Source organism: Bacteroides luhongzhouii, assembly GCF_009193295.2.
Taxonomy (GTDB): domain Bacteria; phylum Bacteroidota; class Bacteroidia; order Bacteroidales; family Bacteroidaceae; genus Bacteroides; species Bacteroides luhongzhouii.
On sequence record NZ_CP059973.1, the window covers coordinates 4,844,401 to 5,075,086 of the forward strand.

194 protein-coding genes, 3 tRNA genes, 6 pseudogenes and 1 riboswitch (2 of these 204 running past the window's edge) are annotated in these 230,686 nt (G+C 41.2%); of the genes and pseudogenes, 48 read left to right on the plus strand and 155 right to left on the minus strand.

The window, feature by feature from the left end:
* From GD631_RS18365 to mobV, 3 genes and pseudogenes are all read left to right on the plus strand, one after another.
* Positions 1-12, plus strand: partial view of a site-specific integrase gene (locus GD631_RS18365; RefSeq protein ID WP_004293706.1) — the final stretch only. 1,221 nt of this gene lie to the left of the window's left edge; 12 of the gene's 1,233 nt are visible here — the last part of the coding sequence; the start codon falls outside the window, past its left edge; its stop codon occupies positions 10-12.
* Positions 13-29: 17 nt separating this feature from the next.
* A pseudogene (locus tag GD631_RS18370) lies at positions 30-424 on the plus strand (hypothetical protein).
* Positions 425-1,016: 592 nt separating this feature from the next.
* Positions 1,017-2,384, plus strand: a complete 1,368-nt coding sequence (gene mobV / locus GD631_RS18375) for a MobV family relaxase (RefSeq protein ID WP_185911506.1) — start codon at positions 1,017-1,019, stop codon at positions 2,382-2,384.
* Positions 2,385-2,581: 197 nt separating this feature from the next.
* Here the strand turns inward: mobV and erm(F) are convergent, their stop codons facing one another.
* Positions 2,582-3,382, minus strand: a complete 801-nt coding sequence (erm(F), locus tag GD631_RS18380; protein ID WP_004295323.1) for a 23S rRNA (adenine(2058)-N(6))-methyltransferase Erm(F) — start codon at positions 3,380-3,382, stop codon at positions 2,582-2,584.
* 245 nt (positions 3,383-3,627) lie between these two features.
* On the opposite strand from erm(F), the gene GD631_RS18385 reads away from it, so the two are divergent.
* Positions 3,628-4,353 carry a toxin-antitoxin system YwqK family antitoxin gene (locus tag GD631_RS18385; protein ID WP_004293712.1) on the plus strand — a complete coding sequence of 242 codons (726 nt, stop codon included), beginning with the start codon at positions 3,628-3,630 and terminating at the stop codon, positions 4,351-4,353.
* A gap of 210 nt (positions 4,354-4,563) precedes the next feature.
* Here GD631_RS18385 and GD631_RS18390 read toward each other — a convergent pair whose 3' ends face one another.
* The 18 genes from GD631_RS18390 to dnaN form a co-directional block, all read right to left on the minus strand.
* A complete protein-coding gene (locus GD631_RS18390) occupies positions 4,564-5,391 on the minus strand; it encodes a glycosyltransferase family 2 protein (RefSeq protein WP_223225962.1) in 828 nt (275 codons plus the stop codon).
* Positions 5,392-5,533: 142 nt separating this feature from the next.
* Complete coding sequence (locus tag GD631_RS18395; protein WP_143258775.1) at positions 5,534-6,433, minus strand: transketolase family protein; 900 nt, start codon at positions 6,431-6,433, stop codon at positions 5,534-5,536.
* Positions 6,430-7,236, minus strand: coding sequence for a transketolase (locus GD631_RS18400; protein WP_143258776.1), 807 nt, complete (start codon positions 7,234-7,236; stop codon positions 6,430-6,432). The genes GD631_RS18395 and GD631_RS18400 overlap by 4 nt, the downstream gene beginning before the upstream one ends.
* Positions 7,223-8,149 carry an NAD-dependent epimerase/dehydratase family protein gene (locus GD631_RS18405; RefSeq protein ID WP_143258777.1) on the minus strand — a complete coding sequence of 309 codons (927 nt, stop codon included), beginning with the start codon at positions 8,147-8,149 and terminating at the stop codon, positions 7,223-7,225. Before GD631_RS18405 ends, GD631_RS18400 begins: the two co-directional genes overlap by 14 nt.
* The gene (rfbG, locus tag GD631_RS18410; protein ID WP_143258778.1) at positions 8,146-9,225 is read right to left on the minus strand and encodes a CDP-glucose 4,6-dehydratase; all 1,080 of its coding nucleotides are present in this window, start codon (positions 9,223-9,225) and stop codon (positions 8,146-8,148) included. Before rfbG ends, GD631_RS18405 begins: the two co-directional genes overlap by 4 nt.
* Before the next feature lie 3 nt (positions 9,226-9,228).
* A complete protein-coding gene (gene rfbF, locus GD631_RS18415; RefSeq protein ID WP_143258779.1) occupies positions 9,229-10,008 on the minus strand; it encodes a glucose-1-phosphate cytidylyltransferase in 780 nt (259 codons plus the stop codon).
* A gap of 6 nt (positions 10,009-10,014) precedes the next feature.
* Positions 10,015-11,361, minus strand: a complete 1,347-nt coding sequence (gene rfbH, locus GD631_RS18420; RefSeq protein ID WP_143258780.1) for a lipopolysaccharide biosynthesis protein RfbH — start codon at positions 11,359-11,361, stop codon at positions 10,015-10,017.
* Positions 11,362-11,414: 53 nt separating this feature from the next.
* Positions 11,415-12,827, minus strand: coding sequence for an undecaprenyl-phosphate glucose phosphotransferase (locus tag GD631_RS18425; protein WP_143258781.1), 1,413 nt, complete (start codon positions 12,825-12,827; stop codon positions 11,415-11,417).
* Positions 12,828-12,846: 19 nt separating this feature from the next.
* Positions 12,847-13,983 (minus strand): chain-length determining protein, encoded by a 1,137-nt coding sequence (locus tag GD631_RS18430; protein WP_152288009.1) that lies wholly within the window; start codon positions 13,981-13,983, stop codon positions 12,847-12,849.
* Between the two features lie 15 nt (positions 13,984-13,998).
* Positions 13,999-16,413: an SLBB domain-containing protein gene (locus GD631_RS18435; RefSeq protein WP_185911507.1), complete on the minus strand. Its 2,415-nt coding sequence runs from the start codon at positions 16,411-16,413 to the stop codon at positions 13,999-14,001.
* Positions 16,391-16,987 carry a UpxY family transcription antiterminator gene (locus tag GD631_RS18440; RefSeq protein WP_008025447.1) on the minus strand — a complete coding sequence of 199 codons (597 nt, stop codon included), beginning with the start codon at positions 16,985-16,987 and terminating at the stop codon, positions 16,391-16,393. Before GD631_RS18440 ends, GD631_RS18435 begins: the two co-directional genes overlap by 23 nt.
* Positions 16,988-17,344: 357 nt before the next feature.
* Entirely contained in the window at positions 17,345-18,289 is a 945-nt protein-coding gene (locus GD631_RS18445; RefSeq protein ID WP_143260632.1) for a tyrosine-type recombinase/integrase, read from the minus strand.
* A gap of 496 nt (positions 18,290-18,785) precedes the next feature.
* Positions 18,786-20,492, minus strand: a complete 1,707-nt coding sequence (locus tag GD631_RS18450; protein ID WP_143260634.1) for a serine protease — start codon at positions 20,490-20,492, stop codon at positions 18,786-18,788.
* A 1-nt stretch (position 20,493) separates the two neighbouring features.
* A complete protein-coding gene (rlmB, locus tag GD631_RS18455; RefSeq protein ID WP_143260637.1) occupies positions 20,494-21,288 on the minus strand; it encodes a 23S rRNA (guanosine(2251)-2'-O)-methyltransferase RlmB in 795 nt (264 codons plus the stop codon).
* 28 nt (positions 21,289-21,316) lie between these two features.
* A complete protein-coding gene (recN, locus tag GD631_RS18460) occupies positions 21,317-22,987 on the minus strand; it encodes a DNA repair protein RecN (RefSeq protein WP_143260639.1) in 1,671 nt (556 codons plus the stop codon).
* A 19-nt stretch (positions 22,988-23,006) separates the two neighbouring features.
* Positions 23,007-24,215: a bifunctional phosphopantothenoylcysteine decarboxylase/phosphopantothenate--cysteine ligase CoaBC gene (coaBC, locus tag GD631_RS18465; protein ID WP_143260641.1), complete on the minus strand. Its 1,209-nt coding sequence runs from the start codon at positions 24,213-24,215 to the stop codon at positions 23,007-23,009.
* Positions 24,215-24,994 (minus strand): 3'-5' exonuclease, encoded by a 780-nt coding sequence (locus tag GD631_RS18470; RefSeq protein WP_143260643.1) that lies wholly within the window; start codon positions 24,992-24,994, stop codon positions 24,215-24,217. The genes coaBC and GD631_RS18470 overlap by 1 nt, the downstream gene beginning before the upstream one ends.
* Before the next feature lie 112 nt (positions 24,995-25,106).
* The gene (dnaN, locus tag GD631_RS18475) at positions 25,107-26,231 is read right to left on the minus strand and encodes a DNA polymerase III subunit beta (RefSeq protein ID WP_004297029.1); all 1,125 of its coding nucleotides are present in this window, start codon (positions 26,229-26,231) and stop codon (positions 25,107-25,109) included.
* 153 nt (positions 26,232-26,384) lie between these two features.
* On the opposite strand from dnaN, the gene GD631_RS18480 reads away from it, so the two are divergent.
* Entirely contained in the window at positions 26,385-26,759 is a 375-nt protein-coding gene (locus GD631_RS18480) for a DUF3127 domain-containing protein (RefSeq protein ID WP_143260645.1), read from the plus strand.
* A gap of 252 nt (positions 26,760-27,011) precedes the next feature.
* Here GD631_RS18480 and GD631_RS18485 read toward each other — a convergent pair whose 3' ends face one another.
* The 5 genes from GD631_RS18485 to GD631_RS18505 all read right to left on the minus strand — a co-directional run bounded on the left by GD631_RS18485 (position 27,012) and on the right by GD631_RS18505 (position 32,331).
* Positions 27,012-28,586, minus strand: a complete 1,575-nt coding sequence (locus GD631_RS18485) for a DUF3352 domain-containing protein (protein ID WP_143260647.1) — start codon at positions 28,584-28,586, stop codon at positions 27,012-27,014.
* Positions 28,587-28,669: 83 nt separating this feature from the next.
* Positions 28,670-29,428, minus strand: a complete 759-nt coding sequence (locus tag GD631_RS18490; protein ID WP_143260649.1) for an MBL fold metallo-hydrolase — start codon at positions 29,426-29,428, stop codon at positions 28,670-28,672.
* Between the two features lie 10 nt (positions 29,429-29,438).
* The gene (murB, locus tag GD631_RS18495; protein WP_143260651.1) at positions 29,439-30,431 is read right to left on the minus strand and encodes a UDP-N-acetylmuramate dehydrogenase; all 993 of its coding nucleotides are present in this window, start codon (positions 30,429-30,431) and stop codon (positions 29,439-29,441) included.
* Positions 30,432-30,529: 98 nt separating this feature from the next.
* On the minus strand, positions 30,530-31,378 hold the full coding sequence (locus GD631_RS18500) for a DUF4348 domain-containing protein (RefSeq protein ID WP_143260653.1): 849 nt from the start codon (positions 31,376-31,378) through the stop codon (positions 30,530-30,532).
* Positions 31,378-32,331: an NAD-dependent epimerase/dehydratase family protein gene (locus GD631_RS18505; protein ID WP_143260655.1), complete on the minus strand. Its 954-nt coding sequence runs from the start codon at positions 32,329-32,331 to the stop codon at positions 31,378-31,380. Before GD631_RS18505 ends, GD631_RS18500 begins: the two co-directional genes overlap by 1 nt.
* A gap of 136 nt (positions 32,332-32,467) precedes the next feature.
* Between GD631_RS18505 and kbl the strand changes: the two genes are divergently transcribed.
* Positions 32,468-33,661 carry a glycine C-acetyltransferase gene (gene kbl / locus GD631_RS18510; RefSeq protein ID WP_143260657.1) on the plus strand — a complete coding sequence of 398 codons (1,194 nt, stop codon included), beginning with the start codon at positions 32,468-32,470 and terminating at the stop codon, positions 33,659-33,661.
* Positions 33,662-33,836: 175 nt separating this feature from the next.
* Complete coding sequence (locus tag GD631_RS18515) at positions 33,837-34,244, plus strand: DUF2721 domain-containing protein (RefSeq protein ID WP_143260659.1); 408 nt, start codon at positions 33,837-33,839, stop codon at positions 34,242-34,244.
* A gap of 32 nt (positions 34,245-34,276) precedes the next feature.
* Here GD631_RS18515 and GD631_RS18520 read toward each other — a convergent pair whose 3' ends face one another.
* The 10 genes from GD631_RS18520 to purU all read right to left on the minus strand — a co-directional run bounded on the left by GD631_RS18520 (position 34,277) and on the right by purU (position 44,606).
* The gene (locus GD631_RS18520; protein WP_143260661.1) at positions 34,277-36,541 is read right to left on the minus strand and encodes a sensor histidine kinase; all 2,265 of its coding nucleotides are present in this window, start codon (positions 36,539-36,541) and stop codon (positions 34,277-34,279) included.
* A 154-nt stretch (positions 36,542-36,695) separates the two neighbouring features.
* Positions 36,696-37,175: a ferritin gene (locus GD631_RS18525; RefSeq protein WP_143260663.1), complete on the minus strand. Its 480-nt coding sequence runs from the start codon at positions 37,173-37,175 to the stop codon at positions 36,696-36,698.
* A 142-nt stretch (positions 37,176-37,317) separates the two neighbouring features.
* Positions 37,318-38,478, minus strand: coding sequence for a diaminopimelate decarboxylase (gene lysA, locus GD631_RS18530; protein ID WP_143260665.1), 1,161 nt, complete (start codon positions 38,476-38,478; stop codon positions 37,318-37,320).
* A gap of 78 nt (positions 38,479-38,556) precedes the next feature.
* A complete protein-coding gene (locus GD631_RS18535; RefSeq protein WP_143260667.1) occupies positions 38,557-39,876 on the minus strand; it encodes an aspartate kinase in 1,320 nt (439 codons plus the stop codon).
* A 13-nt stretch (positions 39,877-39,889) separates the two neighbouring features.
* Entirely contained in the window at positions 39,890-40,618 is a 729-nt protein-coding gene (locus GD631_RS18540) for a cell division ATP-binding protein FtsE (RefSeq protein WP_143260669.1), read from the minus strand.
* Positions 40,619-40,660: 42 nt separating this feature from the next.
* Positions 40,661-41,272 carry a bifunctional phosphoribosyl-AMP cyclohydrolase/phosphoribosyl-ATP diphosphatase HisIE gene (hisIE, locus tag GD631_RS18545; protein ID WP_143260670.1) on the minus strand — a complete coding sequence of 204 codons (612 nt, stop codon included), beginning with the start codon at positions 41,270-41,272 and terminating at the stop codon, positions 40,661-40,663.
* Between the two features lie 189 nt (positions 41,273-41,461).
* A complete protein-coding gene (hisF, locus tag GD631_RS18550) occupies positions 41,462-42,214 on the minus strand; it encodes an imidazole glycerol phosphate synthase subunit HisF (protein WP_143260673.1) in 753 nt (250 codons plus the stop codon).
* Between the two features lie 133 nt (positions 42,215-42,347).
* Positions 42,348-43,067, minus strand: a complete 720-nt coding sequence (gene hisA, locus GD631_RS18555) for a 1-(5-phosphoribosyl)-5-[(5-phosphoribosylamino)methylideneamino]imidazole-4-carboxamide isomerase (protein ID WP_143260675.1) — start codon at positions 43,065-43,067, stop codon at positions 42,348-42,350.
* A gap of 91 nt (positions 43,068-43,158) precedes the next feature.
* Positions 43,159-43,749: an imidazole glycerol phosphate synthase subunit HisH gene (gene hisH / locus GD631_RS18560; protein ID WP_008025486.1), complete on the minus strand. Its 591-nt coding sequence runs from the start codon at positions 43,747-43,749 to the stop codon at positions 43,159-43,161.
* Positions 43,749-44,606, minus strand: a complete 858-nt coding sequence (gene purU / locus GD631_RS18565; RefSeq protein ID WP_032812087.1) for a formyltetrahydrofolate deformylase — start codon at positions 44,604-44,606, stop codon at positions 43,749-43,751. The genes hisH and purU overlap by 1 nt, the downstream gene beginning before the upstream one ends.
* 441 nt (positions 44,607-45,047) lie before the next feature.
* Here purU and GD631_RS18570 point away from each other — a divergent pair.
* The 3 genes from GD631_RS18570 (at position 45,048) to GD631_RS18580 (ending at position 46,717) form a co-directional block, all read left to right on the plus strand.
* A tRNA-Asp gene (locus GD631_RS18570) sits at positions 45,048-45,121 on the plus strand.
* A 54-nt stretch (positions 45,122-45,175) separates the two neighbouring features.
* Positions 45,176-45,249 (plus strand) — tRNA-Asp (locus GD631_RS18575).
* 244 nt (positions 45,250-45,493) lie between these two features.
* Positions 45,494-46,717, plus strand: a complete 1,224-nt coding sequence (locus GD631_RS18580) for a site-specific integrase (protein ID WP_185911508.1) — start codon at positions 45,494-45,496, stop codon at positions 46,715-46,717.
* An 8-nt stretch (positions 46,718-46,725) separates the two neighbouring features.
* On the opposite strand, the gene GD631_RS18585 is transcribed toward GD631_RS18580, so the two are convergent.
* The 5 genes from GD631_RS18585 to GD631_RS18605 form a co-directional block, all read right to left on the minus strand.
* Positions 46,726-47,574 carry a reverse transcriptase family protein gene (locus GD631_RS18585; RefSeq protein WP_185911509.1) on the minus strand — a complete coding sequence of 283 codons (849 nt, stop codon included), beginning with the start codon at positions 47,572-47,574 and terminating at the stop codon, positions 46,726-46,728.
* Positions 47,575-48,418: 844 nt separating this feature from the next.
* Entirely contained in the window at positions 48,419-48,712 is a 294-nt protein-coding gene (locus GD631_RS18590) for a helix-turn-helix domain-containing protein (RefSeq protein ID WP_143259702.1), read from the minus strand.
* A 59-nt stretch (positions 48,713-48,771) separates the two neighbouring features.
* Positions 48,772-49,074, minus strand: a complete 303-nt coding sequence (locus GD631_RS18595) for a DUF3876 domain-containing protein (protein ID WP_143259700.1) — start codon at positions 49,072-49,074, stop codon at positions 48,772-48,774.
* 10 nt (positions 49,075-49,084) lie between these two features.
* Positions 49,085-49,390, minus strand: coding sequence for a helix-turn-helix domain-containing protein (locus tag GD631_RS18600; protein ID WP_143259698.1), 306 nt, complete (start codon positions 49,388-49,390; stop codon positions 49,085-49,087).
* Positions 49,387-49,674 (minus strand): DUF3408 domain-containing protein, encoded by a 288-nt coding sequence (locus tag GD631_RS18605; protein WP_143259696.1) that lies wholly within the window; start codon positions 49,672-49,674, stop codon positions 49,387-49,389. The genes GD631_RS18600 and GD631_RS18605 overlap by 4 nt, the downstream gene beginning before the upstream one ends.
* A 489-nt stretch (positions 49,675-50,163) precedes the next feature.
* Here GD631_RS18605 and mobA point away from each other — a divergent pair, with 489 nt between their 5' ends.
* Positions 50,164-50,613, plus strand: coding sequence for a conjugal transfer protein MobA (mobA, locus tag GD631_RS18610; protein ID WP_143259695.1), 450 nt, complete (start codon positions 50,164-50,166; stop codon positions 50,611-50,613).
* Between the two features lie 66 nt (positions 50,614-50,679).
* Here the strand turns inward: mobA and GD631_RS18615 are convergent, their stop codons facing one another.
* From GD631_RS18615 to GD631_RS18640, 6 genes are all read right to left on the minus strand, one after another.
* Complete coding sequence (locus GD631_RS18615; protein WP_010992860.1) at positions 50,680-51,003, minus strand: helix-turn-helix domain-containing protein; 324 nt, start codon at positions 51,001-51,003, stop codon at positions 50,680-50,682.
* Positions 51,004-51,132: 129 nt separating this feature from the next.
* Positions 51,133-51,552: an RteC domain-containing protein gene (locus GD631_RS18620; protein ID WP_164088330.1), complete on the minus strand. Its 420-nt coding sequence runs from the start codon at positions 51,550-51,552 to the stop codon at positions 51,133-51,135.
* Positions 51,506-51,745, minus strand: a complete 240-nt coding sequence (locus tag GD631_RS18625) for a hypothetical protein (RefSeq protein WP_010992862.1) — start codon at positions 51,743-51,745, stop codon at positions 51,506-51,508. The genes GD631_RS18620 and GD631_RS18625 overlap by 47 nt, the downstream gene beginning before the upstream one ends.
* 57 nt (positions 51,746-51,802) lie before the next feature.
* Entirely contained in the window at positions 51,803-52,804 is a 1,002-nt protein-coding gene (locus tag GD631_RS18630) for an aldo/keto reductase (protein ID WP_143259693.1), read from the minus strand.
* A 68-nt stretch (positions 52,805-52,872) separates the two neighbouring features.
* Positions 52,873-53,790: a helix-turn-helix domain-containing protein gene (locus GD631_RS18635; RefSeq protein WP_143259691.1), complete on the minus strand. Its 918-nt coding sequence runs from the start codon at positions 53,788-53,790 to the stop codon at positions 52,873-52,875.
* Between the two features lie 19 nt (positions 53,791-53,809).
* Positions 53,810-54,895 (minus strand): hypothetical protein, encoded by a 1,086-nt coding sequence (locus GD631_RS18640; RefSeq protein ID WP_102408105.1) that lies wholly within the window; start codon positions 54,893-54,895, stop codon positions 53,810-53,812.
* Positions 54,896-55,679: 784 nt separating this feature from the next.
* On the opposite strand from GD631_RS18640, the gene GD631_RS18645 reads away from it, so the two are divergent.
* The gene (locus GD631_RS18645) at positions 55,680-56,276 is read left to right on the plus strand and encodes a type 1 glutamine amidotransferase family protein (protein WP_004317740.1); all 597 of its coding nucleotides are present in this window, start codon (positions 55,680-55,682) and stop codon (positions 56,274-56,276) included.
* Positions 56,277-56,853: 577 nt separating this feature from the next.
* Here the strand turns inward: GD631_RS18645 and GD631_RS18650 are convergent.
* From GD631_RS18650 to GD631_RS18700, 11 genes and pseudogenes are all read right to left on the minus strand, one after another.
* A complete protein-coding gene (locus GD631_RS18650; protein ID WP_185911510.1) occupies positions 56,854-57,276 on the minus strand; it encodes a pyridoxamine 5'-phosphate oxidase family protein in 423 nt (140 codons plus the stop codon).
* A gap of 91 nt (positions 57,277-57,367) precedes the next feature.
* Positions 57,368-58,246, minus strand: coding sequence for an AraC family transcriptional regulator (locus GD631_RS18655; RefSeq protein ID WP_143259687.1), 879 nt, complete (start codon positions 58,244-58,246; stop codon positions 57,368-57,370).
* A 126-nt stretch (positions 58,247-58,372) separates the two neighbouring features.
* Positions 58,373-59,737 carry an MATE family efflux transporter gene (locus GD631_RS18660; protein ID WP_143259685.1) on the minus strand — a complete coding sequence of 455 codons (1,365 nt, stop codon included), beginning with the start codon at positions 59,735-59,737 and terminating at the stop codon, positions 58,373-58,375.
* A gap of 229 nt (positions 59,738-59,966) precedes the next feature.
* Entirely contained in the window at positions 59,967-61,529 is a 1,563-nt protein-coding gene (locus GD631_RS18665) for an STM4011 family radical SAM protein (RefSeq protein ID WP_143259683.1), read from the minus strand.
* Between the two features lie 11 nt (positions 61,530-61,540).
* Positions 61,541-62,815, minus strand: coding sequence for an STM4012 family radical SAM protein (locus GD631_RS18670; protein WP_143259681.1), 1,275 nt, complete (start codon positions 62,813-62,815; stop codon positions 61,541-61,543).
* Entirely contained in the window at positions 62,812-63,666 is an 855-nt protein-coding gene (locus GD631_RS18675) for an STM4013/SEN3800 family hydrolase (protein ID WP_143259679.1), read from the minus strand. The genes GD631_RS18670 and GD631_RS18675 overlap by 4 nt, the downstream gene beginning before the upstream one ends.
* Positions 63,653-64,663, minus strand: coding sequence for an STM4014 family protein (locus GD631_RS18680; protein WP_143259677.1), 1,011 nt, complete (start codon positions 64,661-64,663; stop codon positions 63,653-63,655). Before GD631_RS18680 ends, GD631_RS18675 begins: the two co-directional genes overlap by 14 nt.
* A 3-nt stretch (positions 64,664-64,666) precedes the next feature.
* On the minus strand, positions 64,667-65,740 hold the full coding sequence (locus GD631_RS18685; RefSeq protein WP_143259675.1) for an STM4015 family protein: 1,074 nt from the start codon (positions 65,738-65,740) through the stop codon (positions 64,667-64,669).
* A gap of 214 nt (positions 65,741-65,954) precedes the next feature.
* The gene (locus tag GD631_RS18690; RefSeq protein WP_185911511.1) at positions 65,955-67,088 is read right to left on the minus strand and encodes an OmpA family protein; all 1,134 of its coding nucleotides are present in this window, start codon (positions 67,086-67,088) and stop codon (positions 65,955-65,957) included.
* Positions 67,089-67,256: 168 nt separating this feature from the next.
* A pseudogene (locus GD631_RS18695) lies at positions 67,257-67,769 on the minus strand (cupin domain-containing protein); the annotation flags it as partial.
* Positions 67,770-67,884: 115 nt separating this feature from the next.
* Positions 67,885-68,280, minus strand: coding sequence for a putative quinol monooxygenase (locus GD631_RS18700; RefSeq protein ID WP_143259671.1), 396 nt, complete (start codon positions 68,278-68,280; stop codon positions 67,885-67,887).
* 187 nt (positions 68,281-68,467) lie between these two features.
* On the opposite strand from GD631_RS18700, the gene GD631_RS18705 reads away from it, so the two are divergent.
* Complete coding sequence (locus GD631_RS18705; RefSeq protein WP_143259669.1) at positions 68,468-69,379, plus strand: helix-turn-helix domain-containing protein; 912 nt, start codon at positions 68,468-68,470, stop codon at positions 69,377-69,379.
* A gap of 157 nt (positions 69,380-69,536) precedes the next feature.
* On the opposite strand, the gene GD631_RS18710 is transcribed toward GD631_RS18705, so the two are convergent.
* The 8 genes and pseudogenes from GD631_RS18710 to GD631_RS22225 all read right to left on the minus strand — a co-directional run bounded on the left by GD631_RS18710 (position 69,537) and on the right by GD631_RS22225 (position 75,541).
* A complete protein-coding gene (locus GD631_RS18710; RefSeq protein ID WP_055235299.1) occupies positions 69,537-70,112 on the minus strand; it encodes a sugar O-acetyltransferase in 576 nt (191 codons plus the stop codon).
* A gap of 110 nt (positions 70,113-70,222) precedes the next feature.
* Positions 70,223-70,327: pseudogene (locus tag GD631_RS22355) on the minus strand (EamA family transporter); the annotation flags it as partial.
* A 39-nt stretch (positions 70,328-70,366) separates the two neighbouring features.
* Positions 70,367-71,524 carry a MalY/PatB family protein gene (locus tag GD631_RS18715; protein ID WP_143259667.1) on the minus strand — a complete coding sequence of 386 codons (1,158 nt, stop codon included), beginning with the start codon at positions 71,522-71,524 and terminating at the stop codon, positions 70,367-70,369.
* 3 nt (positions 71,525-71,527) lie between these two features.
* Positions 71,528-72,391 (minus strand): DUF3737 family protein, encoded by an 864-nt coding sequence (locus GD631_RS18720; RefSeq protein WP_143259665.1) that lies wholly within the window; start codon positions 72,389-72,391, stop codon positions 71,528-71,530.
* An 11-nt stretch (positions 72,392-72,402) separates the two neighbouring features.
* Complete coding sequence (locus GD631_RS18725; RefSeq protein ID WP_244983344.1) at positions 72,403-72,945, minus strand: cyclophilin-like fold protein; 543 nt, start codon at positions 72,943-72,945, stop codon at positions 72,403-72,405.
* Positions 72,946-72,963: 18 nt separating this feature from the next.
* Positions 72,964-73,995 carry an alpha/beta hydrolase gene (locus GD631_RS18730; protein ID WP_143259663.1) on the minus strand — a complete coding sequence of 344 codons (1,032 nt, stop codon included), beginning with the start codon at positions 73,993-73,995 and terminating at the stop codon, positions 72,964-72,966.
* Positions 73,996-74,125: 130 nt separating this feature from the next.
* Positions 74,126-75,331, minus strand: coding sequence for an MFS transporter (locus tag GD631_RS18735; RefSeq protein ID WP_143259661.1), 1,206 nt, complete (start codon positions 75,329-75,331; stop codon positions 74,126-74,128).
* Between the two features lie 12 nt (positions 75,332-75,343).
* Entirely contained in the window at positions 75,344-75,541 is a 198-nt protein-coding gene (locus GD631_RS22225; RefSeq protein WP_223225956.1) for a hypothetical protein, read from the minus strand.
* Between the two features lie 285 nt (positions 75,542-75,826).
* Here GD631_RS22225 and GD631_RS18745 point away from each other — a divergent pair.
* Positions 75,827-75,946 (plus strand): annotated as a pseudogene (locus GD631_RS18745) (helix-turn-helix domain-containing protein); the annotation flags it as partial.
* Positions 75,947-76,088: 142 nt separating this feature from the next.
* Positions 76,089-77,846 carry a 1-deoxy-D-xylulose-5-phosphate synthase gene (locus GD631_RS18750; RefSeq protein ID WP_143259659.1) on the plus strand — a complete coding sequence of 586 codons (1,758 nt, stop codon included), beginning with the start codon at positions 76,089-76,091 and terminating at the stop codon, positions 77,844-77,846.
* Between the two features lie 169 nt (positions 77,847-78,015).
* On the opposite strand, the gene GD631_RS18755 is transcribed toward GD631_RS18750, so the two are convergent.
* Positions 78,016-78,906 (minus strand): helix-turn-helix domain-containing protein, encoded by an 891-nt coding sequence (locus GD631_RS18755; protein WP_004304051.1) that lies wholly within the window; start codon positions 78,904-78,906, stop codon positions 78,016-78,018.
* A 155-nt stretch (positions 78,907-79,061) separates the two neighbouring features.
* Between GD631_RS18755 and GD631_RS18760 the strand changes: the two genes are divergently transcribed.
* Positions 79,062-79,733: a YczE/YyaS/YitT family protein gene (locus GD631_RS18760; protein WP_143259657.1), complete on the plus strand. Its 672-nt coding sequence runs from the start codon at positions 79,062-79,064 to the stop codon at positions 79,731-79,733.
* Positions 79,734-79,842: 109 nt separating this feature from the next.
* Here the strand turns inward: GD631_RS18760 and GD631_RS18765 are convergent, their stop codons facing one another.
* From GD631_RS18765 to GD631_RS18840, 16 genes and pseudogenes are all read right to left on the minus strand, one after another.
* Positions 79,843-83,094, minus strand: coding sequence for a S41 family peptidase (locus GD631_RS18765; RefSeq protein ID WP_143259656.1), 3,252 nt, complete (start codon positions 83,092-83,094; stop codon positions 79,843-79,845).
* A 17-nt stretch (positions 83,095-83,111) separates the two neighbouring features.
* Entirely contained in the window at positions 83,112-83,933 is an 822-nt protein-coding gene (locus tag GD631_RS18770; RefSeq protein WP_143259654.1) for an MBL fold metallo-hydrolase, read from the minus strand.
* A 148-nt stretch (positions 83,934-84,081) separates the two neighbouring features.
* On the minus strand, positions 84,082-84,621 hold the full coding sequence (locus GD631_RS18775) for a flavodoxin family protein (protein ID WP_143259652.1): 540 nt from the start codon (positions 84,619-84,621) through the stop codon (positions 84,082-84,084).
* Between the two features lie 144 nt (positions 84,622-84,765).
* Complete coding sequence (locus GD631_RS18780) at positions 84,766-84,975, minus strand: hypothetical protein (RefSeq protein ID WP_143259650.1); 210 nt, start codon at positions 84,973-84,975, stop codon at positions 84,766-84,768.
* 9 nt (positions 84,976-84,984) lie between these two features.
* Positions 84,985-85,818: a hypothetical protein gene (locus tag GD631_RS18785; protein ID WP_244983345.1), complete on the minus strand. Its 834-nt coding sequence runs from the start codon at positions 85,816-85,818 to the stop codon at positions 84,985-84,987.
* A 439-nt stretch (positions 85,819-86,257) separates the two neighbouring features.
* Positions 86,258-87,214: a Bf21 family immunity protein gene (gene bfi2 / locus GD631_RS18790; protein WP_143259646.1), complete on the minus strand. Its 957-nt coding sequence runs from the start codon at positions 87,212-87,214 to the stop codon at positions 86,258-86,260.
* Between the two features lie 77 nt (positions 87,215-87,291).
* Positions 87,292-87,714 carry a hypothetical protein gene (locus tag GD631_RS18795; protein ID WP_143259645.1) on the minus strand — a complete coding sequence of 141 codons (423 nt, stop codon included), beginning with the start codon at positions 87,712-87,714 and terminating at the stop codon, positions 87,292-87,294.
* A 29-nt stretch (positions 87,715-87,743) separates the two neighbouring features.
* On the minus strand, positions 87,744-88,787 hold the full coding sequence (locus GD631_RS18800) for a hypothetical protein (RefSeq protein WP_143259643.1): 1,044 nt from the start codon (positions 88,785-88,787) through the stop codon (positions 87,744-87,746).
* A 287-nt stretch (positions 88,788-89,074) separates the two neighbouring features.
* Positions 89,075-89,887, minus strand: coding sequence for a hypothetical protein (locus tag GD631_RS18805; RefSeq protein WP_143259641.1), 813 nt, complete (start codon positions 89,885-89,887; stop codon positions 89,075-89,077).
* 44 nt (positions 89,888-89,931) lie between these two features.
* Positions 89,932-90,420: a hypothetical protein gene (locus GD631_RS18810; RefSeq protein WP_223225899.1), complete on the minus strand. Its 489-nt coding sequence runs from the start codon at positions 90,418-90,420 to the stop codon at positions 89,932-89,934.
* A 37-nt stretch (positions 90,421-90,457) separates the two neighbouring features.
* The gene (locus GD631_RS18815) at positions 90,458-92,026 is read right to left on the minus strand and encodes a hypothetical protein (RefSeq protein ID WP_223225900.1); all 1,569 of its coding nucleotides are present in this window, start codon (positions 92,024-92,026) and stop codon (positions 90,458-90,460) included.
* A gap of 153 nt (positions 92,027-92,179) precedes the next feature.
* Positions 92,180-93,343 carry a hypothetical protein gene (locus GD631_RS18820; RefSeq protein WP_143259637.1) on the minus strand — a complete coding sequence of 388 codons (1,164 nt, stop codon included), beginning with the start codon at positions 93,341-93,343 and terminating at the stop codon, positions 92,180-92,182.
* Positions 93,344-93,461: 118 nt separating this feature from the next.
* Positions 93,462-94,421 carry a Bf21 family immunity protein gene (gene bfi2, locus GD631_RS18825; RefSeq protein ID WP_143259635.1) on the minus strand — a complete coding sequence of 320 codons (960 nt, stop codon included), beginning with the start codon at positions 94,419-94,421 and terminating at the stop codon, positions 93,462-93,464.
* Positions 94,422-94,541: 120 nt separating this feature from the next.
* Complete coding sequence (locus GD631_RS18830; protein ID WP_143259633.1) at positions 94,542-95,606, minus strand: toxin-antitoxin system YwqK family antitoxin; 1,065 nt, start codon at positions 95,604-95,606, stop codon at positions 94,542-94,544.
* A gap of 371 nt (positions 95,607-95,977) precedes the next feature.
* Positions 95,978-96,718 (minus strand): TetR/AcrR family transcriptional regulator, encoded by a 741-nt coding sequence (locus GD631_RS18835; protein ID WP_143259632.1) that lies wholly within the window; start codon positions 96,716-96,718, stop codon positions 95,978-95,980.
* A 137-nt stretch (positions 96,719-96,855) separates the two neighbouring features.
* Positions 96,856-97,299, minus strand: a pseudogene (locus GD631_RS18840) (site-specific integrase); the annotation flags it as partial.
* A gap of 232 nt (positions 97,300-97,531) precedes the next feature.
* Between GD631_RS18840 and GD631_RS18845 the strand changes: the two are divergent.
* On the plus strand, positions 97,532-98,221 hold the full coding sequence (locus GD631_RS18845; protein WP_143259630.1) for a Crp/Fnr family transcriptional regulator: 690 nt from the start codon (positions 97,532-97,534) through the stop codon (positions 98,219-98,221).
* 151 nt (positions 98,222-98,372) lie between these two features.
* On the opposite strand, the gene GD631_RS18850 is transcribed toward GD631_RS18845, so the two are convergent.
* From GD631_RS18850 to GD631_RS18940, 20 genes are all read right to left on the minus strand, one after another.
* On the minus strand, positions 98,373-99,653 hold the full coding sequence (locus tag GD631_RS18850; protein ID WP_143259628.1) for an alginate export family protein: 1,281 nt from the start codon (positions 99,651-99,653) through the stop codon (positions 98,373-98,375).
* A 29-nt stretch (positions 99,654-99,682) separates the two neighbouring features.
* Positions 99,683-100,474, minus strand: a complete 792-nt coding sequence (locus tag GD631_RS18855) for a cytochrome c biogenesis protein (protein ID WP_143259626.1) — start codon at positions 100,472-100,474, stop codon at positions 99,683-99,685.
* Positions 100,471-101,706: a cytochrome c biogenesis ResB family protein gene (locus tag GD631_RS18860; RefSeq protein WP_143259624.1), complete on the minus strand. Its 1,236-nt coding sequence runs from the start codon at positions 101,704-101,706 to the stop codon at positions 100,471-100,473. The genes GD631_RS18855 and GD631_RS18860 overlap by 4 nt, the downstream gene beginning before the upstream one ends.
* Positions 101,707-101,718: 12 nt before the next feature.
* Positions 101,719-103,200, minus strand: a complete 1,482-nt coding sequence (gene nrfA, locus GD631_RS18865) for an ammonia-forming cytochrome c nitrite reductase (protein ID WP_143259622.1) — start codon at positions 103,198-103,200, stop codon at positions 101,719-101,721.
* A gap of 39 nt (positions 103,201-103,239) precedes the next feature.
* Entirely contained in the window at positions 103,240-103,839 is a 600-nt protein-coding gene (nrfH, locus tag GD631_RS18870) for a cytochrome c nitrite reductase small subunit (protein WP_143259620.1), read from the minus strand.
* Positions 103,840-103,932: 93 nt separating this feature from the next.
* On the minus strand, positions 103,933-104,424 hold the full coding sequence (locus GD631_RS18875) for a DUF4625 domain-containing protein (protein ID WP_143259618.1): 492 nt from the start codon (positions 104,422-104,424) through the stop codon (positions 103,933-103,935).
* On the minus strand, positions 104,421-106,580 hold the full coding sequence (locus tag GD631_RS18880) for a TonB-dependent receptor (protein ID WP_143259616.1): 2,160 nt from the start codon (positions 106,578-106,580) through the stop codon (positions 104,421-104,423). Before GD631_RS18880 ends, GD631_RS18875 begins: the two co-directional genes overlap by 4 nt.
* Before the next feature lie 85 nt (positions 106,581-106,665).
* Entirely contained in the window at positions 106,666-106,980 is a 315-nt protein-coding gene (locus GD631_RS22360) for a hypothetical protein (RefSeq protein WP_143259614.1), read from the minus strand.
* A gap of 75 nt (positions 106,981-107,055) precedes the next feature.
* Positions 107,056-108,012 carry a hypothetical protein gene (locus GD631_RS18885; protein ID WP_143259612.1) on the minus strand — a complete coding sequence of 319 codons (957 nt, stop codon included), beginning with the start codon at positions 108,010-108,012 and terminating at the stop codon, positions 107,056-107,058.
* A 72-nt stretch (positions 108,013-108,084) separates the two neighbouring features.
* Complete coding sequence (locus GD631_RS18890; RefSeq protein ID WP_223225902.1) at positions 108,085-110,178, minus strand: hypothetical protein; 2,094 nt, start codon at positions 110,176-110,178, stop codon at positions 108,085-108,087.
* A 45-nt stretch (positions 110,179-110,223) separates the two neighbouring features.
* The gene (locus GD631_RS18895) at positions 110,224-112,794 is read right to left on the minus strand and encodes a beta-mannosidase (RefSeq protein ID WP_143259610.1); all 2,571 of its coding nucleotides are present in this window, start codon (positions 112,792-112,794) and stop codon (positions 110,224-110,226) included.
* Positions 112,795-112,825: 31 nt separating this feature from the next.
* Complete coding sequence (locus GD631_RS18900; RefSeq protein ID WP_143259608.1) at positions 112,826-114,244, minus strand: DUF5121 domain-containing protein; 1,419 nt, start codon at positions 114,242-114,244, stop codon at positions 112,826-112,828.
* Between the two features lie 35 nt (positions 114,245-114,279).
* Entirely contained in the window at positions 114,280-115,833 is a 1,554-nt protein-coding gene (locus GD631_RS18905) for a RagB/SusD family nutrient uptake outer membrane protein (protein WP_143259606.1), read from the minus strand.
* 31 nt (positions 115,834-115,864) lie between these two features.
* Positions 115,865-119,119, minus strand: coding sequence for a TonB-dependent receptor (locus GD631_RS18910; RefSeq protein ID WP_143259604.1), 3,255 nt, complete (start codon positions 119,117-119,119; stop codon positions 115,865-115,867).
* A 146-nt stretch (positions 119,120-119,265) separates the two neighbouring features.
* Positions 119,266-120,264 (minus strand): FecR family protein, encoded by a 999-nt coding sequence (locus GD631_RS18915; protein ID WP_143259602.1) that lies wholly within the window; start codon positions 120,262-120,264, stop codon positions 119,266-119,268.
* Between the two features lie 149 nt (positions 120,265-120,413).
* Entirely contained in the window at positions 120,414-120,989 is a 576-nt protein-coding gene (locus tag GD631_RS18920) for an RNA polymerase sigma-70 factor (protein WP_143259600.1), read from the minus strand.
* Positions 120,990-121,023: 34 nt separating this feature from the next.
* A complete protein-coding gene (locus tag GD631_RS18925; RefSeq protein WP_004313315.1) occupies positions 121,024-122,736 on the minus strand; it encodes an ATP-binding protein in 1,713 nt (570 codons plus the stop codon).
* Positions 122,737-122,813: 77 nt separating this feature from the next.
* Entirely contained in the window at positions 122,814-123,431 is a 618-nt protein-coding gene (locus tag GD631_RS18930) for an HU family DNA-binding protein (RefSeq protein WP_143259598.1), read from the minus strand.
* A 270-nt stretch (positions 123,432-123,701) separates the two neighbouring features.
* A complete protein-coding gene (locus tag GD631_RS18935; RefSeq protein WP_143259596.1) occupies positions 123,702-125,948 on the minus strand; it encodes a hypothetical protein in 2,247 nt (748 codons plus the stop codon).
* A 214-nt stretch (positions 125,949-126,162) separates the two neighbouring features.
* Positions 126,163-126,281: transfer RNA gene (locus GD631_RS18940), tRNA-OTHER, on the minus strand.
* A gap of 181 nt (positions 126,282-126,462) precedes the next feature.
* Between GD631_RS18940 and GD631_RS22060 the strand changes: the two genes are divergently transcribed.
* Positions 126,463-126,669 (plus strand): GrpB family protein, encoded by a 207-nt coding sequence (locus GD631_RS22060; RefSeq protein ID WP_211200531.1) that lies wholly within the window; start codon positions 126,463-126,465, stop codon positions 126,667-126,669.
* Between the two features lie 44 nt (positions 126,670-126,713).
* Here GD631_RS22060 and GD631_RS18950 read toward each other — a convergent pair whose 3' ends face one another.
* A complete protein-coding gene (locus tag GD631_RS18950) occupies positions 126,714-127,415 on the minus strand; it encodes an SIMPL domain-containing protein (protein ID WP_143259594.1) in 702 nt (233 codons plus the stop codon).
* 267 nt (positions 127,416-127,682) lie between these two features.
* On the opposite strand from GD631_RS18950, the gene GD631_RS18955 reads away from it, so the two are divergent.
* A complete protein-coding gene (locus GD631_RS18955; RefSeq protein WP_004313343.1) occupies positions 127,683-127,958 on the plus strand; it encodes a putative quinol monooxygenase in 276 nt (91 codons plus the stop codon).
* Between the two features lie 132 nt (positions 127,959-128,090).
* On the opposite strand, the gene GD631_RS18960 is transcribed toward GD631_RS18955, so the two are convergent.
* Genes GD631_RS18960 through GD631_RS18970 form a run of 3 tightly spaced genes read right to left on the minus strand, consistent with a single transcriptional unit; the run spans position 128,091 to position 132,503 of the window.
* Positions 128,091-128,507: a pyridoxamine 5'-phosphate oxidase family protein gene (locus GD631_RS18960; RefSeq protein WP_143259592.1), complete on the minus strand. Its 417-nt coding sequence runs from the start codon at positions 128,505-128,507 to the stop codon at positions 128,091-128,093.
* Between the two features lie 46 nt (positions 128,508-128,553).
* Positions 128,554-130,032 (minus strand): ammonia-forming cytochrome c nitrite reductase, encoded by a 1,479-nt coding sequence (gene nrfA / locus GD631_RS18965; protein WP_143259590.1) that lies wholly within the window; start codon positions 130,030-130,032, stop codon positions 128,554-128,556.
* A gap of 41 nt (positions 130,033-130,073) precedes the next feature.
* Positions 130,074-132,503: a sensor histidine kinase gene (locus tag GD631_RS18970; RefSeq protein WP_143259589.1), complete on the minus strand. Its 2,430-nt coding sequence runs from the start codon at positions 132,501-132,503 to the stop codon at positions 130,074-130,076.
* A 116-nt stretch (positions 132,504-132,619) separates the two neighbouring features.
* Between GD631_RS18970 and GD631_RS18975 the strand changes: the two genes are divergently transcribed.
* Positions 132,620-133,216 (plus strand): 3'-5' exonuclease, encoded by a 597-nt coding sequence (locus GD631_RS18975; protein ID WP_143259587.1) that lies wholly within the window; start codon positions 132,620-132,622, stop codon positions 133,214-133,216.
* A 73-nt stretch (positions 133,217-133,289) separates the two neighbouring features.
* Here the strand turns inward: GD631_RS18975 and uxuA are convergent, their stop codons facing one another.
* The 5 genes from uxuA to GD631_RS19000 form a co-directional block, all read right to left on the minus strand.
* Complete coding sequence (gene uxuA / locus GD631_RS18980; RefSeq protein WP_143259585.1) at positions 133,290-134,459, minus strand: mannonate dehydratase; 1,170 nt, start codon at positions 134,457-134,459, stop codon at positions 133,290-133,292.
* A 62-nt stretch (positions 134,460-134,521) separates the two neighbouring features.
* A complete protein-coding gene (locus tag GD631_RS18985; RefSeq protein WP_004304110.1) occupies positions 134,522-135,334 on the minus strand; it encodes an SDR family oxidoreductase in 813 nt (270 codons plus the stop codon).
* A 21-nt stretch (positions 135,335-135,355) separates the two neighbouring features.
* A complete protein-coding gene (locus GD631_RS18990) occupies positions 135,356-136,429 on the minus strand; it encodes a LacI family DNA-binding transcriptional regulator (RefSeq protein ID WP_143259584.1) in 1,074 nt (357 codons plus the stop codon).
* A gap of 389 nt (positions 136,430-136,818) precedes the next feature.
* Positions 136,819-137,106: a YtxH domain-containing protein gene (locus GD631_RS18995; RefSeq protein ID WP_143259583.1), complete on the minus strand. Its 288-nt coding sequence runs from the start codon at positions 137,104-137,106 to the stop codon at positions 136,819-136,821.
* A gap of 44 nt (positions 137,107-137,150) precedes the next feature.
* The gene (locus GD631_RS19000; protein ID WP_143259582.1) at positions 137,151-137,396 is read right to left on the minus strand and encodes a GlsB/YeaQ/YmgE family stress response membrane protein; all 246 of its coding nucleotides are present in this window, start codon (positions 137,394-137,396) and stop codon (positions 137,151-137,153) included.
* A 251-nt stretch (positions 137,397-137,647) separates the two neighbouring features.
* Here GD631_RS19000 and GD631_RS19005 point away from each other — a divergent pair, with 251 nt between their 5' ends.
* Positions 137,648-138,853 carry an MFS transporter gene (locus GD631_RS19005; RefSeq protein ID WP_143259581.1) on the plus strand — a complete coding sequence of 402 codons (1,206 nt, stop codon included), beginning with the start codon at positions 137,648-137,650 and terminating at the stop codon, positions 138,851-138,853.
* Between the two features lie 89 nt (positions 138,854-138,942).
* Here GD631_RS19005 and GD631_RS19010 read toward each other — a convergent pair whose 3' ends face one another.
* Together GD631_RS19010 and GD631_RS19015 are read right to left on the minus strand one after the other, a co-directional pair.
* Positions 138,943-140,424, minus strand: coding sequence for a RagB/SusD family nutrient uptake outer membrane protein (locus GD631_RS19010; protein ID WP_143259580.1), 1,482 nt, complete (start codon positions 140,422-140,424; stop codon positions 138,943-138,945).
* A gap of 14 nt (positions 140,425-140,438) precedes the next feature.
* On the minus strand, positions 140,439-143,567 hold the full coding sequence (locus GD631_RS19015) for a SusC/RagA family TonB-linked outer membrane protein (protein ID WP_152288007.1): 3,129 nt from the start codon (positions 143,565-143,567) through the stop codon (positions 140,439-140,441).
* Between the two features lie 157 nt (positions 143,568-143,724).
* Here GD631_RS19015 and GD631_RS19020 point away from each other — a divergent pair, with 157 nt between their 5' ends.
* The 6 genes from GD631_RS19020 to bioD all read left to right on the plus strand — a co-directional run bounded on the left by GD631_RS19020 (position 143,725) and on the right by bioD (position 150,793).
* Positions 143,725-144,834: a DUF4421 domain-containing protein gene (locus GD631_RS19020; RefSeq protein ID WP_143259722.1), complete on the plus strand. Its 1,110-nt coding sequence runs from the start codon at positions 143,725-143,727 to the stop codon at positions 144,832-144,834.
* Positions 144,835-144,925: 91 nt separating this feature from the next.
* Entirely contained in the window at positions 144,926-147,340 is a 2,415-nt protein-coding gene (gene bioA, locus GD631_RS19025; RefSeq protein WP_143259577.1) for an adenosylmethionine--8-amino-7-oxononanoate transaminase, read from the plus strand.
* A 220-nt stretch (positions 147,341-147,560) separates the two neighbouring features.
* The gene (locus GD631_RS19030) at positions 147,561-148,715 is read left to right on the plus strand and encodes an 8-amino-7-oxononanoate synthase (RefSeq protein ID WP_143259575.1); all 1,155 of its coding nucleotides are present in this window, start codon (positions 147,561-147,563) and stop codon (positions 148,713-148,715) included.
* Positions 148,712-149,371: a DUF452 family protein gene (locus tag GD631_RS19035; protein ID WP_143259573.1), complete on the plus strand. Its 660-nt coding sequence runs from the start codon at positions 148,712-148,714 to the stop codon at positions 149,369-149,371. The genes GD631_RS19030 and GD631_RS19035 overlap by 4 nt, the downstream gene beginning before the upstream one ends.
* A gap of 10 nt (positions 149,372-149,381) precedes the next feature.
* Positions 149,382-150,149, plus strand: a complete 768-nt coding sequence (gene bioC / locus GD631_RS19040) for a malonyl-ACP O-methyltransferase BioC (RefSeq protein ID WP_143259571.1) — start codon at positions 149,382-149,384, stop codon at positions 150,147-150,149.
* Positions 150,146-150,793 (plus strand): dethiobiotin synthase, encoded by a 648-nt coding sequence (gene bioD / locus GD631_RS19045; RefSeq protein WP_143259569.1) that lies wholly within the window; start codon positions 150,146-150,148, stop codon positions 150,791-150,793. Before bioC ends, bioD begins: the two co-directional genes overlap by 4 nt.
* Before the next feature lie 252 nt (positions 150,794-151,045).
* Here the strand turns inward: bioD and GD631_RS19050 are convergent, their stop codons facing one another.
* The 5 genes from GD631_RS19050 to GD631_RS19070 all read right to left on the minus strand — a co-directional run bounded on the left by GD631_RS19050 (position 151,046) and on the right by GD631_RS19070 (position 158,196).
* Positions 151,046-151,588, minus strand: a complete 543-nt coding sequence (locus GD631_RS19050; RefSeq protein ID WP_015532943.1) for an REP-associated tyrosine transposase — start codon at positions 151,586-151,588, stop codon at positions 151,046-151,048.
* 409 nt (positions 151,589-151,997) lie between these two features.
* Complete coding sequence (locus GD631_RS19055; protein WP_143259565.1) at positions 151,998-154,355, minus strand: hybrid sensor histidine kinase/response regulator; 2,358 nt, start codon at positions 154,353-154,355, stop codon at positions 151,998-152,000.
* Between the two features lie 87 nt (positions 154,356-154,442).
* On the minus strand, positions 154,443-154,967 hold the full coding sequence (locus GD631_RS19060) for a biotin/lipoyl-containing protein (protein WP_004314803.1): 525 nt from the start codon (positions 154,965-154,967) through the stop codon (positions 154,443-154,445).
* A 30-nt stretch (positions 154,968-154,997) separates the two neighbouring features.
* Positions 154,998-156,509, minus strand: coding sequence for an acetyl-CoA carboxylase biotin carboxylase subunit (gene accC, locus GD631_RS19065; protein WP_143259564.1), 1,512 nt, complete (start codon positions 156,507-156,509; stop codon positions 154,998-155,000).
* Positions 156,510-156,651: 142 nt separating this feature from the next.
* Positions 156,652-158,196: an acyl-CoA carboxylase subunit beta gene (locus GD631_RS19070; protein WP_143259563.1), complete on the minus strand. Its 1,545-nt coding sequence runs from the start codon at positions 158,194-158,196 to the stop codon at positions 156,652-156,654.
* A 248-nt stretch (positions 158,197-158,444) separates the two neighbouring features.
* Between GD631_RS19070 and GD631_RS19075 the strand changes: the two genes are divergently transcribed.
* The 4 genes from GD631_RS19075 (at position 158,445) to GD631_RS19090 (ending at position 162,699) form a co-directional block, all read left to right on the plus strand.
* Positions 158,445-159,032: a DUF3575 domain-containing protein gene (locus GD631_RS19075; protein ID WP_143259562.1), complete on the plus strand. Its 588-nt coding sequence runs from the start codon at positions 158,445-158,447 to the stop codon at positions 159,030-159,032.
* Between the two features lie 24 nt (positions 159,033-159,056).
* Positions 159,057-160,508 carry a DUF3868 domain-containing protein gene (locus GD631_RS19080; protein ID WP_143259719.1) on the plus strand — a complete coding sequence of 484 codons (1,452 nt, stop codon included), beginning with the start codon at positions 159,057-159,059 and terminating at the stop codon, positions 160,506-160,508.
* 92 nt (positions 160,509-160,600) lie between these two features.
* Positions 160,601-162,100 (plus strand): L-lactate permease, encoded by a 1,500-nt coding sequence (locus GD631_RS19085; protein ID WP_143259561.1) that lies wholly within the window; start codon positions 160,601-160,603, stop codon positions 162,098-162,100.
* A gap of 287 nt (positions 162,101-162,387) precedes the next feature.
* Positions 162,388-162,699 carry a hypothetical protein gene (locus tag GD631_RS19090; protein WP_143259560.1) on the plus strand — a complete coding sequence of 104 codons (312 nt, stop codon included), beginning with the start codon at positions 162,388-162,390 and terminating at the stop codon, positions 162,697-162,699.
* 37 nt (positions 162,700-162,736) lie between these two features.
* Here GD631_RS19090 and GD631_RS19095 read toward each other — a convergent pair whose 3' ends face one another.
* The 4 genes from GD631_RS19095 to GD631_RS19110 are packed head-to-tail and all read right to left on the minus strand — an operon-like array spanning position 162,737 to position 166,621.
* A complete protein-coding gene (locus GD631_RS19095) occupies positions 162,737-163,846 on the minus strand; it encodes an AAA family ATPase (RefSeq protein ID WP_143259718.1) in 1,110 nt (369 codons plus the stop codon).
* The gene (locus GD631_RS19100) at positions 163,821-164,555 is read right to left on the minus strand and encodes an RNA ligase family protein (protein ID WP_143259559.1); all 735 of its coding nucleotides are present in this window, start codon (positions 164,553-164,555) and stop codon (positions 163,821-163,823) included. Before GD631_RS19100 ends, GD631_RS19095 begins: the two co-directional genes overlap by 26 nt.
* Positions 164,556-164,598: 43 nt before the next feature.
* Complete coding sequence (prfH, locus tag GD631_RS19105; RefSeq protein WP_118219459.1) at positions 164,599-165,219, minus strand: peptide chain release factor H; 621 nt, start codon at positions 165,217-165,219, stop codon at positions 164,599-164,601.
* A gap of 4 nt (positions 165,220-165,223) precedes the next feature.
* A complete protein-coding gene (locus tag GD631_RS19110) occupies positions 165,224-166,621 on the minus strand; it encodes an RtcB family protein (protein ID WP_143259558.1) in 1,398 nt (465 codons plus the stop codon).
* A 514-nt stretch (positions 166,622-167,135) separates the two neighbouring features.
* Here GD631_RS19110 and trxA point away from each other — a divergent pair.
* A complete protein-coding gene (gene trxA / locus GD631_RS19115; protein WP_143259557.1) occupies positions 167,136-167,633 on the plus strand; it encodes a thioredoxin in 498 nt (165 codons plus the stop codon).
* Positions 167,634-167,831: 198 nt separating this feature from the next.
* Here the strand turns inward: trxA and GD631_RS19120 are convergent, their stop codons facing one another.
* The 8 genes from GD631_RS19120 to GD631_RS22290 form a co-directional block, all read right to left on the minus strand.
* Complete coding sequence (locus GD631_RS19120; protein ID WP_004314812.1) at positions 167,832-168,548, minus strand: LytR/AlgR family response regulator transcription factor; 717 nt, start codon at positions 168,546-168,548, stop codon at positions 167,832-167,834.
* Positions 168,545-169,657, minus strand: a complete 1,113-nt coding sequence (locus tag GD631_RS19125; RefSeq protein ID WP_185911512.1) for a sensor histidine kinase — start codon at positions 169,655-169,657, stop codon at positions 168,545-168,547. The genes GD631_RS19120 and GD631_RS19125 overlap by 4 nt, the downstream gene beginning before the upstream one ends.
* The gene (locus tag GD631_RS19130) at positions 169,654-170,736 is read right to left on the minus strand and encodes a sensor histidine kinase (RefSeq protein ID WP_185911513.1); all 1,083 of its coding nucleotides are present in this window, start codon (positions 170,734-170,736) and stop codon (positions 169,654-169,656) included. The genes GD631_RS19125 and GD631_RS19130 overlap by 4 nt, the downstream gene beginning before the upstream one ends.
* 57 nt (positions 170,737-170,793) lie before the next feature.
* Entirely contained in the window at positions 170,794-173,271 is a 2,478-nt protein-coding gene (locus GD631_RS19135; RefSeq protein WP_143259556.1) for a TonB-dependent receptor, read from the minus strand.
* A gap of 192 nt (positions 173,272-173,463) precedes the next feature.
* Positions 173,464-174,006 (minus strand): DUF2500 family protein, encoded by a 543-nt coding sequence (locus tag GD631_RS19140; RefSeq protein ID WP_143259555.1) that lies wholly within the window; start codon positions 174,004-174,006, stop codon positions 173,464-173,466.
* Between the two features lie 33 nt (positions 174,007-174,039).
* Entirely contained in the window at positions 174,040-176,232 is a 2,193-nt protein-coding gene (locus GD631_RS19145; protein ID WP_143259554.1) for a glycosyltransferase, read from the minus strand.
* A complete protein-coding gene (locus tag GD631_RS19150; protein WP_143259553.1) occupies positions 176,229-177,260 on the minus strand; it encodes a glycoside hydrolase family 130 protein in 1,032 nt (343 codons plus the stop codon). The genes GD631_RS19145 and GD631_RS19150 overlap by 4 nt, the downstream gene beginning before the upstream one ends.
* A complete protein-coding gene (locus GD631_RS22290) occupies positions 177,260-177,391 on the minus strand; it encodes a hypothetical protein (protein WP_255436210.1) in 132 nt (43 codons plus the stop codon). The genes GD631_RS19150 and GD631_RS22290 overlap by 1 nt, the downstream gene beginning before the upstream one ends.
* Positions 177,392-177,909: 518 nt before the next feature.
* On the opposite strand from GD631_RS22290, the gene GD631_RS19155 reads away from it, so the two are divergent.
* Positions 177,910-178,935 carry an AI-2E family transporter gene (locus tag GD631_RS19155; protein WP_143259552.1) on the plus strand — a complete coding sequence of 342 codons (1,026 nt, stop codon included), beginning with the start codon at positions 177,910-177,912 and terminating at the stop codon, positions 178,933-178,935.
* A gap of 57 nt (positions 178,936-178,992) precedes the next feature.
* Complete coding sequence (locus GD631_RS19160) at positions 178,993-180,165, plus strand: glycosyltransferase (RefSeq protein ID WP_143259551.1); 1,173 nt, start codon at positions 178,993-178,995, stop codon at positions 180,163-180,165.
* 2 nt (positions 180,166-180,167) lie between these two features.
* Here the strand turns inward: GD631_RS19160 and rimI are convergent, their stop codons facing one another.
* The 4 genes from rimI to GD631_RS19180 form a co-directional block, all read right to left on the minus strand.
* Positions 180,168-180,626: a ribosomal protein S18-alanine N-acetyltransferase gene (gene rimI, locus GD631_RS19165; RefSeq protein WP_143259550.1), complete on the minus strand. Its 459-nt coding sequence runs from the start codon at positions 180,624-180,626 to the stop codon at positions 180,168-180,170.
* Complete coding sequence (locus tag GD631_RS19170) at positions 180,626-182,092, minus strand: RimK family ATP-grasp domain-containing protein (protein ID WP_143259549.1); 1,467 nt, start codon at positions 182,090-182,092, stop codon at positions 180,626-180,628. Before GD631_RS19170 ends, rimI begins: the two co-directional genes overlap by 1 nt.
* 130 nt (positions 182,093-182,222) lie before the next feature.
* Positions 182,223-183,467, minus strand: coding sequence for an ABC transporter permease (locus GD631_RS19175; RefSeq protein WP_185911514.1), 1,245 nt, complete (start codon positions 183,465-183,467; stop codon positions 182,223-182,225).
* Positions 183,468-183,471: 4 nt separating this feature from the next.
* Positions 183,472-184,671 (minus strand): pyridoxal phosphate-dependent aminotransferase, encoded by a 1,200-nt coding sequence (locus GD631_RS19180; protein WP_143259548.1) that lies wholly within the window; start codon positions 184,669-184,671, stop codon positions 183,472-183,474.
* A 180-nt stretch (positions 184,672-184,851) separates the two neighbouring features.
* Here GD631_RS19180 and GD631_RS19185 point away from each other — a divergent pair, with 180 nt between their 5' ends.
* Positions 184,852-186,087: a fucose isomerase gene (locus GD631_RS19185; protein WP_143259547.1), complete on the plus strand. Its 1,236-nt coding sequence runs from the start codon at positions 184,852-184,854 to the stop codon at positions 186,085-186,087.
* A gap of 39 nt (positions 186,088-186,126) precedes the next feature.
* Here GD631_RS19185 and GD631_RS22295 read toward each other — a convergent pair whose 3' ends face one another.
* Together GD631_RS22295 and GD631_RS19190 are read right to left on the minus strand one after the other, a co-directional pair.
* Positions 186,127-186,252 (minus strand): hypothetical protein, encoded by a 126-nt coding sequence (locus GD631_RS22295; RefSeq protein ID WP_255436209.1) that lies wholly within the window; start codon positions 186,250-186,252, stop codon positions 186,127-186,129.
* A 20-nt stretch (positions 186,253-186,272) separates the two neighbouring features.
* A complete protein-coding gene (locus GD631_RS19190; protein WP_143259546.1) occupies positions 186,273-188,057 on the minus strand; it encodes a hypothetical protein in 1,785 nt (594 codons plus the stop codon).
* Between the two features lie 215 nt (positions 188,058-188,272).
* Between GD631_RS19190 and GD631_RS19195 the strand changes: the two genes are divergently transcribed.
* Positions 188,273-188,488: a hypothetical protein gene (locus GD631_RS19195; protein WP_143259545.1), complete on the plus strand. Its 216-nt coding sequence runs from the start codon at positions 188,273-188,275 to the stop codon at positions 188,486-188,488.
* A gap of 30 nt (positions 188,489-188,518) precedes the next feature.
* On the opposite strand, the gene GD631_RS19200 is transcribed toward GD631_RS19195, so the two are convergent.
* The 4 genes from GD631_RS19200 to GD631_RS19215 form a co-directional block, all read right to left on the minus strand.
* Positions 188,519-189,391, minus strand: coding sequence for a histidinol-phosphatase (locus GD631_RS19200; RefSeq protein ID WP_143259544.1), 873 nt, complete (start codon positions 189,389-189,391; stop codon positions 188,519-188,521).
* Between the two features lie 101 nt (positions 189,392-189,492).
* Positions 189,493-191,361: an ABC-F family ATP-binding cassette domain-containing protein gene (locus tag GD631_RS19205; RefSeq protein ID WP_143259543.1), complete on the minus strand. Its 1,869-nt coding sequence runs from the start codon at positions 191,359-191,361 to the stop codon at positions 189,493-189,495.
* Between the two features lie 26 nt (positions 191,362-191,387).
* The gene (locus tag GD631_RS19210; protein ID WP_143259542.1) at positions 191,388-192,194 is read right to left on the minus strand and encodes a DUF3805 domain-containing protein; all 807 of its coding nucleotides are present in this window, start codon (positions 192,192-192,194) and stop codon (positions 191,388-191,390) included.
* Positions 192,195-192,334: 140 nt separating this feature from the next.
* Positions 192,335-193,528: a hypothetical protein gene (locus GD631_RS19215; protein WP_143259541.1), complete on the minus strand. Its 1,194-nt coding sequence runs from the start codon at positions 193,526-193,528 to the stop codon at positions 192,335-192,337.
* Positions 193,529-193,769: 241 nt separating this feature from the next.
* Here GD631_RS19215 and GD631_RS19220 point away from each other — a divergent pair, with 241 nt between their 5' ends.
* On the plus strand, positions 193,770-194,459 hold the full coding sequence (locus GD631_RS19220) for a two-component system response regulator PhoB (protein WP_143259540.1): 690 nt from the start codon (positions 193,770-193,772) through the stop codon (positions 194,457-194,459).
* A 27-nt stretch (positions 194,460-194,486) separates the two neighbouring features.
* Entirely contained in the window at positions 194,487-196,268 is a 1,782-nt protein-coding gene (locus GD631_RS19225) for a two-component system sensor histidine kinase PhoR (RefSeq protein ID WP_143259539.1), read from the plus strand.
* A gap of 121 nt (positions 196,269-196,389) precedes the next feature.
* Here the strand turns inward: GD631_RS19225 and GD631_RS19230 are convergent, their stop codons facing one another.
* The 5 genes from GD631_RS19230 to GD631_RS19250 all read right to left on the minus strand — a co-directional run bounded on the left by GD631_RS19230 (position 196,390) and on the right by GD631_RS19250 (position 207,069).
* Entirely contained in the window at positions 196,390-198,615 is a 2,226-nt protein-coding gene (locus GD631_RS19230) for a glycoside hydrolase family 3 C-terminal domain-containing protein (RefSeq protein ID WP_370511920.1), read from the minus strand.
* Between the two features lie 22 nt (positions 198,616-198,637).
* On the minus strand, positions 198,638-199,894 hold the full coding sequence (locus GD631_RS19235; protein ID WP_143259537.1) for a glycoside hydrolase family 5 protein: 1,257 nt from the start codon (positions 199,892-199,894) through the stop codon (positions 198,638-198,640).
* Between the two features lie 15 nt (positions 199,895-199,909).
* A complete protein-coding gene (bglX, locus tag GD631_RS19240) occupies positions 199,910-202,159 on the minus strand; it encodes a beta-glucosidase BglX (protein WP_143259710.1) in 2,250 nt (749 codons plus the stop codon).
* 93 nt (positions 202,160-202,252) lie between these two features.
* Positions 202,253-203,878, minus strand: coding sequence for a RagB/SusD family nutrient uptake outer membrane protein (locus GD631_RS19245; RefSeq protein ID WP_143259536.1), 1,626 nt, complete (start codon positions 203,876-203,878; stop codon positions 202,253-202,255).
* A gap of 20 nt (positions 203,879-203,898) precedes the next feature.
* The gene (locus GD631_RS19250; protein WP_143259535.1) at positions 203,899-207,069 is read right to left on the minus strand and encodes a SusC/RagA family TonB-linked outer membrane protein; all 3,171 of its coding nucleotides are present in this window, start codon (positions 207,067-207,069) and stop codon (positions 203,899-203,901) included.
* A gap of 300 nt (positions 207,070-207,369) precedes the next feature.
* Here GD631_RS19250 and GD631_RS19255 point away from each other — a divergent pair, with 300 nt between their 5' ends.
* A complete protein-coding gene (locus GD631_RS19255; RefSeq protein ID WP_143259534.1) occupies positions 207,370-209,073 on the plus strand; it encodes a SusR family glycan utilization regulator in 1,704 nt (567 codons plus the stop codon).
* Between the two features lie 285 nt (positions 209,074-209,358).
* On the opposite strand, the gene GD631_RS19260 is transcribed toward GD631_RS19255, so the two are convergent.
* Positions 209,359-209,640, minus strand: coding sequence for a hypothetical protein (locus GD631_RS19260; RefSeq protein ID WP_143259533.1), 282 nt, complete (start codon positions 209,638-209,640; stop codon positions 209,359-209,361).
* Between the two features lie 123 nt (positions 209,641-209,763).
* On the opposite strand from GD631_RS19260, the gene GD631_RS19265 reads away from it, so the two are divergent.
* The 7 genes from GD631_RS19265 (at position 209,764) to GD631_RS19295 (ending at position 218,761) form a co-directional block, all read left to right on the plus strand.
* The gene (locus tag GD631_RS19265) at positions 209,764-210,708 is read left to right on the plus strand and encodes a DUF5106 domain-containing protein (RefSeq protein WP_143259532.1); all 945 of its coding nucleotides are present in this window, start codon (positions 209,764-209,766) and stop codon (positions 210,706-210,708) included.
* A gap of 431 nt (positions 210,709-211,139) precedes the next feature.
* Positions 211,140-211,340: riboswitch (cobalamin riboswitch) on the plus strand.
* 183 nt (positions 211,341-211,523) lie between these two features.
* Positions 211,524-213,566, plus strand: a complete 2,043-nt coding sequence (locus GD631_RS19270; RefSeq protein WP_143259530.1) for a TonB-dependent receptor plug domain-containing protein — start codon at positions 211,524-211,526, stop codon at positions 213,564-213,566.
* 24 nt (positions 213,567-213,590) lie between these two features.
* Positions 213,591-215,564: a YncE family protein gene (locus GD631_RS19275; protein WP_143259529.1), complete on the plus strand. Its 1,974-nt coding sequence runs from the start codon at positions 213,591-213,593 to the stop codon at positions 215,562-215,564.
* 36 nt (positions 215,565-215,600) lie between these two features.
* Positions 215,601-216,386 (plus strand): DUF4465 domain-containing protein, encoded by a 786-nt coding sequence (locus GD631_RS19280; RefSeq protein WP_143259528.1) that lies wholly within the window; start codon positions 215,601-215,603, stop codon positions 216,384-216,386.
* A 234-nt stretch (positions 216,387-216,620) separates the two neighbouring features.
* On the plus strand, positions 216,621-217,994 hold the full coding sequence (gene tnaA, locus GD631_RS19285) for a tryptophanase TnaA (protein ID WP_143259527.1): 1,374 nt from the start codon (positions 216,621-216,623) through the stop codon (positions 217,992-217,994).
* A 231-nt stretch (positions 217,995-218,225) separates the two neighbouring features.
* A complete protein-coding gene (locus tag GD631_RS19290) occupies positions 218,226-218,528 on the plus strand; it encodes a GNAT family N-acetyltransferase (protein WP_143259526.1) in 303 nt (100 codons plus the stop codon).
* Positions 218,529-218,536: 8 nt separating this feature from the next.
* Positions 218,537-218,761 (plus strand): (4Fe-4S)-binding protein, encoded by a 225-nt coding sequence (locus GD631_RS19295; RefSeq protein WP_122135864.1) that lies wholly within the window; start codon positions 218,537-218,539, stop codon positions 218,759-218,761.
* A gap of 74 nt (positions 218,762-218,835) precedes the next feature.
* On the opposite strand, the gene GD631_RS19300 is transcribed toward GD631_RS19295, so the two are convergent.
* The 4 genes from GD631_RS19300 to mutY all read right to left on the minus strand — a co-directional run bounded on the left by GD631_RS19300 (position 218,836) and on the right by mutY (position 222,626).
* A complete protein-coding gene (locus tag GD631_RS19300; protein ID WP_143259525.1) occupies positions 218,836-219,468 on the minus strand; it encodes a 4'-phosphopantetheinyl transferase family protein in 633 nt (210 codons plus the stop codon).
* 43 nt (positions 219,469-219,511) lie between these two features.
* The gene (locus GD631_RS19305; RefSeq protein WP_143259524.1) at positions 219,512-220,864 is read right to left on the minus strand and encodes a gliding motility-associated protein GldE; all 1,353 of its coding nucleotides are present in this window, start codon (positions 220,862-220,864) and stop codon (positions 219,512-219,514) included.
* Between the two features lie 78 nt (positions 220,865-220,942).
* The gene (gene ssb / locus GD631_RS19310) at positions 220,943-221,416 is read right to left on the minus strand and encodes a single-stranded DNA-binding protein (protein WP_143259523.1); all 474 of its coding nucleotides are present in this window, start codon (positions 221,414-221,416) and stop codon (positions 220,943-220,945) included.
* Positions 221,417-221,579: 163 nt separating this feature from the next.
* A complete protein-coding gene (gene mutY, locus GD631_RS19315) occupies positions 221,580-222,626 on the minus strand; it encodes an A/G-specific adenine glycosylase (protein ID WP_143259522.1) in 1,047 nt (348 codons plus the stop codon).
* A gap of 211 nt (positions 222,627-222,837) precedes the next feature.
* Here mutY and GD631_RS19320 point away from each other — a divergent pair, with 211 nt between their 5' ends.
* Positions 222,838-223,113: an HU family DNA-binding protein gene (locus GD631_RS19320; RefSeq protein ID WP_004300646.1), complete on the plus strand. Its 276-nt coding sequence runs from the start codon at positions 222,838-222,840 to the stop codon at positions 223,111-223,113.
* A 283-nt stretch (positions 223,114-223,396) separates the two neighbouring features.
* A complete protein-coding gene (locus GD631_RS19325; RefSeq protein ID WP_143259521.1) occupies positions 223,397-224,971 on the plus strand; it encodes an Rne/Rng family ribonuclease in 1,575 nt (524 codons plus the stop codon).
* Positions 224,972-225,012: 41 nt separating this feature from the next.
* Here the strand turns inward: GD631_RS19325 and GD631_RS19330 are convergent, their stop codons facing one another.
* The 6 genes and pseudogenes from GD631_RS19330 to GD631_RS19350 all read right to left on the minus strand — a co-directional run.
* Entirely contained in the window at positions 225,013-226,569 is a 1,557-nt protein-coding gene (locus GD631_RS19330) for an ATP-binding protein (protein ID WP_143259520.1), read from the minus strand.
* A gap of 353 nt (positions 226,570-226,922) precedes the next feature.
* Positions 226,923-227,097 (minus strand): annotated as a pseudogene (locus tag GD631_RS22230) (ATP-binding protein); the annotation flags it as partial.
* 76 nt (positions 227,098-227,173) lie between these two features.
* Positions 227,174-228,346 carry an iron-containing alcohol dehydrogenase gene (locus GD631_RS19335; RefSeq protein WP_143259519.1) on the minus strand — a complete coding sequence of 391 codons (1,173 nt, stop codon included), beginning with the start codon at positions 228,344-228,346 and terminating at the stop codon, positions 227,174-227,176.
* Positions 228,339-229,349: a lysylphosphatidylglycerol synthase transmembrane domain-containing protein gene (locus GD631_RS19340; RefSeq protein WP_143259518.1), complete on the minus strand. Its 1,011-nt coding sequence runs from the start codon at positions 229,347-229,349 to the stop codon at positions 228,339-228,341. The genes GD631_RS19335 and GD631_RS19340 overlap by 8 nt, the downstream gene beginning before the upstream one ends.
* A 63-nt stretch (positions 229,350-229,412) precedes the next feature.
* A complete protein-coding gene (locus GD631_RS19345; RefSeq protein ID WP_143259708.1) occupies positions 229,413-230,330 on the minus strand; it encodes a phosphoinositol dihydroceramide synthase in 918 nt (305 codons plus the stop codon).
* Positions 230,331-230,374: 44 nt separating this feature from the next.
* On the minus strand, positions 230,375-230,686 hold the final stretch of the coding sequence (locus tag GD631_RS19350; protein ID WP_143259517.1) for a CDP-alcohol phosphatidyltransferase family protein. Its footprint extends 339 nt past the window's final position; only the last 312 of its 651 coding nucleotides appear in the window; its start codon lies beyond the right edge, outside the window — the gene reads right to left on this strand; the stop codon is at positions 230,375-230,377.

The following is a 230,686-nucleotide window of genomic DNA, read 5'->3' on the forward strand; positions in this document are numbered from 1 at the left end:
CGAGCCATCTAATTAAGAACAGAATACCGATGAAAGAAGAAAGGAACATTATCACGATGGACGGGCAGGGCAATATCTCCCTGCCGAGCGATATAGGCGCAACCGCCATGACCGAGCGGGAAATCTGCGAACTGTTCGGGGTTATCGCCCCGACGGTTAGGGCAGGGATAAAGGCACTCTCTGCAAAAGCGGAGTTTTATCTATATATGACATAAAGCACATTATCCGCCTATCGGACAAATACAGCGCGGAGGTTTACAACCTCGAAACGATAGCCGCCCTCGCTTTCCGTGTCGAATCGTTCGGGGCGGCGAAAGTCCGCAGGGCATTATTAGAGAGGATTATACACGGGCGAAAAGAGAAAACGACGGTATTCGTGTCGGTTGTTTCGGACGGCAAGCCCAACAGCCGTTGGAAAGCATGATGATATACCAACATACCAACATGCAAACGTACCAGCATACCAGCATGCAAACATGCAAACCTATCACTATGGTGATATATATTGCAGGGTCTATTTCTCTTTTCAGAGGAAAGCGGAGCAATCGTTTTCGTTTACAAAGGCAAAGCAAGCACGGGGCTTTACGTCGGCTAAAAGGTCAGGCGGCTGCGCCGTTTCCCAATAAATCTTCCTCTCGCTTCGCTGCGAGCGTATTTATCGGGAAAACCTTGTATCCGACCGCCCCGTGCAAAAGAGCCTTTGAAAACGGAAACGACCGCCCCGCCACCCACCGACCGAAAGGAAAAAAATAAGGTGGGGTTACGGGCAAGCAGGCGGCAGGGACAGCCATAGCCGAAAGGCAGACGGGCAGGCAGACGGCACGCCGCAGGGTATTTACGGAGAAAATACCGTAGCTTATTAGGGAATTTTCCGAGCCGCAATACTACGTATCGCTGAAAATTCCCCAATAAGGCAAGGGGTAAGCCCCTCTGCACACCCCATCGGGGACGGCATTTGCCGCCCCGAAGATACGAAAAATCATTGTTTCACAAGTCAAGGAAGAAAGGAAAAATATATGGGTTTCGTAGTTTTACACATGGAAAAGGCGCACGGCAGCGACAGCGGAACGACCGCACATATCGAGCGTTTCATCATACCGAAGAACGCCGACCCCACACGCACGCACGCAAACCGCAGGCTTATCGAATACCCCGACGGGATAAAAGACCGTTCGGCGGCTATACAGCAGAGATTAGAAGAAGCGGGGCTGACACGCAAAATCGGAAGCAACCAAGTACGGGCAATCCGCATCAACGTATCGGGAACGCACGAGGACATGAAGCGGATAGAGGAAGAGGGGCGTTTGGACGAGTGGTGCGCCGACAATCTGAAATACTTCGCCGACACGTTCGGAAAGGAGAACATCGTGGCGGCTCACCTGCACAGGGACGAGGAAACGCCGCACATACACGTTACACTCGTCCCCATCGTCAAGGGAGAGCGCAAGCGCAGGAAAAGGGAGGAACAGACGAAGAAGCGATACCGCAAGAAGCCGACCGACACCGTGAGGCTGTGCGCAGACGATATTATGACACGGCTGAAATTGAAGTCCTACCAAGATACCTATGCCGTGGCGATGGCGAAATACGGGCTGCAAAGGGGCATAGACGGCTCGAAAGCTCGCCACAAGTCCACGCAGCAGTATTATCGGGATATACAGAAACTCTCCGACGACCTCAAAGCGGAAGTGGTGGATTTGCAGCAGCAGAAAGAAACGGCACAGGAGGAACTAAGACGGGCGAAAAAAGAAATACAGACCGAGAAGCTGAAAGGGGCGGCAACCACCGCAGCCGCCAACATCGCCGAGAGCGTCGGTTCTCTTTTCGGCAGTAACAAGGTCAAGACGCTGGAAAGGGAGAACACCGCCCTGCATAAGGAGGTAGCCGACCACGAGGAAACCATCGAAGCCCTGCAAGATAGGATACAGACCATGCAGGCAGACCACAGCAGGGAGATACGGGAAATGCAGCAAAAGCACGGCAGGGAGATAGCCGACAAGGACACAAGGCACAAGCAGGAAATATCGTTTCTGAAAACGGTAATCGCAAGGGCGGCAGCATGGTTTCCCTATTTCCGTGAAATGCTCCGTATCGAAAACCTCTGCCGCCTTGTCGGGTTCGATGAAAGGCAGACCGCAACGCTCGTCAAGGGAAAGCCGTTGGAGTATGCAGGGGAACTCTACTCGGAGGAACACGGACGGAAATTCACGACCGAAAGGGCAGGTTTCCAAGTGCTGAAAGACCCCACGGACGGGACTAAATTGGTTCTTGCCATCGACCGAAAGCCCATTGCCGAGTGGTTCAAGGAACAGTTCGAGAAGTTAAGGCAGAACATACGCCGACCTATACAACCGCAAAGGAAAGGCAAGGGATTCAAGCTATAAATGTTAAATCCTGCCCGATTTGCCGAAAAAAGTGCGGTACGCTGTTCGTGGTGTACTGCACTTTTTTTATATTTGTTCGCAAGGTGATATACTTGAAGAAAATAACAGCCGATTTCGCTGTTAGCACAATGTTATGCGGCAGCTTAAAAGACGACACCAAACCAGAAAAATCATCTTGACAACCACCCGACTTTGAACTACGAAGGATGAAATTTTTCAGGGACAACTTCCAGCATTTCCAAAAAACAGTTTACCCATTGACTTGGAGACAAACAAACAATTTGAGCATTAAGGTTTAAACCGAATTTTTCCGAAATTGACCTGACCTGACTTTTCCTGAAAATCGACTTTAAAGCTGTTTTTACAGATAAATCAGGTTTCTCTAACAGACAGGAAATAAATGCTAAGTATTTGGCTTTAAACTTAAAATCAAAAAATAACTGTTTTCTTTTAATGTTTAACAGGGCTGATTTGACAGTTGGCGGTGGAAAGAAACTTTCAGGACCTACCTCATAGACAAGTTTCAAATCAAAAAAAGTATGATAGAAAACGGTATATGGATTGTAAAGCTTCCTCGAAAATAACTTTTGTGTAGGTTCTAACTGAAGGACAATGGAACCTCCCAGAAAATTTCCAAGACTCTCAAACATCAGGATTTTGAAAATATCGGAAGTAATGCCATAAGGAATATTTGACACCACTTTGAAAGGAAATTTCGGAACTGCAAAATTCCTAAAATCACAACCGACAACTTGAACATTTCGGGCATCAGAAAATAATTTTCGTAAATGTTCAACCAAAGCTGTGTCGTTTTCAATAGCAACAACATTGTTGGCGATTTTTAATAAATGAACAGTAAGAAACCCCTTGCCTGCCCCAATATCTAAAACCGTATCCTGATTACTTATATTTGCTTGTCTTATTGCATCTTTTATTAGCACTTTATCAATAGTAAAGTGCTGACCCGTAAAACGAACGGGCAATTTCTTTTTTGTCATTAGTAACTTCTTACAGGTGAATACTTGACTGCAAATTTAGTAACTTTGCATGAAAAATTAACGAGAAAGAAGAGAAAATGAAAACCGACCGCATAACATCACCTATACGCAAGCAGGGGTTTCGTGCTTCGTAGGACAGTTAAGTGGTAAATTTAAAGTTCAGTTCTTCGTAGGAAGTTCAGTGGTTAAAATCCCTGCCTGCGTATAGCTGAGAACCGTTATCAACCTCGAAAAGCAAAAATACAATGAATAGAATATTAACACTATACCTCTTTTTGCTATTGTGTGGCACGGCTTCCGCACAACAAATAGTAAAATGGGACGATTTACAGACTATAACGGATAACGCACGGCGCACGGTCTATTATGAAAAAGGCAGTAAACAGCCGTTGCAGGGAGAATATCGCATTATACGAGGGCTTGACGAGGAGCGTGTTAAACTTTCCGACGGCATAATAAACGGTGATTATCTCCGCTATCGTGATGGGGTACTGCGTGAATCGGGCATATATGCCAAAGGAAAGCGCAACGGCATATTCACGGAGTATTACCAAGATGGCGTTACTCCCCGAAAAGAAACACCCATGCAGCAAGGCAAGATAGACGGAACTGTAAAGACCTATTTTCGTAACGGCAAAATAGAAATCGAAAAGGAGTATAGGCAGAGTGTGGAGAGCGGACGGGAACGCCGCTTTGACAGCAAGACGGGTGAGCAGATTTTTGAATCTCATTATATAGACGGCAAAAAAGAGGGTGAGGAATGGGAAATATTCGAGGATGGGCGCACGCTTCGCAGCAGGACTACACGACACTACCGTAACGGAAAACTTGACGGCTTTTATCGTGTGGAATCGACACGGGACGGAAAACCCTATATAACCATCGAGGGGCAATACACCGACGGCGAGAAATCGGGACGTTGGAAACAGTACAACGCCACCGATGACACAACCCATGAATGGGATGAATGATTTTCTTTTTTCGCAAGTTGATTTTATAAAATTGCCACCGAAAGTTCGTACTTTCGGAAAAAGATGTTATATTTGCAAATGAAAGAGTTATTTGACAGCATAGCAACGCAAAACGCTGAAATTCGCACAGTTGCTAAATCGTTACTTCTATTTCTCAAATAATTCGCTAAAAGTTTATTTCTCAATCGGTTAAGTCAAACCGAGAAAAATCTAAAATAAAAAAAGTGCTTTTTTCCTATATGGAATATCTCCGGTCTTCAATTGCAAATCACGCAAATAATTATAAATATTGAAAATCCTCATGTTTAACAATATGCTCTTGTCTTCTACTTGAGTTGATAAGAATTTTATTAAAGACAAATATTGAAAAAACTCATGATGTTGACTATCCTGACTTGAAGATATAAAATAATACATATAACATTGAGGCAAATATACCACCCCTCCTTTATTTGCAATTGTAGAAATAAAGGAGCAATCACAATATTTCCCCCCTCTCAGCCAATCCATTTTACTTCCAATAATTTTTGATTTCCTATACATAAAGGAAGGGAATGGAGCAGTATTACCCATAGCGTATTGTTTTACAACACTCTCACTATCCTCCATTATTTGTATATTTTTAGAGATAAACATTTTCTTCTTTGTATTCTTCCCATTAATATTAAAATATGCGTTGCACCCCACTGCACTGAATGAATCATGAGTCGATAAATATTCATATAGTACACTCACCATATTAGGCAACATCTCATCATCATCATGAAATAACATAAAATATTCATGGGTATTAGTTGCTAATATATAATTTAAATGAGCATTAGCTGATGAACATTCTTTTCCTCTTCTTATATAATTTATTCTTGCATCGCTTCTTATGAGGTCTTTTAATAATTCAGTAGTAGTATCATTATCCGAATTATCGGATACAACTATCTTTAAATTAGAAAAATCTTGTTTTCTAACAGAATTTAAAGATCGTAATATATCATTTGGTCTATTGTGCGTTAGAATATACACACAAACATCTTTATTCATACTATAATTGAAAGCTTATAAATATTTCCCACTCAAATTCAATTATTTCCACTGCTACATTATTTTTCATCACAGTAAATCACTATTTATCCAACAAAGAAGGCTATTTTCACACTACTGATTACAACTAAATACACAATTCTTAAAATAACCGTAATCCTGCTTTCTCTCTTAAATAATCTTGTGAACCTGATATTGAATAGAATTTATCATCTATTGCTATCCGTTTTATTCTAGGATATATAGGAAGTACACCATAAGCATATAAATCACTAATCTGTTCAATAATTGCAGACCCAATACCACAACTTTTTTGATGTTCTTCCAAAACGATTATTTCAGAATACTGCTCTGCTATTTCTTTTATTTGTTTTACATTTAAAGGCTTTACAAAAGGTACGCTATAAATATCTGATTTAATATTTTCAACAATCATATATTTTACTGCATAATCTAATATAGAACCACTAGCAAGCAGAACTTTTTTTTCACTATTAATCTTTATTGGAAGAAGATCTCCTATTTGCAAATTCGTTATATTTTCCTTATGAACAATTGCTTCACCCGCTTTCCCAAGTCTCAGATACATCGGTCCATTATAGTTTGCAGAAATCGTAGTTACCGATTCTGCTTCAACAGGGTCGCAAGGAGAACATATAACCATATTAGGAATTGTTCGCATCATACCAAGCTCTTCAGTCGCATGATGTGAAGCACCGAGCGAACCATAGGCATAACCTGCACCAACCGATACAATTTTTACACTTAAACTGTGATATGCTACATCATAACGAATCTGCTCCATACAACGAAGAGTGGGAAAGTTCCCTATAGAATAAACATAAACATTATACCCTTCCTTCGCCAATCCAGCAGCAACACCAATCATATTCTGTTCTGCTATACCTATATTTAAAAAACGCTTTGGAAACAGATTAGCAAAATCTTCGACTACACTAAAGCCTAAATCCCCAACAACAAGAAATATTTTGTCATTCTTTTTAGCTTCTTCTACCAATTGTTTTATAAATGCAGTTCTCATCCTTCTATTTCCTTTATAGCTTGATTATATTGTTTTTCATCCGGAGATTTATAATGCCACAACAATTCATTTTCCATAAATGAAACTCCTTTACCTTTTATTGTATCAGCTATTATCGCAGTTGGTTTCCCAAAAAATGCTTCCGCTTGGATGAAAGCTCTACGAATAGCTTCATGATTATGACCATCTATTTGAATAACATTCCAATTGAATGCCTCCAACTTACTTTTAAAAGGTTCCAAATTTAAAACCTCATTGGTTGCACCCAAACTTTGAATCTTATTATAGTCAATAATTAAACACAAGTTATCCAGTTCTAAATGTGAAGCCAACAGTAAAGCTTCCCAATTTGAACCTTCATCCATTTCTCCATCTCCAACAATTACATAAGTACGATACTTCTGTCCTCTTCGCTTCGCAGCTAAAGCAATTCCGCACGCAATTGGCAAACCATGTCCAAGGCTACCAGCAGAAATTTCTATTCCTGGTATATAATGGCTTGTATGGGATAATAGACGACTTCCATTTTTCCCATAATCGTCCAGTTCCTCCATAGAAAAGAAACCACATAATGCTAATGTAGAATAGAAAGAGACACAAGCATGACCTTTTGAAAGTATAAACCGATCTCTTTCTTCCCAAGAAGGATTAGAAACATCATATTTTAATATCGTACTATATAACACAGATAATAAATCTACCATTGATAAAGCCCCACCAATATGAGATGCTTTTGCTTGGTAAACCATACGTAGTGAACACTTACGTATTTCTTTTGATAACGTAATACTATCTTTTATCATTATAAATAGCCTTATAATATTCTATCGTTTGAATTAATTTACTAGAAAAATCAGAAACTTCAAAGTCTCCAAACGCTTTTCGAGTCTTCAAATTAACAGAGCCATTAATCATTGACTGATTTTTACGATAAGGGAGAGCTCCAAAATTTAAACAAAATTCAGGTCTCAAATATTCTTTTATATGAACTAAAATACTTTTTAGGGAACGCAAATTATCAGAAGCAATATGATAAATCCCATTTTCTGCATTTCCTTTAACTGCATACAGTATCACATTTGTTACATCCTTAATATATAAATAAGAATACTTCTGTTCACCAGCAGTTAAATCCATATGATCTTGATCAGTAGACATCATATTTTTGATGACAGCAGGTATTAACCAGTTCTCTGCTTCTCTCTCACCAAAACAAGAGAACAATCTAAACCAATACCAAGTTATATTATTTTCTTCACAGAAAGTTTTTACTATTTGTTGTGCTGCCAATTTTACAACCCCATATGCTGTATTAGGATCAGCTATGTAATTTTCATCAACACACCCATCAAAAGTCCCATATTCTGCTTGAGAACCAATTCCTATAAATACTTTTACTTCTAACCGCTTTGCTAAATCTAGTAAGCGCTGTTGATAACATAAATTATCGAGTTGATGTTTCCATGAGTTCCGCTCACCTGCTGAAACACCATTCCAAGCAGAATTTATTATTACATTAGGACGAAAAGACAAAACATCCAATTCAAAAGCATCTGAATCACTATTAGTCCATTTAACTTTATTTTCTAAAGAAGCACATCTCCATAAATCTGATTTTGTTCTTTTTGCTAACAATAGTTCATGGCCATGTGTAGATAAAGTTTCAGCAATATGAGAGCCCAAAAAGCCTGTTGCTCCCGTTAACAATATTTTCATTTCAATAAATAGTTGATTATTTGATTCACACAAACATCATAGACTTCTTCTTTACGATAACTTTTGTACCAATCGACTGTCAGAGATACAGTCTGATCAAGGTTCATTCGCGGCTGCCATCCTAACAAAAATTGGGCTTTGGAAATATCCAACATCAGTAATCTCGCCTCATGCAAAACATTTTGATCAGACAAATCTCTTAAATCTCCGCTTCCATATTCTTCCACAACTTTAGCAGCAATATCCCAAACAGTAGAAATAGATTCTGTTCTTGGACCAAAATTCCATCCTTCACAGTATTTGGTAGGTTCATACCACATCTTACTAACCAATAACATATAACCACTTAATGGTTCCAATACATGTTGCCAAGGACGAATAGCTTCCGGATTACGAATCTCAATAGGTATATTTGATTCTAAAGCACGGATACAATCGGGAATAATTCTATCTAAAGCCCAATCACCACCACCAATCACATTACCTGCACGAACACTGGCTATACTTTTACCATGCTTTTCATATTGCTCTGGATTAAAGAAAGAACGCCTCCAAGAAGCAATAGCTATTTCGGCCGCTCCCTTACTACTGGAATATGGGTCGTAACCACCCATCGGTTCATTCTCACGATATCCCCAAATTTGCTCTTTGTTTTCATAACATTTATCGGTAGTTATCATGACACCTACCTTTACGCTATCCGTTATCCGTATAGCTTCCAATATGCTAATCGTCCCCATTACATTCGTTTCGTACGTTTCAACGGGAATTTCATAACTTAAACGTACTAGAGGTTGGGCAGCCAAGTGAAAAACAATTTCGGGTTGATATTCCTGAAAAATATCTTTCATTCGCTGACTATCACGAATATCAGCACGCAGGTCAGCTTTTATTTTTCCTCCTATTCCGGACAACACATAATTATCTTTATCTGTAGCCGGATCTTTAGCCACCCCGATCACTTCCGCTCCCAATTCATGGAGCCAGATAGAAAGCCAGCTACCTTTAAAGCCTGTGTGTCCGGTTACAAGAACACGCTTTCCTCTATAGAAATTTTTAAATATATCTATATCCATTATTTACCAAACTTTCCAGGGAGCTATCCCCTTATCCCACATTTCATTGAGTTCCACATTATCACGGAGTGTATCCATCGGCTTCCAAAACCCTGTATGACGATAAGCATGCATTTTACCATCTTTCGCCAAGTCTTCAAGAGGCTTACGCTCAAAAACAATAGTATCATCACACGCAGGAATATATTCAAAGACTTTAGGTTCGCAAACAAAATAACCGGCATTCACCCAATTACGATCACCATCCGGTTTTTCTTGAAAGGAAAGTACCTTGTTATTATTCAAATCTATTTGCAAAGCTCCGAATTTGCCTCCGGGCTTGTAAGCCGTTAATGAGATGTCACAACCTGATAATTCATGTTCCTTAATGCTCTCTGCTATATTTATATCCGCCACCCCATCGCCATAAGTAAGAACAAAGCGTTCCTCACCAATATATTTCTGTACTCGTTTCAGACGCCCTCCTGTTTGGGTATTCAAGCCGGTATCAACCATAGTCACTTTCCAATTTTCAGAGTGATTATCAAGTATTTCAACACTGTTATTGGACAGGTCGACTGTGAGGTCGCTATTATGACGAAAATAATTAGCGAAATATTCTTTTATAACATATTGTTTATAACCGCAACAGATAACAAATTCATTAATTCCATAATGACTATAAGTCTTCATAATATGCCAAAGAATAGGCTTTCCACCTATTTCAACCATCGGTTTGGGAATAAGATTGGTAGCCTCACTCAAACGGGTTCCAAAACCTCCTGCGAAAATGACTGCTTTCATTATTCTCTACGCTTTACGGGATGTAACAAATTCCTTGATTGTGGAAATCATATATTGGAGCATTTCTTCAGTCATACCCGGGTAAACTCCAATCCAGAAAGTATTATTCAATATAAAATCTGTACCTTTCAAATCACCAACAACACGATAACCTTCACCGTTTTGTCGCATTTCATTAAAAGCCGGATGTTTCAACAGGTTTCCTGCAAAAAGATTACGGGTTTGTATTCTCTTGCTCTCCAAATATTCAGATAATTCATTACGGGTGAACCCTGCATCTTCTTTCACTGAAATAAGAAAACCAAACCAGCTAGGATTAGAGTTCTTTTGAGGTTCAGGAAGTATTAGTCCTTCCGTATCATTCAGACCGTCAAGTAAAGTCTGGAAATTCTTTCTACGAGCCAATACTATACTGTCCAACTTATCCAATTGGGCGCAACCAATAGCCGCTTGCATATCGGTTAGCTTTAAATTATAACCGAAATGAGAATAAACATATTTATGATCATAACCTACAGGTAACTCACCAAATTGTTTACTGAAACGATACTTGCAAGTATTATCTACACCACCTACACACCAGCAATCACGCCCCCAATCACGGAAAGAATTGGTTATCTTATTGAGCAATGGATCATTTGTGTACACAGCACCACCCTCACCCATTGTCATGTGATGTGGTGGGTAAAAACTGCTAGTACCAATATGACCGATAGTCCCTGTCTTTCTCGTTTCACCATTAATGGTATATTCTGCCCCCAAGGCATCACAGTTATCTTCAACTAACCAAAGATGATGACGATCACAAAAATCTTTTACCGACTGTAAATCGAAAGGATTACCCAACGAATGAGCAATCATGACAGCTTTGGTTTTATCAGAATAAGCAGTTTCCAGTTGAGTTATATCTATATTATACTCCGGAATCGTTACATCTACAAATACTGGAATCGCACCATACTGAATGATAGGCGTTACAGTAGTTGGAAATCCACAAGCTACTGTTATAACCTCATCACCTTTTTTTATACGACGCTCCCCCAATAGTGGAGAAGTCAATGTCATAAATGCTAATAAATTTGCAGAAGACCCGGAATTTGTCAGCGAACAATATTTAACCCCCAACCAGTCTGCAAAACGTTTCTCGAATTTATGAGCCCAAGGTCCTGCTGTAAGCCAGAAGTCCAAAGAGGAATCAATCAAATTAACGAGTTCTTCAGCATCAAAAAAGCGACCACCATAATTTACAAAACTTTTCCCTGGTTCAAAAACTTTGGAGTCCCGATGAACCTCATTATAATATTCACGAGATAACTGAAGAATTTGTTGCTTCAGGGTTTCTTTTTTATTCATAAGCAGATATATTTAGTAATATATATTTAAGATGTTCTACTTGTAAAGATACTTTAATATGCGTTCTTTTCTCCTACAACTACATTCGCCACAGTCTTATAAATGATATATAAGTCAAGCAGCATTGTCCAATGCTCCATATACCAAATATCAGCCTTAACACGTTCCTCCATCTGGGAAAGTTCCCTCGTTTCACCACGGAAACCATGAGTTTGAGCCCAACCAGTTACTCCAGGTTTTATAAAGTGCCGCACCATATATTTATCAATCAACCGGGCATAAGTCTCCGTATGAGCCAACATGTGAGGACGGGGACCTACTATTGACATATCACCTTTAAAGACATTGATAAACTGAGGAAGTTCGTCAATATTAGAACGACGAAGAAAGTCTCCAAATCTTGTTTTACGAGGATCATCAGCCGTAGCCTGTTTACTGTCGGCTTCATCATTCACTTTCATCGAACGGAATTTGTAACACACAAAATCCACACCGTTCAAACCCGTACGCATTTGCTTAAAGAATACAGGACCGGGAGAAGTCAACTTTATAATACTTCCCACTATGAGATAAACAAAAGGAAAAACTATAACCAGAAAAAGACCGGAAAAAATAATATCGAATAGCCGTTTTAAGATACGGTTCTCCATCTTACCCAAAGGCTCATAACGCAGATTCAAAATAGGCATATTGCCAACCATACTGTGCCAGATACGACGAGGAAAACCTTTACATACATTAGGAACACCATGAAAATATAGCAGATGGTTTTCACAATGATTCATAATAGAAAAGTTATAACGTCCCTCTTCCATCGACAAAGAACAAAAAACATGTTTGATTCCCGGGTGTGTAGACATAAAATCTGAAAAACCGTCAGGATTACCAAGATAGGGACATTGCGAAGAAAGAGCATCATTCGGTTTAATATCAAAATAACCCACAACTTCATATAGAGAAGACGCCAGAGAACTTTCCATTTCCTCATACAAAACCTGCATATTATTGCCTCCACCTATAAAAACAGCATAACGTCTATGCTTGCCCTTAGCACAATAGACTATCAGGAAATGACGGATAATAATGCGATAAATACTTAAGATGACAAAGAGGAAAGAGAAATAAGCAACAAAGAAAAGAGGAGAATATATAGAGATCCCACTAAAAGTCATGATACATGCCCAAAAGATGGAAAAAGCTATAATATTCTTCAATACACACAATACAAGTTGATCGGGACGAATTCCCCGACTGTCCCAAACCCTCCCACGGGAACCCGAACAAGCCAGATAGCAAAGACTTAACGAAGTCATCATCCATGAGACTCTACAAGAGAAAGGTAAAGAAACAAATACTTCTTCCCAAAAGAAAAGGAGAAAAAACAAAACCAGATTCAGAATGATCAGATCTCCCAGAACTGCTACAAATTCTATAAATTTATTGATTTGACTGGTGGTTGATACCATATCACATTAAAGATTGATTTTAGGCACATACTTCTTTGAACTTGTCCAGAAGGTCTTTCCCGAACAAATTCCAAGAGATTACAATACAAACTGATAGGAAAATAAAAGCTAAAACATATACCTTTCTACTGGTTCCCGAAGGTTCCAAGGGGACAACAGCAGGTTCTACAACAGCAAACACAGGTTTTTCTTCCTGAACTTTAGCCCTGGCAACCTGAAGCTGACTAGCGACCTGACTGTATACTTGGTAAGCCAAACTCATGTCATTCTGCAAACGTTCCTGCTCGGTACGAACACTCTGCAAAATGATATTATCATGAGAGTCCATATAATTGGCATATTTTTTCTGCGCTTCGTAATATTCCTGCTGACGTTCTTTAAATAATTTCTCCAAATAAAGACAATCCTCTTTAGATTTGGAGGTACGATAGTCTATAATATATTCCTGCAACTTATTTACTACAGAGTCAGCAACAACTGCGGCAACCTTAGGACTCTGCAAGGTCACAGAAACGGTAGTCATAGAGGTTTTCTTATCTACAGAAGCAGCAATCTTTCTCTTTAGTGATTCAATCTTCTGAAACTCCTTTTTGGATAATTCAATTGCACCCCGACTTGCTTTATCGGAAGATATGGATTCATCCTCATTTTCTGTAAACAAGGACTTTACCCCACCAATTACCATACCGGGAAATCCAATTACATAACCCCACCATGGGGATGACTCTTCATTCAAATAAGAACTTAAAGAGATTTCCTCACTCCCTGATACAGGGACTTTCATATTAGAAAGTTCCAACAGAAAGGGAGTAGAAGAAACAATATCAGCAGATAAGGAAGCATTTAAGGCATCAGTACCGTCTCCCATAGAAACTCCACTCCCTAAAAAAGAAGCAGCCAAACCGGATAAACCACCACCTTTGTTATTACCCATTTCCGGAGAAAGAGTAACTTCAACCGTGTACTGCTTAGGGATACTGATTGCAACAATAATCCCAATTATCAGTCCAATACCGGCAGCTTTATAGATCTTCTTACGAATACCTATAACCTTACGAAGAAGATCCATCAAATCAATTTCTATCTCCTCATCATGGTGATTATTATGCAACTGTTTTGTTTCCTTTTCAGATGTTTGTTCCATCAAAGTAGACATAAATAAAGGTATTCGTTATTTCTTGATTAAATTAGCGATAGAGGCAATCATCATACCCAAAGAACTGAAAGAAGTGGCATATCCCAAGATTTCACCTACATTAGTACGCTTCTTAGCCTTACTAGGTACAATTATTTCACAACCAGGCTCGATTTGTTTCTTACCGCTACCTTTAACCTTAGTTACCTGACCATTCATATAAACAATGAACTTCTTACTCTTCTTCGCATTGTCTGAATAACCACCGGCCTGATTCAAATAATAATCGATATTCTTACCAGCTATATAAGAAACTGTATTAGGAACCATCACAGCACCGTTAATTGTTACCGTATTAGTATTCTTCGGAATAAAAATCACATCACCTTCACGCAAAACCAGATCTGATGCACTGCCCGGATTAGCTATAGCTTTTTCCAAGTCAATGCCGACTGTAAAATGATCTTCTACACGGACGCCCAAAGAATCTATCATAGCCTCACCCAACTGTCGACTCATCAAACGGATCACATCTCCCATACGTTTCTTCTCACCTGCAGTAGCTACACGAGTAAGTTTGGCACCGCGTAGGTAAGCATAATTCGTAGCACCTCCCGCTTTATTGATCAAATCTGAAAGACGTTCTTCACGACTGGTCATGGCATAAGACCCTCCGAACAGGATTTCACCTTCAACAGCTACATTCTGTTGGGCCTGATAACCCGGACTACGACGTACATAAACCTCATCATAAGGTTGAAGGACAAAACCCGGTGTGCCATCGATGACAAAACCTTCTTTCAGGGAAAATGTATACGTCCGACCGATAGTATCATTATCCGCTGTACTATGGGGATTCTTAATCCTACGCGATACATCCACACGAACAACAGAAGCGGCTTCACGCAAGCCTCCGGCCTGAATGATCAAGTCTTCAAGAGTCATATTATCAGCATAAGGATAGGAATCTGGTTTGGCCACTTCGCCATGGATTACAACATCTCCCCTATCTTCCAAATCATGGATACTGGGAATATAAAGAATGTCGTTTTTCGCCAGGATGATATTTTGGGAAGTACCATCCATGATGGCTTTAATGTCAACAGGGATAACTTCAGTAGTAAGATCCTCACGTTGACGATAAAGGACAGCACGGTTCAAGAAAGCATCACCCGTCAAACCTTGGGCTTCGTTCACCAATTCGCGGACGGTATTCAGTTTACCGTTTAGCTGGTAGATACCGGGACGGTAAACGGCACCACGGATTTCAAGCTTATTAGTGAAGCGGTTAAGGATAGCCTCGACGGTCACAACATCACCATTCCGCATTTTATAGACACTATAATCGAGGTCTTTGACAGTGTTCACTTCATACTCCTGTCCGTTCTGGCGTACGACACGCAGTGAACGGGTATAGGCGTCAGCGTCAAACCCACCGGCATAACTGATTAGAGTAGATAAGTTTTCGTCCTTCTTCATTTCGAAGCGCATCGGACGTTTCACTTTTCCATCGATCTTAACCAATACGTCATAGGCGGGAACAATCACAACATCGCCTTCTTGCAGACGAACATCATCCTGAATGTTTCCTTTCATGATAAATTGGTAGACGTCGATTGTGGCGATATTTTTACCGTTACGTACCAGCTGCACATTACGAAGGCTTCCTATGTCACTGACTCCACCGGCACGGTAAAGCGCATGGAACACAGTAGAAAAGGATGACAGAGAGTAAGTACCCGGCTGGACTACTTCACCCATCACATTAATCTGAATAGTACGGATGCTGCCCAAAGTCAGACGGATGTCAGAAGTAGGGTCATTCGTATTATTAAGACCATTATATATCTTGTTCAATGTTTTTTTGAGATAGTCATTGGCTTCAGAAATGGTTAGTCCGTTCAGGTTGACGGGACCTATTTTCTGAATGTTGATCGTGCCATCAGGAGAAATCTGTTGGCGGATAGTGTTCTGGCTGGCTCCCCAGATGTCGATAATCACTTCGTCACCCGGACCGAGACGGTAATTTAAAGGGGTGGCGATGTTGACACTGGGTTCAAAAGTCAGGTTACGAGTATTGAAGATGTTTCTTCCGAAAACTTGATTACCACGTGCAAGGTCTTGAGTGCTCGGGTGGTCTTCCAGCATATCGGAAGTGTTCTCCTTCATTTCTTCACGAAGACGAGATTCATTGACATCCGTACCGGTAGCGTTGGAAGCATTGACATTGTTCTGCTGCTCATAAAGCTGCTTCACACGCATAGCTTGTTCCTTGGTCACACCCTTACGTGCAAGTTCAGAGGCTAGTTGTTTTTGTTCTTTCCCTTGTCTAATCCCCTCTTTGACATATTCCAATACTTGAGAATCGCTCATGTTTTGAGCCATCAAAGGAGAAAAAACTCCTAACAGCAGAATGAATAGAAATACGTTAAAGTTTTTTTGTGTCGTCATTACTAATCTTTGTGGGTTCTACATAACCGATTGGCATATCTACACAAGCACAGCCAAGCATATTTAAACGAACGGCAATCTTACTCTTCCCCCCGACAGTCACGAGTTCGCCGACAAGGCCACTCAAAGGACCTTTAATCACACGAACTTTCTCACCACGCGCCAGTGGAGTATCATTCATACAGACTGCTTCTTCGGAATAATCGAGCATGAAACGGAAACGAGCCATCTGCTCGTCAGGAATAACGGCAGGAGTGCTTTCACCACGCATCACCATATAACGGCTGACAGTGGAGAAGCTCAGGACTTCCATACGCTCTTTTGGATTGACATGAACAAAAACCATCATGGGAAGCAAGACTGTATCAACCATCTTTCGACGGTCGCTCCATTGATGGATCTGTTGCTGAACGGGAACAAATGAATCAATTCCCATCTTAGACAAACGCTCGGATACTTTCTTCTCGTGATGCATTCGAACGAGTGCTACATACCAGCGTTTTGAGTGTGCTACGCCTTCCCCTGTCCCACTAATAGGCCCGGCATTTACTGATTTTGGTTTCGTTAAAATCATATTTTTTTACCCCATGTTATTCCGTTACTTCTTAGGTAACGGATAATACACATATAGGATACACATAGCATTGAAAAAAGGAAAAAAATCGATTATGAGGGAATATAAAAGCGGGTACCTAATATTCAATATAAGACTTTCTTGAATTTAGGTAATAAAAAGCCCTTGAGCATGAAGACGTTATCCTTCATGTTCAGATAGATTCATGTTGCATATTTGAGAGAAAAAGGAAAAAAAGAAGTTTTTTGCTTGTTTGCTATTAATATTTTTACCTATCTTTGTAGCGAATATATTTCCGTTACCTAAGAAGTAACACCAGCATTAAGTCCCTAATCCATAATGCCTTAATAATATTAATCAGAACATTTTAAAACTACATACGTAAGAATAATTCAATTTATTAACCTTTGTTCTTTCTTCCAATTCGAAACCCTTTAAATATATCTGTGTTGTTTTAATAGATTTGTGCCCTAATGATTCGCTAATCATCTCGATAGGAACACCTCTGTACTTGGCAGTCGTAGCCCAAGAATGACGAAGCGTGTAAGACGTGACGGATGAAGGTATCCTTAATTTTCTGGACAGGCTTTTCAAGTCATTATTGAAACGTCTCAAGGCTGACTGATATTCACGATAAGCCTCCTCTTCATCTCTCTTATATGCTCCGCTTAATATCCGAAAAAGATAATCGGGATAATCGGGACTCCGGGCATCGGTCTTATTGTATAATCCCCCGATTGCATTGTGCGCTGACTCCAACACTTCTATACTCATAGGAGTACCGGTCTTGAGACGGTTGTACTTCAAAAGCCCCTGTTTCAAATTGGATTTTTCCAGATGGGCCAAATCAGAAAAAGGCATTCCACAAAACTGAAATAACAGATTGGCAATGGCCTGTGTCCGGCGAAGCTTTTCCGATTGAGGATCTTTGTTTAGTAACATGTGAAGTTCACCGATCGGGATGGCTTTCTTCTGACGTGTGTCCACCCCGGTAAATACATCCCGGAACAAGCCATGTACATAAGGGGCCTGATGTGTATCGACTCCACGATTGTAGATACTACGAAGCATACGCATATACGTAGAAATCGTATTAGGCTTCAAACGGGAAGCCAACAGATAGTTGCTATACCTCTTTAAAGTTTCGCGGTTTATCCTACTAAACGTAATGGATTTGGTCCCACAAAACTGAGAAAAAGAACGAATAGCGTGCTTATACACGTGGGCCGTAGAGTAACGCCCCTCTTGTCGCAAACAATCGATGTAATTGTTTGCACAAATAGTAAATCGATTTTTTTCCATAAATTATAACTTATCTCATAAGTGTTATTAAAAAACGTGCGGAATATAGTAAGATTATAGATAAAATGAAGCACAATTTTAAATTTAGTCACTGTTTTAGATGGAAAATCAAATAATTTCTAAAAAAAATAAGTGAAGCCATGCAGTATTTTCAATAACCGTGCATTTAACTTATAAAAGAGGGAAAAAAGAAATCAAACCATATATCATTAAAACCTACAACCTGAACTTAACAAGTGAAGTGGGGAAAATAAAAAGAGAGAGAGAGTTTTTTATACAACGTCCCCAAAAACGAGGAATCCCTGCCAATTTTCGAGTTGGCAGGGATTCATTTTTATGATTCAAAGTTTTTGAAGTTACTACATTTATTGCTAATTCATAAAAATATCAACAATTTAGTTTACTTTTCCAGATAGTCTGATAAAACAAAACAAGAATAAGGAGTTAAACAAATCACCCACACCACAGATCGTTGTAGCATGGGTGATTTCATAATTTACTTGCAGTATTTTGTAATCAGCTCATCTACATTCGGATCACCTAAATCTTTCGCTTTTTTGAAGTTTCCACAGGCTTCATCTGTCTTTTTCAACTGTATCTGGCAAAGCCCCAACAAACGGTAAGCTTCGGCATATTTAGGATCAGCCTTCAATAGATTATTCAAAATCTGAATAGCTTCTTCATAACGTCCTACACGCAGATTTACCACTGCATGTTCCGCCTGATAGGTCAGGTCCGTCGGATTCATTTCGACTGCTTTAACTATATCATCTAAGGCGCGCTGGAATTGGCGTGCTTTCAAAGCGGCCTGTTCACGATAATAATAGAATACGTCGTTCACTTCTCCTTTGACTGCCGTATGATAAGCATCATAATCAAGCATCGCATTGCGTGGCTGGCCGGCATCCATATTCATCTGCGCACGTTCCAACAAATATGGAGCAAAATCTGCCGTGATCGGTTGCGGGCAACGGGCAATACAGCTATCCATCAAAGCTACGACTTCTTTCGGGTCACCTTTCATCAGCTCCTTCGTCTTGGCAGCACTAAAGAAAGTGGCCGGAGAAGCAATGTTGCTGGCATTTACCTTTTCATAAGCAGCCAAAGCACCGGCATAGTCTTGCTGGGCAAACAGTATATCACCTTCCATTTGAATGTAAATGGGCAGCGGATCAATAGCGATTGCCTGACGAACATTTTGCAAAGCAGTGTCATAAGTCCAGTCTTTATACGTTTTTTCCGGCTTCGACAATTGATAAGCATATATCAGCTTACCTATATTATAATATACATCATCTTTTTTCTGGGCTACTTTCAAAGCCTGATTAAAGTCGGCAACTGCTTTATCATACCAAGTCTGATCGTCTTTACCTTTAGCTGCATAATAATTGGCACGACGAAGATAACCATCCGCATTAGCTGGGAACTGACGGATAAAATCATCCAACAGCTTTTCGTAATCGTCACCCGACAGGCTTGAAGATGCCATAAACAAGTACACTAATGCCTGATCTTCCGTTTCGGGCAGCCCTTTCCGAATACCAATCTTTTTCAAAGCAGCGTCTCCCAAAGAAAGAGCACTGATTTTCTGTGACATGGCAAAAGCTGCTCCTGCCGCATAGCAAGTAGTCACTGTATCGATGCCGGATGATTTCTGCGCAATACCGAACACCTGACCTTCGGCATTCATCACCGGACAGCTCACCATCTTATCTTTCATCTGCATGCCTAATGTATAGTAATGATATTCTCCGGCTACTTTGGAAACATCTTTCACCTTACCAGTAACGCAAGCGATACTTTTTTGTGTAGAATAAGGAAGCATCCACGCATCGGCTCCCACTGCCGGAGCTGTTTTAGCCACAATCAGCGCAGGTACTTTCTTCTCAGTGATAGCCACACGGAACTTAATGACATCATACATATCATTCGCCCCAAGTATCAGGCTGACCGGCATCTGTTTGCCTTCGGAAGTGATTACCACCGCACGTTCGGCTCCTTTAAAAAGAGTATAATCTGATAAAGCCAATCCATCTTCAGATACAAAAAATCCGTTTCCGGTATTCAGCATTTTATCATTCTTGTCATAAGTCACCACAGAGAAGACTGCACGTTTTGCCTTCTCTACCCATTTGGGAGTTTGCGCCATGCTTCCCTGTATCAGGAAGAAAAGCAGCAAAGGTAGAATTAAAATCTTCTTCATATCAGTCATTATTTCTTTGTTTCACAGCTTCGTAAATCAGGATACCGGCAGCCACGGAAACATTCAGAGATTCGATGGTGCCCAGCATCGGGATTTTCACCCATTCGTCACAGAGCGCAAGGTTATCATAAGAAACTCCCGTATCTTCCGCTCCCATGATGATGCACAGCGGTCCTGTATAATCGGCTTTTGTATAGTCGTAATCTCCCTTCTCGGTAGCAGCTACAATGCGAAAACCGCTGTCTTTCAGATATTGCAGAGTTGAACGGAGGTTCTGCTCACGACACACAGGCAGCGTGTGCAGCGCTCCTGCCGATGTTTTCACGGCATCTGCATTGACAGACGCACTTCCGCGGACTGGAATAATCACTGCATCGACAGCTGCACATTCGCAGGTACGGGCAATGGCTCCGAAATTACGTACATCGGTCACTCCGTCGAGCATAACAAAAAATGGATTTTTCCCTTGTTCAAACAAAAAAGGAACAAGATCTTCCGTTTTCTGATAAGTCACAGAAGAAATGAAAGCAACCACTCCCTGATGATTTTTCCGGGTGATACGGTTGATACGTTCCACCGGAACACGTTGAACCGGTATCAGCAGCCCTTTCAAAGCAGCAAACAGTTCTTTGGAAAGATCACTCTGAATGTCTTTCTTTACCAGAATTTTATCAATTTCTTTACCTGCCTGAATGGCTTCTATCACGGCACGAACACCGAAAATCATTTGCGCTTCTCCACGAGCATCCCCAGAAGAGGAGGTAGAGTCATTTCTGCTGTCTTTTTTATATTCCATACTTATTTATTCAATCTATTATTATTCATTAGCGAGAGGGAGAGGCTGCCAACAGGGATTTGGCATTGCTAAGGGCGGCCTCGGTCAGAGTGGCGCCGCTAAGCATATGAGCTATTTCCTCTACTCGTTCTTCATCGGTGAGACGGCGGATATGACTGTTTGTTTCCGTATCGCTGTCTTTCTTATATACTTTATAATGAGCACGTCCACGGGCAGCAATTTGCGGCAGGTGGGTGATGCTGATTACCTGACGGTTCCGGTCGCCCATTTCCTGCATCATGTCTGCCATGCGGTCGGCAATTTCACCGGAGACACCAGTGTCTATTTCGTCAAATATGATAGTCGGCAGTTTCACAGCTCCGGCAATCAATGCTTTGATAGAAAGCATGACGCGAGCAATTTCACCTCCCGAAGCTACGGAAGAGATATTCTGCAAGGTGCCGTTCTTATTGGCAGAAAACAGGAAGTTGACTGTATCTTCCCCTTGCAATCCCGGTTCTTTCTTCAGTCCCATTTCGATCTGGAAACGAACATTCGGCATTCCCAACGGAATCAAGCGGGCGGCCAATTGCTTTTCTACTTCACGCGCAGCTTTCGTACGGGCCTTGGTCAGCAATTCTGCTTGTTGTTTCACCTGCTTATATTGTTCCTCTTTACGAGCGGTCAGCTCGGCAATACGCTCATCATAGGAAGTGATATCAGACAATTTGCTACGATATTCATCCGTCAACGCTATCAATTCATCAAGAGTCTGTACCCGATGTTTCTGTTGCAAGGAATAAATCAAGTTCAACCGTTCGTTCACTTCGTCCAGACGGACCGGATTGAATTCAACGGAATCGCTTTGTGAAGAGACTTCATGCGAAATATCTTTCAATTCGATATAGGCGCTCTCCATACGTTCGGTAAGTTCCTTAGCAGGCTGATAGACTCTTTGCAGGTTATTCAGCGTATTCAGACTATCTTTCAGGTATGAAAGCAATCCGCCTTCATCCGAGACAAATGACTGTTCTACCCGATAAAGTCCGGCTTTAATTTCCTCTGCATGACTTAGTGTTTCAGCTTCCTGCTCCAGCTCCTCCTGCTCTCCTTCCACAAGATGGGCTTCTTCGAGCTGTTCGAGTTGGAAGCGGATATAATCTTCATCGGAACGGCTTTTCTCTGCCAGTGACATTAATTCAGCCAATTCACGATCTGTCTGCTTCCATTCTCCATAACACAAATGGTATTTCTCCAATACTGCATCATTATGTGCCAGAATGTCAAGCACGTTCAACTGGAATCCTTCTTTATTGAGCAACAGATTCTGATGTTGAGAATGTACATCTATCAACTGTTCGCCCAGTTCTTTCACTTGTGCCAGTGAGGCGGGAGTATCGTTGATGAATGCCCTGCTTTTCCCGGAAGCCTGTACCTCACGGCGCAAAATACACTCTTCATCATATTCCAATTCATTTTCTTCAAAAAACGGACGCATACCGTAGGCAGCAATATCAAACCGCGCCTCTATGATACATTTGGAAGCCCCGCGACGAATCGCTTTCACATCGGCACGCTGCCCCAGCAGGAGTCCGATAGCTCCCAGAATAATTGATTTCCCGGCTCCCGTTTCACCTGTTATAACGGAAAAGCCCGTTTCAAAACTGATATCCAGTTTTTCTATCAATGCGTAATTCTGAATGTATAGTGAACGTAACAAATTAATTAAAAATTAAAAATTAAAAATTGGGAGACAGGGTGGCTACCAAACGATCGATGATGTCTTGAGCTACTTCCGTTTTCGACTTCAAAGGATAGTCTGTACGACCTTTCCTGTCGATTATACTTATCTTATTAGTATCATGGCGGAAACCGGCTCCAGCATCATTCAACGAGTTGAGCACAATAAAATCGAAGTTCTTGCGTTCGAGCTTTCCTTCGGCATTCTGCTGCTCATTATTGGTTTCGAGCGCAAAGCCAACCAGACATTGTTGTTTTCTTTTTATAGCTCCTAAAGAGGCAGCAATATCTTGTGTTGCCCGAAGATGCAGGGTCAGTTCTTCTTCTTTTTCCCGCTTAATCTTCTTATCGGCTACCGTTTCCGGACGATAGTCTGCTACTGCCGCACAGAGAATCCCTGCATCAGCATCTGGAAAATGAGCCTGTGCCGCTTCGTACATCTCCCCGGCAGATTCGACATCGACACGGATAATACCAGAATGTTGCGTTTTGAGTTGGACAGGACCTGTTATCAAGGTCACCTGTGCTCCGCGACGGGCACATTCTTCTGCTAACGCAAATCCCATCTTTCCGGACGAATAATTGCCTATGAAGCGCACCGGATCAATCTTTTCGTAAGTCGGTCCGGCGGTAATCATCACTTTCTTTCCGGATAGTTCGTCACTCGAAGCAAAAAATTCATCTAATACTCGGATGATATTCTCCGGCTCTTCCATTCGCCCCTTCCCTACCAGATGGCTGGCTAGTTCTCCTGTCCCCGGCTCGATAATATGATTACCGTAGGAACGCAGAATATCCAGATTTTTCTGGGTGGCAGGATGAGCAAACATATCGAGGTCCATTGCCGGAGCAACAAACACGGGAGCTTTTGCTGAAAGATAAGTGGTTATCAACATATTGTCGGCTATTCCGTGGGCCATTTTACCGATAGTGGAGGCAGTGGCCGGAGCAATCAAGACAGCATCTGCCCACAAGCCAAGATCGACGTGACTGTTCCATGTTCCGTCACGCTGGGCAAAAAACTCACTGATGACCGGTTTACTGGTCAACGCCGAAAGAGTGATCGGAGTAATAAATTCTTTTCCCGCCGGAGTAATTACAACTTGCACTTCCGCTCCTTGTTTTATCAGTCCGCGAATGATATAGCACGCCTTATACGCGGCAATACTGCCGGTAATTCCAAGAATTATTTTCTTTCCTTTTAGCATTATTTTGTAATCAAATTACTCATTTCACGCAAGCGGATTTTTGTCAATACCGCCTTGGTGTTCAGCGTGAAATCACTATTCAAAATCCAACTGTAATATCCGGGATCTTTCTTCAATACCTCGGCTACAGACATTCCCTTATATTTTCCGAAGTTGAACACTTCTACTCCATTATCATCGTACACCATACGTCCGGCAAAATCGACATTCTTGCTGAAACTTGAATAATCAGCCAGGAACGCAATATCATTCTGAAGATCGGAGTATCGGTCTAACTGCGCTTTCAGCACCTCGTAAGTGGCTCGTGTATCTGCTTCGGCAGTGTGCGCGTCTTCCAGATTTTTGTCGCAATAAAACTTGTAGGCAGCAGACAGGGTGCGTTGTTCCATTTTATGAAAGATGACCTGTACATCTACAAATTTGCGTTTTGTCATATCAATATCCACTCCGGCACGAAGAAATTCTTCGGCAAGAACAGGAATATCAAAACGGTTGGAATTAAATCCTGCCAAATCGCAACCTTCAATGTCCCTGGCTATGTTTTTTGCCACTTCTTTGAAAGTGGGACAATCTACTACATCGGCATCATAAATGCCATGTATCGCAGAGGATGCTTCCGGGATATGCATTTCAGGATTGATACGTAATGTTTTTGCTTCTTCATTTCCATTCGGATATACTTTCAGATAGCAGATTTCAACAATCCGGTCTGTGTTGATATTGGTTCCTGTTGTTTCTAAATCAAAGAAAACAATGGGGTTTTTCAGGTTTAATTTCATTTCTGTTTATTTTATTGGGTCACCACAGAGGACGCAGAGGACACAGAGGGTTATTTAATAAATATTCAAATTTATCCTCTGTGTCCTCTGCGTCCTCTGTGATGAATTAGCATTAATCATTTAGCATCATCGGCATCAGCAGCATCAGCAGGTCTTCGTTTTCTTCCTGCTCTACCGGGATGATTACTCCGGCACGTGAAGGATCTGCAAGTTCGATGACTACTTCGTCTGCTGAAATATTGTTCAGTATGTCGATGAGGAATGTCGATTTGAAACCGATGCTCATTGCAGCACCTGCATACTGGCAAACTTGTGTTTCTTCAGCAGAAGTAGAGAAATCAATATCTTGCGCGGAAATCACAATCTGGTTTTCCTGCATACGGAGTTTAATCAAACTGCTGGCTTGTGACGAGAAGATAGACACACGACGCAAAGCTCCTACCAGTTGTTGACGGTCTACAGTTACTTTGTGCGGATTATTTTGCGGAATTACCGAGTTGTAGTTTGGGTAACGTCCTTCAATCAAGCGGCAAACCATCCGGTAGCTTTCGAGCATGAAAACAGCGTTGCGTTCGTCAAATTCGATGGTCACTGTACCTTGTTCTTTCGGCAAAAGATTTTTAAGCAATGTAGCCGGTTTCTTCGGAAGAATGAAGGCTGCACGCTCGTTGCCTTTGGCTGCCAATGTCTTGCAACGCACCAGTTTATGACCATCCGAAGCAACCATTGTAATGTCTTCTGTTGTAATATCGAAATAAATACCGTTCATCACCGGACGAAGCTCATCATCGGCAGTAGCAAACACCGAACGGTTGATACCTCCCAAAAGTACGCTTGCTTCCATTTCTACGCGGACAGCATTATCACCCAGCGTAGCCGATTGCGGGAATTCATCCGCATTCTGCCCCATCAGGCTGTATTTTCCGTTCTGGTACTGCACTGTTATTTCATAATTATCCGGATTGATTTCGAATGTGAGTGGTTGTTCCGGAATTTCTTTCAGTGCGTCAAGCAATGTTTTCGCTACTACGGCAAAACGCCCGTTTGTATCGCTTTCATTCACTTCTACGGTAGTCACCATCGTTGTTTCACTGTCGGATACAGTCACAGACAATGTTCCGTCTTCCAATTCGAAGAGGAAACAATCGAGAATTGGCAGCGCATTTTTTGAATTAATAACACGGCTGATGGCCTGTAAATGGCTGGAAAGAGCAGTACTTGAAACGATAAATTTCATATATTTTCGTGTATTTAAGTTTTAAATGTTCTATCGCACAAAGTTACGAAAAAAGATTTGGGCTGCCCAATAAAACAAAAGAAAAAAACAGGTATTGTGCGAGGGATATTACTAAAAAATTGTAACTTCGCCGCAGAATTTAAAATTATCGCAATGGAATTTACAGGAAAAATCATCGCTATCCTCCAGCCCAAAGGAGGAGTTTCAAAAGCTACCGGCAACGAGTGGAAAGCGCAAGAGTTTGTTATCGAAAGTCACGACCAATATCCACGCAAAATGTGCTTCGAAGTATTTGGGGCAGATAAAATAGATCAGTTCAACATTCAAATGGGCGAAGAACTGACTGTTTCATTCGACATTGACTCTAACCAATGGCAAGACCGCTGGTTTAATAGAATCCGTGCATGGAAAGTAGAACGTGTCAGCACTGGCGCCCCAATGGCCACAGGTGGCTCTGTTCCTCCTGCTGCTCCGTCGGCTATGCCGGAATTTACTCCGGGCGACGCAAAAGACGATCTGCCATTCTAAACCGAAAGTCATTCGTTCGACGAATAAGCATAAAAAACTCCCGATGGGATTAAATTCCATCGGGAGTTTTTTATACCCTTTTCTTCCCTCAAGAAAAACAAATCTTTGTCTTCTTTTTCATCTTCAGAAGAAGAAGTTTTTTATTTATTCCTTTGTTTATAATGGGGGATGAATTTTTCTGCATATTTTACAGATTCAAATATTAAATAGCGTCTTGAAAATGTATGGAGAAAGCAGACAAACGATGATTTTTTATTCTGATTTATATTTCAAAACAATATTAGGATATATCACTCCGTCTGTACAGACAAACTGAACAAAGAGGGTAAAATTATGGAAGAAATCAGCGTTACGCAGAAAGAAATCCGGTACAAAACGAACGTGATTTTCTGATTGCTGAAATATGTGGTCGAAATCCACCATCAACATAAAATGGTATGAATCGGACAAATGATCCATGCTTGTCTGATAGGCCATCGCTCCATTGAGTACCTCACCTTTATCCAGTTGGCGAATATAATGCGACAGAGCATCCGCATCAGGAGCGAGCAACAAGCGCCCGCCATAGAATACCGCATATACATCCAAAGTTGGTTCCGCAAAACTGGTTAGTTGTTCAAACAATGTCGTTTGAGGCAACCGATAGACAAGATATGCCTTATTTACAGTATAACAATAAGTTATACGGGGAATTTTTCTTCCTTCATCCGTCGGAGCGGCATTAACAAGAGCACGAAGCATTCGCTCGGCTTCGGCAACATCTGCCACAGCCAGGCTCAAGACTGCCGCTGCACTCTGTAAGGTATCTTCACGCTGAAAAAGACAGGCAACCAAATCCTGCCCGGCATTTTCCATCAAATAACGCGAAAACTCTTTATCTATATTTTGCACTTCGCTCGTACGGGAAACCACACCCTGCCCCTGCGCATTTCCATAAGAAAGCAGAGACGCCCAGTCCGTAATCCCCTGCCTGCTAAAACAGAAAGCTGTAGACGGCAATACCTCACCCGGAAATCCTTTTACGGATTGCTGCTGACGGAGCTGGTTTATAAACGCAAAACAAGAGTCTGCATCGTGAGTGATGCCGGAGAAATAGATGAAATCATCTTTCATCTTCATGTCAAATTCTGTCCATCCCATCATCCCTTGCATACGGGTATAGATGGTAGCGATTGCCGCACTTTTTTTCGGAGCACGCATGCCTGCAAAGGCAGAATCATCAGCCAATGATTTTCCACTTTTATATGCATCAATAACGTTTTCAATCAGTTTTTTCTGAAAACTCAATGCCATAAAATCAGATGTCAAATAACAGGCAAGGAAATCACCGTCCGCCATCGGATAAATGACAATTTCTTCTCCTTTGTAAACAAATGTTTTCGGCGGATAAAGTGAGGATATATATTTACGCACAAATCTGTTTACGAGTTCTTTATCTCCATTCCCTAATCTGCAATAAAGTACTTGATTACGTTCGTTATCCGGCTCGTGGAAACTAATCAGCATTTGATTCATTTGCCGGCTCAAACCGTGGGGAGTATCTTCTGAAAGGGCGTAAAGGCTCTGTTTCAGATAAGAAAAGAGTTTGGATACATAAAGATATTGCTGATTTTTACTACAAGTCAGATCATCTACTTCCGCTACAAATTCGAGCACATCATCAGTAACGAATACTGCTGAAGTTGTGGAGGGCACCAGTTCATAAAGATTAAAATCTTTCTGCCCTTCGGCTGCCGACAGCCTAAAAAAAGAGTACAATGCGAAACCTGAGCACAAAAGTACAACAGAAGACGTGATCGCTATTTTCACTATCGTACGAAGTTTCATAATATTCGCTGTTTATCGGCTAGGTGCAAAAATAATAATTTCTACAAAGAAAACAAAACTTTTGCTAAAAATTTCACCAATAATCAAAGATAGATATCCAATCCGTCAAACGCCAGGTGAATATTTTCCGGAAGGCCCTTTTCAACCTCCGCATGCAAGCCTATATCATGACTCATATGTATAAAGTATGTCTTCTTTGCCTGAATACGCCGTGCCACCGCCAATGCTTCTTCCAAATTTTGGTGAGTAGGATGCGAGGCGATGCGAAGTGCATTCACTACCAAAACATCTATTCCTGCCAATTGTTCATAAGATTCTTCGGGCATGATCAGCATATCAGTGATATAACCCAACTGCCCGATACGATATCCCAGAATCGGCAGTCGGCCATGCATCACACGCAGAGGAAGCACTTCCGTGTGGTTTATAGAAAAGGATTGCCCCACCGAAATTTCCTGCAAAGGAATATCAGGAACACCCGGATAACGATGATCAACAAAGCAATAGGGCATGCGCAAACGCAATCCTTGCGCTACATAATCTTCCGCATAAATAGGCACGGAACCGAACCGGCAAAACGGACGTAAATCGTCCAGTCCGCCTACATGGTCATAATGTTCGTGCGTAATGAGCACACCATCTATCCTCTCAAAAGGGAGATGCAATACCTGTGTCCGAAAATCGGGACCACAATCTATCAGAATCCGCGCGTCATCGGTCTCCACAATAGCAGATGCACGCAATCGATTATCTTTCGGATCGGAAGAAGTACAAACCGGACATGTACAGCCGATTTGAGGCACTCCCGTCGATGTTCCACTTCCTATAATTCTTACTTTCACTTATTAATTCTCAATTTATTAAGTTGACCTCCGGATGGATATCTATGCCGAACTTCTCACGAACAGAAGCCCGAACCGCATCTGAAAGTGCAATAATATCACTACCTTTTGCTCCGCCACGGTTCACCAGCACCAGTGCTTGTTTATCATGCACGGCAGCCGGTCCCAAGGCTTTTCCTTTCCAGCCGCATTGATCGATCATCCACCCTGCCGGAATCTTTACGCGACCGTCGGCCAGTTCATAATAGGGTATGCGGGGATATTCCTGTTGCAAAGCTTCCAGTTTTTCTTTCGGCACAATAGGGTTCATAAAGAAACTGCCGGCATTACCCAACACTTTCGGATCGGGCAGCTTACTCTCGCGGATATCAATAATCACTTTCCGGATAACAGACAGGGTCAACGACGGATATTTTTCAAGTTCCTGACGAATGGTGCCATAGTCTAACGTATAATGCTCTTCTTTACTTAGCCGGAAACGGACATAAGTAACAAAAGCCGACTTGTTTTCCGGACGTTTAAAGATGCTGTTGCGGTAGATATATCCACATTCCTCTACTGAATAAACATGTTCTTCAGCTCGAATGTTCACCGTTTCCACAGCCGTTATCAGGTCTTTCACCTCAACGCCATAGGCTCCGATATTTTGCACCGCACTCGCCCCCACCTCACCGGGAATCAGCGACAGGTTCTCCGCTCCATACCATCCATGCTCTACACAATAGGCTACAAAGTCATCCCATACTACCCCTGCTCCCACTCGCACTGATACAGAGTGAGCATCTTCTTCTGTCACTTCGATTCCTTCAATGCGGGAATGTAATATCAGCCCGTCGTAATCTTTGGTAAACAACAGGTTACTGCCGCCACCAATATGCAAAAAAGGTGTCGTAACGGCACCTTGCGCAATCAGTTTCTTCAGTTCTTCAACCGAAGTGTACTCTAAAAAACGAGCGGCATTGACATCGATGCCGAATGTATTGTAGGGTAAAAGAGAATACATATATTTTTAATTATAAGTTATATCGTTATTCGTTATAAGCCGACAAACACAGTTATATCATTGACAGCAAAGCTATTTATAGCGTATTACAACCTGTATCAAATGCTTGTATCTTCAAACTTATATAATTCCCATTCTCCGGCTTTGCGACGGAAATAGAGGATATTGGAAAAACCATTACCGATACCTTTCAATGCCAGGATTTTCGTTGGCGAATCATCGTCATTCCGCTGTCCGTAATTGATATTAGAAAGACGATCGGCAGGAAGTCCCGGTTTAAAAGCGAACCACTGATTAAGATCAAGGGTGGTCTCCAGAATAGAGAAATCATCATCCGGATCGGTGGTTACAAAAGCCAGAGGCTCACACACGCGCTTACTCTGAAAAAGACTATCTGCGGCAAAATGTCCGAAAAACTCTACAAAATTTTCATTATCACTTTGCTCAATGGAACGCAAATTAATTGCCTCCAGCATCCATGCACCTTTGATACGTTCAAAATAGTATCTTTTTACCATTCGTGTTTTCACGAACATCCACTCTACCTGCACGGAAGTGAGAGAGGTGTCTCCTACTAAATCCATATCTTCTTCTCTATCAAACAGAAGCGTATAGTAATGCTGTTTGGTAAACAAATCATCATGCTTCCAGTTACGCTCTTCGATATTCGATTTCTCATCTCCATTGTAGTAGGGCAACGGAAATTTCACGCGCTGGCGCTGTAACACGTCATCAGAAGCAAAATTGTAGATAAAATCATCGAAAGATTCATCCGCCTGTATAGGTTGCGGATCTTCCGGCGATTCACCACGGTGGATAGAATCGGCTATCTGCCGAATAGAATCCACTTCTTTAGTAATGGATGCGAAGGGGTCGATGTTTGTTTTCTTGTTTCCACAAGCGCCCAGTATACCGAGCAGCATGACCCCTGCAATTAGTTTTTTCATTATTTTAGTTTCTCTCTTAACTTTTCAAGCATATCCACCGTCATGCTTTCCAAATTGTAGGCCGGCTTCCATCCCCACTCTTCACGAGCGCAGGTGTCATCCAGGCTATCAGGCCAGCTATCGGCAATGCGCTGTTTCAAAGGATCTATGTCATAGATCATCTCAAACTGCGGTACATGCTTCTTGATAGCCTGATAAATCGTCTCCGGATCGAAACTCATAGAGGCGATATTGAAAGCATTGCGGTGTATCAATCTTGTCGGATCAGCTTCCATCAGTGTGATTGCTGCGTTCAGTGCATCCGGCATGTACATCATATCCATCAGAGTGCCTTGCTTAATGGGGCACACAAATTTTTCTCCTTTCACCGCCGAATAATAAATATCGACAGCATAATCGGTCGTACCTCCTCCCGGAGGGGTCACATTCGAAATAATGCCCGGAAAACGGACAGCACGGGTATCGACACCATATTTATTAAAATAGTAATCACTTAGCAACTCGGTCGTTACCTTAGTGACTCCATACATGGTACGCGGACGCTGAATAGTATCCTGCGGTGTTTTCGTATGAGGCGTACTAGCGCCAAACGAACCGATAGAACTCGGAGTAAACACTGCACATCCTTGTTCGCGTGCCACTTCCAGCACATTCCATAATCCATCGATACCTATTTTCCAAGCCAGCTTGGGTTTCGATTCGGCAACTACGGACAGTAGAGCAGCCAAATTATAAATTGTATCAATGTGATACTCTTTTACCACAGATGCAATCACCTCTCCATCCGTTACATCAGCAATTGCCGACGGTCCGGACTCCTTTAATTCCCCTTTAGGCTCTGCACCTGGGATATAACCTGCTACAACATTTGCATTTCCGTAACGTTTACGTAGCTCCATCGTTAGCTCCGACCCTATCTGTCCGGTAGCTCCAATAATCAAAATGTGTTTCATTTTTTCTTTTGACTTAGAATATCAAGCTTAAATAGTGCGCAAAGTAAGCACTTTTTTTTCAGATTTTAATCAAAAAGACATTGTTATTCCAAGAAAAATTGTGTCCTTTGCAATATAACTTAATCACCCAAACACTATGTACGGTAAAATGCAAGAATATCTCTGCCAAACATTGGCTGAAATCAAGGAAGCCGGACTTTATAAAGAAGAACGACTGATTGAAAGTGCGCAGCAAGCTGCCATCACTGTAAAAGGCAAGGAAGTGCTGAACTTCTGCGCAAATAATTACTTAGGATTATCCAATCACCCCCGATTGATTAAGGCTTCGCAGGAAATGATGAATAACCGTGGCTACGGAATGTCGTCTGTCCGCTTCATTTGTGGAACGCAAGATATACACAAAGAACTGGAAGCTGCCATCTCGGAGTATTTCCAGACGGAAGACACAATCTTGTATGCCGCTTGTTTCGACGCTAACGGCGGTGTATTCGAACCGCTTTTCTCTGAAGAGGATGCCATTATCTCGGATTCTCTGAACCATGCTTCTATCATTGACGGAGTACGTCTTTGCAAGGCAAAGCGTTACCGCTATGCCAACGCTGACATGAAGGACTTGGAAAGATGTCTGCAAGAAGCACAGGCACAACGTTTCCGCATTGTTGTGACGGACGGTGTGTTCTCTATGGACGGCAATGTAGCTCCAATGGATCAGATTTGCGATCTTGCCGAGAAATATGATGCGCTGGTAATGGTGGATGAGTCTCATTCTGCCGGTGTGGTAGGCGCCACAGGGCATGGAGTAAGCGAGTTGTATAAGACTCATGGACGGGTAGATATTTATACCGGAACTCTGGGAAAGGCTTTTGGCGGTGCACTGGGAGGTTTCACTACCGGTCGTAAAGAGATTATCGATTTACTTCGTCAACGCAGTCGCCCGTATCTGTTCTCGAATTCTTTGGCTCCAGGTATCATTGGTGCCAGTCTTGAAGTTTTCAAGATGCTGAAAGAGAGCAATGCATTGCATGATAAGCTCGTCGAGAATGTAAACTACTTCCGCGATAAGATGACGGCTGCCGGATTTGATATCAAACCGACACAAAGCGCTATCTGTGCCGTTATGTTGTATGACGCGAAGTTGTCCCAGATTTACGCTGCACGTATGCAGGAGGAAGGCATCTATGTGACAGGCTTCTATTATCCGGTAGTGCCGAAAGATCAGGCACGCATCCGTGTGCAAATTTCTGCAGGTCACGAAAAAGCACATCTTGATAAGTGTATCGCTGCCTTTATCAAGGTAGGCAAAGATCTTAATGTGCTGAAAGCGGAATAATTCCGGAGCAAGGTTTACTTGCAGAATCCATTTTTAGGCACGGATCACACGAATTACGCTGTTGCTTTATGCAAGCATATTTCTAAAAACCGTAAAATCCGTGTAATCCGTGCCTAAAAAATACTCTTTTATAAAATGACTTTTGAACCGCTACTTGACTATAAAAAAATAGATTATGGAAGAACTGACTCTCACTACTCCTGCCCTGCTTTTCTCGGCAGTTTCTTTGATATTATTGGCTTATACCAACCGTTTCTTATCTTATGCCCAACTTGTGCGCCAACTGCGTGACCGCTACATGGAGAACCCTTCGGATATCACCGAAGCGCAAATCGAGAATCTACGGAAACGATTGAATCTGACCCGTACGATGCAGGGACTAGGTATTGCAAGCCTTTTTCTCTGCGTAGTCAGTATGTTCCTGATCTATATCGGGCTGCAATTATTTTCTGCTTATGTATTCGGATTGGCATTGATTTTGCTGATAGCCTCTTTAGGCGTATCTTTCCGCGAAATACAGATTTCCACCCGTTCACTGGAGATTTACTTGGGAACGATGGAGAAAGGGAAAAATAAAAAATAAGATTAATGTATTTCCGTTGAAGTTTATCATTATCAAGATACCACCCGACAAGGAAGGATGACCGTAAAGCGGCTTCCCTTGCCTATTTCGGACTTGAGTTCGATCTTTCCACCCAGCTTCTCTATTATCACCTGACAAATAGAAAGTCCCAATCCTGCTCCCTGCGAGAATTCGTTTTGTTTGTAGAAACGGCTGAAAATCATTCGTTGTTCTTCTCGTGGAATCCCTCTTCCGGTATCTTCTACATAAATCTGTACTTTGCCTTCATCCGGCAGATAGTTATATCCTAACTTGATATATCCGGTTTCTGTAAACTTACCGGCGTTATTCAGGAAGTTTGTCAGCACTTGTATCAAACGTTCTCTGTCCACGTTGATTTCCAAAGGAGTATCATCCACTTCTTTCAGGAATTCCAGACGTGGGGCAATCAGCACTTGGTGTGTCATATAGACATCGTCAATCAACTCTTTCACCTTGCACTTCTTGAATGAGAAAGACATATATCCTGATTCGATACGGGAAAGTTCCAGGATATCATTAATCAGCTTGAGCAATAACTCACTGTTCTTATTAATAGTACTGATATACTCTTCGCGTTCTACGGAAGTCAATCCTTCTTCCAATGCCAGTATATTGGCAAAGCCTACGATTGAATTAAGTGGAGTACGTATCTCATGGCTCATATTTGCGAGGAATGATTGTTTCAATTCCGCCTTTTCAGCCAATAAGCGTGCAGCTTCCAACTCCTCTTCACGGTCTTTTATATCCTGCACATTCAGCAACAAACCTGCGGTTTTATATTCGCCTCCGGGTAGCTGTTTGGTGGTATAACGGAACTCCCACCACTGATAGCCTTTGCCGTCAAAGTTACAAAGCTCCTGCACAATTTTTTTATGAGCACTTTTCAGATTTCGCCAGTTGAACTTCACTCCCTCCCAATGATCGGGATGGATAAAACTCATGAATTCTTTATACGAAAGTTGTCTAGGATTTAGCCCTTGTGAACACCAGAATGCATCTTCAAAAACAAAACGACCGTTATCCAATCTCCAGGCATACGTCATTCCACCCTCAATGGCTAATGACAATGTTTCTTTTTCATCAGCCAATGCTATAAGAGCCTGTTTTTTCCTCATCTGTTCCCGAAGGTATAGCCACCAAAGAGAAGCAAAAAGTAAAATCAGGAAAAGAACAAATGAAACGACTAGGGCTCCCCACAAAAATGGGTATTCGTCTCTGAACGGAATATTGATAATACGATATTTAGCAGGAATACTTTCTTTACTCAAGCCTATTTGCGTCATTGTATTCCAATCTACAACATATTCTTTCTGGCTTTCAACAATAGGCATGTCCGACGGGATTGCGCCATGCAATATACGAACGGCAGCTTTCACCTCTTCTTCCACCTGAATAGGCAACGAAGTGATGTATCCGCCCAGCAATTTCTCACCAAATCCAAAAGCTTCATTGATGGCTGTCAGACTGGGACTGCCACAGATGCTTCCAATATTAATGGTGGTGTAATCACGTTTCAACTGAATGTAGCATTGATCGCGATAGCTTCTGTTCAACACCCACATAAAGGTAGCGTCCGAATGGTTTCTGGCATTACGTAAAGGAATAGCCATAAAACGAGTATAACCTTCTTCCTGCGTCAAACGTATCTGTTCTTCAGGAGAAAGTTCGGGGTTATCAATAAATCCGGTCACTTTATGACCTTTAAACTGTTCCTTTGCGTCTCTTCTGATTTGTTTATCGATATAAGTGGTATCGAGCATGGTAAACAACCGGACATGCTTACCGAAAAGTTCTTTTGCCACACTGATATTCTCATTAAAGGCGATTTTATCATGGAAACCCGTCACATTAGGATGGCGTTTCAACAATCCCCAATTCGGGTAATTGACACCACCAAATACCACAGGTACTTCTTTGCCCAACTGAACCCCACATTTCATCAATGAATAGGTAGCTTGATCTTCATTCACCAGAATCACTTCCGGTCGCCAGTCTTTCGAAACGGAATCAACCAGGAAGCGCATTCGCTCCAACTCCGGTTCTTCCCAATAAGACTCACAATCTAAATAAACGGTACGAATATCAGCATCTATTTTTTCTTTCTCAAATTGCTCGGCTATCATCCGGTTAAATTCCGGATAAGCTGTGTAAGTCTCCTCATAAGAGTGGATAACTAGAATACGTCGTTCTTCTTTTTGAGAACAACTACTCACCCCAAAAAGGAGCAATAAAAATATAGGGAGCAATCTGAAAATTCCTCTATTCACATCATTCATTTATAATAATCGGGATTAATTTCTCTCTGACTCGTAATACAAAGGTAGTTTATTTTCGAACATAAGCCAAATAAGTGAAAAAAAAGAAGCTGTCTGAACAGAAATTCAGGCAGCTTCTATCTATATAAAGAACTATTTTTTCAGAGTAGCATCATTAACGCTGTCCCAATTGTGAATCTACGAAGAAAATTCCGGTATCACCGGCTTTCTTGACTTTATCAACAATGCCTTGCGCTGTAGCTTCTTCTTCTACTTGTTCACGAACAAATCCCCACAAGAAATCCTGTGTTGCTTTATCCTTTTCAGCAGCTGCTACGTCTACCAGCTTGTCCACCAATTGAGAAACATGACATTCATGTTTGTAAACGTGTTCAAAAACTTCGAGTGGTGTACCCCATCCGTTAGGAACAACATCTATTTTATCCACTTTAGCAGTTCCTCCACGTTTGATGATATAATCTGCCATTGCATAAGCATGTCCCATTTCTTCCTGGGATTGCTTTTTCATCCAATGAGCAAAACCGCTGAAACCTTCTTTCTCAAAATAGAAAGACATTGCTAAATACAGGTTAGCAGACCACATTTCAGCAGTAATCTGTTCGTTAATTGCATTCTGTAATTTTTCTGAAATCATAATCGTATTTTTTATTAAGTTGTTAATGTAGTTTCTTTTTGAACTCATTACAAAAATAACACGCTTTCAGTTAAAATTGTTCCATGCGCCCTCTATTTTTAAACTACATTCACATTTTGATTGTAGCGGTTCATTTTTCTACTTACACCAGTTCGTCAGAAGTATATCCTTTTGGCAGTTCACGGCAGTTGTATCCGGAAGCCATAATTTCGCCATAAGCACCGGCAGAGCGAAGAGCTATCAAGTCACCACGCTTCACTTTGTTCAAATCAATTGCTTTTCCGAAAACATCTGACGATTCACAGATCGGCCCTACTACATCGTATGCTTCCAACGGTTCTTCAGAAGTTATATTTTCCATTTTATGGAATGCCTGATACAAAGCCGGACGGATCAGATCGGTCATACCTGCATCAAGGATGGCAAATTTCTTCCGTGTTCCTTGTTTTACATAAAGGACCTTGGATATCAAAGAACCACACTGGCCTACAACAGCACGTCCCAGCTCAAAATGCAATGTCTGATAAGGACGCAATTTCAATTGTCCGGCATAGGTAGCAAAGTAATCTTTGAAATTCGGGATAGCCTGACGGTTGGGGTGTCCGTAATCAATACCCAAGCCACCACCTACGTTGATATGTTCTACCAGAATTCTCCGTGCTTCCAGTTTGTCCTGCAACTCATTGACACGATTGCAGAGGGCCACGAAATCACCCATATCCAGAATCTGCGAACCAATGTGAAAGTGAAGACCGATAAACTTTACGTTTTTCATCTCTTGTGCTACGTCTATCACCTTGTCCATGTCCTGCATACTGATACCGAATTTGTTTTCTGCCAAACCGGTAGTTATATTGGCATGTGTATGTGCACCGACATCGGGATTGATGCGGAAAGCAACATTGGCAATTTTATTTTGAGCAGCAGCCAATTCATTGATTACTTCCAGTTCGGGGATAGACTCGACATTGAAACAGAAGATGCCATACTCCAGTCCGAGATTGATTTCCCAGTCGGCTTTGCCAACTCCTGCGAAAACAACTTTATTGGCAGGGAATCCGGCACGAATAGCGGCACGGATTTCTCCGCCGCTCACACAGTCGGCTCCCATTCCGCTCTCACGGATAATGGTAAGTACTTTCGGGTTGGCATTGGCTTTAACAGCGTAATGCACTGAATAATTAGGATATTTGGCAACCTCATGGTTAATAGCCGACAATGTATCACGCAGCACTTTGGTATCGTAATAATAGAAAGGTGTCTGCAAAGTACGGAATTTATCGATTGGAAATATTCCCTTCATAATTCGAAAAACTTGTTTAGTTGGTTAAAAAAGAGCGCTTTTATCAGTTCGGTAAAAGCGCTCGTGTTATTTGTGGATTTATTTGTCGTTGAAAAGCATATCGCTCAACGACTGTAAAGCTACTTTCTTATCGCATTCCCGAATGAGGAAGGAGATATTGTAGTTACTTCCTCCGAACGAGATCATTCGCACCGGTATATTCCGCATCGCATCAAGTGCTTTCGCTTCAAAACCGACATTTTCCCATTCAAGGTCACCTACAACGCAGATGATACACATATCTTTATCAACGGTTACTGTTCCGTATTTTTTCAGATCGTCCAGAATCTCGTTAAGATGCTTCGTGTTATCGATTGTTACAGATACACCCACCTCTGAAGTACAGATCATATCGATAGATGTCTGATAGCTTTCGAAGATTTCGAATACCTTACGCAGGAAACCGTGAGCCAATAACATACGGCTGGATTTGATCTTGATAGCAGTAATGTTTTCTTTTGCGGCTACTGCCTTGATTTTACCTTTTTCCGTATCGTTGGAAATCAGCGTGCCCGGAGCATCCGGATCCATTGTATTCAACAGACGAACAGGGATATTGGCATATTTAGCGGGCTGGATACAGGTAGGGTGCAGGATTTTTGCACCGAAGTAAGCCAACTCGGCTGCTTCTTCAAAGTGAAGCTGACGTACCGGAGCGGTCTTGTCAACAATACGCGGGTCGTTATTGTGCATACCGTCGATATCTGTCCAAATCTGGATTTCGGAAGCGTTTACTGCGGCTCCAATCAGAGAAGCTGTGTAGTCACTACCACCACGTTGCAGATTGTCTATCTCACCGTAAGCATTGCGACAGATGAAACCTTGTGTAATGTAGATTTCTGCATCCGGATAGAGTTCGAGCTGTGCGCGCAACTTATCCTTAATATATACAGGATCCGGTTCTGCGTTCTTGTCAGTACGCATGAATTCCAAAGCCGGAAGCAACACAGACTTCACACCACATTCCTGCAGGTAGAAGTTTACCATCGCCGTAGAAATAAGCTCCCCCTGTGCCAAAACCACTTTCTCTTCGAACAAAGTGAAAAGGTCTTTAGTATAGGAGCGGATGTAGTCGAAGTGGGATTTGACAACTTCAAGACCTTTCTGTTTATATTCCTGGGTTGCAAAAAGCTCATCAATGTGCTGTTTATATTTCATTTCCAGCTTATTGATAATCTCGTTGGCACCCTCCGGATTCTTCTTATACAGATAGTCCGAAATTTCCACCAATGTGTTTGTTGTTCCTGACATAGCAGAAAGAACAACAATCTTTTGTTCACCATCGGTAATCAATTTGGCTACTTCCTTCATGCGCTGAGCAGAACCTACGGAAGTTCCTCCAAACTTTAAAACTTTCATTTTCGTTACTGTTTTAGTTATCTATATTTAAATCTATTTCTATTGTTCTCTGTCTGGGCATGTATTCGGCTGTCACATCTACAATCTGATGGTCGGCACAACGATATACCCTGCCCGGATACTCTTTTAGCAATTGCAGATTGTGCGTTGTCATCACTACGGATGAGCCGGATTCACAGATATTGCGCAACAATTCAACAATGGCTTTACCTGTCTCTACATCCAAATTTCCGGTGGGTTCATCCGCCAGAATAATAGCGGGAGAATTGAGTACGGCACGTGCAATCACAATGCGTTGTTGCTCTCCACCGGAAAGCTCGTTCGGGAGCTTATAACCTTTGTTGGACATTCCCACCAATTGAAGCACTTCTTCAATGCGGTCTTGGATTTCCTGTTTGTTTTTCCAGCCTGTGGCACGAAGCACAAATTCCAGATTATTATATACAGTTCGGTCTGTGAGCAACTGAAAATCCTGAAAGACAATGCCTAATTTCCGGCGCAATTGCGGGATATGTTTACGTTTGATAGAACGCATGTTATAACCCAACACTTCCGCTTCACCGTCAATTACGTCCAGTTCGCCATACAAGGTCTTGAGCAAACTCGTTTTTCCCGAGCCTACTTTTCCGATCAAATAGACGAACTCTCCTTTGTGCAATTCCAGATTTACGTCGCTTAGCACACAGAGTTCCTGTTGATGGATTTCTACGTTCTTATATTGAATCAACGCCTCGTCATCCATACTGGCTCCTGTTTTAATTTTTAATTATTAAATTTTAATTGTTTAGTGCTTCTTCCATGTACTGCTGTGTCTTTCCTGCAATTCACGTGCAAGGTCTTCGAGACGATAGCCTTTTGAAGTAAGCAATACAATCATGTGATAAATAAGGTCGGCTCCTTCGTAGATCAAACGTTCGTCAGTACCGTTTGTTGCTTCAATTACTGTTTCTACAGCTTCTTCACCTACTTTTTGAGCTATCTTATTGATTCCCGACTGAAACAGACTGGTAGTATAAGACCCTTCAGGCATTTCTTCATGACGTTTGTCTATGAAATCTTGCAATACTTTCAGGAACATAACCGGTTCTTCGTTTTTCTCACCCCAACAAGTATCTGTACCTATGTGGCACACGGGGCCTACCGGATCTACCTGAATCAATAGTGTATCATTGTCGCAATCGGCCTTTATAGATACAACATGAAGGAAGTTACCGCTTTCTTCGCCTTTTGTCCACAAACGGTTCTTGGTACGGCTAAAAAATGTCACCTTTCCGGTTTCTACCGTTTTATCATAAGCTTCTTTATTCATGAAACCCAGCATCAAGACTTTACGTGTCTCGTTGTCCTGTATGATAGCCGGAACAAGTCCGTTCATTTTATCGAAATCCAATTCCATTTTTATATAAGTTCTAATTACTATTTCAAATTACAATTACGCTCTCTTCGCCTACGGAGTTTTTTGCAGATATCTCATTCTATTTATCTAAATATATTATCCATCTGCATGAAAACCCGGCCGAGGTGCCTCCCTCCTGATGGCAATTCCTTCACCGCAGCCTAAAGGCTAATTTTTACTACGCAGCAATTACCTGATAGTAATTCCTTCGCCGCAAAGATACGATTTTAATTCGGGAATTTTAATTTCTCCGAAGTGAAAAACGCTGGCAGCCAATGCAGCATCCGCCTTTCCTTGTAAAAAGACATCGCGGAAGTGCTCTTTACACCCCGCACCTCCCGAAGCAATGATAGGAATGGAAAGCTGATCCGCCAAAGCGGCAAGTGCATCATTTGCATAACCGGCCTTTACACCATCGTGATTCATGCTTGTGAAGAGAATCTCTCCTGCTCCGCGTTCCTGAGCTTCTTTTGTCCACTCAAACAAGTCTTTATCCGTTTCGATACGTCCTCCATTCAAGTAACATTTCCAACCATTTTCGGTTTGTTTGGCATCTACTGCCAACACACAAACCTGCGAACCGAAATTCTTTGCAATCTCGTCAATCAATTGAGGATTACGGATAGCGGAAGAATTGATAGAGATCTTATCCGCCCCTGCATTCAACAGGCGGTCTACATCACTTAATTCGTTGATGCCGCCACCTACGGTAAATGGGATATTGATATTAGCAGCAATCCGTTTTACCAATTCCGTAAAAGTCTTACGTCCTTCATGACTTGCGGTGATATCCAGAAAAACAAGTTCATCTGCTCCTTGTTCACTGTAAGCACGGCCTAACTCTACCGGATCACCAGCTTGGCGCAAATTGACAAAATTCGTTCCTTTCACAGTTTGTCCGTCTTTTATATCCAGACAAGGTACTATTCTTTTTGCTAACACAATCCTATTTTATTTATTGTTCAACAATTTATAATCTATATTCCTAAAGCTTGATTCTTTATTTCCTCTTATAACAATAAGGTAGCCATTTATAATATAAAATATAAACAGCCATTTCATTCTGGTACACTAATTATAAAAAGATTCTCAAATCTTTTAAGGTAATATGTCCTTCATATAATGCCTTACCGAAAATAACTCCGGGAACACCAGCTTCATCCAAAGCAACAATATCATCCACCTTACTCACCCCACCACTAGCCATCAGATAGAGATCGGGAAATTTTGCCAGCATCTCCTTATATAAATCAATCGAAGGACCACCCAACATTCCGTCACAGCTAATATCCGTACAGATTACTTTTCGTATACCTTTATCTATATAATTTTCAAGAAATGGAAAAAGTTCACAGGCACTTTCGTCTTTCCAACCATTGACAGCTATCTTATGATCTTTCACATCTGCCCCCAGAATGATTTTCTCACTGCCATATACTTCCAGCCAATGACAGAACAATTCCGGATCTTTCACCGCAATACTTCCACCTGTAACCATCTGCGCTCCACTTTCAAAAGCTATTTTCAAATCTTCATCACTCTTTACTCCACCACCAAAATCGATAACAAGAGAAGTGTGTACAGCAATCCGTTCCAACACCCGATAATTGACTACATGATGAGAAGCGGCACCGTCCAAGTCTACCACGTGAAGCCTGCGAACACCGTTCGCTTCAAACTCCTTGGCAACTTCCACCGGATTTTCATTATACACCTTTTTACTATCGTAATCTCCCTGGGAAAGGCGTACGCACTTTCCGTCAATAATATCAATGGCTGGAATAATTTCTATCATCTATTATTTATTTGCTAAAAGTTTATTATAAACGATGAACGAGTTTATTATAAACTATGATGGAGTTTATTATAAACGGCAACATAGTTTATTATAGATTCAAAAAGTTCGTCAGAATTTTCTCTCCCGTCTTGCCGCTTTTCTCCGGATGAAACTGGGTAGCATAAAAATTATCTTTATGCAAAGCAGCACTAAACGGATGAATATAATCAGTTGTAGCAGCAGTAAAGTCACAAGTAGGCACATAAAAACTATGCACGAAGTAGACAAATTCTTCGTCGGTGAATCCTTCAAAGAGTTTGCTGTTCGTTTCCCCAATTGTGTTCCAACCCATGTGCGGAACTTTATCTTCATGCTTCTGTGGAACAAAACGTTTCACGTCCACATCAAAGATATTCAAACAATCGACCTCTCCTTCTTCAGAATACCGACACATCAACTGCATACCGAGACAAATTCCAAATACAGGCTGACGGAGATTTTTTATCAGTTCGTCCATTCCCGTTGCTTTCAAGTGGTTCATGGTAGTTTCCGCCTCTCCCACTCCGGGGAAAATAACTTTATCTGCTGATTGGAGTTCTTCTTTATCAGCAGTAATCACCGCTTCCACACCCAACCGCTTTAAAGCATAATCCACAGAACGAATATTGCCGGCATTGTATTTTACAACTGCTACTTTCATCAGCTAAATATTACTGTTTTATTTTTATAAGCCAAAACTTTACGTTCGATGTGCTTCTGCACTGCACGCGAAAGAACGATTTTTTCCAAATCTTTTCCCTTATTTACAAGGTCCTCAATAGCGTCTTTATGAGTAATGCGTACTACATCCTGTTCAATAATCGGTCCGGCATCCAGTTCTGACGTTACATAATGACTAGTTGCACCAATAATTTTCACACCTCTCTGGAAAGCCGCATGATAAGGCTTCGCCCCTACAAACGCAGGAAGGAAAGAATGGTGAATATTGATAATCTTATTCGGATAAGCATTAATCATCTGCTCGGAAATTACTTGCATATAGCGTGCCAATACAATAAATGTAATCTTATGTTTGGCAAGCAGTTCCATCTCCTTACGCTCCTGTTCTTCTTTTGTCTCCTTTGTGATAGGAAACAGATAGAAAGGAATTCCAAACCGCTCTGCTACGTGCTGCAAATCCGGATGGTTGCTTATAATAAGAGGTATTTCTACATTCCATTCTCCGGCTGTATACCGTGCTAACATATCGAAAAGACAGTGTGACAGCTTAGAAACGAAAATAGCCATACGTGGTTTTACATCAGAGAAATAAAGACGAAAATCCATTTCATATTTTTGCCCGTAGAGAGTTCTGAAATAATCTTCAATTTTCTCCTGCGGAACCAGAAAGTCTTTCAGTTCCCATTCAATACGCATGAAGAATATGTTCTCTACATGATCTACATATTGATCCAGATAGATAATATTTCCTTTGTTTACCGTAATAAAGTCTGTCACCTCTGCAAGGATTCCCGGTTTGTCGGGACAGTGCAATAACAGTTTGGCTGTTGTCATCATTCTTTTTACTAATTAACGATTCTAGGCGGATTATTTTCCACCTTTCTTATTTTAGTCCGCAAAAATAACGATTTATTGCAAAATTACGAATTATTCAAGCAGAAAGTTGATATAAAAACGGTGATTTCTTACAGATAGAAAGATATCGAGAGTTATTTTCTATGAATAGAATGACAAACTTCAGGATAGTGACGCTATTGACTTCAGATAGTGACGCTATCCTATCGTGATGGCGTCACTATAACAACCGGATAGCGTCACTATCCGAAGAGAAAAAAAAACAATATTTATTTCATTACAAAAGTACTCAAAATGAGACACTAAGCGTTTTTCTCGTTTTTTCTTGAAAAAAACTTTTCTCAAAACGCTTGCAGATTTACAAAAAACAACTACCTTTGCACCCGCAATCGAGAGAGATGCAGATTAACAAAATGAAATTCTGGTGCGTTAGTTCAGTTGGTTAGAATACATGCCTGTCACGCATGGGGTCACGGGTTCGAGTCCCGTACGCACCGCTTCTTCAATAGAGAGGCAGAAAGAAATAAAAAGAGTTAGTCCAAATAAAATTTGGTGCGTTAGTTCAGTTGGTTAGAATACATGCCTGTCACGCATGGGGTCACGGGTTCGAGTCCCGTACGCACCGCAAAAGCAAATAGCAAATGAAAGAAAAGCTCTGAAATTCAAGGATTTCAGAGCTTTTTCTTTTTCTCCACTTCGGCAAAAAATAGTAGTTTTAGGCAGTTCTCACGTGGCTTATTCGTGGGACTTTTTGAAAGCCGTTTTTGCTCCCACGAATTGACGCATTTGTCTTTGATTGTCAGCTTTTTGCGTAGCTGGTTTTTGAGTGTAGCAAACTAATTTTGTACCACTTAAAAAAACAAAGAATTATGGGAGCAGTGAAAAGAAACACACTAAGCGTATTGTTTATCATCAAGAAAGCGAAACTTCTGAAAAACGGTGAAGCTCCTGTCTGTATGCGCATCACCGTAAACAAGCGAGTAGCCGAAGTTATGATTAAACGGAGTATTCCAGTAGATTTATGGAATCAGAAAAAGGAATGTTCCAAAGGAAAAGACCGGGTAGCCATCGAACTGAACCACTATATCAATACGGTTCGTGCCAAAGTATTGCAGATACACCGTGAATTGGAGATAGACAACAAACCGATAACAGCCGATATTATAAAGGATTGTTTCTACGGACGGGACAAGGTACAGCGCACCTTGCTGGAAGTGTATGCAGAGCATAACGAAAAATGTCGTGCCCTGATTGGCAAAGAATATACGGAAAGCACAGTTACCAAGTTTGATACTTCAATAAACCGCTTGAAAGAATATATCCGTAGTTGCTACCACCGTGATGATATAATGCTGGCAGAACTGGATGGGCAATTTATTCGTGATTTTGATTTTTGGCTGAAAACGGATAAGCATTGCCAAAATAATTCCGCATTGAAGCATTTGAAGAACTTGAAAAAAGTTGTTCGTATTGCTTTGGCTAACGACTGGATAAAGAAAGACCCGTTTTACGGCATCCACTTCAAGCAGGAAGAAGTTAATGTAGAGTTCCTTTCACGTGAAGAATTGGATGTTTTGATGAACAAAGAATTTACTATCAAACGTTTGGAGCAGGTAAGGGATATTTTTGTCTTTTGCTGTTTTACCGCACTTGCTTTCGTTGATGTGCAGCAGTTAAGCCGTGAGCACCTGATAAAAGACAATAACGGTGCTTTGTGGATACGCAAGGCACGGCAGAAAACCAATCAGATGTGCAACATTCCCGTTTTATCCATTCCCCAAAGGATATTGGGGAAATATGAAGATAATGCAGAGTGTATAAAGAAAGGTGTGCTTTTACCCGTAATCAGTAATCAGCGCATGAATGCCTACTTAAAAGAAATCGCTGATTTATGCGGCATTACCAAACGCTTAACTACACATGTTGCCCGGCATACTGCGGCTACCGTTGTTTTTCTCGCCAATGATGTGTCAATGGAAAATGTCTCTAAGATTTTGGGACATTCCAATATCAGAATGACACAGCATTATGCAAAAGTTTTAGATAGCTCTATTATGCGTGATATGTTGAATGTGGAGAAGAATTTTAAATAGAAAAAGAATTATGCTTGCTTTATTCTTTGACGATACATAGTTAGTCCTTTTATCTTTAAGAATGCTTGTTCATTGTTTTGAATGTCCGCCTTGATTCGCTTTATTCTTTTATTATATGATTGTGGTATTTTAAGTTTATTGTTTTGACATATTACACCAGTAACTATTGGATTTTTTGTTTTATAAAAAGTTTTAGAATGACTAATTTTATATCCTGAAGTAGTTATAATAGATAATATTTCAGGGATTTTTTTATGGAAATCTATAGAAGAAGACATTGTTATATCATCAACAAATATTGAAAATTTAATATTATTCTCTTTTGCTAATGCCTGTATTCTATCGCCAACAGGCTTGAATACCAAATTAGCTATTAATGTTGATGTTGGAACACCTTGTGGAACTTGATAATTATGTGTAGTAAGTTTAGTTAAAGTTCTTGCAATTTCAGGGGTGCATCCTAATTTTAAAAACATATAAAACACCATTTTATGATTAATGGAAGGAAAAAAGGATTTCAAGTCTGTAGTAAATACATATTTATTACCTTGATGATATTTAGCGTTAAGAATATTATCCTTCTTAGGAATACCTCCAAAAAAATAATTAGGAAGAGTTGTTTTTGAAAGTAAATAGTTATACAATCTTTTTTGTATAACTTTCAAATCTTTATTAGTGGAGTTAATTGTGCGTTTTTTTATTGTTCCATCAGAATTATATAAAGGTTCATTGGTGTCTTTATTTAATTTAGGCTTTTCCCATGTAGAGTAATATTTATCTATATTCTCTATAATGGAATCCAATTGTTGACGAGAAACTTTTAGTATATATAGCAAATGCTTTTCGGTTGTAATCATCCTACTAAAATGTATAAAAGAAATTAGAGAGCCGATAGAATATCAAAAACGGTTTTCAAAAAACTGTATATTTTTGAAATAACTGGAATTACCTTAAACAAACTTTTAAAAAGTAGATATAAGGTGCTTCCACATTTTTGAATAGACTTTAATAGTTGAGAAAACTCATCTATTTTTTTTGTCATTCTTCCTATCTTCGAAGAGCAATGGGAGGTTTTTATTTTTCCTCCTTTTGAAGGTATAACCTTTTTCATGATATATAATATTAAATGATTATATGGCAATATCGCCATGTCCTCAATCAATATTACTAATAACCAATAATACTATATACATTACCTTCTTTTGCTCTCTATTTTCATGTCCTAACAGACGTAGAGACGATTTACAAGTGGGGAATCCCTATATAGAATGCCAACAAACTATAAATGGATAAATCGCTATCTCTGATGTTTATCATTAATATAGATGAACACAGATGCTCGTCCCATAAAACCATATTGGTGTGATAAATCACTTTAATTTTGTAGTACTATTGGTTAAATTGTACCTTCTTCTACATTCTTTCAAAGAACGAATACTTTGCAAAAGTATAGAATAAAATAGTATTACCAAAGAAAAATGCTATGTAATTTTCCCAAGCTGAATAAAATATTAACAAAGGTAAGCTCCGTATTCCGTCCGTTCAAGTCCAAGCCCTACGGGTTTGAAAGAAAATCTCCACACCTCACGATGTTCGGGTAGTATTTTCTTCCAAAGACTTGCACAGACGGAATACTACACTAATAAAGTTAATGTTCTTAGTCAGTTTCGGAAAAAAATGTGTTTTTTTAAGGATGGTAGGTTATTCCTGCCGTTCCTTGTTGTAGTAGGTCTGCAAGAGCCTTTCTATATCGCTTTGACGGTAGATTATTTTGCCTTTTATCTGAATGTAAGGGATAACGCCCGTATCTCTCCATTCTTGCAGCGTGCGGATGCTTACTTTCAGCCATTTGGCTGCATCCCTGTTGCTTAGAAACTTTTCGCCGTTCAAATGCGGTCTGTTTTCCTTTGCCAGTAGGCTGATACCGTCTAACATTCTTTCCATAGACTGAAAGAAGTCTTTAATTATCTCACTATTGCCGTTTATCAGTTCCATATTATTACATCGTTATATTGATTTATAATTCGTTTGTATGATTGACAGACATACGCCTGTCAGTTACGCAGATATTCGCCATAGTAGGATATGGAAATACTATCTTTTACCACATCATAACTGATATAAAGCCGTTTAAAGGCTTCAATGATGAAGTAACGGTTATCTCCTTTCTGTATCTCGTAAACGGCTGGTTTCGCTTGTCCGTTATCCGATACATGGAGCATCGAAAGGAAATACTTTTTCTTGCTTTGGTATATCATCACTGTAGGATGAAGGTTTAAACTTTCCCATATTCCGACAATAGCAGATAATTTGAATGATTGGTTTATTTCCGTATTATATTCTTCTTTATTTTCCATATGGCAATCTTTATTTATTGTTTGATGTATAATTCGTTTTCTTGTTTTCCGTACATTCTACAATCAGTCTTTCAATATCGGCAGATTTATAGTACAGTTTGTTACCTATTTGGGAGTAGCCCAGTTTACCGCAATTCCGGTAGTTCTGTAAACTTCGGATGCTGATACCGAGCAGGGCACACACTTCACGACCTGACAGCCATTTATCCGGCTGACAGGTATTCTCTTTACAAATCCTTTCCACCTGACTGGCGAAGCCGGAAAACCGACCGCACACCTGTTTAAAGGTCTGTTCCTCAATAGTTATGATATTCATATGTTTTTCTCTTTTGGCTGGTTGAATATCCCTTTTTGCATTTCTTCCCGATAGAGAGCCGAAAGAACATCATTGTGCGTATTCAAATGTTCTTCCAGTACGTTATCAATGAAATTTCCGATACTTACCTGTTTGCCTGTAATCACGCCTACAATTTGCATGATACGTTTTTGTATCTCTCCGCTTATGTACACGCTTTGACGGTTGCAGATTGTTCGCTTTTGGAGATACACCGCTTTGTAGTTCTCCTGTTTTTGCTGTAATGATTGTTTTACTTCTTCCATGCTTTCAAGTTTTAATGGTTTATAAATAAGTTGATTGATTTCCAATACTGATTGAAAGAAAGCCAGCCAGTTTTATAGCTATATCGCTTTTTCTTTAAATAGCTTTCAATCATAGTTCAAAGCCATTTCTAAAGATTGTTTGGCGGTCTTATATATTGCTTTCATTCAATCAATTTCCGGCAAAGAAAAGAGTAAAAACAGATGCTTTTAAAAACTGGCTTACTTTGACCGTTTGTGTCGTAATTTGGCGTAGTGGGCTATATTTCAAAGACAAATTGCTGTCTGTAATTTTGTAATCGATAAACAGACAGAGGAAGAAGCCGAACCGCTTGCTTTGGCAATCCGACGGAAGGAGGATTTTTATGTTCATTAGAACATAGCAAGTTGTGTTTTGAGGTCCGCTATTCGCTTTTTGCACCTCAAAACCTTGCCACCTTAGTAGGTGGTTTGGTTTACTCCGAAATCGTAAACCTTGTAAAAATTATAATTATGGAACAGAAAAAGAAGTACCAACACAATGGAGGGCGCAAGCCTAAACTTGACCCACGGACACACCGTTATTCGTTCAATTTGGACGATGTGGAGAACGCCAAATTCCTGTCATTCTTTGATAGGTCAGGCTACACTATCAAAGCGCATTTTATTAAGAATTGCGTTTTCGGTAAGTCGTTTAAGGTAACAATCAGGGATAAAAGTAAGGTGGATTATTACATTCAGCTAACACAGTTTTACTCACAATTCAGGAGCATAGGGCAGAATTACAATCAGGTAGTGAAAGAACTTCATTCCAATTTTTCAGAGAAGAAAGCACTTGCTTTACTTTACAGGCTGGAACAATGTACTTTGGAATTGATAAAGACTAATGAAATGATAGTACTTTTAAGCAGACGGTTTGAACAGTCCTACCAAAGAGAGGGGACAATATCGGCAGAGGAATAAAAACGGCTTGCCAAAAAAGAAAAATCCCGAAGTTACCACGTGTACAACTTCGGGATAGTTTCTTTCTTATTTGTCCGTTCCGTGTTCTTTTTCAAACTTTCGGAGCGTACCAACATCAAACCTTTTCTTTATGAACTCACGCACATCGGAAGCCCGATAATAGGCTTTTCCGCTAATCATCATAAAGGGCAGCAGTTTCTTGCTTCTCAATCTCTGTAACGTTCGGGTACTTACTTTGAACAACAGGCATAAGTCCTGATTATCCAAAAGTTTATCTCCCGGCATTACTTCGGGATTGGTTTGCAAACTCTTTACGTCTTTGCCTACTTCTTCCAATTTATCAAGAAGTTTCTGCATCCAGTCTTTAAACTCGTAATTATCTACATACATATTGCTTCATTTTTCTGATTATACACTAATGATTACCAATCGATTGATGAAGCAAAGTTCAAAAAAGGGAAGCAAACAAATTACAGGGTAGCATACGCTACCCCGTATAAATTGATGCTAAACACCTGATTATCTATACCCTTTATTTTCGTGTTCTTTGCGGATAAGGTTTGCCAGTTCATTAAGGAACTCTGTTAGTTTGGCTGGCTTTCGCTTGATGACATCCATGTACTTTTGATGATAATCACCTAATTTAATGTTAAAGAGCCATTCAAAGGCTTTTCCTAAGTCCGTCAGGTGAACAGGTTTTTCATTTTGATATATTATACGTTTTGACAGGAATAAGCCGCTGACTATTTCCATGATGTTGATAAGGCTTGTTTTGTCTGCTAAATGGAGAGGGGAAAGGGATAGTTTATTTGCGTGTTGCTCGAATTGTTCGGGGTATTTGATATGCAAATTCACTATGCGTACTTCTGTTTTGATTAGTTCTATTGCTTCATCAATCAAATGCAAATAGGGTATTTTTTTCTTGCTCAAACCGCACACGATACGATTTAAGCCGATGTAAGCCGAAAGAAAAATAACGTAATAAAACGCTGTAATCCTGTTCGTTGATACTAAAATCGGCTAAATGGGTAGCCAGTTCTTCAATAGCTTCTGTAAATTCGGATGCAGAAACTTTACGCTGTGAGTATTCCGATAATAATCGGAAGAATCTCTGTTCCAACAAATTATTCATTATGGGAATTATAGAAAGAAGTCCTACCAACGTGGTAGAACTTCCTTTTTTAATAAGTTATTTATTTACAAACTGAAAATCATATTCATTATATCTGTTACCAATATTAGGATATTTTTTTAAAAGCAGTTGTATATTAGAAACATCTTCCGTTGATAGATTTACATCTACCGCTTTTGCATTTTCTTCTAAATACTTAATCCGTTTAGTTCCCGGAATAGGAATTATATTTTCACTTTGTGCCAATATCCAAGCTAAGGCAAGTTGGGCTGGGGTTATTCCTTTGCTTTCTGCTATTTCTGCAATTTCAATAGCCAGTTTTTGATTATTTTCCCAATATTTACCGTTATAACGTGGCAATTGCTTGCGGAAATCATGTTCTTCCAACGCATTTACGTTGATAGTATTTGTTACTAAACCTCTGCCTAACGGTGAAAATGGAACTAAAGTTACACCTAATTCTTTTGTTAATGGCAGAATCTCTTTTTCGACATCATGTGTTAATAAAGAATATTCACTTTCAACCGCAGATATAGGATGAACATTACAAGCTCTTTTCAGTGATTCGGAAGAACATTCGCTTAGTCCCAAATAGCGTACTTTACCCTCTTTTACTAACTCTGCCATAGCTTCAACTGTTTCTTCGATTGGTATTGTGGGGTCAATCCGATGCGCATAATACAAGTCTATAGTTTCGATATTTAATCTTTTCAGGCTGTTCTCTACAGCTTGTTTTACATATCTTGGAGAAGCATCCACATAACTATCACCACCAACGAACACGCTACCTTGACTATTGCGTAAGCGAAAACCAAATTTTGTTGCAATGAAAATCTGATTTCTTTTTTCTGCTAATACTTTGGATAGCAATTCTTCATTAGCACCATTTCCATACACATCCGCAGTATCCCAAAAATTAATGCCAAGTTCTAAAGCACGATGCAATGTCTTAATGCTTTCTTTTTCGTCGGCTACTCCATACGCAGCACTCATTCCCATACAACCCAATCCGATAGCGGATAGGTTTACTTCTGTTTTGCCTAATTTTCTGTACTTCATTATTTATATTTTTTAGTCGGTACAAAATTAGGTAATGGAAATATGGCTGGTTAACACTATTCAAAGCATCATTTGCACAAATCAAATAATTGTTGTTCTCTAATTTCGCTTGGCGATTTTCCTGTGTGCTTACGATAGAATTTACTGAAATAGGCCATATTTTCAAATCCCAAGCTATAAGCAATTTCTGAAATAGAAAAATTACTATGTAATAAATACTGGGTACATTCTTTGATTATTCTTTCCGCAATTATTGTAGAGGTAGTTTTTCCAGTAGTATCTTTTACCACTTTATTTAAATGATTAACGTGTATAGACAAACGGTTTGCATAATCGGCAGGAGTGCGCAAACTTAATACTGAATGTGGATAATCAACAGGAAATTGTCTATCCAATAATTCTATAAATAATTCAGTAATACGTTGCGAAGCATTCGGATGTGATTCATATTTATTAGACTCCTGCATTTTTAAAGCTGTATGTATCAACAAATGAAGATAACAACGTAAAACATCATGTTTGTTTGCATAGTCTGACTGGTTTTCTTCCTGCATTTGTGTGTATATATCCATGACTTTGGCAACTTGTGCGTCATTCAAGAAGAAAACCTTATCTCCAGTAACTTTGAATAATGGTGTATTAGCCAAAGAGCCATTCTTTTCTTCTGACTGAACAAACTGCTCATTGAATATGCAGAACATACCTTTCTGTTCTTCACTAATTGATTCCCAAGCATAAGGGACTAAAGGATTAGAAAATAACATAGCAGGACGATTTACTAAAATCCATTTATCTGCATAATATAGTTTTCCCACACCAATAATCAATGTGACTTTATAAAAATCTCTATAACTGAATTGTACTGTCCCAAAATTACATTGTCGGGAAAGAACATTGAAATATGGGTTCTCCTTAGAGTAGGTTGTACCCAGTTGAGGGTCACAACGCTGGATTCTTTTATAGAACTGTGGAATACTTTCGGACATAATATTCAATATTGTATCGTTAGAGTCCTATAATATTTTTAATTTTTTGTATATTCTCAATGGTTAGATTATCATTATTACATTTAGGACATAATATTGCTTCTGTTTCAAAAAAGAATTCATAATCATCCCGTTTTAGAAAGTACTTATTTTTACAGATAGGACAGGTAAATCGTATTTTCTTATTGAATAATATGAAAATAGAATCTTTTTTTGTGCGAAGATAACTCTCTGTAAATAAGGAAAAACCTATTGTTCTTCTTAGCCTTTTTACAATGCTTAAGTTTTGATTATCGGTGTCTTTTAATATTGAGAATATCAACTTGTCAATAATATCTACTGCATATATAAGTATATATGGGACTACCCAATAATACTGTTTGTAATATAGAGCAAAATCTTCTTCTTGAGAAAAAACAAAATTAAAATTTTGTGGTTCTGTTCGATAATTCTTATCTTTAGTAACAATATGTAAAGCATGATTAGAAATCCCATTAATCCCATATTCGCATAATTTGTTATAACGTAAATCGTGAACAAAATCAGCGTCAAATAAAGGATTTGTTAGGCAATCTACTGCATTCTTAATAACATCCACTTTGTTTATATTTTTACTACTTGGGTCATACGTTTCAACAGTATCTGAATGAAAAAATCTATATATAAAATCAGAACGATTATATAGTAACTGTTCTAATATTAGTAATTCATCTGTAAAGGGTTTACGAATTAATGCATAGGCAACTGTTATTTTTCCTCTTTTTGCACAATATAAAGATTCAAAAACAAAATTGATAAAATCCGACGTTATAGAAAGTATTATATGTTTAGTCAAGATTAATTCTAAATCTTTGTTTTTATTATTCCATGTAAGCCAGTCGATTGCATGAATTTTATTCTTATTCAGTTCGTCCATTCCAGTCTCGCTTCCATCTAAAATTGACTCTGTATGATATAAGTCCTGATAATTTTTTTCTTTATATATTTCCGTTAATTGGTCATATATTACAGCACAAATATCTTGAATTCTATGATAGCATTTAGGCAAGAAAATTTGCTCGTTGGGAGTAATTGCTAATACTGGGGCTGTTTTTTCTGGTTTCATAGGCTATAGATGTTTATAGACAAAGATACAAATAATGAAATGGCATACAATATTCATCTAAAACTATTTTTCTGAAAATAATGATGTCTTTGCATTTTTGTTGTATCTTTGCCCTAACTCAAACAACCACCGCAACACCAAGCAATCTAAAGAATTGCACACGTGGGGTTATTAGTGGGAGAAAGAATTAAGAGCTTGCTAAGATATTGAGTACTTGAAGAATAAAACTAAGGTTCATCTTCCGTACGCACCGCTTCTTAAGAAAGCGAAACAAAGAAAAAGCTCTGTAATTCAATGATTACAGAGCTTTTTTTATTTCACTTTTCTACTTTGTACACAGTTGGCTATCTAGCCAGAAGTCATATTCTCGAAGCTAACTTCAAGGTTTTCAAATCATAGATTAAGATTTCATCCTTATCTGTTTTGTCATACTTGTTATTATTGTTTGTATCATAATAACCTGCGACGACAAGTTTACCTGTTTGTGTATTGACAGTCCCAGTACGGACAAAAAATTTATCTTCCGTTAATTGAGTCATTTCTTTTCCGAGCGTATCGCACTCCCCCCATAAGGTATTGTACCTTCCAATTCATTTTTCCTGAATGGAAAAGTTATAGTTTTTACTTCACGCCCTTCATCATTGCTCTTTGAATGATAAAAAGTTTCCTATTGTAAATTGAATAATCATATTTTAATTGTATTATTCGAGATTTTACCACAATTACTACTACAAAAGTCAATTAAATATCACACCTTTGTACTCACTAAAAATTAGAATCATATATGAAAGAAGTAATATTTGTAATTTTAGAAGGGTTCGCCGACTGGGAAGGCGCATATATAGCTACCTGTTTGAATCAGGGAGTCAAGCCCGGAAATCCTATTAGTTATAAAGTGAAAACCCTATCAATAACCCAAGAACCTGTAAGTTCAATAGGCGGATTCAGAGTGCTGCCTGATTATGGGCTAAAAGATATGGCAGAAGATTATGCGGGGCTGGTGTTAATTGGCGGTATGAACTGGTTCTCACCTGAAGCTGAATTGATAGTTCCACTTGTAGAAAAAGCTATTAAAGAAAAGAAATTAGTTGCCGGAATATGTAATGCTTCTGTTTTTCTGGGTATGCACGGTTTCCTTAATGAGGTAAAGCATACCAGCAATACGCTCAATTATCTAAAACAATATGCTGGGGATAAATATACAGGCGATTCGAACTATATCAATGAACAAGCTGTAAGAGACGAAAATATTGTAACTGCCAACGGAACCGGGCAACTGGAATTTTGCAAAGAAATATTATATGCATTAGAAGCTGATACTGCCGATGCGATAGAGGAAAGTTATCTGTTTTATAAAAACGGATTCTGTCCGGGAGCATAAAATGAATGAAAGAATGACCATTCTTAAAAAAGGAATATTTAAGCAATCAGGAAGAGAGACAATAGTATAACGATTTAAGAAAAATAGAAAAAAGCCCGGCATCTGTCGGGAGAAAGTTCTTTCTTGTTATCATTTGGGACATATATCATCCAAATAGCAGCTATTTTCCATTATTCATTCACCATTCAATATAAAATACTAAGATAAACCGTTCTTTTTATTATTCCTATCCTTTCTAACAGTTATGCCAAACTAGAGAAAAAGCACCATCAAAAAGACCGGTTTCAGCTTCCTCAACGATGACTAACAAGTTCCCCGGTGAGGAAGATAGCGACGCACACCGAGGAACACCTCGCTCCTCACCGAGGAACGAACGCTTTGCCAGCAAGAAAAGATGCATACCGTATGTAGTTTTATGCGAAATAGACCTGCATTTCCGCATATTATTGCACTAATTTATGCCGTTTATTCACTGGTTCATTGTTTTTAAAGTCGCTATTCTTTTATACAATCTTAAAAATAGCACATTGAGACTATAAAAGCTCTGTCTCTTAGTATCTCTTATATACTATGAGTTTTATTCTACGATAAAGCTCTCCGATTTGAAATTACTATAAAACCTACCGGAAGTTGCCGTAAATTTCAATACACAATAGTCGGGATCGGTGACTCCCTCGGGATAATACATTGTATCGCCTTCCTGCCATATCATCTCTTTACTGGCACTGTCTGTCAAAACTTCCATGGTGCCACGCAACATTACTCCCCGAAAGAAGCGGTTATCACAAAAATAAATACAAGCATGATTGTTTTCCCGGTATTGTGCTACACGCATGGATGAAGTATTCGTTGTCAGATAAATCGTTTTTATCCCTTCTCTCTTTCTAGGCTGCAACATTGCCTTGATATTAGGAAATCCCTCCCTGTCTATAGAACCGATAAAAGCTGTTTTCAACTTATCAATCATGTTCCCTACTGTTTTTTCTGCATCTTTCATCATTTCATTTTTTATTGTTAGTTATTATCTGATGCGAAAGTAGAAAAATAGAAGAAAAACGGCGTAATAAAAAGAAGGGGGAAAATAGTACTTTTTACGGTTTATGTGTTTTCCGATAAAATAATGGAGTTTCTCCCGTATGTTGCCGGAAGCTGCGGATAAAATAGGAAACCGTTGAAAAGCAGAGTTCAAAAGCAATATCCGATACGGGGAAGTTTGTATAAACGAGCAGTCTTTTAGCCTCATCCATCACTTTATTCTGAATATATTGTTTTGCGCTGAAGCCCATTGTCGAGGTTACCATCTCATTCAAATAGTTTGAAGTAATACAGAGTTTATCCGCATAATACTGAACCGAATGTTGCTCTTTTGAATGGATATTTACCAATTTCATGAATTTACTTACATGATTATTAGTCGTTTCTCTACTCCCGCCCTCTTCTATCGAAGTCATTTTAAGATAAGCCCGGTCCAATAACATCAGGACTTCATAAAGCAACGCTCTCAATACATGCACACCGTTTTGCTGATACGAATCAATCTCCATCTTTATATGATGCAAAATTTGGAGTATACGGGCATAAAGCTCATTCGACAAATGTAGTCTTGATGAAAAGCTTTCCAGCTGAAAAAACGAAAGATGCTGTACAAACAAAGAATCTTTAAAGAGAGAAGACAAGAACTCTTCCTCGAAAATCAGCGCATAACCATTGATGATATGATACGTATCCCAGTTCCGGATTTCTCCCGGTTTAGAGAATAGAACGTCACATGGAGTTACTTCATAGGTTTGGTTATCGACTGAAAAACTGCCTTTACCTTCTGTTATAAAAGTAACATCATAATAATTCAAAGTGTGAATAGCACTTTCAGCCAAGAACCTCTTCACATATTTCAGTTCTACAACATCGACCAAAAGCTCGCTTCCATACTTATTCTTATAAAAAGTATATCGAGGTATTGAGTTTTTCATTTGGAATACAAAAATAATATTCCTTACCAAATAATCCAAGGACTTTTCAAACTCAATTAGATTGAACAGTCAATGAACCATCTGATAAGGAATAGATTTTAGTTAATATATGTCACTTAAAAACACCTAATTCGACATAGCAGGCATCAATGTGCCTCTCAAGTATAATTTCCTTTGGGTATATCGCAAATACCAGATACAAATCAATAATGAAACCACCGTTGAAATGGGCGGAGCAAATCCCATGATAAACAGCGACGAGCTATCCATCTGACTGAACCAGTATGACAATGGTATACGGAACAGGAAAGTGGCTATCAGACTGTGAATCATCGGGAATAACGAGTTCCCTTGTCCGCTGAAATAAGAATTAATGCAGAACACGAAACTGACTATGATACAGTCAATGCTATATCCCCGCAGGTAATCTGCCGCCATTGCCACCACAGCGGTATCTTTCGTAAAGAAAGCGGTGAGAGTCTCCGGCAAGAATTGCGAATACACGCAAACCGACACACCGAAAACAAGAGCAATCCCTATTCCGGAAGCAAGACATTTATTCATTCTCTTGATAAGTCCCGCCCCGTAATTTTGTGCAGTCATGGTTGCTACAGCCGACGATATAGCCATCGGAGGCAGCATGGCAAACACAATAATTTTCTCAACAACACCTAAAGAAGCAGACGCAATGACTCCCATCTGATTCACAATGACAGTGATAATCAGAAATGAGACATTGATTAAAGCATCTTGCAAAGCAATAGGCGCTCCCAATACCATGATCTTTTTAGACAGATTCCGGTTCAAACGGATATCCTTCCGTGAGAAATCAAAGTGGAATCCATGCCGATATAAAAAACAAAGTGCTATTCCAAAGCTGACGCCTTGTGCAGTGACAGTAGCAATAGCCGCTCCTGTAGCTCCCCAATGAAAATAACCGACCAGTATAAAATCGAGCACTATATTGATTACACATGCCAAACCTACAAAATAAAGCGGTGTCTTAGAATCACCCAATCCACGCAGAATACCACATACAACATTATATCCCACTATAAACAGAATGCCCATAGAGCATACCAGAATATAGCTTTTCGTATCTGCCATAGCTTCAGCAGGAGTATGCATCACTTCTGCTATCTGACCATGAAAAAGCACCATGACCAAAGTAAGCAGCACGCCGATAATTGAAAACAGCCATACAGAAGAGCCAATGGTAAAAGCAACCTTCCGATTGTCTTTAGCTCCGGTAGCAATGGCAATTAGCACCGTTGTTCCGGTGGTAATGCCCAGAATAATACCTGTAATTGTCTGCATCACCTGACTACCGATAGCCACGGTCGCTACACTTGCCGAATCATCATATTGTCCTACAACGAAAAGGTCGGCCCCACCATACAGTGCCTGGAGCACATTGGCAATCAGGAAAGGTACTGCAAACTGCAACAATACCTTCGGTACACTTCCTTGTGTCAAATCTAACTCTTTCATAGTTTCTTCGATACTTCTCCTCTTTATCTTATTTGTTACAACATAAAAAAAGTGCCGGACAAGCGAATGATTTACACCATTCATCTTATCCAGCACTATAATTATTATTATAGCACCCTCCGATGAGGATTTTTATGCCTGTCCCTATTTTAGGGCTGCAAATATGGGCTTTGTTTTCATAACTACCAAATTTTAGCTGTTTTTTTTCAAAGAGATAACTCGCTAGATATCAAATTTTAATAGATAAAACCCGATCTATAGAATCTCTGTTGGAGAAACGGAAGAAAGCTAATAACCGATCCGGATTCAGCGTATAACGCGCCCGTTCTTTTAATAATGATTCTGCATTCATGACGGCACATGAATGAGACACTGCGGACATCATCGGCCAGTCCTTTAACGAATTTCCTACAACTAAAGTATGTTCAGAAGATAGACTCAAAGCTTGGCACAGCTGAAGTAGTCCCTCCTTCTTACTTGCTTCATGATGAATCACTGTGATAAGTGGAGCTTTATGAAAAACCTGACAGTGACTTTCTTTTAACCGGACAAGAATATCTTCTCTCTGTTCTTTATTACGCACCAATATACTATATTTGTAAACCACTCCTTCATAACTATGAACAGTAACTTTTGCCGATTCTCCATAAATATCCGGCACTTCCACTGGCAAACACTTGACCTGACCCGAATAAGACAATAAACCTCCATCTGCGAACACTCCTCCCTTGAATAAATCGAAAAGAGTCTTCCCCAGTTTCCTTCTTGCTTGTTCCATCGACAGAGAAGTGGCAAGATACAATGAAGCCGACTGTGCCATAGCTCGCAATGCATTAGCATAACTTTCAGGCACCTTTCCCCCTGCGTCAGTCAGCGTTCCATCCACATCGAAGAAAACAGTAGTAATAAGTGGCCTATCCGGTATTCGCCAAAACGTCCCTTCACCCATTATTCTATGCAGAGGGTGGTTGTTCAGGTTACTAAAAGCAAGATAACAGTCACAAACCTTTCTCTTACAAGATAGTGGCAGTATAGAGCTATCACCCTGATAAAAATTACCTAGCTTCACCCGACTTCGGGGACAAGCATACATATCCCCTTTCCAATCAACAAAACAATTGCTTTTTCCTCCTGCACAAACGCCCCATTGTGCAGGAGCATTCTTCAAGTCGTATTCAAAGAGATTATCCAATTGCCTAAAAAACAGAATATCTTCCTGACTCAACGGTGAACTTAATCCCTGCATGGCATTAATAAACAAATAAATGTCAGGTGAAAGAGTCTTCCGCAAATCATTAAGTACCGCTTTTGCAGACGGATTTCCTACGGCTCCGGCACATACCTCCATTCCTGCATGATGGAGAATATGAATCTGCCCCACAAATTTCTCTACCGACACCATCTCGGGATGAAAACTAGCCCAAAGCCTGATCTTACTTATAACAGCCGGAGACATACGAATTTCATCAAGCCACTGTTTAGCAGAAAAAGAAAGATTAGTCTGACAGGAAATCCCAGCCACTTGTGGCAACGCTGCTAAATGGATAATCCCTTTCCGATAATAACGATGTATCAATGCTTCACCGTAAGGAATAATAAATAACTGCAAAGGTCCCCCTTTCCATTGTTCAATAGCCGTAATAAAACGGTTCCACGCCTGTTCATCCTGCGTAGTGGCTACCAGATGCGACTTTTTACCGAAGGGACAATAAGAGCAGCTATAATTGCAGCTATTCAATTTACCACGATAATAAATACGTTTGACGGAAAGTAAAGAACCCTCGTTTTTCATTTCTATTTCGTTCAATAAGAATAAGTTTCCATCAGCCCTCTTATTTCAGGAGTAATGAATAACTGACCAATATAATCAGAATATGCCATTCCTTCGGAAGTAAGACAAATGCGGCTATCTGTATTTTCTATCCATTGCCGTTCTGCCAATTGCCGGAATAATGGAATATCATCCGATGATTCGCCAAAACGGCGCTCATATTCGGCTTTATCAAGCCCCATATAATACATCAGATTTTTAATGATGAAACGTTGTCTCCGCTCTTCTTGAGAGAGAATAAACCCATTACGAGCTACTGTAAAATCAGCAGTGCCCATATAGTCATCTATCTCTCCGGCAATACAGCGCTGACATACAGTATACCGGGTAGCATAATGCAAATTACCCAAATAACTGCGTCCACCGGAACCACACGAAAGCATCACTTCATCTCCACATGAGATTTCCGCATCAGTAGACGGATGATGAACAAAACGCCGCATCGAAGTTTGTAGAAAGCCTCTATCTTTCAACATATCACGAGCGGCACAATACATCTGAAAACAGACATCATCAGATTCCCGCTCCGTGATAGCTGTTCCCTGTCGCACATATAATGGATAGATAAAGAGTTCGTTAGGCTGAAACAGAAGAGCCTGCTCCAGGGAAAAGAGAAAACTATCCACTGTTTGTCCTTTGATTCCGTAAATCAAGTCAATATTAAAAAAAGGAAATTCCATCTTCCCGATAGTTTCCAACGCCTGATTTATCGTGTCTTGCCGGGGACGTCTTTTCAAAGCTGTTAATTCTTCGTTGAGAAAACTTTGTATACCTATACTTACACGAGCCACTCCTGCTTGTTTCAACAATGTCAAACGTGCAGGATCAGCATACTCCGGTGATGTCTCTACGGAAGTAAAAGCATGTGAAGGATGAACTCCGAACAAGGCAGCCGTCTCCAACAAGTATTCCAGTTGGGAAACAGTGAGGAGCAATGGCGTACCTCCTCCAATAGCGAAACTATCAAATATCAGTCCGGTGGTAAGAGGTGACAACTGTTGTGCCTGCTTGTGAAGGGCTTCCAAATAGGTCGCGATATAATCCGCACGATTTGTTTGTAGAGAAAACAGGTTACAATATCCACATTTATGACTACAAAAAGGAATATGAAAATAAAGCGATGCCTTCTGCCCTTCCACCTGTTCCATATAAGGAACCAGCGAAACCGGGGATGGAAAAGGACGATAGGCTGTTTTATGTGGATAGCTATACATATAGTCTACATATCGTGGTAGCGGTTGATTCATTTTTTCGTTAAAATAAAGTGTTTGTAAGGGACTGTATAAACCGTTTCATGAGATATGCAATGATATTCATACCCATCTTCACCATAGCAAGTGCCATGGTCGGAAAGGGCAATCACCAACGTATTGCCCCGCTTCTGAAAAGCCTGAAACAAACGAGGTAACTGACTGTCAATATATTGCAGGGCAGCCGCATGTGATTCTTTATCATCTTTCATTTTACCCTCCACATAATGACAGTTCGGATAATGAATAGCAGAAAAATTGATATACATAAAGATCCGCTTGTCCTCCGGATAATTTTCTAGTTTTTTCAATGCAAAATCAATCTGTTTTTCAGTACTATCGGGTGCTGTGCATCCAAAAGCAGGCAGCCAATAACTTTTAGTAAAGTAACCGGGGAATACACGCCCCAACTCATTACGTTTGCTAAAGAAATTCACACCACCTATACAAATCGTTTCATAGCCTGTATTGGCAAGACTCTGCACAAACGTTGCTTCTGTAAATGGATAACTTCCTTTAGGCGGAATACGTCCTGTACCCGCCTGCACGGGGAAAAACAACCATTTACGGCTACGCAATGAATGAGGTTCTGCCGGAGAAGGCAGAAATCCTGCAAAGATGGCAAAATGAGACGGGTAAGTAAAATTTCCCGGAGCATGTCTTTTCTCCCATTCTCCTCCATGACTGTTCAATACAGGCGTTCTTCCGGCCACTTCTTCCTCTTTGCTGACATCATAACGCAAGGTGTCAAAGCAAAGCATCAATATATCATGAGTACCCACTACCTGATTCATATCCAGATCCGGATGATGGGTCTGTTCGCCAGCCGGCAGTTCATCTATTTGCATGGTTATATTTCTTTTTTATGTTTTTTATTTGTTGAATATAAATAGAATTATGGGCAAACATATCCTGATAAACATGGTCTCCTTGTCCGTTGACTTCTATTATATAAGGAATATCCGTCCCTCTTTCTATCAATATATCTACTCCCGCATAACACAAATCCAAGGATTGGGCAGCTTCCTGACATTGAAAATAGATTTGTTGCCGCACTTCTTCGGATAAAGACAATTCATTCCACAAATGCGCCTTGTTGTTCAGGTGCAGGTTCGTAATACTTCCTTTACTGCATCTCACAACGATATAATCTATTTCAGATTCCCGGCACACTACCCGAAGATCGTAATTTTCTCCTTGCAATTGTTCTTTAGGAATCCATTCCTCCAGGATAGCTTCTGTTTGTATCACAGCTTCTGCTAACGGGACAATCTCTTTTTCCACGCTCAAACGATTGATTCGTTTGGTATTATAAATGACTCCGTCCACTTGCCGCAGCGTAGTATAGCCCACCCACTTATTCCGGTTAGGCTGATAACGAATCGCCATAATGCCTCCCGCACCCGAACCATAACGTGGTTTTAAAAAGCATCCTCTCCCACAATCGGCAAGAAGCTGCCGTAACTCATCGAAAGAGTGTGGAGATGATAACATCGGAGTCACTTTCAGCCCTTTGTCCATCAGGACCTCTTTAGTTTCCTTTTTATCAAGAGCACGCAACAAAGCATCAGGAGTATTTAAAAAGCGAACATCATCAGGCAGGCTCATCTTGTTCAAACGTTGCAATGTCTCCTTATATGCCTGATTCAACAGCGCATATTTCAGGAAATCAGTTTCATCGCTTACACAGGGTTCCAGTTTGATAACTGCCTGCCGCAATAGCGGCAAGCAGCCAAAAAGTTCCTCATAAGTCATAAAACAAACTTCTGTCTGCAAGTGCTTACCTGCTTCAACAAAGTATTCTATACGTTTGGATAAAGAGTTGCTGACAACGATTATCTGCATCTCCTATTCTGTAATCATCGGATAATACCACAATTCACCATCATATTTATCCGCCTCTTCAGTTTCGGCAATGTCTATTTTCATAGGAAGATTCTGCAACTGTTTCTTCATGTCCTTGCTCAAATAATTATAGCGCATATTGATAAACTTCAAGTGAGCGATCTTATCCATATTATCCAATAATAACTGTGCACCTTCATCTTTAAGAGTACCAGCCGAAATATCCATGGTTTCAAGTTGAGGAAGAATATCCGACTCCAGGAACATTTCTACAATACTATCCTGTTCTTCAGAATTAACAAGCCCCAGATAAGTCAGCTTCGGAAAACGCTCTTTGGAGAAAAGCGGGCGGAATATCTCAATATCACCTTCAAATCCGTAATCTTCCACACCAACATATAGAATCAGTTTTTCCAGATTGGGAAAATCAGAAGCAAGAATGTCCTCTACCACTTCAGTAGGCAGACCACCACTGATTATTTCCAACGACCGCAACTCCGGACGTGAAGTTCTTCCTAAACGCAGATTGTTTGTTCCTTTTATTTTCAGATCCTTCAATTTAGGCATACTATCGAGCAGCGGACTAAGATCGGCTTGTTCAATCCATGAGATTTCCTGTTCTTCTTGTTCAATATCCCCCCAAAACAGACCTTCTATCTGTGTAAACTTGTCCTTATTTTCAATGAGACCTTGCAACAGAGCCGAGCAGTCCTCGCCCTCATAATCCCAACAGCCAATCGTTATTTGTTTATATTCAGAGAGATGTTTGTCTTTCAATATCTTATCCAAAAGCTTCACATCGTTTTCATACTCATCATAACTCAATGTATATTTCTTAGCTTCCACTTTCATTTCACGTGCTGTTTCTTCGGCAGTTTCCACATAACCTTTCTTTGTCTTCTCTGCAATCAGTTTGCCGGCAGCCTTTTCAGCTTCTTCAGTAGTCGCGAAGTTTTTCACTTGTGTTTGTCCGGCAGTCCCCAGCTTACCATAATTTACAGTAACATCTGTTCCGACTACCTCTATACTCCAGAATTTTTGTGATTTAAAATCTTGAAAAACAAATACTCTCTTCATAATACAGTTTTTAATAGTTGATATTTGCACACTCAACACAGAACGCGCATGAACAATACTTGCAAAAATAGCTATTTTATGTAATGTACAAAGAAATCTGTTTACTAATCTTTCAGGGTATTCAAAAATTAGCCGCTTATCTATAAAACCTGTATATACAACAAAGGCCGCCCAAAAGGCAGCCTTTGTTATTCTATTTATGTAATATATCTATTTAATCCTCAATCGTACATATACTTACACGGTTCCAATCCGGTTCGGTAAACATGTCACCTACGCCCTGACCTTCAGCAGTAATGCGGGATGCATTAATCTTGTATTTATTAACAAGGATAGTCTTTACAGCCTCTGCACGAGCAGCAGCGATTCTTGCGTTGACTTCAACACTACCTTCCGGAGAAGCGTATCCTTTAATAACAACTTTTGCATCGGCATATTTCTTCATGTATGAAGCTACACGTTCCACATTAGGAAGTTGCGAAGCGTCAACCGATGATTTACCTTGTCTGAAAGTAATGATAGATTCGGGTACACGGGCAGTTTTCACTACTGTTTCTACCGGAACCACCTTTGTACGGCAGGCTTCAAGTTCTTCCTGTAATCCGTTGATCCGCTGATTTGCATTGCTGATTTCACCATCTTTGTTGTTCACCTCTGAACGAAGCGCATTGATGGAAGAGTTCAATCCGTCAATTTCAGCTTGGTTGTACACTCTCACTTTAGCAAAATGATGTGTTCCGTTACTTGTCTTAAAGTGATATGTCAATCCGGCTGTCAATTCGAAACCTGCGTTATTGGCATTGAAACGGCTCTTTGTTTCGGGGTAAGTGCCTTGCATATCATATACAATGGCAGGCTTAATACCCAATGTCCATGCTTTACTTTCCCCCAAGTTGAAGTTGAAGTTCAATCCCAAACGAGTAGACCAGGAGTTCTGATCTCCGTCACCATTCACATAATAATGTAACCAGCCCATTCCTGCAACAGCTTCCACCTCAAACAAACGAGGTTCGCCAGTGTAACCTGCAAATAGATTCATCAAATTGACTTTACCCAATAAGCTGACATCCGAAGCATCAAAAGATGTTTTACTCGGAGTGGTATTAACATATCCCATTCCCTGAAATCCCAAACCGAAGATAGGAGTTAATTGTTTTGAGACTCCCACTCCAAAAGCGGGGCGCATATTTTTAAAGAAAGCACTGTGAGTAAGGGGAGTGATCGCACCGGCATTCACTTCTACAGACCAATTATCTGTAACTTTTGTACCTTCCACAACTGATTGGGCTTTTGCTGTAAGTCCACCCAATATCAAGGCTAATAAAATAATCGATTTTCTCATAATCATAAGTTTTAAAATGTAATGTTTTATCTGCTAAATCATTAGAAATGCTTTATTTGTCCATGTCTAACTTTCTAGTTCATTTTTTAATTCGTTATTCACTTTAAACAACATATCATATCAAAAATTAGTTCGCAAGCCTAGTAGCCAATTAACATCTATTGTGTTTTTGAGGATTGCTACGTTATCTTTCGTTGCTTCGGCATACTGTTGGTCATCCACTCGTTCCAACCACGTATTCTGGTTGGCCTGCGGATTGCATCCGATAGCCAGATGTGAGAACCAACTATCGGGAGCGGCGCCATGCCAGTGTTCTATGTTCGGAGCAATTTCAACCACATCACCAGGAAGCAAACGGCGCGCAGCTTTACCACGTTCCTGATAATATCCCACACCGCCGACGGCAATCAGGAGTTGTCCACCCGTATGGCTGTGCCAATTATTCCGGCAGCCAGGCTCAAAAGTAACGTTGGACATGGGTACATTCAAGTCTTTGTTACCAGTCAGCGGTGCCAGCCAAGATCTACCCGTGAAATATTGTTCGAATCCGGTATTCGCTTTTCCTACCGGAAATGCGCTGATGTTTTGAGGTACTTCTTCTTTTTTCATATTCTGTGCATTTATAGATTGCATCGGGATTTGCATCATTCCGATAGCTGTTACAATAATAAAAAACAATTTTCTCATATAACTACGTATGGTTTATTATTTATGAACTCTCTGATAATGCAAAGTTAGCTATTCTGTTCCAACTCTTTATGATACAAATTACGGATATAGAAACCAATATTACTGATTCAATTTACTTAATCTTCAGCCCGGGAATGAGTGGAGTGGTATCTACCAGTTCGAGCGACTGCACCATATCAAGCGTTTCTTTTTTATATTTCTGAAAATGAGGCGTAGCAATATGGCTTTTATAAGCTGCTTCATCAAGATAAATTTCAAGAATTGTCACATGGTGGGGACGTTCTTTCTCCGCTACGGCATAGAGTACCAGCACACCTGGTTCTAATCGCATTGAGGCTTCGATTTCTTCCTTCAGATAAGCATTATATTCTTCCAGTCGTGCCGAATCGACTGTTATGCGAGACAACCGTACTTTATTATTTTCGGTGGCAAACCGCTCAACCGGTTTAATGATGCTGGCCGAAATAGCGGCAGCAAACAATAGAAAAGCAATCAGTAACTTTTTCATCTTGATAACTTATGATAGTTCGAATTTCAGTATTAAATTACCGATTACAAAATTACTGGGAATCATCCACCCCGGATGTAGACGATTTACGGATATTTATACCCCAATCATGGATTTTGAAGATGGAGAACTAATTTTATGGATAAAAAAGAATTATATTTGTAACCTACTAAAAGCAGACAACGCTATGGAAGAGAATTATAAAGACGAAATGGTTGTAATAGATAACGTGAATCGTTATAACGAAATCTTCGGGCTTGAAACCAAACATCCGTTGGTCAGCATCATCGATCTCACCAAGGCCACCACATGGCCTACACGCGCATGGTTTCGCTATGAAGTGTATGCGCTATTCTTGAAGAATGTAAAATGCGGTGATATTAAATACGGTCGTCAATATTATGACTATCAAGACGGAACCATTGTCTGTTTTGGCCCCGGGCAAATTACTGATTTGGAATTGATCCAAAATATTCAGCCCAATGCGCACGGCCTCCTATTCCATCCCGACCTCATACGGGGCACTAGCCTCGGACAAGAGATAAAAAACTACTCATTCTTCTCTTACGAAACCAATGAAGCACTCCATCTTTCTGAAGAGGAGCGACAGATAGTAATGGATTGCCTGCAAAAAATAGCAATCGAACTAAACCATGCTATCGACAGACACAGTCGCCGCCTGATCTGTACCAATATCAGATTGCTGCTTGATTACTGTATGCGCTTTTACGAACGGCAGTTTGAAACCCGAAACAAAGTTAACAATGATATTATCGTCCGCTTCGAACATCTGCTCAATGAATATTTTGAAGGAGATGCTCCGCAACATTTAGGATTGCCATCGGTCAAATACTTTGCCGACAAAGTATTCCTTTCTCCCAACTACTTTGGCGATATGATTCGTAAGCAAACTGGTAAAACCGTCTCCGAATATATTCAGGATAAAATGATTGAACTGGCAAAAGAACAACTCTTGTCTTCGGATAAAACAACGAGTCAGATTGCCTACGAAATCGGATTCCAGTATCCACAACATCTTAGCCGAATGTTTAAACGAATTGTCGGGATGACTCCTAATAAATTCCGCACGCAAACCTGACATCTTAAATACAAAGATATAGCGTCATTATTAGATCAACACATTCCTCCCTTATACTCCCCGTTCAGGTATTTTTTACGTTATGAATGGGAAGTGCTTAACATAGCATTACAAGTGACTTTTTTACTGACGAGATAATACGAATATTAAAGAAGCGTCAATCCTCTATCTGTTTAAGGATTCTACACGGATTGCCAACCGCCAGCACATTGGCCGGAATAGACTTTGTGACAACGCTCCCTGCCCCAATAGTTGTATTATCGCCAATAGTTACTCCCGGAAGAATAATGCATCCTCCACCAATCCACACATTATTACCAATAATCACCGGAGCTGTCTGTGACTTCCAAAAAGTACTGTTTTCAGAGGTTCTTTCCGATGCCTTTGTAGAATGAAAAACAGTATAAATATGTACTCCCGGCCCAATCCCCGAATTATCACCGATAACAATCTTGTTACAATCAAGAAAAACGCAATTCATATTAATCTCTACATTCTTCCCGATATAAATATTCTCACCATAGTCCACAAAGAAAGGAGCACTAATCCAGACATTATCCCCCCTTGAACCGATTAATTCATCTAATAAATCAGAAATTTTACCTGCATCAGTAGTGAGAGTATTATTATACTCCTGTTGAAGCTGCTTTGCTTTATGCCATCTGGTCAATAACTCATTATCAGCACAATCATAAACTTCTCCCGCCAACATTTTTTCTTTTTCTGTTCTCATTTCTCAAATTATTGGTTTATTCATCCTGATACAAATATAAGGAATTATATTATCGAAATGATATAAACAGCACAAAGCCAAAACATTCCACTGGCAAAAAGCATCTGTCAGGCAGAACCGGCAAAAGCATTCACTTTTTCTTCACGAGAAGAACGATATTTGGCATATAGCGTTCCCAAAGCCCAAGATATACACCCGAAAATAAGGAGCAGGAGTGAGAAGGGGGATCTCTCAATAAACTGACAATTATTTTATTATTTCAAAGCCCGCTTCAATCTGCTTAATCCATCTATCAACCGCTGTCTCGGACAGGCAATATTGATGCGGATAAATTCTTCACCAGCCTCTCCATACAGGCTGCCTTCGTTCACCCAAAGTTTTTCTTTCTTCAACAAGTCTTTGACTATTTCCTCTGACACCTGATGCAGAACCGAACAATCTACCCAAACTAAATACGTACCTTCCAACATCATTACAGGAAACTCCGGAAGATAGGTCTCGAAATAACCTTTTAAATAGATGTAATTCGTAAACAAATAGATTTTAAGTTCTTCCAGCCATTCTTCACCCTCATTATAAGCAGCTATCAACGCCTCCACTCCAAAAGGATTCACATCACAGACTTCATTTATATTAATTGCTTTATCTATCCGCCTCCGTACATCTGCATCTGCGGAAATGATATTGGCTATCTGAAGTCCTGCCAAATTAAAGGCTTTGCTAGGCGAAACAAAAGTGACCGAGTTCAGTAGGAATTCTTCTGATATAGAAGCAAAAGGAGTATATTCATGCCCCAGAAATACCAATTCACAATGAATCTCATCCGCAACCACAAATACATTATTTCGAAGACAAATCTCACCTATCCGCCTTAACTCTTGCTTGCTCCACACTCTTCCGGCAGGATTGTGCGGATTACATAACAACAGAAGTTTTACCTTCGGGTCTGAAGCTTTCCTCTCCAAATCATCAAAGTCAATCTGATAGCCCCTGTTTCTATATACCAAAGGATTGGCAATCATCTCGCATCCGTTATTACGGATAGAGGAGAAAAAACAGTTATATACAGGTGTCTGCACCATTACTTTATCTCCGGGCAGCGTTAATGCTTTAATTACAGCAGATATTGCCGGCACAACACCGGTGGTGTAAATAATCCATTCTTTTTCCATCTGCCAGGCATGCCGCCGAGCAAACCAATTTACAACTGCCTCGTAGTATGCATCAGGTACACGTACATAACCGAAAATTCCATGTTCCACCCGTTTCTTCAGTGCCTCCACGACAGGGGGAGCCGTACGGAAATCCATATCAGCTACCCACATCGGCAATACATCCGCATCTTCAGCCGAATCCCATTTATAAGAATTCGTTCCTCTGCGTGGAATAATTTCATCGAAATTATACTTCATATTTCAATTAAAACAGGTTAGATCGTCCCAAAGTTTCAATTCGCAATTTCCTGGTGATTTAAGATTTTCGTCCAAAATGATTGCTCCGAAACTTTCGGCAACAATACTTCCCGTACGAGGATTTTTTACGCTATGAACGGGACTTTTAATCGTTGCCTTCACACTACTGTGTTCAAAAGCAAGGTCAGCATCCTCTGCCATCGTACAATTTTCCATCACCAAATCATGTGCGTAGCAAAGCGGTTGAGTCCCCGAAACCCTGCAATTTACCAAACGTAAGTTTTTAGAATGCCAGCCCAGATATTCTCCGTTCAGCTCGGAATCATAGACTGTTACATTTTCCGTATTCCAGAAAGCATCTTTGGAGTTGATAACTGCATTACGGATTTCTACATTCTTGCAATATTGGAACGAATAGTTCCCGTTTTGGGCATAGTTTTGTATCTTAATATTCTCACTGTGTATAAAAAGGTAATCCGCTTTATCAATCTGTACGTTCTTCAGCTCTATATTACGGCAATACCAAAACGTTTCCAAAGCATTAGGCAACTGCACGTTTTCGAGTTTTATTCCGTCCATTTCACGAAACATCTTCGGTGCTTCTACCAAGGTATCTGCCATTTGCAGACTTTGAGAGTACCATAGAGCAGCACGGGCTCCCTCTGTAAAGAGACAGTTTTTCACAATGAATCCGTTGGTATGCCAAAAAGGATATTTTCCTTCAAAGCGACAGTTGATTGCTATAATATTACTACATTCTTTCAATGCAGATTCACCGGCGTGAATTGTTACATCTTCCAGTTGAAGGTCGTGGGTCGCGAACAGAGGACGTTCGCCTCCATATTCTTTATTTCTTATTTGTTCCATTAGTTTATTCTTTAATCTGTTATTTCAAAAGTTACATTTACGCCTCCTGAACCAAGGACAGAGGCTAGTCCTGAAGGATTTGTTATGTGTCCTAAACGGGTATAAGTATATGAGGTGGGAAAGGTTTCATAAAAAAGTACCACACAAGTGGAACCGTAAAGCATCAAGTCCCCCGTCCGAATAGTCCCAGGATTGAATGATGCTGTCGGCAAACCATTCGACAGATAATAATATTTTTCATTACCATGCAGTTCGGACATATCCACTGTCATAGGGAGTAGTCTCTTAAATGCTTTCGCTGTCTCATTATTGTCCAATGTGGCATTGAATGAAACAGGTCCGATTGTTATTTTAAGATTATTGCTCACTGGGGTATCATCGTTATTGTCGTCATTATCATCGGGATTATTGTTACTGCCATTATCACCGGACCCCGAACCATTACCCGGAGTCACTTGTTGACCTGCTCCCTGTATGGGTTCATCTTCGCTACATGATGCGGAACCGACCGATAATGTCAGCATAGTAAGAATTGCTATTATATAGTATCTCATATTTATAGTATTAAAAACTTATTTCTTTAGATATTCCTTAAAGAAAGATTCCAGTTTATCAAATGGAATAAGGCTCACACGATCGTAAAGATCTACGTGCCCGACACCGGGTACTATATATAGTTCTTTAGGTTCGGCGGCCAATCGGTAGGCGTCTTCACTAAATTCACGTGAGTGGGCATTTTCACCGGTGATGAAAAGCATAGGGCGGGGTGAAATAGTCTCAATATCTTCGAAAGGATAGAAATTCATAAATTTCACATTGCTTGAAAGTGTAGGATGAGTGGTGGTCATAGGAGTTGCTCCGTCGGGGGTAAATTCTCCTCTTTGTGTACGGTAGAACTCATAGAACTCCCGTTCAATCGGACTGGACTTTTCTGTCAGTTGATGTACAGTACCACCGGTATATTTAGTTTCTCCACCTAAAAATTCAGCATAACGCTGTTCTGCCGCTTCAGCCATTATTTGCCTTCTCTGTTCCAATGTCAATGAGTGTTTTAGCCCGTTACGGCTAGCCGTACCCATATTGTACATACTGATTGTCGCAATGGCCTTAAGGCGAGGATCTATTTTCACTGCACTGATAGCAAAACTTCCACTGCCACAAATTCCGATCACTCCAATCAGATTCCGGTCAACAAACGGACGGGTACCTAAAAAATCAACTGCGGCACTAAAGTCTTCCGCATAAACTTCCGGCAAAACAGCATTGCGCGGCTCGCCTTCACTCCCACCCCAAAAAGACAGGTCTATGGAGAGTGTTACAAACCCCCTTTCAGCCATTTTCGTTGCATAAAGATTTGCGCTCTGTTCCTTGACGGCTCCCATGGGATGTCCGACAATGATTGCAGGATATTTGTCTCCTTCTTTCATATTCTTAGGCAGAAACAAATTTCCGGCTACCTTCATTTTATACTGGTTGAAAAAAGAGACTTTCTCCACACTTACCAAATCACTTTTATAAAAGTTATCTGCATCCGTCTGTGCAGAAGAAAAACTAGTTCCAAGCATCATCATAAACACAGTTGTTAATAATAAAATCCGTTTCATATCTCTTATTTTTAATTATTAAAAAATTGATTGTCTACTTTCTACATTGCAAAAATACGATAAAAGAAAGAGACCGTTTGTAGATGAATTACTGACATAATAACCCCAATTACGGATTATATTTTTTTTATTATTCTGTTACAACATTGACATTAACCTGCTTCCGGATATGCGCTACGCGAACCCGCAGATAAACGAATACAATACTCGCAATCAGGAAAAGCAACGATCCAAAAACAGAATATCGTGTCCCCATCTCTGTAATAAAAGCTCCGCATATAGCTGTACCAATCGTTGTTCCTAAATTGGCTGAAGTCAGAAACATTCCATTAGCAAAGTCCGGAGCTTCGGGAGCGGCATCTGTTATCATATATTGCATATTATTACTTGCTATACCCGCCAATACGCCTAAAATAAGAATGACAATCACCATAGCTCCAATCCATTCTCCAACGATGAACAGACAGATATATGAAACCAATAGCGCAAAAGGCATGAAGATAATCGAACGCCTGGCGTTTATTGACAGCTGCTTCCCCGCTATCACATTACCCACAATATTTGCCAAACCATATACAAGTAATACTGCACTTATCACATTATATGGGACCTCCGTTACTTTTTTCAGGTAATCCGACATATAGCTAAAGAATCCGAACATAGCTCCATTAATCAAGGTAACAGCAATAATTGAATGCCACATCGTTGTTTTTTTCAATACGCAAAGCTGCGCACCATAAGATACTTTTTCTTTTACAGGCATGGAAGGGATAAACAAAATCGTAGCAACAAAGACTAATGCGTTTACAACAGTGAAAAACAACATCGCCATGGAGAACGAAACTTCACTGGCAATAAAACTAGTCACCGGAACGCCCAACACCATACCGGCGGACACACCGACAAAGACTTTAGAAACAGCCTTGGGAGCCTGTTCCTTGCTAACAGACGCCGCGGCTACCGTAAAAGCCATAGAGACATATACCGGATGCAGGAAAGCGGGAAGTATCCGAGCAATCAACAATACTGTGAAATTAGAGGTGAGCATGGATATTACATTACTTATTGTGAACAATCCCAATGCCAGCAACATTACTTTCTTCCGATTGATCCCCGAAAATAATAAAGGAGTCACAGGGGCTGACGCAGCCACCACCAACGCGAAAACACTTACCGTCCAGCCGGCTTGGGGTACGGAAACATTAAAAGTAATGGCTATTAAGGGCAGGATCCCCACTACTCCCATTTCGGTGTTTATAATTCCAAATACACCGACCGTAAGGATAAAAACGAGCAAACCGCCCGAATTGAGTTTTAATTTATTTTTTTGTTCCATGGTTACTATATGCTATTTATAATTCCAATCCCTTTTTATGGGCGTTTTCAAGATGTACTTTATCAATCTGCCATGCCAGTTTCTCGCATCCGGTACAACCACTGACACAGAATGTCTGCGCTCTACCAATCTTTTAATATATGCATCGGTCAGTCGGTCTGTATTGTCGAGTTTTGTGCCCGCACTCATTATTACAAGTATCTTTTTCATATCTCTCTGATGTATTTTTTCGATTAGCGAAGGAAGCGAAGTGTCTGTCACTTCTTTACTATTCAAATACCGAATTTTATTAATTTCCTCTGCTTCATTAAGTTTTATTTAACATGGCAAAGATCGGAAGAATATAAAGAAGCCATTGTAGACGGATTACGGATATGATAACCCCAATTACAGATTAGTCATTTCCCTACTATGAAAACAGGACATTTATCTGTATCTTTGTTACCGATCCCAAATACCAAAAGCCATGGATAAAGTTATAAAACTAGAGAATGTGAAACCGTAAGTCAGATAGCTTATTCGTTAGGATTCCAATACCCGCAACATCTCTGCAGATTATTCAAAAAACGCGTCGGATGCACGCCTAATGAATACAGAAGCCAAATTTTAGCATAAAAATATGGTTCACTCGAATAAGGGAACTGTAATATAGGTAAAACAATCCGTAATTCATATACAAACAGATTTCAAATCCTGCTGTATCTTTGCAGTGCCATAAAGAAATAAGTAAAAACATTATTTAGAAAAACTGTTTGATATGTACTTAGAAAATATTTATTCTCCGGCAGATGTAAAGAAGCTGTCGGTAAAAGAGCTAAACGAGTTAAGTGATGAAATCCGTGTGTCACTCCTACAAAAGTTAAGCGAACATGGCGGGCATTTCGGGCCCAACTTCGGAATGGTGGAAGCAACGATTGCCTTGCACTATGTATTCAATTCTCCGAAAGATAAAATCGTATTCGATGTATCGCACCAAAGTTATGTACACAAGATGCTGACTGGCCGTAAAAACGCTTTTCTTCATCCGGAAGAATACGATCTCGTGTCCGGTTATACCGAACCACAAGAAAGCGAACACGACTTCTTTGTAATCGGTCATACTTCTACCTCTGTCAGTCTGGCCTGCGGATTGGCTAAAGGACGCGACCTTACAGGTGGCAATGAAAATATCATAGCTGTCATAGGCGACGGCTCCTTAAGCGGAGGGGAGGCTTTCGAAGGACTGGACTATGCTGCAGAACTTGGCACCAACATGATTATTATCGTCAATGATAATCAAATGTCTATCGCTGAAAATCATGGAGGTCTATACAGGAATCTGAAAGAATTGCGTGACAGTAACGGTCAGTGCGAATGTAACTTCTTCAAGGCGATGGGTCTGGATTATATATATGTAAATGAGGGTAACGACGTACAAGCATTGATTGAAGCATTCTCCAAAGTGAAAGATATTCAGCATCCGGTAGTAGTACACATCAATACTTTGAAAGGTAAAGGTTATGCACGTGCCGAACAAGATAAAGAGACTTACCACTGGCGCACTCCATTCAATCTGGAAACCGGAGAAGCAAAAGTCAGTTATGAGGAAGAAGATTACAGCGAAGTAACCGCTCAATATCTGCTGAAAAAGATGAAAGAAGATTCTCGTGTGGTGACAATCACTTCGGGCACTCCCACTGTATTGGGATTTACACTGGACCGTCGTCAAGAAGCAGGTAAGCAGTTTGTAGATGTCGGTATTGCAGAAGAACACGCAGTAGCTCTTGCTTCGGGTATCGCAGCCAATGGCGGAAAACCTGTTTACGGAGTGTATAGTACATTTATCCAACGTTCATACGATCAACTTTCGCAAGACCTCTGTATCAATAATAACCCGGCTGTTTTGTTGGTATTCTGGGGTACACTGTCCGGAATGAATGATGTAACTCACCTCTGCTTCTTCGATATTCCGCTCATCAGCAATATTCCTAATATGGTTTATCTGGCACCGACTTGCAAAGAGGAATATCTTGCTATGCTAGAATGGAGTATCCGCCAAAATGAACACCCGGTTGCAATCCGTGTACCGGCAACAGATGTAATTACTTGTGGGGAACCGGTGGAGACTGATTATAGTGTTCTCAATCGCTATAAAGTAACGCATCGTGGATCAAAAGTAGCCATTCTTGCTTTAGGTTCGTTCTATGGATTGGGACAGTCGGTTGCATCACTTCTGAAAGAAAAAGCCAATATTGACGCAACACTCATCAATCCGCGTTACATCACCGGTGTAGACAACGAACTGATGGATGAACTGAAAGCAGATCACGAATTAGTGATTACGTTGGAAGACGGTGTATTGGATGGCGGTTTCGGTGAAAAGATTGCCCGTTATTATGGTGCTACAAACATGAAAGTTCTGAACTTTGGAGCTAAAAAAGAATTTGTTGACCGATATGATATACAGGAGTTTCTCCGTGCCAATCATTTGACGGATGAACAAATTGTAGAAGATATCACAGCAGTGATCGGTTAAAATCAAGCCAATTCACTATATATTCAAGTAGGTTGATGTATACGGTCTTTAAGGACAGTTGCATCAACCTACTTCCATTTTCATTCAAATCAGTCAACTTATTATTTAAATTCATTATATTCCCTATTCAGTTCAGTAATTCCCCATTCAGTTCAGCAATCCTTTCCGTTCAAATCAATAATCCTTTCCGATAATTCAACGGAGTCTGTCCCGCATTTCTTTTAAAGAACTTACAAAAACCGGCTGCATCACTAAACCCCAGTTTAGCAGCAATCTCGCCAACCGTAAATTTGGTAGAACTCAATAAAGTACGCGCTTCCATTACTAACAATTCATTTATAAGGCTATTGATAGTCTTACCTGTTCCAAGACGTACAATACGTGCCAGGTACTGTTCACTAATAGCCAGTTTATCCGCATAAAAGCTCACGAAATGTTCTTCCCTGAAATTACGGGTAACGAGTGCATGAAATTCTTGCAGAACATGGTCTTTACGACTGATCTCTTTTTTGATAACGGTCTTTCGGGAAAGAAAATCTGCTATATCCAAAAACAGAGAATTGCACGCTGCCTGTATACGCCGGAAAAGGAAATGATGTTCAATATTCATTAGATGCATCAATACTTCCAGCTCCTTATGGATGATTTGAGCTTCGTACTCCGTCAACTGAATCGTATATTGCTTATTCCGCCTCATGGTTGCCAACAGGATTGCCGTGATTTGTGTCAGATATGAATCGTCCGTCCGCATGGATTCGGAAAGGGCGAGAGTGATAAATTTAATATCCCGGCTTGAATAAAGATGTTCCGTGAGATAATTCGCTCCGTGAATAAGTAACATATTCGGTTCTATCGCAATAAACTCTCCATTCAGTAGAATTTCCGAACGACCTTCAAGAACGAATATCATATAAAGCTCCCGATTGAAATAACATTCATTCGCCGGATAACTTCTATCTTTATATTCACTCCGGAAACAGACTACCTCCTCTTTATAATGAGGAAGTTCAGGATGCTCCTTCAATAGTTGCGTATTATCAAATATACGAGATTTTACCATTTACACCTTTATTTTATGACGTAAAAATACGATTTGTTTCGGATATGACAAAAACTGTATGGAATTAGATAATCTATTTCAGAGTAAAAAACAGGACCTTTGCATATCCTTTTCAATACATGAAAAGGGAATCAATAGAAAGAGGTTAAAAAGACATGGAAATGAAAGAGATTTTTAAGAGGTATTTAGTGTTTGTTATCGGACTCTATTTTTTAGCGGCAGGTATCGTATTGATTATACGCTCGGCATTAGGGACTACTCCCATATCGAGCATCAATTATGTATTAAGCCTGAATAGTCCTTTATCATTGGGTACTTGTACATTTATCATCAACATGGTGCTTATCCTGGGACAGTTCTGGTTAATCCGTAAGAACAGAACCCGGCAGGATATTATTGAAATTTTTCTTCAACTGCCGTTCTCTTTTATCTTCTCGGCATTCATTGATTTCAATATGATGGTGACAAGCGAAATACATCCCGCTAATTATGGTATGTCGATTGCTTTATTACTTACAGGATGCATAGTGCAGTCTATCGGAGTAGTACTTGAACTGAAACCAAGAGTAGCCATGATGAGCGCAGAAGCATTTGTGAAATATGCATCCCGCCATTATAACAAGGAATTTGGAAAGTTCAAAGTTTATTTCGATATTACTTTGGTTACAATGGCCGTAATTCTCTCCCTCTTACTGACACAAGGTATTCAAGGAGTACGTGAGGGGTCACTCATTGCAGCCTGCATAACCGGATATATCGTGAGTTTCCTGAATCAAAAGATAATGACGAGAAAGACCCTCCATAAATTATTACCAGTCTGGAAGTAAATCCTGCGTCAGTTTTAAATAAACACCTTATAAAAAGGTCGCTTCTTTGAAAGAATCAATATCTTTTCAAAGAAGCGACTTTTTATTTCAGATATAATTATACTTGCATTTACTTCTTCTGCTTATCTATTTCTTTCAGAAGTTCATCGACAGCCACTTTTAATTGGGTATCCTCTCCCTTAACGACTGTCTCCGGATCATTGGCGACCTTCACATCCGGTTCCAACTGGGTATTTTCCAAATAACTGCCATCAGGCAAACGATAGCCGACAATAGGAATACCAAAGACGAGTGAAGGATCTTGTAAAGTTTCCCAAGACACGCTCGTCATTGTACCCGGAACAGGCATACCGACAAGTTTTCCTATATTTTGATGTTTATATACCCATGGAGTTCCATGTGCATTCGAATAGTTGGCTTCACATTGCAGCATAATAGACGGCTTGTTCCAACGACGGCTTGGCATGTCACACGCTTCACGTCCACGGACTACTTGAGTGAAATATTTCTGACCGCTGAACAGTATTTCAATATCTTCGTGCAAACGACCACCACCGTTGAACCGGGTATCAATCACAATTCCATCACAGTTGTTATATTTTCCCAGAATATCCGAGTAAACGGTACGGAAACTGTCATCTCCCATGGATTGAATATGAACATATCCCAAACGTCCTTTCGACCATTTCTCAACATCTGCCGCCCGCTGTTTCACCCAACGTTTGTATAACAACCCATTCAGCTGACCACTCGTAACCGGCATCACTACTTCTTCCCAACGTTCTTTATTTTGCGGATTGTAGATTGAAATCAAGGTCTTCTTCCCTGCTTTATTATTCAACAGACAAGTGATGTCATGATCGGGAGTTATTTCCTCACCGTTAATCTTTTCAATGATACATCCCGCTTTTACTTTGGTACGCGAATGGTCGAACGGACCTTTCTCGATAATTTCGGCAATCTGCATCCCTTTTCCCTGATAATCCCAGTCGAACAGAAGTCCCAGATTGGAAGTAACATCACCTTTACCTTTGGGAGAATAGCGTCCTCCGGTATGTGAAACATTCAACTCGCCCAACCATTCACTCAACAGTTCTGCAAAGTCATAATTGTTATCAATGTGAGGCAGGAACTTGCGATAAGCATTAGTCATGGCATCCCAGTTTACCCCGTGCATATTGACATTATAAAAACGTTTCTGATGTTGTTTGTACACATGGTCAAACATCGCTTCACGTTCAGCTGCCAAATCCATTTTCATTTCAGCCTGATAACTGATTGATTTCAAAGCATCCGACTTGGCATCCATCTTTTGCATATTGCGGCTTCCCAATAAGAAGATATCTCCTTTTTTATCCAGCATCAGCGATGCCCACCCGGTATTGAGTTTATGCAGACGTTTTGTCTCTTTCTCACGGAGATTCATTTTCCAAAGGTCATATCCATCTTCGAAAGCAGAGAAATAGTAGAGATCCTCTCCATCTTTGGATAGTATGGCACTGCCTAAGTCAGAAGAGTTGGGAGTCAGACGTACGATACGGTCTTCAATGCCGTTAAGCTCGACTACTATATCTTTCTGGCCTACTTTTTCCTCATCCGCCTTCTCCTTATCACCGTCTTTCTTCTTGTTATCATCTTTCTCCTTTGCTTTCTTTTGTTCCTTTTCAAGTTCCTTGAGCAATTCGAAATCTTCCTTGCTCAAACGGTAACGATCATAAGCATCCTGATTGAGGAATACCAACATAACATCCTGTTGCGATCCCCAAGAAGCATGTGCACGCATACCATAACGTTCGGTCTGGAAAAGAATGGCATTTCCATCGAGTACCCAATGCGGAGAACCACTGATATATCCACTATTAGTCAGATTGGTTATCGCTCCTCCCTGTGCACTGACAATACCTATATCCGAATAAGGATCATGACGATTGCCGATAAATTCAAGAGTAAACCATTTGCCATCCGGTGACCATTCGTAGTCAAATCCACCTCCGGTGTTATACCATGTAGAACCGTCCGTCACCTGACGCACTTTCTTCGTTTTCAAATCGAGTACCATCAAACGATTGCGGTCTTCGATAAAAGCCAGCTCTTTACCATCCGGCGAATATTGCGGATAAGCACGTTCTACCGTTTTGGACGGTAATAAAACTTCCTCCTCAATAAGAGTGGCATTAGGGAAATTAGGGTCTTCCTTACGGCTTATTTTTGCAGTGTAAAGTTGCCAATTACCGGTGCGTTCACTGGCATAAACCAGTGTCCGGTTGTCCGGAGCAAAAGAGACGGCAGCTTCTTTCGCGGGAGTATTTGTAATTTGCTTGGTTGTAGCATAGTCAGTTGAAGTTACAAAAACGTCACCACGTACAATAAAAGCAACCTGTTTGCCATCCGGAGATACGGAAGCGGAAGTGGCTCCCTGTGAGAATTTAAGTGCAGCAACCTGCTCTTCATCATCACGGACAAGCTCTACTTTTACTTTTTCCGGACGGGCACCGGGTTTCTGGGTATAAAGTTCACCGTCATAGGCATAACACAAAGTTCCTTTATCGCTGACAGACAAGAAACGTACCGGATGAGTCTTAAAAGTAGTGACAGCCTTTACTTCTTGTGGAGTATTCAATGGGAAAGTATACACATTAAAAGAACCTCCATTACGTTCACTCAAAAAATAGACTGTATTACCATCAGGTGCATATACAGGATTACGGTCCTCCCCTCTTCTGTTTGTCAGGTTCGTATGTTTTCCGGTTTGGGTATTGTATAACCAAATATCTCTCGTAATGGATGAAGTGTGATGTTTTCTCCATTCATCCTCAAAACCTTTGCGGTCCTGATAAAGAAAGTTCTTTCCTGCTTTATCAAAACAAACGAGTTCGGCGGGAGTTGCCAATACTTGTTCGGTGCGTCCTCCGTCTACAGAAACTTTGTATAATTCTGTCATTGCTCCCGTAGGAAACAAAGCACTGTTTGCAGGATCTTGTATGGAAGCGGAGAAAAGGACATACTTTCCATCCGGTGTAAAAGCCGAGGGAATTTCCGATGCGGAATGGTAAGTCAGTCTCCGGGCGACACCTCCGTCGGCAGGCATGATGAACAGGTCGAAATTTCCATTCCGGTCACTGGCAAATGCGATTTGTTTTCCGTCGGGAGACCAGACGGGATTGGATTCATAAGAGGCTTGTGTGGTAAGTTGAACGGCAGTTCCTCCTTGTGCGGGAACTTTATAAATATCTCCTTTATAACAGAAGACAATCTCGGTTCCATCCGGTGAAATACGTGCATCACGCATCCACAAAGGAGTGATTGCATAGCTGGATAATGCTGATAATACCAGTGCTAACGAAGTTATTAGTTTCTTCATATCAATTTATTATATATTTATTCTGAAAAATCAGTTTGAATTAGTTTTCCCGTGTAATTATAGAATGCTTTGTCACCAAAATCTTTGAAAAAGAAGGCGTATTTATCCACTCCCGTACAATGACAAACGCCAATTTGCCGGGGAAGGTATTCCTGCAAATAATCTGCAATGATCTGATATTTTTGTTTTTCCGCATTATGAATGTGAAAACCTCCGAGAAGTAACTTGCAGGAAGATTCAGGAAATGCAGCCCGAACGGTACGCAAGATATTGGTGATCCCCCGGTGAGAACAGGCGCTCAACACAGAAACTCCTTCCGGTTCCACTAACACCATTGCCAATTCATCCTGAAAGGTATCCGGTATTTTGCAACCATCTTCTTGCTGAACCCAGAAGCGTTCAAAATGGGTATCCTCCTGATTGATAATATCAATAGATGGAAAAAGAAAAACTCCGGGAAGCAGTTCGGTCTGCTCTGTGATAAAGCGGAAACGGGAAAGATCAAGATTTTGCGTATGCTTCATTCCATTCTCACGTTCATCCTTGAATTTAGGAGAAAAGATTTCACGTTTACAGACAACGGTTGCCTGTGTATTCAATTCCAAAAAATAACGCAGTCCCCCCGTATGGTCACTGTGACCGTGGGATAATATTAAATAATCAACTTTTTGTAAATCAATGTGCAACAGACGGGCATTACGGATAAACAAGTCAGATGCTCCCGTATCGAAAAGAATTCTATTCCCTTGGATCTCAATATAGAGAGAAAGACCATGCTCTGCCTGCAATTTACGTCCATAGACACAATTCTCCACAAGAGTCGTTATTTTATAGCTCATGACATTTAGTTATCAAACAAATAATGTAAAATAAAAAGTTCTGCCACAAAATTATAATAATTCTGTGGCAGAACAAGCAATCTAATCAATTAAAATTCTTGACTTTTCAATCTTTCTGATTGAATCCTTATTTTTATCCTTCAAAAGGTTATACCATTTTTCCCATCTTGTAAGCTTCCTGCATATAGGGAGTATCCTTAATTTCCCCTACCTTCCATGCACCAATTCCATAAACCGTTCCCTTTTCCTGCGGTCCTTCCAGGCAATCGAGGAAGCCACGGAAACCATCAATGGTACGTTCCATCATTGCTTTATTATTTTCCGCAGCCGCAATAATGAAATAAAATTCCTTATTGGTTATTTCCGTATAGCGTGCACAGCAGCGGTCGATCATAATCTTCATCTGTCCGCACATGGTATAAAAATAGACCGGAGTTGCCATCACAATCACATCTGCAGCAATCATCTTCTCTACAATTTCCGCTGCATCATCCTTCTGCGGACAAGGTTTACCGTACATACTGCAAACACTGCATCCCGTACAAGGATGAACTGTTTTGTCTTTCAGGAAAATCTTCTCCACTTCATTACCTGCTTCGAGAGCACCTTTCATAAATTCATCACATAATAAATCAGAATTACCACCTTTACGTGGACTGGATGAAATTATCAAAACCTTTTTAGCCATAACTTTACTTTATTACTTTTTATTTTCAGAATTCTTTCTATCAACGATTCACTTTGCAAAAGTAGAGAAATAAAAGCTGATCGAATGTAGACAAATTACAGAGAAAGATACCTAAATTACAGATTCCATGTTTTACTGGTAATTTTACGCAATCTCTTGTACATAGTAAGCCGGCTTTTCGGGATAAGTCTTTACCATTTGGAACTCTTGTTTTATCAGTTCTTCCATTTTTGCTATTTGCTGTTTCATACCTATTTTTGTTTCCACTTGGGTATTGCTATGCCCCACAAATGCTATAAGCAATATCATTAAAGACAGTGCTTTCAAATTAGTCATAGGTTTCTGTACTTTCATGCTATCAGGTTATTTGATATATTTTACCTCCGCTGTGTTACTATCACAAAGAAAACAGTCGGTCAATACGGTGTCGTCGGGAAGTATGATGTATTCCACATTTTCAGGAGCGAACAACTTAAATACAAATTGTTTTTTCCAGATGCCGATTAAGACCAAATCGTTATCATTCGGTATTTCTATTTCATGCTTCTTACAATACCATGACACCCTGTCGTAATAATATACTATTCTGTGTTTTATTTTGGATAATCTCTGCTTAAACTCATCCGTACCATATATATAACCCATATAAGCATCTGTAACAAGTATGGTATTAGGATATATCGGTTTAGGGAATCCTTCTGCCTTCCGGCGTAAAAAGTCTTTCTCCCTGTAAGGATCGAAAGTGTCCCCTTGAGGTAACGGACGATTTTTATCCATGTAGAGAACATAAAACGACCACCAGCCGGAATCATATTGTCCTAGGACAGATAAAACGATTCCAGTATAGGGATGTGCGAATCCTAACATGCCTACAGAATAACCCGGCACTACTTTTGAAAAAGGAATGGTACAACGGCGGAAAAACAAATGTCGGGGGAAAGTGATAGTTCCGTTCATCCTATCCAATACAAAACGTCGAGAAGGAGGAAATAACCCATATAGAAACATGACGAACATTACAATTGTCATTCCGGGTATAGGGGAAAAATATGTATCACCGTAAAGGTTATCCATGTCTGCATAAATAGCCCATGCAAGGGCAAAGGCCGGAACTCCTCCAACAATTATTAAAGTTTTCCTTATTAGAAATCCCAAGTCGAAAATCAAAAATTCATCATCTACCCTTTCTATTTTCATATCTCGGACAATTTCGTTGGTTAATACAGTGGGAAATGGGTATATGATATGCTCCATTAGACGCTGCTTACCTTGAAGAATCGCTAGTGCTATCAATGTGCAAATAACTATTAATCCTATTATTAGGATGAATGTCATTCCGGATGCAAGAAGTAACAATAACTTGCCCCATAAAAAATTGAAGATCCATAATTTGCCATAGGATAACTCCTTAAGATACGCCATGCTATAAAATCCTAATGCTCCTATTGCTATGCCGCTTATAATCATAATTATTCCTGCAATTATCCTCATTGTGGACGGGCGATTTCTATCTATTTCCATATTCATTATTATAATTAGAAATTCCAAACGCTTTTACTATCCGGAGATATAAATACTTGTTCTAATTTAGTCTTTGCTTCGTTATAAAGAAGCCTTCTTGACTCTAAAGGTACATTCATCTCTTCCATATAGGGATTTCTTTCTCAATTTCAACATGTTCCTGCTCCTTCTTATTTCTGTATTTCTCAAATTCCGGCATGTCCGGCAATTCCTCTTCCTCCATGTATACTTGTATGAAGCGGGCAAAGCGCTTAGCAGCATCTATACCGCCATAGATATTTAAAGTGATTCCACCCAAAAAACGGGACGGATTGGCTATTACAAGTTGTTCTTCACCTTTCCCACTGAATGTCTTCGCTTGTGAATTAAAAGACATGGTAACCACCGCTTGTTCATAAGGAATAGTCTCTTTCCTCTGAAAGCGAAATCGGGCAGGAATAGTTATCGTTTTAGTAGTACGGTCAAAAACTACTCGACGCCAAGGTTTGAGGCAAATACCTATCATACCTAATAATGTGGCAACATCCAGTTGAAGAAGAATTAAGGCTCCTGAGTAACCTTCTGGCACAACATTCTGAGGAGTAGCACCTACATATGTAACTAAAACAATGAACAGGATAAAAGGCACAAGAAAACAAAGAACTCTTTCATAAATACCATCATTGACGATAATAATCTGTTTATCATCAATCCTCTTGAATGAATGTTCTCCAACAGGAGGTATTAAATATTCCGGTAAAGGTACGTCTTTTAAACTACCGTCATTCTTCAATGATATATTGGGAAATAATTTCCAAATAATATATAACACAATTATTCCAGCCAGACAAGAGCTACCCGTAATCGTAATTATGCCTAGTGAAATATTTGTGAAGGTTACTGTATTATTACCCTTATCTAGCATTACCATCAAAACCGTAACCGAACCTGGAATCAACCCCACTACAAATATTGATATCCAACATATCCTTACATGCCACTTTTCTCTTCTCCTTTCGGCTTCTCTACGCTTGACATCGGCTATGATTTCACGTATCGATTGCTTGTTACTCTTTTTTTTCTGTTCCTTCATTTCATCTGTTTCCTTGTCATATTATAATTTTATTTAAATAGCAAATCCATATTTTCTTTTAAAATTCCCGGAATGCCTCAAAAAAAAGAATACCGAGGTTCGTCCATAAGGAGTGCCATTATTATGAATTCGGTTATATTCCACATTATTACCATGATGACACAATATATATATTTCCAACGGATTTCTCTTAACTCTTTTGAACGGATTTTCTCAACTCTTTTTTTAAAATCATGATATGATTTTTTCAATTTCTGTCTTCTCGCTCGTTCCAGCATCTTCCTGTCGGATTCCAGCACCTTCCTGTATTGTTCCATCGATCTCCTGTATCCGGCGGCACAGTTCTCATAGGTGGCAAGCACAAAAAGTCCAGTCATGGGTGAGATGATGAGGCTATGGAGCCCGATCCACAAGTTTCCGATTTTGATAATCACGAATATCGTGAAGATTATCGTAACAATAATGGTCATTCTGTCTAAGAACTTGTCAAATCCCTTCATATCCCGATTAAATATTTACTTCCCATAACCTATTTTATTTTCAATCGCTTTCTATTTTCTTTCTTCTTCTCATTCTCTTTCACTACCTGCAGCATTTCATTGATTAAATCCTCTTCATTGCGTGTATCAAAATACTTTGTCTTTTCCACCCTTTCTACAATATTTCCCTGTTTGTCATATTTAAAAAGTACAATATCTTTGGATGTATCCGAAAGATAAACACATCTTACCTCTTTCCCATTCTTATAATAAGTGCTATCAATGAAATCGCTCCCGATACAATCAACGTGAATATCAAAACCATCCGACTTAAGTTCCGTGAAACTGCCTGTGAGCTTCATGTCAGCATCGAATCTAAATTCCTTCTTTCCGTTTTTTTCGACAATCGTCTTTTTGATATGACTGACAATACCATTCTTTATACTTTCTCCGATAAGAGTGTCTCCTGATATTTTCTCTATATTGCACACGATGTCATAGTCCCCGTCTGTACGGGGAATCCTTTTTTGGGCTTCTTCATAAGATAGTCCCCGAAAGAAGTAAGTGGTTCTCTTTTTCCCCGTGTCAAAATAGCATTGCACACTTTTTCTCAGATTACCACCTCCGTCGTATTCATTCTTTTCCTCATAGTCGTTGTCTTCAAGCAATACGTAGTCATTGTTTATGTTTCTGACGTATACCGGTTTGCGCTTGCGTTTGTCGTAATATTTCCGCAACGAATAATCAACGGTATCCCCTTGGGCATTCAATGTTAACGATTCCTCACTTTGGGGAGCGTATCTCATCATCTCAATATTGCCCGACGTCTTCGATTTTCTTTCTACGGTAAATTTTTCATTGTCCGTATACGTATAATAATCCGTACTCTTATTTTCAGTCACCTCCATTGTTTCAGCATCTTTTTCATACATACGAGATGTTCTGGTCCATTGCACCTCTGACAAACGATTCTTTTCATCGTACTTGTTTTCATAAGTCGTCACGGTTATGCGGTCATAAGTTTCCTCTTCCGAAACAGTTTTAGTTCCACAAGCATACAGGACGGCGACCAAAAGCAATAATTTTATTTTCATATACTTAATTTTAGGGCAGGATAACGTCGGCAAATCAATAGATTTTTTTATTAATAATTCCCTCTTGCAAATCCCGCATCGTTAATCGTTTATATTCTTGTTTTTTTCTCATGAACAGACCTTTTATGAAACCGGATATTTCATCTCCTTCTTCCGGGAAATAATCGTTAAAATGAAAATCATTCATTGTATCTCCCATTTAAAGGTTTTGTCAAAATAATCTCTGTATCGGGTAGAGCAGATAGGTCTGGGAGTTACTCCACGCAGGACTTTCCTATAGACGTTTATTAACAATCATAGGAAATAGAAGCCTTTGCGACACGAGTAATTATACCATTACCGGCTAAAGATGATAAAAACAATGTGATTGATTCTTCTTCGTAGTTTATATGTGAGTCAAATATTAAATCCAGTTTCCCATCTCCATCTATGTCACCGGCAAATAAAAGACGCAGTACTGAATCATAAAACTTATCGATATTAAAGAACTCCACTTCTTGTGAATTGTCTTTACAGAGAGTCATTTTATAATTACACCAATATGAATACTCTTTATTAGGTTCGTATTCTTCTTTATTTTCATCCGAAAGTTCTGCAAAAACACTGATAGTATACTTAGAAGAATTAAAGTTTATAACCATAGGCGTTTTAGGTGCAATATATCCCGTTCCTATAGGGATACTATCTACAATACCATTCTTTAAAGTAGGCATATTAATAAAGAACAGACTGTTTCTACCGCTTTTAATGTATTCACACTCCATCCCAAGGCATTCGTCTGTATAAGTGCTTACTGTATATTTTGCTCTATCTATACAATAATTCCCAGTAATAGTATCACGATAAAATTCTTTCCAACTGTTATTTATAATTTGGGATTCTTTACCTATCGTATATCTTCCTCCCGGAAGTAACATCTTAACACTATCAAGAGCGGTTTTCTTATCTATTGAGACATTATTCATACTATTCAGTGTATCAGACGCTATGTTTGTAACAATAGTATCGTTTGTGGGTGTTAAAGTGGATTTTCTGTTTGCTGCTCCAGAACAACTTAATAATAACACGAAAGTTATTAATGCGAAATAATTTCTATTCATCTTATCATTTTTTACAGTTATACATATCGGTTAATTAAATGATATTATTCAGAATAAACATATTTGTAATTATTAGGTGCTGAAGTAAATATATTATCTATTCCGTTTATACTATACGATCCATCGCCATAATAATCCCAATACACTCTTTTACTATCAATAAATTTATAGCTGACCACTAAGGAGTCTTTATCAAATTTTATGAATAGGTCTTTTCCTTTGTAGAAGTCGATGTCGAGGAATTGATACTCAACGTCTATTTCGTAACGGATGCCGGGCATTGAATCCTCTTCATTCACAAAATAGGATTCTCCCAATAGGTCCAGTATTTCCCGGTAGGTCATCCCTGTCTTCAAACGGTTATTTATCAAATCGTCAATCATAAACTTTCTGGAATAATAATGACCGCCCCATTCGTCCCAACCTTTCCGGTTGAATGGAACACAACGATGATGTGTACATCCCATTTGCACGCAAACAAACAGGGATAACACAAATACAAAAACTGCTTTGCTTATCTTTTCATTTGACATTAATCCCTCACTTCATATAATGCGATTCCATGATTAATCACCAACTTATCAGATAATCATAAAGCCGGTAAACTTTGCCTGCTTTCCATTCACGGCCATTAGGAGTATAGATACTGGAGCCTTGTTTGTCGATATTCATAAACATATCCTTTTTCCCGTCAGTGAAAAAAGCGAAAGGAATTGCCGGCATTCTCACCAGACGTGCTGTTGTATGCTCCAAATCCAAACCGCTTTTCCGCAATTCTTCTTGTATTTCTATCATGTATGCTATTTTATCCTCCATAATATACCACCTTCCATGCAGTCGTTCTTGTACATTGTCATCAATAATAAGGCACATATCGCATATGTCATATTCATCTGCATCAGGACTTCTCAGTGTCATATCTCCTTTTTCATTCCGTTCAAACTCCACAATACCGGATAGTCTTTTTGTTCTCCGCAATCTCGTTTCACCGGCAACAAGGGGGAGCTGTTCTTCATCTTCCGTCAGGTATCTCTCCTCCCATTCTATATTCCCATTCGAATGAAACGTCACAATAACGGATTTTGTCACTTTTTCCCTCCATCTCGCTTCACCATAATACGTAATATTGGGGCACAGCTCTTTGTCCTCCATCAGTTCCGTAAACTTCACGCCTTTTTCCATTTGGCGAGCCATATATGCTGTGGTGCTAAGTCCGTCTTTGAAATTGCTCTTAAACTCTTCAAAGTCCCAGCAAGGAAGGCAAGCCTCCCGGTTGATTTCTACAGAATCGGTTATACCGGTTTCATCGATTACTTTACCGTTCGGAATACGATAATAGAAACCGGCTTCGATTTTACCCCATACATCACCCGAGTTTTCCAAAGCATCCAGATTATGTGCAGTAATAAGGAACGGTTTCACCCATTTCGGTGTATACTTCTCTGCACTTTGAATATTAGACAAGCTGGATAGTTTTGACGCTTCCTCTCCAAGCACGCAATAGTCCAGTTCGAAGACGAGCCAATCGTGATATTCTTTTTTCCATCGCCATAGTGTTACGTCCAGACGTGGCTTGCCGTCTTCCATGTTGACAAGCCCGTTTTCATTGCCTGCCTCCGCAATGGCAAGTGTGTCTTTACTGCTGTTACTTTTGGCATATAACTGGATATATTCTTTCTTTGTTTCCCAGCGGTACAGTTTCCCGGGTCGTCCTTCAAAATCGGTTCCCTCCTCACAATGTGGTTTTCCATATTTCTTTGTGGCTGCTTTCACCAACTTGGCGAAACCTTCTTCGTCTGTTTCCCTCTTGCCTTTTACCTGCACTAATGTGCCTTGTTCTGTTGTTACCATGCTGAGGTCTGTAAAGTCAAATCCCCGGAAAGTGGCTTCCGTTCTTTTACTGCCTCCCTTGTTTCTGTAAGCCACCAAAGGCGGAAACAGTTCATCCGTTTCCGTATTGTAAAATTTGAGGGTATCTACTTTGTACCGCACTTCAATCTTCTGCTGTGTGGTATCTAAGAGGGAAGACATCATAGCGGCTACGTTTAGGTTGTAGTCCGGATTGTCTAAGTTGAAAACCTGTTTCCCTATCTGTGCCTTTGCGCAACCAACCAAGCCGAAAAGACTTGTTACTCCCATGATTATAACTGTTTTTAGTCTCATAACTGATATGTCAAATTAAAATTCCGTATTAATATTCATCTCCCTGATAATGTTTGCACTTAATTAAAATTTCCATCTCCAATTATTGTATCCTTGATAATAATCTAACGCTATCATAAAGATATCAGGTTATTTGATATATTTTACCTCCGCTGTGTTACTATCACAAAGAAAACAGTCGGTCAATACGGTGTCGTCGGGAAGTATGATATATTCCACATTTTCAGGAGCGAACAACTTAAATACAAATTGTTTTTTCCAGATGCCGATTAAGACCAAATCGTTATCATTCGGTATTTCTATTTCATGCTTCTGACAATACCATGACACTCTGTCATAATAATATACTATTCTGTGTTTTATTTTAGATAATCTCTGCTTAAACTCATCCGTACCATATATATAACCCATATAAGCATCTGTAACAAGTATGGTATTAGGATATATCGGTTTAGGGAATCCTTCTGCCTTCCGGCGTAAAAAGTCTTTCTCCCTGTAAGGATCGAAAGTGTCCCCTTGAGGTAACGGACGATTTTTATCCATATAGAGGACATAAAATGACCACCAGCCGGAATCATACGCACCAAGGACAGGAATGACAATTCCACTGTAAGGATGTGCAAAACCTAAGTTTCCGTTAGAATACCCCGGAATTACTTTTGAAAAGGGAATGGTACAACGTGGAAAAAACAAATGGCGGGGAAAAGTCACAGTACCCTTCATTCTGTCTAGTACAAAACGATGGGAAGGAGCAAGTAATCCGTTTAAAAGCAGAAAAAAAGAGGCTACTATTCCTCCACTTATGGGAGGTGAATAAAGATCACTAGATGGATCATTTATTTCTCGATAAATGACGATTATTCCTACGCATGAAAGAATCCCCCCGATGACTATCAAAGTACTCCGGATTAAGGAATTCGGATTGAAGACGAAAAATTTATCATCAGCTCTTTCTACATTCATGCTATCGGCAAGCTCAGCCGTTAATACAGTTGGAAAGGGATATATAATATGCTCCATCATTCTGCTTTTCCCCATCCATATCTTTGTTGCGATTAATACACCTACCAAAATCAGTCCTATTGACATCAAAAATATCATTCCGGATACGAAAAGTATTAATAGCTTACCCCATACATACTCAAAAATCCATAGCTCCTCATAAGGCCAATTGGTAAAGCGCCACATTCCATTACAACAAACCAAAAATACCGGAATTCCGCATAGCAATACAATGATGCCAAATATTATTCTGATTGTAGAGGGACGGTTTCTATCTGTTTCCATTTCCATACCTGTTTCTATTTTTTTCAAAAATCCCACACATCTTTACTGTCCGGAGATATAAATACTTGTTCTAATACAGTCTTTGCTTCGTGATAAAGAAGCCTTCTTGCATCTAAAGGTACATTCATCTCTTCCATATAGGGATTTCTTTCTCAATTTCAGTATGTTCCTGCTCCTTCTTATTTCTGTATTTCTCAAATTCCGGCATATCCGGCAATTCCTCTTCCTCCATGTATAGTTGTATGAAGCGGGCAAAACGTCTGGCTTTATCCATATCACCGTCCATCAAGAAAACTCCACTTAACAGACTGGGTGAATTGGAATTGGAAATTATTATACTTGACACACACCCCAGCGAACCAGGCCCCATGTAATAACGAATCGTGAGTTCAGCCTGACTATAAGGTATCGTTTCTTTTTTATGCAGCAGAAGTCGTCCTGGTATAGTTACGGTCCTGGAAACACGATCAAAAACAATCCGCCGCCAAGGCTGTAGAATGGCACTTATTCCTGGTGTCAGGATGAGCAAGTACAACTCAAGAAGCAGTAATGTACTTCCATAATCTTCAGTTGTAAGTTTTGAAGGAGTGGCATCTGCAAAATAGACCAGGGCTAAAAAGATAATAAAAAGGAGCAAAAACAGAAAAATCCTCGCCAATACGTCATCATTATCAATGACAATCTGTTTGTCATCACACCGGCTTAAATATTCAGGCTCTACCAAAGTTTCCGAAGAATCCGGCAAACATTGCGTATTTCCCGTACTTTCGCCATTTTTCAGAGGTATCCGGATAGCCAGATTCCGGGCTTCTTTAAACAGGATGTACATAAACAGGTAAATTCCACCGTTAATGGCTATCAATCCAAGCATGACGTTGGTGAAGGTATTACGTATATCTGACAGCGTGACGAATATAAGTAATGGGAAGAAAGATATAAATGTGCCCCACAACATGATATGGGATTTGCATATACGCCACCTTTCCTTTCTCTTTTTCTTTCTCCACTCAGCCTCTCTACGCTTGACATCGGCTATGATTTCACGCCTCGATTGCTTGTTGCTCTTTTTTTTCCGTTGCTTCATTTCATCTGTTTTCTTGTCATATATATACAGCTAAAGCCAACCAATTATTCAATTTGATATTTATCAAAAATGGTAAAATTGCCAAAATATTACCTGCTTGGAATAGGGATATTATAATATTTACTCTTTGTTACCATCCGAATCATATCTTTCAATGGTATTCCAGCCTCCGCCCTTACGCTCGGCAACCGATTTGAGCTTTCCGTTAGCGTAATACTCCTTGCGATAGACCTCGCTATCAGCTTCACAACGGCCCTCTTCCCGCAACTTTCCGGTATCAAAGTAACGTTTATATGCTCCTTCACGCTTACCGTTCTTGAAAGTATATTCCGATTTACATTGGCCTGATCCAAAATAAAATTCCTTTGTTACTCCGTTCAATTTGCCATTGAGGTAGTTTGACGACTTTTCAGGAGTGCCGTCAGTGAAATAAGTAATCTCTTCTCCATTCTTTTCATCGTTTCTGTAAGTGGTGGACTTTTCAGGCTTGCCGCCTTTACCATATCTAATCCAGACACCCTCTTTTTTGCCGTCTTTATAGCTACTTTTGCTACGGGGCTTGCCGTCTTTCCACGTTTCGCTCCACTGACCATCGGGCAAGCCGTTCTTATAGAAACTGATGCGAGTCACATCACCTACGTTGCCCGACAAATGTTCAGTCCATTTGCCATCGCGTTTACCGTCTTTATAACATTCGTCGAGCGTCAGAGTGCCGTCGCTGTCGTATCGGCGGTCATAACCATCTTCAATCCCTAACTTATATACTTTTTCTGTTTCAACTTTGCCGTTCGAGTGATATGTCCTGCTCACGCCATCCACTTTGCCGTCTATAAACGTTCGCTCACTTTGCACGGTCTGTCCGTCACCATAATAGCGCTTGTATAATCCATCCCTGTTTCCCTCTTTGTAACGGCACTCTTCAAGTAGTTTGTTCCCTTTGAAATGTCGGTAATTACCATGATACATGCCATCCTTAAAGTCAGCGAGAATGTACTCCGAGTGGTAGCCGTCAATCAGGCGGTGAGAGCCGTTGAGCGGGGTCTTTTCTTCATTATTCAAGCGAAAGAGCATCCGACCATCCCCATAGTTGATAACAGTGATTTCTTCTATTTGGTAAACTTTTTCCTGTGCCGTACTCGTAAGTACCATTACTCCGAAAAGGAGCAGTAACATAATTTTTTTCATATTTTTTTATTGTATTACTTGAGTTTCATTTAATTAGTGTATAGGTCTTTTGCCCGTCCAGGCAACCTGCAATTCTTGGTTGCTATAACAGGCTAATACTCAACCGACAAAAGTAATACAAATAAATTATAAGAAAAATATTTTGCTTATAAATATAATATATATTTTAATTATTATAGGATTTGAGCTAAATTAATATGCCTGTGATTCGGATGAGCACATAACTAAACGACCCTCAATCTATTGATTTATAACCGAATATTATTTCACCTGAATCCTTTTGAAAATGGAAACATGATTATCCCAATCGCATTGTACGAAAAAGGAATATAGCCATATTTGATATGGCTATATAAAAAGTTGTACCGTGGTTACTTTGAGAGCAACATTTTCAAGTCATTCTTGCTGATGCCCATGTATTTGCATACCTTTAGCTCGCTTATGCCGTCAGCCAGCATTTGCCGGACTGCGTTTCTGTCTCTTTCATACGCTTCCAATCTATTGAAAATGGTATCAGTCAAAAAGTCTATTCCCTCTGAAAAGGCTTTTTCTCCTTCCGGGGTATTAAAGTCTATCGTGCAGATTTGGGCACACTCCTTATGAAGTATCAAATAGTAAATTCCTCCGACTAGGATTGCAGCGATACTTTTAATATTTACTTTTGCAGGTTTAAACAGCGTTTCGTAATATGTAATCAAATTAAGGTTCATGACGTCTCGCGTTTCCGCCGTTCTTTTTGTGGTATCATTGACAACTGACATTTCGTAAAGCAACAGCTTTTGCATAACGGGATTATCTGACAAGTTCTTGAAGAGTATCTTGAGTGTTTCAGCGAAGAACTTTTTAGGTCCCAATACATTCAAGTTGGAAATATCGATGGCATTGTTTATCCAGAAGTCATATTGCTTGGCAAGTTTGTCATAGAGATTATCCATCGAACCGTATCTTCTATAGAATACGTTGGCTTCCACCCCTGCGGCTTTCGTCAAGGTGCTTAGATTGACATTGCCGAAACCCTGTTCCGCCACGAGTTTTTCGAGTTCGGACATTACATCCCTGTCTAATTGTTCATTAGTCCGTCTGTTTCGAGTTTTTTTCTCTTCCTGCTTCATTCTTATATTGTATTTATACTGGCTATATCTGCTTTTCTATAGATGGTTTTATTGCAAATATAGGTGTTTTACACTTTACAAGCAATATATTGGTGATAAAGATAACGCCAATGGTGGCTTGATATTTAGATAATAGACTAATTAATTTGCTTATTTATCCCTTCAATCATACTTGTATTATGGTATTCGTTTTTGCAGTTGGGATAGCAGGGAACGGGCAGCAGTTTGCCGTCTTTCGCCATACCCTCGTATTTCTCTATGATATGTTTGGCAACTTCCAACAGACGGATGTTACTTTCCGTACCCGTTTTCTGGCGTTTGGTCTTAATCCACAGATGACCGTCAAAGGATATTTCCAGATTCTCTTTCGTCAAGTGATACATGTCCGTCCAGCTTAACCCTGTGAATGTGCAGAAAATGAACAAGTCACGAATCAATTCATAGCTTTTCTTCTTGAACGTGCCGTTGATAAGCAGTGTGATTTCCTCTTTTGTCAGAAAGCCCCGTTTGGTTTCTTCTTTTGTGATGCTGTACCCGTAGAACGGATCACACTGTAGCCAACCGTTATTTAGCATTTGAAATCCATGTAACTCAGCACTTTGAAAACTATATTGCAATCATCTGCCTGCCAAAAGAAAGTAACGGGATAGTAATGTAACTTTGTCCTCACTTGGCTTTTTGTTGGTTTCGGATGGCGTTCTGTTCTGTTCTTTCTCTCGCCTAAATCGCTATTTGTCAGCCTTATTACTACGCTTTGCGCTAAGTCTCAATTTTAATTCATATCTTTGTTCAGGATACGAACAATATAATACAATGAAGAAAATACTACTGACTGACTCTCATAAAGATAAGCTGTTTCAAATCCCTCTTTTTCGGGATTTACCTCTGAATATCAAACTTTCTTTGCTTGAGAAACTTGAATTTGTTATCTATGCAGCAGAAAAAAAAGAGATTGTTGTAACCCAAGGTACCCCATGCAATAAATTATATGTATTATTAGAAGGAAAACTACGCACAGACATTATAGACGGACTTGGAAACGAAGTAATGATTGAATATATCATTGCTCCACGAACTTTTGCTACTCCTCACCTATTCAATACAAACAACACATTGCCAGCTACATTCACAGCCTTGGAAGACAGCATATTACTCATGGCAACAAAAGAGTCAACTTTCAAAGTAATCAGTCAGGATCCACAAGTATTACATAATTTTCTTTGCATAGCAGGAAATTGCAATATCTGTACCGTATCCCGCCTGAAACCTCTTTCACGCAAAACCGTACGGGAAAGATTCATTGTTTATCTATATGAACATAAGAAAAAAGATTCATTGGTGGTAAATATCATGCATACTCAATCCCAACTTGCCGAATACTTAAATGTATCACGTCCCGCCCTATCTAAGGAAATCAATAAGATGATTAAAGAAGGGCTTGTCACTATGGAAGGAAAACGAATAGAGATTTTAGATCAAATAACTTTAGAGAAATATCTGTAATAATCTATTCCATAACAATAAAGATAATTATCAGGGAAGTCCCTAAAACAAAAAATCATCCTTACTGCAATATGTGTAGTAAGGATGATTTTATAAACTCAAAACTTTTCAAAAATTCTCTCTCTATTTAATTCTTATTATTTCCTTGGGTTTACCATTTTACGAACAATATTTTCGGATTGATATTCAATGATACCCAACCCCAGTCCTGCCAGCTTTTATGATTACCTGTTTTCACAATATCCATTGTCTTCGTGCCACGCATAAAAGAATATCCGGCAGAGAGTTTCACATCTTTCATGATTGACCAGTTTATCTGATAATCAACTTCCGAACCTAATGATTTCTTTAAGTCCTGAACTTTAACTGCTGTACTAAAGTAATGGTAATTAAGTTCCATATCCACCTTGTCAGATAGACGGAAACGACCTCCGATACGAGCATCCATCAATCCCGGTGCATAACCATTTGCAAATGTAGAAGCATAAAAATAATCCATTGCTCCATAGAATTTATGATGGGTCCCATAAAGAGGATCAAAAGCCTTATACTTACCGCCATTTCCTTTATCACCGCTTAAATAATCAAAACTAACTACGGCTCCCCATGTCTGATTAAACGTATAGGCGGCTTGTATGCTTCCCATCAAAGCTGAAACTTTCTCCGCAGCTTTATTCTTACCCATCTGATAGTAGAAAGCACCATCCAGATTCCAGTTACTATTCTTATAAGTGAGGTAAGTACCCATTGTTTGTAAATAGCGGGTATGAGAATCATCCGTAGCTTTATCGCCCGTTTCCAATCCCAGATTCATAAACAATAAAGAAGCTCCGAACGGAACATTGTCCGCTTTATAATGATACCAGACAGTTTGCATATTCTTATAAGGCTGTCCGGTAGAAGAATCATAGTAAGTACCTCCACTTGTTCTATTGTCATTATTCTGGTTAAAAGCAAGAATCAGATGCACTTCATTATTTTTGTTAGCATATCCCAGCTTCAACGCATCGTGGTAACGACCCGCTACATTCCAATCCAGTCCTCCCAAAATACGTTCATCATCATAAATCAATGACTGACGTCCCAGTTGAGCAAAGAACCCTTCACCAAAGTTCAGTTTCGCCCAAGCCTCATTCAACATAAAACGCCCATTCTTCTCAATCTGCGGGTCTTGTCCCCAAACACCGACATGCTGTGCCGACATCTTTAGTTCCAGATCCGAACGTTTATAATCCATCGAGAGGCGTGCGCGGTTATTGATGAAAGAGGTAGGAGCTACCCCTTTATCCCGTGGAGTCAGTGCACCATTCCGATACTCCGCACGAGGTCTGATTTGCATAGACATCGTAAATTCATTCTCTTTCTCCGTGTTTTGTGTATATGCCATGCTTGGCAACAGCATAAGCAAGAATGACCAATAAAATGTTTTCATTGATATTGAAGTTTTAGTGATTCGATATTTCAATTTAAATTATAAGTATGCACACTGACTCCCTGTGCGGCCGGAAGGTAATTGATTCCATACCAGCACATTTGCAACAGGACAAATGATACTAACAGAATAATCAATGCAGGACGTGCCTTCAATGGCTTGCCTAATCTGAAATGGATATACACCAGATAAGCGAACCAGGTAGCTGCTGCCCAAGTCTCTTTCGGGTCCCAAGCCCAGTAATGCCCCCAGGCTTCTTTTGCCCAGATAGCTCCGGTAAGCATACCTAATGTCATAAATGCCAGACCTACATAGGTGAGGTTGTCACACAAATCCATCTCTTTCCGTTCAACCTCCTTCTTTTTGAACCAAAGCAGATAGACGGCCATCACCGTCGCCGCTCCCAACATAGCATAAGCAAACATATACACAATGACATGAAGGGCAAACCACGGGCTTTGCAAAGCAGGCATTAATGTCTTATTGTGAATCTCCGGTTTGAAGATATTGATACAGATAAAGACCAATGAAAGGATGCAACTGAAACTTAAAATCCATTTATACTTCCAGCGTGCATAGGTTATCAATCCCGCCAACGGAAGGAAGAAAGAATACCACAGCCGTGTCTCTCCCATTGTCCGCATCGGAGGACGTTCTAATGAAATCCACATTCCGATAATGAAGCTGAAGAAAATAGCCAGACCTAAGAAAGTAAATCCATAAGCCCATCCCGGTTTTGTACCTTTCCAGGCAGCAAAAGCTCCCAAAGCCCAACAAACCAGTGCAGCTATTGCAAATAGTATAAAGTATTCCCAACTCATGCTTTGTCCTCCTCTTTCCTCTTTTGTGCGCTGACAAACAGACAGATGGCTCCTGCCATCATCATTATAATTCCTGTGTAAACAACCGGCAACCACGGATCGCGAACCAACTCGAAAACACTGACATCGCTCCATCGTCCCTTTGTTTCATCGTAACTAAGTTGATAAATTTTCCAACCTTCTATCTCCATCGGACGGTTCACTTCAATGGTTCCTTCCGTGGTCGTTCCTTCTTGTGTGTAAATCTTCACTTCCGATGCAAATCGCTGCGGTTCCCGTTCCGGCATTACAATACTGGTTAAAGAATCCAGCCGGATTGCCTTATAGGGAAAAAGAAAACTACCACAGCTTACCCATCCCTCTTTGGTTGTTTGATTCTTCTGATTGACTGCTTTCAGATAGACAGCATAAGTCGCTCCCATCGAATAGAATTTTGTAAACTTCAAGGTATCTTCGGTAGCCATAGAAGCAGCCATCGGAATAGATTGCTCGATAGTTAGCTGCCAGTCCTGCAAGCTGCCATTTGTCACTCCCTCTTCCAACAATACATGTACAGGAGATTTGTCGGGAAGCGTACGGCCGGTTTCATTATCAATCAACATCAGTTTCGGAGGATATTCGTCGATAGTGAAATCCTTCAGTTCGATAGCCAACGGAAGTTCAATCAGTTGGCCTTTATCATCCGTAGCCCGCCATTCGGCACTTCCCATCCGGGTTGTCATTTTCAACCTTTGCATATCGGCATTTCCCAAAGTGGCTGTTATCAGTGCAATAAACAATCCGATATGATTCAGAAGGAAAGAAATCCTGCTGATCTTCAAAGAAAAACCGGTGCGAAGGATTGTCAGCCCCAAGGCGGTGACCATCCAAAAGTAGAGCAGGACAAAAGGCCAGGAAGAAATCATCTGCGAAAATCCCAGCAGATCAGCCGGAGCATGACCGGAAGGAGCTTGCCGGATCAGTCCCATCACCACCGTCATGCCGACCACCCACAATAGAGACGAGACAGCAGCGGAATAATGACTCAACCATCCGAATAAATAGACACGTTTGCGAAGAAGGTGCATGGCTACCAAAGCAATGATATAAACCACTAACACAATCACATTGACCGGACAGGCAAACAGGTCCCAATGTATGGCTCCCACTGTCATTTGCAGCAATAGCCCTATCACCAGTAATCCTGCGCCAATCACCAGCCCTTCTTTATAACTCCATGGTTTGCTCCACATATATAAATTCTCTTATTTCTGTGCCAGACGACCGTTTTCTTTCGCTTTCTCCAACCATGCCGGAACAGTTGTTTTCAGGAATTTCTCCTTAGCCGCTCTTTCAGCATCCATATCCAAGCCGATATATTCCTGTGCTTTTACCTTTGTTGAAATGTCCGGCATCGGAACATCTCCCGTATATCCGTTCTTTGCCAATACTTTAGACACAGCCAGACGGGCTTGCATGGCACGATCCAATCCATGAGAAAGAATTCTCTGAATTTCCTGCGGTGCATGGAAAGAACCTCCGTGTGAAGCTACTCCGAAATCCCAACGCCATTGTGCCTGACGAATCAGTGCGAGCACATCTTTCATCTGTGTTTCTGTGGCACCCTTGTCCCAGGCAAATTTAGCTTCGATATGTGCTTTTGCCAATTCCTGTTCCAGACGGTTACGGATTTCATTCGCTTTACGCTGGCGTTCGTACACATTATTACGCAAAGTCTCTTCACTTTCACGGTGACAAACCTGACAGGTGCGGTCAATCATAGCCAACGGGCTTTGGATATGGTGATCGCTGAATTTCACACCACCTTCACTCTTATACGGCATGTGGCAATCGGCACAAGAGACACCTCTCTGTCCGTGGATACCCATCTGACAAATCTCATAGTCAGGATGCTGCGCTTTCAGAATCGGAGTACGGCTCAATTTATGAATATAATCATAGAAACCGGCCTCATCATAATAAGCCTCCATATCTTCTACCGTAAAACCTTTGTCCCAAGGGAAAGTCAGGTATTTGCCATCCCCTTTGAAGAAATATTCAACGTGACATTGTGCACAGACCAATGAACGCATTTCTTGCGGAGTAGCTTTGGTGATGTCTTTACCCTGGCGTTGGAAAGCTTCAATCAAAGCCGGACGGCTGATATGAAGATTCATTGTTTCCGGGTCGTGGCAATCAGAGCAGCCAATCGGATTTACGATTTCGGCACCCATAGCTCCCCATTTATTATTATAGAAAGAATCAACACCCAATGCTTCCATCATACGGGGGACATCCGGACTTTTACAAGTCCAGCAGGTAGACGGTTGAGGACCATCTGTCGGGTTCACAGGTGCACCGGTACGTAATGATGCCGTAATATCTTCAATGGCATGCATGTGCCCCCGTGGAGTAGAATAATCTTTAGAGAAAGCGTAACCTGCCCATAGAATCACCATTTCAGGACGTTTTTCCAAGGCGTCCACCGCAATATTCCCATTAAATTCGCTTTCAAAGTCAGTCTTTGCAGTTTCCGTCCAAGTTTGATATTCACGGGGGAAATCATCCTTGAATAGTTCATTTCGCGCTTCAATTCCCTTGATGACGTTTTTACGGTTGTTGAAAATGCTGGCAACTTCCGCCCTCCGTTCCATCAACGCAGAAACGCATAATCCCAAAACAAAAACAACGACCATTGAGCCTCCGAACAACAGCCATCCTTGCCATGATTTTAATTTCTTTTCCATTGTATATCGGTTTTATTATTTTATTACGTATTTCATTTCCTATTTATCTTTATGATTCACCATCTTCCGAAGCCATTCGGGAACGGGCGATTCCGGAAGAGGAACAATAGCCCCCGGAGTGCCGGACAGAGAGTTTTTTCCACCATGAGGAACATCACGATGGCAATCCCAGCAAGCCTTGCCCTCTCCTACCTGTGACATCATATAATCAATCTTCCCCGTCTTCACAAATTCCGTATTGAGTTGTGTATGACAGCGAATACAATTATTCATTATCACTTCGGAACTGGCTTCATGAGCCTGAATCACCTGCGGCTCGCTTTTGGTAAGAAATGCAGCCACGTGTTTCATACCGTCCACCCCTTTAAAGGTCCATTTTTTCACAGCATTTTCATGTGGCACATGACAATCATTGCAGGTGGCATTCCGGGCATGTGAGCTATGAAACCAAGTCGCATAGTAAGGAGTCATAATGTGACAATTCACACATGCAGCCGGGTCATCTCCAAGATAGGTATGTGCCCGGAGCATGTACAGAAACAATGCTCCTCCACCCACAATAACACCGCCAATGATGACAGCCGCTACCTTCCATTTAAAAGAAGGAAAGAGTCGATTTATTATTGGAAACTTCATCATATGAAAAAGTATTTTTCACAAAAGTAAAGGATTGGAAACAAAAAAGGTGTAATAGATATTACACCTTTCAAAAGAAAAAATACGCACAGCTGTTTATTCGCCATGATGGTGGTCTTCATCTTCCACCTCATTGCTCAATTTAATATTGCGCGCGATATAAGATTCGTTGCCTGCGGCATCCGTGCAATAAACCATCAAATGATAATCCCCTGCAGTCGCATTGGCTGGTATTACAATATCGTGATGATGAATATGTGCTGTTTTCTGTCCCGACACATCATACGATCTGTTAAAACTAAAATCTACAGTTTCCTGTGCAACTCTACTATTACCGCCGTGTGAATGATGGTCGAAATTGCTATGAATTTCTATTTTATAAGATTTCAGCATGACGTCATCCGACAAATCCATCTCAAAATGAACTCCATGTTCGTTTCCAATCTCCAATGCCTGACCTTCTTCCGGTTCATGAAGTTCAATCAGAGGTTTGGTCGTATCACTGGAATCATCATTATCACAAGAGAAAAATACGAAAGTCACTGTTGCCAAAAGGCCGATCATTGGGAGATAAAATTTATTTTTCATTTCAGTAATTTTTTAAATGGAACTTTGATTAATAGCTGGAAGTTACGTCCCGGTTCGGGGATCTCAACTTTCCGGTAAAAACTAAGATGATTGTAATATCGGGTATTGAAAATATTCCGGGCGGTCAGGGTAATTTCAATTTCATTATTTCCACCTATCGGAATATTTAAGGATCCGCCCAAATGGAATAAGTTGGCTCCGGGTGTGCGGTCTTCGTTACGGTCTACACGATTTTGCCGGCCCATACTCTGCCACTCTGCATACAACATATATCGCTTCTTTTGCCAGGTCAATGTATTCCGCATGACAGATGGCGGCGAGAAGCTCAATGGAATATGCTCGTCACAATTATAAGTGTAAACGTATTCGGCGGAAATCCGATAATTGAAGTTGCGCAGAAAATGAACATCTACGGTGGCTTCAGTTCCTGCGAATAGTGCTTCCGCTCCGGTATAGCGATAAATTTGTCCGGCATGAGGTAACACAGACCACTCTCCGGTAGGACGCAGAAAGATGTAATTGCTGAACCAACTGACAAAGGGAGAAACGGAGAAAGAAATTCCCCGATACTTCAAGTGATAAGAGGCATCCAGTTGCCAGCCCTGCTCCGATTCTAAATTGGCATCTCCCTGTTCATGGCGGAAAGTGCCGTGATGTACTCCGTTGGCAGCCAGTTCATTCGCACCGGGCAGACGGAAGCTTCGCCCCACATTTACCTTTACCAAATGTCTGTCAGAGGGAGTCCACACCAGTCCCAGGGAAAGAGAATAATCACCATAGTGCTTTTTCACTTGGTGGCTGTTCCACTTATAAAGGTCTATCTGTTCCTGGGTATATCCCTGTTTTTGGAGATAGTCGGCAAGGTAAACATCTTCATGCGAAGAAATATTTATGTATCCGTAGTCATACCGAGCTCCTCCGCTGACGGAGAGCACATTGTTAGGTCTGTACGTTGTAAGCCAGAGCATACCGGTGGTGGAACGGTGATATTCGGGCAGTAAAAACGAATAGCCGGCAATGTCATTCCGTTGATGCTGTCCATCCCATCCCAATGTATGTTCCCATGAAGAAGATCCGATAAAACGAGCTTTCACAGAAGCGCTGAAGGTGTTCAGATTAAATGCGAGTTCTTTGTCGGGGTCTTTCTCCGGTGCGGGTTGCGAGCCATAGTGAGTATGGAAAGCACTCCACTCTTCACGGTGATTGTTCTGAAAGCCCAAATCACCTGACAGGATCAGTTTCTCCCACGCATATTGCTGATGTGTGGTCACCTTCAGGTGATTCACTTTGCTATAAGGCAATTCAATATTACGGCTGTCTCCATCATCTTCCACACGGGACGCATCGGGTATGCCATGCGCTCCGGGGAAGAAGCCTGTCTTTTGATAGACATTACTCACGGAGAAATTCGCTCTATATGCCCTTCGCTGATATTGGGTAAAGAGTCCGATATTGCGTTCAATGCCTGCTGTATTCTTCAGTTTACGCCCATATATGGGGATTCTCTGTGTCAGGTAGACAATAGAATCCGTAGGAATATGATAGTCGCCGAAGTGCTGTTCCGAATAACGGATATGAGAGTACCAGGCATTTTTCCTGATTCCCAGCATCAGTGATCCTCCCATTGTTCCATTGACCGATTTACCAAGCAGTGTGACATCTCCAAACACCCGATTATCCATAGGCACGGCCGGTGGAACGACATCTATCACTCCTCCCATCGCATCGCTGCCATAAAGTAATGAGGAGGGGCCTTTCAAGACATTGACCGCTCCTATATTGAAAGCATCCAGTTCCAAACCGTGATCGGCTCCCCATTGTTGTCCTTCCTGCTTGATTCCGTTTTCCAATACAACAATCCGGTTGAATCCCATTCCGCGAATCATCGGCTTGGAGAATCCCGAACCGATATCCATCGCTTGTACTCCGGGAATATTCTCCATCGCTTGCATGAAGTTTCCTGTAAAATGTTTGCGCAGAAAATCCTGATCTGCGACATCAACCGTAAGGGCAGACTTTTTAACTTGACGTTGCTGGTACGTTTCGGTCACCACAACATCAGGTAAAAGCATACTCTTGATTGAATCGGATTTCTGTGCATGGACGGATAAGGTTACAAATAACCCTATTACGCCCGAAATAATTCCGATACGCATCAATTACAATCTTTATTTAATGTGTAAAATGAGTGTGAGGACAGGTTACAGTGAATCTGTCTTCTTTGTAAATTTGAGTATGTAATTATGCGACAGGGGGTGCACGCAGTTGATGCGAATAAGTCCGTTTGCAAACGACCTTATCCTGGGTAACAATCAGCTCATAAGGAATGAGCGTCAGTATACTATGAAATTCTATGGGTTGAGGTTCAGTAAAAAGGGAAAGGGAGTACTTACATATCGCACAATCATCTGCATGATTCCGGGAATGTTCGGCATGAGAACATGACGTTTCATCCCCGCTTCCATGATAGTGAAAGGTCTTCACCGCAAAGAAAGGAATGAATGTCATGAATAACATCCACGCTATGTATACTCTTGCTTTTCTCTTATGATACATTCTCACCTAATTGATTATAATAGGATAGCGGAAGCAAATATAAGTGTATGAAAGTGAACGGACAAATTATCAGGCTTAATATGTGTTATCAACAATGGGATTCAACTCCTTTAACGTCCAAATCTCCTCATATTCATAAGCCTCTCCCGGCTTTAACTCGACCATAGGACTGTTTGGTTCCATTTCTAAGAATTCATCATTAAAATAAATCATATTAGGAAAGCATACCTGCAGATTATTATCATACCTCCCTTGCGGACAATACTTATTTTGTTTGATATACAAATAATCATTGAACTGATAGAAATAAATACCATTTATAGTATTGATCCCATATTTCTTCTGTTCATTCCCTCCGGGAAATGCTGTGAAATAATGATTCTCTACATGAATACGTTCCTGCAAGTGATGAGAAGGAATTAACGTATCTGCCGACAATGAAATCTCACTAAATCCTAATGGATATTGCGAATCAGGAATAGCTTTACAATAATAAACTCCGCCGGCAGGCAATAATGTACGTGTCCAGAAACAATACTCAACCACTGTATTTGAGATATTAGACATTCGCTGCTTAATATGCAGAACAGGTTGATTCTCCTCTAAATAATAAATTCGCTCTACCTGAATCCCCATTGCTTCTGAAGGATGGCTGACTAAGCGCAATTTATTATCTTCAATAAAAGTTTGATAAGGTCCTGCCCATATTGAATCATGGATATTCTCCGTTTTACGTTCATTACCAATATCAAACCTACCTGCATCAGGACTTCGCCTTGTTCGTATATAGTCCTCCACAGTCCACCCGTTTATAACGGAATCACTCCACAGTATATTATCTCCCCGGCTATCTAAGCCGAAATAAAGAATTTGTCCGCCATAAGTCGGATTAACAATTATAGAAACAACTCCGTTAGATAGTTTAAGGCAGTTCTCCCACCCTCTGTAAGAAACCGTATCCACCTCCTGAACCGGACGATGTGAACAAGATAAACAAAGAAAAAATAAAAGAACCAATAGTATATGTTTCATAAAAGCTCAGCCACATTGATTAATAAAAAATCCTTTGGAGAGGGCTCTTTAGCCCCTCTCCAAAGTAAACTTCTATGCAGGAATAACTTCGACAGAGAATGTAGAAGACATCGTTTTATTAAACCAGATTACGAGACTATCTCCCACCTTGTCACTCAAATAGTCACTATCAAACACCAACGTCTTTCCATCTACCTTGACCGTTACATTTCCGTTTCCAGTCCAATTATCAATTCTAAAAACAGGATTCTTCACTGCACCGGCAGGGTTACAGGTAAACTGACAATTTCCTGTACCTGTCGTTTTCGTCAAAACCACCTCCCGTTTGGAATACCCGGTTACATTCGGATCATAAGTAACCCCATTCAGATTCGTCGGATCTCCCAAATACAACCATCCTCTTGTATACGCATCGATATCAGAAACTGCGTCAGGCTGATTGATTCCCAGCAACATCAGATAGACTCTATATTTATTTCCATCCGAATTAATCTGATAAGCTGTATTCCAGGAAACATCCCCTTTAGCTTCCACACCAATCAATGAAGAATGAGAAACCTGTGACGGCCAGGTAGCCATTGATTTATCATAATCGCCATAACGAGCATTCAAATAAGGTTGTTTATCTACCGGCCAATGAGACATCTGATAATTCACATCATGCCAGGTCAAGTCATTTTCAATTGGCAACGGAGAAACTTCCGGTCGTTCGGGAGTATAAGAGAAAACAGAAAAAGCATCAGGAGCATTATTCAAATGAGCAGTATATATCTGTTCTTTCCAGTTTTTCACATTCTGATTGACTTCATCAAAAGGTTTAGCCGGATAAAGTTCATACCGGTTGCCCGAAAGATTAGAAATACTAAAAGCCGGTTGTTTCACATGATCCGACGGAATAGATGAGCTGCCGGAAATAACCATCGGTTCACTCAACTCATGATAGCGATAATAAGCTTGTCCCGCCTGTTTCTGAATATACTCGATACGTCGCACTCCTACTCCGTCAGCATAGAAAGTATAATATTCGTCTACTTCCGGATAAATCCCGTCAGGATAAGGAGCCTTATAATCCGGATTCACCAACGCATAATGGTACTTAACTACTTTCCTTACTTTATTATTCTCTATGATATCCACTTTCGCATGTGCCAACAAACGATCCGACATCGGCTCGAAACATCCTTTGTTCAAATCCGACCATGTTTCAGCAAACTCATAACAATAAAGCAATTCGTTATTCATGTGCCAGGCAGGTACAAAGTTTGCCTCCGACCAGAAAACAAATTGTCTGTTTTGTGCAGCAGCCGGACAATGTTTCGGATTGAAACTGATTACCGTCGCATCCCCCGGAAAGCCGGCCCACGTAAAATTACGCTGTTTTACATCAAATTCCGGAGAGGACTCCACGACATCTTCAGCCGGAAACTCTTCAAAACGAATATCTGAAAAGTTCACTTCTGTCGAATTTTCATTACCATTCCTGACTATCGGACAAATAAAATAGTTCTGCCCCTGCCCTCCCCAATCTTTTGATTGAGCAAGTTCAATCCAGTTTTCATGAAATTTCCCGTCAATTTCTTTTCCAACACTTACATAAAAGTGAAAGAAACCGGATATCTTATTCCTGATGATACGCGCTTTACCTGTAGAAGCTGTAAAAGGAACAGAAAAATAACTTCCATTGAGAGGAATAGAATAACGGAAAGAATAATCATTCTTATTTATCTTCTTCGTATTATCCAAAACATTATCTATTCCGTCCTGACGGTCCAATACCCGTACGGTCGACACACCGGATTCTGTACACACACTCACCGAAGTATAATTATTGAAATCCGGTTTTCCGTTCTTCTCCCTGACGATAGCCAAGCCAAAATTAGTCGTTTTATCAGCCGTTAGCTCTGCAATAAAATGTCCCTGCGCAAGCTGTGGCAGACAAACGCCATACGTAGAATTCTTTCCGTTCAATCCAATTTTTACAGATGAACCGGAAACTTCAAAACTACCATTCGCCCCTATCGTCAAAGCAACAGGCTGATATTCGGTAACCACGGGCGGAGCCGGTTTCTCCTCAGGATTGACCGGCATATAGGGATCATCCAAGGAGCAAGCTATCAAACTGGAAAGCAGACAAACTGCCAATATATTATTCATTATTTTCTTCATTTTTATTAGGTATTAATAGATCCTATTGAGATATACATTCCATCATCAATTCACTTGATTCACCGAGAGATATTTCAATTGCTTCTCAAATGCTGCCGCAGAAAGATGAGTTTTCACCTGAATCACTTCCTCTTTTCCCGGTATCAGCGTCACGAAATTCCGTTCAAAGAAACTTTCGTCATCATCTACAAAAAGATAAAGCCCTCTAACCAACGCAGAAGAGCGAAGACGTAAATTGACTCCTTCATCTGTCTTTTCCACAGTTATATCAGGAGTTACCTTTGGATAAGCATATTTATTGGAGTAGACCGGATAATAGATATTCGTAGAAATCGCTTTACCCTTTTCATTCAATATCACATAAGTGAAAACCTCATTCTCTTGCTTACCGCCATAAAGTTCCGAACTTGCTATCGAAGCTACATCCTTACAACCATTAGCGTCCAAATCAAATGAAATTCTCTTCGAGAATACCGTCTGTCCATCCAATGTCATGGTTGTTATCTCCAAATCTCCTTTCATTTTTTGCAGACGATCGGAAATAACCTTGAATGTCACCTGATCTCCTGCAGCATAAGGCGAAACCAACACTTCTGCATAAGCGTCGCGAGCATAATACTGCAAAGCCTTCCATCTGCCATAATAATCAATGCTTGACCAAGAAGCTACCGGCCAACAATCATTAATCTGCCAATAAAGTGTTCCCATACAGTAAGGTTTCGCACGACGATGAGCTTCAATGCCAATCTTCACTGCCTCTGCCTGCAAATACTGGCTCATATAAACAAACTCACTAAAATCATCGGGAACTTTAAAATATTTCCCCATATACATCTTCATCATATTATTCCCGAAATTCGGATCCCGGGTCTGATCATTACGGGCACGTTGATGAGACAACATGACTTCTGAATCCAAACGCATATCATTCTCGCCGGCAAAACGACGGATGGTCCGCATCTCCGGATAAGACTGGAAACCATATTCGCTCATAAAGCGGCCTATGTTTTTAGCTTCCGTATATTCTTCAAGCCATCCACCTTTCCAGACAGACCAGAAATGTACGTCTCCCATATTATAATCTATATTATTATAACCGGTCACAGGAGACGTCGGATGATAATACCTCGTTTCATCCACAGCCTGTATCGCCTCCGGAATGACTTCATAAAAGAGCTTATGCAAATTACTCTGATAAATCCGGTCTTCTTCGGGTGTATAACGATCTTTCCATCCCCATCCGAAATATGAAATCTCATTTTCATTGTTTCCATTCCAAAGAGCGATACAAGGATGATTACGCAGGCGTTTCACATTATCTTTCACTTCCTCGGCTACACTATTCAAATAATGCTCGTCAGCCGGAAACATTCCACAGGCAAACATCATGTCCTGCCAAACAAGAATACCGTATTTGTCGCACATTTCATAAAATATATCCATCTCATAAATACCTCCGCCCCAAATACGCAACATATTCATATTGACATCAGCCGCGGATTTGATGATATATTCATACCAACTATCAGGCACCCTGTTCGGAAAATTATCCAAAGGAATATAATTAGCTCCTTTCATAAAGACTTCTTTTCCATTCAGTCTCACAAACATCGCTTGTCCCTGTTCATCTTTTTCACGAACAACTTCCAGTGTCCGGATACCCGTCCTCACACAGTCCGCCACCTTGCGCCCTTCTTTATCCAATACGATATCGAAATCATACAGCCGGGACTTACCCAATCCGTTAGTCCACCACAATTCAGGATTCTTCACTTCAAAGTCTACCCGTATCGTGTTCATCCCTTTGGCTAATGCCACCTGTTTGCGAACAGCTTCTTTCTTATCATACTTCACCGTAAACGACGCTTTCGTATCTTCATCACTTATCACTGTGCAAACAGCTTCCATCTTCGCTTTCCCCGATTCCAATTTCCGGGTAATGATTTGAGTTCCATCTATACGGATATCATCCCAGTATTCCAAATAGACATCTCTCCATATACCGGCAGTAATCAGGCGAGGCCCCCAATCCCATCCGTAATTATATCCGGCCTTGCGGGCATAAAGGCTTAACATGATATCTGCCTGGTCATTATTAGGCCATGCCTGCAACTGAAAAGGAGATGCCAGATACTTCGGCATGTCCACCTTAAATATAGAATGGAAATAGACGCGAATCGTGTTCTCCCCTTTCTTCAAATAAGGAAGAGGATTCAATGTCCATGTACGAAACATATTGTCGCACTTCATCACCAGATAATCATTGACATAAATATCGGCATACGTATCAAGACCCGCAAAAACGAGCTGTACATTGGATGCCCGAAGCAAAGTCTCATCTACTATGAAAGTCTTTTTATACTCCCAGTCCTTTTCTCCAATCCATTGCAAGGATTTCTCATTCACTCCGTAAAACGGATCTTTTATCATACGATTATTCATCAAATCGGTATGTACGGCTCCGGGCACTTGTGCCGGGAGCCAATTTTGAGAAATAGATTGCTTGAACTGCCATTCATCATTCAGACTGATCCGGTTTTTGTTTTTCGCCGTAGCTGGTATCAAACTGGTAAACAACAGCATAAGTAATAATATATATTGAATCTTTTTATACATAATACAAATAATTTAAATGATAAGTGATTGTTTAATCCAAGTCACTCTCTACTAAAATAGTACTCTGGAAACGAGTCGCATTTCCCGATTTAGGAACGATAAATGTAATTTTGGCAACTGCCGATTTATAACTCGTGTCATCGCCCAGCGAAGGTGATATATTATAATTCCCCGGTTTGCCGCTTTCTTCCACCGCTTTAAAGTTATCATCCTCAAAAGTTATATTCGGACAGGAGAATTCGCCTCCCCAATCTTTCTGATTATAGAATTTGAATTGAACCCACTTACTGACAATGACAGTCTGCGAGTAAACAGTCCGGGTAGCATCTTCCGAAACTTTACGGAAAATAACCGCATTATTAAAGTCCCAATCCGGATTATAATTCCATAATTCCGGGCGACCGATTCCCCAACCATTCACGAACAAAACTTCCGGATAGGAGACATTAGTAGTCAACGGATTTTCCGCACTCTCTACAAATACAAAGTTATACATCGTATTCATATACAATGTCACATTGCCCGTCTGACCGGTATATATCAACTTATCTCCATCCAGTTTAAAGAAATCCGGATCAAATTTCAACGCTTCAAGATCAATCAATTCCGTCCTCACTTCTTCACCATTCGTCAAAGAAACATTTTGTGCACGAAGAGTATTACTTACAAAGTCATTATCAGACGCATTCTTCTTATATAGCATGAACACGGCATCATTCACCGTCATTTCCTTTTTCAGAGGTGAAATCTCAAAAGAAAAAGCATCGAACACTACTTCTTTCACTTTCTCCTCCGTATTTTGTGAGTCGCAGAGAGAAACAGGACGCGATGAAGCCAATTCGCACGTATTGGTACTGGCATCAAATCCCCATGCCATCCCCTTCTTTTCCGGCTGGCTATATATAAACACATTTGTATTATTCGGTAAATCTACAGTAGCTTTATATAAATAAGGAGTCAATGGATCACTTTCATCTCTCTGAAGCACAATCTCTTCCCCGGTTTCAGCAACCACTAAATATAGTTGTGCAAAATCCGGTCTTTCCAACGCAATCTCGAAAGATTGTTCCGCTGTTTTCACATTTTTATTGGTAGCCACCACTTCCAAAGAAGCAAGCTGTTCGCCACACAAACGCCCGAACGGAACTTCGATTTCCTCTTCCACTTTCAATGTCTTTTGATTGTTTCCCGGAAGCGTTTTGGAATAAAGCACCGCCTGATTGGCAACCAAACGGATTTCCACATGCGACAGAGCATCAGCATCTGTCACCTCTACGTTCAATCTTACCGACCCACCATATTGCAACTGTTCCTGATTCAATGACAACTTTCCTATGACAGGGGCTTCGGCAGACGGATCGAAAAATATTTCATCCTGATTCTGGCAAGAAACAGCCAGCAGCCCGATAAACAGATAGAATGAAACAAGCTTATATAAATTCGTTTTCATATTTCTTCATTTAAAAGATTAATAAAGGAAGAGGATTAATTATACCCCGGATTTTGAGTTAAGTTCGGATTACGATCCCTTTCTTCCTGCGGAATAGGCATCAGCAACATGTGTGCGGGGAACTTACCCGTAACAGTCGTTTGTTCTCCATCCACAATTTCCGACCATGTGAGACTTGACAAGGTGCTTTGAGCAATCCCATAGCGTTTTAAATCGAAGAATCGTTCTCCTTCGTAAGCCAACTCCAAACGTCTCTCTTTCAGAAGAAGCCGAGTCAGTTCTTCTTTCGAACCGGTATTCAATTCCTGAAGTCCTACGCGGGTACGAATCTTTTGCAGGTTGGGTTCCGCTATTGCAGTTGCCGGACCGGACAAAGCATTGACAGCTTCTGCGTGTAACAAAACAATATCAGCCAAACGGAAGATATAGATCAAGTCACCGCAATCCCATCCTACCCGGTTCTTCGCTCTGCACTTGTAAGGGAAAGGCAGTGTACGAGTTTCCCATTGTCCATTCTTCGACTGCGCATAATACTGGTCGAACCAAATATTATTAATATCTTCAAAGATAACCGTAGAGTTTTTACGAACTTGATCCCCTTCATCATCAAAGGCTTTCAGCAGATCTTGGGAAGGCGTCAGGTATTTACGCCAATTCTGATCCGTCATGGAAGGAGGCAATAAAAGAACAGGCACATAATTGTTTTCCGTACTGTTAGCGATATACTGTACAGCCAGAATCGTCTCGCTGTTATTACGATGTTCATCATCAAACAAATGATCGTATGTATCTACCAATCTGTAGACCGGTGAATTCATCACCGCCTCCGAATAGGTCTTCACCTTATCCCATTCTACATTACCGGGCGCGCCTTTCGTCGCATAGACCTTTGCAAACAACGCATTAACCGCTCCCTTACTGGCAAATCCGCGGGTTTCAGCTTCCGTTGCACGTTTATCGGGCAAGCGGGTCAACGCAAATTCCAAATCTTCAATAATACGTGCATAAACCTCTTCTTCCGAATCGGCACGAGGCACTTGCACGTCAGCCGGAGCAGTACTTCCAGTAGTAGTCACGACAGGTACGCATCCCCACGTCTTTACCAAATTGAAATAATGCAACGCCCGCAAAAAAGAAGCTTCTCCAAGCATTTCCTCACGTTTGCTCACTCCGGTAAAAGCCTCCTCATCTAGTAACGGGTCATTAATTTGAGGAATATATTTCAGTGCCACATTACAACGCATGATGCTTCCGTAAAGCGACTTCCATGATTTCATGATAACAGCATTACGGGGAGTCAGGTCACGCAAGAATACATTATTAATATCCACATCATCACCGCCACTGTAAGCATTATCGGCAAAGCAGTCCGCAAGAATCATGTAATACCACATATAATATTCCTCATGCCCCTTCTGTATTCCGTCATAACAACTGATAATCAATGCTTCCGCATCTTTTATGGAAGTAAATGCATTAGCTTCGGTCAGTTCTCCCTGCGGTGTTTCTGTCAGGAAACTGTCACAGGAGGTCAGCCCTACATTGAGCAGCAAAGCTGCGGATATAAATATAGAATATATCTGTTTCATGTTTTTTTAGATTTAATGAGTTGAACAATGCTCAAAATACAATCGTAGCTCCCAGAATATAAGTTCTTGCATGAGGGAAGACACCCTGGTCGATTCCCATAGCCGAAGAACTGCCTCCACCGATATTCACTTCAGGGTCATAACCTCTGTAATTGGTAAAAGTAACCAGGTTATCCCCCGATACATAAACCGTCACTCTGTCCATCAAGGCTTTTTGAGTCAGTTGGCGCGGCAGAGTATATGACAGTTTCACATTCTTCAGTTTGAAGTACGATCCGTCCTCTACGAAACGGGATGAGATAGCCGGATATTTATCTTTCTCCGCACGGGGAACGGTAGTGTAATCTCCCGGATTGCGCCAACGCATCAAGACACGGTCGGATTGGTTGCGGGAGTCGAACATTCCTTCGGTAAACATACGGGTAGCATTATAAATGTCATTTCCGTAAGAGCCCTGGAAGAAGAAAGACAAATCAAAATTCTTGTATGAAAAGACGTTGTTGATGCCATAAAGGAATTTCGGCTGTGCACAACCCAATATCCGGCGATCTTCGTCCGCACTCAAATCTTCTTCGTACACTAACATTCCGTTTGCCTTTTCGTACATCATACGTCCGTTCTGCGGGTTTACTCCTGCTGCCTGGAAACCATAAAAAGAACCCAAAGCCTCTCCTTTTTGGATGATAGAGACGTTTCCGGAGATTTTCTTGTCAAGTGATCCGGTGAAAATAGCCGGGCTGCCTGCCATATCTGTCACCTCATTCTTATTGGTGGAGATATTGAAGTCTGTTGTCCATTTCAGTTCCCCTGTCAAGTTACGGGTGGTCAGTTGGAACTCCAATCCTTTATTTACCACGCTACCTACATTCTGCATACCCGAATCGAATCCGGAAGTCTGGGGTAGTTTGACCATTAAGAGCAAATCGGTTGTTTTCTTATAGTAAGCATCGGCAGTCAGAGTTATTCTTCCATTCAGGAAAGAGAAGTCAAGTCCCACATTTGTCTGGGTGGTTCTCTCCCAACGCAACTTATCATTACCTATCTGGCTCTGATAATAGCCCGGCAGAATAACGCCATCCATATTATAGTTGGCTCCGATGCCATAAATTCCGTATGAGCTGTAGTAACCTACCTGGTCATTACCCACTTGTCCCCAACCGACACGTAGCTTCAAATCACTCAACCAGTCCAATGGTTTCATAAATTCCTCTCCTGTCAGTCTCCATCCCAAAGAGAAGGAAGGGAAATATCCCCAACGATTGTTCACGCCAAACTTGGAAGAACCGTCGGCACGGAAATTGACCGTTGCGAGATATTTATTCTGATAGTCATAGGTCACTCTCGCCAAGACAGAAGCATTAGTAGAGGCCCCATAATCTTCACTGGGTTTGTTGAGTACAGTCCCGGCATTCATTGAATGGATTTTATTATCAGAGAACCCACGTATAGAACTGTTTGCCGACTCTCCTACATAACGGGAAGCTACGAATCCTGCCAAAGCCGAAAAACTATGATCCCCTAACTTCTTACTATAGGTCAGAATTTCTTCGTTGATCCATTTGTAATTTAACGAGGTATTATAACTCGCCTGTCCCTGTTGGTTACGTCCCCAAGCCGAGCTGAACGGGTCCAGGAACTCTTTGTAGCGGGAGGCTCCCATTTCGATACCCATGCTTGTTTTTAGTTTCAAGTCAGGGGTAAAAGAAATTTCAGCATAGAGATTACCCAGCAATTTATGATATACGTAATCACGGGTATATGACTCAACTGCACTCAAAGGATTTTCCAGAGAAGACAGGAACGGTAATGTAGGAAATGTTCCATCCGCATTGTATTTGCCTACCACAGAAGGCGTAGTGATGGCCTGCAGGATAACAGTCTCGGAGTTTCCATCCGAAACATCCACATCGTTGATTTTACTGTAACTTAAGTTTGTTCCGATCTTTATCCACTTTTTCAGCTCCTGCTCCAGATTGATCTTAAAATTCATGCGCTCAAATGAAGATGGTTTTACAATACCATCTTGCTTGATGAACCCGGCTGAAATGTAATAAAGGGATTTATCATTTCCACCGGAAATGGATAATTGGTAATTCTGCATGGCCGCATTACGAAACATTTCATCCTGCCAGTCGATATTGGCATTATACACCGATTGATCCATAGCCGGATATCCCAAATCAGAAAGTAAGTCCTGATATTCGTCTTTATTTAAAACATCTATTCTTTTAGCACGTTCCGAGAAACCATAGTAAGCATTCAACTCAATTTGTGCTTCCCCTTTCCGTCCTCTTTTTGTTGTAATCAATACTACCCCATTGGCACCCGCATTTCCATAGATTGCAGCAGAAGAGGCGTCTTTCAGTACTGTTATGCTTTCTATTTCGGAAGGGTTAATGGTTTTCGTGTCACTGGTCGGCACTCCATCCACCACGTACAAAGGTTCGTTTCCCGCATTGATAGACGTCGCTCCCCGGACACGAATAGAGAAACCTTCGTTCGGTTTTCCCGAAGGGGTGATGACCTGCACTCCCGCAGAACGTCCGGCAAGCGCCGAACCGAAGTCATTAACGGGAATGTTTTCAATATCCTTTGCCAGGACGGTAGATACAGCCCCCGTTATATCTTTCTTTTTCTGTACGCTATAGCCTACTACGACCACTTCATCCAGTTTCTTCACATCTTCTTCCAAGGTTACATTCAGCACCCGGTTGTCTCCAATTCTTTTTTCCTGGGACAGATAACCGAGAAAAGAGTATTGGAGGACTTCATTAGGATGGTCGACTTTGAGCTCGTACTTACCATCTATATTGGTCACCACTCCATTACTGCTTCCTTTCACCATCACACTGACCCCTATCATCGGCTCACCGGAAATATCCGTGACTTGCCCCGTCACACTTCTGACAGTAGCCGCCTGCGTAGGTTCCGTATCTTGCTGACGGACAATTTTGGAGATGCGGACAGTTTTGTTATTGATATCGAAAGATACATCTTGTCCTCGAAACAGATTATTCAGTACATTTTCAATTTTTTGTTGTTTGATGTCTATTGAAACCTTTCTTTTTGTATCAATATCCGGTGTCCGAAGGACAAACGTGTAGTTGTATCGCTTATTAATTGTTTCCAACGCCTCACCAATTGTCTTATTTTTGAGACTAAGCGTAATAAGTTCTTCATTATTCTGCGCCAATATTGGATTCGTCCAAATAAAAAGCGCCAATAGAATTGGTAAAAGATTGCTAAATAGCTCTCTAAAAAGAGCTGTTTTTTCATGATATTTCATACCTTTGGCAATGATCTAAGTTAATAATTAATTTTGTTAACTGATTTCCAAAACGGGAAAGTGTCGCAACCACTTTCTCGTTTATTTTTTTTTCTATTTATCCATCCATTCCGTGCATATATTATTAAGGTTAATAACTGGGTTGTTTATCTCGCTTTTCTTGAAATTTCAATAATATCCTGATCTCGTTTTATACATAAATCGTTGTCGATGTTCAGTGCTTCGAGCATCTCATCCAAAGAAAGTCCCTGGGCAAATGTGACAAAGAAATTTTCTTTGAGTAAAGCTTTATCCCTTATCACGATCTGGACATTGAAAAGACGTTGAAGTTCCGTTATAATCTCCTGCAGTGTCTTGTCTCTAAATGTATATTGTCCGTTTCGCCAGGACTGATAAGCATCTACGTCAAACTTTTCAAGTTTGAGTTGTTTTTTATCCAATATGGCTTTCTCACCGGGAACAAGGAAAATATCCTGCTTATTTAAATCTCCTTTTACCAATAAAGATATACTTCCTTCGAGCAGTGTAGCTTCCGTGCCTTTATCTTCTGTATACGAACGTACATTAAATCTCGTTCCATGTACCTTGATGCTTACATCTTTCGTATCTACAATAAAAGGACGTTCCGGATCTTTTGCCACTTCCAGAAAGGTTTCTCCGCTAACAAATATCTGGCGAACCTGGGCAAAGCGCTCGGGATAGACGATATGCGTACCGGAATTCAACCAGACTTTACTCTGATCCGGTAAAACGACTTCTTTCTTTTGCCCATATTCGGCATAGACTTCTATCCAGTTGACTTGCGGCTCCTTATTATCCAGATACAGATAAAGAGTGGCTCCCAATAAAGGGATAAAGAGAATAGCCGCGACACGCATCAGATAATGCATCGATTTTGTGAATATACTTCTTTGAGGAGACGGAGCTACTCCACCAATGGCTTCGCAGACCTTTACAAAGGCAGAAGAAGTCACTTCCCGGTCACAGACTACTTGTGACGACTCTCTCCATATTTCTTGCAGCTCCTGATCGAATTCCGGTTTTGACTCGTTCTCTATGAACCATCGTCCAAACGCACTTGAAGTGATGTCCTTTTTCAAGTTATAGAAATAGTCTTTCAACATTCCGGGAGGTAACAGTTTCATTTTTCTTCGTATTATCTGGTTATATCTGATATACGGAAGCTAGAAAAAGTACACCCAACGTTTTTTCGACTTTAACATTTATAAACGTTTAGGACTAGATAGAAGCATGAACAATGATGCTAAGACAGATCAGAAGATTGAAATTAAAATCAAAGTGAAAGAATAAATAAAGCTGCAGTCCAATAAAGAAATCCTCCCAACTTTTCACGAAGTATATGCAAAGCCATATTCAGATGACGTTCTACCGTACGTTTGGATATTCCCAATTTAGAGGCTATCTCATCGTTAGACAATCCTTGCAAACGACTCATCACAAACACTGCACGACGCTGCGGCGGCATATTGTCCACCTCTTTCATCACCAGGTTTTTAATATGCGACAGGTCATAAACACTTTCTATCATTTCATCTGTATGATCGCTGTCTTTCAGGGATGAAATGCTGTCTAAAGGTTCTGATATGACTAATGAACGAAAATAGTCTGCTATTTCATTCTTTGTGATGGAATACAAATAGTTGTTGAACTTCCGCTCACAATCAATCAGTTCCCTCTTTGTCCAGACTTTGATAAATACATTTTGGGCTATATCATCGGCAACAAAAGAATCCTTCACTATCCCCAATGTGAAAAAACGCACTTGAGGATAGTAACAATCAAAGAGGAGTTTAAAAGCATTTATATCTCCGGAAATCATTCGAGAGATAATATGACTCTCATTTTTCATAAACAGTTAGTGTAATATCACAAACTTTACCATCTTACACTTCCCAACATTTCCATCCTTTATTGGCGCAAATGTATACTACATACGTACGTACATTATAATATGGAAACTTTCTCTTCGTATCTTCACCATATCTTTTCACCTGCTCCACATGTTCGGGAAGGGGTTCGGTAAGTGCAAGCATCTTTTCTGCTTCTTTTGCACGATAATATTTGAATTCTACGACACGGTCATCTGTATAATAATCCGTACCGGGAATACCTGTCATTTCAAAATCCGAACGTCCTACGGAGTTGTTCTGTTCAATAGCAAATGTATAACAGCTACTTAGGTAACGCGAAACAAGCTCATAGAATGAACATCGGATGAAGTTCTCATTGATTTTATCAAATACCTGTGCAGGGAATTGTCCCAAATATTGCTCAAAATAGTTTTGTACCAGAGGTTCCAGACTTCGGTTGGAATCATAATACCGATACACCGGCACATAACGCTGCGCATTACCTTCTATCTTGTTCAACTGATTATAGTAGTCCATGTACACACTACGCATCGTCATATTAGGTAATGTTGTTACAAATTTATCTTTCAATGTCGTCATTCCCAAATAGAACAAGCTAATGGGATAAAACTCTTTATCAAAGAACTTTTTCTTATTAAATTTACTGGCAAGATCGGCTACATTATAAGGCAACTCATCATCAATAATCAATGCATCCAACATCGCTTTCGCATTATCCAGTGAAAGGGTAAGTCGACGAATCCAATTAATATCGGTACGTAGATTTTCATCTACCAGTTCGTCGGGAATACTACCAGCATTGGCCGCAAACTTCTTGAAGAAATAAGTCAGGATAGTAGCATTGAACAACCGATCACCATTGGGACGGAAACGATAACCATCATAGTTGCTTACGATTAGTTGCCAAATTTCATCGAAACGTTCTTGTCCTGTGGAGTATTTATCAAGTACATAACGCAGATATGTTTCTGTCTCTTCGTATGTAAACCCGAGCATATTCAGAAAATTAGGTTCAAGAGTCAATATCTCTGCTATATTATATCCACTGGTCAAATCATCCATCGTAACAGGTAATACACCTGTACAGAAGCAGGTACGGATACTCCCCTCACCTATTCCGGCTTTTATCACTTTAAAGAAAGTACGCAAAAAACTGTCATTCGTCGTCACTTCCTCATAAAGCGGATCGTTGTATGCTGTAAGCAACTGATTAGTGAAGTTATCATATTCATCAATCAATAGATAAACTTTTGGAAATTCATGAGAACGAGCATAATTAAGAACTTCTTCCAACATTTTGGAAGCGTCTCCCCGAGTAGTAAACTGAAAATCACCGAACAAATCTCTGTTATGCTCTACCATCACATCTACCGGGCCACAGTTCAAATCATTAAAGTTTTGAGCCAATCCTTCAATAGTATCCGCCATTACCATTTTCGAAAAATCGTAGCGAATAATCATATAACTGTTATGCTCTTTTGTCGGATGGTTACCTATCCAGGTTCCCCCAAACAGTTCTTCAAACCGATGCGCTTTTGTACGGTCATAATAGCAAGCCAAAGTAGAAACCAACAAACTTTTTCCAAAACGGCGGGGACGGAGAAATACAGGAGCATTATAATCCTCTAATTTAGGAATATAATCAGTCTTATCAACATAATAAAAACCACGTTCACGCAAATCTATGAAATCCGCTACTGCATAAGGAATAGTTATTCTTGCCATAATCATACTATTTTCTCTATAGACAAACAAAGGTACAAAATTGTTAGCAAAAAGAAGGACAATTACTTATTATAATATTATTCTTCCTGTTTCCATACATAAAACACATTCCTTCCCGCCCCTCTCTTACGCAGTTTTCCCTCCTGAATAAAAGTATTCAAATCATCAACAGCTTTCAGCCGGGCTACTCCTGTCAGTCTGCTGTATTCTATGCGGGTGATTCCTCCATTCTTCTTCAGAAACTCCTGTAACATTTGAAGACGTTGTTCGACAGGTATCTCCGCTTTACTGACAGTCCGTCCCGATTTGGGCACACGTTCAAGTCTCATTTCCCGTCTTACCTTCAATTTAAAATTTTTGGAAGTACGCAGGTGTACATTGTCAAAACAGATAGATTCGGAACGGATTTCTTTTTTAGTCATTACCTTCTGAGTGCATTTCAAAGAGACACTAAGATGTCCCAGCTCTCCAAGCTCCACAATATAGCCACGCGCCAAGAGACTACCAAGTTCATCTATTACAGCCCCCAACACCCCGTCAACCATATTCTGGGGAAAATGTTGATAACGTGACACACGTTCTATAAACTCTTTTTGGGAATAAGTCCCGCTCGGAACTATCCGTGCATGAAGTGGTTGCTTCTCGCCGGTATTCTGAACGTCCGGTGTCTCATACAAATCATAATACGCACTCATAAGCAGCTATATTTTATTGAGTTATCATTTACTATTTTCTTGCCTGATATTTAATCTCTCTTATACCAATCATTAGTTCTTGGCTAGCATATATTTATTCGTCTGACTATAGTGTAACTTGCATCTGACTATAGTTACTCTTTCGTCTGACTATAGTTAGACGAAAAAGCAACTATAGTCAGACGATTAGTTTATTGCATGCAAAGATATACTTTATCGCAATACAACTTATAAATATTAAGAAGAAAAGACTTAGTTGACCGGTAGAAATTAATCACCCAACAGCAACTTAGTCACAGCAGCAGTATTCAAAGCCCATTCACGGGTATATACTTCATCGGCTTCCGGTGTATCAGCCAACTTCAACCCCTGTGCTTGTGCTTTGATTGCCAACAGTTCGCCCACAGTGGTTTTGGCTTCCAGTTTATCCAGATACTTTTCAATAGTCTGTGTATCCAAAGAAAGAATGGTCTGTCCGCCGAAAGGTATTTCCAACCATACAACTTCCCGTTCCTTCACTTTCAGGACTCCGAAAACAAGTCCTTTCTGCACGCTTTGAGAAACTCGTACCTGATGCTGAACACAAGAAGGGTCATAAGCCACTCCGTTTCTCTCCGATATTTTCATCGGGTAAGCGGAGTTCATCCAACCTACCACCAGATTAGGAGAGATAGCCCCATTGCTATACGCATTGCAGGTGAAAGCAACATATTGCGCACCTACACGGTTCAACTCATTCAAATCCAATTCGATATACTCGGCAGTACCTTTCTTGTCGGGGATGCTTCGGATATCTCCGCTATGTTTAGCACCAATAGCTTTCAAATTGAAGTAGGAACATACTTCTGTCGTTGAGGGCATAGTGATATGACAGCTCAAGTCCATATCCAAATGCTGTGCCGGAAGTCCTTTTCCCCATTGCATAAACAATCGAACCTTATCTCCTTCCACCGGGAAACGTGTACCCTGCAATGCACAGGAAGTATCCTGAACCGTTTCGCTACGGTCGCCGATAGACAATGGAATATGAAACAACATAGGATCAATATACATACTTGCGCTTCCACTCCCAGCACCCGCATTAGCAAAGCGGGCAGCAACAACCTCTTTACACAAATCCTGTACCTCTTTCACCATCTCTTTAAGCTGGTCTTCCATATAAAGACTCACCAAATAGTGAGGCTCTATCAAAAGCGCATTACCACCTAAAGGTTTCACCATTCTCTTATGTCCTTGCTCAAAGTAACTCTCCGCATACATACCCAAAGTGACCACCAAACGAGCCGGCAACAAATGAACGACTTCTTTAAATGCCGCCAACGTTTCTTCCGGACCGAACCAAAGCATATTGGCAAACAGGGAACGTGCAAACATACCCGGGCGTTGCTTCAACAAAGCGAATGTCTGGGCCGCATCTGCTTTCAAACGGCTACGTTCCACTTCTCCCTGCCAAACTGTATATGCCTGACAGTAGAATACGTCCATCAACTCTTTCAAATTTTCGAATCCCGGTTTACGAGCATATTCCGCCAAACGCAATGCACGTATCATACGTACCCACATTTCTCTTTTCGGATGCATCATTTCACAAGACTTCTCCGGAGCCATCGCCAAATTATTCAACCAAAAGGCCACCATTTTACACTCGCGACGGGTATATTTCAATTTTAATTCTTCCCGCTTTGCCTGGGCAGCCGAACGGCTTTTATCCAAAGCATTGCACAGATGTGCATTGTTTCTACCCGCTTTACGAATGAGGGTCTTTGGCTCTAGGATTTGCAAGAATCCGGTTTTCTTATACCACAAATAACGCAATATATCATTCGGAGCAGAGAAATAAATCTGCGCTTCCTGTGCCCTATCCTGCTCTACCAGTGTGTCGATCACCAGCATCAGAGTTTCTTTCATCTTGATTCCGACTGCCGGCAACGGAAGTTCAGCCAGCAAGATTTTCAAGCTGTCCACTTGTGTTGCATCAAGAGCCGTACGTGATTCCAGCAAGTCACCAAAGAAAGCATTCAGCTCTTTTTCCTGCCAAAGTTCCAACACTTTCAATTTACTGGCTTGTCCGAAATATTCTGTAGATGCCGTTTCAAACGGAGTTCCGCAGAACGGACAACCGTTGTATCGTTCCAAGGGGAATGTATTATCAGGAATCACGTGTCCGCAAGATAGTTTCACACCTTTCTTACTATTGAACATGTTAGCAAGCCATGTAATCCAATGATCCAAACGTGTTTCTCCGGTAGGTGTATCCCAACCTTTCACCAATGGAGCCCAGTTGAGTGACACACCCAATACTTCTTTCATCACCTGGAGAATCTCCACCTGTTGTGCCGGATACAACTGATTGACAGCATGCAACAACTCTTCGGATAAGCTATACCCCACTTTTCGAAGTTGAGCAACCAATGTTACAGTAGTCGAAGTCAATGCTTCGCGCTTTTCTGTTCCTTCTATCGCTGGCAAATAAATTGCATGTTGCCTGATAGATACTTTCAACAAATCTTTTTTCATACGTTGTGTTTTTTAAGTAAGGTAATCGGAAGACTGTGAATCAATGGAGCATTCCTGCAGTGTTGAAGTAAGTCTTCCTTGACCTTAGTTTATAAAAAAGAGGTAGAACAGGCCGGATTCGAACCAGCAATAGCCACCGTTAAGAAGTAAGCCCCGGTTGACCTCATTTCAGATAATCCCGAAGCTACTGTCCTACCTCTATATTTGTTTTTTGTGGAGCAGGCCGGAGTCGAACCGACGACAGTCACGGGATAGAAGTAAATCTTAATTGACCTTTTTATCAAGATGATCTCAAGATTAAAGATGATGCTCTACCCACTGAGCTACTGCCCCTTTGCGAAACAGGAAAACGGATAATCGTACTGGTAATGTTCTACCTAAAAGAGTGTGTTGAAGTAACCCGTACTTGACCTGTTTCCTTGTTTCCTCGACAAAGATAGAAGCAGCAATACGCAGCCTTTTTGCGTAGCTCAAACTTTTTTGCTCTTTTGAAGAAAAAAACAGTAAAAAATGAATGAACAGGACTTGTTTTGTGAAGAAAGAGAAACTTCCCTATGTCGAACGCATTAGTCATATAGGTAGCACAGCCATCAAAGGGATTTGGGCAAAGCCTATTATAGATATAATTTATAAAAACATAGAAAACACCCTCGAATGGAATCATCCGAGAGCAAACGAAAAAACAACCTGTGTCAGAAACACAGATTGTTTATCAAACTAAATCCGATTTATTATTTTTAGTCATGCCGTAAAGATAGGCATATTCTATTTAATGGCAAAACGGGCAGTCATTTCATATCTCAACTTGATGACACGATACTGTTCGGTAGCAGCTGTGCCCATACTAACATTGCTCTGTGCCTGAAAAGGAAGATAACGGCTTATGTTGTTATCGGCAGGTTCGATGATACGAATGACTTCACCCAATTGCTGTCCCATCGCTTCCACCAAGTAGGATGCTTTTTCACGGGCAGCTTTCAACGCTTCAATCTTACCTTGCTTCCGATACACTGGCAAATCCTTATGCTTCAATTCTCCGATGTGCATGGACTCAATTCCCCATGTATTAACAGAACGAATAATAGAATTGATCTGCTCAAAATCGGTCAACCGGATATCCAATTGCTTACCTATCAGAAATTCCTTTCCTCTTTGGCGCCAATAATCCCCTATTTCCTGTGTACGGATAGCATCATCCGCTATTCCGATTTTGCGCAAACTCCGACGCAAATCCTTTTCAATCATAGCCAATGGCACTTTCGTCCGAAAATCTTCTTCTTTATTGGATTTACCTGTATACTCTTCCTGCCAATACTCCTTAATCTGAATCAGAAAATGTATTTCATCCGGAACGACTTCAATCTCCGAAGAACCGGTCACTTCAATATATTTCCCATCACTTTCTTGAGCATTGACAACCATACTCCATGCAAACAAAACAAAAGCTAATAAAAATACCTTTTTCATATCTTTGATTTTATAGTACAACCTCATTTACAGCATCCGAATGATTATATCACAAAGCTATTAAAAAAAACTGTAAAATCGATCTTATCCCCAAATATCAATCTAGCTTTTTCGAAGGGCAAATATAATCGTTTTTTATGATTATATGACGCTTTGGTGAAATTTAAGGAACAAGGTATCCGAAAAAGCACAAAAATAGTATCTTTGCCTGCGATTTATTCACAAAGATGTGATAAAGCTATTTTTAATCATTTAATAATAAAGACTATGATTAGATTAAATGTTTTCGTCCGCGTAAGCGAGACAAACCGCGAGAAAGCGATTGAGGCAGCTAAAGAACTGACTGCTTGTTCCTTGAAGGAAGAAGGATGCATTGCTTATGATACTTTCGAAAGCAGTACCCGTCACGACGTTTTCATGATTTGTGAAACATGGCAGAATGCTGAAGTATTGGCAGCTCATGAGAAATCCTCTCATTTTAGCAAGTATGTAGGTATCATTCAGGAATTAGCTGAAATGAAACTGGAGAAGTTCGAATTCTAAATGAAACACGGAGAATAGATATACTATCTATCCAACTATCATCAAAAAAGAGAGAGACATTCTTCTTCGAAAGGAAAGAATGTTTCTCTCTTCTTATTTCCAGTTCTCACGGGAGTAGGACTGTATGAAGTGTTAGTCCAGCTTCTTATGAATAAATGTCCCTTCAATCCAATAAGTTGCGTGATTCGATTCAAATTTCAGCAGCACATAGCCCGGATCGGTAGGACCTCCAGGGAAATGATCGATAAACCAGTCCTGCCAAAGTTCCCGTTTCATCTTCTCGTCGGTTACCACTTCCACTGTTCCCGTTAATGCCACACTGTCTCCCTTATCCTGAAAGCATAATCCGGCTTTCGGATTCGACAGAAAGTCAATGGTCTTTAATGAATCCGCTCCGGTAGACATCCAAATAGTAGAAATCCCCTCTGTTGCAATCTTGCTCATCGGCACAGGACGGGGATACCCCTCTTTATTTACAGAAGCAAGCACTACCACTTCACATCTCTGCAACAACTCGGTTGCTTTCTCTCTCATTGTTTTTGTTGACATAATCTTATTGGATTTATATTGCGGACAAATATAGTGAAAATAAAATCTAATTCACAATACGCCCGTTTGCCTTTGCCTTTTGAAGCCATTCTGGGACAATTTCTTTGAGAAATTTATCTTTGTCCGCCTTTTCAACAACCATATCCAAACCGATATATTGCTGTGCTTTTTCTTTCGTTGTAATATCCGGAAGCGGTACATTATCTGTATATCCATGCGCTACAAGTACTTTACCGATAAGCATACGAGCTTGAAATACTTTATTTAAACCATGCCCCAAAATACGCATTGTTTCCTGCGGGGCATGAAAAGAACCACCATGAGAAGATACGCCGAAATCCCACCTCCATTGTGCCTGACGAATCAACAGCAAGGTCTCTTGCATTTCATTTTCTGTAGCTCCTATATCCCAAGTAAACTTCGCTTCAATATGTGCTTTTGCCAACTCTTTTTCTAAAAGTGTACGCAACTCATTTGCCTTTTGCTGACGTTCGTATACATTCTTACAGAGTGTCTCTTTATTATCACGATGGCAAGTCTGACAAGTACGTTCAGTCACTGCTAACGGATTCTGAATATGGTGATCGCTATATTTTATCCCTCCTTCATCATTGTAAGGCATATGACAGTCAGCGCACGACACACCACGCTGGGCGTGTATGCCCATCTGAAAAATTTCATAATCAGGATGTTGAGCCTTTAGTATAGGAGCACGACTCAATTGATGAATATAATCAGTAAATCCGATTTCATCATAATACTTTTCTAAATCTTCAACAGTGAAACCCTTATCCCAAGGAAAAGTAGGATATTTTATGTTCCCCTTGAAATAATACTCCGAATGACACTGCGCACAGACCAATGAACGCATTTCCTGTGGAGTGGCATGAGTGATATCTCTACCTTGACGACTAAAAGCTTCAGTGAGCGACGGACGGCTGATATGTAAATCCATATTTTTAGGTTCATGACAATCGGCACATCCTATAGGGTTTACAATTTCGGCTCCCCAGGCAGCCCACTTATTATTATAAAAGGAATCTCCCCCAATAACTTCTATCATACGGGGAACATCAGAACTTTTACACATCCAGCAACTTGCAAATTGAGGACCGTCAGCAGCATCCATAGGCGCACCAGTACGAAGTGAATGAACAATATCCTGTAAAGCGTACATATGCCCGCGCGGTGTTGAATAATCTTTAGAAAAAGCATAGCCAGCCCATAATATGACCATTTCCGGACGTTGCGCTAAAACATCAATAGAGGTTCTTCCATTTAAGCTGCCGTGTAAATCGGTCGATGTCGTATCCACCCACGTCTTATATTCACGTGGATAGTTTTCAGCAAAAATAAAGCTACGTGCTTCTATTCCGTTTATCTTTCTCTTTTTCTCATAGGTCACATTTACAACCTCTGTTCTGTGTTCCATCAGGAATGAAATGATTACTCCCGATGCAAAAATAACAGCCATTGCAAGAGCGAATAGTACCCACCTCTGCCAGGGTTTGAGCTTATCTTTCATTATTTGCTTTTTTTCTTTTAAAATACCTTCTGTTTATTGTACTAAATTATATTTGCCAAAGACAAAATAACGGAGAAACAACTTCCTTTTCCTACTTCTGAATGCACTTCTATACGTCCAGCCAGTCGTTCAATAATCACTTTACAAATGGAAAGTCCCAAACCACTCCCCTGCTCAAATTCATCAGCCTTGTAAAAGCGATCAAAAATCATCATAAGTTCCTTATCGTCAATCCCTTTGCCAGTATCTTTTACGTAAACGCAAACTTCCTGATGTTCTTTATATATTTTGCACCCCAAAGTAATAGTTCCTTCTTTAGTAAACTTATTTGCATTATTCAGGAAATTAGAAATGACTTGAGTAAAACGGAAGCAGTCGATATTAACCGGCAAGGAAACTGTTTCATCAAGTTCAAGGATAAAACATAATGAAGGCTGAATCAGTGCTTGGTAAGTGACATAAATCTCCTTTATTATTTTCGTAACGTTATGTTCCTTTATATCAAAGGATAAGTTGCCTGAATCTAAACGAGATATTTCTAATACATCATTCACCAGTTTTAAAAGCAATTCATTATTATTATTGACTATTTCAATCATGGCAGCTTTTTCCTCCGGTTCTATTTCATCAGCCCCCTCACCTATCAATAAATTTGTGAAACCTACAATAGCATTGAGCGGTGTACGGATTTCATGACTCATGTTATTCAGAAATGACTGTTTCAACTCTGCTTTTTCTGCTATCTGTTTCGCTAGAATCAACTGTTGTTCATGCTCTACCAAGTTCTGAATATTCTGCATAATACCTGCCAACATAATCTCTCCCTGAGCATCTTTTAAGGTACTGCACCGAAGCTCATACCATTGAAAATCGGCCCCTTGTCCTCCAAAGCAAAAACGTATTCGTTGTATTTGCATACTGGGAGATTGATATAATGTTTCGTAGAACGAACTAAGCAATTGTACATCGTCAGGATGGGTATATCTCATTATATCCTCTTTTGTAAACCTCCGTTGCTCCATGCCAACCAACCGTACATAATTATCATCAAATTCAAAAACACCTTCCTGAATATTCCAAAGTGAAATTTTCCCGCCGTTCATAGAAAGAGTCAACCGTTTGTGCGCTTCTTCCAACATTTGAAGATTCTTACGCTCCATCAACGAACGACGATGCGTACGTAACAGACTAATGGTAACCAAAACAAAAGAGAAAACAAATAGCCCACCCAACAAATAAAGTTCTTTTCGATAACGATCATAAAACGGATAGTTGATAATGCGAACATCTTGCGGAACATTACTAATATCACCCGCATATTCAGAAAAATACGTCCAGTCTAGTACATACTCTTTTTCCAAATCTCTTATTTTAGGCATTCCTATTTTTTCTTTCTTTAATAAGCGTGCAGCAAGACTAGAGGCAGCCTTTGTGGTAATACCTTCTGTAGCCATATAACCACCGACAATCTTAGCATTTTCACCAAAACCTTCACGAATACAACTAAAGGAAGGAATATTTAAGGCTGTTACTATCGGAATTGCCAGCATATCTAATTTATCCAGTAAGAACGCTTGATTTTGTTGTCTTCTCTTTGATTGTTTCAACATTACCAGCAAAGAAGATCCTTTTATATAGCGAAAGGGACAGAGACTTATTGTCAGGCCATTCCTTTTAGTACTATCATTTATCAAGCCGGGAGTCAGATTAAAATATTCAATCATCTCCGTTAAATGCTTATAATCACATTCTTGTACAAATGCTTTTTGATAACTCAAAACTCTCACATTCTTCCTGTCAACCACCCGGGAAAGTCTATCGAAAGATTTATGTCCAAGAATAGTCAGGTCTATATTATAAATAATCTCCATATCGTTATGGGGATACAATATTTTTATAAAGTCAATATTACGTTTCATATCAGGACTATCACGCAATACATAAACTTTCCGCAAATCGTATTCTTCTATCAGTTCTTCATTGGGAAAATGCACATTACAAGCTACTACCGGAATAGAAGATAACAGCCTGTGACGAGTAGATAATAAAGAATTAGTTGCCTGGTCACCAATGGTCAGAATAAGGTCAGTCGATTTACTTTCAAGAAATTCAAGATATTCCCTTACATGTTCTATCTCCTCTTCCTCATCAAATTTGCTACAATCAAGATAAAACTTATCAAATGCTACCTCTATTCCTTGTTTCTGAAACTCCTGATACAACAACTTTTCTATATTTTTGTTGCCAATGTCATTTTTAGATATGGAATAAATTAGGGAAATGTGCTTTACCATCAAACTGTCAGTAACATACCAGTGTTTGTAATTTAGTCCACCTATAAAAACAAGCAATGAAAGGATGAATATTAAAACGTATTTATATTTGAAGTAGGTTTTGTTCATGCTTTTTTGTTTATGTTTGGCAAAAATAGTATAAATATCACAGCATGAAAGGTATTTCACTAAAAACATCCATTAAAAACATCCATTTTAATTAAAATCAATAAATTTCCTGGTTATCAATCCTATTTCTATATTTTACCTGACCTTTTTTTATGCTATCTTTGTATCTCAAAACAATGAAATAAATGAAGAACTTTGCAGCCATCGACTTTGAAACGGCCAATGGTAAACGTACAAGTGTTTGTAGTGTAGGTGTTGTCATTGTAAAAGACGGTCAGATCGTGAATAAAATCTATCGTCTGATTCGTCCTGCGCCTAATTATTATACGCAATGGACAACGGCTATTCACGGATTAACTTATGACGATACGATGGAAGCTGAAGATTTTCCCGATGTATGGGCTGAAATCAAACCGTTGATAGATGGATTGCCACTTGTTGCCCACAATAGTCCTTTTGATGAAGGTTGTCTTCGGGCGGTTCACGAATTGTATGATATGACTTATCCTAATTACAAATTTTATTGTACCTGCCGTACTTCCAGAAAAGTTTTCGGAAAAGATCTGCCCAATCATCAGTTACATACGGTAGCAGAACGGTGTGGATATAATTTAGAGAATCACCACCACGCACTTGCTGACGCAGAAGCTTGTGCACAAATAGCTTTACTTATTATCCCCGAACCGAAAAAACTGAAGAAAGCAAAAAAAGCCGATAAAGATACGCATGTTGGAGACTTATTCGCTTCATTTATCCCCCAAGCGGCGAAAAAGAACAAATAAAAACACTACAACTATTATCACGATCAATAATAGCCATAGTGTTTTTATAATAAAATGCTAATTATAACTTCTACTAAAGAATAGATTTGGCAATACCCATCTCCAAGCCACGAAGTTCCGCTAATCCGCGAAGACGCCCCAGACAAGAATATCCCGGATTTGTCTTCTTCTTCAAATCATCAATCATCTGATGACCATGGTCAGGACGCATAGCGATAGAACATTTACGACGTTGTTGCAGAAGAATCAGGCTCTTCATCACATTGTACATATCTACATTTCCTTCCAGATGATTCGCTTCATAGAAGTTTCCTTCTTCGTCACGTTGTGTGCTGCGCAGGTGAACAAAATTTACACGATCGCCGAAACGTTCCATCATGCCCGCAAGGTCATTGTCGGCACGTACTCCGAAAGAACCTGTACATAAGCAAAGTCCATTGGATTCGTTAGGCACGGCTTCAATCAGTTTTCTGAAATCTTCTTCCGTACTCAAAATACGTGGTAAACCTAAAATGCTGTAAGGAGGATCGTCCGGGTGAATCACCAGCTTCACGCCTACTTCATCGGCGACAGGAGCTATTTCTTTTAAGAAGAAAATCAAGTTGGAACGGAGCCTTTCAGCATCGATATCGTTATAACGGTCTAATGCCTGCTGGAACTGTTCTACTGTGAAACTTTCTTCCGAGCCTGGAAGTCCGGCAATCATATTGCGAACCAACAGTTTCTTATCATCTTCACTCATTTGTTCGAAACGAGCTTTTGCCTTAGCTATTTCTTCAGGAGTGTAATCTTTTTCTGCATTCGGACGTTTCAGGATGAAAAGGTCGAAAGCTACAAAAGCCGCCTTTTCAAAGCGAAGGGCTTTAGAACCATCAGGCATTGTATAAGCAAGGTCAGTACGTGTCCAGTCCAATACAGGCATGAAGTTATAAGTAACCACCATTACACCACACTTCGCCAGATTGCGGATACTTTCCTTATAGTTCTCAATGTATTTCATGAAATCACCAGTCTGTGTCTTGATATGTTCGTGTACAGGTACACTTTCTACCACAGACCATGTCAGACCTACTTCTTCAATCATTTGCTTACGTTTCATGATCTCTTCTACTGTCCACACTTCACCATTCGGAATGTGATGAAGAGCATTTACTATACCGGTAGCGCCTGCCTGCTTAATATCCCACAAGCTAACGGGGTCGTTAGGACCATACCAGCGCCAAGTTTGTTCACATAAATACATATTGTTCTTACTAATTACAAGTTACTAATTATGATTAAAGACAGAATGATATCTTCCCAATATTAGATTGAGAATGCATCAAATCCACCATCGATTACAGCTACTGTACCTGTTACGAAGTTAGAAGCATCGCTAATCAAATAATGGATTGTTCCATAAAGATCTTCCGGTTCACCGAAACGATTGAATGGAGTATGAGCGAGAATCGTTTTCGAACGATCAGTCAGAGAGCCATCCGGATTAGTCAATAACGCACGGTTTTGATCGGTCAGGAAGAATCCCGGAGCGATTGCATTTACACGCAGACCGTTACCGAATTTCAATGCCAGTTCGCCAGCCATGTATTTAGTAAAGTTAGCAATAGCTGCTTTAGCTGCACCATAACCAACGACACGAGTCAATGGACGAAGAGCTGATTCAGAGCAGAAGTTTACAATAGAGCCTTTCTTCTGTTCTACCATAATTTCAGCAAATACCATTGTAGGCAACACTGTACCGAAAAGGTTCAAATCTACTACTTTCTTAAATGCGTCAATCTGTAAATCGAAGAACGTTTTATCCGGAGCAATAGTTGCACCTGCCATGTTACCTCCGGCAGCGTTCAACAAAACATCAATACGGCCATAAGCTTTCATGATTTCCACTTTGTTGCCTTCGAGCACTTCCTTATCCATCACATCAGTGTAAAGGAACATAGCTTCATTTCCTTCTGCTTTGATACTGTCTACCAATGCTTTTCCTGCTTCTTCACTTCTGTCAAGCACAACCACTTTTGCACCTTCCTTTGCGAGATACGCAGCAATACCTTTACCTAAAATCCCAGCTCCGCCGGTGATAACAACTACTTTACCTTTTACGTTAAATAATTCATTCATGGTTCTTACAAATTTATATGTTTATAATTTATTGTTCAGATAATATTTCAGATTCTCTTTAAGGAGAATATCGATAGGCATCAAATTCACTTTCTCACTGTTCTGTTTGAACAGCAAATGATTACACAATGATTTAATACCATCATATCCCTGACGCTCAGGACGCTGCGCAATCAATGCAGTTATCACACCTTCGGAAAGTAATTGCGTATTTCTACCGATAAGGTCATAACCAACCAGTTTGACAGCCTGCATTCCTCTTGCCTTTAGGTAATTTCCTAAGATATAGCAAGTTGAATTAAAGATAACAGCCCCCTTAATATTCGGATTAGCTTCAAAGATCTCATCCAGCTTCATGAAATTATACACTGAATCATTTATTTTCAGTTCTACTTCATGCAGGCTTCCATTAAACTCTGTTTCCATAAGATAATGGCAAAAACCTTCGCGCCTGTTCTTTCCCTGGTTAGAATCGTTCTTCCCACTATGAATAATCCGTGCCATTAATATATCGGAAGAAGAAGGAAGCCTGTCCATTAATAATCTGGCAGCAATCACTCCGGCATCATAAGATTCCGTTCCAAAATAAGCCAGTTGATGCTGCCCTCCAATGTTGGAGTCAACATACACATAAGGTATTTCATTCCTGTCAAGCTCCTGCGAAAGCCGGATAACAGAATCTGTAAACAAAGTCGCAATCAATACTCCATCCACTTTCTCATTCAGCAGATTTCGGATGATATCATCAAAAGTCTTGTTATTATATTGATCGAAAAAGAGTTTGGTAATGGTGATATTATATGATTCCATTTCTGCCGCAGCTTTATCTATACCTTCCGAAATAGCTTCCCAATACTCTCCCTGCACAAAAGAAGGAGTTATTGCAAGGATATGATATTGTTTTTTGGAGGCTGCTAATGAACGTGCCATCAGATTTGGTTGATAATGTACCATTTCCAGAATAGCCTGTACTTTTTTCCTGTTTTCTTCAGATACTCTTCCACGATTATGGATTACACGATCTACCGTGCCAACAGAGACACCTGCCATCTTGGCAATGTCTACAATCCGAATATTTGAAAACTCTTTATCCATATATTGATAAGTATCTTGTTTTTCATCGGCAAAAGTAAAATGAATTATTGAATTAAGCAATAGTGTGTGCGCACACACATTGCAAACGAACAATCATACACAATTAATAATCAAACGATTAAACCAACAACACGACAAACATACATGTTGTTAAACATAAGAAAAAGTAAAGATAGTGTAGAGAAAAAGACTCTTTTCAGATGAAAAGTTAAAGAGAAAGTACCCCCTGATTCTTAAAGGAAGTGCAAATAACAAAGAATATTCATCCAAATGTGTCCGTACACACATCCAAATGATAACCGAATAAGATTAGAGATAAAAAGATTAATATACAATATAATAAAACAGGTAACCGATTCTATTAAAATCGATTACCCATTTTGGGATTCTTATTTTTCCCACTTATCTTTTGCTTTTCCGGCCACTTTGTCGGCTTCGGCTGCTACTTTATTTGCAATTTCCGCGCCCGTTTCTACAGCTTTAAGTCCAAGATCCATCGCTTTTCTTTCAGCATGAGCAGCTGCTATTTCAGCATCGCGACCTATGCGATGGATAGCATTATAAATTTCACTTTCCAACTGCTTTGCTTTTGCTGTGCGTGAAAGACGATAAGCAACTGCGCCGAGGATTGACCCAATTCCGAGTCCAATCCAGAAATTTCCATGTCTACATTCCATAATTAAGTTCTGTTTTTAGGATTAAAAATAAATTATATAAATATCTATTTAGATTTCGAGAATAAGGAAGCAATCCATAATACAAGGATAGCCCCTACAGTGGAAGTTATCAAACTTCCGATCAGTCCTGAAGCTGCCAGTCCGAAAAGGGCAAATACCCAACCGCCCAATACACCTCCAAGAATACCAAGTAATAAATTTATGATAAGACCAAAACCTCCGCCGCGCATTACTTTACCTGCGAGGAATCCAGCCACAATACCAATGATGATATACCAAATAAAGCCCATATTATCCTCCTTTTTTATTTAACAACAGCAGGTACGGAGAATAGTTCAGTTAGTCAAAAGTGAATTAACGACAATTTACAATCCTTAGTCTTAAAGTTTTATTCTAAAGGACCTTTCGATAAAAGAATCCATCGCTACCACAACTTTCTTCATATCATATTGAATTAATCATAGCAAATATATTGAGAAACGGGAAGTTTACGTACCTTTGCAGCCAATTTTCAGGAACACTTCAAAAGTAAATAGGTATTATGGTACAGAATCAGGAACAACCCGTAGGAAAAATCACATTTTCCATCTTGATTGCATTGAGTCTTTCACATTGCCTCAACGATCTTTTACAGTCGGTGCTATCAGCGTCTTATCCTCTATTCAAAGATGATTTGGGACTTAGTTTCGCCCAAATCGGACTTATAACGTTAGTTTATCAACTTTCCGCTTCGGTCTTTCAGCCGATTACCGGAGTTTTCTTTGATAAGCATCCCGTCGCATGGTCACTGCCTATCGGAATGAGCTTTACAATGATTGGTCTGATAAACTTGGCATTCTCCGATAATCTATATTGGATATTATTATCCGTATTCTTAATCGGGATCGGTTCATCCGTACTGCATCCGGAAGCTTCTCGTATCACATTCCTTGCTTCAGGAGGAAAACGTGGGCTGGCACAATCACTTTTTCAAGTAGGTGGTAACTTCGGAGGTTCATTAGGTCCTTTGCTGGTAGCTTTACTGGTGGCTCCTTATGGCAGAGAGCATCTCCTCATATTCGCATTTGTGGCTTTAGCAGCTATCGGGGTGATGTATCCGATTTGCAAATGGTATAAGGCATATCTAAACCGGATGAAAGAACAGACCGTCAGTATCAAGAGGCCTGTTCATCTTCCTTTGCCTATGGATAAGACAGCCCTTTCAATCGGGATATTACTGATCTTGATTTTCTCCAAATACATTTATATGGCAAGTCTTACCAGTTATTATACCTTCTATTTAATCCATAAATTCAATGTAAGCGTACAAGAATCGCAGCTATATTTATTTATCTTCCTTGTTGCTACCGCCATCGGAACATTAATCGGAGGTCCTGTAGGCGACCGCGTTGGTCGGAAGTATGTGATTTGGGCTTCTATTTTAGGAGCAGCTCCATTCAGTTTATTAATGCCACATGCCAATCTAGCTTGGACGATTGTACTTAGTTTCTGTGTAGGGTTAATGCTTTCTTCGGCTTTCCCCGCCATATTACTTTATGCACAGGAATTACTTCCTACTAAACTTGGATTGATATCAGGACTGTTCTTTGGATTTGCGTTCGGAGTTGCCGGTGTTGCATCGGCAGTACTTGGCAATTTGGCAGATAAAACCAGTATTGAGTATGTCTATAATATATGTGCTTATATGCCGTTACTAGGATTAGTCACGTTCTTTTTACCCAATTTGAAAAAACAGAAAATCGAATAAAATAGAAGAATGAAAACAACCGGTATGCATCGTCACGACGTATACCGGTCTACAAGTTAAGGTCAAAGTCAAAAAATTAAGAGAGCTATTTATATGTTAGGGTTAGCGTTAATTTCTTTCTGCGGGATAGCATATAAATAATAAGTACTATTCACTGTAAATGGCTTCCCGTCCGGAAAGTTAAGGAACCAATGTCCCAAAGGATTCCGTTTAGCAAAGGAGCCATCTTCCTGCCAACAGTCCACTTCTGTCTTTTGCATCTCATCCGATAAAGCAGTACGTTCTACTGCCTTTTGCGTACGAAGTATATCGGTAATACCAAATCCTTCTCCCCAAAGTTCACGACGACGCTCCATCAGTATCTCATTGATTACATCTTCCTGTGACTTTCCTGTCACCTCGTAATCCCCTACTCCACGGGCATTACGCAATGTATTCAATGGAGCTACAGCCTGTGCCAACGCTACGCCATCGCGTACTTTTGCTTCAGCTTCTATCAAATACATTTCAGCAGCACGCATCAAGACCAGATCAGCTGTATCATCTGCACGCATGTGAAATTTCTTATATCCCAAATACCCTTCACGCATCCACTGAAACAAAGGCAAACGAATGTCACCGTCGATAAATGTATCCTTTAGATGAGGATCGGCCATAAAGCTACTGTACATTCCTATGTATGTTACATCCAGAAAATAGAAGTTGTAGCTGGCGTCCGATTGGGAAGGAATTTGAGGAAATCCCCATATCCATTCTTTATTGGAAATATTATTAAAACCTTCGTACTCGGCTGTAGTTGTCATCAATGTATATCCTGCACGGGCGGCTTCAGCAGCTTTTGCAGCTTCTTCCCACTGTCCGGTCAACAAGTAAGCACGAGCTAAAAGACCGTCAACTACTGCTACATTCGGTTTGAACTTCTGGTTATCACCACTGCGAACATAGTTTTTCAAATAATCCTGCGCCAAGTTCAAATCATCAAAAATACGCTGGTAAACCTGTGCCACTGTTGATTTTCCTTTCGGTACTGTCGCACTATTACTCGGTTCGGTATAAATAGGAACACAAGGTGCATCCTTATCCTTCAAATAGGTAAATTGATAATGCTGTACCAGATGCAAATAACAGAAAGCACGCAATGCCAATGCTTGTCCCTGTACCTGTCGGAGTTCTTCCGAATCCCCCTTGATTGAAATGGCAGTATTACAATTATCTATCGTTTTATATATCAGATACCAGGCAAACTCTGTTCTACCGTTCGAAGAAAGTGCTATATCATTAAACTGATACGAAGAGTTGAAACCATATTTCGGACGGGAAACAATATCACTTGCCATCATATCATCCAAACACTGAAGTGCCCGATAACCGATATTAGCATAGGTACTTGAATAATCAAACAGATTATACCAAGCACCATTCACAAGTGCCTCCGCATTTTCGGGTACAGCTACCTTATCCGAACTTACCGCATCTGTAGGGTCCGTATCCAGAAAACTGCTGCTACAGCTCGTTGCCAGAAAAAGGCCGGCAACTGCCGCAAGAATAGATTGAATCTTTATTTTTCTCATAATTTAGTCTGAATTTAGAAAGAAACGTTGATACCTCCGGAAATGGTTCGCATAGCCGGATAACGGTAATAAGTGATACCGGTAATTCCCTGTTCTGGGTCTAGTCCCTGATTCCGGTGAATAGTAAACAGATTATCTCCTTGTACATATACCTGCACACTGCTCAATGATAACTTACTAATCCATTGTTTGGGTAAGTTATAGGAAAGTGTCAGGTTTTTCAATCGCATATACGAATTATTCTGCAAGAAACGAGTGGAAGCCGAGTTCCAGTTATTAGAGGTAGTGCTCAAAGCAGGGACATCTGTATAGCGATTGTCGGGAGTCCATCTTCTTAGAATCTCCGTCGACCAGTCACGTCCTTCCAAACTTCCATTGTGCAGAATCATTGTAATATCACGATTGTAGATATATCCACCGATACTATAAGCAAAGATGGCCGAAAGATCGAATCCTTTCCAAGAAAGAGACGTATTAAATCCGCCATACACCTTCGGAAGAGATGATTTATTGACGTAATAATAATCAGCCGAACCATAGTTATTTGTTGTGACACGTCTTCCGGTCGGATTCTTATTTGCATCTTTCTCATCCATATACCACAGCGGATCTCCATTTTTCGGATCTACTCCCGCCCACTCTATCATATAGAAATCATACACCGAACGGCCTACCTGCAACTTGTTCACACCACTTCGCGGCATATCTTTCAATGGAAGGTCTGTTACCTTATTCTTATAATGCGTCAGGTTCATTCCCAGTTTCCATATCCAACCATTCTGATTGATAATCGTTCCGTTAAGAACCATTTCAATACCCGTATTTTTTAACGCTCCTACATTTTCGTCAATAGAGCCATATCCCAGGGAAGGAGCTATCGGACGTGAATAAAGCAGATCTTTCGAACGACGTGTAAAAAAATCAAATGAACCGGAAAAACGGTTATTGAACAGGGAGAAGTCGATGCCTACATTAAAATTGAGATTCGTTTCCCATTTCAGATTCGGAGTTGCCATACGGTCGGACACTAACGCATTTTCGCCCAAATTGGAAACAATGGTATAAAGTCCTTTACTCGCATAATAAGTGCCCAAGTTATCATTTCCCTGCGCACCATAGCTCATTTTCAGAGTCAAGGCAGACAACCAGTCGGAAGTACTTGCCATAAACTCTTCCCGGTCGATACGCCAGGAAGTACCCAGCGACCAGAAATTTCCCCAACGAGTCTCAGGCGCAAAACGTGAAGAACCGTCGCGACGATAGGATGCCGAGAAGAAATATTTATTCTGATAATCGTATAATGCTTGGGTCAGATAACCCACCAAAGCATAATCAATGCGATACCCTGAACCTCCGGTCAACTGTGAACCGACTACCAACTCCGGCATATCAGGCTGCGCCATTTTGGAACGTGATGCCGTCAGTTCATCGTAGCGGTAAGAATAGGCCTCCACACCGGCAAGGACATTAAAATGATGTTCACCAATTGTCTTGTCATACGTAGCAATATTATTCCATGTCCAAGAGAAAGTGCGAGTATTCATCCGGCTGACGCCGCCACCGTTTTCTTTAGCCGGCCCCAATTTCGGATTCGTATAATCCAACGTATTATAATTAATCAAGTCAAAGTTGAAACTTGTCTTGAATTTCAATCCTTCAATAATCGTAGCTTCCAGAAAAGTACGACCGGAGACTTCATCTTTCATTCGTTCTGATTTATCCAAAGGTAAAGTAGCCGGCAGATTCCAGTTTGCCATCGAACCGGAAGGACGATAGGAACCGAAGTCATAAATACGGTCTCCATTCTCATCCAATTTGTAACCACCGTCAGTATTCATTTCATAAATCGGATAAAATCCGGGCATGGTACGTCCTGCGGTAATCACATTACTGGTTTTGGAGTCGGAAGAAACCGGATAGTTCTGCATGGAATGTGCAAAACTCAAATTGACTCCTCCCTTCAACCAGGAAGTCATTTCGCTGGTGATATTGGAACGAAGGTTGAAACGCTGATAACCGGATTCAAGCGCAATACCTTTATCATTCAGGTATCCGGCTGAGAAGAAATACTGATTTGCTTTTCCGCCTCCGGAAACACTTAGATTCAACTCTGTGCGAAGTGCTTGTTGTTCCATGGCATCACTCCAGTCAGAATTCCATAATGGACGGGCACCTGCCACCAATTTTCCATCTGTACCGACCGGTTGCGTATATTGGGGGCCATAAGGATTCGGCCCACCTCCCATCAATTTGGTAACCAGGTCTTTGGAAGCTTGCGCCGCAGCAGTTGCCGGAGTATAATCCGCACTCCTAGCATACTGATTGCGAAGTGCTTCCCAATACAATTCAAAGTATTGATCGGTACTGACACGATCATAATCACGCACGGCACGATTGGAACCTCCTAAAGAGGCTTTTACCTTTACAGTTGCTTTGGTATTTTGCTCACCTTGCTTGGTTGTGATAATAATCACCCCATTTGCGCCACGTGACCCGTATAAAGCAGCAGAAGCCGCATCTTTCAATACTGTCATCGAAGATATATCATCAGGATTGATAGAGTTCACACTACCGTCGAATGGAACACCGTCCACCACATAAAGCGGAGCACTGGATGCATTGATAGATCCGATACCACGAATACGGATTTCCGCATCCGTACCCGGCTGCCCGCTTGCCGCACTAGCCTGTACTCCGGACACCGTCCCTTCTAATACACGCGATACGCTCGAAGTCTGTAGCTTTTCAATCTCACCCGCTTTCATCGTCGAAGCTGCTCCGGTAAAGCTATACTTCTTAGCAGTAGCATAAGCTACTACCATTACTTCTTCCAGTTCTTTACTTTCCGATTCCAACGTGACATTAATCACACTTCGATTATTCACTGGTTGCTCTACCGATCTCATTCCTACAAAACGGAACACTAAAGTGCCGGTAGCAGGAACTTCAATTGAATAATTTCCATCAATATCGGTGATGGTGCCGGAGGATGCTCCTTTCAATTGTACGGAGACACCAGGCAAGGGCTCCCCTTCAGAAGTCACCGTACCCGTCACGCGTTTCTCCTGCTGTGCTTCCGCATATACTATATTTCCAGCAAAAAGCAGAAGAGACACGACTAATAAACGTAAATAGATTCTCATAATTTTGTGGCTTAAGATTTATTTGCTTGTTGTAACTAACAGTATATTGAACTTTTTTGTTTAGGAAACGAAACATTTTTTAGAAGATTGCTAGCATAAATCAACGAAAGGTAGTACATTCGTGAAACGAAAAATATCTAAAACAACAAAGAACCACATGGGGAAACAGGTTATTCTATATCTTTTTCTGTTATTTTCACTGTCCTTGCAGGCACAAAGTGGAGAGAAAACCCTTTCTATAAATGACAGCACAAGAATAGATTCCGCAACGGTCACCCAACCCAGCCCCTTTAAAAGAGCGATCAAGAGATTTCTGAATTTCAGTGATTTTGATACGCTCTATATCAGCCCGAACCGTTATAATTATGCGTTGATGGCTACTCATTTCAGCAACTTCGAATATTATTCTGTCACCAGCGAACAGCCTCAACCACAAAAACTTAGTTTTTCTCCCAACCCGCATAATAAAATAGGACTGTATTTCGGCTGGCGATGGATTTTCCTGGGATGGTCTGTAGATGTGGATGATATCTATCGGAAAACCAACCGGAAGAATAGAGGTACAGAGTTTGACCTTAGTCTATATAGTTCCAAACTTGGTGTAGATATATTCTACCGCCGTACCGGAAACAATTACAAGATACATAAGATCAGAGGATTTTCTGAAGATATTCCCTCCAACTATTCCGAGGATTTCAGTGGAATAAAGGTGGATATAAAAGGGCTGAACTTATATTATATCTTCAATAATAGAAAATTCTCTTACCCGGCTGCCTTCAGCCAGTCCACCAACCAACGACGCAATGCGGGTACATTTATTGCCGGTTTTTCTATTTCAAAGCATCATCTTGACTTCGACTATACAGAACTTCCTGATTTTCTACAGCAGACAATGAATCCCGGTATGAAAGTCAAAGATATAAAATATACCAATGCCAATATCAGTTTCGGATATGCCTACAACTGGGTCTTTGCCCGCAACTGCCTGGCATGTCTGTCTCTCACCCCTGCCATTGCCTATAAAGCCTCTGATGTAGATGCGGAAACTCACGAAGGAAAAGCATGGTACGGCAAATTTAACCTGGATTTTCTATTGCGTGCAGGGGTTGTTTACAATAACGGAAAATACTTCGTAGGTACTTCTTTCGTTGGAAAAAACTATAATTACCACAGAAATAATTTCTCTGTAGATAACGGCTTCGGCACTCTTCAGATATATGCCGGATTCAATTTCAATTTGCGTAAAGAATACAGGAAAAAGAAATAAAAGTACGGATATCAGAAATCGTAAACTTGCTTGCTTATCCAAAGAATCTTTGTACATTTGCCACGTTCTAACGAACAAAAGTAAAAAATCAATGAAGCAACAACGCCACATACAGACCACACGTACCCTTCTTTCCCGCTTCCGTTATTGGGGCAGAAAGAACTATGCCGCTTTTGCGAGTATGGGACGTGAATTCCAAATCGGTCATCTGCACATCAATGTTGTGGACGTTGCCCTTCGTAAGCAGAATGCTAAAATTACTATCCCTTATCATACATTTATGACACTTCAGGAAATAAAAGACCAAGTGTTGGCAGGCATTGATATTTCGCCCGACCAAGCCGCTTGGCTAGCCAACATGGCTGACAGTGAGGCGCTATATGCCGCCGCGCATGAGATTACCGTCGCACGTGCCTCGCACGAATTCGACATGTGTTCCATCATCAACGCCAAGTCCGGCCGATGCCCGGAAAACTGTAAATGGTGTGCACAATCCTCTCACTACAAGACTAAAGCCGAGATTTACGATCTCCTTCCCGCTGAAGAATGTCTTCGACAGGCGAAATACAATGAAGCCCAAGACGTCAACCGTTTCTCTCTCGTTACCAGCGGACGAAAACCATCTCCCAAACAGATCACCCAACTTTACGATACCGTTCGCCAAATTCGACGTCACTCGTCCATTCAACTTTGTGCTTCTCTGGGGTTACTTAACGAGGAAGAGCTACGTTCCCTGTACGAAGCCGGAATCACCCGTTACCACTGTAACCTGGAAACGGCTCCGTCTTATTTTTCTAAACTCTGCTCTACGCATACACAAGAACAAAAACTAGCTACTCTTGATGCAGCCCGTCGTGTAGGTATGGATATCTGCTGCGGAGGTATCATCGGTATGGGAGAAACAATGGAGCAACGGATTGAATTCGCATTCACTTTAAAAGAACTGAATGTCCAGTCCATACCAATCAATCTATTAAGTCCGATACCCGGAACACCTTTAGAAAATGAAAAGCCTTTAAGCGAAGAAGAGATTCTTAAGACCATTGCTATATTCCGATTTATTAATCCGACAGCTTTTCTAAGATTTGCCGGAGGACGTTCACAACTATCTTCCGAAGCCATGCACAAAGCACTATCTATCGGAATTAATTCAGCTATCGTGGGTGATCTGCTGACAACTCTCGGTTCCAAAGTATCGGAAGACAAAAAGATGATTCAGGAAGAAGGTTATCATTTTGCAGATTCCCAGTTTGACCGCGAACACATTTGGCATCCGTATACTTCCACCACCCACCCACTTCCTGTTTATAAAGTGAAACGGGCAGACGGTGCAACCATTACCCTCGAAAACGGACAGACACTCATAGAAGGAATGTCCTCCTGGTGGTGTGCTGTACACGGATACAATCACCCAATACTCAATCAGGCAGCAAAAGAACAATTAGATAAAATGTCTCATGTCATGTTCGGCGGACTAACACACGATCCCGCTATTGAATTGGGGAAATTACTGCTACCGTTGGTTCCTCCATCTATGCAGAAAATATTCTATGCAGATTCCGGTTCGGTAGCTGTAGAAGTAGCACTGAAAATGGCTGTACAATATTGGTATGCAGCAGGAAAACCGGAGAAAAACAACTTTGTCACTATCCGCTCCGGCTATCACGGTGATACATGGAATGCTATGTCCGTATGCGATCCGGTAACAGGAATGCACAGTTTGTTCGGTTCGGCACTGCCCGTTCGTTATTTTGTACCGTCTCCAGCTTCCCAGTTTCATGGAGAGTGGAATCCGGAAGATATACTGCCTTTACAAAAGGTGATCGAAAAACATTCGGAAGACTTGGCTGCACTTATTCTGGAACCTATAGTACAGGGAGCAGGTGGTATGTGGTTTTATCATCCACAGTACTTGCGCGAAGCAGAAAAGCTCTGCCGGAAACATAATATTCTTCTTATTTTCGATGAAATAGCAACGGGATTCGGACGAACAGGCAAACTTTTTGCTTGGGAACATGCCGGAGTAGAACCGGATATTATGTGTATCGGCAAGGCATTGACCGGAGGATATATGACCCTCTCCGCCGTACTGACCAGTAACCAGATAGCCGATACAATTTCCAATCACGCACCGGGAGCTTTCATGCACGGCCCCACGTTTATGGGTAATCCGCTCGCATGTGCAGTAGCTTATGCATCTGTCCGATTGTTACTCGAATCCGGTTGGCAAGAAAAAGTAAAGCGAATCGAAGCTCAATTAAATGAAGAATTGTCATCTGCACGAGAACTTCCACAAGTGGCAGATGTAAGAGTACTAGGGGCCATTGGAGTGATAGAAATGAAACATCCGGTCAATATGGCAACTATGCAACAACGATTTGTAGAAGAAGGAATTTGGGTACGTCCTTTTGGCAAACTGGTATATCTGATGCCACCTTTCATCATCACCCCGGAACAATTGAGTAAACTGACCTCCGGGTTGCTCAGAGTTATTCAAAAAAGATGACAGACAAGAAGAATATTACCGGATTTTCAGACAAGGATCTGTTCCTCGGTGAGCAAAAGAGTGTTCCTCGGTGAGGAACGGAACTTTCCTCACCGAGGAAGGATGCCTTGGTCGGTGAGAAACTACCGGATAGTTATTCATACAATAAGCATCTTATAGACAAGCAATTACGTTTTCAACCATTCATATATCGAATACTGATTACTTAAAACAATAATTCATGACATTAGAGTATATAAACCAAGAACTCCAAACCTTGAAAGAGAGAAAGAATTACCGTTCTCTCCCGCCGCTAATTCACGAAGGACGAGATGTTCTGCTGAACGGACAACGAATGTTGAACCTATCTTCTAATGATTATCTCGGACTGGCCAATGACATTTCATTGAGGGAGGAATTCTTAAAGACGCTCACTCCCGAAACATTCCTGCCTACCTCCTCTTCTTCCCGGTTATTGACCGGTAATTTTAGTGACTATCAGAAGCTGGAACAGCAGCTAGCCACAATGTTCGGAACGGAAAGTGCACTCATATTCAATAGTGGCTATCATGCCAATACAGGAATACTTCCTGCCATTGGCAATACTCACACACTGATTCTTGCTGACAAGCTGATACATGCAAGCCTGATAGACGGAATTAAATTATCATCGGCTAAATGTATCCGGTATCGTCACAATGATATTTCTCAGTTGCAACGACTGATTGCTGAAAATCATAACGCTTACGAGCAGATTATTATTGTCACCGAAAGTATATTCAGCATGGACGGCGATGAAGCCGACCTTCGTGCTCTTGTCCAATTAAAAAAGAGCTATTCCAATATTCTTCTTTATGTGGACGAAGCCCATGCTTTCGGTGTACGGGGAGACAACGGATTGGGATGCGCTGAAGAACAAGACTGCATCAACGATATAGACCTTTTGGTTGGAACATTCGGGAAAGCGATAGCCTCAGCAGGTGCTTACATTGTCTGCCGACAAGTTATCCGTGAATATCTAATCAACAAAATGCGCACATTTATATTCACAACCGCTCTTCCTCCCATTAATATTCAATGGACTTCGTGGATATTAAAACACCTGCCTGCCCTCCAACAGAAGAGAGCTCATTTACTGCAAATCAGTAACAAACTAAAGACCGCACTTGCCGACAAAGGATACAATTGCCCCTCGGTAAGCCATATTGTCCCTATGATTGTCGGAGCAAGTGAAGATACTATATTGAAAGCAGAAGAAATTCAACGCAAAGGATTCTACTCATTGCCGGTACGTCCGCCTACGGTTCCCGAAGGGACTTCACGCATCCGCTTCTCACTGACAGCTGACATCACTGAACATGAAATCGACCAACTCATTAAACTAATAAACGAATGAAACAGCATTTTATCATAAAGAATAATCAAAAACATCTATTGCTTTTCTTCGCAGGCTGGGGAATGGATGAAACTCCCTTCCTGCAAATTCACCCAACCGATAAGGACTGGATGATTTGCTATGATTATCGTTCATTAGAGTTCGATGCCGGCATTTTGCAAGAATATTCCGAAATCACCCTCATTGCCTGGTCAATGGGAGTATGGGCAGCCTCACAGATAATGCAACAATATCCCCCCCTGCCCTTCTCCCAAAGTATCGCTATCAATGGCACTCTTTATCCCATACATGAGACAAAAGGAATTACTCCTACCATTTTCGAAGGAACCCTGCAAGGACTGAATGAACAATCCCTGCAAAAGTTTCAAAGAAGAATGTGTAGTTCAGCAGCCGATTACAAGGCTTTTCAGACAGTAGCTCCCCAACGTCCCGTTGAAGAGCTCAAAGAAGAGCTTGCTGCCATACAAAAGCAATACTTGTCATTACCACCGTCGGATTTTGCATGGCAAAGAGCCATTATAGGAAAGAACGACCGTATCTTTCTGCCGGATAGCCAATGGCTGGCATGGAGAAACAAAGCGGATTCCCTTGAATATGCAGAAGCCGCTCATTATCAACAAGACCTTTTTGATAATGTAATCATGCAAATCAACTAATTATCGATTTATGGATAAACAACTAATCGCCGAACGTTTTTCTAAAGCCATTGCTACTTATCCTCAGGAAGCAAACGTACAACGGCAGATAGCAGATAAAATGATTCACCTGCTTACAGAACACGTCTCTTTTCCCTGTTCAAAAGTGATTGAGTTCGGATGCGGCACAGGCATTTATTCCCGTATGCTACTTCAGGCTCTTCGGCCGGAAGAATTATTGCTAAACGACCTTTGTCCGGAAATGAAGTACTGTTGTGAAGATATATTAAGAAAAGAACAGGTTTCCTTTCTTCCGGGAGATGCAGAAACTGTTTCTTTCCCCGCTGAAAACACATTAATTACTTCCTGCTCGGCTCTGCAATGGTTCGAATCTCCTGAAAACTTTTTCAAAAGGTGCAATGCCCTGCTGAATAACCAAGGCTATTTCGCTTTCAGTACTTTCGGGCAAGAGAATATGAAAGAGATACGAGAGTTAACAGGAAACGGACTCCCTTATCGTTCACGCGAAGAGCTTGTAACAGCCTTGTCATCTCACTTTGACATACTATATTCGGAAGAAGAACTTATTCCTCTTTCGTTTGATAACCCACTAAAAGTACTTTATCATTTGAAGCAGACAGGAGTAACCGGAATATCCGGCACCTCTTCCCAACAACTGCGGACACGTCGTGACTTGCAGTTATTCAGTGAACGTTACACACTAAAATTTACCCAGGGCACTTCAGTGTCCCTGACCTATCACCCTATTTATATCATCGCAAAAAAGAAAAAAGTATGAAACAGAATGTATATTTCGTAAGCGGTATCGACACCGATGCCGGCAAGAGCTACGCCACCGGGTTTCTAGCTCGTGAATGGAACAAGAACGGACAGTGTACCATCACTCAAAAATTTATCCAAACAGGAAACGTCGGTCATTCCGAGGATATTGATCTACATCGTCGTATTATGGGAATCCCCTTTACAGAAGAAGACAAGAAAGGACTGACTATGCCGGAAATTTTCTCTTATCCTGCCTCTCCACATCTCGCTTCCCAACTGGATAACCGTCCCATCGACTTCGACAAAATCAAACGTGCTACGGAAGAGTTAAGTGAACGCTATGATTTTGTTCTGCTCGAAGGCGCAGGCGGTTTAATGGTTCCATTAACGGCAGAGCTTCTGACAATAGACTACATTGCCCAAGAGAATTATCCGCTCATTTTTGTTACTTCCGGCAAATTGGGAAGCATCAATCATACCTTACTTAGCCTTGAAGCCATACAAAAGCGCAATATTGTATTGGATACAGTACTTTATAATATGTATCCTACCGTAAAAGATAAAACGATTCAGAATGATACGATGAACTTCATTCAAAACTGGCTGAAGAAGTATTTCCCGAATACGAAGTTTATATTGGTTCCAGAAATAAAAGAATAAAAGACTTATGACTTCAAAAGACTAGCCTCACTATTTGCCGGGCTAGTTTTTTGTTTCTACAATCCATTTCTCCATATTACAGGTTTCCGCACTAAAATTTACCCCTACTTTAAAAAGTTTACGCCATTCAATCGTTCATCATCGTTCAATCGGATTTGTTCAATCGGATTTGTAACTTGTTCAATCGGATTTGTAATCCGATTGATTGCGTATCAGGATTTATAATCCGCTCCGCCTTAACCTCTTATCTTCCTAAACTACAATCACCTCCAACAGTCCTTTATCACCCGCATAACTCACCGCCGAACTATATAAATAATCTTCCTGCCGTGCAACAATTTCCTGCTTCACCGGATTATTATGAATATAATTCAATTTTTGCAGAAAGAAGTCATGCAAATAAATTAACTCGGGATGATTCCCTTCTTGCCAAAAACGATATTTAGATATTTTTTTGTCATTAGCTCCGGCAAAGCGAAAACGATCCAACATCCATTCGCGACGACTTTCTTGAGGATCTGTTTCGAGTTCTGCCATAATACGTTTGCTAGTGAACTTTTTAAAATCCCGAAGAATATCCGAAACTGTTGCTTCTGTTCCGGAACTGACAATCATATGCAAATGGTTACTCATTAATACCCAGGCATAAATTCTTAGGCCTTTTTTCTCCTGACAATAGGCTAGTGATTCCAGAATTATATGCTTGTATTTAGGACGGGTAAAGATATCTATCCAATCGACAACGGTAGAAGTAACAAAATATAATTCATCTAAAACTCGATTCGCAGTATCCATTGATATACTAATTTGATTAGAGGAGATAAATGTACGATTTAAATCGAAAGAGACAAAGAATTTTAAACGATCGGACACGATAAGCGGATTAAAAATCCTAATACGCAAGACCAGCGGATTAAAAATCCGCTGGTTAAAAAGTTAAAAATCCGCTGGTTAAAAAATCCGCTGGCACCCTCTATAAATCCGCTAGCTTCTATTATAAATCCGCAGGCTTCTAATGGTAGAGCATTCCACAATTATTCACCAATTTTATGGGCTTTTCTTCTGAGATAATTGAATATTCAGAGAACCGGAAATAAAAAAGTGTCCGACCAAAAGTTCCCTTACGAGGAGGCTTCTGCACATACTTCTTTTTTATATCGTTTTTATGATCTTACGTTTTCTCTTCTGTCGTCGCATCTATTCATTAAACGATAGTCGAATATTTATCCAAAGCCTTTCTCAATGCTCTTTCCGCAATGGGTTTAGTCACAAAATCATTGCATCCCATCTCCAAAGCCAAATCTTTATCCGTTTCAAAAGCATAAGCCGTCAAAGCAATAATAGGAATCTCTTTGGAATAAGAACGAATGATATGCGTTGCTTCCAATCCATCCATGCGTGGCATTTTTATATCCATCAGAATTAAGTCCGGCTGATACTGCTTATACATTTCGATGGCTTCCACTCCATCCTTAGCCCAAAGCAGTGTATATTCCCTGCCGATCAGATTCTTCAGCAGGATAAAATTACTTTCCACATCTTCCGCCACTAAAATCTTCTTGATTTGTTGCACACGATTTACAGTATTTCCTTTAGATTCTGTCTTTGACATTTTAAAGATTTTGCCGAGTTCTCCGGCTTCTTCATAAGGAATCGTGAAATAGAATGTAGAGCCTTTACCCAGTTCAGAAGTCACCCCTATTTCTCCACCGATCTTTTCGATAATCATCTGACAGATAGATAACCCTAATCCTGTGCCTTGAGCGAAAGAGTTCAGTTTGACAAAACGCTCGAAGATATGATCTACCTTTTCCGGCTCTATTCCTATGCCCGTATCCTCCACATACACACGAATATTTTTGTCCGTCCGCTCAAAACCCAAACGAATCTCTCCTTCATAGGTAAACTTACTCGCATTAGTCAGAAAATTCGTTATCACTTGCATGATACGGTTCTGATCTCCCTCCATGAGCAGATCTTCCTTCTCATTATCAAAAACAAGAGTTACCCCTTCTTTCACACGTTCTTTATGAACAGCATAAATCGTCCGGCAAACTTCTCCCAGATTCATAGGACGCTTGATATATTCCAATGTCCCTGCTTCTATCTTCGATAAATCCAGAATATCATTGATCAGTTGCAATAAAATATCCGAATTTTGATTGATAATACCCGAATAAAGTTTCTTCTCTTCAGCAGTTTCAGCAACAGGCAATAATTGAGAGAATCCTACAATAGCATTCAGTGGTGTCCGGATTTCATGGCTCATATTAGCAAGGAAAGCACTTTTCAATTGGTCGGATTGCTCCGCCTTAATCCTTGCCTTTATCAGTTCCTGCTCAATATTCTGGAGATTAGTAATATCCCAAGAGATACCAATCAGCAATGGTTTGCGTCCTTCCATCGGAACAAGTGCCTTTAATGTCTGTACGATACGCGCTTCCCCGTTTGCGGAAAAATAGGTTTCCTGCATATCAATACGCTTATGAGTCTGAAGTAATTCCAAATCATCTTTACGGAATTTCTCCGCGTCTCCATGCATCGGAAATATCTCATAATCCGTATGCCCGATAGCTTTAGATGCCGGAATACCCGAATGGTCGGCAAATGCTTTGTTCCAATACAAATACCTAAAATCATTTTCCGGGTCTTTCACAAACAAATAGACCGGAATATTATTTAAAATACCATCCAACAACAGGTTCAGTTCTCGAAGTTCATCTCGTTTCTTTATAACATCAGTGATATCCTGCGTAAAGAACCAAGTCAGTTCCTGATCATTCTCACGAATTAAGAAAGTAGACACCTGATGCACCCGCTCCTTGTCTTCACCTTTCCGCACATAGGCAGCACGATAAGCAAAACTGCCATCATTATCACGTATTTCCTGAAGACGTTTTTCCCAAGCCTCTTCTGTTGTCATAGAGACGGGCAAATCATATATTTTTTGTGTCCCCATTTGCTGGGTAACTCCGTATTCTTCTATAAATTGCTTATTCGCATAAACCAATGTCCCATCTTCTGATACAGCAAGAATACTGTCACTCACTTTATCGAGTACACTCTTGAAAACTTCCAACTGCCTTTGTGTAGCTACTTTCTCCGTTATATCACGGCACATGATCAGTACATATTCCTCATCCAACGGAAAAATACGGTTTTCGTAATAATGACGTTCACCATTAAAATCCAATTCATGATGTGCGGTTGAAACAGTTCCGGTGCTGACAGCTTGACGCATATTGGAGTGAATATTCTGATATGCTTCCGGTGGCACCATCTCCTGCATATACATTCCCTTAAAATCTTTGTTTGATATGCCAACATGATTGGTTTCTTCACTGGAAACAACTTCAATGCCTACTTCCTTCTGATTGAAGACAGTCAGCATATCCAGCAGAGAGTCCAGAATCCTGACAGCATATTTTTCTTTGAAACTAACGGGATGATTGGTATAATTCTCATTCCTAAGAATAGAAAGCTCCTTTTTGAGCTGCTCATTTTCCTTCTTTAGCGTTTCCAGCTGTTCTAATAATACTTCTTGGGTTTGTTCGTTGTTCATGATATATCAAAGTAAATGCGTACTTATCTGCCAAAAGTAAATATTTTTTTGAAGATAAATACGCAAAAACCAGTTTTTTTTTGAGAATCATTCAATTACCATGATCCGGTCGTTCAATCCCACCTTCATGCCATCTTCCACAAATACTTCTTTGACTACTCCATCCGTCACCGAACGTATCTCATTCTCCATCTTCATTGCCACCAATACACAAAGCGGATCGCCACGTTTCACACTGTCTCCTTTCTTCACATACGTCTTCAGTATTACTCCCGGCATCGGTGCCTGTACCACCTGACGCCCTACGGATTCAGCTGCTGTGCGGGCATTATGTATCTTCTCCATTTCTCCCTGCAATTCAATCTGATAAAGTTCTCCTTTATTCATAATCGTATATGAATTATTGGAAGAAGGAGAAATTTGCACTCCATGCGAGTGATGATCGATGATGATCGAATGGATAGAGTCGCCACCCATGTTATAATCGACCTCATATATTTTGCCATTGACTGCAATCTTCTTGATTGGTCCGTCCTCCAGTATTTCCACCTTATATTCACTGTCTGGCATGTCCTGAAGCTTGGCGTAATATGTAGCTAATGTTGTACCCATAACCTGTTTCGTTATTTTTTAATTTTCAATTCAATAATTATTAGCAGTCATCTGCAATTTACCATAATACTTCCAGAGCGATTCGCCCACCACCGGAAGTGTTGTAGCACGGGAAGCCGCTTCCTTCTCCCGTTCGTAGTGTCTCACTGCGGCAGCAATGACAGCCACTGTCGGATCGGTATTCTGACGGCGTTTCAAATCTTCCTTATCAAAGCGCGTATCAATAAACGTTGTATCATATTCGCCTTTCAGGAAAGCTGCATTCTTCAATACACGTTGATGGAAAGGAATCGTTGTTTTAATTCCCAAAATCTTATACTCGCGCAAAGCACGTGCCATATTGGAAATGGCAGAAGTACGGGTACGTCCCCAACAACAGAGTTTCGCAATCATCGGGTCATAATGCAGAGAGACTTCGAATCCGGCATAGGCGGCACTGTCAAGACGCAGGTTACGCCCTTCGGGAGCTTCACGAACAGTAATCACCCCGGGAGAAGGCATAAAGTTATTCTCCGGATCTTCCGCATAAATACGACATTCGATAGCAGCTCCGCTAAACTGAATATCATCCTGTTTATAAGGTAACGGATTTCCGGCGGCAACTGTTATCATATCCCGAACCAGGTCAACTCCCGTACACTCCTCCGTCACAGGATGTTCTACCTGCAAACGAGTATTCATCTCGAGGAAATAGAAATTTTGGTCTTTATCCATCATAAACTCCAATGTCCCGGCACTGTAATAACCTATTTTCTTACAGGCTTCCACAGCAACCTTCAACATTTTCTTTCTCGTCTCTTCTTTCACAAAAGGGGAAGGACTTTCCTCAATCACTTTTTGGTTACGACGCTGAATAGAACATTCACGTTCGTAAAGATGGACCACATTTCCATATTTATCTCCCATGATCTGAACTTCAATATGATGCGGGTTCTCGATGTATTTCTCAATATATACCGCATCATTGCCAAAAGAGGTCCCCGCTTCGGATTGCGACAAACGAAGAGCCGTTTCCACTTCCTCCTCCGTACGTACCAAGCGCATTCCTTTTCCTCCGCCTCCGGCAAGTGCTTTCAGCATAATGGGATACCCCACTTCATTGGCCACCTTCTTCACTTCATCAATCCCCTGCACGGGTGTCTCGGTTCCGGGAACAATGGGTAACCCTGCTTCACGCATAATCTTACGAGCTTCTGTCTTGATTCCCATTTTGGAAATAATGTCCGCACTCGGTCCGATAAAAATCACTCCTTCTTCTTCACAACGGCGGGCAAAATCCGCATTCTCCGACAGGAAACCATATCCCGGATGAATAGCCGCTCCGGTCTTTTTGGCAATGGACAATATCAATTCCGGCTTCAGGTAGGAAGTATCTTCGGGCGATTCGGAGATGCAATAGGCTTCTTCCGCATAACGTACATGCAAAGCTCCGCGGTCTACATGGGTATACACAGCAACCGTTGCGATATTCATCACCCGACAAGTACGAAAGATTCGCATCGCTATTTCACCGCGGTTGGCTACTAATATTTTCTTTATCATAATCTTTTTCTTTTTAGAAGTAAAAACTGAAAAGAGCAATTTAATAATATCAGGCACAGACTACGCGGATTACACGTTTTTTAGAATAAAGGTTACCATAGCAACCGTGAAATCCGTGCCTGAATTCAATCCACAAACAGGCTTACAACGGTAAATTAGAATGTTTCTTAGGAGGATTCGATTGCCGTTTGTTGGCAAGCATCTCGAAACTTCGAATCAACCGCAAACGAGTTACCGCCGGATCAATCACTTCGTCCACATATCCCAATTCCGCTGCCCGGTAAGGATTGGCAAACTTCCCGCGATAATCATCCTGAAGTTCTTTCCGTTTCTCGTCGGGTTTCCCGGCTTTATCTATTTCCTTATGGAAAAGGATATTCACAGCTCCATCCGGCCCCATCACCGCTATTTCGGCAGTAGGGAAAGCAAGATTGACATCTCCACGGATATGCTTGGAGCTCATCACATCATAAGCGCCACCGTATGCTTTGCGGGTAATAACCGTAACTTTCGGCACTGTGGCCTCACAATAAGCATAAAGTAATTTCGCCCCGTTACGGATAATTCCACCATATTCCTGATCAATTCCCGGAAGGAATCCCGGCACATCTACCAATGTCAACAAGGGGATATTGAAAGCATCGCAGAAGCGGACAAAACGGGCAGCTTTGACAGATGCGTTAATATCCAGTGTACCTGCAAGTACCAATGGCTGATTGGCCACCACCCCCACTGTTTTTCCATTCAGCCGGATATAGCCGGTCACAATATTCGCTGCATATTCTGCCTGAAGTTCGAAGAAACTATTATCATCAGCCACTGCTTCAATCATTTCTTTTATATTATACGGCTGATTCGGATTGGTTGGAATCAAATTAGCCAGTTCCGGAGTCAGACGGGTCGGCGAATCGTTTGTAGCTACAAACGGAGGCTCTTCCATATTATTTCCCGGCAGATAGGAAATCAATTCACGAATATAATTGATACACTCAATATCATTCTCCGCAGAAAGATGGGCTACCCCGGACTTTGTCATGTGCACGCCTACTCCGCCGAGCTCCTCTTTAGTGACTTCTTCCTGTGTTACACTTCTCACCACATCCGGTCCTGTAATAAACATATAACCGGAATTTTTCACCATCAGGATAAAATCAGTCAATGCAGGAGAATAAACCGCACCTCCGGCACAAGGTCCCATGATTGCGCTAATCTGCGGAATCACTCCGGATGCCATAGAGTTGCGCAGGAATATCTCGGCATATCCGGCCAAAGAACGTACCCCTTCCTGAATTCGTGCACCGCCCGAGTCATTCAGTCCGATGATAGGCGCTCCCATCTGCATAGCCATGTCCATCACTTTACAAATTTTCTTAGCGTGCGTTTCCGAAAGGGCTCCACCAAATACGGTGAAATCCTGTGCAAAGACATAAACCAGGCGCTTGCCAATCATACCGTATCCCGTCACTACCCCGTCTCCGGCAAATTTCTGCTTTTCCATACCGAAATCGGTACACCGGTGGGTTACCAACTTATCCAGTTCGATAAACGAACCTTTCTCCAATAATAAATCGATGCGTTCACGGGCAGTCAGTTTGCCCACAGAATGTTGTTTTTCAATGCGAGCGTCTCCGCCGCCTTTTTCTGCTTTCCTGTTCAGTTCTTCCAGGTTGTTAATAAGCTCTTTCATAGGCTGTAGTTATTAAAGTTGTATGTGTGTGTAAAAATAAACAGTAATATATGAAATCATTGTCATATTGATTACACAAGAGTACTTTTATATAATGAACGCATCATGTGCGGAAATTGTTAGCATTTATGCCTTAAAACATCTTTATCCATTCATTGATGAAGCTTTTTTTGCAAGTTGCGACAACAAACTTCCCCGCTTTTCTGTTTATCGCTTATCATTTTTAATAAAACCTATACCCTAACAAAATGAGAACAATTAAAATCTTATTAGCAGCCGGTTTCCTGCTCGTGTTCGGTACAAGCATCCATGCACAGGTACAACGGAATGAAACCTATCTACCCAAATTTGCCATCAAGACCAATGCTCTCTATTGGGCAACTTCCACTCCCAACTTAGGAATCGAAGTTGGACTGGCAAAGAAACTGACGCTCGACATATCCGGTAACTACAATCCATGGAAGTTCGGTGATGACCGTCAAATCAAACACTGGCTCGTCCAGCCGGAATTGCGCTACTGGCTCTGCGAGCGTTTCAATGGAAGTTTCTTCGGTTTGCACGGACATTACGGAGAAATGAATGTCAGCAATCTGAATATATTCGGAATGGGGCACGACCGTTACGATGGCAACCTGTACGGAGCTGGTATTTCCTACGGATACCAATGGATCATAAGCAGACGCTGGAGCATGGAAGCAACCATCGGAGTGGGATATGCCCGTCTGGAATATGATAAATATGCCCGTGATTGTAAATGTGAAAAGCTGGGACATAACACCCGCAATTATTTCGGTCCGACTAAAATCGGCCTTAGCTTCATTTATGTCATCAAATAATCGAACTCTCTAAAACTTACAATGATGAAAAGAAAACTTATTTATCTATTTATAGCTTTCGCAGCCGCCATCCTACCGGCTCATGCACAAAAATTCCTGAATGACGCGCTCACTCTTTCGAACGTATCTTTATGGCAACAAGGTAACTCTCTCTATGTTGGCATGACTTTCGATATGAAGAACCTGACGATAGGTTCCGCACGAAGTTTAAGTCTGACCCCACTGCTGACAGACGGGCAACATAACGTTCCTCTTCAGGAAATCATCATCAATGGCAAAAGACGCGAAAAAGCATATATCCGCGGATTGGCAATCACCAAACAAGAACCAACCGCTATCATCGTTCCTTATAATAAAAGGGAAACTTTCAATTATACACAGGTAATTCCTTATAAATCCTGGATGGCTAATGCCAGCTTGCAGCTGGTAGAGAATCTATGCGGATGCGGCAATTATCAGGAAATGAACGCACAGGAGCTGATTACCAATGATGTATCTACCGAAGCCAAACGTTTAAGTGCCATGTCGCCTATCATTGCCTATATCCAGCCAACCGTAGAAGTGGTTAAAAACCGCAGCGAACAATATGAGGCTCATCTGGATTTCCCGGTCAACAAATCGGTGATTCTTACCGATTTCATGAACAATCATGCCGAATTGGTAAATATCCATGCCATGTTTGACAAAATACAGAATGACCGGAACCTGACCGTAAAAGGTATCAGTATCGAAGGCTTCGCCTCACCGGAAGGCCCCCTTGCCTTCAATGAGCAACTTTCTAAAAAACGTGCGGAAGCTTTGAAAGATTATCTGGTCAAGAATGAAAAAGTATCTTCCAAACTATATAAAGTGACTTTTGGTGGTGAGAACTGGGATGGATTGGTAAAAGCGCTTCAGTCTTCTTCAATGAAGGATAAGGAAACGTTCCTGAACATTATCAAGAATACGACTGACGACGCCAAACGTAAACAGGAAATTATGCGTGTAGGTGGCGGAGCTCCTTACCGTACCATGCTGAAGGAGATTTATCCGGGACTGCGTAAAGTGAATTGCAAAATCGACTACACCGTTGTTAACTTCGATGTTGAACAAGGACGCATCATTATCCGGGAAAATCCGAAATACCTTAGTCTGAACGAAATGTATCAGGTAGCCAACAGCTATCCGAAAGGCAGCAAGGATTTCGTTAATGTATTCGATATTGCCGTACGTATGTATCCGACTGATGCCGTAGCCAATCTGAATGCAGGAGCTGTCGCATTATCACAAAAAGACTTGAATGCAGCAGTAAAGTTTATGGAAAAAGCCGACCACAGCACTGCTGAATTCATCAACAATACCGGAGTCTACAATTTCCTTAACGGGGACATTAACCGTGCCATGGCTGCATTCGAGCAGGCAGCAAAGCTAGGTAACGAAGCTGCGCTGGCCAACTTAAAACAATTACAACAAATTCTTAGCGTGAAGATGAAATAAACAGAAAAATCTTTTTATCCAACCGACCAAAGTGGGACGTTTGTTTGTTATATCAATAATAAACGACGTTCCACTTTTTAAATCTGATAATTATGACCTTGATCCTTGCCATTATTCCGGTGTTACTGTTGATTATACTAATGGCATTCTTTAAAATGCCGGGTGACAGAAGTAGTATCATTTCTCTGATCGTGACGATGCTAATTGCTATTTTCGGCTTCGCTTTTTCAGTAGACAATCTGTTTTACTCCTTTTTATATGGGGCATTAAAAGCCGTCTCTCCTATCTTAATCATTATTCTGATGGCTATTTTCAGTTATAACGTATTGTTGAAAACAGAAAAGATGGAGATTATCAAACAGCAATTCGCTTCTATTTCTACCGATAAAAGTATTCAGGTGTTATTACTGACTTGGGGATTCGGGGGACTACTGGAAGCGATGGCCGGCTTCGGGACAGCAGTTGCTATTCCGGCAGCCATTCTTATCAGTCTGGGATTTAAGCCTATCTTTTCGGCAACCGTAAGTTTGATTGCCAACAGTGTAGCCACAGCTTTCGGAGCGATCGGGACTCCGGTATTGGTGCTGGCCAAAGAAACGAATCTGGATGTATTGCATCTTAGCACGAATGTCGTATTGCAGTTATCCGTTTTGATGTTCCTGATTCCGCTGGTTTTGCTTTTCCTTACTGACTCCAAACTTAAATCACTTCCCAAAAATATATTTCTTGCCTTATTAGTAGGCGGAGTCTCTTTAGTCAGCCAATATCTGGCTGCCAAGTATATGGGTGCTGAGTCTCCGGCCATTATCGGCAGTATTCTTTCGATTATCGTGATTGTTCTTTATGGAAAACTGACTGCCTCTAAAGAAGAGAAAGCACGGAAAAGCCATCTGAAAACAAAAGATATACTGAATGCATGGAGCATCTATTTACTGATTCTATTTTTAATTATTCTAACCAGTCCCCTCTTCCCGGGATTGCGTCATACATTAGAGAATAACTGGATAACCCGAATCAGTTTGCCCATCAATGCTTCCACCGTCAATTATACCATTTCCTGGCTGACTCATGCCGGAGTATTGCTTTTCATCGGAACTTTTATCGGTGGATTGATTCAAGGGGCTAAAGTAAAAGACTTGTTCATCGTTCTTTGGAATACAGTGAAGCAATTAAAGAAAACATTCATCACAGTGATCTGCCTTGTGGGATTATCCACAATCATGGATAGTGCCGGAATGATTGCCGTGATTGCCACGGCACTGGCTACGGCTACAGGAAGTTTGTACCCGCTGTTTGCTCCGGTCATCGGTTGCCTAGGAACGTTTATCACCGGAAGCGACACCTCTTCCAACATCCTTTTCGGAAAGTTGCAAGCAAGTGTTGCAGGGCAAATTCATGTTAGTCCGGATTGGCTGTCTGCTGCAAATACAGTAGGTGCTACAGGGGGTAAGATTATCTCCCCGCAAAGTATTGCTATCGCCACTTCTGCGGGAAACCAACAGGGAAAAGAAGGGGAAATACTGAAAGCGGCTATTCCATATGCGTTGGTATATGTGGCGATTACCGGAATTATTGTTTATATTTTCAGTTAATTACCCGAAAATAGAAGAAGATAATAATACTGTTAACAAAGCGTGATAATGCTTCCGCTTAACCATTAGATGTTAAAACATTTAGTTCGTTTTGGCACAGTTATGAATATATTTTATTCATTACCAATATTAAGAATCAGCCTTCTTATTACTGATAAACTACCGTCTTATCGTATACTTTATTTCTATTTATTAATCGCCGACTATAGTTGTCTGCCTGGCTGGCTATAGTCGGCTGATTAGACAACAATAGTCGACCAGGTGGACAACTCTAGTCGGCTTCTTAGATGCAAGCTGTTCAATTTGCTAAGATTGACAATGCCGATGCGAAGGTTACGGGCTGTGAAAGTGCAAACTGTGGGGATTGTGAAGGCGTGAAGGGCGTGAAGAAAAGACTTTTCTTTATTTGTTCACAGAAAACACCTATCAAACAGATGATTACCATCCGTGAAGGATGTGAAGGAGGAGAACTGAACTTTCTTTATGCTTGTCCCATTTTTCTATATGGCGGTTTCGTACCCCCATGTAGGATGTTAATGCACCTACTGCCTGTTGTGGATGGTGAAGAACAATGGGACAGGCGGATTACAGTTAGTTAGCGATTGACTTGAAAAGCCGTAGTATAGAAACCTTTGCTTATACCACATGATAGATCACTTCATGTGCTTCCGTCAGTAGAGGAACCTCCAGCTTATCCAACATCTTATCCAATACAGATTCAGGAAGTGCATATTCCCTGCTTTTATTTTGTTGACGCCAAGTGTGATATGGCTGTTCCAGATAGACTATCTTCACTTTCGCACCATAATCAACAAACAAATCAATCAGTTGGGCACGCATCTGACGAGTTATGTTAGTAGCATTCCAAACAAAATCCTGTCCTTTACGAAGATACGTCCTGGCTTCTTCCTTCGCCATTTGCACTACCCGTCCATTCGCCGACTTATCTGTGGGACTCAATTTGTACTTTCGACGAATGGCGTCCAAACTCACCACCGGCATATCCATACCAGCAGATTGGATATAATAGTCTTTCCCCATTCCCGGAAGTCCTGACAAAATCGTCACTTCACATTTAAACTGTTCGTGAGGAATATAATCAATATAGCTGTCTTCTGCATGGAAATAATGAAAGCGTGCACAATCTGTGGCAAACTCTCTCGGTTTACTCCAACAATCTTGTTCGCGGCAGAAAATCTCAAACAGTTCCACAGCTTCCAACAGTTCATTCTTATCTTCACAAATACGCCCTCTGACATCAGCGTCAGCCAACATCTTCAGCAATGAAGTATCTACCCGTAAAGAAGCTTCACAGAGTTTCTTTACAGAATCCGGCTTCTCCATCAGCCAAACAGGCAATCCATGATACCGGACTAAAGACGCAATCTGTTCCCGGATATGGAACGGAGCTGGACAATCCCGGTATAAAATAGTACGGGCAGTGTACTCTCCTTTTCTGGCATGACCTTTAGCAGATACCCGTCCCTCTCCTTCATCCACGGAAGTCGAACGCTTTTCAACATCATGCAACAATGCAGATGTCCAAATAATTTCTTTCTCCAAGGTGGAGAGAGTATGATAAGCAGAAGACTGCCGCAATGCTTCCAACACCATACGGGTATGCTCGGCCACACTTCCCTCCGCATGATAACGAGTATCCTGCGGGACGACATTCATTTCCCGTACCCACTCGAACTGTCGTTCGAGTGAGCACCATGATTTATCTTCTATCAATTTCCAATTCATCATTATCCTCCTTTTCATTACTTAATTCCCAGACAAGCGGGGCACGTTTCCAATTACGCGTCCAATGCTCGTCTGTTTTGACGTGTCCTTTTCGCACATATTTAAACACATGATGCGCAAATTCGCTTACCGGATATTCCTCGATATTGCGGCTGACTACTCCTTCACGAGTACAAGTCTCTTTCGTCCACGGATCACATGACCCGAAAACAGACGGGTCTTGTGACATATCGATGATTTCCTGTTTTAAAAGCTCCGGCGTTAAACCGGAAACAGGTTCTATCTTCAACTCCGGAACAGTAGGCAAGTCAAATAAAGCTGCATAAAACTTCACTTCTTCCCATGACAACCATTGATCCATGCAACGAACCGCAAAGATATAAAAATGCGTTTCTAATCGCTGATATTCAATAGAATGTATGGCGTATAGATTTTCTCCAAAGATTTCTATATCACCCAAATCATTCTTTATCAATTCCCAACGTTCCCGCAGTTGCCTCGTCCAGGGTGAAGTGGTGGGAGCCGCATGCGAACGGGCAAAGACACCCCACTGACTTAAACAATTATTCTCTCCATCCAACTTCTCAGTATGCACTAATGTCTTAATCCGTTGGATATCTTCCCAATACGTATGATTAATCCGGTCATCACTAGTCGTTCCGGGAGAGAACGGATAGTGATAGGTACGACCATATTTCTCTGATATCATCTTCTTCTTTTTTTTAATTAAATACTCATTCTTTTTTGCACAACTAAACGAGTGATTCCTGAATCACCTTCACCGGATTCCCCCGCTGAAGATGATTGTGACTGACCCAGTTTTCCTGTGCCTGAATCATGGCTTGTTCCATCGTCCAGGACGAAAGTTTCACTAACAAACGTTCTGTTGCCAATTTCTTGTTCTGCCATTGCGAGCGTTGGTCGGAAGCTACCACACTCATTCCCGTAGGAATATGCACCGCACGAACTGCCGATTCTGTCTTGTTGACGTGTTGTCCGCCAGGTCCGGAAGCACGCAAGGTTTCATAACGGAAATCATGTTCCGTAACCTCCTGACTCTCGGACAAAACAAACGAATGAACACCAACAAACCAGTTTTTCCGCTTATGATAAATGCGATACGGACTTTGAGCTATCCATTGCACTGTTCCTTCCCATTCATCCACCACTTCATCACAGGCTGCCCCTTGAAGGGAAATGACAGCCGAAAGCAAAGTACGGTTCACCGGTCCTACCTCCCGCTCTATCATTTCCACTTTCAAGCCTCTCGCTTGTGCTTGTTTCACGATTCTTTCGAGCACTAAAGCCACTACCCGGCAACATTCCGCAGGTCCTCTGCCGGAAGTAATTTGTAAATAGACTTTTTCTTTCATCGCATTACTCCTTATTCATTCGTACAATGCGAGGCATAAATTTGCCTTGGACTTCCACCAGTGTCTCCTGCGTATACATCACTCTGTCAATGTCCTTGTATGCCAGCGGCATTTCTTCCACGCTCCCACCAATCAAAGTTACTCCTGCTTGCGACAGTAACTTCTTCAAAGCCGATTGCGTAAAACTATCTTTTGCCTGTTGGCGGGACATTGCCCTGCCGGCTCCATGAGAGGCCGAATTCAACGCTTCTTCCACCCCTTTGCCACAAACCAGATAACCCGGGGTAGCCATACTTCCGGGAATCAATCCCGCTTGTCCCTTTTGTGCCGGAGTAGCCCCTTTACGATGGACGATTGCCATACGCCCCGGTATTATTTCCTCTTTCCAAGCAAAGTTATGATGGTTATTGACATTAGCGAGAGGCTTCAACCCTAAGGCTTTCGCCAAATTCAAATGAATCCGTTCATGACAGGCACGGGCATAATCACCTGCCAGATTCATACTCATCCAATACTCCTGCCCCTCTTCCGTGTTCAAATCCAACCAGGCAAAATGTTGTGCTTCACGGGGAAGCCTGCACACTTCACGTGCCAGCAGACTGTAATGTTTTGCAATGGCAGCCCCCAACCCTCGTGAACCGGAATGTGACAGCAACGCCAAGTAACTTCCTTCCGGAAGATTCAGCACGTTTTTTTCTTGCAGAGTGATCTCGCCGAACTCTACAAAATGATTGCCACCACCGGAACTCCCCAGTTGACGGACGGCCTTTCCATGCAAATCCCTCAATAAAGACGTCAGACGGAATTCCTCCCTATCCAACACTTCATGTTCCTGCTCAAAACCCAATCCGCCATCCATACCGAAATGGGTGAAGTCTTTCAAAGCTTCTTTCATCTGATAGGCATACCGTTTCAGAAAATCTGCTCCGGCATCGAATACTGTCAGACTCATCCGGCAGCCGATATCAACTCCTACAGCATACGGTATCACCGCATTATCCGTAGCAAGCACTCCACCGATAGGCAACCCGTATCCGGCATGAGCATCAGGCATCAATGCTCCGGCCACTGTTACAGGCAAGCGCATAGCCAGGTTCATCTGTTGTTTGGCAAGCGTCTCGATAAATTTACCTCCATAGGTTTTATACATCAATGGCTCATCCAGTAAATCATAAGCTATAAACTCTTTCGCTATTATAGTCGGCGAAAGGCGTTCGGCCAGCTTATTCCATATTTCATTGTTTTTGTAAGATTCGGGATGCTCGAGTATATCGCTCAATGTCATTTCAATCTGTTCTTTTGTGTTATATTTGCAATGTTTGCTCACAATGTCCACTACCAGACTACGGGCAACATTATCCCGGTATCCCAGTTTACTTAAATCTTTTAATCGTATTCCCATACTCTTTTTTCATTCGCATACAGCATTCCCTGTCAGCCTCACCGGCAGACGACGATGCAATACACGTGATACCAATGCTTAGGATATGGATATAAAACACCCTCCCACTGCATTGAAGTGATTAATTTTAAAAATAATAATGTGATTGCAGGACTAATCAACCATTGCCGCTTGTTAGTAGAATTGCGGTCAATGTAAGAACCATCAGTTCAATATAAAAAATAATAAGTTGCAAAGCCTCATCCTCCCGACGAGACAACTTAGTCCTAATTTGAAAATATTATAACTCCAACATAATTAATACCCTTTCCATCAATTTTAAAGGGTGAATACTCATTTTATCGCGGCAAAAGTAGTGCTTATTTTTATATCTTCCAAAGATTAATAGACAAATTTTAGTGTTCAATAACTATCCGAGGGAAGTTTTGCCAAGAGTTTCTGTCAAATTGCTATTTTATGGTCCTCTTATATCGCCTATCTTTACATCAGATAAAAACAAAAAGAAAGATAATATATGAAACGGATAAAAAGCTTATTAAGTGTCTTCATCTTGACACTGGCAGCCACGGCTTGCGCGGGAAACAGCGGAGAAAATAAAAAAAGCAATGAACCAACAAAGGAGGACAATAAAATGGAAGTAGTAGCATTAAATAAAGCAGATTTTTTAAAGAAGGTATATAACTATGAAGCCAATCCGAACGATTGGAAATTTGAAGGCAGCCGTCCTGCCATCGTAGATTTCTATGCTACCTGGTGCGGTCCCTGCAAAGTGATGCACCCGATTCTGGAAGAACTTAGCAAAGAATATAGCGGCAAAGTAAATATCTACCAGATCGATGTGGACAAAGAACAAGAGCTGGCAGCGGCATTCGGTATCCGCAGCATCCCTACCCTATTGATGATTCCGATGAAAGAGGAACCGAGAATCATGCAGGGAGCTATGCCTAAAGACCAGCTTAAAAAAGCAATTGATGAATTTCTTCTGAAACAAAATAACGAAGCAAAGCAATAGACTTCGACTTTTTTCTCGTCATGGGAACTGCCCTCTATTCGTCTTTTGAAGATGGATAGAGGGCTGTTTATATATGCCAAATGATAAGAACAAACATATTTGCATATATTCGCACTTCACTTTATCTTCTTATTGCTGGAATTGGTATATTTCAAATTGAAAAAATGCAGAAACATTGAATAATACTACATCACGATCTCACACTCTTTGTTTCATCACAAACCCCTCAAAGAAGTCGTCGCGGTAACTATTACCGATAGCTATTTCATACGATTTTATGAATATATCATTATTGTCGAACGATTCGATGTGACCGGTATTGACAATATATGATTTATTCACCCGCAAGAAAGTAGATTTAGGTAATAAATCGAATATGGCTTTCAAACTCATACGGGTGATAATACGCTGATCGCTAAGTTGGATTATAACGTAATCTTTCAATCCTTCAATGAAGAGAATATCGGAGAAGTTGACTTTAAAATACCGGCGTTCTGCTTTCACAAAAAAATAGTCGGCAGTAACCACCGTTTCGATGGCTTCTTTCTCTTCTTTCAGTAACAAAGAATGGTAAGACAAAGCCTTATCCACAGCTTTTTGAAAACGCTCCGCTTCAACAGGCTTAATCAAATAATCTATCGCATCTACTTCATAACTGTCCAGTGCATATTCAGTGTAGGCTGTAGTGAAAATAACCAGCGTTTTCTTTGAAATCGTACGTGCAAACTCAATTCCTGTAATCCCTGGCATCTGAATGTCAAGAAAGACCAAATCAGTCACATGTTGCTCCATGAAATCGGAAGCTGTGGACGCACTATTAAAACTCCCGATTAATTGGAGGTTATTCGATTCTTCTATCAATAGCTTCATGGCTTCACGTGCCAATGGTTCATCGTCTACAATAATACAATTCATAATGTTATACTTAAAATTACAGTATATTTATTTTCATTCTCTATCTGCTTCAGTTCATACCGACCGGGATACAACAATCCCAATCTGCGTTGAATATTCACAAGTCCTATTCCTCCGACCTTCCCTTTACTAACGGCAACTTCCGGCGTGGAATTCTCGCATCGAAACTCTAATCTATCATTATCAACCTTAAAAAAAACGTGCACATACGAAGGATGCTCGCTGTCAAAACTATGCTTTACCGCATTCTCCACAAAAGGAATAAACAATAATGGCTGAATCCAAATGGAATCTGTCTCTTCTTGTTCCTCCATCGTAAACTGAAAATTATCACGACGAATCTTTTCCAGATTCAGATAATCATTTAAGAAACGGATATCCGATGCTAACGAGACTCTTTCTCGCGAGCTGTCATTTATCTGATAGCGCAGTAAATCTTCTAATTTGAAAAGCACTTTGGATGCTTCTTCCGGATTTCTCTTTATCAGGACATTGGCATTATTCAGCATATTAAAAAGAAAATGCGGATTAATCTGATTTTTAAGAAACTTCAATTCCGACTGTAAAGTAGTGGATTCCAGTTCGTCGATACGTAGATTATAACGTAGCCAATGCGTGAACAATGAGATAGCCGCAGAGCCTGCCATGACAAAGCCGATGGTCAGTATGCCTGAAAAAGCATTGATGAAAGTGGCAAAGCCATTGGGATCTTTTCCGGGCAGAATCACTTCAAAAAGCAAACCTTGGGTAACTGAAAGAAAAGTAACGACTGCTATATTTGTAATGATTGCCATCAACACATAACTACCCCAACGATTCTTCAACAGGAAATAAGGAACCAATACATACAGGTTTATATATATCACCATATTCATAGAGGCAAAATATGCCAGACATCCGCTCAATCGTCTCCCAAAGGAGACCGTTTGTAAAGGCTCATACCAAAGGACATTGATTGTTATCAAAACAACAACCAATTGCAGCAGCAAATGCCTGTATATCCGATAACGGGGACTCAATAGAAATGCAGTGACACTTTTATCATTCATGTTTCTGTTGTCATTGGTATTTTTATAAAAGTCATTACCATGATTCGTATTCATACTCACGACTCACCTCCTTTCAGTTCCAGCCATATACTGCCGACAGCCAATGACAATCTGTAACGGCTTCCATACAGAATATCCAACCTTTGTCTGATTCTTTCCAGCCCTTTATCGGACGACAAGAGATTTACTTCAGGACAAGCGCAGGTGAATGTAATTGTAGCCTTTTCCGCTTTCAAATGAGTTTTCAATGAAACAGGGGGCTGTATCTGTTGCTCGTCTATTGCTTTGACTATGTATTGCACAAAAGGAATGAAAAGCAAAGGCGGCACCAAGATTCTGTTCACTCCGCCTTCGGAAGTAAATTCATAGTTAAATTGTGATCGGGAGGTCTGTTCCAATGTCAGGTAATTAGTAAGAAATGTAATTTCGCTACTAAGCAAAACTTTGGCCCTATTGCAGTCATACAACTGATAGCGGAGAAGTTGGCTTAACTTCATTAACATTTTTGAAGCTTTTCCCGGCTCACTCAATGTTAATTCTCCCGATTGGTGCAATGTTTTAAAAAGAAGTTCAGGGCTGATCTGTTCTTTTAACCGCTCCACTTCAGAAACGACATGAGCTTTCTCCATTTGTGAAACACGCCGGTTGTTAATCATCCATTCCTTCAGAAGAACTGTCATCGTGCCTCCTATCATACACAGCGTAGATAACATAAAAGAAGAAATATAGTCCACTACCATATGCATCGACAAATAAGAACCTCGTGCATGGAGTTCCGGCCAATAGGAATATGCCATGTATTCTATTGACATCTGTATCAACAGAGCTACGATCATCGCAGCAGAAAGTAATGACAAATAGGTCAGATAATGTCTCTTCAGCAAATATTTTGGAAAGAGTTGGAAAAGATTCAGGTAAATAACCGCTATATAAGTGAGCAGGTAAAGAAAGGTAAATGTGTAAATCCATCCGCCCAATATATCCCTATAATCCAAAAAGATTATAAAGACCTGATTGAAAGAGATCGTCCCCAGCACCAGGATAAGTACCAAATACCGCATCCATCGCAGGTCCGGACTAACGAGAAATCTATATAAAAAGGTAGACTCACTACCTGTTGCAAGTGTTTCAGTTGTCATACGCTTTATTGGGGACGAAGATAAAACATTTTTCCGGTTAGACTCTATACCGTATCTCTAAAATTCAAGTTTATAACTCACATTCGTCAATACCGTAGAATTGTCGCTGACATCTATTTTTCCTGTTTTCACATTATATTCATGCCCGTAATGTTCTTTAGCAGCCGTAAAGTTAAGTCCTTTCACAGCAAATTCATGTGATACTTTTCGCTTGTTGATACGATAACTGACAGTATAGTTACCGATCAGCATAGGAGAATATTGTTTTGAGAAAGCTTTCGTTTCGTCATATTGCACTTCTTTATCCGGATGACTCATCGTTGCCTCCAAGTCAATCGGAGAATATCGATCACCGCCTTGCAAGGTTAATTTCAGGTTGATGCTAAGTATATTCTGTTTATTTCTTCCCAACATCCATTCTTTACCGATGAGTCCGTTTATCACATAATTACGGTTAAACTTCGCATTATACCACACACCATCCCCACCCCGGTAACGGGAATCAAACCAAGAACCCGAAATCATATAATAAAGTCCTTTCTCCAAAAAACGTTCGAGGGTAATGTCTATTCCCACATTGCGTCCTCTTCCTTTATTAATCAACGCATCTTCCACATAAAAATCAGAACGATTAAGCACAGAATAAGAACTATCCGCCATGACAGGAACATCATGCAGGAACTGGATATAAGGTTCTATCTTCAGATTCATGCGATCGGAAATCTTATAACCGAACGATAACATGATGTGCTGTGCTTTTGTAAAATCAAGGTCTTTATTGACGGATTCATTGCCTGTACTTTTCGTTTTAACAAAGTATACATCCATCTTTTCCATGCGACTGTACATTCCATAAGCCAACGCAAAGGTTGTTTTTGGAGTAGCTTGCCACTTCAGACCAACCCGTGGTTCTACAGACCATTTATTGTTCAGCGTCAGAAGTTGTCCATAGATTCCGGCATTAAGGGTCCAACGGTCGGTTAATCCCACTGATGAACTATTGTAGGCTGAAATCAGACTTGTATTACCTTTTCCTTGAGATACGATTTCCAGTGGTTCGGCTTCATAAGGAGCAATGGAAAGATCCATTTTGTAGAACATATTGGTATAGGTGACTCCTGTCTTATTGGTAAAACGGTTACTGAATTTACGATTAAAGGTAGTGGAAAATATCAGGTTGGTATATTTTGAACCAAGATCCATATATGGAGTAGACTCCATCGAATGGTTGAACAAGGTTGCTCCTCCGTCGAGTTGTGAATAGGTAGCCGCAATCGTGGTTTTCAATGACGCGTCATTGTTAAAGAAATAACGATGGCTGACACCTCCGGCTGCCATATATTGCTTGTCTCTTGATTCACTACGGTCGCCCCAATAATTCCACTTCTCTGTGTTCTTTTCAAAATCACTGGTGAACTTATCAATCAGACTTGTTCCCCAAACAGAGAAAGTTCCGGCTTTCTGTGTTGGAAAATTGAGTTTGAAGTTCAGGTCCTGATAGTCCATCTTCCCTCCTTCAAGATTCAGAAGTCCGGTCGTGGAATAACGGTAATTGAAAATATACGATGCTTTATGTTTCTTGCTCAAAGGACCTTCGGAAGCGACGTCGATCCCCATAATTCCCACTTGAATAGTATTTTCGTTCTTTTGGTTGTTGCCGTTACGCAATTTCATGTCAAATACTCCGGATACGGCATTTCCATATTCAGCTGGAAATGCTCCAGTGAAAAAATCAGAGTTCCCAAGCACCTGTGAACTTAGAGAGGAAAGGATTCCTCCACCCAATGTAGCGATGTCCGCAAAGTGATTCGGATTAGGAATTTCGACATCCTCCAGTCTCCATTGCAACAGATGAGGAGCATTGCCATGAATGGAAATACCGTTGGAAGAAACGCTGGGAGCCACCCCGGCAAAAGCGGAAACCAAACGTGCGGGATCATCAAACCCACCTGCATAACGGCTCGCTTCTTCTACGCTCAACATACGTGCTCCAGTGGTAGCCATCTTATTCATTGCTTCTTCTTTGTTGGTCCGCGCACGAATAATCACTTCGTTTAATTCGTTCACGCTTTCTTTCAAAGGTATTTCCAGATATATTTCCTTGGCGGAGGTCACCAGTATTTCTCTGAAAATGCCCGGTTCATATCCCATAAACGCAGCTTCTACGGTATGCCGACCGACAGGAACCTGTGGTATACTAAAACGCCCAAGACTGTCTGTTATCGTCCCCGCCCCCTCTTTTTCAGACAGCCTTACTGTTGCATACGGTATCGGATACTTCGAGTCTCCATCTATAACAATCCCCCGGATAGTCTGCACCGGACGTCCTTTACGCCCTGCTGTCTGGCTGAATGCTGTTACAGACACAAATAAAGCAACTACCAATAACAGCCATCCAACATTACGATATATTTTCCGGGAAAGTTCTTCATTTAGAACTTTTTCAAAGGTTTTGAGCACTGTCCCACATTCATCTAAAGAGACGCCCGACTGAATAGATATTTTCTCTAATAATCTAGTTTTATTCATCTTCATGATTTTATTCCGTTTTTATTTCGTCACGAAGATAAGGAAGGGATCAGCACTAAGCTTTCAAATGAGACGAACCTGTCCCGTTTGTAGACTAAATGCAAAATTGGCAAGATGAAAAATAAAAGAAAAAAAGAAGAATAAAAGTCACATCACTTTTAGAGGGTATAACCCATTCTAAAGGTGATGTGACTTTCATTAAAGTCCTTTGGTAATCACAGGCAACCCGAATAAGCCGTTTTGCAAAGTCAGAATCTTCGGCTGACCTGTCTTAGTCTTATTATAAGTAGAAAGAGATACATGCAATGTTGCTACATTCCCATTTTCAAAAGATACCTGCAAATAATATTCTTTACGGACCCCACCCGACACATAACGATGTCTGCCGACTTTACGAGTTTTCTTATACGTTTCCACATATTTTTTCTGTACCATGACTTTCTCTTCATGCGTGGAAGCAGAATCGGCAAACCAATAATTCCCGCCAAGAAACAGTACATAACTGATAGCACCGACACAAGCCAGATGGCAAAAACTATTAATAACTTTGCCATCCATTGTCGTCAGCCAAGTCCACCTTTTATAAAGGGGAATTGTTAGAATTGCTATTACAAAAGCCACTCCGACGGGTATCCACCAATCAACTAATGTATCTTCATAAACAACGTAACCGACGCCGCACGAAAAGATAAACACCAAAAGCATCAGTACACGAAGTACCTTAATAAAAATAGATTTCATAATATTGCAGTATATGTCTGCAAATATACGGAATTAGTCAGATAAAAGAGACAATCGCGCCATCAAATAGCAAACGGTAGATTCCGCTCCCTGATTTAAATTGATGTTATTTTCTTCCAGTCCGTCATAACAACCTCCAGTAGCCGGATTGTAAACAATCTGGTGTAAATGGTTATTTCCCAGAAACCAGTTGAAAGCATCTTTCTGCATACGAAGATATTTTTCCTCCTTAAAAAACTGATAAAAGGTTTTCAGAGCAATTACCATTCCCGCTACGTCCACGGGCTGTTCTCCAAATCCATGACTGCTCTTTCCTTTATGCATCCACCCCTGATTGGAAACCACCTGAATACGGTTTCCTACAAATACTTTCTTCAACAGAAATTCGAAAGATTCATAGGCTATTTTTTTATACTCCTCTCTGCCGATAGCCAAATGAGCCAATAACATAGCTTCCGGCAAGATAGCATTGTCATAAGTGAGATATGTCTCAAACCATCGCCAATTCACTTCTGCCGTTCGACGATATGTTTGAGCCAGTTTGTTAGCCAATAGCCAGATGCACGCATCGGTCTGCGCCGAAGGACATTCACGGCTATAATAGTAGAATCCTTTAATCATAAATGCAATGCTACGGGGAGACTCTATCCGGTCGAACCGTTGGAAGGTACGTTTGAGAACAGCTTCCGCCTCCTCTTTCCATGGAGCAGGGAAATGTTCGGCGCAAGAAATAAAATATCCCAAAGCACAAACAGCCCGTCCATTACTATCATCCAACCCCACTTCCTCGTTTTGCGAGGTGAATATTCCATCTTTATCTACATAATTCAAAAAAGAACCATCCGGCTGCTGACAGTAACGGATAAAATTCAGATAGGTCTTGACATATCGTTCTTTCACTTTTCCCTGTCCCGTAGCAACCATCTGACACATCGCCATTAACGCACGTGCCGTATCATCCAATGTATAGCCGGTGGAGCTATCCGGACGATTTCCTTTCGAAAATTGAATAATTCCCCACTGTCGACTCATGCGCCGGATATGATAGGTATCTATGGGAGGCAGAGAGTAAATCAGTTCGTCTTCTACCCTACCCGTTTTCTGGAAAAGATATGCATAGGCAATAGCCACATTCTCCCAAGCTGTAGCCGCTGTCTTCTGCAAACCAACCAATTTCATCTTAGTTCGTAGTTTTTCATCGGCAAGCAAATGATTGGCAGCTTCGGACAATTGCTTCGAATTCTTAAAATCAAAGATTATGCCGGAATCATCATTCAATAACTCCAATGCATGAGGAATAGGAGTAGCTATAATCGGACATCCACAACTTAACGCATAAACAAATGTACCGCTCACTGCCTGATTCGGGTCACTCGAAGTGAAAAGATACACATCCGTCAACTGTAAATAATCTAATAAAACAGAAAGTTCAAGATATTGATTGATAAAAAGCACATGTTCTTCCAAATGCAACTCCTTTATTTTCGCTTCCAACAGGCTACGATACTGCTCGCCTGCTACTTTCAACACTCCCGGATGCGTTTTGCCGAGAATAAGAAATATCACAGAAGGATTCGTCTTTACAATAGCCGGTAAGGCATCCAAAGTGGTCTCGATACTTTTGCCAGGACTAAGCAGACCAAAAGTAGAAAGCACACGTCTGCCCGAAAGATGATAAAAATCTTTTAGTTTGCTCTTATCTCTGAATGATACTAAATGGGTGCCATGAGGAATCACTGTAATTTTATCTTCATCTGCCTGATAATCCCGCAGGAGAATCTCCCGACAGTTTTGCGTCATCACTACTAAATTCGCACAGGTAGCCATCATTCTTCCCACACTCCGGTACAGAGCGGGGGAAGGTTGCGAAAGTACCGTATGAAAAACAAGAATCACAGGCTTGAGTAGTTGTTGCAACATTTGAAGAAAAGCTTCTTCCTGCGCTGCATATAACCCGAATTCGTGCTGTACAAGCACTTTTTTAACTTCTGAATTTTCATTCAATTGCCTGGTCAAAGTAGCATACGCAGAGATATCCGAAGTATCAAGAACATATTCCACATCTTCCGTATAGGTATGTTTTTCCGCATCGGACTCCACTGCACATATCTTTATAGAGTAAGAATCGCCAAACTTTGACAGGATAGCTCGGATCAAGTCCTGAGCAAAAGTGGCTATGCCACATTCACGAGGAGGATAGGTAGTAATGCATATTATTTTTCTCATTTGATTTGTTTTATTAATTCATCCAATAACTCTGTCAGTTGTACTGACACGCAAGCCACATATTTGTCGGCTGCTCCATAATAGATGTAGAGAGTGTCACCAAACAAGGCAGTGCCTGTAGGAAAACAAACCCTATTGACTACACCTGACAGTTCATATTCTACTGCAGGTGTGAACAACGGATAAGGCAAACGGGATATTTCAATTGCCGGATTGTCTATATCCAACAAAGCTGCACACGCAGAATAAACATAGCCGGAAGGAGTGTCATATACACTGTGATAAATCAACAACCACCCCGCTCTCGTCTCTATCGGAGGGCATCCGGCTCCGATATAGCTCGACTCGTGATCATGATAGGGTGCCAGCAGGATACGTTTTGCAAAATTCTGATAATATCTTTTCCAGAACTCTTTTGTCAGCATATCAAGACGTTCTACTGCCACGTACTGAATATCCGGACGGATACGATGCATAAAGTAGAACTTCCCATTGATTTTACGGGGAAAGAATACGATGTTCTTATCCATCATATAAAGCGGATGTCCTTTCTCATTAGTCGCTTCACGCTTATTTCCGGAGCGGAAATACTTACCGATAATGGCTTGTTGAGTACGAAGCAGTTCCTGGAATTGCGGATAGGTTATCTGGGAAGTAATGACGCCTTTCTTTTCAAAATGTCTCAAATCGGAAGAAACTGCTAAAGCCCCGACAGCACTATATCCATCATAGGCTGTATAAGTGAGGTAATAGAGATCTTCTATTTTCACAATTCGGGGATCTTCCACCCCTTGACATTCATAATCAAACTCGGAAACCAACAAGGGAAGCGTATCTCTTTCAACTACAGTCAAAGGACCTTCAAGCCGGCAATAACCAATCGATGAATAATTTCCTTCCCTTACTGCACGATAAAACATATGCACCGTATTTCCTTCGGCAATTACCGCCGGATTCATCACACCTTCGTTTTCAAACTCAAGTGAAGTACCTTCCAATATAACACCTTCTCTTTTTACATACACCATTATGTTTTAGGTATTATAATCATTCCTCTGTCACTCTTACTCTGCTTTTCTCTCTGATAATCAGTCAATACTTTAATCTTCTTGTCCGACTTATCTTTCTTTGCTTCTCTCTTTTTCTCTTGACCTTTCATAATTCATTCTTTTTGGGATAGTTTATACTCGGGGATAAAATAATAGACAGGATTTCCTTTCTTGCAAGTTACGGCATTAATCCCCGAAACTACGACAAACTTCTGATTATTATTCTTTTATAACAGTAAAGTACATTTATAGCAGTGAATGAAAAGTGGGAATCAAATGCTTTTTATGAAAAATCAAGAGGATAGTCAAACAGAGCAGAATATATAACATAAAAAAAGGCTATCTATCCCAGACAGCCAATCTTTGTTAACCTTAAATCTAATACTATGAAAAACACAGTACAAAGATACGGACTTTTCGGTCATCTCCAAATTTTCGGTTCAATGCAGCGTATCTTATAACATGGTTTAATAGAAACAATCAATCCGTTAACATTTAACATAAATCGATTGGATATTAACGAAGATCCACCCAATGAAACTAAACAATTTTTCATATCGTTATCTCACCATAGAACAAACCTTTCCTATACCTTGATTGTTTATCATATAAACGAATTTCACACGATATGAGCACCAAAGAACAATACTGGAAATATTCCCTCATTGTCATCATCCTATTTATAGGGATCATCATCTTCCGCCAAATCACTCCTTTCATGGGAGGATTATTGGGAGCACTCACTATCTATATTCTTGTACGTGGACAGATGAATCACCTGGTAGAGAAACGAAAACTAAAACGCAGCATAAGTGCTTTATTGATTACTGCAGAAACTATTTTTGTCTTCCTTATTCCTTTGGGACTGACCGTTTGGATGGTAGTAAATAAGTTACAGGATATTAATCTGGATCCACAGACATATATCGCACCGCTCCAACAAGTAGCCGAATTAATCAAGGAGAAAACAGGATACGATGTATTAGGAAAAGACACGCTGGCATTCATTGTCTCCATACTTCCCCGCATCGGACAGATCATAATGGAAAGCATCAGCAGTCTTGCCATCAACTTATTCGTCATGATCTTTGTGCTTTACTTCATGTTGATCGGAGGAAAAAAGATGGAGGCTTATGTCAATGATATTCTGCCATTTAGCGAAGCCAACACACAAGAAGTCATTCATAAAATCAATATGATTGTCCGCTCCAATGCCATCGGTATTCCTCTGCTGGCTATCATTCAGGGAGGAGTCGCCACGATAGGTTATCTTCTTTTCGGAGCACCCAACATCTTATTATTAGGATTCCTGACCTGCTTTGCAACCATTATTCCGATGGTGGGCACTGCATTGGTATGGTTTCCCGTAGCCGCTTATCTGGCCATAAGCGGAGACTGGTTCAACGCAATCGGGATTGCCGCTTACGGAGCCATCGTCGTATCACAGTCAGATAACCTGATCCGGTTTATTCTCCAGAAGAAAATGGCAGATACACATCCGCTTATCACCATTTTCGGGGTAGTCATCGGTCTGCCGTTATTTGGGTTTATGGGAGTGATCTTCGGTCCGTTGTTGCTTTCATTATTCTTTCTTTTTGTAGATATGTTTAAGAAAGAATATCTGGACTCACGAAATAACCTCCCGTCGAGATAACAGAACTACCGAAAAAATGTGTACTTTTGCCGTTGTAAAAAACGACACTAAAATTTGATGGAAACATTTACATTCAATACTGTCGAACTGATTCTTTTATCAGCGACAGGCATTCTTTTTGTCATTCAGCTCATTTATTATTTTGGCCTGTATAATCGGATACATGTCCATAATAAAGCTGTACGCAAAGAAGAGGTACATTTTTCACGAGAACTGCCTCCACTTTCCGTAATTCTCTGCGCACGCAACGAGGCTGAAAACCTGCGTAAAATCCTACCAGCTATTCTGGAACAGGATTATCCGCAGTTTGAGGTGATTGTCATCAACGATGCTTCCACAGATGAAACCGAGGATATACTGGGAATGATGGAAGAAAAATATCCTCATCTTTACCATAGTTTTACCCCTGAAAGCGCACGTTATATCAGTCATAAAAAGCTGGCCTTAACATTAGGCATTAAAGCCAGTAAACATGATTGGCTGGTATTTACAGAGACAAACTGTATGCCGGCAAGTAACCAGTGGTTAAAGTTAATGGCACGCAATTTCACTCCGCAGACTCAAATTGTATTGGGGTATAGCGGTTATGACCGTACAAAAGGATGGCTGCACAAACGTACCGCATTTGATACTTTATTCCAATCTTTGCGTTATCTGGGACTCGCTTTAGCCGGAAAACCATATATAGGTATCGGACGTAACTTAGCTTACCGGAAAGAGTTGTTTTTCCAACAAAAAGGATTCTCCAAATATCTGAACCTGCAACGTGGAGAGGATGATCTATTCATCAACCAGCTGGCAACTCCTTCAAATACCCGCGTTGAAACAGACATCAACGCCACTACACGGATATGTCCTGTGTATCGCTACAAAGAATGGAAAGAAGAAAAAGTAAGCTATATGGCTACTGCAAGATATTACCAGGGGACGCAACGGTATCTTTTAGGATTTGAGACTTTCTCCCGTCTGTTATTCTACGCTGCTTGTATAGCAGGCATCACATTGGGAGTTCTCAACTTACACTGGTTGGCCGCAGGCATTGCACTATTAATTTGGTTGCTACGCTTCATCCTACAAGCTGTCATCATCAATCAAACAGCTAAAGAAATGGGAGGAGACCGGAAATACTATTTCTCATTACCGGTATTCGACCTTCTCCAACCGATACAATCACTGAATTTCAAGATCTGCCGTTTCTTTCGAGGAAAAGGAGATTTCATGAGAAGATAAATTTATTGAATCAATCGTTGCATGTAAATAGCATCCGAACCATCATGATAATAGCATGGCTTTATTCCTACCGGAATAAAGCCATTTTTCATATATAGCGCAATAGCGGCAGTGTTCGTAACCTTCACTTCCAAAGTAATTTTGGCAGCCTTACATTCACCAGCTGTCCGAATCGTTTGGTCCATCAATGCCTGTCCCAATCCTTTCCCTCTGAAATCCGGATGGACAGCTATCGAATATATCCTTAAATAACGAGTTCCCCTATGGAATAACAAGGAGACATAAGCGATCACCCTATCCCCTTCCATCATCACATAGAAAGTTCCTTTCGAGCGGCTTATCAGATAAGCAAACTGATCTTTCGAAAAGCTATCTTCCCGAAAACATTCCCATTCTATTTCCAAAATAGCAGGAATATCACTTTGCTGTGCTTTACGAACAAATAGACCCGGCTCCATCATCAATAATGTTTCGCCTCCAACACCTGTTCAAAGTGATTCAGTAACCGGTAATACATTTCATCACCGATGATAGCATCCTCCAACCCGTGATCGATACTCGGATTATCATTAATCTCAATAACATATGCTTTATCATCTACCATTTTCAGGTCGACTCCATACAATCCCTTTCCGATCAGATTCGCAGCTTTAACGGCTGTATCCAACACCACACGAGGCACCTGATAAATAGGAATCGTATCCACCAGTCCGCAACGACTTCTGCCCGAATCATAGTGGCAGTAAATTTGCCAATGTCCTTTTGCCATATAATATTTGCAGGCATATAGCGGCACCCCATTCAACAAGCCGACACGCCAGTCAAACTCCGTAGGAGTAAATGCCTGCGCCAATAAGATAGCCGACTTCTCAAACAGCATCTTCAGACTTGCTTGCAGTTCCTCCTCATTCGAAACTTTTTTCATACCAATAGAATAAGACCCATCCGGTATCTTCAGAATAAAAGGAGCCCCCACCTGTTCGCTGATCTGCTCAAATGAATGATCGTTTGACTGAAAAATCAGCGTTGACTTTGGAGCAGAAATCTTTTCCTTCTCAAAAAGTTCTTTCAGGTACACCTTATTCGTACACCGGATAATAGAAAGCGGATCGTCAATAACGGCCATTCCGTTTTGTGCAGCCAATTGCGACAAATGGAATGTATAATGATTCAATGATGTCGTTGTACGAATGAACAAGGCATCAAATTCAAGCAAACGAATGGCATCATCTTCCGTAATCATTTCCACATGAATATTCATCTTCTTGGCAACTTCGACCAATTTATGCAAAGCTCCTTTGTTGCTGGGTGGAAACTTTTCCTGCGGATCAACCAATACAGCCAAACTATAACGGGAAGCTTTTGCCGACTTAGGCGCACGCCATATTTTCTTGTTAAAGTTATCCAATGTATTGGCAAAGAAATCCTGCTCTTCATCATTGAGCCGATTCAAAGGAAGAAAATGAATACTTTCGATCTGATTTCTAGGATGAGTATTCAAAGCCACCCTCAACAATGGACAAGGGTAATTCTCAAAAATAAACCGGGCAACCCGTTCCAAACCTTTCTCTCTACATTTACCGAAATAGATGTTCAGATACCAAATGTCGTCTTTGACATTATTCTTCTGTATCCACTGGTAACAAAGGGCTTGCAGACTGCGCTCCATCCGCACCCCCGTTCCGGCCTCCATTTTGTTGATGATATCAACATCCGGAATGACTTTCTGTCCTCTCGTTTGGGCTAGCAGCGAACAGTAATACCCTTCAGAGTTATAACTGTAATCATTGCTAAGATTAATAACTAACTTCCGGTCTTTCTCCACCGGCTTGTTTTTCAGATAGTCGGAAACAGTCAGGACACTACTTGTCTCATAATACGGTTTCCAGTCATCCAGATTATCCAACAGAATTAACACATTATTCATAATGGTTAAAAATTAAACCTATAAGAGGATATTAAGTAAATTGGGCGCAAATATAGACATATTATTCACTCCACATCACGCAATGGACCAAATTATTTTTGCAGTAAAAATCAGATAGAAAAAAAGAGGATTATTCGTATCTCATGGAGCTTGCCGGATTGATCTTAGTGATCAGAAATGAAGGACCAATCAGCATTAATACAGATGCAAACAAAGTGCCGAGATTAATCAAACCGAAAAGTAATACATTAAAGGAAACCGGAACAGTATCCACATAGTAAGTCTCCGGATCAAGTTTAAACAGTCCGAACTGTGACTGAAGAATGCAGAAAGCCAAACCAATGACATTGCCCCAAATCATGCCTTTACCAATCAAAAAGACTGCAAACCAAAGAAAGGTTCTACGAATCGTGAAATTGTTGGCTCCCAATGCTTTTAAAATCCCAATCATATTGGTACGTTCGATGATGATTATCAACAGACCGGAAATCATAGTAAAACCAGCCACCCCTATCATCAGAAACAGGATGACCCATACATTCAAATCCAATAAGTCGAGCCAGGCAAAGATTTGAGGATTCAGTTGTTCGATATTACGCACATAATACACGCCTCCCAGGTCATCTTGCCTGTTATCAATGTCAGTTGCGATCCCATAGGTTATATCTTCCAGTTGATCATAATCTTTCACCTGTAATTCCACACCGGTCACCTGTTCCGGTTGCCAACCATTCAAGCGATTCACCAGATTAAGATCCGTCAGTAAAAAGAGGTTGTCGTATTCGGAGAAGTTCGTCTGATAAATTCCGGCAATCGTCAGACGACGAGCACGAATATCATCCTGTATATAATAGGTATATATCTTATCCCCCAGTTTCAACTTCATTTTAGTTGCCAACGCTTTCGAGATAAGCACTTGATTGGTAGAAACAGAATCACTGAAAACAGGAATCTCCCCTTCCACCAAATACTCTTTTATAAAACGGGGGTCAAATTCCGGACCTACACCTTTCAACACCATTCCCTGAAAAGCGTCATCGGTCTTAATCATACCCATTTTGGTAGAGAAACGCTGCACATGACTTATCTCCGGATAATCAGCAAGAGCAGTCATCATACTGTCTCCTACCACAATCGGATGGGTTTCGTAAGAACTGACCGCATCCAGATTAGTTATCTGGATATGCGACCCGAACCCTATAACTTTATTTCTCACCTCACTTTTAAATCCGATTACTACCGCCACCGCAATAATCATCACAGCCAGCCCAATAGCAATACCCGCCATGGCAATGAGGACCGCAGGACGTGACACCTGCTTTCCGCCATCGCTTTCACGATAGATACGCCGGGCTATGAAAAGTGATAGAGACATTTGATTATTCTGTTCTTCCCGGATATGCTTCCAAAGCCTTCTGCAAGACAAAAAGCGCACGGGTCAAATCTTCTTTCTTCAATACGTACGCAATACGAACCTGATTGATGCCGGAACCCGGAGTGGTATAGAAACCGGATGCCGGAGCCATGAATACCGTCTGACCTTCATATTCAAAATCAGAAAGACACCATGCACAGAACTTATCGGAATCATCAACAGGAAGTTTCGCTACTGTATAGAAAGCTCCCATCGGAATAGGTGAATAAACACCGGGAATACGGTTTAAACCGTCAATCAGGCATTTACGACGCTCAACGTATTCATCATACGTCTCACGATAATATTCTTCCGGAGCATCTAAAGAAGCCTCTGCGGCAATCTGTCCAATCAATGGAGGACTTAGGCGTGCCTGGCAGAATTTCATGACAGCATCACGTATTTCTTTGTTTTTGGTAATCAACGCACCGATGCGGATACCACATTCTGAATAACGTTTGGATACGGAGTCAATCAGTACGACATTATTCTCAATTCCTTCCAGATGGCAGGCAGAGATATAAGGAGATCCCGTATATATAAACTCACGATATACTTCATCGGAAAAAAGAAACAAATCGTACTTCTTCACCAAGTCACGAATCTGATTCATTTCACGACGAGTATACAAATAACCGGTCGGATTATTCGGATTACAAATCAGGATTGCTTTGGTACGTTCATTAATCAGTTCTTCAAACTTTTCTACTTTCGGAAGGGAAAAGCCTTCTTCAATGGTCGTAGCAATAGTGCGAATCTTTGCTCCGGCAGAGATGGCAAATGCCATATAGTTAGCGTATGCAGGTTCCGGAACGATGATTTCATCTCCCGGATTCAGACAAGAAAGAAAGGAAAAAAGTACGGCTTCCGAACCTCCCGATGTAATGATTATATCATCTGCAGTCAGATTGATATTAAACTTTGCATAATATCCCACTAATTTCTCGCGATAGCTACGATAACCGGCACTGGGACTATATTCCAGCACTTTACGATCAATATTGCGTATCGCGTCAATCGCGGCCTGAGGAGTGGGCAGATCAGGCTGTCCGATGTTCAGGTGAAACACATGGACTCCACGTTGCTTGGCAGCATCTGCCAAAGGAGCCAGCTTTCTGATAGGAGATGCAGGCATCTCGTTTCCGCGAATGGATATGGTTGGCATAATTTTAACTACAAATTACTAATTACTATTTACTTTTTCTACTTGGAGCTGCAAATGTACGCAATAATTTGAATACAGAGACATAAAAACTTTAAAAACCTTAGCAAGGTTAAAATCGTTATGGTAATTTGAAAAGAAAGCTATACATTTGTCATATAGAAAACTTAAAACAATATCATAATGACCATACACCTTATCTCATTCGCCTCAATCCTTCACAAACAATCCTCGCTAAGAGGCTCGCACGAAGCTATTTTAAGCGAGATTGAAAAATATTATACTGTAAAGCTGGTCGACTATCAAGATATGGACAAGCTTAATAGTGATGATTTCAAAATCATTTTCATCGCTACCGGCGGGGTGGAAAGACTGGTCATACAGCATTTCGAAAACCTTCCCCGCCCTGCCATTTTACTGGCGGACGGCATGCAGAACTCCCTTGCAGCTGCATTGGAAATCTCTACCTGGCTGCGGGGACGTGGAATGAAAAGTGAGATTCTACATGGTGAACTACCAGCCATTATCCTGCGTATCCATACACTTTATAATAATTTCCGGGCACAACGTTCCTTATTCGGCAAACGTATCGGAGTCATCGGAAGTCCTTCTTCTTGGTTAGTGGCCAGTAACGTGGACTACTTGCTGGCTAAGCGCCGTTGGGGAATTGAATATGTAGATATTCCATTGGAACGGATTTATGATCATTTTCAACAAATCACAGATGACCAGGTAGGAGCGTCATGCGCGGCTGTTGCTTCTCAAGCTCTTGCCTGTCGCGAAGGGACTCCCGAAGATTTAATCAAATCAATGCGACTATACCGGGCTATAAAAAAGGTATGTCAGGAAGAAAATCTGGAAGCACTGACATTAAGCTGTTTTAAACTGATTGAACAAATCGACACTACCGGATGCGTGGCATTATCTTTATTGAATGATGACGGGATAATAGCAGGTTGTGAAGGAGATCTCCAGTCTGTATTTACGCTATTAGCAGTTAAAGCACTTACGGGTAAAGACGGATTTATGGCAAATCCTTCCATGATCAATACCCGTACCAATGAACTGATATTGGCACATTGCACCGTAGGACTCAAACAAACGGAAAGATATATTATCCGAAATCATTTTGAAACAGAAAAAGGAATTGCCATACAAGGGTTACTTCCGACGGGAGATGTAACGATCATAAAATGTGGCGGTGAATGTTTGGATGAATATTACTTATCTACAGGAACATTAACTGAAAATACCAATTATATTAATATGTGCCGTACACAAATACGCATCCGTATGAATACTCCAACAGAGTATTTCCTGAAAAATCCGTTGGGAAATCATCATATTATGGTTCATGGAAATTATGAAGATACGTTGAATGAGTTTTTCCAGGCGAATGCTTGTAAGAGAACGGAATAAAGGTCTCTATCAAAAACAAAAGCTGTTTAATCTGAGATATTACAATTCATACCCGAGCGGACCGTTATAGGGTTCGCCCGTTTGTTTCCAGCGAATATATTGGGCATGTATGACTTCAATGTCCGAATCCTCTTTGTCTTCTTCCAAACTCTGGTAATATTCCAAATACTTATCCTCATTTTCGCTCACCAAACAAGCGACGAGCAGATTGGGGTACTTGAGCAAGCAGCTATCAGTTTGGCACCAAGGCTGTTTTCAGGAAGTACACCGTGATCTTCTTCATACCTGATCCTGAACAGTAAATCTATCAATGGAAAGTCGGCATAAGGGTCGGCTGTGGGATGCTGGCTGATAATACCGATGCATTCCTCATACCGACCGTTCAACCAACATAAGTGGAACAGGTTCATTTCGATAGTTTCGCTATCTTCTGCCTGATGCTTCACATATTCATAGGCCTTTTCGATGAGCATCGATAGTTGAGGTGCATTCGCCTCTTCCCAATAGGTGCGAAACTCTTCGGAGGTTACACTCCAAAGCCCATACTGATTGGAGGAAATGAGGAAACGGCCCATACCCTGACGGAGAGAGATACATGCATAAAGACTGTATCCAGTGATGCGGCTCACATCTTCATCGGTCCATCCAAATCGGGCGAACGAATAGAGTGCAAACACGTGTTCTACCAATTCGGCAGAATATACAGCTTTCAATTTCTCAATCCACCGCTGATGCACACTAGCGATACTGTTTCCCAACGAACCGATGAACTCTACCAGATAAGCGTTTATCTGCTCTTCTTTGTCAAGTTCATTACGCGAACGAATGGAAACGAAGTCTTCGCCCGTGAGGCGTTCTATGATGATGAGCACTTGCGATAACCAACGGGGATTGCTTGACTCTCTGCGCTTAAGCAAGGCTTCTTTCACTACCTTCCGCTGCCCTTGAAGCATCTGATGGATGGTATCGGCATCCATGCCCCCCAACTCGAACAAATAACCTTTCGATAGCAATAGTTGGTAGCTTTCGTTTTTCGTATCATCCATTCCGTTGACGGTAGATATTTCAATCATGCCTAACTTTTGCGCCTGATAGAGGGTGAGGTCCAGCTCCAAGTTGTTATCTACAAAGAGTACAAACCTGTAACCTTGAGTAATCACTTGAGACACCAAGTAAAGGAATTCCTCACTGAGAGCATCCAAATTATGTCGCATGGCATCCAATGCCTGCATGTCGGGCTGCCCTATTCGCTGTCTGAGTAGATAGCAAAAACGATAGAGAGCAGCTTCCCTCTGACGGGCAGCCGATGAAACTTCACAACTGTGAAAGATGGCAAACACAGCAGGGTCGGCTTGTGTCTGCACATAACTTTGAGCTATCAAACTGCTACCACCGATACCCGTTTGGGTGATGCTGATACACAAGGATTTACCCTGACTGATATTATCGGCTATGCGTTGCAACTCTTGCTTCCTGCCCACAAATGTTTTGGTAAGCGTATCCACAAATTCATCTTGCTCCAGATTCATGAGCTGTACCTCAGAAAGTGGAGCCACATCCGAAATATGATACTCTTGTTTGATTTTATCCGTCAGGCTATGCACCACTTTTTGCGCCCATTGCATCAGTAGTTGAGGAGAATCAAGCGCAGTATAGGTATATAGGCTTTCTGCCGGTACATTATTCCTCAAAAATTGTTTGAACAAGGCTAGCGGAGAATCTGTCGGTTGCCCACCGTCAGACTCACGTATATAGATGAGTGCAGCCCGACGCGAATGCTGGTTCTGGTGGAATACACCTTTTAAGAATTCAAAGTAAGTAACGCTTTTCTCAGAGGGTAATTCTCCTGACATCATAATATCAGATAAATTGTGCTCATACTCGGCAACAAGCGATTGTGGGGGGACCCAACCATAACGGTCACCTATCAGCCCAATGAAAAAAGGAGCACACTCCTCTATCTCCTTCATGCAGACCTGCAGTATCTGCCGTTCACGTTCATCAATTAAAACTAGTTTAAATAGAATTCATATGACACTATGTATGCACCAATAAAACAAAAGTAGGCATTTTCTTTGATAGCCATTAGAGTTTAGCTGTTTTTCTATTATTTCACACAGATGTACACTATTATTTCATTAATAAGCAGTATTTTTGTCTGTCAAACCATTATCACCTTCTAATTATGATAGGAGAAATTTCATGTGCTATAAATAGAGTTGAAGAGCAAATAGAACAGCTCTTTGACGAAAAAGAGGAGTTTATCATGACCAATGAAGATGCGCTACCTAGAAGTATGTATCTGAAGAAATTGGCTGAAATTGATTCACGAATAGACAAGCTAAAGAAAACGTTGATTTCGTTAAATGAAGAGAAACAAGAGATCCTGAATATGGAATAACTTATAATGGACACTATCGCCTTACTTTGATTATTTGGCCCACTTCAATATTGCCTCATTCCTTTTTCCTATGGGAGTATCTTCCCATTTCCTCTCATGCCATTCTACCACCGAAGTAAAACCTGCTTTCTTCAAAGCGGCTAATCCTTCGAAGCGGGCATTATTTATTCTTTCAGGATAGTGTGCATCACTATTCACCTGTACCCGAATACCCAATTCCTTTAGGAAAGGGAAATAACGTTCATTCGGATAGAATGTACCCAGTTCATGATAAGACTTGGTATTGATTTCCACAATATAACCACATACGGCAATCATCGCGAAGTAATCACGGACCAACGTGTCATACCATGCTTCATCAAGCAAACCCGGACGATAACAGGAAGCATTATAATGCATCTTGTCAGCATGACCGACAATATCAAATCCTCCCAATTCTACCATACGGAACAGGTTCTTATAGTAAAGACGGACCACATAATCCAAATCACCATCGAAATACTTGTCCACCAATTGACGGAACATATCTGCCGGAGTATCAATGTCTACGATTTTTCCTTCCGGAGAATATAACATATGCACGGAACCTATCCGGTAGTCAAGTGGTAGTTTTTGAAAACAAGGTAGAGAAGGATTGTTCTCTTCGTTCAGGTAATCTATTTCAAGACCGATGGCAAGCTCTATTTTATCTGCATATTTCTTCTTTAGACGGGAAAATTCGAAAAGGTAATCATCCATTCTATCCCATTCCATAGTCCATGCAGTAGAAAACGGCAGTGGAGCATGGGAAGAAATGCCATAGGAAGTAAAGCCTTCACTGATAGCAAAACGAATAAAATCTTCCATATTGGCGCGTCCATCACAATACAGGCAGTGACTATGATAATTGGTTAGGTTTGTCATACTAGGTTATGTTGTCAGGGTTATATTATCCAGGTTATTATCACTATCAGACTATTCTAGTGATATAATAAACTATACTTGTGCCAATACAATGGCACAAATCAGCTTTCTATTTCGCTGAGTTCCAACCAGCGCATCGTCTTTTCATCAATCAAGTCATTAACCTCAGGCAAGCGTTTCGATTTCTCGGTCAGTTCGTCAACGGAGAGCGTACCGCTGCAAAGAAGTTCTTCAATCTGTGCCTTTTCGGTTTCCAGGTCGGCAATTTCCTTTTCCAGTTGTTCAAATTCACGCTTTTCCTTGAAACTCATTTTCCGCTTGTCGTTCAGGCGGACGCGGGCGGTCTTTTCTTCCTGCGGCTTCTCTGCTTCTTTCTCCTTTTGCGCTTTCGCCTCCTTCCAGTCGCGGTAATCGCTATAATTGCCGGGGAAGTCGCGGATGTCGCCCTGTCCGTTGAATACCATCAGGTGATCTACTACCTTATCCATAAAGTAACGGTCGTGGGAAACGACAATCACACAACCTTTGAAATTCTGAAGATATTCCTCAAGCACATTCAATGTGATAATATCGAGGTCGTTGGTAGGCTCATCCAGCACGAGGAAGTTAGGGTTACGCATCAAGATAGTGCACAAGTAAAGACGACGGCGCTCTCCCCCACTCAACTTATAGACATAACTATGCTGCGTTTCGGGAGTAAACAAGAAATGCTGCAAGAATTGTGAAGCTGTCAGTTTCTTTCCATTACCCAATTCAATTACTTCGGCAATATCCTGCACTACATCAATGACCTTCATTTGTTCATCAAACTGAAGCCCATCCTGCGAGTAATAGCCGAAACGAACCGTTTCGCCAATGTCTACCATACCGCTATCGGGCTGTACTTGCCCCATTAATATCTTGATGAAAGTAGATTTTCCGGTTCCGTTGTTTCCTACAATACCCATCTTCTCATAACGGGCAAAGATATAAGAAAAGTCTTCCAGAATCTTCAGGTCACCGAAGCTCTTGTACAAATGGTCGGCTTCGAATATCTTGCTGCCGATATAGGATGCTTTTACTTCCAGTTTGACGTTATCGTTATTAAAACGTTGCTTCGCCACCTTTTCCAGTTCATAGAAAGCATCTTCCCGATAACGGGCTTTATGTCCGCGTGCCTGCGGCATCCGGCGCATCCAGTCGAGTTCCGTACGATAAAGATTATTAGCCCGTTCAATTTCTACACTTTTAGCTTCGATACGTTCCTGACGTTTTTCGAGGTAATAACTGTAATTTCCCTTATATTGATAAACTTGCTGATTGTCTATTTCGATAATCTCCGAACAAACACGGTCGAGGAAATAACGGTCGTGCGTCACCATCAGCAGGCTAAGGTTGGTACGACGCAGATAATCTTCCAACCATTCAGTCATGTCCAAGTCAAGATGATTGGTAGGCTCATCGAGAATCAATAAATCCGGTTCGGTAATCAAGGCGTTTGCCAAAGCGACGCGCTTCAACTGTCCGCCGGACAGTTGTTTCACTTTCTGGTCGAAGTTACGGATTTTGAGTTGTGAAAGAATTTGTTTCGCTTTCTGTTCATATTCCCAGGCTTTCTCCTGATCCATACGTACCAAAAGGTCTGCCAGTCCCGGATGCCCTTCGGTTTCCATACAACGTTCGTACTCCTTTATCAACTCCACTGTGCTGTTGCCATGATGAAAACAAGCTTCAAGCACCGTCAGTTCTTCGGGATATTGCGGGTCTTGTTCCAGATAATCCACCCGAAGGTCACGACGGAAGACAATATTACCGCTATCATAACCTTCCTTTCCGGCAATAATATTCAGTAAGGTCGTTTTTCCGCTACCGTTCTTTGCGATCAATCCTACACGCTGACCTTCGGCAATGCCCAAAGATATATTTTCAAAAAGAACCAAGTCACCGAAAGACTTGGTCAGGTTATCTATCTGTAAATAAGGTACTGCCACGTAAATAATGATTAGTTGGTTAGTGATTAGTGATTAATAATCACAGATTTATACTCTTCAATGACATTGCAAGGCTCACCTGCCTTTACTTTACTCCATGCAATTTTCATCGGGTCAATGATCCGGTCATTATATTGAACAACAGGAGCTTCCCGGTTACCGTCAATCAACGTCTTCCATTCCATACCTTCCACTTCATTCGTCAGAATCGCACAGACAGTAATACCGATAGCCAGCCATTCCTCTTTTTTCTTCGCACCTATCTTACCGCTATCAATCACTTGCTGAAGTTTCTCCAAGTCCTCTTCTATTCCCTGAAAATCTTTCTTCAGTTCCTGCTTCACGGTAGATACCACCCATTCGTACCCTTCATTAATCAAATAGATTTCAGAAAGACGGACAGGAATCAGTTCAGCAGGATACTTCTGTCCTTCTTTGCGTATCTCCAAAGTAGCGATCACTTCTTCCGCCTCCTTCACAACTCCGCCTTTAGGTACAGTAAAGGAACATTCGAAAGCTATATCATCAACACCTGTAATCCACAAATGGGAAGTATAATAAGTTCCCTCCTCCTGAAACATTTCTTTGCTATACGCACATTCCCACGCTCCGACTTGCACCAACGAAGCCGAATCGTTCTCTTTCAGTTCCTGCCGGATAGCGTCTTTGCCATAACCGGCTTTTCCTTTAAATGCGGATATACGAAAATTTCCCGTCCATACATCGGGATTATAGAAAAGAAAAGAGCCTTCGCCATCTTCAAACTCGTTCCAGTCTGACGGATAGCTCATTGAAAACCATGCCCCGGGAGAGATAAATTTCTTGCCTTTCATTCTTTTTCATTAAATGATTACTTGGCAAAAGTACGAATTAAATACGAATTTCAGGCACGGATTACACGGTTTTCGCAGTTTTCGGAAAGATGATAACATAAAGCAACAGCGTAATCCGTGTAATCCGTGCCTGAAAAACATCATTTCCCTATAGGCTGTATTTTCCTACGCACATCTTTAGAAATCTCCAGAAACATATAGTTCAACTTTCCGGAGTGGATTCCTGCCTCATTCTCCTTATACTTTTTATTAGCATATTGCTTTGATTTCTCGAAAGTCAGCAATGACATTTCATTCTGCGATTTGCCTACCATCGTAGAGTCCAGCTGTTCATCCGGAAAGAAATCATCCAGATCGACGTCACCAATCATGGTTGTTTCCAGAAAGTTCTTGTCCGTATGTGAATTATCCGTATAATACCCCACAAACATATGCCCCGGTGTACGTACCAGGATCGGATCGATATTGATGGCACGGAGCAATGAAGCGAACAGTACGCTACCGTCCACACAATTAATCTGTGAAGATTCCAGCGCATCATCAAACGTACGGACACGCTGCGAGAAAACAACATTGCTCGAAAGGCTGGTGTTGGAAACAGAACTGTAACGGAATTTGCGTTTCTGCAATATGTTCCAAAGGGCGTACACTTGCTTGTCCACCGCCCCTTTAGCTTTGCTCTGATAGCCAAGGAAACGATTGACAATACGGGTATTCAATGCCTCGCGAAGCAACTGGTCGATCATCGGATTCTCTTCATTGACATAGGCAGCAAAAAAAATACTTGTATCATGGAATTTGGTTCCATTCGATACATACCCCAACAGACATTCATTGATACTACGTACTGAGAATGTACGCACCCGTTGCCCCAGATCCTTTCCATTCATCTCAACAGTAATAGCCACACTTACCGGTTCTGCCTGCACCTCATTTTTCAAGGCTTCATAGTTCCAGATGATATCAGGATAAATCGTATATTCCGTTCTGGGCTTGTTCAGTACAAATTCCGACACCGAACGGGAGAAAAAAGGTGTTTCAGCCACTTCAATCCGTACCCGGCTATAGGCTGTCTTCGACTTCACCCGAATAGCAATACACGATTTCGGATTCCCCAAATACGTTGAATCTGACGGAACAATCACCTGCGCGTCAGTAGTGGCAACAGACAGAATCGCCGAAGGGAATATATTCCCTCCCAAATCGTCTACAATCTCAAAACCGGAATTGAATGAAGTATATTTAAACACAGACATACCGCCAAGGAAAATTAACAGCACCACAACAGAGCCTATTATTTCCCGCCGATGTCTTTTCAGGTCAATTTTTATCATTATTTGTAGTTTCTATGGTCAAACATTTCTATTATATCTCGCTAACAAAGATAACAAATAGCGTTCGTTTTTTCCTCTTACAATCAGCAAAAACTTTTATATTTTATATCAGCCCTCTCGATTCCCGGAATGTAACATGATTGTAACGTCTGTTTCATCTGCCCGTAACAAAGTCTCCCCATCTTTGCAAAGGATAAAATAAAAACGTAACTTTGTCATATCACATTAATACATATATCTTATGAACGATTACCGTATTCTAGTTGTCGACGATGAAGAAGACCTCTGTGAGATACTGAAATTCAATCTTGAAAACGAAGGCTATGAGGTTGACACTGCAAACTCTGCCGAAGAAGCAATGAAGATGGACATCAGCAGCTATCATTTAATTCTCCTCGATGTGATGATGGGAGAAATCTCCGGATTCAAAATGGCGAATATCTTGAAGAAAGACAAGAAAACAGCGAAAGTGCCTATCATCTTTATCACGGCAAAAGATACCGAAAACGATACCGTGACCGGATTCAATCTGGGAGCGGACGATTATATTTCGAAACCTTTCTCTCTGCGTGAGGTCATTGCCCGTGTGAAGGCTGTACTAAGACGCACGGTAGCAACGGAAACGGAAAGAGCTCCCGAACGTCTTACTTATCAATCGCTCGTCATTGACATCACCAAGAAGAAAGTAAGTATCGACAACGAAGAAGTGCCATTGACCAAAAAAGAATTTGAGATATTGCTTCTGCTGGTACAGAATAAGGGACGTGTATTTTCGCGTGAAGACATCCTGGCCCGCATCTGGAGTGACGAAGTGTACGTGCTCGACCGTACCATCGACGTAAACATCACCCGTCTGCGTAAAAAGATTGGTGTATACGGCAAATGTATTGTCACCCGTCTCGGATACGGATACTGTTTTGAAGCTGAATAAATAATTATGCCGAATTAAATAGTTATTATGAACCTGCCTGTAACTCAAAAGCATTTTCTTTCTTTCAGCCGGAAGCTTTTCCTTTCGGTTATCTCACTGTTTCTGGTATTTGCCATTTGTTTCATTGCTTACCAGTATCAACGAGAACGGGAATACAAAATAGAACTGCTGAATACAAAATTGCAAGATTACAACAGCAGACTCTACGAACAGTTGGACGAACAAGCCATTGACAGTGAAATAATCAATGGATATGTCAACAACCATATTCTGGAAGATCTACGCGTAACCCTTATCGATATGGAAGGAAATGTGGTTTACGACAGTTATCCGAGCCATAACAGGCAGATAGAGAATCATCAGAACCGTCCGGAAGTACAAAAAGCAATAAAGCATGGCAACGGATATGACGTACGCCGTACTTCCGAAACAACCGGACTTCCCTATTTCTATTCAGCCACCCGCTATAAAGATTATATCGTTCGCTCGGCTTTGCCTTATAATGTCAGCCTCATCAACAATCTGCAAGCAGACCCGCACTATCTATGGTTTACCATCATCGTGACCTTATTATTAGTGATTATCTTCTATAAATTCACCAACAAACTGGGCACTTCCATCAACCAGCTCCGTGAATTTGCCATGCGCGCCGACCGGAACGAGCCTATCGAAATGGCTATGCAATCGGCTTTCCCGCACAATGAACTGGGGGAAATCTCCCAACATATCATTCAAATCTACAAACGACTGCACGAAACCAAAGAAGCTCTCTACATTGAGCGTGAAAAACTGATTACCCATCTTCAGATTTCACACGAAGGACTGGGTATATTCACAAAAGACAAGAAAGAAATTCTAGTCAACAACCTCTTTACCCAATACAGTAACCTGATCTCGGATTCAAATCTGGAAACGACAGAAGAAGTCTTTGCCATCAATGAACTGAAAGAAATTATTCATTTTATCAACAAGAACCAGCAAGAACGTTCAAGAGGAAAAGGTGAGAAACGAATGTCAGTCACCATCAACAAGAACGGACGGACATTTATCGTAGAATGTATCATCTTCCAGGATGCCAGCTTTGAAATCTCCATCAATGACGTCACCCAGGAAGAAGAGCAAGTAAGACTCAAACGCCAACTGACCCAAAATATCGCCCACGAATTGAAAACTCCCGTCAGCAGTATTCAGGGGTATTTGGAAACCATTGTCAGCAACGAGAATATTCCACGTGAGAAGATCAACGTATTCCTCGAACGTTGTTATGCACAAAGCAACCGTTTGAGCCGACTGTTACGTGACATCTCTGTACTCACCCGCATGGATGAAGCCGCCAGCATGATTGATATGGAACGAGTGGATATCAGTGTATTAGTAGGAAACATTATCAATGAGGTGTCACTGGAACTGGACGAAAAGCATATCACAGTAATCAACTCCCTGAAAAAGAGCATACAAATCAAAGGTAATTACTCACTGCTCTATTCCATCTTCCGCAACCTGATGGACAATGCCATTGCATACGCCGGAACCAATATTCAAATAAATATCAACTGTTTCCGCGAAGATGAGAAATTCTACTATTTCAGCTTTGCCGACACAGGTATAGGAGTGTCTCCCGAACATCTGAACCGCCTCTTCGAACGCTTCTACCGGGTAGACAAAGGACGCTCACGAAAACTGGGCGGAACAGGATTAGGGCTGGCTATCGTAAAAAATGCCGTTATTATCCACGGCGGCAACATCTCCGCCAAAAATAATCAGGGTGGCGGACTGGAATTCGTATTTACGCTGGCAAAGGAGAAATAAGGTTCTCAGTCAAATTCCGTGTTATTTAATTTATGCTAAAGACCCTTACACATCGGTCTTTCAATGAGATTTGCCAACACGAAACTTGACGAAGAACCATAAAGAAACAAGAATTACAACTCTATTTTAGCTCAAAAGGAACTCTGGACTTGACATCTGTAGCGGAAGATGCTATGACTGCCTCGAACTTACCCGCTTCTGACACCCACTGATGACGGGTGTCATCAAAGAATTTCAAAGCATCTTCATTGACAGTAAAAGTAATCTCCTTTGTCTCACCCGGAGCCAGCCTCACTTTACTGAATCCTTTCAGCTCCTTTACAGGACGAGGCAATGATGATTTCAAGTCACTGATATACAATTGTACTACTTCGCTACCCTCACGACTACCTGTATTTGTTACCGGTACAGTAATAGTAAGCGTTTCATCCGCTCCCATTACCTTCTTATCAGCTACAGCCTTTCCATATTTAAAAGTAGTATAACTCAAACCATGTCCGAAAGGAAACAAAGGTTTTGTTTTCTGTTTATCCGCCCAACGATAACCTACGAAAATTCCTTCATTGTATTCCTCATCCACAATATTACTGCCATCCGCTCTAAGAACACCCGGATAATCGCCTAATTTATGAGCACCTACATCCTCCAGAGCAGCCGGGAAAGTAAACGGCAATTTCCCCGACGGGTTCACATCACCTGCCAAAATTGCCGCTATCGCACTGCCGGCTTCCGAACCTAAGTACCATGCCTGAAGCACAGCCGGAACATCCTTAATCCACGGCATAGATACTGCATTACCCGAGATATTGACGACAACCAGATTTTTGTTAGCCTGTGCCAAAGCTTTTATCACCTCATTTTGTCCATAAGGCAGACCAAGTTCCTTGCGGTCTGCATCCTCGCAATCCTGATGCGCACTCTTGTTCAACCCACCGACAAAGATCACATAATCAGCCTCTTTGGCAACTTCCACTGCTTCAGCAATAAGTTCTTCCGGCAAACGGTCGTCTTTCAAGTCCTGACCAGACTTCACACCGTTATACTCACCTGTAGGATCACCCACATATCCACGGGCATAAACAACTTCCGCCCTATTTCCGAATCTAGTTCTGATCCCATCCAACGGAGAAAGCTCATGTTTCACTTTCAGTGAAGAACTACCACCGCCCACTGTCATCATCTTCACAGCATTTTCACCAATCACAGCAATCTTTTTCACCTTATCCAAATCAATAGGCAATACATTGTTATTGTTCTGCAGCAACACAATACCCTCCTCACCGATATGACGGGCGGCAGCAAAATGAGCTTCCGAGCACAAAGCACCCCAAGGACGTTCCCTATCCATTGTTGTCCGATAAGCCAGACGAAGAATGCGCCTCACTTTATCATCCAACTCTTTTGTTCCTACTTTGCCTTCCTTTATCAATGTAAGATACGGATATGCCAGATAGTAGTTATCATAAGCATTGCTTGCCCCATTGGAAAGTCCGTTTGTCCAACTGCCGAACTCCATATCCAAGCCATTATGAATAGCTTCTTCCGTGTCGTGGGTACCTCCCCAGTCGGAAACAACCACTCCGTCAAATCCCCATTCACCTTTCAGGATATCATTCAGCAAATATTGGTTATGACAACCGTGCTGACCTTTATACAAGTTGTAAGATCCCATGATGGCCCAAGCCTTGCCCTGCCGGACAGCCGCCTTGAAAGCAGGCAGATAAATTTCATACAAAGCACGGTCATCCACAATAACGTTGGTGGTATGGCGGTTCACTTCCTGATTATTCAGCGCATAGTGTTTTACGCAAGCGGCAACGCCATTCTGTTGTACCCCCTGTATATAAGGAACTACCATTTGTCCGGCCAGATAAGGGTCTTCACCCATATATTCGAAATTACGCCCGTTCAGCGGAGTACGGTAAATATTCACTCCGGGACCTAACAACACGGACTTATTACGATAACGCGCCTCTTCACCGATACTCTTTCCATAAAGCATAGACACTTCAGGGTTCCATGTTGCCGCCAGACAAGTCAGTGCAGGAAAAGCCACACAAGAATCATTAGACCATCCGGCCTGTTCCCACTCATCCCAAAGCACTTCGGGACGAATACCATGAGGACCGTCTGTCATCCAGAATTCGGGAATTCCCAAACGTGCCACACCCGGTGAGCAAAACTTGGACTGGGCATGTGTCATCGCCACTTTCTCTTCCAAAGTCATACGGTTGAGCGCATCTTCTATTCTTTCCTCTACAGGTTTTGTATTATCCAAATAAACGGGAATCGTTTGCGCCTGAACCGCACTACCCAACAATAGGGCCAACATACCCGAAATAATCATACTTTTCATGGTCATCCATTTTTTATTTATTAACCCACAAGCCCAGCGAACGGATATAACCCGTTTGCGGCATACAATTCTCACATTTACTATTCTCTATAAATGCCGACATCGCTTTCTTTGCCACCTCCTGATCAGGGCGTGCATCCCGTATCTCTTTGTAAGTAGCGCGAGGTGCTTCCGAGAAAGCAACTACTTGCTCCCAACCTTCCGGCACCTTGATACCCATAAACGAAGAACCATCTATCTTTTTATACGGCCAGAACGTGTACCCGATGTTGTTTTCTTCCATCACCTTACAAAAAGCCGCCTGCCATTCATCAGTATTGTGACCGATTTCACCCATATACATCGGCAGGTTCACACTGTCACGGAAATTAATAAGAGTCTGGATAGCTTCCTTTGTAGGATCACCTCCGTAACGATGGCAAGTGTACATCAGTTTATCGTCATAAGCAGCGTCCTTGAACGGCTTGAAGTTACCATTCCACTGTGCTCCTCCGATCAGAACAATATGATTGTTATCCACCTCACGAATAGCTTTCAACGCACGCTTGTGCAGAGGTTCCAGCTTTGCGTTCAGTTCTTCCATATTTTCAAAATAGGGAGCGATAGGCTCGTTGATTAACTCATATCCCAATATAACAGGCTCATTCTTATAATAATCGGCAATCTCCTTCCAAATATCACAGAACAACCGTTGACTTACCTCGCTTTCAAACAGCCAGGGATAACCGTAACTGTCATCAATATTATCACCTGTCTGTCCGCCCGGAGCATCGTGCATATCCAGAATCAGGTAAAGATTATTATCACGACACCAGTTCACGACACTGTCCACACGGGCAAATCCGTCCTGCCTCCCTGTCAGCCCCATATAGTCCTCATCAGTGAAGAGTTTATAATGGAAAGGAAGACGAATGGTATTTGCCCCCGTAGAAGCGATAAATTCCACATCCTTGCGGGTGATATAGTTGTCTTTAAACTGTTTCCAAAATTCTGTCACAAAGTCCGGACCTACCATCTGACAAAACATCTCATTGATGAAACATCCGGAATTAGTTTTATTGAAGCCGAACATATATCCTTCGGGATTCAACCAGTTACCCAGATTCGTACCTTTAATAAATAGTTTGCTACCGTCCGGCTGAATCAAGTCCTGTCCGGACACACGCACGAATGCTTCAGGAGCAGGCGCAATTTCCTGTTGCTGCGCCTGTTTTTGCTGACATGAAGCAAATCCCCCCACAAACAATAATACATAAATTATATATTTCATACCTATTTCTAACAATTAATTTATTACTTCAAAATCAGCGGAAAGTCCTTCCTCACTGTTTGTACCCAACCACAACTTAAATTCTCCGGGCTCCACCACCTTCTTCATATCAATGTTCCAGAAAGCCAATTCACTGACGGGCAATGAGAAAGTTACAGTCTTGGTCTCTCCCGGCTGTAAAGTGACACGCTGGAAACCTTTTAACTCCTTCACCGGACGGGCTACAGAAGCCACCTTATCCTGCACATAGAGCTGGACAACTTCTGTTCCGGCATACTTTCCGGTATTCGTCACGTTCACTCTCGCCGTCAATGTAGCATTTGCCGCCAATTTATCAGCCGATAATTCCAACACATCATAGGCAAAAGTAGTATACGACAATCCGTAACCAAAGGGGAACAAAGGACCAAAACCTGCATCCATATAAAAAGAAGTGCAACCCAACGAGGTCTGCCCGGCTTCGAATGGAATATCATCAATCAATGTTTCCTTGCCGCTGGGAGCACGTCCCGTGTGATGATGCGCATAATAAACAGGGACCTGTCCCACCATCTTCGGAAAAGTAACCGGAGTCTTCCCACTCGGAACAACCTTGCCGAACAGTAAATCTGCAATAGCCGGACCACCCATCGTTCCCGGATGAAAGGAATAAAGCACGGCAGCCGATTCATCCACTTCTTTACCAATAGTGAGCGGACGACCTGCCATAACCACCGTCACCAGCGGTTTACCGGCTTTTGCCAACGCTTCAATCAATTCCGATTGCGCTCCACGCAAATTCAAATCAGCCAAGGAGTGAGCTTCGCCCGACAGAATAGATTCTTCACCGACAAAAGCCAGTACCACATCCGCCCGCCGAGCTGCTGCCACCGCCTTTGCTATACCCGAAGTCTGTTTGTCGCGGCTATAGGCCAATCCCGGTTCATAAATAATCTGAACCTTGTCTCCATACATTTCCCGCAATGCCTTCAGCGGAGTCTGTGTATGTTCCTTTTCACCATCAAACACCCACGTACCCATCTGATCATGAGGGGCATCCGCCATCGGGCCGACTACAGCAACCGTACGCACCATCTCCCCCAAAGGAAGAACCTCGTTATCATTCTTCAATAAGATGACCGACTGCTCTACTGCTTCTTTCGCTTTCGCCAAATGACTTTCCGCATATTTTACTGTTTGATCTGATATCACATAAGGATTATCGAACAACCCTAAGCGGAACTTTAAACGTAAGATATTACGAACTGCATTATCAATAGTAGCTACCGAAACCTTTTTTTCTTTTACCAAAGTCTCCAGATTTTCCATAAAGGAACCGCTTACCATTTCCATATCTATACCTGCATTGACCGACTTTTCAGCCGCTTCCTTCGCATCTTTGCAGAAACCGTGCGCAATCATCTCGGTAGCCGACGCCCAATCCGTCACAACTACGCCGTCATAATTCCATTCTCCACGCAGCACCTCTTTTAATATAAAGGAATTACCGGTAGAAGGCACTCCGTCATTATCATTAAAAGAAGTCATGAACGTGGCACACCCTGCCTTGGCAGCCGCCTCGAAAGGAGGGAAATAGACATTGCGCAATTCACGTTCCGGTATGAATGTCGAATTATAATCCTTGCCACCTTCAGCGGCACCATAACCCACAAAATGCTTGGCACATGCCGCTATGGCTGTCGGATCGTCCAGAGAATCCCCCTGAAACCCCTTAACCATCGCCGCTCCCATCACAGCAGACAGATAAGGATCTTCGCCACAACTTTCCGCCATACGTCCCCATCTCGGATCACGGGAAATATCAATCATCGGAGCAAAAGTCCAGCGAATACCATCGGCAGATGCCTCAACAGCGGCTATGCGGGCTCCATCCTCTGCAATTCGGGGATTAAAGGTTGCCGCTTGCCCCAATGGAATAGGAAATATAGTTTTGTATCCATGAATCACATCACGCGACATCAGGACAGGAATCCCCAACCGGGATTCCTTCACAGCTATTTCCTGCACTTTATTCACCAATTCAGGGTCAGTCAGATTCAACAGAGAACCCACTTTTCCTTCTTTTATCACCCCGGCTATCTGATCAATGCTTCCATTCGGACTCAACTGATTCATCTGCCCTATTTTTTCCTGCAAAGTCATCTTACCCAGCAGTTCTTCGACCTTATTGTCTATGTCCCTATCCTTCTCACTACCAGCTTGCGGTGTGCAGGCAAAGAAAGAAAGCATAAGCAAACAGGCAGAAGACAGTTTGAAATGTTTCATCATATGTTATTCTTCTAATTTGATTATGCCTTGCTCATATCGCGTCAAAGGCGTGGCACAAGCAAGGCATTCTAAGGAAATATACTTATTAAATTAGTATGGATTCTGTGTAATCGAGCCTTGTGCAGCTTCTATTTCACTCTGAGGAATAGGAATGTATTTCTTGTTTTCTGTCCAGTCAACACGTTCCGGGATAGCCTGTCCACCCCAAGTATTTTCACCTTCCCACTGATTCTTGTCAAAATTATAGGTACGCTTAGTCCGTAGAACCACACCGGCTCCGGCTTTGAGTACAGTAGCAGCCTTTCCGGAGCGGACAAGGTCGAAATAACGTTTTCCCTCACCCACAAATTCAAGTCGACGTTCATTAATGATATTATCCACGGTAACAGGGATAGAAGCTACACCGGCACGTTCACGGACAAGATCGAAATAATCTTGCGCAAGACCGTCACCGGTAGCCAAAGCCAGTTCAGCCGCATTGAGCAATGTCTCGGCATAACGGTAAAGATGAAGATTTTCATCATGGTTCAAACCGGCATCACCTACACTGCCTTCCGTATCACCCGGACGGGGCAGATATTTGCGCAGGAAGTAACCGGTGTTCTGATAACGACCACCATAAGTGACGGTATCCCCTTCTGCGAATTTCGCCCTTGCATATTTATCCAGATTAAGAATGGCAACATCACGGCGACGGTCATTGTCTTCAAAAGCGTCATACACTTCTTTAGAAACAGAGCCGAACCCCCAGCCGCTTGTAAATTCAGGAGTATGCCCCTCTGCACATTTGATAGTCAAGCCATCAATGCCAATCATTTCAGGATATACAGTACCACCTGTAAAATTGGCATTCCCCCAAGTACGTTTACCTCCTTTAGCTATATAATTTACATCGAATATGATTTCTTCGTTCCATTCCTTATCAAGCGCATAAAGATCATTATAATTTTTAACCAAGTCATACTTGTGCGAATTGATGATTGCTTTCATATATCCCAAAGCCTTTCCGTAACGAGACTGGTCTTTCTGGTACATCACATAATCAGCGTAAATCATGGAAGCAGCAGCTTGCGTCATACGTCCGGCCCATTCGTCGGGTTGTTTCATCGGAAGTACTTCACTGTCCAGCACGCTCTCCAAATCGACAACCACCTTTTCATAAACCTGTTCTGCAGTTAATTGATCTGCCAGATAAGGAAGGCTGGTCAAGTTCTCTTCATAAAAAGGAATATTGCCCCATGTTTTCCAAAGAACAAGATAATACCAGGCACGCATCGCACGGCCTTCGGCTATAAAAAGAGCCTTTTTATCATCGGATAGATCTGAATCCTTCGCATTATCAATCAACCGGATAGACCGATTGATACCTGAATAACTTGTTGTCCACGCTCCATCGATATTATTACGGGGATCGGACTTGTACTGGGAAATCAGGTGAATCTGTGACTGGTCGGATGTGTTGCCGCCACCGACATACATATCATCGGCCATAGAGTCCCATACCAAGCTCAAGGGTGCCCATCCACCAAAGTAGTCATACCATTGCATCGGATCGTAAGCAGCCACTGCTGACTCCATCATTCGGGATTCTGTAGTATAATATCCGTCAATGGGCAAGCTGCTTGAAGGCTCAACTGACAGGAAGTCGTCGCCGCAAGATGCTGTACCCAGCATCAAAGCCAGAGCGGCGAAGCTATATAATGTAAACTTTTTCATATCTGTATGCTTTATATTCATTAAAAATTAAGATTAACACCTACGGTAAAGGTACGCGCCTGAGGATAGTAACCACGGTCGATACCATTGGAACGTTCGTCACCATTGAGTTCCGGATCCAGACCTTTATAAGAAGTCATTGTCAGCAGATTCTCGGCAGCCACATAGAAACGAAGCTTCTGAATAAAGATCTTCTGAGTCAGGTAGGACGGCAATGTATAACCCAACTGAATGTTCTTGATACGTGCGTAAGAACCATTATGGACATAAAGATCAGAAACACGCCAGTTATCATTGTTGTTTGCCCAAGAAAAACGAGGCATTGTATTGGAAGTTCCTTCACCATGCCAACGATTCATAAACTCTGCGGGAAGATTCACATAGCGGCAGTCCAGACGACGGGTTACGTCCATGATTTCCTGCCCCATAGCACCTGACAGCAACATGCTGAAGTCGATATTTTTCCAGGAAGCATTGAGATTCAAACCGAATGTCCAATCAGGAGTTCCCTTACCAATCATTGTCTTATCCTTATCATTGATCTCTCCGTTCTTGTCAAAGTCTACAAAGATTACGTCACCCGGCACTGCGTTGGGCTGCAGCTTCTGCCCTTTATCATTCACGTAAGCATCAATCTGCTCCTTGTTCTGGAAGATACCGTTTGTTTTATAACCATAGAAATAAGGATATGGCATTCCGTTTTCCGCACGGGATACGTTACCAATCTGGTGAACATTGTCATACATCTCAAAGCCATCGGCATTCCCCAGATTAATCAATTCATTTTTCAGATAGCTGGCATTAGCGGATATTCCGAAGTTCCAGTCACCTTTATTGAACTTATACCCCAACTCCAGTTCAACTCCCTCATTCTTCATCGAACCAACGTTGCCCCAAGGCTTGGACTCACCCAAATAAGAAGGAATACTCATTTCCTTCAGCATGCCATTCGTCTTCTTGTAGAAATAATCCACCGTGAAAGTCAAAGCATTGTTGAAGAAGCCGAAATCCAGACCGGCATCATATTGTTCCGATTCTTCCCATTTCAAGTCCTTATTGGGAGTGCCGGACGGCTTACTACCCATGACGATGCTCTGGTGTCCCGGAGTGCCGAACACATAGTTGTTGCCGATAGCTACATTGGCCATATAACGGAAAGCTCCGATATTTTCGTTACCGTTCTTCCCCCAAGAGAGGCGCAGTTTTGTATTAGTCAACCAAGATGGACGTTGATCCATCCACTTTTCATTTGTAATGTTCCATCCTAAAGATACGGAAGGGAAGGTAGCCCATTTGTTATTAGGACCGAAGTTAGACGAACCGTCACGACGCACAGTAACCTGTAACATATAGCGTTCATCATAGTTATAGCTCAACCGCCCGAAGTAGGAAGCCAACGTTGTCGGGTCAAATGCCCCACCGGTGGCATTACGTTTACCTGCAGACTGCAAACCGGTTGTGAAATCCAAGTTTGCCTTGTCCCCAATATATTCAATCATATCCATTGCATCGCCCTTTAATCCGCGTCCTGTGTACTTCTTGGCCGACTGCCCCAACACAACCGCAAAAGAATGAACACCAAACGTTTTGTCATACGTCAACACATTCTCAATCTGCCACGTATAGCCACGATTCATTTCAGACCACACTTTCGATTTGTCATTCGTAGCATTTTTATTCAGATAGTGAGGATGATTCCATCCGTCTTTTCCCCAGAATGCGAGGTCGGAACCCCAAGAGAATTTATATTTCAAATGATCCCAAACACTTAGTTCGGCAGCCAAAGTAGCGATAATCTTATCAGAATTATTCTTTTCATAGGGTAAGGAAAGTCTTGCAAGCGGATTTGCAAGTTCATTGAAATCACTGCTCGGCATGGAAAGCAACTGTCCGCTACGTTTGTCGTAGATAGGGTCACCATAAGTATTCCGGTCATAATTCTGAAGTTCGCTTTCATCTTTAGCGTAAACGGACATGGTAGGATCCATGAACAAAGCGTCGCCGAGCGGAGATCCGGTCAGACTGCCGGCAGTGACCCCCACACTATTCACGCGAGAATAAGCTATGTTCATAGAGAATGTCATCTTTTTCAGCCAATTACGTTGTTCCGATTCGTCAAACAGCGTGTACATTGTGTTGCTACGCAGTGACAGACGTTGGTAGTTGGAAGCATCGTAGTTTCCCCCAATGATACCGTCCTGATCATAATATCCTAATGAAAAATAGTAATTTACCTTCTCGGAAGCACCGCTGATGCTTAACTGGTGATTCTGGACCGGAGCATTATCATAGAACAAGGCGTCCTGCCAATTGGTACCCGAACCTAAAGAAGCAACCTGTTCAAAACGGGGAGCCTCGCCTGCATAATCGGCAGCCTCATTCATCAATGTAGCATATTGGGTAGCATTCAGCATATCCCGCTTCTTCCATGCACTTTGCCATCCATAAGAGAAGTCATAACTCACTTTAGTTTTGCCGATACTACCTTTCTTTGTAGTAACGAGAACAACACCATTTGCCGCACGAGCCCCATAAACGGCTCCGGAAGCTGCATCTTTCAATACTTCGATACTGGCAATATCAGCGGGATTGATATTATCAATACCACCGTCTACCGGCATACCATCAATAATGTAAAGCGGGTCGGAGTTGTTGATAGTACCAATACCACGCACACGTACTCTTGAGCTCGCTCCCGGCTGACCATTGAGGGTAGTGACCTGAACACCGGCTGCCAGACCTTTCAACGCATTGTCCACACGTGTGGGAGATGTTCTGCTCAAATCTTCGGAAGAGACCTTGGCAATAGAAGCCGTTACCACACTCTTCTTCTGAGTACCATAACCAATCACTACTATCTCATCCAAAGTTTTCGTATCTTCCCGTAAAATAATGTTGAGCGGAGCGATAGTAGCTTTCACAATTTGCGGAAGATAACCTACGTAGGTTATTTCAATCTCTACCCCCTCTTCTACATTGGAGAGAGAAAAAGCACCATCAAGATTAGTAATAGTACCGTTATTAGTACCTTTTACCAATACACTCGCACCGATAATGGGCTCACCGGTTACATCTTTTACTATTCCTTTCACAGTCTGCTGGGCAAACATACCGATAGAAAAGAAAAACAGCAAGCATCCGACAGATAACATATATCTGAACGCTTGCGTCTTTTTTAAATCATTTCTCATAACACAAAATATTAAAGTTAACACTCAAATTTCTTATGACTTTTGTCAACGCAAAGATAAAACAAGTACATATAGCCTGTATGAGCAGGTAAAGCGCAAAAGTAAATCACCATTTTTGATAATAATCTAATTATTAACGTATTACTCTAAAAAGAAGAGAGCAAAAAGTAAACTTTAATAAATAAAACGGGAAGAGGTATTCATCATCAAACGATTATATAACCTAACTTTTTCCTAAAGAACATCCGCCATATTTAAAAGGATTGACTTATATTTGTACGTCTAACCAAATATAGTACAATGAAACATCTGTTTACCTTATTACTTTTATTTACTTCTACCTTTTTGTCTGCTGACTCCCATAGTATGGAAATTGAGTCTCTTCTATCAAAATTAGATTCTTTAATCGCGCGAAAGGATGACTTCGTCGCTGCTAAAGAGACCAAAATAAACCAACTCCATAACCAGGGACGGAATATCCGTACATCAGAAGAACGCTATTGGCTGAACAAGATGTATTACGATGAATATTTCGTTTATAATTCCGATTCCGCCATGATTTATGTAGACCAGAATCTGGACATCGCCGACAAGCTAAATAAAAAAGAATGGAAAGCGGAGTGGAAAATCAAGAAGTCTTTTCTTCTGGCCGCTACCGGTTTGTTGAAGGAGGCATTAGATGAATTACGCAATGTTTCGAGCCAATTACTCACCCCTGAACTGAAAGTGGAATATTACGGACAGTTGATGTATCTGTACTCCCATTTCGGACAGTATTCAGGAGATGACAATACAAATATCCGTGAAGGATATTATGAGAAAGAAAAAGCATATAAAGACTCTATCTATGCCTATATCACCCCTCAAGACCCTTTCTATTTATGGTACAAAGGGTGGAAATTTCTGGGAAGCACTGATACGGAATCCATAAAGAAAGAACTCTTGAATGAAGTAGAGAGGTCATCCCTGGAAACCCGACGTGATGCAATGAATGCCTATATCCTAGCCTGCCTTTATCAGGATAGCAATCAACAAAACGAGTATTTGAAATATATGATTTATTCGGCAATGGCGGATGTGAAAACAGCAAACAAGGACATTGCTTCGCTGGAAGAGCTGTCAAAAACATTGTATGAACTGAATGATATAGACCGTGCCTATACCTATATTAATTACTGCCTCCAAAACGCCCAACTTTATCGTAACCGGGTACGTGTTATCGGCATTTCGGAAACACAAGACGCCATTCATCGGGCCTATCAAGAAAGAAATATCCGACAGGAAGCCCGTTTGCATACATTCTTGTTTCTGGTCAGTATTCTTTCAATCATCTTACTGATTGCCATTCTCTATATCTATATGCAAATGAAGCGACTGGCATATTCACGCTCCCAACTGAATGAAAGCAATCTGTTGCTGAACAAACATGTGGACGAACTGTCGGAAACCCATCAACTGTTGGAAAAAGCAAACGCCCAGTTACAGTCGTTAAATGAACAGTTGAAAGAAACAAACGCCCAACTTCGCGAATCCAATTATGTAAAGGAAGAATATATAGGTTACGTATTTTCCATCTGTTCCAACTATATCAGCAAGCTGGACGAATTCCGTAAAAGTATTAACAGGAAAATGAAAGCCAAACAATTTGATGACATAAAAGAATTGACAGACTCTCCGATTATGGCACAGAATGAGTTGAAAGAGCTTTACCATAACTTCGACGCCATCTTTCTACATGTCTATCCCAATTTTGTCGAAGACTTCAACGCCCTGCTGCATCCCGACGAGCAGATTTTACTAAAAGATGGAGAATTACTGAATACCGAACTACGCATATATGCGCTGGTACGTCTGGGAATTAACGATAGCGTAAAGATAGCCGAATTCTTACATTGCTCTCCGCAGACGGTCTACAACAACCGACTGAAGACACGCAACAAAGCCATTGTACCGAAAGATGAGTTCGCCAATACAGTGAAGAGTCTGGGCAAAATGCAAGAATGACCACTGTACATACTTCCTTAAAAAAGGAATATTAAAACACACGAGAATACAATAGATTGGATCACCGTGCGGAAGATTACCTAAATGCGTAGCATTTTCCTTCAGCGGAATCCTATATTTTACATTTTAGAACGTTTTTCTTTCAACACAAAAGTAATTTACCAACATACGACTCTTTTGGAAAGACAAATCATCGGTATACGGTCTTTTTGCCATTTTCCTTTTATCACCCGACGAAGACCAACCAGCTCAAAAAAGGTCCCTTTTTATGCCTTCGCAGCTTCCTCACCGAGAAACCAAAGGTTTGTCGGTGAGAAACAGAAGGTTCATCGGTGAGAAACCAAAGCTATATCGGTAAGAAATGGAGGCTTTACTTACCCCCCAAAGTGCATATTCCTCGCTAAAACATACAAAATAAGCCGGAGTTTCTGCATATTCTTGCATTTGTTTATGCAATTTCTCTTCTGGTTTAATCATGTTGAAGTATTCTTTTTCGATGGAAATCTTAAAAACAGAACATGATCCTCTTTCCAGCTCATCCTTTCCCGAACTTCCCAAATTCACCATTTGAAACTCCGGTAACTGAAAAAAAGATGATTTTTTTGATAAAAATAAAAAGAAAGCTATCTTTGTCTTCAATACATGTATACTTCAATGCACATACATAAGTTAAATGAAAAATAGCAAGTCATGAAAACGAATATAAATATCCTATTTACTTTGTGTATTCTCCTTCTTTGTGCCTGTAAAAGTGGAAACGCTTCCAATCAATGTGAAAACGAAGCTCCCCGGGATACTATTACAACCTTCATCCTGCCTGCCATCCCCACAATGATGACAGCTCCCGAACAACGAGCAGATTTTCTAGTGAAACACTATTGGGATCATGTCAACTTCGCCGACACCAATTACATCCACCACCCCGAAATAACCGAGCAAGCCTGGGCAGACTATTGCGACATACTGAATCATGTACCTTTGGAAACCGCACAAGAAGCCATGCGGAAAACAATCGAGCGAACGAACGCAGACAAAAAGGTATTCACCTACATCACCGATCTGGCTGATAAATATCTCTACGACCCCAACTCCCCCATGCGTAACGAAGAATTCTACATCCCCGTATTAGATGCTATGTTAACTTCCCCCCTGCTAGAGGAAATAGAAAAAGTACGTCCCAAAGCCCGCCGGGAATTGGCCCAGAAAAACCGCATCGGCACCAAAGCCCTGAACTTCAACTACACGCTGGCCTCCGGCGCGCAAGGTTCCCTCTACCAACAACAAACGGATTACATCCTGCTATTCATCAACAACCCAGGTTGCCATGCCTGCACAGAAACGATAGACGCTCTGAAAAACGCCCCTATCATCAACCAACTTCTGGAACAAAAGAAACTAACAGTCCTCTCCGTCTATCCTGACGAAGAACTGGACGAATGGCGAAAACACCTGAATGAATTCCCCAAAGAATGGATCAACGGATACGACAAGAAACTCGCCATCAAAGAACAACAACTATACGACTTGAAAGCAATCCCCACCCTCTACCTTCTCAACAAGGAAAAAACTGTGCTCTTAAAAGACGCCACCGCACAAGCTGTTGAAGAATACCTGCTAATGAAAAGCAATAAATAAACATACACAAGAAATCCCTGTTGACATACAGCATATAAGCCAACATAGGCCGCTTGATTAACATAGAAAAGATAGTGACGGTATATGCTCAAGATACTAACGGTATCCTTGCCATATACCGTCACTATTTACGCCGGATAGCGTCACCATTTCCCCAAAGAATCTCCCCCACCAACAACCAACCTACCTCCCCCCACCTCACACCCACCCCACACGCCTCCCCGGCCTCGTTTTTTCAGCGTCAAGCGCAGGTGTTTTCTTCGGCGTCAAAAAGGGCAGACTGTTTGAGCGTAGCGAGTTTCTGCCCTTTAGCCGGAGGAAGCACCGGAGTAGCTGAAAAAACGCAGCCTTGATCCTTTCTTTTTGGTTCTTTCTCTTTCGTATCAAGACGAAAGAAAAAGAACATCCCTTTGGAAAAAACAAATAAACTCCCTATCTTTGTCGCGCATTGGTTTGCGACTCCCATGCGGGGGAAGCAATTAAAAGGGAATCAGGTGCAAGTCCTGAACAGTCCCGCTGCTGTAAGTTCCATACAAGTTACAAGCAATTCACTCATTGCCACTGGAGACCAATCCGGGAAGGCGTTTGTAACAGGAATAAGTCAGAAGACCTACCATGCAAATAAGTTTCACTGCTTTCGAGGAAAAAGCGTTGAGTCTAATGAACCGGACAAGTCGTCTATCATTTCATTCATCACTCTGATTCAGAGAAAGTGTGTTAAAACGAATAAACTCTGCCAAGTTTATTTATGCGTGTCCGGTCGAAGGGATTTCGCCCGGACACTTATAAACAACAACAGACTGAAAAAGGAATAAATGAAAAAAAGAACATTTAATAAAGTGATCTTTGCAGTATTCAGCTGCCAATTCTTATCCATACCACTTTTTGCACAACAGCAAAAGGTAGATACGACACATACATATTCTATTCCCGAAATAACAGTATCAGACCTCTATCAAACCCGCGAAATACGCTCAACCGCTCCCCTGCAAGTATTCTCCAAAGACGCCCTGAAAAACCTGCACGCCCTGCAAGTCTCCGACGCGGTGAAACACTTTGCCGGAGTGACTGTAAAAGATTACGGAGGCATCGGCGGACTGAAAACAGTATCCATACGAAGCCTGGGAGCCCAACATACCGCTGTCGGCTATGACGGAATTACCCTGACCGATTGCCAAACAGGCCAAATTGATATAGGTCGCTTCTCGCTCGATAATGTTGACAGACTTTCTCTAAACAACGGACAAAGCGATAATATCTTCCAACCTGCCCGCTTCTTTGCAGCAGCAGGCATACTGAATATCCAGACACTTACCCCACTATTCACGAAGGACAAAAAGACCAACGTAGCAGGAGCTTTCAAAACAGGTTCTTGGGGATTAGTCAATCCCTCCCTCCTGCTGGAACAACAATTCAATAAAACATGGAGCATGTCAGTCAGTGGCGAATGGATGTCCTCTGACGGACATTATCCATATACCCTGCGCTATGGAAGTGCAGAAGGAGATCTGTCCTCACGTGAGAAACGGAAAAATACAGACGTACAGACGTTCCGTGCTGAAGCCGGACTCTACGGCAACTTCTCCGATAAAGAACAATGGCGGTTGAAAGCCTACTACTTCCAGTCCTCCCGGGGACTACCCAAAGCTACAACCTTCTATAACGACCATTCCACACAACACTTGTGGGATAAAAACACTTTCATACAAAGTCAATACAAGAAAGAATTCAGTCAGCAATGGGTGTTCCAAACCTCTGCCAAGTGGAATTGGAGCTATCAACGTTATCTGGACCCCGATACCAAGAACTCTTTAAAGAAAACGGAAAACAGCTATTATCAGCAGGAATATTACCTTTCCGCTTCTGTACTATACAGACTGTTGAGCAACCTCTCATTCTCTCTTTCCACCGACGGAAGCATCAACACCATGAACGCCGATCTAAACAACTTTGTACATCCCACGCGCTATTCATGGCTAACGGCATTCGCCGGCAAATACGTGAATGACTGGTTAACAATCTCCGCATCCGCATTGGCAACCGTTATCAATGAAGATGTAAAGAAAGGCGGCAGTGCCGGCAATCACCGTAAACTAACCCCTTACGTAAGTGCCGCATTCAAACCTTTTCATCATGAAGAATTCCGTGTACGCTTCTTCTATAAAGATATTTTCCGCCTGGCAAGTTTCAACGACTTATATTACGAAGAAGTAGGCAATACCCAACTAAAACCGGAAAAAGCCAAACAATACAACATCGGACTGACATACAGCAAGAATGTATGCCCATTCCTACCCTATTTGTCAGCAACCGTCGATGCTTATTATAATAAGGTTACAGATAAAATCATCGCTTATCCTACCAAGAACCTTGCCGTATGGAGCATGAAAAACCTGGGTGAAGTTGACATCAAAGGCATTGATGCTACAGGAAGTCTCTCCCTCCAACCCTGGGAAAAAATCCGCATCAACCTCTCGGGTAACTACACATACCAACGAGCATTAGACGTTACCCCACCCGATCCAAGCACGTATGAATCGACATACAAACATCAAATAGCTTACACTCCCCGCGTCTCCGCTTCGGGACAGGCAGGCGTCGAAACACCGTGGATCAATCTGTCTTATTCATTCCTTTTTTCCGGAAAACGCTATGCATTAGGACAAAACATTGCCGAAAACAGATTGGATAGCTATAGCGACCACAGCATTTCTGCAAGCCGTGATTTTCAGATCAGAAAAATCACGACCTCTCTCAGCGTGGAAGTATTGAACCTGATGGACAAGAATTACGAGATTGTGAAATACTTCCCAATGCCCGGACGATCCGTAAGGGCTACAATAAAAATAAGATATTAACTATTATAAAGGTAAGATATTGACGTGAAAAGGAAACTAATATATATATTCTCGTGCTGGCTGTCATTCATAATCTTATTTGTGGCATGTGATGATATGGAGGACAAGCCCTTCACATCAGGCATTATAGGCGATCCGACAGAAACGGGTACCGCCGAATTATATGTATTATGCGAAGGACTGTTCAATCAGAACAATAGCTCGCTGGCACGTTTTTCTTTCGGCAACCAGCAAATGGTTCGTGACTATTTCAAAGCAGTCAACCGCCGGGGATTAGGAGATACAGCCAACGATATGGCTATTTATGGAAGCAAGATATATGTGATAGTCAATATCTCCAGTACGATAGAAGTGATAGACTTTCGTACGGGAAGCTCATTGAAACAGATTCAGATGTTGGCAGAAAACGGAAGTTCCCGGCAGCCACGCTACATCGCTTTTCACAAAGAAAAGGCATACGTATGTTCATACGATGGAACCGTTGCACGTATAGACACCACCTCCCTATCCATAGAAGCTATCACATCAGTGGGACGCAACCCCGACGGTATTTGTGTACAAAACGAAAAGTTATATATTTCCAATTCCGGCGGGTTGGACTATTCATCAGGACTGGGTGTAGACAACACGGTATCTGTTGTCGATATTGCCACATTTAAAGAAAGTAGCAAACTAACAGTAGGCCCGAATCCCGGTAAAATAGCAGCAGGTCCGGACGAAACCGTTTATGTAGCCACCCGTGGCGAAGATGTAGAAGCCGGCGATTATAACTTCGTCAAGATAGATTGCCGGACAAACAAGGTTACTCAATCTAACGAGAAAGTGCAAAACTTCGCCATCGACGGAGACATAGCCTACCTATACAATTACAACTATACCACACAGACTTCTTCTATCAAGATGTTCAATCTGAAAACAGAAGAAACAATCCGTGAGAATTTCATAACCGATGGAACTGTAATAAAGACACCTTACGGTATCAACATCAACCCTTACAGCAACAATGTATATATCACCGAAGCCCGTGATTACACCACTTACGGTGACCTACTTTGTTTCAACCAACAAGGACAACTCCTGTTCCGTCTGAACAACATCGGACTTAACCCGAATACAATCGCATTCAGTGACAAAGCCTCACAAAGCGATATTGATGACAACGATGATGAGAAAGAAAACCCTCTGGCTTTCGCCAATAAAGTATGGGAATATCGCCCAGCTCCCGGACAGTTTATCAACACTACCACTTCAGCATATAAGGAGGGCTTTACTTATGATGATATACTAGAAGAAGCAACCCGCAGAATCCAGCAAAAATCACTCCTTACATTGGGAGGATTCGGCGGTTACATTGTTTTAGGGTTCCCACAATCCATTCCGAATGTAACAGGAGAATATGACTTCAAGATAAAAGGCAATGCTTACTATAACTCCAAAACCGGAACAGGAGCATTGGGCGGAAGTGCCGAACCGGGGATCGTATTTGTATCCAAAGATGTAAATGGTAATGGAAAGCCTGATGATGAGTGGTATGAATTGAAAGGAAGCGAATACGGGAAAGACACAGAAACACGCGGATATGAAATAACCTATCACCGTCCGAATCCTGCCAACCTAAAAGTTTTTTGGAAAGACAATCAAGGCAACGAAGGATATATCTTCCGTAACAGCTTCCATAACCAGGAATCATATTATCCACTTTGGATAGAAAGTGATGAAATCACATTTCAGGGAACACGTCTAAAAGATAATGCCGTTTTGGAGAATGGATTATGGGTAGGATATTGCTATCCGTGGGGATATGCAGACAACCATCCTAACAGCAAGGAAGGAAGTAATTTCAAGATAGATTGGGCTGTGGATAGCAATGGCAGTCCGGCAGACTTGGATCAAATCGACTTCGTGAAGATTATGACCGCAGTCAATCAGGATGCAGGACAAATGGGTGAAATATCAACCGAAGTCACAACGATCGAGAACTTACATTTCAAGAAATAATCAATAATTAATTAATAACTAAAATCAGAAAAGAACATGAAGAAATTATCTTTATTATTACTGTTATCAGTATTTGTATTTTGTGGCTGTAGCGATGATGACGATACAAAAACATACGTGCTTAGCCTGCCCAATTACGAAACTCATACACTTGATATGGGCGATCAAGAAAATCCGGATGATTCATGGTCTGTTAGTAGCGACTGGGGGACAACTAACTACAAATATAATCTATTAACAGACGCTAGTGGAATCTTTGAATTTGACTGTGTATCTTCAACATACGGTTTCTATTCAGATAGTTTTGCATTTACAAATTGTACAGAAAAAGATTGCCCAGACTTCGCAACTTATGATTATCGCGCTATCACTAAAAAAGGAGTAATCAATAATACATACGTTATCGTGGGAGCTGCCGGATATAAAATTGGAGAAAATTCTGATAAAGAAGCCGCAATCCGTTTCAGAGACCACGACAACTCGAACAAATTGGAATCCTATAGAGTAAAAGGACTATATTTAACAAACTGTGTCTATGCTTACAATAGTATGAAGGAAGGTAGTTCTATATTCGAAGGAAAAGATAAATTTGGAAATACAGATTCTTTCAAAATCATCATCTATAATATGGATAAAACTCAAAGTGTAGAGTGCACTTTAGGTGAAGGAACCCAATTTGTAACTACATGGAAATGGGTAGACCTAACTTCATTAGGCGAAACTGAGGGATTGAAATTCAATATCAAGACTACCAAAGAAAACCAGTGGGGTGCAATGACCCCAACCTATTTCTGTCTTGACGGTATTACTATCGAAGACTAAATAACCAACTGTTTGCTTGATCGGGATTGACATCAATCGACCGCATAATTTTAAAGAGCCGGATATTTTTTTAAGAAATCCGGCTCTCTTTCTATCTACCCACTACATTTTGGTATATTACCAGCCCATAGAGAAGTAATTCCAATAACTTTCACTAACAAAAAGACACTATATATTTGCTAATCACACAAATTTTAGCTACATTCGTCGTTCAAAACTATTAAATCTACGACAATGGAATTACCTTTTGCTGAATCATGGAAAATAAAGATGGTAGAACCCATCCGGAAAAGCACACGTGAAGAACGCGAGCAATGGATTAAAGAAGCACATTATAATGTCTTTCAACTCAAGTCAGAACAAGTTTATATCGATCTCATCACCGATTCCGGAACCGGAGCGATGAGCGACCGTCAATGGGCGGGAATGATGCTAGGCGATGAAAGCTACGCCGGAGCAACCTCCTTCTTTAAGTTGAAAGAGATGATTACGAAACTGACAGGATTCGAATATATCATACCTACCCATCAAGGACGTGCCGCAGAAAACGTGCTTTTCTCTTATCTCGTGCATGAAGGAGACATTGTACCTGGCAACTCACACTTTGATACCACCAAAGGGCACATCGAAGGACGTCATGCCATCGCATTAGACTGTACCATCGACGCTGCCAAACAAACTCAACTGGAAATCCCGTTCAAAGGAAATGTAGACCCTGATAAATTGCAGAAAGCCCTGACAGAATATGCAGAACGAATTCCTTTTATCATCGTAACCATCACCAACAATACAGCCGGAGGACAACCTGTGTCCATGCAAAACCTGCATGAAGTACGTGCCATCGCTGACAAATACGGCAAACCTGTACTTTTCGACTCTGCACGCTTTGCCGAAAACGCCTATTTCATCAAGATGCGCGAAGAAGGTTATCAAGACAAAACCATCAAAGAAATCACACGGGAAATGTTCTCTCTAGCCGATGGTATGACAATGAGTGCCAAGAAAGATGGAATCGTCAATATGGGTGGATTTATTGCCACACGACGTGCAGACTGGTACGAAGGCGCAAAAGGTTTCTGCGTACAATACGAAGGCTATCTCACCTATGGAGGAATGAACGGACGAGATATGAACGCCCTTGCCATCGGCCTGGATGAAAACACCGAATTCGACAATCTCGAAACACGTATCAAACAAGTGGAATACCTGGCAAAGAAACTGGATGAATACGGAATTCCTTACCAACGACCGGCCGGAGGCCACGCCATCTTCATTGATGCGCCTAAAGTACTGTCACACGTTCCCAAAGAAGAATTCCCGGCACAGACGCTGACCATAGAACTTTATCTGGAAGCCGGCATCCGTGGATGCGAGATCGGTTATATCCTTGCCGACCGCGATCCGGTGACCCATGAAAATCGTTTTAACGGTCTTGATTTACTCCGCCTCGCCATTCCCCGCAGAGTATATACAGACAATCATATGAACGTAATAGCTGCCGCTCTCAAAAACGTATATGAACGCAGAGAAAGCATAACCCATGGAGTGCGCATCGCTTGGGAAGCACCTTTAATGAGACATTTCACAGTTCAATTAGAAAGATTATAAACTTAGAAAAGTAATAATAAACATCAGTTGAGGAAGTGATTGTTCCGATCAACCAGTGAGCTAAATAAAATTATTATTGCACTAAATAAATTATCTCATTAAAAACAGAAAGGAATCGGAACAGTCGGTATGAACAGGCAATACTTTCTCCATTAACAAGAATAATTGTTCGCATAAAACAAAAGTGTTCCAAACGTGTTTATGTTATAATCGAACTTAATACGCTAAATTATGGCAGAAGATTATAAATTAATAGACAACGAAGATAAACATCGGTATGAATTTCAGATCGATGGTAAAATAGCCGAAATAGACTATATCAAATCAAACAATGGAGAAATATACCTTGTACATACGGAAGTACCCGCCTCATTAGGCGGCAAGGGAGTAGGCTCACAACTTGCAGAAAAAGTACTGACAGACATTGAACGACAAGGTTTACGCCTGGTACCGCTTTGCCCGTTTGTAGCCGGATATATTCACAAATATCCGGAATGGAAGCGAATTGTAATGCGTGGTATTCATATTAAATAAATACGGATATGGGAAAGAAAATAGAATACACCAATGGTGAACTAACCATTGTATGGCAGCCGGAATTATGCCAGCACGCCGGAATATGTGTAAAGATGTTACCCAATGTTTATCATCCTAAAGAAAGACCCTGGGTGCAAATAGAAAATGCGACAACGGAAGAATTAATTGCACAAATCAGTAAATGTCCGTCAGGAGCATTGAGCTACCGACTTAACAAAAAAGAGAAGTAAACCAACAGTAATAGAGGTCGTCCGAAAACCGTGGGTTCATAAAATAATGAGGACGTCCTAAAGTGAAGTGACATTCAACTCAATGTCCACGTCAATACAAAATCCGGACAGATACGATAACCGACAGAGTAAAGTACCTGCCGCTCCGTCGCCAACTCCTGAACCTGAAATGTTCCCTCCTCTTGAGGAATAAAATGCGTCAATCGGAGTTTACGAAGATCAGCGTCCGCGTTTTCCATCCGTTTAAAAACGGCTTCCTTTGCCGACCAATGCAATAACAGTCCCCAGGTCACGTCTCCCTGATAAGGTTCCGCTTGCTCATCAGAACGGATATACCGATCGGCTACCTTATGAACCCGTTGAGCATATTGCTCAATATCAATGCCCGCCGGAGTCAAAGAAGCAAGCATTACCGCCACATAACCTTTCGTATGAGAAATACTGATAAAAAAAGAATGGTCCGTCAGATAAGGTTTTCCTTCGGGAGAATAACCGATTTCCTTATCCTCCTGCAACATAGAATACAACAAAACACGAACGGACACCCATTCCATCTTACGGCGTTCGGAGACAAAGCGATTCAATTCCTGTTCACAGAAAACTCTGCGCGCATCCGGCAAGAGAGCCAACAGAACCTCCAAAGACTCCTCCATCTTCCAGACAGCCCACTGTATATCATCCGTCTTATATTGCAGAAATAACGCCATCTTACATTTGCTTGATTATGCTCTCAAAACTATTATTCCAAGATTATTCTTTCTCTTCCGAGCCTTCCATATCCTTCGGCAGAATTGTAAATTTCACTTTCAAGATACGACGACTGTCCATTTCGAGCACTTCAAACTCATAATGGTGATAAGTCACTTTCTCATGCAATGCCGGGAATTCTCCTTTAATTTCGAGCAACATACCCGCCAATGTATCCGCATCTCCTACCACCTTTTCAAACTCGTCTTCGTCTACTTTCGCAATCTTATAGAAATCCGTCAACTGCGTCTTCGCTTCAAATATCCAGGTATGGTCATTCAAGACAACGTATGTACGTTCTTCATCATCATATTCATCGTGAATCTCCCCCACAATCTCTTCGATAATATCCTCCATTGTCACCAGTCCGGAAGTTCCTCCAAACTCATCCACAACAATGGCAATATGAATCTTGTTCGCCTGGAAATCGCGCAACAGATCATCAATCATCTTTGTTTCCGGCACAAAATAAGCCGGACGGATCAATGACTGCCAACGGAAATTATCCCCCTTGCTGACATGAGGCAACAGGTCTTTAATATACAATACCCCCTTGATATTATCCCGCGAACCGGAATAGATAGGAATACGCGAATAAGCATTTTCAATGATACATTGCATCACCTCCTTGAAAGAGGTACGGATATCCAGATCAACCATATCCAGACGTGATGTCATCACCTCCTTCACAGTTTCACCGCCGAAACGGATAATACCCTCCAAGATATTATTCTCTTCAGAAAGCTCCGCTTTATCTGTCAGCTCCAATGCGTGCGACAGTTCATCGACAGAAATATTGTGGCTCTTCTTTACAAAATGCTTATTTAAAAAAATAGTTGAATGTACAAGCACAGTAGCTATCGGACGAAACAGCTTTTCCAGGAAGTAAATCCCCGGTGCCGAGAAACGGCAAAAAGCCAATGTCTTCTGTGCCGAATAGATTTTCGGCATGATTTCACCGAACAATAATAACAGAAAAGTCAGGATGACGGTCAGTATCAGGAACTCTGCCAACGGAGAATGAAAAACAAATACATTCATAAAGAAGAAGTTGCAGAGCATGATAATGGTCACATTCACAAAGTTGTTTGTAATCAATATCGTTGCCAGGAGGCGTTCTGAATCCCCTAACAGGGCACTTATTTTTTCATCGGAAGGATGATTATGTTCATCAATATCATTCCGGTCGGAAGGAGTAAGTGAGAAAAATGCTATTTCGGAAGCCGAAGCAAAGCCGGAAGCAAGCAGGAGTATACCTGCCAGTACTATGGCAATAATAGCAGAGATAGAAGGAGTGTTTACGGTAATACCGTTGAAAATGTCAGCCAATTGGCTTAAATAACCATCTGAGTCCAAAGAGTCTATATTTTAATTAAACAAAAGATAATGTGCCAAGAAGCTCGCGAAAACCGATTGGCACACTATCACATTATCCTAGAACGGCAAATCATCTGCCGGATTATCTTGTATAGGCTGTGCCTGCTGCGCCTGTTGCGGCTGACCGGCAACCGGTTGCTGCTGTTGCCCCATAGCCGGTTGTCCGGAAGCAGAAGCTCCCGCACCCGGATTGGCTCCTTTCGAAGACAGCATTTCCATATAGTCCACATAAATTTCGGTGATATAACGCATAGCACCAGACTGGTCACTGTAAGAACGGGTTCTTATCTTTCCTTCCAGATACAACCTTTCTCCTTTGCGTACATACTTATCCACAATTTCCGCCCAACGGTTGGATGCAACGATATTGTGCCATTCTGTTCTGTCGGGAATCTGGGTTCCATTAGCCAAAGTATATCCACGTTCCGTCGTAGCCAACGAAAATGTTGCCACAGCCGAACCTGCATCGAAATATTTCACCCGCGGATCTTGTCCTACGTATCCTAACAATATCACTTTATTTACTGACATACCTGTATCACGTTTATGATTCTTAAATCAAATCTGTCGCCAAAATTAAACAGAATAACAATAGGATGCAAGAATTTTAAGTATTAAGTATAAAATCAAGTATTAAGTTTACAAGTATTAGGCTGCGTCATGAACTGCATGGTTAATACTTAAAACCTAATACTCAATGCTTATCCATTGCTTGTAACAGGGTTTGCACCAATTTTGACACAGCGTATTGTTCCAGTTCTTCGACTTTTATTTTTTGGAAGCTACTGAAAGAAGTCAAATTTTCAGATAATGTTACTTCATATAGATTAGCATAAATAACCCGGTGAGACAACACATGCTTTACTTCTCTGCAAACCGTACGTACCACCGGTACTTCCCCCGGTGCAAAGAGTGCACGGAATTCCGGTAAAGTCAAAAAATCTTCTTCCGAAAGAGGCACCGGAGTTTCGATCAATGGCAGTTCGAACAGATTTTTCCAAATATCATTGCCCGTCCGTTTATTTATAAAGGTATACGCGCCCGCACGTACATAAATATAATTAAGGTAACGGTTCGTTGTCTTTGTTTTATGTTGCTTCACCGGAAGTTTTGTTACCCAGCCTTTCGAAAGTGCCGAGCAACTGCCCGCCAACGGACAGAACAAACAATCAGGCGACTGCGGAGTGCACTGAACCGCTCCGAAATCCATTATTCCCTGATTATAAACAGCCGGATGCTTCTTATCCAGCATCTCATCCGCCAATGCTGCAAAGATTTTTTTTCCTTCCGTCGAATCAATCGGAGTATCGATGCCAAAATAACGCGAAAGCACCCGGTACACATTACCGTCCACCACTGCATAAGGCATGCCATAAGCAAACGAACAGATCGCTGCCGCCGTATACTCCCCCACTCCTTTCAGAGCCAGCACCTCCGGATACGTTTTCGGGAAAACCCCATTCATGCTTTTGGCGGCGGCATGAAGATTGCGGGCACGTGAATAATATCCCAATCCCTGCCAGTATTTCATCACTTCATCTTCCTCCGCAGCCGCCAAAGTCCGCACATCGGGAAAACGTTTGATAAAACGAAGAAAATAATCATACCCCTGCGCCACCCGCGTCTGTTGAAGAATAATCTCCGAAATCCAGATCAGATACGGATCGGCAGATTCCCTCCAGGGCAGTTCACGTTTGTTCTCTTTATACCACTCTACAATTGTTTTAGTAAACTCGTTCATATCCTCGTTCCTAGTGTATTATCTAACATTTATCTTGCCTATCCTAGCCAAAAGGCACACAAAAGTAACTCTTTTGGTTCTAAGAAAACTCTATGCCACTATTTTTTTAGAAAAATGTGCAGAATATATTTTTTTAGGAGCTTAAAAAGCTATATATTTGCAGTCCAAAAAATTAGCAATAACATAGTAATAATATTTTTTTTAAGGAAAAATGACTAAAGCAGATATTGTAAACGAGATTACAAAGAAAACTGGGATTGATAAGCAGACAGTTCTTACAACAGTCGAGGCATTTATGGATGCAGTAAAGGATTCATTGTCTAACGATGAGAACGTATACTTGCGTGGATTTGGTAGTTTCGTAGTAAAGAAAAGAGCGCAAAAGACTGCTCGTAACATTTCTAAAAATACTACGATCATTATTCCGGAGCACAATATTCCGGCTTTCAAACCGGCTAAGACATTTACAATTTCAGTAAAGAAATAATAAACAAGAGTATTAACCCATAAAATGTGAAGCTATGCCAAGCGGAAAAAAGAAAAAAAGACATAAAATGTCTACGCACAAGCGTAAAAAAAGACTAAGAAAGAACAGACATAAAAGCAAAAAATAATTTTTAAGTCTGGATCACACAGAAATAAAGAACAAACTTGCGAAGCTAATGTCTTTCAAGTTTGTTCTTTGTTTAAGTAGCTAACCCAAAATGAACAATTTGTAAAAAATGTTGTTCATATAAATGAGATTCAATCAATAATAAGGAAACAAAACAGTGACAAGTGAACTAGTAGTTGACGTACAGCCCAAAGAGGTATCCATCGCCCTTCTCGAAGATAAGAGTCTGGTGGAACTTCAGAGCGAAGGAAGAAATATTTCTTTCTCTGTGGGCAATATGTATTTGGGACGTATCAAGAAATTGATGCCCGGACTGAATGCATGCTTTGTAGACGTCGGTTACGAGAAAGATGCTTTCCTTCATTATTTGGACTTGGGTCCTCAATTTAACTCACTCGAAAAGTTTGTAAAGCAGACTTTAAGCGACAAAAAGAAGCTGACCTCCATCAGCAAAGCAACCCTGCTTCCCGATCTTGACAAGGATGGAACCGTATCCAACACCCTCAAGGTAGGACAAGAAGTAGTGGTGCAAATCGTTAAGGAACCGATCTCCACTAAGGGACCGCGACTGACGTCGGAAATTTCGTTTGCCGGACGCTATCTCGTACTGATCCCTTTTAATGACAAGGTTTCTGTTTCACAAAAAATTAAATCGAGCGAAGAACGCGCCCGCCTGAAACAATTGCTGATGAGCATCAAGCCGAAAAACTTCGGTGTCATCGTCCGCACAGTAGCTGAGGGCAAACGCGTAGCCGAACTCGACGGAGAGCTTAGAGTCCTGGTTAAGCATTGGGAAGATGCGATGGTAAAAGTGCAGAAAGCCACCAAGTTTCCGACGTTGATTTATGAAGAGACCAGCCGCGCCGTAGGTTTGTTGCGCGACCTCTTCAACCCTTCTTTTGAGAATATCCACGTCAACGATGAGGCTGTGTACAATGAAATTAAAGACTATGTATCACTGATTGCGCCCGACCGGGCTAATATCGTGAAACTGTACAAAGGTCAACTTCCCATTTACGACAATTTCGGTATCACCAAGCAGATTAAATCATCGTTTGGTAAAACTATCTCTTACAAGAGTGGTGCCTATCTGATTATTGAGCACACTGAGGCGCTTCACGTAGTAGACGTGAACAGCGGTAACCGCACCAAGAATGCCAACGGGCAGGAAGGTAACGCACTCGAAGTAAATCTGGGAGCCGCCGACGAGCTGGCCCGCCAACTGAGATTAAGAGATATGGGTGGTATCATTGTCGTGGACTTCATCGACATGAATGAAGCCGAAAACCGTCAGAAGCTTTATGAACGAATGTGTGCCAATATGCAGAAAGACAGGGCACGGCATAATATTCTGCCGCTCAGCAAATTCGGGCTGATGCAGATTACACGCCAACGTGTACGTCCGGCAATGGACGTCAACACGACCGAAACCTGCCCTACTTGCTTCGGCAAAGGCACTATCAAGTCGTCCATTCTCTTTACGGACACTTTGGAGAGTAAAATTGATTACCTGGTCAATAAACTGAAGGTTAAGAAATTCTCGTTACACGTCCATCCGTATGTGGCCGCTTACATCAACCAGGGGCTCGTTTCCCTGAAACGGAAGTGGCAGATGAAATACGGATTCGGTATCAAGATTATTCCAAGTCAGAAACTCGCATTCCTGCAATATGTGTTCTATGATACACATGGAGAGGAAATCGATATGAAGGAAGAAATCGAAATCAAATAGACAGAAAAGGCGGCCCGTTCAAAACGAGCCGCCTTTTCTGTCTATTTTTCTTCAACTATCCATTTTTCAATATTGCGGGTCTCCGCACTGAAGTTCACTCCTATCTTAAAGAGCTTCCGTTCATCCATCTCGAAAGGAAGAGCGTAATGCTTATCGTTAATCTGCCGCAATGCTTCTTCTGCCGTGCCGTTCAGCTTAAATTCCATGATATAGATGAATTTGTCTGTCTGCAAGACAAGATCGATGCGTCCTTCACTCGTATGATATTCCACTTTGGCATAGAAGCCGACCAGTTTAAAAACGATGAAAAGCACGTTCTCGTAATGCAATTCCTGGTCGCGAATCACTTCGTAGGTGGTATCTGCAAAGAAACTTTGCAAACGGCGGAAGAAAGAGTTGTAATCGCCAGACTCCACTTCACGAACAAACTTCTGAATCTCAAACGGAGACTCTACTTTATTTACATTCGCATAATAAGGAAGCAGGAAACGGATAAATCCTTCTTCCACTTCACGATTGGGGAAGCCTAAACGATATATACCGAAACGTTCATCATATCCTTTAATGGTGAGGTAACCACTCTGATAAATCACCGGAATAGGGTTAGTCGATTCGGAGTCTATACTATTCAAGACTTGGGCATCGGTTTCTTCATGTGCCATCCGTTCCAGGTCATAATGATGTTTTTGCAGCAATTTCACCAGATAGGTAGGCGTACCCGTTTCAAACCAATAGCTGCCAAATTCTCTATACTTAAAAGCATTGAGCAAACTGAACGGATTGTACATGCCGATTGAGTTGTGCGTAAAGTGATAGCCGTCATAACATTCTTTCAATTCCGCACAGAGTTTATCATACGTCACCCCCCGAATATCAGCAAATTCATGAAGCTCGGCATCTAATGTATCATGAAGTTCCTGATCGCTGACACCACAGATCTCAACATAATCTTTCCGCATTGAAATATCATCCAAGTTGTTCAAGTCACTAAACACACTGACTTTACCAAACTTCGTCACTCCGGTCAGAAACGCAAACTTGATGCAACCGTCCATTGTTTTAAGCGCTCCATAAAAAGGCTTTAATGTATTCCGAAATTGCTTCTGCAATTCCTCATTACCGATGGCTTGCAACATGGGTTTATCATATTCATCGACAAGAATAACCACACGTTGCCCTGCCAACTTACAGGCGCGCTCTATAATACCAGCAAAACGCAAAGAAAGCGAACGTTCGGACGGCTCGGCACCATATAGTTTTTCCCATGCTGTCAACGATTTATCAAGTATATTATCCAGACTTTCAAGCGTATCATATTTCTCGATATTAAGGTCCAGATGCAATATAGGATATTTGATCCAGTCCTTCTCCAACTTTTCTACAGCCAGCCCTTCAAACAGTTCTTTCTTTCCCTGAAAGTAGGCCTCTAAGGTAGAGACGAGCAGACTCTTTCCAAAACGGCGCGGACGGCTCAAGAAGTAATAACTTCCCGTCTTTACCATTTGATACATCAATGCTGTCTTATCAATATAGAAATAACCGTCATTACGAATTTTCTCGAAATTCTGAATACCGATCGGATAAATTTTATGGCTCATATTCTCTTCTTTTATTAATCAATGCCTTTCTTGCAAAGATATATATTTTTAATAGAACTCTTTGTCATGGCAGGTTAAAAGATTCTTTTCAATAATTCATTCTGCACATTTCCCCGGAAACTTAGGGACGATAAAATAAGGGGATGGTGACTGCACAAAATTACGAAAAGCCCGGACTTTCGCAAGCTCGGGCTTTCTGTATCTTGGGGACGTCTCCTTTACCTATAGGGAAATGGGCGACTAGCAATTGATTCTAGTACAACAAAAAAAGACGCTCCAAAAGTAAAGATAAAAGGGATGCCAGTGGGAAATGTGGGGAGGCATCCCTTTCTGCATTAGAACCACTCTTATTACGCACCCAGAAACTCACGAAAGGAACAAGGACGCAATGCCATATATCGCACCCTCCCCCACTGGAAATGAGACACGTACACCTATCGGATTTTCTAATAACGAACCAGCAGCAATCACATAAATATCAGGTAATTCTTCATAGAAATAGCGTAATAACGCTACTGCCTTCGCTGAAATGGGGCACGTTTTTTGCAACATACGATTTTAGCTTTTGCATAATGGATAATATATAGTCATAACATCTGTTTCCTTATAATGCCAGACGGTAAATTTCTTTACTATCCTTTTTCGTTAATCTGACATAGTTGCCAACCAACTCTCCTTTATTCCGGTGCAGGCTATCTGCAAGACGGTCGATATCCGGATTTTCAATGCCGAGTTCCTTGAAAGTGACAGGCAGACCGATGGAAGTAAAGAAGGCCTTCAGGCGGGAAATACCTTCAAGGGCCACCGTCTTTTTATCAGCTGAATCTGCCACTCCCCATACGCGGATTGCATATTGGGCTATCTTATCTACATTATGTTCTGTCATCCATGTCATCCAGGCAGGGAAGATGACGGAAAGTCCCGCACCATGAGTTACATTGTAAATTGCGCTGATTTCATGTTCAAGGAAGTGAGAAGCCCAGTCTTCTTCACAGCCTACGCCACAGGTTCCGTTATGGGCAATCGTTCCGCACCACATCAGATTGGCACGGGCTCCATAGTTTTCGGGGTCTTTCATGACGGTGGTTGCCTCTTTGATGATGGCAAGCAGGGTGCCTTCGCACAGGCGGTCGCCTATTTCTACTTCTTTTGTATTGGTGAAATAGCGTTCCATGATGTGCGCCATCATATCGGCAACGCCGCAAGCGGTTTGGAAAGGAGGAAGTGTGTAGGTCAGTTCAGGGTTCATCACGGCGAAAACGGGCCGTAATACACCGGGAGCACGGAGACTTAATTTCTGTAATCCGTCGACTTTAGTGATTACAGTGTTACCGGAACCTTCGCTTCCGGCTGCAGGGATTGTCAATACAACAGCCACTTTCAGTGCTTCCGCAACAATGGCTTTTCCGATGTAGAAGTCCCAAAAATCTCCGGCATAAGGAACTCCGGCTGCAATGGCTTTCGCTGTATCGATTACGGAACCACCGCCCACGGCAAGCATCATATCTACATTTTCTTTCCGGCAAAGGTCGATTCCTTCGTACACTTTCGTATCTACCGGATTAGGCTGTACACCGCCCAGCCGGCAATAGGGAATGCCCACTTCCTGCAATGCTTTCTCTACACGAGCCAACAAGCCGCTACGTATTACAGAACCGCCACCATAAACAATCATGACTTTACGTGCACCGTATTTCTGCACTAATGCTCCGGTCTGCGCTTCCGTATCCCGACCGAACACAAATTCGGTAGGGCTGTAAAAGATAAAATTATTCATTATATTTTTCTTTTGATTGTTTAAAATTTCCTACTTTCATAAGCGCAAGACCGATTACAATCCAGACCATCTCGCGTACCCGGGTAATCAAAGCGGCATAGACTCCATAAGCTCCGGAAAGGGAAAGACCGCCTACGGCGAGGGCAAAACCTCCTTCACGACCTCCCAATTGCATGGGTAGGAAGAACAGAAGATTGGCAAGCAAAGAAGAGAAAGCTGCAATCAGGCAGCAGTCGGCAAAGCTGACATTGGTGGTTAGTATGTTCAGTATCAGCCATATTTCAAGACAGCTGACTACGCGGGCGGTATATTCCAATAAGAGAGCACCATAAAAGGTTTGTTTCTTTTGTTGGTGAAGAAGAGCGATTTGTTTGTCTATATTTTCCAACTTCTCTTTATGCACGCTTGCAAAGCGGAGGACTTTCTTTTTCAGAAAAGGGACGCGACTACCCATACGGACAAAAGCCACAGCCATCCCATGCCGGTAGCCTTTTATAAAAAGAGTAGCAATCAGCAGACAAAAGACAGTAATGGCCCCCAGAATTACTCCCATCACCCACCCCACCGGATACAGACAAACGTAAAGTAACACTGAACTTAACCAAAAACAAAAGTGGGAAAAGATATGCATCATCACATAAAGAATCACGGAAGAAGTGGCGCGTTCTATTCCTATATAGGGCTTCAGTTCCATGATGCGGTATGGCTCGCCACCCATCAGTCCGACGGGAGTCACGTAATTAAGCGCAAAACCTGTTACCGTGAATTTGTAGAGCCGGGCAAATGAAAAACCGGTTTTACCACTACTGCGGATGATTATATACCACGATACTGTATTGATAAGGTAGACAAATAGCCACAGCAACAAAATCAAAGGCAAATATACCCCTGCACGCTTCAGATTCGCCCAAAGCTCCTGATAATCCATATCGAAAGTGAATATCATTATCAGGACGGCGATAATACCAAAGGCGAGGAATATATTCCGGTACTTGTTCTTCACTATTTTATACGACTTATATCTATTCTTATATAGGTATATATCTACTTTTATATGAGTATATGCTTACTTTATATACGCATAATATCTTTCGAAGAATCTTTTGAACGCCGGGATTCTCATCAATACATATTCGAATACCAGCCAGCCGATTAATGCGCAAGAGATACCAAGTAATACATCAATGATATAATGGTGGCATGAATAAATAGCTGTCCCCCAAATGCCGACCATAATAATGGAGAAAAGGGTAATCACATACCATCTGCATTTACCAATAATGGCATACACCAATGCAACTACCATATAGGCCGCGTGCAGTGAAGGCACTGCCGCAAATACATTGGCATTACGCCCGTAGATGGAATCGAAGATGGTCACTCCGAAGAATGCGTCAAAACGCCCCAATCCTGCAACATTGCCCGGTGTGTTCAATATCGGTTCGAAGCCATAGTTGATGGCATACCAGGGCGGAGCTGCCGGATGAATATAATAACCGGCAAAACCAATCAGATTGACGAACAAGAATACCAACGCAAAACGAAGGTAGGTTTTTCTTTCCTTCTTGAAATACAGACAAAGACCGAACAGGATAGGAACGGGAACCCAACAAAGGTAGAAGATTCCGGCAAAGACGTCCGCTATCGGCCAGTTGTGCGCAGCGAAATATTCGCAAGGAGTAACCAGAAGACCATTATCCAGTACTCCGAAAAGGGACTTTTCGAGATGATACAGTCCGGCCACGTCAATCGGGTTCACCTCGTAATTAGGGCAAATACGCATCCAGTCATACGAAATTCCAAAAATGGCGAAAGGCAGCAGGGCTACTGCCAGCTTACGAGTAGGCAATCCGGCAAAGAATAGGGCTAAATAGAGTACCGCCATTAACAGATGCTCAGAACGAAGCCCGATGAAGATACCTGTCAATAAAAGGAAAAGAGCCATAATGACTGCCACAGTCAGGGCTTCTCTCTTCGACGGCATTTGAATGTTCTTTATCATTATAACGTTTTGATTAGACGATTAATTTATTCTTTCATCGCTTTATAGCAATGTCTGACACGTGCAAAAGCCGTAATATTGGCAAACAGAGCAACAAAAGCCAGAGGGACAATCATAATCAGGATTGGTTCGAAAGCTGTGATATCTTTGAAAACGCCACAGAACAAAGCTCCGAGACTGGTCAGCACCACACGCTCCGGACGTTGCATGAATCCTACTTTACATTCGATCCCCAAGCCTTCGGCACGGGCACGTACGTAGCTTACCATCAGCGAGCCGATGAGTGCCACGAAAGCAATGAGTGCATAAAGGAAATAATCTTTCATTGACAAATAGTA

Bases quoted from the DNA above. Each gene is read 5' to 3' on its own strand.
- GD631_RS18735 (WP_143259661.1), bottom strand. From the start codon at position 75,331: ATGGAACAAAAAAATAAATTAAAACTCAATTCGGGCGGTTTGCTCGTT.
- GD631_RS19210 (WP_143259542.1), bottom strand. From the start codon at position 192,194: ATGAAAGGCAAGAAATTTATCTCTCCCGGGGCATGGTTTTCAATGAGC.
- bfi2 (WP_143259635.1), bottom strand. From the start codon at position 94,421: ATGAAGCAACGGAAAAAAAAGAGCAACAAGCAATCGAGGCGTGAAATC.
- GD631_RS19190 (WP_143259546.1), bottom strand. From the start codon at position 188,057: ATGAAGGAGATAGAGGAGTGTGCTCCTTTTTTCATTGGGCTGATAGGT.
- GD631_RS18780 (WP_143259650.1), bottom strand. From the start codon at position 84,975: ATGAAAGTACAGAAACCTATGACTAATTTGAAAGCACTGTCTTTAATG.
- GD631_RS18690 (WP_185911511.1), bottom strand. From the start codon at position 67,088: ATGATTATGAGAAAATCGATTATTTTATTAGCCTTGATATTGGGTGGA.
- GD631_RS18700 (WP_143259671.1), bottom strand. From the start codon at position 68,280: ATGAAAAAGTTACTGATTGCTTTTCTATTGTTTGCTGCCGCTATTTCG.
- GD631_RS19225 (WP_143259539.1), top strand. From the start codon at position 194,487: ATGAACCTGCCTGTAACTCAAAAGCATTTTCTTTCTTTCAGCCGGAAG.
- GD631_RS18405 (WP_143258777.1), bottom strand. From the start codon at position 8,149: ATGAAAATATTGTTAACGGGAGCAACAGGCTTTTTGGGCTCTCATATT.
- GD631_RS19110 (WP_143259558.1), bottom strand. From the start codon at position 166,621: ATGGGAATACGATTAAAAGATTTAAGTAAACTGGGATACCGGGATAAT.
- GD631_RS19170 (WP_143259549.1), bottom strand. From the start codon at position 182,092: ATGAATAATGTGTTAATTCTGTTGGATAATCTGGATGACTGGAAACCG.
- GD631_RS19140 (WP_143259555.1), bottom strand. From the start codon at position 174,006: ATGAAATCTATTTTTATTAAGGTACTTCGTGTACTGATGCTTTTGGTG.
- GD631_RS19260 (WP_143259533.1), bottom strand. From the start codon at position 209,640: ATGGTGAATTTGGGAAGTTCGGGAAAGGATGAGCTGGAAAGAGGATCA.
- GD631_RS18760 (WP_143259657.1), top strand. From the start codon at position 79,062: ATGGAAATGAAAGAGATTTTTAAGAGGTATTTAGTGTTTGTTATCGGA.
- uxuA (WP_143259585.1), bottom strand. From the start codon at position 134,459: ATGTATTTATGTGAACAAACTTGGCGCTGGTATGGTCCTAACGACCCC.
- GD631_RS18485 (WP_143260647.1), bottom strand. From the start codon at position 28,586: ATGAAACTTCGTACGATAGTGAAAATAGCGATCACGTCTTCTGTTGTA.
- GD631_RS18585 (WP_185911509.1), bottom strand. From the start codon at position 47,574: ATGATTACAACCGAAAAGCATTTGCTATATATACTAAAAGTTTCTCGT.
- GD631_RS18685 (WP_143259675.1), bottom strand. From the start codon at position 65,740: ATGAAGAGAGTATTTGTTTTTCAAGATTTTAAATCACAAAAATTCTGG.
- rfbF (WP_143258779.1), bottom strand. From the start codon at position 10,008: ATGAAAGCAGTCATTTTCGCAGGAGGTTTTGGAACCCGTTTGAGTGAG.
- GD631_RS18520 (WP_143260661.1), bottom strand. From the start codon at position 36,541: ATGAATGATGTGAATAGAGGAATTTTCAGATTGCTCCCTATATTTTTA.
- GD631_RS18385 (WP_004293712.1), top strand. From the start codon at position 3,628: ATGAATAGAATATTAACACTATACCTCTTTTTGCTATTGTGTGGCACG.
- bioD (WP_143259569.1), top strand. From the start codon at position 150,146: ATGAAACAGAATGTATATTTCGTAAGCGGTATCGACACCGATGCCGGC.
- GD631_RS19270 (WP_143259530.1), top strand. From the start codon at position 211,524: ATGAAAAAAAGAACATTTAATAAAGTGATCTTTGCAGTATTCAGCTGC.
- GD631_RS18625 (WP_010992862.1), bottom strand. From the start codon at position 51,745: ATGAATAATTTGTTGGAACAGAGATTCTTCCGATTATTATCGGAATAC.
- GD631_RS18915 (WP_143259602.1), bottom strand. From the start codon at position 120,264: ATGAAACTGTTACCTCCCGGAATGTTGAAAGACTATTTCTATAACTTG.
- GD631_RS19150 (WP_143259553.1), bottom strand. From the start codon at position 177,260: ATGGTGTATGTAAAAAGAGAAGGTGTTATATTGGAAGGTACTTCACTT.
- GD631_RS19335 (WP_143259519.1), bottom strand. From the start codon at position 228,346: ATGAATAATTTTATCTTTTACAGCCCTACCGAATTTGTGTTCGGTCGG.
- GD631_RS18895 (WP_143259610.1), bottom strand. From the start codon at position 112,794: ATGTATAAAAAGATTCAATATATATTATTACTTATGCTGTTGTTTACC.
- GD631_RS18680 (WP_143259677.1), bottom strand. From the start codon at position 64,663: ATGCAGATAATCGTTGTCAGCAACTCTTTATCCAAACGTATAGAATAC.
- rlmB (WP_143260637.1), bottom strand. From the start codon at position 21,288: ATGGAATATAAAAAAGACAGCAGAAATGACTCTACCTCCTCTTCTGGG.
- GD631_RS18440 (WP_008025447.1), bottom strand. From the start codon at position 16,987: ATGATTTTAACGAAACCAAAATCAGTAAATGCCGGGCCTATTAGTGGG.
- GD631_RS19155 (WP_143259552.1), top strand. From the start codon at position 177,910: ATGAGCACCAAAGAACAATACTGGAAATATTCCCTCATTGTCATCATC.
- GD631_RS18580 (WP_185911508.1), top strand. From the start codon at position 45,494: ATGGGAGCAGTGAAAAGAAACACACTAAGCGTATTGTTTATCATCAAG.
- bglX (WP_143259710.1), bottom strand. From the start codon at position 202,159: ATGAAACATTTCAAACTGTCTTCTGCCTGTTTGCTTATGCTTTCTTTC.
- bfi2 (WP_143259646.1), bottom strand. From the start codon at position 87,214: ATGAAGGAACAGAAAAAAAAGAGTAACAAGCAATCGATACGTGAAATC.
- nrfA (WP_143259590.1), bottom strand. From the start codon at position 130,032: ATGAAAGATAAGCTCAAACCCTGGCAGAGGTGGGTACTATTCGCTCTT.
- GD631_RS19005 (WP_143259581.1), top strand. From the start codon at position 137,648: ATGGTACAGAATCAGGAACAACCCGTAGGAAAAATCACATTTTCCATC.
- GD631_RS19090 (WP_143259560.1), top strand. From the start codon at position 162,388: ATGCAAGCTGTTCAATTTGCTAAGATTGACAATGCCGATGCGAAGGTT.
- murB (WP_143260651.1), bottom strand. From the start codon at position 30,431: ATGTATTCTCTTTTACCCTACAATACATTCGGCATCGATGTCAATGCC.
- GD631_RS18935 (WP_143259596.1), bottom strand. From the start codon at position 125,948: ATGAAAAAAGATTTGTTGAAAGTATCTATCAGGCAACATGCAATTTAT.
- GD631_RS18955 (WP_004313343.1), top strand. From the start codon at position 127,683: ATGATTAGATTAAATGTTTTCGTCCGCGTAAGCGAGACAAACCGCGAG.
- GD631_RS18500 (WP_143260653.1), bottom strand. From the start codon at position 31,378: ATGAAAAAACTAATTGCAGGGGTCATGCTGCTCGGTATACTGGGCGCT.
- GD631_RS19055 (WP_143259565.1), bottom strand. From the start codon at position 154,355: ATGAACAACGAACAAACCCAAGAAGTATTATTAGAACAGCTGGAAACG.
- bioC (WP_143259571.1), top strand. From the start codon at position 149,382: ATGGATAAACAACTAATCGCCGAACGTTTTTCTAAAGCCATTGCTACT.
- GD631_RS19035 (WP_143259573.1), top strand. From the start codon at position 148,712: ATGAAACAGCATTTTATCATAAAGAATAATCAAAAACATCTATTGCTT.
- prfH (WP_118219459.1), bottom strand. From the start codon at position 165,219: ATGAAAGAAAAAGTCTATTTACAAATTACTTCCGGCAGAGGACCTGCG.
- GD631_RS18535 (WP_143260667.1), bottom strand. From the start codon at position 39,876: ATGAAAGTTTTAAAGTTTGGAGGAACTTCCGTAGGTTCTGCTCAGCGC.
- bioA (WP_143259577.1), top strand. From the start codon at position 144,926: ATGAAGCAACAACGCCACATACAGACCACACGTACCCTTCTTTCCCGC.
- GD631_RS18605 (WP_143259696.1), bottom strand. From the start codon at position 49,674: ATGGAAGAAGTAAAACAATCATTACAGCAAAAACAGGAGAACTACAAA.
- GD631_RS19245 (WP_143259536.1), bottom strand. From the start codon at position 203,878: ATGAAAAAGTTTACATTATATAGCTTCGCCGCTCTGGCTTTGATGCTG.
- GD631_RS18645 (WP_004317740.1), top strand. From the start codon at position 55,680: ATGAAAGAAGTAATATTTGTAATTTTAGAAGGGTTCGCCGACTGGGAA.
- GD631_RS19020 (WP_143259722.1), top strand. From the start codon at position 143,725: ATGGGGAAACAGGTTATTCTATATCTTTTTCTGTTATTTTCACTGTCC.
- GD631_RS19265 (WP_143259532.1), top strand. From the start codon at position 209,764: ATGAAAACGAATATAAATATCCTATTTACTTTGTGTATTCTCCTTCTT.
- GD631_RS19000 (WP_143259582.1), bottom strand. From the start codon at position 137,396: ATGGGCTTTATTTGGTATATCATCATTGGTATTGTGGCTGGATTCCTC.
- GD631_RS19030 (WP_143259575.1), top strand. From the start codon at position 147,561: ATGACATTAGAGTATATAAACCAAGAACTCCAAACCTTGAAAGAGAGA.
- GD631_RS19145 (WP_143259554.1), bottom strand. From the start codon at position 176,232: ATGAGAAAAATAATATGCATTACTACCTATCCTCCTCGTGAATGTGGC.
- GD631_RS19180 (WP_143259548.1), bottom strand. From the start codon at position 184,671: ATGCCAACCATATCCATTCGCGGAAACGAGATGCCTGCATCTCCTATC.
- rimI (WP_143259550.1), bottom strand. From the start codon at position 180,626: ATGATGGAGCCGGGTCTATTTGTTCGTAAAGCACAGCAAAGTGATATT.
- GD631_RS18850 (WP_143259628.1), bottom strand. From the start codon at position 99,653: ATGAAAACATTTTATTGGTCATTCTTGCTTATGCTGTTGCCAAGCATG.
- GD631_RS18590 (WP_143259702.1), bottom strand. From the start codon at position 48,712: ATGGAACTGATAAACGGCAATAGTGAGATAATTAAAGACTTCTTTCAG.
- GD631_RS19235 (WP_143259537.1), bottom strand. From the start codon at position 199,894: ATGAAATATATAATTTATGTATTATTGTTTGTGGGGGGATTTGCTTCA.
- GD631_RS18890 (WP_223225902.1), bottom strand. From the start codon at position 110,178: ATGAAGAAAATAATGAATAATATATTGGCAGTTTGTCTGCTTTCCAGT.
- GD631_RS18960 (WP_143259592.1), bottom strand. From the start codon at position 128,507: ATGTCAACAAAAACAATGAGAGAGAAAGCAACCGAGTTGTTGCAGAGA.
- GD631_RS19135 (WP_143259556.1), bottom strand. From the start codon at position 173,271: ATGAAGATGAATAAAACTAGATTATTAGAGAAAATATCTATTCAGTCG.
- GD631_RS19010 (WP_143259580.1), bottom strand. From the start codon at position 140,424: ATGAGAAAAATAAAGATTCAATCTATTCTTGCGGCAGTTGCCGGCCTT.
- hisA (WP_143260675.1), bottom strand. From the start codon at position 43,067: ATGATAGAAATTATTCCAGCCATTGATATTATTGACGGAAAGTGCGTA.
- GD631_RS19195 (WP_143259545.1), top strand. From the start codon at position 188,273: ATGATAGGAGAAATTTCATGTGCTATAAATAGAGTTGAAGAGCAAATA.
- GD631_RS18675 (WP_143259679.1), bottom strand. From the start codon at position 63,666: ATGCAAATAGATGAACTGCCGGCTGGCGAACAGACCCATCATCCGGAT.
- GD631_RS18640 (WP_102408105.1), bottom strand. From the start codon at position 54,895: ATGAAACCAGAAAAAACAGCCCCAGTATTAGCAATTACTCCCAACGAG.
- GD631_RS18725 (WP_244983344.1), bottom strand. From the start codon at position 72,945: ATGAGATACTATATAATAGCAATTCTTACTATGCTGACATTATCGGTC.
- GD631_RS18875 (WP_143259618.1), bottom strand. From the start codon at position 104,424: ATGAAAAATAAATTTTATCTCCCAATGATCGGCCTTTTGGCAACAGTG.
- mobA (WP_143259695.1), top strand. From the start codon at position 50,164: ATGGAACAGAAAAAGAAGTACCAACACAATGGAGGGCGCAAGCCTAAA.
- GD631_RS18755 (WP_004304051.1), bottom strand. From the start codon at position 78,906: ATGGTAAAATCTCGTATATTTGATAATACGCAACTATTGAAGGAGCAT.
- GD631_RS22060 (WP_211200531.1), top strand. From the start codon at position 126,463: ATGAACAGGACTTGTTTTGTGAAGAAAGAGAAACTTCCCTATGTCGAA.
- trxA (WP_143259557.1), top strand. From the start codon at position 167,136: ATGAAACGGATAAAAAGCTTATTAAGTGTCTTCATCTTGACACTGGCA.
- GD631_RS18810 (WP_223225899.1), bottom strand. From the start codon at position 90,420: ATGTCAAATGAAAAGATAAGCAAAGCAGTTTTTGTATTTGTGTTATCC.
- GD631_RS19215 (WP_143259541.1), bottom strand. From the start codon at position 193,528: ATGATAAAAATTGACCTGAAAAGACATCGGCGGGAAATAATAGGCTCT.
- hisH (WP_008025486.1), bottom strand. From the start codon at position 43,749: ATGAAAGTAGCAGTTGTAAAATACAATGCCGGCAATATTCGTTCTGTG.
- GD631_RS18815 (WP_223225900.1), bottom strand. From the start codon at position 92,026: ATGGGAGTAACAAGTCTTTTCGGCTTGGTTGGTTGCGCAAAGGCACAG.
- GD631_RS18525 (WP_143260663.1), bottom strand. From the start codon at position 37,175: ATGATTTCAGAAAAATTACAGAATGCAATTAACGAACAGATTACTGCT.
- mutY (WP_143259522.1), bottom strand. From the start codon at position 222,626: ATGAACGAGTTTACTAAAACAATTGTAGAGTGGTATAAAGAGAACAAA.
- GD631_RS18705 (WP_143259669.1), top strand. From the start codon at position 68,468: ATGGAAGAGAATTATAAAGACGAAATGGTTGTAATAGATAACGTGAAT.
- GD631_RS18855 (WP_143259626.1), bottom strand. From the start codon at position 100,474: ATGAGTTGGGAATACTTTATACTATTTGCAATAGCTGCACTGGTTTGT.
- GD631_RS18770 (WP_143259654.1), bottom strand. From the start codon at position 83,933: ATGAGCTATAAAATAACGACTCTTGTGGAGAATTGTGTCTATGGACGT.
- GD631_RS19050 (WP_015532943.1), bottom strand. From the start codon at position 151,588: ATGGATACTGCGAATCGAGTTTTAGATGAATTATATTTTGTTACTTCT.
- GD631_RS18900 (WP_143259608.1), bottom strand. From the start codon at position 114,244: ATGAAAACGAATTTATATAAGCTTGTTTCATTCTATCTGTTTATCGGG.
- GD631_RS18885 (WP_143259612.1), bottom strand. From the start codon at position 108,012: ATGAAACATATACTATTGGTTCTTTTATTTTTTCTTTGTTTATCTTGT.
- GD631_RS18765 (WP_143259656.1), bottom strand. From the start codon at position 83,094: ATGAAGAAACTAATAACTTCGTTAGCACTGGTATTATCAGCATTATCC.
- GD631_RS19280 (WP_143259528.1), top strand. From the start codon at position 215,601: ATGAAGAAATTATCTTTATTATTACTGTTATCAGTATTTGTATTTTGT.
- lysA (WP_143260665.1), bottom strand. From the start codon at position 38,478: ATGAAGGGAATATTTCCAATCGATAAATTCCGTACTTTGCAGACACCT.
- GD631_RS18425 (WP_143258781.1), bottom strand. From the start codon at position 12,827: ATGGTATCAACCACCAGTCAAATCAATAAATTTATAGAATTTGTAGCA.
- GD631_RS18615 (WP_010992860.1), bottom strand. From the start codon at position 51,003: ATGTATGTAGATAATTACGAGTTTAAAGACTGGATGCAGAAACTTCTT.
- GD631_RS22290 (WP_255436210.1), bottom strand. From the start codon at position 177,391: ATGAAAGGTCAAGAGAAAAAGAGAGAAGCAAAGAAAGATAAGTCGGAC.
- GD631_RS18730 (WP_143259663.1), bottom strand. From the start codon at position 73,995: ATGAAACGGATTTTATTATTAACAACTGTGTTTATGATGATGCTTGGA.
- GD631_RS18880 (WP_143259616.1), bottom strand. From the start codon at position 106,580: ATGCGTATCGGAATTATTTCGGGCGTAATAGGGTTATTTGTAACCTTA.
- GD631_RS18650 (WP_185911510.1), bottom strand. From the start codon at position 57,276: ATGATGAAAGATGCAGAAAAAACAGTAGGGAACATGATTGATAAGTTG.
- coaBC (WP_143260641.1), bottom strand. From the start codon at position 24,215: ATGCTAAAAGGAAAGAAAATAATTCTTGGAATTACCGGCAGTATTGCC.
- accC (WP_143259564.1), bottom strand. From the start codon at position 156,509: ATGATAAAGAAAATATTAGTAGCCAACCGCGGTGAAATAGCGATGCGA.
- GD631_RS18720 (WP_143259665.1), bottom strand. From the start codon at position 72,391: ATGGAACAAATAAGAAATAAAGAATATGGAGGCGAACGTCCTCTGTTC.
- GD631_RS18670 (WP_143259681.1), bottom strand. From the start codon at position 62,815: ATGAATCAACCGCTACCACGATATGTAGACTATATGTATAGCTATCCA.
- GD631_RS19160 (WP_143259551.1), top strand. From the start codon at position 178,993: ATGGAAACATTTACATTCAATACTGTCGAACTGATTCTTTTATCAGCG.
- GD631_RS18600 (WP_143259698.1), bottom strand. From the start codon at position 49,390: ATGAATATCATAACTATTGAGGAACAGACCTTTAAACAGGTGTGCGGT.
- GD631_RS19345 (WP_143259708.1), bottom strand. From the start codon at position 230,330: ATGCCGTCGAAGAGAGAAGCCCTGACTGTGGCAGTCATTATGGCTCTT.
- GD631_RS19175 (WP_185911514.1), bottom strand. From the start codon at position 183,467: ATGTCTCTATCACTTTTCATAGCCCGGCGTATCTATCGTGAAAGCGAT.
- GD631_RS18920 (WP_143259600.1), bottom strand. From the start codon at position 120,989: ATGAAAAATGAGAGTCATATTATCTCTCGAATGATTTCCGGAGATATA.
- GD631_RS18995 (WP_143259583.1), bottom strand. From the start codon at position 137,106: ATGGAATGTAGACATGGAAATTTCTGGATTGGACTCGGAATTGGGTCA.
- GD631_RS18660 (WP_143259685.1), bottom strand. From the start codon at position 59,737: ATGAAAGAGTTAGATTTGACACAAGGAAGTGTACCGAAGGTATTGTTG.
- GD631_RS19130 (WP_185911513.1), bottom strand. From the start codon at position 170,736: ATGACAACTGAAACACTTGCAACAGGTAGTGAGTCTACCTTTTTATAT.
- GD631_RS18635 (WP_143259691.1), bottom strand. From the start codon at position 53,790: ATGTCCGAAAGTATTCCACAGTTCTATAAAAGAATCCAGCGTTGTGAC.
- GD631_RS18805 (WP_143259641.1), bottom strand. From the start codon at position 89,887: ATGAATAGAAATTATTTCGCATTAATAACTTTCGTGTTATTATTAAGT.
- GD631_RS18390 (WP_223225962.1), bottom strand. From the start codon at position 5,391: ATGAATAAAGATGTTTGTGTGTATATTCTAACGCACAATAGACCAAAT.
- GD631_RS18445 (WP_143260632.1), bottom strand. From the start codon at position 18,289: ATGGAAAAAAATCGATTTACTATTTGTGCAAACAATTACATCGATTGT.
- GD631_RS18470 (WP_143260643.1), bottom strand. From the start codon at position 24,994: ATGAAATTAAACCTGAAAAACCCCATTGTTTTCTTTGATTTAGAAACA.
- ssb (WP_143259523.1), bottom strand. From the start codon at position 221,416: ATGTCAGTAAATAAAGTGATATTGTTAGGATACGTAGGACAAGATCCG.
- GD631_RS19300 (WP_143259525.1), bottom strand. From the start codon at position 219,468: ATGGCGTTATTTCTGCAATATAAGACGGATGATATACAGTGGGCTGTC.
- GD631_RS19320 (WP_004300646.1), top strand. From the start codon at position 222,838: ATGACTAAAGCAGATATTGTAAACGAGATTACAAAGAAAACTGGGATT.
- GD631_RS18515 (WP_143260659.1), top strand. From the start codon at position 33,837: ATGGAAGAACTGACTCTCACTACTCCTGCCCTGCTTTTCTCGGCAGTT.
- mobV (WP_185911506.1), top strand. From the start codon at position 1,017: ATGGGTTTCGTAGTTTTACACATGGAAAAGGCGCACGGCAGCGACAGC.
- hisIE (WP_143260670.1), bottom strand. From the start codon at position 41,272: ATGGAATTGGATTTCGATAAAATGAACGGACTTGTTCCGGCTATCATA.
- GD631_RS18435 (WP_185911507.1), bottom strand. From the start codon at position 16,413: ATGACGACACAAAAAAACTTTAACGTATTTCTATTCATTCTGCTGTTA.
- GD631_RS18925 (WP_004313315.1), bottom strand. From the start codon at position 122,736: ATGGCAAGAATAACTATTCCTTATGCAGTAGCGGATTTCATAGATTTG.
- kbl (WP_143260657.1), top strand. From the start codon at position 32,468: ATGTACGGTAAAATGCAAGAATATCTCTGCCAAACATTGGCTGAAATC.
- GD631_RS18775 (WP_143259652.1), bottom strand. From the start codon at position 84,621: ATGGCTAAAAAGGTTTTGATAATTTCATCCAGTCCACGTAAAGGTGGT.
- GD631_RS18750 (WP_143259659.1), top strand. From the start codon at position 76,089: ATGTACTTAGAAAATATTTATTCTCCGGCAGATGTAAAGAAGCTGTCG.
- GD631_RS18785 (WP_244983345.1), bottom strand. From the start codon at position 85,818: ATGAAAATAGAAAGGGTAGATGATGAATTTTTGATTTTCGACTTGGGA.
- GD631_RS19250 (WP_143259535.1), bottom strand. From the start codon at position 207,069: ATGAGAAATGATTTAAAAAAGACGCAAGCGTTCAGATATATGTTATCT.
- GD631_RS18970 (WP_143259589.1), bottom strand. From the start codon at position 132,503: ATGTTTTTAGTGAAATACCTTTCATGCTGTGATATTTATACTATTTTT.
- nrfA (WP_143259622.1), bottom strand. From the start codon at position 103,200: ATGGAAAAGAAATTAAAATCATGGCAAGGATGGCTGTTGTTCGGAGGC.
- GD631_RS19100 (WP_143259559.1), bottom strand. From the start codon at position 164,555: ATGATATCAGAGAAATATGGTCGTACCTATCACTATCCGTTCTCTCCC.
- GD631_RS19095 (WP_143259718.1), bottom strand. From the start codon at position 163,846: ATGAATTGGAAATTGATAGAAGATAAATCATGGTGCTCACTCGAACGA.
- GD631_RS18985 (WP_004304110.1), bottom strand. From the start codon at position 135,334: ATGAATGAATTATTTAACGTAAAAGGTAAAGTAGTTGTTATCACCGGC.
- tnaA (WP_143259527.1), top strand. From the start codon at position 216,621: ATGGAATTACCTTTTGCTGAATCATGGAAAATAAAGATGGTAGAACCC.
- GD631_RS18910 (WP_143259604.1), bottom strand. From the start codon at position 119,119: ATGAAATATCATGAAAAAACAGCTCTTTTTAGAGAGCTATTTAGCAAT.
- GD631_RS18905 (WP_143259606.1), bottom strand. From the start codon at position 115,833: ATGAAACAGATATATTCTATATTTATATCCGCAGCTTTGCTGCTCAAT.
- GD631_RS18990 (WP_143259584.1), bottom strand. From the start codon at position 136,429: ATGGATAAAGAGTTTTCAAATATTCGGATTGTAGACATTGCCAAGATG.
- GD631_RS19200 (WP_143259544.1), bottom strand. From the start codon at position 189,391: ATGACAAACCTAACCAATTATCATAGTCACTGCCTGTATTGTGATGGA.
- GD631_RS19015 (WP_152288007.1), bottom strand. From the start codon at position 143,567: ATGAGAATCTATTTACGTTTATTAGTCGTGTCTCTTCTGCTTTTTGCT.
- GD631_RS22360 (WP_143259614.1), bottom strand. From the start codon at position 106,980: ATGTATCATAAGAGAAAAGCAAGAGTATACATAGCGTGGATGTTATTC.
- GD631_RS18950 (WP_143259594.1), bottom strand. From the start codon at position 127,415: ATGAAAAAGGTATTTTTATTAGCTTTTGTTTTGTTTGCATGGAGTATG.
- purU (WP_032812087.1), bottom strand. From the start codon at position 44,606: ATGATGACAACAGCCAAACTGTTATTGCACTGTCCCGACAAACCGGGA.
- GD631_RS18505 (WP_143260655.1), bottom strand. From the start codon at position 32,331: ATGAAACACATTTTGATTATTGGAGCTACCGGACAGATAGGGTCGGAG.
- GD631_RS18665 (WP_143259683.1), bottom strand. From the start codon at position 61,529: ATGAAAAACGAGGGTTCTTTACTTTCCGTCAAACGTATTTATTATCGT.
- GD631_RS18930 (WP_143259598.1), bottom strand. From the start codon at position 123,431: ATGAGTGCGTATTATGATTTGTATGAGACACCGGACGTTCAGAATACC.
- GD631_RS18630 (WP_143259693.1), bottom strand. From the start codon at position 52,804: ATGAAGTACAGAAAATTAGGCAAAACAGAAGTAAACCTATCCGCTATC.
- rfbG (WP_143258778.1), bottom strand. From the start codon at position 9,225: ATGGATATAGATATATTTAAAAATTTCTATAGAGGAAAGCGTGTTCTT.
- GD631_RS18595 (WP_143259700.1), bottom strand. From the start codon at position 49,074: ATGGAAAATAAAGAAGAATATAATACGGAAATAAACCAATCATTCAAA.
- GD631_RS18430 (WP_152288009.1), bottom strand. From the start codon at position 13,983: ATGTCTACTTTGATGGAACAAACATCTGAAAAGGAAACAAAACAGTTG.
- GD631_RS18540 (WP_143260669.1), bottom strand. From the start codon at position 40,618: ATGGATGACGAGGCGTTGATTCAATATAAGAACGTAGAAATCCATCAA.
- GD631_RS19080 (WP_143259719.1), top strand. From the start codon at position 159,057: ATGAAAAGAAAACTTATTTATCTATTTATAGCTTTCGCAGCCGCCATC.
- GD631_RS18795 (WP_143259645.1), bottom strand. From the start codon at position 87,714: ATGAAGGGATTTGACAAGTTCTTAGACAGAATGACCATTATTGTTACG.
- GD631_RS18655 (WP_143259687.1), bottom strand. From the start codon at position 58,246: ATGAAAAACTCAATACCTCGATATACTTTTTATAAGAATAAGTATGGA.
- GD631_RS18975 (WP_143259587.1), top strand. From the start codon at position 132,620: ATGAAGAACTTTGCAGCCATCGACTTTGAAACGGCCAATGGTAAACGT.
- GD631_RS18820 (WP_143259637.1), bottom strand. From the start codon at position 93,343: ATGGAAATGGAAACAGATAGAAACCGTCCCTCTACAATCAGAATAATA.
- GD631_RS19255 (WP_143259534.1), top strand. From the start codon at position 207,370: ATGAAACATCTGTTTACCTTATTACTTTTATTTACTTCTACCTTTTTG.
- GD631_RS19085 (WP_143259561.1), top strand. From the start codon at position 160,601: ATGACCTTGATCCTTGCCATTATTCCGGTGTTACTGTTGATTATACTA.
- GD631_RS18450 (WP_143260634.1), bottom strand. From the start codon at position 20,492: ATGAAGAAGATTTTAATTCTACCTTTGCTGCTTTTCTTCCTGATACAG.
- GD631_RS18845 (WP_143259630.1), top strand. From the start codon at position 97,532: ATGAAGAAAATACTACTGACTGACTCTCATAAAGATAAGCTGTTTCAA.
- GD631_RS19220 (WP_143259540.1), top strand. From the start codon at position 193,770: ATGAACGATTACCGTATTCTAGTTGTCGACGATGAAGAAGACCTCTGT.
- GD631_RS18830 (WP_143259633.1), bottom strand. From the start codon at position 95,606: ATGAAAAAAATTATGTTACTGCTCCTTTTCGGAGTAATGGTACTTACG.
- GD631_RS19185 (WP_143259547.1), top strand. From the start codon at position 184,852: ATGACCATACACCTTATCTCATTCGCCTCAATCCTTCACAAACAATCC.
- GD631_RS19070 (WP_143259563.1), bottom strand. From the start codon at position 158,196: ATGAAAGAGCTTATTAACAACCTGGAAGAACTGAACAGGAAAGCAGAA.
- GD631_RS18395 (WP_143258775.1), bottom strand. From the start codon at position 6,433: ATGAGAACTGCATTTATAAAACAATTGGTAGAAGAAGCTAAAAAGAAT.
- GD631_RS18710 (WP_055235299.1), bottom strand. From the start codon at position 70,112: ATGAGAACAGAAAAAGAAAAAATGTTGGCGGGAGAAGTTTATGATTGT.
- dnaN (WP_004297029.1), bottom strand. From the start codon at position 26,231: ATGAAATTTATCGTTTCAAGTACTGCTCTTTCCAGCCATTTACAGGCC.
- GD631_RS19230 (WP_370511920.1), bottom strand. From the start codon at position 198,615: ATGATTATTTCGGGTATGTTGGCCCTATTGTTGGGTAGTGCGGTTCAG.
- GD631_RS19075 (WP_143259562.1), top strand. From the start codon at position 158,445: ATGAGAACAATTAAAATCTTATTAGCAGCCGGTTTCCTGCTCGTGTTC.
- GD631_RS18835 (WP_143259632.1), bottom strand. From the start codon at position 96,718: ATGAAGCAGGAAGAGAAAAAAACTCGAAACAGACGGACTAATGAACAA.
- GD631_RS19290 (WP_143259526.1), top strand. From the start codon at position 218,226: ATGGCAGAAGATTATAAATTAATAGACAACGAAGATAAACATCGGTAT.
- GD631_RS18860 (WP_143259624.1), bottom strand. From the start codon at position 101,706: ATGTGGAGCAAACCATGGAGTTATAAAGAAGGGCTGGTGATTGGCGCA.
- GD631_RS19330 (WP_143259520.1), bottom strand. From the start codon at position 226,569: ATGAGCCATAAAATTTATCCGATCGGTATTCAGAATTTCGAGAAAATT.
- nrfH (WP_143259620.1), bottom strand. From the start codon at position 103,839: ATGATGAAGTTTCCAATAATAAATCGACTCTTTCCTTCTTTTAAATGG.
- GD631_RS18480 (WP_143260645.1), top strand. From the start codon at position 26,385: ATGGAATTTACAGGAAAAATCATCGCTATCCTCCAGCCCAAAGGAGGA.
- GD631_RS18400 (WP_143258776.1), bottom strand. From the start codon at position 7,236: ATGATAAAAGATAGTATTACGTTATCAAAAGAAATACGTAAGTGTTCA.
- GD631_RS19060 (WP_004314803.1), bottom strand. From the start codon at position 154,967: ATGGGTACAACATTAGCTACATATTACGCCAAGCTTCAGGACATGCCA.
- GD631_RS19120 (WP_004314812.1), bottom strand. From the start codon at position 168,548: ATGAATTGTATTATTGTAGACGATGAACCATTGGCACGTGAAGCCATG.
- GD631_RS18800 (WP_143259643.1), bottom strand. From the start codon at position 88,787: ATGAAAATAAAATTATTGCTTTTGGTCGCCGTCCTGTATGCTTGTGGA.
- GD631_RS19295 (WP_122135864.1), top strand. From the start codon at position 218,537: ATGGGAAAGAAAATAGAATACACCAATGGTGAACTAACCATTGTATGG.
- GD631_RS18715 (WP_143259667.1), bottom strand. From the start codon at position 71,524: ATGAAGTATAATTTCGATGAAATTATTCCACGCAGAGGAACGAATTCT.
- GD631_RS22225 (WP_223225956.1), bottom strand. From the start codon at position 75,541: ATGAAAAAGATACTTGTAATAATGAGTGCGGGCACAAAACTCGACAAT.
- rfbH (WP_143258780.1), bottom strand. From the start codon at position 11,361: ATGAATAAAAAAGAAACCCTGAAGCAACAAATTCTTCAGTTATCTCGT.